Consider the following 229,015-nt stretch of genomic DNA (forward strand, 5'->3'; position numbering starts at 1 on the left):
AGGAACTGACGGTCGCGGTGCGGATGTTCGGCGCTGGCAAGGGAAATCCCTTCTCGGGCTGCATGTGCACGCCGGGTGTTTTTGCTTGGGCGCCGGTCTTCGAGACCCTGACCAAGATCCAGGAAGACGGATCGCCGGGCCCGGGCCTCGCGGACCGCTGGGAGGCGATTGAGCCGACCCGTTGGCGCTTCCACATGGCAAAAGGGAATACGTTCTCGAACGGCGAGCCGGTCGATGCCCACGCGGTCAAGACCACGTTCGATTTCTGGTACACCGACGAAGGCGGGGTCTTCTCCCAGGCCAAGACGATGAAGGGCTATATCGCCAGCATCGAAGTCGTCGATGACTACACCTTCGACCTCATCACCCCGACCCCGAATCCGATCCTGCCGGTCAACGCGCGCGATCCGTCGATTATCGCCCCCAAGGACTTCATGGATCGTGGCATCGCCGGGATCACCAAGGATCCGGTCGGGAGCGGCCCCTACACGATCTCGTTCACCGAAGAGGATGCGGTCGCGGTGCCGAATCCGCGCTCTAAGCGGAAGATCACCAGCGTCGACAAGATCAGCTTCAAGGTTCTGCCGGAAGCGCCGGCGCGGACCCAGGCGTTGCTGTCGGGCCAAATCGACATCAACACGGCGATCTCGCCTGACGAAGCGACGGCGATCGAAGCCGGTGGGATGAAGATCTATGCCCGTCCGTCTTCGCGCAACATGGGCATCACCATTGTGTCCTACCGCAACGGCGCCCAGACCGACACGCCGATGGCCGACGTTCGGGTGCGCCAAGCGCTCAACTACGCGGTCAACAAGCAGGCGATTGCCGATGCGTTGTTCCTCGGCAAATACGCCCGCCCGTCGACCCAGCCCGCCTTTCCGGGCGTAAACGGGTACAACCCGGACGTGAAGGGCTACCCCTACAATCCGGAAAAGGCGAAGCAGTTGCTTGCCGAGGCTGGGTTCCCGGACGGCAAGGGCCTCAAGTTTGAGGTGCGCGCCATCGTCAACGATGAGAACTTCAAGAATGCCTACGAAGCCGCGATTCAGGACATCCGGCAGATCGGTGTCGACGCTTCTCTGATCGCCCAGCAGTTTGCCGGGACAGGTCAGTGGCTGGAACATTGGCTGAAGGGTGACTGGCCGTGGGAAGGCTTCGGCATCGGTTTCGATTTGACGGCGACTATGGACGCTGGTCGGGTCTGGGAAGTCTTCGCCTCGTGCCTCAAGCACGGCGGCAAGGCCCCCTACTTCTGCGATGAAGGCGATATGCCGATGATCAATGCGGCATTGAAGGAGTTCGATCCCGACAAACGCCGTAACATGCTCAAGGAATTGGGCCGCATCACCACGGAAAAAGCCCCGATCGTCTTCCTCGTCGAGTTCGACGAAATGATGGGCTACAACCCGCGGATCAAGAACTTCTCGCACCACCTGTTGCAAATCCCGTACGAGACGTTCGAGGTTTCTTCGCGCTAACGCGAAGACTCGATCCAAAACGAAAAGGGCGGCCCCTGGGGCCGCCCTTTTTTTGTTCGCGCCGCGTCGGGTGCGCTATTGACCCTGACCCAGCGAGTAGCCGGGTTCGCCGTCGAAGTTGAACAGGTGCTCGGTCTTGACGAAATCGACCCCCTTGGCGGCCAGTTTCTGCAAGAGTTCGGCGATCATGGCACGATTGAACTGCTTGCCGGGTTTGGCCAAGTAGCGGCACCGCCAGTGGTCGGTACAGAACGTCTCCGGCAACCCGTTAGGCCATACCTTGACGCCGCGGTTGGTGATCATCGCCAACTCGAACGAGCCGTTGGTCACGCCCAGCAATTCCTTGGCGAGATCGTCGACCGGTTGCGTGGTGTGGACGAAGACATCGACGCCGACGAGGTCTTTCTTCGCGGGTGCGTGCCGAACCGCCTTGGGGACGGCAAAGGCCCCGGCACCCTTGGCATAGACCGCCGGGGTAAGCGTCGCGGGTTTCTGGCCAAGGCGGGCAATGATGGCATCGGCGAAGGCGTCGGTGCCGACCTTCTGTTTGGACACCTTCTCATCGAAGATGTCGTAGGTGTGGATGCCGTCCTCCATGGTCTTGAGCCAGGCGTTGTGCACCTGGGTTGCGACCTCGGGTTGGCCGACATGGGCCATCATCATCGCGCCCGCAAGCAGCAGCCCCGATGGATTGGCCAAATCTTGGCCGGCGCGGCGCGGCGCGCTGCCGTGGATCGCTTCGAACATGGCGCAGTGTTCGCCGATATTCGCCGACGGGGCGAGGCCCACCGATCCCGCGATTTGCGCCGCGACATCGCTCAATACGTCGCCGTAGAGATTGGGCATGACGATCACGTCGAAGACCTGCGGCGTGTCGGCGAGCTTGGCCGCACCGATGTCGATGATCCAGTGTTCGTTTTCGATGTCCGGGTATTCCGCGGCGATCTCGTCGAACACCTTATGAAACAGGCCGTCGGTCAACTTCATGATGTTGTCTTTAGTGAAGCACGTGACCTTCTTGCGATTGTGGGCCTTCGCATACTCGAAGGCGTAGCGCACGATCCGCTCGCAGCCCGGCCGCGAAATCAGTTTCAGACACTGATAGACCTCGTCGGTCTGCCGGTGTTCGATCCCGGCATAAAGGTCTTCCTCGTTCTCGCGCACGATGACGACGTTCATTTCGGGGTGTTTGGTGGCCACGAACGGTGCATAGGCAGTGGCCGGCCGGACGTTGGCGAACATCCCCAACGATTTGCGTACCGTGACGTTCAAACTCTTGAACCCGCCGCCCTGGGGCGTGGTGATCGGCGCCTTATAGAACACCTTGGTCTGGCGCAGGCTGTCCCAGGACTCCGGCGTGATCCCGGCCGAGTTGCCGGCCTGGTAGATCCGTTCGCCGATGTCGATCGGTTCGATCGCGATACGGGCCCCGGCGGACAGCAAAACCTTCAGGCTGGCCTTCATGATCTCCGGGCCGATGCCGTCGCCGAAGGCGACGGTGATCGGCGTCAGCCCGTCGCTCGCGGTGGGCATCAGACTGGCAAGTTCCTCCAGCGCGGGGTTCGAAGCGGTCGGGTTAACATTCATGACGTTTCTCCTCGGTCGGGTTGCGGACGAGGCAAACATGACGGATCTTATTTCATTGACAAAATTGATAGTTTATTGATTTAAGATTGCAATTATTAATCCTAAAGGCACCCCGATGGCGGATCTAAATATCGATACGGACCTGTTGCGTACCTTCGCAACGGTCGTCGACAGTGGCGGCTTTACCCAGGCTGGCGAGCGTCTCATGCGCGGTCAGTCCGCGGTTTCCCTCCAAATCAAGCGCCTGGAGGAAAAGCTCGGCGTCCGGCTGCTTAAACGCAGCCCGCGCAGCCTTGCGCTGACCGGCGATGGCGAGGTGATCCTGGACTACGCGCGCCGGATATTGCGCCTGCACGACGAGTTGGCGGCGCGGGTGCGAGATCCCGAGGTTGCGGGTCTGGTGCGCATCGGCGCGCCCGAGGACTTCGCTACCAGTCATCTCCCAAATGTCCTGGCGCGCTTCGCCGCGACCCATCCGCGGGTTGCCATCGAAGTCACCTGCGAGTTGACGCTCGATATCCTGGAGCGATTCCGTGACGGCGGTCTCGATCTCGCCTTGGTCAAGCGCGAACCCTCGACGGTGGCCGGTGGCACCCGGGTCTGGCGCGAACCGCTGGTGTGGGTCGCCGCGACGCACCGCCTCACCGAACGGGCGGAGCCGTTGCCGCTCGCGGTATCGCCCCGACCGTGCGTGTACCGCAAACGCGCGACCGACGCCCTCGACGCGGTAGGCCGCACGTGGCGCATTGCCTATACCTGCGGGTCGCTCGCCGGCACCCACGCGGCGGTGCGGGCAGGTCTCGGCATCACCGTGCTGCCAAAGGAAATGGTGCCGCCCGATCTACTGATCTTCGACGACGAAGCCAGCGGCCTCCCAGACCTGCGGGATACCGAGATGGCACTTCTCGAGGCGCCGCAGCTCGGTGCCGCCGCCGCACGCCTTGGTGAGTACATTGTGCGCGAGTTGGAACACGCCCATTAGGGAACCCATTTGGGTCACGCCGGTTCGTTTTGCGGCGCGGTGGCGGCTCTACTATGTTGTGCAGACACCCGATTGCCTCGACGCCCCTACGCCCGGCAACGCCGCGAATTTTTACGGCATCAACCTGAAGGACAACGATGTACCGCTTTGTTTTTGCCGCCGTATTGGCGTTACCCCTGACCGTTCCAAGCGCTCTTGCGCTGGATATCGGTTCCGTCCAGTCGGTTCTGGTCTACGCCTACGGGACGCCGGCGACCGAAAACCGGCGCGCCCTTTTTCCGCGCACCAAAGTCGTCACCAACGAAGTCGTCGAGACGGTCAGCGATGGCGGTCTTCACTTGACCTTCCTCGACGGCACGGATTTTCGCCTAGGCGCGGAAAGCCGCGTGACCCTCGATGAGTTCGTTTACGACCCCGATGTGTCGTCGGGCAAAATGGCTCTCAATCTGTCGAAGGGTGTTTTCCGATTCGTGAGTGGCAAGCTCGATAAGCGCGGCGTTCGCCTAGTCACCCCGACTGTCTCGATCGGCATTCGCGGTACGGACTTCTTTGTTGTTGTTGCCGACGACGGATCGACCTCGGTCAAAGTGGAGGAGGGCGAGGTCGAAGTGACCCAACTATCGGGCGGCGCATCCGCAATCGTGGTTGCCGGGTCGGCTGCCATCTTCGCGGCAGGCGGCGCGGTATCGCTCGACGCCAATGTCGTCGTCAACGATCCCGGGGTCACCGGTGACGGCGGCGGCGATACCAACCCGAGTGGCGGCGACAGCGGTGACGGTGGGGGCGGCCAACACTAGAGAGTGGAGGCCGGGACCGGAATCGAACCGGTATACAAGGATTTGCAGTCCTCTGCGTAACCACTCCGCCACCCGGCCACAGCCGCGTGTATAGGTTTGTGGCCCCGGCGGGTCAAGGCTGGGTCGGCGGCGTTTGTAGCCGCCCGGCAATCTCCTCGGCAAACGCATCGACCGCACCCCAATCGGTATAGTCGTGGTTTTGGCTAGTGTCCGTGCTGCCGCCGCTTTTGGCCGCGATCCGGCACATCATCAGGCGGAACAGAACCCCATACTGGCGGTAGCGCAGCGCGCCCCCGAAGCATCGCACCGCATCGGGCCGCCATCCGGCCGCCGCCAGGAAATCTGCGGCAAGGCGTTCAGCCACCCCGCGGTCCCTCTCGCGGGTCGATGCCGCGACCAAGCTGACCGAAAAGAACGCACCGGGTAGGGTTCCAAGCGCTCCCCGGTGGCGTCCGATCCACGCTTTCAACACCTTGGCGTGACCGCCGTAGCGCACCGACGACCCGAGGACGACCGCGCGCACCCCATCGGGTGTGCAGGTGCTGCGGGCCAAATCGACGACATCGATCGGCAGACCCGCCGCTACCAACTTTTCGCCCAGTCGGTGGGCGATTCGCGCGGTTTGTCCGTCATGGGAGACGAAGGCAACCAGAATGGGGGCACGCATCGGCAAATCTTACTGCGGCGCGGTCGGCGCTGCACGGGCGGTGCCGATCCGCCCAGTTGTTTTTGCCCCCCGGGAACCGTATAACCCGGCGGTACGTAAGGGTTTGGACATTTTTGTATGACCGACTACGCCGCCGCCCGACGCAACATGGTACTCAGCCAGCTTGAGCCCACGCGGGTCCACGATCCGCGCATTCTCGAGGCGATGGGGGCCATCCCACGCGAGGTGTTCGTCCCCAAATCGCTGGCCGGTGTGGCCTATGTCGATGAGGACCTCGCGGTCGCGCGCGGCCGCTACTTGATGGAACCGGTTGTACTCGCCCGCCTGATCGAAGCGCTCGCGATCCGGGACGGCGATTTGGTGTTGGATGTCGGCTGCGGTACCGGGTATAGCGCCGCGGTTCTCGCGCGCTTGGCCGGAACGGTCGTGGCTGTGGAGAGCGACGCCGAACTTGCCGCTAAAGCCGGTGACAATCTGTCCAAGGTCGGTATCGATAACATCGCGATCATCGAAGGGCCGCTGCCGGCGGGGTGCGCCGATCAAGGGCCGTACGCCGCGATCTTGATCGGTGGCGCCGTTGAAGAAGTACCGCCGGCACTCCTGGCGCAACTCGCGCCGGGCGGACGCCTCGCCTGCGTCCTGCGCAGCGGACCGACCGGCAAGGCCACTCTTTATCTCGAAAGCGGGGGCGTTATCGGGCATCGGCCGTTATTCGACTCTGCGGTGCCGCCGCTCCCCGGTTTTGCCCGCGCCAAAGCCTTCGCCTTTTGATCGCACCGTCTTGGACGCACGGTTGAACGGCAAACGGGCGCACCTACGTGTGTTGTCGGGAATGCGGTCCAAACTTGACGTTAGGGAAGCGACGGACATCCAGCCGCACACCGTGGAAGTCTTAACCATCTTGGCCGAATCAGCAAAAAGGATCGCCCCATGAAGACACCCGCGCGCGTCTTTGCTTACGCCATGGGCGGGTTTCTCGCGGCGTCCGCAGCTTCGGCCCAATCGCTGGAAGACGCCCTCATCGCGGCTTACCAAAATAACCCCACTCTGCAATCCCAGCGCGCGGCGCTGCGGGCTACTGACGAAACCGTGTCCCAAGCGCTTAGCGGCTGGCGGCCAACGGTAACTCTTTCCGGCGATGCCGGTTTGTCCCACACCGACGGCAGCAGCACCGGGTCGTCCGATTCGCAACCGCAAAGCGCCACTCTGCGTATCACCCAGCCGATTTATCGCGGCGGGCGAACCGTCAACGGTATTGCCCAGGCCGAGGCCAATATCGAAGCGGCGCGGCAAGTCCTGCGTCAGACCGAACAGTCCGTTTTGCAATCGACCGTTCGCATTTACATGGATGTGTTGCGCGACCAAGCCGTGGTCGAACTGAACGACGCCAACCTCGACCGTCTGCGCCGTCAGCTCGAAGCCACCCGCGACCGCTTCGAAGTAGGCGAGCTTACCCGCACCGACGTCGCCCAGGCCGAGGCTCGGGTGTCGGGCGCCATTAGTTTTCTAGTCGCCTCGCAAGGCGTTCTTGAATCGAGCCGCGCAACCTTCCGCCGCGTGATCGGTTTGGAGCCGGTGAACCTGACGCGGGTACCGCCACTCGGACCGCTGCCCGAAGGCGAGGAGGAGGCGCGGCGTATCGCTCTGGAAGAGAACCCGTTGGTACGCCAAGCGCTCCGTAGCGAAGAAGCCTCCCGTGCAGCTGTCGACGTCGCCGAAGGGGTGATCTTGCCCACCGTCAACCTTACCGGTTCGGTCGGGCGGTCCTACGATACCAGCACCTTCAACAATCGCGCCGACAGTGCCAGCATCTCGGCGACGGTGACTGTGCCCCTGTACCAAACCGGTTCGGAATACTCGCAAATCCGCCAGGCCAAACAGACCAACAGCCAGCGGCGTATCGACATCGAAACCCAACGCCGCGCGGTCGTCGAAGGCGTGACCCAAGCCTGGGCAGCACTCAATTCGGCCACCGACCAAATTCGCTCGAATGTCGATCAGGTGCGAGCGGCCGAGGTCGCCCTCGACGGTGTGCGTCAAGAGGCCGAAGTCGGCTCGCGCACCGTGCTCGACGTACTCGATGCCCAGCAGGAACTGCTCAACGCGCAAGTGGCGCTGGTGCGCTCGGAGCGCGACGAGTTCGTTGCCGGCTTCGATCTCCGCGTGGCCCTCGGCCGGTTGTCGGCCGAACAAATGGGCCTGCCCGTCGAGGTCTATGATCCGACGGCGAACTATAAAACGGTCCGCAATAAACTCTACGGTCGCGACATCGCCGACGAGACCCGCTAAACCGCTTTAGCGGGGTAGGGATCAGCGTTCTCACCCGGTCCAACCGGTCGCGCCGCTAAGGTGGGGAGCAGGAACGAACCCCTCGCGCCTGCAGGACTGTTCGGTTGCGATGGAGCGGACAGGGAATTCGTGCCATTGTAATCCAAATGTCGAGAACGACTTCGCAATTCTCGCGGCGGCTGTTCGTCGTTTGCTTTCTTTTCGCCGCGGTCGCCCTAACCGCGCCGTCGTACGGGCAAGGCCTTGCGTCGGTCGTGAGTCCTGGGTGGCTTGTGGCGAACCTGAACGATCCGGCGATCGTGGTCGTCGATCTTCGACGCGAAGCGGACTACCGAACCGGGCATCTCCGTGGCGCCGTCAATATCGACCCGGCGACGACCGTAATTCGGAGCGGGGACGGGCTGCCGCGCCTCCCGACATCCGCCGAATTCGCGGCGCGGATGGGACAGTTGGGTATCGCCAGCGATCAGAAGGTCGTCCTCGTGTCGCGCGGCGAAGGCTGGATGGACGTGGCGACGGCGACCGACCAATTTTGGCTGTTCAAGCGAATGGGACACGCCGATGTCGTCATTCTCGATGGCGGATTCAAGGCGCTTGTCGAAACACCCGGTGTTTCGATCGACCAAACTGCGGTCATTCGCGGGCAAACAACCTATACGGTGTCGGCGCCCTTGGTTGGGGGTGCACAAACGGCGGATGTGCGTGATCGTCCCGCAGGTCTTGTGTTGGTCGATGGGCGCCTGCGGGGCCAGTTCGTGGGGGTCAACAAGACCGCCCTCATTCCGCGTTACGGCACGATTCCCGGCGCCATGAGTTTGCCGGGGAACTGGATGACCGTCGACGCCGGTGGGCGTTTCAGAACCGTTGAGGACCTGCGCGCGATCCTCAGATTCACGGACGTCCCGGAGCGAGGCCCGATTATCGTCTTCGGCAATACGTCCCTAGCTGGATCGTTGGTGTGGTTTGCGTTGCGGGTCATTCTCGGCAATCGCGACGTTCGCCTTTACCACGGAGGCATGCAGGCGTGGAACTTGGTGCCCGACAACCCGCTAGAAATATTGCGCGACATCGGGGAGATCCAACGGCCCTAAAGCGCGATCGCGCAGATGGCGCACAAATCGCAGTGCCGCGCCGTTTCCACCGCGTCCAACCTGGCTGAATCGCCTAGTTTTCCCCCATAGATGGACGATTTCTCTCTTTCCGCTTGCTCTTGCAGGGTGCCATGCCCTATCGGTGGGGGGTGACCTTAACAAAAAATCAATATTTGGCCCCTAGTGCTAGATTTTTGAGCATATCTCGCGTAACTTCGCCGCTTGGCGGCGTCTAATCAACCGGTGTCCGAGCAGCAATGAGCGATCCGAGGACCGACCAAGAACCGACGATGGAGGAAATCCTCTCGTCGATTCGGCGGATCATTTCGGAGGACGATGAAGGCGACGCGCCCGCCGCGGCAGCGCCCGAACCCGAACCCGACGACGAACCCGAGGACGAAGCGCCCGAAGAGGACGATTTTGACCTGGGCGATGTCGAGGAAGAGATCGACGAACCCGAAGAAGAGCCCGAGCCCGAGCCCGAAGTCGAGGAAGAGGACCTGGACGACGAGCCCGAGTTGCCCGAGGAAGAAGAGCCCGAAGACGAACCGGAGGACGAGCCCGAACCGCTCGCCGCCCAGGACGATGACGAAGAGGCGGACGAACCGGTCGTCGAAGATGCCCTCGATCTCACCAGTATGGTGCTGGACGACGGCAACGTGGTCGAGCTCGACGCCGACGGCAACCCGCTGCACCAAGAAGAGCCCGAACCGGAACCCGAGCCTGAACGGGAACCCGAGCCCGAACCGGAAGACGAGCCGGCCCCGCACGATTTCCAGGCCGCACTCGATGCCGCGACGGCACCGCCAACGCACGACAGTCTGCTCCATGCCGCGACCGCTTCTGCGGCGGCGAGCGCTTTCGCCCAACTCTCCAGCACTGCTGTGCAAATGCGCGGTCAGCCCCTCGGCGACCCCCACCGCACCCTTGAGGACCTGGTCAAGGAACTGCTCCGACCGATGCTGAAGGCGTGGCTCGACAAGAACCTGCCATCGGTCGTCGAACGCATCGTCGAAAAAGAAATCGCCAAGATCGCCCACGGCGCCGAAAAGTAGTCGGGGCGTCTACTCCCGTCCGCCCGATCGTTACAGCACTGGGTTGCGTGCATAGAGGGACCGGTGGATTCGAAAGTCGAAACTGTCATCGCCGAACTCGACGAGCGAATCACGAAAGAACGTGAGCGGATCAGCAGTGGAGAGTCATTCAACGCCGATGACTTTGCGCTTGCCGCGGGGCCGCATTCGGCCGGTCTGCTCAATCTTCTGATCCGCACCAAAGGGGCCAAGCTGATCGTCGAGGTCGGCACGTCGATCGGGTACACCGCGTTGTGGTTGGGCGAAGCGGCGCGCGCCACCGGCGGCCGGGTCGTTGGAATGGAAAAACTCGACAGCAAACATACCCAGGCCGTCGACAACATCCGACGCGCTGGGCTCGACGATATCGTCGAGGTCCGCAAAGGCGACGCCAAGGAGATCGTCAAGACGATCGACGGTCCTATCGACGTCGCTTTCCTTGATGCGTGGAAGGACGACTATTTCGATTACTTCGATACGCTGTTGCCAAAGATGCGCATCGGCGGCTGCGTCGTTGCCGACAACATCACGTTTCCCGAAAGCGTCCAGGAACTGATGAAGCGCTACCAGAGCCATGTCCGAAGTAAAACGAACGTGCGGTCGCACTACCTCTCGGTCGGTTCGGGCCTCGAAATGTCGGTGAAGATCGCCAACTAGAGAAGCGGTGCGGATTTCGGGTCGAAATCCGGAGTCGCCGTCGGTTGGTTTTGCACGTTCCCACCGCCGATGTCCCACCGTTCGGCGAGCCCGGCCAATTCACCCAGGATTTTTCGCAACTCCATACCGCGCGAGGTAACCCCGTATGTCACCTCGGGCGGTATCGTCGGTTTGTGTTCCCGGTAGATTAGTCCGGTGTCCTCCAGGCGTCGGAGTCGTTCGGTCAGGACCCGCGTCGAAATGCCGGCAACCGCCCGGCGCAGTGCGCCAAATCGCATCGGCCCTGCTTCCATCAAGTTCCACATGATGTAGAGCGTCCAAGGGCCACTCAACAAATTAAGCAGCGCCTCCATCGGGCATTGCGGAACTCTCGGCGACATTGGGTTACCTCGGATAGTGGTTACTAAAAAGTACCTACTTTCGATAGTAGCCTAAATTCATATATGAACCTTCCTATTAATCAACGCGATCAAGAGGAACGCCATGGAGCTCACCGTATCGATCATCGGCTACGTACTAGCGGCGATTTTTATCCTGGCCGGCGGGGCGAAACTCGCGCAGGTCAAAATGATGAAGGACAACTTCGCCAAATACGGCTTCCCCCCGTGGTTCCTACGCGTAGTCGGCGCGGGCGAGGTGACCGGCGGCGTTCTTCTGTTAATCCCAAGCCTCGCGGTTCTTGGCGCAACCGGATTGGCCGTCATCATGGTTGGTGCCGTGATCGCGCATGTGATGAGCAAAGAGGCGCCGATGGCAGTAGCGCCACTCGTGTTGCTGGTCGCAACCGTCTTTTTGGTCGTGGAACGCGCGAGCGATTTCGCCGCGATGGTGATGGGAGCGTAGGGGGTGGGCATGAAATTCTACAACGCGGACTTCTCGCCGAATTGTCTCCGCGTCCGGGCGGTCGCCGCGGAACTCGGCATCGAACTTGAGATCGTCGATGTAGATCTGCGCAATGGTGCGCCGGATGCGATGAAGGCGTTGAACGCGAACGGCAAGGTGCCCGTTCTCGACGACAATGGTTTTGGGCTTTGGGAGAGTCGCGCGATCAACGCCTATCTTGCAGGTAAAGACCCCGCGAAACGCCTTTACCCCGACGACCTTGTCGCGCGGGCGCAGATCGACCAATGGTCGTATTGGCAGGCCATTCACCTCGGACCGGCAATGCAAAAGGTGGGTTTCGAGCGCGCCATGAAAAAGAAATTCGGTATGGGCGAACCGGATGAAAGCAAGATCGCTGACTCGGTAGTCGAAATCGACAAGTTCCTCAAAGTATTCGATAGCGGACTTGGTGATCGCGACTGGATCGCTGGCGATCTGAGCATTGCCGATTTCGCGCTCGCGTCGACTTTCATGTTCCGCGATGCCGCGCGGATCAGCCTTAGTGCCGCACCGCGGGTAGCAGCATGGATCGCACGGATGGAAACGCGCGACTCGTGGCAAAAAGCGTCGGCCCCCATCGTGGCGTTCCTCAAGGCGTAATTACCTGTGCGTCAACCGACCTTCTTCATTCCCCACGGCGGTGGGCCATGCTTTTTCATGGAGTGGTCGCCGCCCGATGCCTGGGACCGGCTTCGTACCTGGCTTGAAGGGCTCATCCCCGGCCTGCCCGAAAAGCCGAAAGCCATCGTTATCGCCAGCGCCCATTGGGAAACCGATCCGCTACGCGTCACCGCGATGCCTGCCCCGCCGCTTCTTTACGACTACGGCGGCTTCCCCGCGCACACCTACAAACTTACGTGGCCTGCGCCGGGGTTGCCCGACCTTGCCCACCGGATCCGCACTCTTCTCGCAGGGGCCGGGATCCCTAGCGAAGACGAACCCGCCCGCGGGTTCGATCACGGCGTCTTTGTTCCGCTGAAAGTGATGGTGCCAGAGGCCGAGATCCCGACGGTCGCCATTTCGTTGCGGCCCGACCTCGATCCGGCGTTCCACCGCCGCGTCGGCGCGGCGCTTGCGCCATTGCGCGATGAGGGCGTTCTGATTTTGGGTAGTGGAAACAGCTATCACAACATGCGCGGGTTCATGAACGGGGACGGTCTCGCGGCATCTCGCGCCTTCGATGCCTGGCTGTGCGGCGCGGTGGAACAAGCCGGTGCGGCACGCGCTGCGGCGTTGGACGGTTGGGCGGACGCGCCGGGCGCGGCGGCCAGTCACCCCCGCGAGGAACATTTGATCCCCCTGATGATCGCCGCCGGGGCCGCCGCCGACGAGGCGGGCGCGGCGGTCTTTACGGACGTGATCATGGGCGCCCAGCTCACCGGCATCCGCTTCGGCTAGGTTTCGCGCCGCTCCGCCATTCAGCGTTCTAACGGCGCTCGGCGATGCGCCGCACAGGTACCTCAAGCGACACGCTGCCGGCTTTCTCGAACGTCAGCGTCAGTGGGATGGTCGCACCGGCCACCAGCGGCGCGTGGACCCCGAGCAGCATGATGTGAAACCCGCCCGGCTGGAGCAGTGTCGGTGCCCCGGGCGCGACATCGATGCCGTCGACCGGCCGCATCCGCATCACGTTGTCGTTGTCCATCATGTGGGTATGCAGCTCGACGCGCTCGGCCGCGGGCGACTCCACCGCGACCAACCGGTCGGGCGCGGTACTGCGTAGCGTCAAATAGGCCCCCGAGTTGGGCGCCCGCCCGAGGCTCTCGCGCACATAGGCCCCATCGATCGAGACCGGCCCTACCGCGGCATGACCGCCGTCGTGATGGGCGTCGTGGTCATGATCGCCGTGGTTGTCGTGGTGGTCGTGGTGGTCGTTGTCATGGTCGTCGTCATGGTGGGTTTTGTCGTCATGGGCGTGACCGTCATGGCGTGCACCGTGGTCCATTACTTTCGTGGGACTGGGTTGAGCTGCCAGAATCAGCCGCGCCGGTTCAGCCGACGCATAGGCGGCAATCGCCAAGCAGACAGCCAATGCCGTGAGATGCAGGGAAATCAGGGAAGGGCGAACATGGAACAAGGGTTTTTCTCCGTCGTTGGAACCGGAACGACGCACCGTGAAGGTGCGTGCGGAATACATCGGAACTTAGACGGTGGTCGGTGGGGCGCGGGGGCGGTAGCGGTTGACGGCGGTTGTGGTGGGTGCCGTCCGGTCGAGCGGGGTGGAACGTAGCGCGGCGGCTTGCGCTGGTAGCGGCATGCTGCCGCCAAATGGCAACGCCACTGCACCGGATTGACCCGGCGGGCAATGGTCGCAATGGGCGCCGCGCGGGTCGGGAGCGGGCGCTTCGTCGCTCGGCACGCCGCGTGAATCGAGGCGGACGACCTTCAGTCCATCGGTCGAACAAATGACCACAACGTCGCCCGCGACGGGCGCCGCCAAACTGGCGGCAACCGGCAACAAGGTCTGCAAGACCAATGCAAAGAGGGCGGCCAAGGCCGCGCTGCGACACCGTGCGGACATGGCGGCACAGTGCGTCCGGCCCCGGCGACCTTCAATGCGGCACGATGCCGCGCCAACGCAGACGTTACCAAAGTTTAATCCGGATTCGCCGACGGAGTGCCTATATCCCCCCGTGTGAACTTCCGAAGACGAAAAACGGAAACCTCACCCCGGAGATCACGATGAACAAGATCACCCTCGCGCTTCTCACCACACTCGGCATCGCGGCCGTGTCCGCCCCGGCTCTCGCGGCAGGGCCCCACGGCATGCGCGCCATGCATGGCGGAGCGGGGCATGGCGCCGGCCTGCTCGAAACCTTCGATAGCAACAACGACGGTCAGTTGACTCAGGCCGAGATCGATACGTTCCGGACCGACAGGCTCGCCAAGTTCGACACCGACGGCAACGGCACCCTGTCGCTCCAGGAGTATCAGGCGCTGTGGCTGGACGCCTACCGCGAACGCATGGTCGATGAATTCCAGCGCCACGACGACGACGGCGACTCCATCGTTACCGCCGAGGAATTCAGCGAACCCTACGCCAACCTTGTGTCCCGGATGGATCGCAATGGCGACGGCGTCCTCAACGCGGACGAACTGAACCCCCGCCGTCACCGCGACGTTAGCGACCGCCGCGGCGACGACGACCGTGACCACCGCGGCCCGCGCCGGGACCGCGACGACGAATAGACCGAACCGGGGTTCTAACCCCGGTCATCCATCGCCCGGCGACGGGCGCGCCGCCAGCCTCCCTCAAAGGCGGTGCGCCCCGCGCGGGCCGAACGCGGCCCATCCCGACCGTTCCCGGACCCCCCTCCGGGCGCGGGTCCCGGGGTGGGCCGTTATTCGGTGGCGGCCCGGCGATCCGCCGAAAGATCGGTCCAAGATTTAGGCGCTGAGGTGTTAGGTTGGCCGCCCCCTCCGAAACGACGGACATCCCGATGGCGCGCATCCACCTGATCGAAGGCCCCGTGGGGGCCGGCAAGTCGACCTTTGCGGCCCAACTCAGCGGTACCTATGCCGCGCCACATTTGGCACTGGACGACTGGATGGCCACGCTGTTCGTGCCCGACAGGCCGGACGGCGACATCATGCCGTGGTACCTCGCGCGTAAAGACCGTTGCATCGAGCAGATCTGGAAGATCGCGGTCAACCTGATGGACATCGGCACCGACGCCATCCTGGAACTCGGCCTGATTCAGCGCGCGGCCCGGCAACACTTCTACGCCCGCCTCGACACTGCCGGCTACGCCCACACCGTGTATGTCCTCGAGGCCCCCAAAGAGGTGCGCCGCGCCCGTGTCCACCGCCGCAACGCGGAGAAGGGCGCAACGTTTTCGATGGTTGTCCCCGACGCCATCTTCGAAATGGCCAGTCGTATGTGGGAACCCCCAGACGACACCGAATGCGCCACCCGCGACATCCAATTCATCGCCACCGAACCTGCCTGATTGCCGCTCAGTTCGATCTTCCTCCCCCAGCGCGTCTGAGGAAGGGCAGGGAGGGCAATAAGGGCACCTTTGCCCCCGCGCGGGGCCGCGTTATAACCCTCAGGGCCCACGCCCCGCCCTGGAACCCCACGGAAACCCGCGCCCCATGCCGCTGTCCAAGACCTATACGCCCGAAGAGATCGAAGGCCCGCACTACCAGCGCTGGGAGGCCGAGGGCGCGTTTGCCGCTGGGCGCAGCAACACCGCCAAGCCCTACACGATCATGATCCCGCCGCCCAACGTCACGGGTTCGCTGCACATGGGCCACGCGCTCAACAACACGCTCCAGGATGTGTTGATCCGCTTCGAGCGTATGCGCGGCCGCGACGCGCTGTGGCAACCGGGCATGGACCACGCCGGCATCGCCACCCAAATGGTGGTCGAGCGCCAGCTCGCCGCCGAGGGCACCGACCGCCACAAACTAGGCCGCAGCAAGTTCGTCGACCGCGTCTGGTCGTGGAAGGAAGAATCCGGCGGCACTATTTTTAACCAACTCCGCCGCCTCGGCGCCTCGGCAGACTGGGAACGCGAACGCTTCACCATGGACGAAGGCCTCAGCCGCGCCGTCACCAAGGTGTTCGTCGATCTGCACAAGCAGGGCCTGATCTACAAAGACCAGCGCCTGGTCAACTGGGACCCCAAGCTGCTCACCGCGATCTCCGACCTCGAGGTCGAAAGCCGCGAGGTCAAGGGTCACCTGTGGCACATCAAATACCCGATCGAAAACGAAGAGGGCCGCTATATCACGGTGGCCACCACGCGCCCCGAAACCATGCTGGGCGATACCGCCGTCGCGGTGCACCCCGAGGACGACCGCTACAGGGACCTGATCGGCAAACACGTCGTGTTGCCGCTGGTCGGCCGACGCATCCCCATCGTGGCCGACGAATACGCCGACCCCGCGCAGGGATCCGGCGCGGTCAAGATCACGCCGGGCCACGACTTCAACGACTTCGAGGTCGGCCGCCGTCACAAGCTCGAACTGATCAACATCTTCGACGCCCACGCCCACCTCAACGACACCGTGCCGCAGGCTTACCGCGGCCTGGAACGGATGGCGGCGCGCAAAGAAGTGCTGGCCCATCTCGAAGCGCAGGGCCTGTTGGAAAAGATCGACGACATCACCCACACCGTGCCCTACGGCGATCGCTCCGGCGTGGTCATCGAGCCGTGGCTCACCGACCAGTGGTATGCCGACGCCGCCACCTTGGCCAAGCCCGCGATCGAGGCGGTGGAGAGGGGCACCATCGCCTTCGTCCCGCGCCAGTGGGAGAACACCTATTTCTCGTGGATGCGCAACATCCAGCCCTGGTGCATTTCGCGCCAGCTCTGGTGGGGTCATCAAATCCCCGCCTGGTACGGCCCCGATGGTCAGGTCTTTGTCGAGCTCGACGAGGACGCCGCGTTGAACGCGGCCAAGCTGCACTACGGCAAGGAAACCCCGCTCGAACGCGACCCCGACGTGCTCGACACTTGGTTCTCAAGCGCGCTGTGGCCGTTCTCGACCTTGGGCTGGCCCGACAAGACGCCGCTGTTGGACCGGCACTATCCCACCGACACGCTGGTCACCGGCTTTGACATCATTTTCTTCTGGGTCGCCCGGATGATCATGATGGGCCTGCACTTCATGGGCGAGGTGCCGTTCCACACCGTCTATGTCCACGCCCTGGTGCGCGACGAAAAGGGCGCGAAGATGTCCAAGTCCAAGGGCAACGTCATCGACCCGTTGGACCTGATGAACGCCTACGGTGCCGACGCGCTGCGCTTTACCCTGGCCGCGATGGCGGCCCAGGGCCGCGACATCAAACTCGCGACCTCGCGGGTCGAGGGCTATCGCAACTTCGCGACCAAGCTGTGGAATGCCGCGCGCTTCACCGAAATGAACGTCTGCCTGCTACGCCCGGACTTCGACCCCGGCGCGGTGCGCCTCACGGTCAACAAATGGATCGTCGGCGAAACCGCGCGCGCCGCCGCCGCCATCACCGAGGCGATCCAGGCCTACAAGTTCAACGAGGCCGCCGACGCCGCCTACCACTTCACCTGGCACACCTACTGCGATTGGTACGTTGAATTGGTCAAACCGGTGCTGCAGGGCCCGCGCCCCGACACCGACGATCCCGATGCGCCGGCCGCACCGGTGCCAAACGAAGACCCGGCAACGATCCAGGCCCGCGAAGAAACCCGCGCCTGCGCCGCCTGGGCGCTCAGCCAAATCCTCCACCTGCTGCATCCCTTCATGCCCTTCGTCACCGAAGAACTGTGGGACAAGCTGCGTCACGCCTCGCCCATCCCCGACACCCAAGACCTGATCGTGCGCCCCTGGCCCGACGCCAGCGCCCTGCCGATGGACAAGGCCGCCGCCGACGAAATGAACTGGGTCATCCGCCTGGTGTCCGAGATCCGCTCCGTGCGCGCCGAAATGAACGTCCCCGTCGCCGCCAAGATGGATGCCAAGCTGATCGGCGCCCACGTCGAAACGCAACGACGCCTCGCCACCCACGCCGACCTCATCACCCGTTTGGCCCGCCTGGGCTCGATCGACTTCGCCAGCGAAATCCCCGCCGGCGCCGTCCAACTCGTCCTCGACGAAGCCACGGTCGCGCTCCCCCTAGCGGGGATCATCGACATCGCCGAAGAACGCGCCCGCCTGGAGAAAGAAATCCAAAAGTCCGAAGGCGAAATCACCAAGGTCGACAAAAAACTCGCCAACGACGCCTTCGTCTCCAAAGCCCCCCCGCACGTCATCGAAGAACAACACACCCGCCGCGCCGACCACACCCAAACCCGCGACAAGCTGGCCGCGGCGCTGGAGCGGTTGAAGAAGGCGGGGTAGGGGTAACCCTCAGCTCCCCAATTTCCCGTCATCCTGAGCCGGGCCGACTTCGTCGCCAGACGAAGACGGCCCGAGTCGAAGGGCCTGGCGCCCGCACCCCCACAAGCACTCATCATTCATCGCCCCGACGTGGCGCGGGCAGGCCCTTCGACTCGGGCGGCCCGCGCCTTGCGGCGCGGTCCCCCCGGCTCAGGATGACGGGGTGGTGAAATATGCCCGCACTCGCCTGCACCCCGAGTCGGCGGTACCATCACGCGAGAAAAATCGCGAAGGACCAACACCATGCGCCTAGGAATCCTCACCGGCGGCGGCGACGTGCCGGGGCTCAACCCGTGCATCAAGGCCGTGGTCGAGGGCGCGCACGAGCGCGGCTGGGAGGTGTTCGGCTTTCGCCGCGGCTGGGCCGGGCCGCTCAACGTCGATAGCTACGATCCCGTCGGCAACCCAAAGTGGGTGGAGAAACTCACCCCCGCCACGGTGCGCACGATCGATCGCGCCGGCGGCACCATGTTGCACACCTCGCGCACCAATCCGGGCCGCGTCGCGCCGGGCGACGTGCCGCACCATCTCGACGGGCGTTTCCACGCCGACACCAGGACCGGCACCGTCGATTGCACCGCCCATGTGGTCGAGGCGTTGAGCTGGCTCGGCATCGATTGCCTGATCCCGATCGGCGGCGACGACACGCTGTCCTATGCCGCAAGATTGGCCAAGGAAGGCGTGCGCGTCGTCGCCATTCCCAAAACCATGGACAACGACGTCTTCGGCACCGATTACTGCATCGGCTTTTCCACCGCCGTCACCCGTTCGGTCGAATTCATCCAAGCGTTGCGCACGCCCGCGGGCTCCCACGAACGCATCGCCGTGATCGAACTGTTCGGCCGTCACTCGGGCGAAACCGCGTTGATCGCGGGCTACCTCGCGGACGCCGACCGCACCTTGATCTCCGAAGTCCCGGTCGAGATCGACCGCTTGGCCGCGCTGGTGCGCCAGGACCGCATCGACAACCCCAGCCACTACGCGGTTGTCGTGGTGAGCGAAGGCGCGACCCTTGAGGGCGGCGGGCGCGTCGAGGGCGGCGCCGCCGACGCCTACGGCCATTTGAAGCTGGGTGGGATCGGCCAGGTGATCGGCGCCGAACTGAAAGCCCGCACCGGGGTCGAAATCATCAACCAGAGCCTCGGGTACTTGATGCGCTCGGGCGCGCCCGATTCGCTCGACCGCATGGTCGCCGTCACCTTCGGCCATTTGGCTTTGCAGCAAATTGCCGACGGCGCGCACGACATCATGCTGGCCCTCCAAGGCGGCCGCTACGCCACGGTGCCGCTGGAGACCTGCATCGCGGGCGAAAAGCGCGTCGACATCGCCAACCTCTACGACACCAAGGCCTACCGCCCCAACCCCCGCCACGTCGTCGGCGCCCCGATGTTTTTGTACTAACGCGCCGACGTCGCAAATCGAAACGTCGCGGCGCCCCGCGGTCATCCTGAGGCGCGCCCACCGGGCGCGTCCCGAAGGGCCCGCGGTCCGCACACCCCAACCTCCAAGTTGCACAAACCCCGTCATCCTGAGGAGCGCCCACCGGGCGCGTCCCGAAGGGCCGCACACACGTCACCGCGCGCCCGATCACAATGCCTGTCCCCACCGATCACAAAGGCTGTCCCGGCCTAGACCGACACGACCCGGCACCCCACGTCTCTCCGGCGGACCGGACGGCGCAACGGAGGCGGCATGATCATCTCAGATGTAAGGCATTCTGCGGCAGTTGGCTTTGTTTCGGCGGAACAGGGTTTGGCGGCGGTCGCACCGGCAATCTCCGCCCTCTGCATGCCGCCGGAGGCCGACCGTCCGCTCCTTGCCGCCCGAGGACGACCCAAAGTCCAGGAAACCTGCGGCAGTTGGCTTTGTTTCGGCGCCCGACGAGACGCCGCACCGGCGCGCGGCTCCTTGGGATGACGGCGAGTGTGCAGAGCGATGACCGCGCGGCAATCCCAAGGCATGATCAACCCAGATCGCATCAACCATCGTCATCCTGAGGAGCGCCCAGCGGGCGCGTCCCGAAGGGCCCGCACGAACCCAGCGGAGATACGCCATGCCCACCATCCTGATCACCGGCGCCAACAAGGGCCTCGGCCTCGGCTTCGCCAAGCGCTACAGCGCCGACGGCTGGCGCGTGCTGGCCGCCTGCCGCCGCCCGCAAGAGGCCGCCGATCTCGCCGCGCATGCGCGGTCGCACGACGTGCACATCCATCCCCTCGACGTCACCGATCACGCCTCGGTTGAGGCGCTCGCCGACACGCTCAAGGTCGAGCCCATCGACATCCTGCTCAACAATGCCGCCGTCCAGGGCGGGCATCCGCAAAAGTTCGGTCACACCGATTACGCCGCCTGGGATATCGCGTTCCGCACCAACGTCATGGGCGTGATGAAAATGTGCGAGGCCTTCGTGCCCCACCTCGAACGCGGCGCGAAGAAGCTCATCGTCAACGTCTCCTCGCGCACCGCGTCCATCACGAACAAAACCAAGGCCGATCCCGACAACACCAAGGGCGAGTTGCACCAGTACCGCTCGACCAAGTCCGCCCTCAACATGGTGTCGCGCTGCCTGGCGTGGGAACTAAAGCCGCGCGGCATCGCCGTCGTGATGCTGGGCCCGGGCTGGGTCCGCACCGACCTCGGCGGCCCCAACGCGCGCCTGTCGGTCGACGAGGCCATCGACGCCTGCGTCCCCACCATCAACGCCCTAACCTTCAACGATACAGGGCAGTTCCGCGGCCACGATGGCTCCACCGTGCCGTGGTAGGGCAGGGAGAGTCCCCTGCGCCCTCCATAACCCTCCCCAAAGGGGGGCGCCGGGAAAGTCGGCCTAGCTGTGCCGCCCAAAACGCGCATTGATTTCGGCTGGGAGCAGCCGGGATAACCATCGGAGGTCAAGACATGATGAGATGTGTCCGCACGTTGGGTTTGATTGTCCTTGGCGCCGTGTCGCTGATGCCGGGCGCCGTCGCCACCGCGGCCGAGACGGTCGCATTCACGGCAGGCGGCACAACCCTTCGCTTGGCACTGATCGAGGGGTTTTGTTTTCTCGATCGCGCCAGCCCGCAACACCGCGACGCTTGGGCTGTCGTCGACCGCCAGATGACGGGTGCGCGGGTGTTTGCCGCCGTGGCATCGTGCGAATCGCTAAACGTGGGCGGGCGCAACGGGTTGACGGCAATATTCAGTCACCCGCCACACGCGCAGATGTCGACGGCCGAGATCGATACACAGTTCGGCTTCGCGATTGGCGACAATGTTCCCATCCATGGCGAGGAAGCCGCGTTCTTGGCGGAGTCGTTAAAGGACCTGGAGCCCCGTCCCGGACGAACCGTCACCGTCGCCAGTTATGCGCTCGAGGGGATGTTCATCGAAGTGCGTGAGGTCGTCGGTAGAACGCAGCGCGGGCGCTACATGATGGGCAGCGCGCCGGCGCCCGACACCATTATCAACACAATGACCTTCGACCCGCTCGCCGATGCGAATCGAGTCGGCGCCTTTCTCCAGCTGCACCGTGAAATCTTGCAAAGCGTGCTACGCAACAACCCGCGACCGGCCCCCGCGGCGGACATTGTAACGATCCAAATCGGCGCCCAACAGATTCGCTTCGCGCCACCACCAGCGGTTTGCTTTCTCGATCCGCAGAACCCCATGCACCGACCGGCCTTTGACTACGCCCAGAGCCAGACTTCGAATCTGGTGGTCGCTGCGGCGCTGTGCGACGGACTGGAAACAGGCGATCCAATCGGGCTAACGGCCGTATTCGTTGAACCGAACGACATCGACCTCTCGAAGCGCGAGATCGACGAGAACATCGACATCCTCATGGGTATCAGCGTCGGTGCGCCGACGTTTACCAATCTGGATTCCTTCTTGGCGGCGGTCGTTCGCCGATTTAGAGAGAGCGACGATCAAGACCTCGGCCGGTTTCAGGATGAGAATATCTTTATCGCCGTCGGCACCGACGATCGCCGAGAGAACATGTACATGTATGGGGCGACCCCGTTGCGCGACACGATTCTGCGAACCCTCGTGTTATCCCCGGTGACCGAAAGGGAGGGGGCGGCCTTCCATTTGTGGCTGCAATACCACCTCCTCACCAGCGTGCGGGCCCACTCCGCGAGCCGACCGATCGCAGCGTCAAACTGATTGCGGGGCCGCTAAACCACAACCTCAATCAACAGCAACACAATGCCGATCATCGAGGCCCACCAGAAGACCGTCCGAAACCACGGGATGCCGGTCACATAGGCGGGCGCATAGCCGACGCGGCCCCAAAAATACAAATGCGCCCCGATGAGCGACAGTTGGCCGCCGCGCTCGGTGACGTGCAACAGCAGCACCAGGGCCGCGAACCACGGCAGCGTTTCCAGTAGATTCTTGTAGGCCCGGTCCAGCCGTCCGGCGACGCCGGACAAGGTGCGCGGTTCGTCGCGCGGGCCGACGCGCCAGTTGCCGAGCTGTGCCTGGGCCCAGAACGTGGCCAGCGACACCTGCACCAGCGCCAAGACGATCGTTGCTGCCAACAGCCAAAGTTCGTCGGTCATCTAGGCTTGGCTCCCTCCGATACGGGAGGCCATCTTAACCCATCGCCGCGCGTAGGAAGACATCATCAAAACGAGGAGCCGCGACTGTGGCCTATGCGCTAGATGGTATCGCGCCGGCTAGGGTGCGGGCATCCAAGAGCCGTGCTCGCTGAACGGCAAGTGGTGACGCAGGGTCGCCTCGGCGATCGGTCCATTGGCAACCCGTCCGGCATCGAACACAAGGAGGGAGGTCACGCCCGTCCCGCCGTCCAGCGATTCGACCAACAGCCAGCCCTCGTCGGTGCCGCCGCCAGCGCGCGGGGCGAAGACGGGCTCGCCCAGGCACTGGTTCGATTGCGCCTCGAACGCATCGCGCGCACCACTTTCCATGTCAAGCCGGACGGTACCGCTGGTCCACCACTGGTTGGGCCGCCCTGTGGCGAGGTAGGCGTGTCGATAGGGCAAGCCGACGCGCAGCGGGTCGACGGTCGGGTACTCGTGCGCGCTAGGATCGACGATCTCCTCGCTAAGGCGATGGGTCTGCACGTCGATGCGCCAGCGCCGCACCTTGCCCTGATCGTGCACCGGTTTAACTTCGCCGTGCATGATCGCGGCGAGGGCGGGGTCCTTACCCAACAACCATTCCGGCGAATCATGCCCGACAAAGTCGGCGAAGATTTCATCACCCGATTCGTAGGCATTGATCGTATGAAAACACCACGATGGCGGGGCGTCGACCGCGAACGGATCGTCGCCGTTCTTCGGCACGACCACCGCCAGATTGCCCTTGGACGGGCGCCAGCGGATCGAATCGAGCTGCGGGGCGAGGCCCATCGCCGCGCGCGTCGTTCTGATATCGACCGCGTTGAGGCCGACGACCACGTAGCGCGAGGTCACGAAGAAATCGCGAAAATAGCTCTTGCGCGGCAGGCGCAAGCTCAACTCCGTCTTCGACAACCCTTGGGCGTTTTCAATGATGACGCGCAGTTTCAGCGGCTCGACGTAATCGTTCCCCAGAACGACCCAGTCGCCCGATATTGGATCGAGCTTGGTGCGGGTCTTGAACGCCGGGCGGTCGGATGGCGCACCGATTTGGTAGCGACTCGTGGTGCGCAGTGTCAGCGGGTCGAGGGCCCAAGGCAAACCGACTTCGTCGAACGCAAGGAGTTTGCCGTGGCGTACGATGACGGTCGCTTCGGCTTGCGAGCGCCGGCGGCCACCGCCAAAGTTGCGCCAGAACCCGCCTGGCGCCGGTGTGCTCCATGTCGCGAATTTATATCGACTGAGCGCCTCTTCCTCGCGGAACTTCGTCGTTCGAACAAACTTGGAGCGAAAGGAAACGGTGCCGTCGGCGATGTCGTAGGCGCGGATCATCCCGTCGCCGTCGGTGACCATGCGCTTGCGCACCCCGTTGCGCTCGAACAGGCCGGGGCCGTTACGAAATAACGTGCCGCGCAGTTCCGCGGGCCAAGTGCCGCGCGTTTCCGCTCGATAGTCCTGCTCTTGCCGCAGGCTCGTCGCCAGCAACGCGACCCACCGGGCGTCGTCGGTGACCGAGGGACGCTTGCTCACGGTCGACTCTCACCAAACACACCAAACCCCCTATACTCAAAGGACTCTTGCGGGATAGCGGGTGTGCCGCAAGGCGAAGTGGGGTCGTTTGTGATTCCGGTCACTCAGCGCATCCTCAATCATTGCGTGTATATTACATTATCGCCTAGCGATCCACGGGAGTAGCATGATGCCCACAATTCTCGTCAGCGGTGCCAACAAAGGGCTGGGACTAGGCTTCGCCACGCGATTTGCCGCCGACGGATGGCGGGTTTTCGCCGCCTGCCGCGATCCCGAGTCGGCGGGCGACCTGCATGCACTGGCGGACGCCGCCGAAGGGCGCGTACAAATCGACTCTCTCGATGTCACCGATCCTGCGTCGATCGACCGCTATGCATCGTGCCTGTCCGGCGAGGCGGTAGATATTCTGTTCAACAATGCCGGGATCCAAGGACCGCAACCCCAGAACTTCGGAAACACCGACTACGACGCGTGGGACCGTGTGATCCGGACCAATGTGTTCGGGGTCATGCGGATGAGTGAGGCGTTCATCGGCCATGTCGCCGCGTCGGAGCGAAAACTGATCGTCAATGTTTCGTCCGGCACTTCGTCGATCGCGAATAAAAGCGCCATGACGCCGCCGGGCCATGCCAAGGGCGAGCTCTATCTCTACCGCTCGTCCAAAACCGCACTGAACATGGTGTCGCGCTGCATGGCGTGGGAGCTTGAGCCACGCGGTGTGGCCGTCGTCATGTTGGGCCCAGGGTGGGTGCGAACCGCGCTGGGCAGCGACGCGGCAAAGTTCTCGGTGGATGAATCGGTCGCCAACTGCACCCCGATGATCCAGTCGTGGTCCCTGAGCGATAACGGGAAATTCTACCTCTACGACGGGTCGGAGGTGCCCTGGTGAGCCCGACGAAAACCGATCTAAAGAAAACCTACAAGGCCCTGTTTGCACCCAAGGCCGAGCCGCAGATCGTGACCGTACCGCCGTTGCCCTACTTGATGATCGATGGAAAGGGTGCGCCGGAAAGCCCCGCCTTCAGTGAGGCCATCGCGGCACTTTACCCGGTGGCCTACGCAATCAAGTTCCATTGCAAGACCGCGCGCGGTTTCGATTTCGTCGTGCCGCCCCTCGAAGCGCTGTGGTGGGCGGACGACTGGGGGGCGTTCGTCGCGGGCGACCGCGCCGTCTGGCAATGGACGGCGATGATCATGCAGCCGGAACAGGTGACCGTTGCCGACCTTGCCGTCGCGCTGGCCGCGCTCGACAAAAAGAAAAAGAAACACCCGGACCACGATCGCCTCCGTCTCGCGACCCTGGAAGAGGGCACGGCGGTGCAGGTTCTCCACACAGGAGCGTATAGCGCTGAAGGGCCGGTTATCGCCGCCATGCACGCCTTCGCGGCGGCGGCCGGTTTCACGCTGAGCGGCAAACACCACGAGGTCTATCTATCCGATGCGCGTCGAACCGCACCGGAAAAACTCAAGACAGTGCTTCGCCAACCTTTAGTCTGAACTACCGCAGCGGGCAAACAGACTATAGGCTCAAGCCATGCGCGGACTATGGCGGCTAATCAAAACGCTTTGGTATACGGTCGTAACGTCGGTCGTCGTGGTGGTTGTCGCGTGGCTCGGCAGTGTCGCGCTGCGGACGGTGGACGAACAAGCCTATGCGGAGGCGCGAGACTGGGTCCGCGTCTTCCGCACCGAGTATTTGCGTCCAGGGCAACGCTACCGTTTTCTCGAAACCTATCCTGAGTTCAAGACCGTCGATGCCGCCGGCCTGATCCGGGTCCATACCGTAAGCGACGTATGGGCCGCCCGTGCGAATCTCCTGCACGCCATTTGGGGAGAGCAGGGACTGCCGACCGGGTTACGCCCGACGCGGATCGAGCCGGGCGTCGCCGACGAGACCTTTTCGCCGATGGCCGAGGTCGCCCGGATCGACCTTTTGGTCCGCGAAACGCCGCCGGGATTCGTCTCGCGGGCCTACCACCTCGTTCCCAAAGTGCCGAACGGGAAACTGGTCGTGTATCACGAAGGAAACACCGGGCGGTTCCATCGCAATGCGCACGTCCTCCAGCGGTTTTTGGCGGAGGGGTATGGGGTCCTCGCGTTCTCGATGTGGATCACCGACCGTCAGCCCGATATTGTGGTCCGGGGTTCGGGTCGGATCGCCTTTAACGACCACCAGCACCTCAAGTTTCTAGATGATCCCAACCCGCTGCGAGTCTATTTCGATCCGGTTGTAGCGGGCCTCAATGCGGTTCTCGAAACCGGCGCTTACGACGACGTAGTCGCCGTCGGGTTCTCGGGCGGGGGGTGGGCGGTGACGGTTTTGGCAGCCATGGACCCACGCGTGAGATTGTCGTACCCCGTGGCCGGGAGCTACCCCCTATACTTGCGCAAGTATCGGAGTTGGTCGACGTGGCAAGAGACCTACCCGCCGATGTTGGCCGCGGCGAACTACCTCGATATGTACGTGATGGCTGCCGCCGGGGATGGTCGGCGGCAGGTGCAGGTCCTCAATCAATTCGACGGCTGTTGCTACGGCGGGGTCGATTGGCAGACCTACGCGGCGGCGGTTCGCGCGGCAGCCCAATCGCTCGGCGACGGCTGGGATGTTTTTGTCGACACCAGCCACGCCGATCACCGGTTTTCCATGGTGGCGGTCGACCGCGTGCTCCAGGACATCCGCGACCATCCGCCGGCCCATTGATTCAGGCGGTCACGGTGGCCGCTCGGTTCCTCAAATAGAATTAGGCGAGGATCAGGTTGCCTCCCAGTCTGGTCACCGGGTCGGATAGGCCACCACCACCACCCCATAGCCCCGGATTTGGCCGACTTAACTTCTTAAAAAAATTGAACAAACAATTGATATTTTTACAAAATTAGAATTATCTGTTGTCGTCAGCGAGGCTTTGTGTTGGTAGTCGGAGGTGGTGGGGCGTCTATTTCGACCCGTAAAACCAGAGGTATTCATGGGCGCGGTCCGGAGTGTCCATATGGTTAACCATTGTTTGACGACTGTGACCCCGGTCACAGGCTGCGGTGAGGGTCGCATGCGTTAATAGCAGTGTGCTGGCGGCGACGAGCAATTCTAGTGGGCGCTTGGTGCACGCGTTAGTTGGGGATGCGTTTGCGACTACCAGGTGCTGTCAGGGTACGAGAGGATCGTCATGACTCCGCAGGAATTCATCGAGACCATTAAGAAGCACGAGTTGTTCGTCAACGGGATGGCCGGGGGAACTCGGGCCGATCTCAGAGAACGCAATCTTTCCAAACTGAAGTACACCTATTTGAATCTCCGCGGCGCTTCGCTCGCGGGGATCGATTTCTCCGGCGCCGAACTGGCCGGCGCCGACTTCTCGCATGCCGATCTGTTCGGAGCGAATTTTGAAGGCGCCGAGGTAACCGAGGCGAATTTCGAACGTGCCGACCTACGCGGCGCTCGTTTCGGTGGCGCTCGCATGTCGTTTGCCAATCTTTCAGAGGCCGACCTTCGCCCAGGAACGCTCGACACCCGGCCCAAGGACAACCCCAATGCCTCGCTCGAGGGCGCGACGCTCGATTTCGCCAAATTGAAACGGGCTAAGCTCTCCGAGGCAAACTTGCAATATGCATCGCTCAAGAAGGTGGATGCGTCGTTTGCGACGATGATGCGTACCAACTTGCGCGGCGCGGACCTAAGCGGCGTCAACTTCGAGTCCGCGCGGCTCCAAGAAGCCAATATGACCGGCGCCGATCTTACCAAAGCACGCTTCAAGGATGCGTTGCTGCGCAATACCGACGTACGCGGCGCGATATTGGTCGAAACCGATTTCGAGGGCGCGCATACCCAAGGGGCGCGGATCGCCCTTGGCATCGCAAAACTGCCGCCGGAACTTCAAGCCCTGCTGCGCGACCATGCGATGTGGGTTGAATCGAACGGGGCAAAGGGCGCTCGTGCCGATCTGTCCGGCCAGCAACTCGCCGAAGCCAACCTCTCTGAATGCTACCTGTCGGGCGCCAATCTTCGCGGGGCCAATCTTGCCGGCGCGAAGTTCAAGAGCGGTACACTGGTGCTTGCCGACATGCGGGAGATCAATCTCACAGCGGCCAATCTCACACGGGCCGACCTATCGGGCGCGGACCTCTCCGGCGGGACGCTCCGCGCGGCACGGTTGGACGGCGTGATCGCGTTGCCTATCGAACTACGCGGCGCCGATGGCCGGGAAACGGGCCAAAAACGACGGACGATGTTTGCCAATGCCGATCTGAGCGACGCTCATCTAGGGGCGGTAGACCTGTCGGAAGCCGACCTAACGGGAGCGAAGGCCGACCTCAACACCTAGGCGATGTGAGTTAACCTGCGGCCCAGGGACCTTTAGGCTGCGGATATTTGGTAGGGCGCACTGGAATCGGGGGGTTACCGATGACGCCGCAAGAGTTTGTTTCGATTATCAAGTCGCATGCCCTGTTCGCTGAAGGCAAACCGGGCGGTGCCCGTGCTGATCTCCGTGGCGAGAACCTTTCGGGCCTACGTCTACCGGGGCTCGACCTGCGCGGGGCATCGTTGGCCGGCGTAAACTTTTCGCGCTGCAAGCTCGCGGGTGCCGATTTTCGGGCAGCCGATCTCTTCAGCGCCAATTTCGAGGGTGCCGACCTAAGCGAAGGGCATTTCGAGAACGCTAATCTGCGCGGTGCGCGCATGCGGCGCGCACGCCTAACCTTTGCCAATCTGCACCGGGCCGATCTGCGTCCCGGAGCTTTGGACACCCAAAAGCGCGACGACCCGAGGACCGACCTCGAGGGCGCGGTTCTCGATCACGCAAATCTCAGTCATGCGCATTTCGACAACGCCAAACTGCAATTCGCCTCCCTGCGGAGGGTCAAGGCGCACGGCACTAGCTTTGACAACGCCATTCTGCGGGGCGCCGATCTGGCGGGAGCCGACCTCGCCGAAGCCAGCATCCAGCGGGCGAACTTGACCGGCGCCGATCTATCGCGGGCTTCTTTCCACGCCGCCAACATGATCCGTGCCGACTTCCGAGGCGCGATCGTTGCCCAGACCGATTTCAGCCGCGCCAATTTGCAAGGGGCGTTGGCCTCGCGCGGTACCTCCAAACTGCCTGTCGACGTACAGAAGACCCTGCGGAACCACGCGCTTTGGGTGGAGACCTCAGGGGCATCGGGAACCCGGGCGACGCTACGCGGCGTCAAACTTCGCGGTGCCGATCTATCGAACGCCTATCTCTCCGGGGCCGACCTACGGGACTGTGATCTCGAGGGTGGGCGACTTTGCGGTGCTGTCGCGGTTATGACCGATTTCCGCGGCGCCAACCTCATGGGCGTCGACCTTAGCGGCGCGGAGATCTCCGCCGCCGATTTTGGAAAAGCCAATCTGCAAGCTGCCGTCCTGACGGGCATTAAAGCGGAACCGTGGACGCTGCGCGACGCCGAGGGGAAGGATACCGGGAAGAAACGCCGCGTTTCCTTTGTCGGAGCGGATCTGCGCGAGGCCAAGATGGACGGTCTCGACCCCGCCACGATCGACGTTTCGTCGGCGCGGATGACGGATGGTGCGCCGGCAGCTGGTGCCGCGCCGGCCGGCGAGGACGACGACTTTATGGGGGCGAGCTAGTCTGGCTTGCGCCGCAAGAGGAAGAACGGAAACTCGGTAGCCATGCGCAGTCCGGCAACGCTGGAGAGTGCGCGTACGCTTTGCTTCGTCGCCATCAGCATTTCTTGCAGGACCACGCCCTCGCCGGGTTCGTTGCCGCTTTCGCGCACCGCCGCAAGGCGGAAGATCGCGTAGAGCCCGATCACCGAGGCAAGCAGGAAGAAGAAATCCCACTGCTGGAAATCCAGAGTGTTGAAGACCACTTCGGTGCCCGGCGAGCGCCAGCTCAGCGCCAAGGAGAGCTCTCGGTTGGTGAAAAAGTCGGCGAACAATCCTCCTAGAATGCCCGCCGTCCCCGCCGCGACCGAGTTGAACAGGCTGTTGGTTGCAAGGTAGGCGGTCGCGTCGCCGGCGGGCGCCAACTTCATCGTGATGCTGCCCGACGCCAACGTGACGCCTGCGGTCGCAAAGCCCGTGACGATGTGAATCGCCACCAGGAGGGGAAACGTCAAGAAATGGCGGTCCGGGAACGTCGTGAACGTCCAGGCAAAAATGCACAGGATGAAGAGCGGGGCTGCGATCCGGAGAACCGCTTTGGACGTAAAGGTATCCGCAATCCGGCCCCATTGACGCACGACCAGCACGTTCACCAACTGCGAAACCGTCGTCAGGACGAGCACAATCGATAGATCCATCTCCAGGCGGGTCAACATGTGAACCGTGAAGAACGGTGCCGCGAGGTTCACCGCAAAGTTCCATGAGGTTAGGAAGTGCAACAGGCGGCGGAAGTTAGGATCACGCAAGGGCTGAGCCAGACGGTGGTGTAGAGGGCGCTGGTCGGTCTCGACCGGCATTTGCGGCTCGGGCACCCGCGCCATTGCAAACAGCGAATACATGCCGCCGAGAAAGGCGACAATTAAGAGCGGCACATAGGCATAACGTGTCGGCCCCCACTCAAGAATGCGCCAAGCGTCGACAAAAAGCGCTGCACCGAGTCCAAGCCCGGTACCCACGAGCGTCATCAAGGTCAGGCGCAAGCCGAAGAACCGCCCCAAACGCGACGCCGGCACCAAATCCCGGACCCATGGATTGAAGCTCACCGCCTGCAGGCCGCCAAACGCGTAGCGGAGTGAAAAAGCGGCGATCACGACCCACAGCGCCCATGAGCTTGGGGCAAGGAAGGCGGCGCCGGCGATCGCGAGAACCATGGGCCGGCTGACAACGCCGCCGATCAAATAGAGGAGGCGCCGCCGGCGAAAGCGCGAAACGAGATAGACGCCAGGAATTTGCGATAACTGCGCCAGGTGGGGAACCGCGGCGAGGACGCCGATGATGAGGTTCGACGCGCCGAGTTCCAAGGCGAATGCCGTCAGGAGAGCGCCCGCCGTAAAGGTCTCCATAACCTGTACGCCGACGCCGTTGCGGACGAGCCATTTCATGCCTGTCTCGACGTCGGCCTCGGACGCAACGCTGACGTCGGGATCGAGCCGCGAAAGAATTCGGCGCAACATGGTTTTTTCCAGGCTCGGGGTAAGTTGAAACCGCGCCTGCGCGACTATCTAGGCCCGCATGGGTCTGCTGGCAATAGAGCGGCTTGCCGCTCTGGCCCCTGGCTTGACCGTACGGTTCGGTGCCCCGAGGATCGCAGAATAACGAACAGGAGGCAACGATGTCGCATACCGCCGTGAACGGCGTTCGACTCTGGTACAACAAAACAGGCAGTGGGCCGACCGTCTTGAATCTGCACGGTTCCGGGTTTGGCCACAAGAATTTTGCCCAAGCGACGCCGCGTCTCGCCGAGCATTTTCAGGTGATCGATTTCGATATGCGTGGCTACGGCGCGTCGGACCGGCCGACCCAGGACTATTCGATGGCGGTTTGGGCCGACGATGCCGCAGCCTTGCTCGACGCATTAAGTATCGAGCGGGCGCATATACACGGCACCTCCATGGGCGGCGCGGTGGCCATGCAGTTTGCTGCGACCTACCCGGATCGAACCGACCGTTTGATCTTGAACTGCGCGACGGCCAAACAAGACTTCGCGGCGCGGTTGGCCACGCGCACTTGGATCGACATCGCGCGCCAGTTTGGAACCGGCAGCCGCCAACTTGCGGAAACGATCGCGTTTCAATGCGTCTCTCGGTCATTCCTCAGCGGGCCGGGCGGTGGCGACGCCTTCATTGACGGCATGGCAAAAATGCTGGGAGAAGCGAACAGCGACGATGTGTTCATCGCCGCCTGTGAAGCGATCTCGGCAATGGACTTGCGGCCACTATTGGCCCGGATTACGGCGCCGACCCTGGTGATCGGCGGCGATGAAGATATCCGCACTCCGTGGATTGCAGGCGCGGACGGAGCCGGCCAGGACCATATCGCGCGCGCCGTGTCGGGCGCTCGCCGATACGTTATAAAGGGCGCCGCGCATAGCACGTTGTTGGAGGCGCCCGAGGAGAACTGCTCCGCCGTCATCGGATTTCTCAGGGGCGACGCGGTCGGGACCGTCGGTTAGGGCCGCCGCACCGGCGCGGCGTCGAGCGTTTGGAGGTAGCGGACGATGCGGGGATTTTCGTCCGGTGTCCCCAGCATCCAGTCGCCCATGCCGCCGGCGTAGACTCGCGCTTCTTGATTGCCAAGCAGTTCGCGCGCGGCAAACCAACCAAGGGCGCCAAGGGCGCTATTGTTGCCGTAGAAGATCGCCTTCTTGTCCAGCGGAATTCGCGAGAATGCGAAGACCTGACGCAGGGTCTCGACGTCGCGGAATCGGCCGGTCGTCTCATCGAAGACCCAACGACCCGGCAAATTTCTTGCCGTCGGGATAGTGCCGGGCGCGGCGACGTCTTCCGGCTTTTCCAACCCCAAAAATTGGGTATCTCGCCGCATGTCGACCAGGGGTGTTGTGCCGATCGCATCGCGGACGGCCTTGCGGCCGCCGGCCAAAAACCCTGTCGTCGCAACGGCGTCGAATGTCTGCCGGGCGCGTGCCTCGGCCGGGCCGCGTTCGACCGCGACACCGGCGTCCGCCGCCGCGGTCAAGGGCGCATTAAGAATCGACACTCGGCGATGCCCGTTTAGACGAAAACTCAAGAAGATGTCCGTTGCACCGGCCGCATCCAAGGCGGTCCGTCCCGAGTGAATGAGAACGACGTGGGTGCCATTGGCGATACCTAGCTCGCTTGCCAGCTCGGCGAAGGCTTCGCGGCGGAGGAAGCCTCGACGTCCATTGGACCCGACGGGCCGCCAGCGTTCCGGGTAGTTGGCAAAGACCGCGCCCGCCAAGCGGCCTCGGTCGTAGGCCGCTTGGGAACGAAGGTCGAGCAAGAGCACGTCTGGACTATTGGCATTCTTCGCCGCCCAGGTTTCATCGACCAATGGCGCAGGGGCGGCGCTCTCTTGGGCCAGGGCGGGTGCGGCCACCGCCACCGAAAGGGCGGTGAAAGAAACGATCGCGGCCCTACGCCATCGGGATGGGCTCACTTCTTCTTCCAATTCTCGCCCCATTTCGCGGTCTGTTTGCGCTGCATGAACTCGTCCGTCATTTTTCGGACCCGCTGTACCATGATCTGTAGAATGCGCCGCATGACGGGGTTCATGCCCGCCAGCCGTTCGGTGAATTGATCGCGCGGGATCACAAAGACCTCGGCATCCTCCGAAATCATGGCTTCGGCGAGGCGCGGCCGATTGTCGAACAAAGCCATCTCGCCGACGACATCGCCCGACCCGAGAGTCGCCACCATCTGTGGGTATTCGGAAAGCACGTTTTTCCGTAGCTGAATTTGTCCCGAAACGATCAGATACGCATCGTCTCCCTTGTCTCCCTCTCGGAACAACACCGTACCCTTTGGTAGCTTGGTCTTATGGAACTCGGCCATGACTCCCCTTCTTCTCCACCGACCTGTGGACGCGGTCCGCTCTGTCTGCCGCCGCGCAGTATCTCTTTCGTCGCTCGTGGCGCGCCACCTGTAAGAAAGCAGGATTTTATGGCGCGGTCACGGTGGATCGACGGACCCCAGGACAACAATCTGCAAGCTATTCACGACCCTATAGGCAATGTTAGAATAAGCTTACAACATCTTGACCCCCCTAAGTTTTTTCGGGTGGGAGCCCAAAAGAGAGCGACTGCGGCGAACGACCGATCATGCGGCCTTGGATTGCCGATCTCTGGGCGAGGAAAGCATGGTCGGTTGGGAAACGGTACCGATGACGTCGACTAAACCTGTAGGTAATGGTCAAACGCCGCGACTCGACGTGGCGACCGATGGCGGGCGTTCAACCAGCGCCGCATTGCGCTTGCTCAAGACGATCTCAGGCGAACAGATCTTCGACTTTCTCGAGGATCTTCCGATCGGCGTCTTACTCTTCGATCAGGACGACCGACTGGTTCGCTACAATCGGAAAGCGCTAGAAGTCGCCGAGCAAAACGCAGCAGCCTACGTCCCGGGCACAACCTTTGAGGATATTGTTCGTAGCGCCGTCCGTACCGGTATGTTGCGGGTCAGTCCGGATCAGGAGGACGACTACGTCGCAGCGCGACTTGCGCGGCACCGGAACCCCGGGCCGCCGTTCGAGTTCAAGGCAGGAGAGCTCTGGGTCCAAGTTGCCGAGCACGTCATCGAGGGTGTCGGCACCGTCATTTTTCATACCGATATCACCGACCAGAAGCGTGTGCAGGCCGCCCTCAGGCAAAGCGAGCAACGTTTTCGCGACTATGCCGAGTCGGCATCGGATTGGCTATGGGAGATCGACGGTGACTTTCGCTGCACCTACCATGCTGCCCTCGACCAAGTCGACGGTCCCCACATCGACACATTCATTTCACCAATCGGCAAAACGCGCTGGGAAATAGCCGGAATCGAAAATCCGGAGAGCGACCCGCTTTGGGCGGAACATATTGCCACGCTGAAAGCGAAACGCCCGTTCCGCGATTTTCGTTACACGATGGGCGGCGGCGAAGTGCCGATTCAGCACTACCGGCTGAACGGTCGCCCGGTATTCGACGAAAACGGCGCGTTCGTCGGCTACCGCGGTTCGACCACAATCGAGACCGAATCGGTGGAAAGGGAAAAACTGCTCCACCTGCGGCAATCGCAGCTTTCCGAGGCAATCGAGCAGGTACTCGTCGGTGTCGCGCTCTACGACGAGAACGATCGGCTGATTACCCGCAACAATCTCGCGCGCGATTTTGGACCGCTTTCCGACTCGGTGAAACCCGGTGCGCGCTTTGAAGATCTGGTCCGCGAATGCGTCGCCGTCGGTTTGTTCCCGGACGCGGTCGGCCGGGAGGAGGCGTTCATACGCGAGCGTCTCGAGCGGCATCGCAATCCAGGAGAGCCATTCGAGTATCGCCGCGCCGGAAGGTGGATGGTGGTCCGCGAGACGCGTTTTCAAAGCGGCCACACAATGGCCGTGTTCACGGATATTACTGACATCAAACGGGCCGAGGAGGCCCTCCGCGAAAGCGAGGCCAAATTCCGCGCGTTGGTCGAAGGATCGTTGCAGGGAGTATGCATCCAGCGCGACCTTAAGCCGGTATTTGCGAATCAGGCCTTTGCAGATATCTATGGTTTCAAGGATCCGGATGCCGTCCTCGCGATCGATTCGTTACTCCTCCTGTTTCCCCAAGACCAGTGGCAAGAAATCGCGCAAAGCGCTCGCGCGCATGTCGAGGAATCCCGCCCGCCAATCACGAAAGTCCAGCCGGCGGTGCGGAGGGACGGCGAAATTTTCTATATCGAAAGCCGGATTGGCGTCATTGAGTGGGATGGGGAGCCGGCGCTACAAGTCTCGGTGATCGACGTCACGGAGCGCGAGACAATGACGCGGCTCAAGGACGAGTTCGTGTCGACGGTGAGCCACGAGCTACGAACGCCCCTCACGTCGATTAGCGGTGCGCTGGGCCTTATCGCCTCCGGAATGGCCGGGCACGTGCCCCCGAAAATTCGCGAACTGATCGAGATCGCCAACAATAACGCCGAGCGGCTTGTCAGATTGATCGGCGACATCCTCGATATTCAGAAAATCGAGTCAGGGCGCGTCGGCGGTCGGCGTGTCGAGGTGGATATCCAGACCCTGCTGACGACCGCCGCAACAGCCAACCAAGGGTTGGCAGAGAAGAATGGCGTCGTCATTGACGTCGTTGCCGACGCTCGTCCCGTTTCGATCAATGGCGATACCGACCAACTGATGCAGGTTATGACCAATCTCCTTTCTAACGCGATCAAGTTTTCGCCGCGGAACGGAAAAATCGAAATGGCGTTCCGGCGCGACGGCGAGACCGTCGTCATCTCGGTTTCCGACAACGGTCCGGGGGTTCCACCGGAATTCCGCGACAAGATTTTCGAAAAATTCGTTCAAGTGGAGGCTTCCGACTCGCGGCCGCGTGGCGGTACCGGTTTAGGCCTCAGCATTTGTCGCTCGTTGGTCGAACACCATGGCGGTTCCATGGGGTACGAGGACCGGCCGCAGGGCGGGGCAAGATTTTGCGTTCGCCTCCCCATCGTGGATAGCGGTGCGACGGGATGATTGGGAATTTATCCACAGGCCGTGCTAACTAAGGGGCGCGACGGCACCTAACCTAAAATCGCAAGGGTGCCAAGGAGTATCGATTTAGTGAGGGGGGAGAGCAGGTATGGACGCGCGGGTTTTCGTTAAGAATAGCTTGTCGAATCGGCCTGTGTGCGTTGGTGCGTCCCGCGCGCAGCATCGCGCGAACAACTATGCGATGGGCCCTCGCCAAGAGGACATCGACCAGCCCGTTGTCGAGGTTGTGGGCACCTGGAACGAGGCCCTGCCCCGCAATGTTTCGCTGTCGTACCAAGCCGGGCTCGATGACCACCTCAGTGACGCTCAGCTTGAAACCTGGCGCGAGGCCTGGAAGGCGCGCAAGGCTAACCGCCATTCCGGCGCACTATGGAAGTTCGCGTACATCGTCGGCACTGCCCAGAAAGGTGCGGTAACCGATCCGGGCGTGAACGCGGGAACTCGCGTCTACGCGGACCTTTAGGGAGGCCGGATTCCAGTATGGTTGGCATCGCCCGCATAATATTGAGCGCGCTGCCGCGGGTGACGCACGGTGCGCGACTTCACGTCGTACCGAAACTGGCGACGCCGGTCGGCCGCGAAGCGATCGCCTTGGGCGACGGACCGAACGAAATGCGCCACATCCCGGGTCACGCCTTGGATCGCTCGGGCCTATGCGTCTTGATCGTCAATGCGGGGGTCGAACCGGTCGTGGTTTCGGAGATCGGCTTGATGGGACGGTTAGGCCGGCCGCGCGTCACGATGCGTGAACCCTTGCTTCACGATTCCGGGGAATGGCCACGGCATCTGCAGCCCGGCGAATCGGTAGTCGCCTACTTTGCCTCGAATATCAAACGTCACCCGGTTTTGCCGCAGGTCCGACGCGCCTTTGTTGCCGACGAGGGCGGGCGGATGTTCACGGCAAGCAGCCCGGCCTTGCACTTCTTCGTTCGCGAATATGCCGAGTATGCCGCGATACGGCGCTTGGCGGCGCCGCCCGAACCGCTCGGATAGCGCCGTGAACGATCGTTGGCAGCGCCCGTTGAAGCCCGGCGAACGCCGCCGGCGGGAATACGGTATGCCGCGCCGCAACTGGGTTGTCGTGGTGATCATCATTGCCGCGATTGCCGTTTGGCAGTACCGGGGCGGCGGCACGTCCTTTGATGTCGCGCCCGACCTGCGCAACTACTCGCGCGATGAATTCGACGCGGCCAAGGTCCTAATGACGGCCGGATTCGCCATCGTGACGACCCCGGCCGCTTGCCAGCAGAAGTTCGATGCCTTCGAAGACGATCGCGTATGGGAAACAGCCGTGGCCGCGTGGAACGACCGGCACGAAGCGCTCATGGCGAAGGTGCTGCAAATCTCACAAGAGACCGGTCTGAGCGGCGCTCGTGGCCGGGACGCGATGAGGAACGATGCGCTCCGCCTGGTCGAAACGCGACTGCGGCAGTGGCAGGGCCGCGAAGCCCTCCAGTGCATCCGCTTCGTCGAGCAAATGAACAGCGGTATTTGGGATCTCACCGCGCTACCCGAACTTCCCAACATGATCGCCACCGTCCAAGCCGCGCCGGCAGAGCCGAAGGAAAGTGGCGAGTAGGGGAGCCGTACCGCCGGCCGCTAGCGCACGTGATCGAGCCAGCGCAAAACGCCCATCATCAAAACGGTCCCGCCGAGCATCCAAACGGGCCCAAAGAACCAGAGGGTAACGAGGATCGCGGCGTAGAGGCCGCGCATACCGAGCGTGTAGTGCAGCGCCCCCCGATCGATCATTGCCTTGCACACACGGCGCTGGCTTGCCGGTGCCCGCGTGGGCGGAACGTTGAGTTCCAACGTGAGGTGATTGTAGTAACGTAGCGCCCACGAAAAGTTCATGAAATTGGCAAAAAAGGTAATGGTCAGCAACAAGACCTTCGATAGGAACACGGCGTCGCTGGCGCTACCGAGAAGGTTGAGCCGGTGCAGAAACGTTGGAACGCCGTTCGACGAAATCAAAAAACTGAGAAGCCCGATCGCAACGATGATCGATGAGGAAGCCAGCATCGACGTCGCGGTGATCCAGTTGCGCAAGGTGTGGACAACAACCATGTCGCGGCTGTCCTCGATCACGCTGTCGACCCAGGCGTGACGCAAGATGTGGGCGAGGCCTGACGCGGTGCGCTCGGGATTACGGCGAACCTCGCGGGCAAGCATGAGGTGATAGCCTGCAAAAAGTGCGACGCTCAGTGCCACCAGCGTCGTTTCGATCCAACTGACAGTCACGATTTGATCTCCGTTCGGGTGCTCCTAGACCAAGTGTGAAGCGGTGGGTGTTGCAAAGTCGGTGCGCGAGGAGCCGTGCCAGGCCAATGATAGCGTTAGTCCGGACCACGGTAAAAAACAGACCCGCACACTTGACAACATTATTGTCATTATTAAAATGACAATAATGTTGTCATTATAGGCGGTGGGCGTGTCCAATACAAAAAACCTCTCGGCCGTTACCCAAGAGATCCGTTCGGCATTTCACCTGTTGAAAACGTTGGGGGATGCGCTCCACGCGGACACCGGGGTTACAACGTCGATGCGGGGTGTCCTGGAGACGCTCGTCGTCAACGGCCCGCAAACGGTACCTCAGGTCGCGGCGGCTAAAAGCGTCAGTCGCCAACACATCCAGCAGTTGGTCGACCCTCTTGTCGCGGCAGGCCTCGCGGCGTTGCAGGACAATCCCGGTCACAAACGCTCGCCAATCGTGACAGCCACTCGGCGCGGGAACGATTTGTTCGAATCGATGCAACGCAAAGAAGCCGTGCTGTTCCAAAAACTTGCCCGAGACCATAACGCGGGCGACCTCAAAGCCACGCTCTCGACTCTAAGCGTACTCAACAAGAACCTCGCACTCATTGCAAAGGAGCTCACCGATGTTTCCTCATAAATTGAACGGTCGGCGTTGGTTGACGGGCGCAGTTGCGGTTGGTGCCGTGATCGTCGCGGGCTCAGCCTTCGCGCTCTGGTCTTGGAATACGCTGGCGGTAGACCTCTTCGACGCGCCGCGCATCGCTTACCGCCATGCCGTCGCGGTCGTGATGTCGGTTCTATTTGTCAAGTGGCTCCTGTTCCCCGGAAATCGCGGGCGGTTCCGACACATGTCAAAAGAGGTGGCAGAATGAGCGTCCGTCAGGCGATCGTCGCGCAGTTCAGGCAACCCCACGGGCCGGTCGGTGGTTTGGCGGGCTGGGTGATGGCCAACCGTTCGTCGAACCGCGACCGCAACAAGTGGACTGTCGACCTCCTCGATATTGATGCAACCACTCGCGTCCTTGAAATCGGCTGTGGACCGGGCCTTGCCCTCAACCATGCGGCGGCCCGCGCGCACCAAGGACTGGTCGTCGGTGTCGATCACTCCATGACGATGCTCCGTCAGGCGGCGCGGCGAAACGATGCGGCTGTTACCGCGGGTCGGTTGGCCCTGCTTCTCGGTAGCATCGATAACCTTCCGGCGTTCCAATCGACATTCGACAGAATATTCTCCGTCAATGTCGTTCAGTTCCTGGACGACAAGTCGGCGGCTTTCCGCACGATGTACGGACTGCTGGCGCCAAGCGGCGTACTCGCGACGACCTATATGCCGCGGTCACGCAATCCAACGCGCGACAATGCGTTGAAGATGGCCGACGTCATCGCGAACGCAATGACCGGCGCGGGTTTCGATTCGATCCGATTTGAAGAGCTTGTTCTGAAGCCGGTTTCGGCTGTGTGTGTCGTGGGGCGCCGCCCCGCGTGAGAGCGTTGGTGGCGCTCGTACTATGCGGAGTGTTCCTCGCGTCTGCGAGTGGGTCGGCACGGGATATCTGGATCGACACCGACCCCGCGTGTGGAGCGGCACGCACCGACGATGTCGACGATTGTTGGGCCCTGGTGGCGGCCCTCCGGTCGCCCAACCTCAATATTATTGGCGTCAGTTCGGTATTCGGCAATGAAACGGTCGAGCGGACCACAGCGAGCCTCCATGACGTGCTGCGTGTCGTTGCTACCGAGTTACGTGGTACCGTGATGCCGCCGGTCTTTCCCGGGGCGGGGCAAGCAGGAAAGAAATCGGCCGACGTCTCAGCTGCCGTCCTGGGGATGGCGGCAGCTCTTGAGAGACAATCCCTCACATTGGTGGCGTTGGGTCCGTTGACCAACATCGCGGCACTGCTGACGCTGCGACCGGACCTAACCCATCGCATCGATGCGATCGTCGCCGTCGCCGGTCAGCGACCGGGCCAACGCTTCACCGTCGGTCGGTCAAAGATACTCCATTTGCACGATTTCAATGTGCGTAAGGATGCCGAAGCCGTCGCCACCGTATTGCGGTCTCGCATTTCGCTCCACCTTGTGCCATTCGACGCGGCCAAGCAGATCACCGTCGCCGCCAAAGACTTGGACAAGATGACCCGTCGGGGCGGTGTCGACGCTTGGCTGGCCGTGCAATCCCGGGCATGGCTGTCCTTTTGGCAAGACGACCTGAAGGCTGACGGGTTCCATCCCTTTGACGCTCTCGCGGTGTCCTACGTGGCGTCGCTGCAGAACTTCGATTGCCAACAATTCGCGGTGAAACGCATTGATCGCCGCGGGTTGTTCGTCGAGCGCGACACGCTTGAATTCTCTGATGCAATCGTCGGCGACAAAACGGCGAGGGTCTGTACCGTGGTCTCGCCGGCTCTGTCCGCCGATCCGCTTAGGCTGGTCGGATTGCGTCAATCCGGTGGCATGCCGTCCGATCCTGTCGGGTACCGCTAGGAATCTGGCACCGATGGATAGCGGCGCGGCAATAAGCGATGCACAATAGTCCGATGCAACAAGCTAGACACATTGCTGCCTTGGTCTTGATGGGACTAGTCATCATCGTTGCCGTACAGAACGTCGAGAGTGCGGATGTGCGTTTTCTCGTCTGGACGTTCTCGGCGCCGCGCGTCTTGCTTCTATTCGCTGTGTTTTGCGCGGGCGCTATCGTTGGATGGCTCGCCCACCGACCGAAGCCCTAAGGCTCCAGCACGCACCATACCGGCACGTGATCCGATGGTTGGGTGCGGCCGCGCTCGTTGCGGTCGATCCCGGCCTCGACCAACCGGTCGGCGACGCGGGGCGACAGCAAAATGTGATCGATGCGGATGCCGTGGTTCTTTTCCCAAGCACCGCGCTGGTAGTCGTAATAGCTCCACGCCTGGGCCAGGTCGGGATGTAACGCGCGGAAGGATTCGGTGAGGCCGAGATAGTTGATCTCGCGCCACAGGGCCCGCGACTGGGGATGCGCGATCGCGTCGTCTAGAAAAGCGCCTGGGTCGAACAAGTCCTCGGCCTCCGGGGCGATGTTCCAGTCGCCGCCCAGGGCAAAATCCACATCGTCCTCAAGCAAGGTACGGGCACGTTCGCGCAGGTGCCCCATCCAACGCAGTTTGTAATCGAATTTTTCGGTGCCCAGCGGATTGCCGTTAGGCAGGTAAAGCGAACCGATCCGCAGCCCCAATATCGTGGCTTCGATATAGCGCGACTGATCGTCGTCGGTGTTGCCCGGGAGGCCGCGGATGACATCCTCCATTGGGTGCTTCGAGAGGATGGCCACACCGTTGTAGGTCCTTTGTCCGTGAATCGCGACGGTGTAGCCGAGGTCCTCAATTTCGAGGGCGGGAAACTTGTCGTCGGCGACCTTGGTTTCCTGCAGTAACAGCACATCGGGCGACGTCGCGCGCAGGTAGTCGCACACGTGGGGGACGCGCACTTTGATCGAATTGACGTTCCAGGTGACGATTTTCATGGGACCGCTGGCGCAGGGACCAAAAGGTGAGGCAGGTGACGGGATAGCACGTCCACGCACCGGGGCAAAGGCGGGTCGATGTTGTGCATCGGAGGGGCATCGATGTGGTACATCAGACGAACAAGGGAGCCTGCCCATGTCCGATATGAAACTCCGCTTCACACCGAATCCGAATTATATCCACAAGGTGCTGGTTGCCGCCGCCGAGGCCGGGGTCGCCGATCGCGTGAGATATGTCCGCACCGGGCCGTTCGATGCCGATACCGACCTATGGCGCGACAATCCGCTCAATAAGGTGCCGACGTTGGTGCTGGACGACGGCGAAGCGCTCTATGGCGGCCCCGTGATTTGCGAATATTTCGATTCGCTCCACGATGGGCCGAAGATGTTCCCGTCCTGGGGCCGCACGCGGTTCAGGGCGCTGACGCAGATGGTACTGGGCGAGGGCGTGTTCGAGGCCGCCGTCGCGTTGGACCGCGAAAGCTGGCGCGACGCAGCGGCGCGGCGAACCGACGAGGTCGAACGGCACTGGCTCAAGATTGTGCGCGCATTGGACCGGATGGAAGACGAGGCCGGCGACTATACCGGCTTCCATATCGGGCACATCTGTATCGCCGGCGGCCTATCGCGACTCGACTACCGCGTCCCGGAATTTGGGCGCCTTCTCGACGGTATAGACCCGGCGTTCGAATGGCGCACCGCGCGGCCCACGCTGGCGGCGTGGTACGACAAACTGCTGGAGCGCCCGGCGATGCGCTTTACCATTGACCGCGATTTGAAGGTGGTGCGCTACGAACGTCCGGTGCCGTCGAGCACGTAAGGAGTGCCCGGCTAGGCGACCGCGAAACTGGTCCCGCAGGAACAGGTGGAGGCGGCATTTGGGTTCTTGATCGAGAACGCCGCGCCGATCATGTCTTCGACGAAATCGATCTGGGCCCCGGCCAGATACATCAGCGACAGGTTGTCGGTCACCACCTTGACCCCGGCCTGTTCGATCAGCACATCGTCGTCGGTCTTGCTGTCGTCGAAGGAAAACCCGTACTGAAAGCCCGCGCACCCGCCACCGTTGACGACCACGCGGAGCATCACGTCGGGATTCTCCTCCTGGCTCATCAGGTAGGAGACCCGCTTAACGGCGCTGTCAGACAGCGAAAGCATGGTGGCGGCGTCGGTCATGTCTCTCCTTCGGTCTTGTTGATATGTAGGGCAAACAGACTGCGAGTCAATCGCAAGTGTATCTTGGCAGTCAGTCGACCCAGTCGGGCAGGGCGATTTTCCCCGATTTCATCCCCGTTGCGGGGGTCAGGGGCGGCGGCTAGGGTCCGGCCATGACCGAACGCCCCGAACGTGCGCCCTACGCTTGCGATCCAGCCCGCAGCCGGGGTCGGCAGCATCCCGAACCAGAAAGCGCGATGCGTTCGCCGTTCCAGCGCGACCGCGACCGGGTAATCCATTCCGGGGCGTTCCGCCGCCTGAAGCATAAAACGCAAGTTTTCGTCTATCATGAGGGCGACTATTACCGCACCCGCCTGACCCACTCGATAGAGGTTGCCCAGGTCGCCCGTACCATTGCGCGGGCCCTCGGGCTTGACGAGGATTTGGCCGAAGCGCTGGCGCTGGCCCACGACCTCGGTCACACGCCCTTCGGCCATGCCGGCGAGGATGCGCTAGACGCGGCGATGGCGCCCTACGGTGGCTTCGATCACAACGCCCAGACGTTGCGCGTCTTGACCGATCTGGAGCACCGCTACGCCGAGTTCGACGGGCTCAATCTTACTTGGGAGACCTTGGAGGGCGTGGTTAAACATAACGGTCCCTTGATCGGCCCCCATGCGCCCAAGAAGGCACCGGTCGACGGCACAATCCTCGCGTTCAACGCCGAATTTGATCTTGGCCTCGACACCTTTGCCGGGATCGAAGCGCAGGTCGCGGCGATGGCCGACGACATCGCCTACAACGCCCACGACATCGACGATGGCGTGCGCGCCGGTTTGTTCAGTCTCGAGGACCTGCGCGGCGTCCCACTCGGCACGACGGCGGTCGAGGATGTCCTCAGCCGCTACCCTGATCTCGAGCAATCGCGCTTGGTCAACGAAGTCACCCGCCGGGTCATCGATGCGATGGTTGTTGATCTGTTGGATGAAGCGCGGCGCCGGTTGGCCGTCGCAAAACCGGCCTCGGCCGACGACATTCGCCGGCTCGACCGGCCGGTGGTGGCGTTCTCGCAAGGGTTGGCCGAGGCCGACCGTGCGCTTAAAGCCTTCCTGTTCGACAATATGTACCGCCATGCGCGGGTCAACGAAATGACCGCGAACGCTCGTGCCGTCGTCGCTCGTCTCTTCGAGTATTTCTTTGCCAACCCGGACCGCCTGCCCGACGAGTGGCGGGCCCGCCTTGCCGTCGCGCAAGACGAGGCTGCCGGTGCGCGCGTCGTGGCCGACTATATCGCCGGCATGACCGACCGTTACGCGCTGCAAGAACACACCAAGATCGTGGGTTAGTAGGGGAGGGCGCGCGATCCGTTTTTCTCCGGACGCGGGCCGTGCTACCAAGACCGCATGATCGACACCATTAATCTTCCGCTGATCCTGGGGGCAGCTTTCATTGCGACCGTCAGTCCCGGGCCCGCGACGATGGCTATTGCCGGTACGTCGTTGGCGCTGGGGCGCAAGCACGGTTTGGCGATCGCGTCGGGCGTGACGACGGGGTCGCTGACCTGGTCGGTTGGCGCCGCGGCGGGGCTGAGCGCGCTAATGTTCGCCAACGCCTGGCTGTTCGAGGCCATGCGCTATGCGGGCGCGGCGTATCTCATGTGGCTCGCGTTCAAATCGGCCCGCGCGGCCCTTGCGCTGGCTACCGTGAAGACGCCGCGGGTCGCGGCGCAGTCCCTCCGCAACGCCTATACCAAGGGGCTCGCGCTGCATCTGACCAACCCCAAAGCGGTCCTTTTCTTTGGGGCGCTGTACTCGATTGGGATTCCCGCCGGTGCCGACCCCGGGGCCCTCGTCGTCGTGATCTGCGCGGTCGGGCTCCAGAGCTTTCTCCTTTTTCATGGCTACGCGCTGCTGTTCACCGTTGCGCCCGTCGTGCGCGGATATGCCCGCCTCCGGCGTTGGTTCGAGGTCGCGTTTGCGCTGGCCTTCGGCGCCGCCAGCCTCAAGATACTGACGGCAAAACTGGCCGGATGATCGGTCGGCAACCCAGGCACGACGACAAAACTAGGTGCGCGAGCGCGTTGAAACTGGTCAACGCGACTCGGACACGCTAGAACCCGCGGCGACCGGACGCCGGAAAAAATGACTCTCTTAGCCCAACTCAAGCATCAGATCGACGCAATCGTCGCACAACTCGGACGCGACGGCGCGCTGCCCGCGGGACTCGACACAGCCGCTGTCGTCGTCGAATTGCCGCGCAACCCCGAACACGGCGACCTCGCGACCAACGCCGCGATGGTCCTGGCTAAACCGGCTGGGATGAAACCGCGCGATATCGCCGACTTGATCGTGCCCCATCTTGTTGCGCTGGAGTCTGTGGCGGCCGGCGACATCGCCGGGCCCGGCTTTATCAACCTGCGCCTCGCCCCCACCGCGTGGCAGAGCGAGTTGCGCGCCATTCTCGACGCCGGCGCCGATTACGGCACGTCGGACGCGGGCGGCGGCGGCAAGGTCAACGTCGAATATGTTTCCGCCAATCCCACGGGTCCGATGCATGTCGGCCATTGCCGCGGCGCGGTAGTCGGCGATGCGCTCGCCAACCTCTTGGCCAAGGCCGGGTTCGACGTCACCCGGGAGTACTACCTCAACGAGGCTGGCGCCCAGGTCCAAACCCTCGCCCGCTCGTTACACCTGCGTTACCGCGAGGCGCTCGGCGAGGCCATTGAGATTCCTGACGGGTGGTATCCGGGCGACTACTTGATCCCGGTCGCCCAAGGCATTGCCCAGCGCGACGGCGACAAGTGGAAGGGCGCCGACGAACAAACATGGTTCGAAACCTTCCGCGCCTCCGCGGTCGACGCGATGATGGATATGATCCGCGACGACCTCGCTGCCCTCGGCATCGTTCACGACGTTTTCTTTTCCGAAAAGACGCTCCATGGATCCGGTAAGATCGCGGAGTCGCTGGCCGAGATGGACGCCAAGGGCTTGATCTACAAGGGCGTGCTCGAACCGCCCAAGGGTAAGGAGCCCGAAGATTGGGAGGCGCGCGAGCAAACGCTGTTCCGCGCCTCGGACTTCGGCGACGACACCGATCGGCCATTGCAGAAATCCGATGGGTCGTGGACCTATTTTGCCGCTGACATCGCTTATCACCGCGACAAGATCGCGCGGGGCTTTAACCACATGGTCGATGTGTGGGGCGCTGACCACGGTGGCTACATCAAGCGGATGAAGGCTGCCGTCGCTGCATTGTCGGATCGACACGCAGAACTCGACGTTCGGATCACCAACCTCGTCAAGCTCATGCGGGCCGGCGAGCCGGTCAAAATGTCGAAGCGCTCAGGCGATTTCGTAACCCTGCGCGAGGTCGTCGACGAGGTCGGGCGCGACGTCGTCCGGTTCATGATGTTGACGCAGAAACCTGAATCCTCGCTCGATTTCGATTTCCAGAAAGTGACCGAACAGTCCAAGGACAATCCGGTCTTTTACGTGCAGTACGCCCACGCGCGGGTCCGTTCGGTGATGCGCCGGGCGGCCGATGAGGTACCGGCGGTAGACATGTCGCCTGCGTCTTTGAAGGGCGCCGCCCTCGAAAAATTGAGTCACGGCACGGAGTTAGCGTTGATCCGCCAGATGGCGTTGTGGCCCGGCGTCGTTGAGAACGCGGCGCGTGCACATGAACCACACAGAGTCGCTTATTTCCTGTATGATTTGGCATCGGCGTTTCATACGCTGTGGAATCAGGGCACCGAAGCACCAGAACTTCGATTCCTGATAGAGGAAAACCCAGAATTGACGCGCGCGCGGCTCGCCCTGCTTCAGGGCGTCGCTGCCGTAATTGCTTCCGGCCTCGGGGTTCTCGGGGTGGAGCCGGTTGAGGAGATGCGTTGATGATGGCCGACGACGACGACACATTTGAATTACCCCCCAGGCGCAAACCAGGTCCGCCGCCGTTCGCAAGCCCAAGCGCCGCGAACGAAGACGGCATCCACATTCCGCCGCTCCGCGAGACGGCCGAGGAAGACGAAAACCGCCGCGCCAATTCGCGTTCGCGCTTCGGCAGTTTCTTCGCCGCCGCCGCGATGGCCGCCGTCCTGATGGGCGGCGCGTTTTGGTGGGGCTTCGAGGTCGGTAAACAGAACGCACTCGAACAAATCCCGCCGGTTGTCCGTGCCGATCCGTCGCCGATCAAAGAGGCGCCGACCGAACCGGGCGGATTGCAGGTGCCGCATCAGGACAAGCTGGTCTTGCAGGACGTCCAAGACGACAACGGGGTTGGCGCCCCGGTGACGCTCGCACCGGCCCCCGAACAACCCGCACCGCCGCCGCGAATCGTTGAAACCGACGCGCCGGCGGGGCGGGCCGTCGAAGCCACCCAACTGCCGCCCCCGCCGGTGATTCGTGACGAAGCGTCCACCGTTGCCCCCCGCCAACTCCCTGCGGTATCGGTGCCGGCGCCGGTCGTTGCGCCGCCACCCCCGCCGCCCTTACCTGCGGCTGAAGCGGTTCCTGCGGCGCCCCGCCCGCCGGCAGCAGCCCCAGCGTCGGCAGCGCAAGAAGCGCCGCAATCCGCTACGTCTTCGGTCGCACCGGTACCGGTCGCCTCTGGGTCGTTCCGGGTTCAACTGGCCGCCTACCGGTCGCCGGAGGCTGCGCAAAACGGTTGGCAGGCGCTCAAGACTCGCTACGAAGATCTTCTGGGGGCACTTGAACCCACGGTGGTTCGGGTGGACTTGGGCGAGCGCGGTGTCTTCCACCGCCTTCAAGCGGGTCCCTATACGGACGGTGGCGCTGCGGAAGCCGCCTGTACCACGCTTAGGGCGCGCAATCAGGCGTGTATCGTGGTGCGGCCCTAGGCAAAGGGGCGAGTAGACGGGACGAGAGCCCCGGTCCTAGGTCTCGGTCGCCGATAGTTCCGCCAACTCGTACGCCGAGGCACCGGGATAGGCCGAGCGCACGCACAAACGGTACGGGTCGTCGGATACCCACATGTGATAGCTGAACGGCGCATCGGCGATATGCGCGACGCCGTCGACGCGCCCGCAGCGAAAATGAATCGTGTCAAATGTTCCCGCCCCGACGGTAATCGTTTCCCGCCCGACTCGTTCGATGCCGTAGGGGATATAGGCGAGCGCCGGGCCGCTAGCGCCCGATTTATTGAGCGTTGATGTCAGCAAGTCCCATGGTGCGCGTGCCCCGTCCGTGCCTGGATCGCCCGCCGCAATCATCCAGGCATCGCCGATCAAAGCGTGACAACAGAACGAGAAGGGCCCCGGCAGGGCGCGACGATAGGTGACGCGCCCGTCGCCACGGGTATCGGCGGCGCACTCGGCTTTGGAAGCGGAAAAGGTGTACCACGCGCTGCCGGTATACTGGCCGCCGGTTTCAATGCGCACGTAGGCGTCGGTCGGCCGCCACGCGGCGTCGACGGCCATCAGCGAATCGCGTTCGACGTCCAAGCCGGGCCGGGCGATCCGGCAAAATGCCCTCTGGCTTAGCCGCCCGTCTGCGAACCGCGTGATCGAAAAGCGCTCATTGCCGAGTTTTGTTCCGCGCTGCGCGGGCGTGTCGTACAGGTAGTCGATCCGGCCGGTGAGGTGGGTGCGTTCTTGTGCCATGCCGTCAAACTATCACGTTCGACACGCGACCTTCGCCCTCGATTGCGTCCGGTGCGATCCACGAAACCGTGCTAAAACGCCCCGGCAATGACCCAGCCAACGATATTTGGCCTAGCGGGGCCCGAACTGAACGCCGACGAGCGCGCCTTCTTCGGCGAGGTGAAGCCGCTCGGTTTCATTTTGTTTGCCCGGAATTGCGTCACCCGCGACCAAGTCGCGGCGCTCTGTGCCGACCTGCGCGCCGTTGTAGGCCAATCCGATGCGCCGATCCTCATCGACCAAGAGGGCGGTCGGGTCGCCCGACTGAAGCCGCCGCAGTGGCGCCATCCGCCGCCGGCCCGCGTGTTCGGCACCCTCTGGGACCGCGACCGGGACGCGGCGGTGCGGGCCTCCTTCCTCAACGGCCAGCTCATCGGTGCCGATCTTGCGGCCTGCGGAATCAATGTCGACTGCGCGCCGGTCCTCGACGTGCCGGTACCGGGCAGCCACGATATCATCGGCGACCGCGCGTTCCACACGGAGGTCGCGGCGATCGTCGCGTTGGCCAGGGCCTTCGCCGACGGTTTGATCGCCGGCGGTGTCCTGCCGGTGGTCAAGCATATCCCCGGCCATGGCCGGGCCACGGCCGATAGCCACGCCGCACTACCGGTCGTCAGTGCCGATCCCGAGTCGCTCGAACAAGATTTCGCGCCCTTTGCCGCGCTGCGCGATTTGCCTTTGGCGATGACGGCGCATGTCCTCTTCAGCCGCATCGATCCGAACCACCCCACCACGACCTCGGCGCGCGTGGTATCGGAGGTGATCCGCGGGAAGATCGGCTTTCAGGGATTGCTGATGAGCGACGATGTCTCGTCCAACATGAAGGCGTTGTCCGGTACCTACGCGGAACGGGCGCGAGACAGCCTTGCCGCTGGATGCGACGCGGTTCTCCATTGCGACGGCGATCTCGCGGCGATGCAGGCGGTTGCCGCGGCGGTTCCGTTGATCGGCGACCGTACCGCTGTGCGCTGGGCCCAAGCGTCGTTTCTCATTGCCCAAACGGTGCCCGTGGATATTGCGGCGATCGGCAGGGAACTCGACGCCCTTCTGCCGGCGCCGGCGTCGCACTAACCGCCCGCGGCGGCGCGGAAGTGTTCCAGACAGTAGGGCCACCCTTGTTCCGAGGCCATCGCGGCCCGGTAGGCTAGCCCATCGTCGCCATGATTCGCGAGGTCGCCGTGCACCAAGGTGACCGTTGTCCCATGGTCGCTTGCCGCGAAATGCACGGTGACGGTGCTTGAGCGTTCGGGTTTGGTGTCGATGTTTCGGTCAGGGCCGATGTGCCAGTGAAACATCAGGCCCTGGGGCGCCGCGGCTTCGATCACCGTGCCCCAGACGATCTTCTCGCCCGACTGGGCGCGTTCGTAGCACTGGCCGTCCGCTTGCGCGTCGATCCCGATCTCTGCCAGCGCCTCGCCGCAGAACGTGTATTCCCGAGGCCACCATGCGTCGAACCGAGTGACAAACAGGTCCCACGCCGCGGCGGGGGCGAGGGGTACACCGACCTGGACGGCGACAGAGTCCTCGTCCTCGCTAATGTCGCTCATGAAAAAATCCAAATCATCCTATCGGCTAACTCTCCCGCACCGACGGCGCGGTCGCAAGACCGGTATGGGGGGAATTGCCGACCACCGCGCGACGGCGTGCGAGAAATCGTCGTTCCGCGGCGTTTTGCGTGGCGGCGATCGCGGCCTCATAGGCTTCCGCGGCTTCTTCGGTTCGACCCGCGCGGCGCAGCAGGTCGGCGCGCACGGCGTGATAGGGCTGGTAACTCTTCAGATCGTTGCCGGCTTCCAACGCCGCCAATTGTGTCAACCCCGCTTCGGCGCCGTCGCGGAACGACCGCGCCGCAACGGCGTTCAGGTGCACCACGGGCGAGGGCAACAGCGCTGCGAGGCGTTCATAGAGCAGGACGATTTCGCCCCAGTCGGTTTCGGCGAAGGTAGCGGCGGTTGAATGGACGCCGCTGATCGCCGCCTGCAACTGGTAGGGGCCGGGGTAGGGGGCGCCTTTGCGCAGCGCGGCCACCAACACGGTGTCGGCGCGTGTAATGGCGGAGTGGTCCCACAGGGCGCGGTCCTGCTCCTCCAGCGGCACCAAAGCGCCGTCCGCACCCCGTCGGGCGTCGCGGCGGGATTCGTGGAACAGCATCAGCGCGAGCAAGCCGGCCACTTCGGGTTCCTCCGGAATCAACGCCGTAAGGGTCTCGCAGAGCCGAAGCGCCTCGCCGCAAAGATCGGCGCGGAACGGCGCATCGCCGGCGGTCGCGGCGTAGCCCTCGTTGAACACGAGATAGAGTACCGCCAGGACCGACGCCAGACGCTCAGGCCAGGTTTCGCGCGGCGGGATGCGGTAGGGAATGCCCGCTGCTTTGATTTTTTTTTGCGCGCGCACCAAGCGTTGGGCCATAGTGGCTTCGGGAACCAGAAAGGCGCGGGCGATCTCGCCGGTGGACAATCCGCCCAGGGTGCGCAACGTCAGCGCGATACGCGCTTCTTCCGGCAGCGCCGGGTGACAACAGGTAAAGATCAACCGCAGCCGCTCGTCGGGGATCTCCTCGTCGGATTCGGGATCGACCGTCGTGGCGTCGAGTTCGGCCAAGATTTTCATCTCGCCGCGCTTGGCGTCGAACCGGGCGGCGCGGCGCAGACGGTCGATGGCTTTGTTGCGCGCGGCGCGAATGAGCCAGGCGCGCGGATTGTCGGGAATACCGTCGGCGGCCCAACGATCCATCGCGACGATGACGGCGTCCTGCAACGCGTCCTCGGCCAAGGCGAAGTCGCGGACCATGCCGACGAGTGCCGCGAGGACGCGGCCCCACTCGTCGCGGATCAACGCTTCGACGGCGCGGTGGGCTGGTGCGGTCCCGGTCATGTCCGGGACAGGGTAGCACGCGGGGGCGGGCCCATGCGCCGCGCCCCCGCGGATCGTCTCCGTCTCACATATCCGGGAGGTTCATCAACGGCCGGACTTCAATGGTGCCGTGTTCGGCTGTCGGCAATTTGGCTGCCCAGGCGATGGCGTCGTCGAGGTCGTCGGCATCGACGATATAGTAGCCGCCGAGCTGTTCTTTGGTTTCGGCGAAGGGGCCGTCGGTCGTCAGGGTTTTGCCGTTGCGTACCTTGACCGAGGTCGCAGCGGCGACGCCCTGGAGCGGATCGCCCGCGACCATCTTGCCACTTTTCACCAAGTCCTCGGTAAAGGTGAAATAGCGCTGCATGTAGGCAGCCTGTTCCTTCGGATCGACGTTGGCTTGATCGGATTCGGCCGCATAGATCAACAGAATGTATTTCATCGGTGGTCTCCCTGTGGGTTGCGTTTTCCTGTGACACCCCTAGGACGAACGGGGAAGCGGCAGATCGACACCCTAGGGAAAGAAATTATCCGGACTGGGTCAACGGACAGGGGAAGGCTTCCGCGAGGGCGGCGGCCAGACCTTGGTCGGCGGTCAGATCAAGACGGGCGGGTTCGCTCCCGCCCCAGGCAATGAACCGGGCCCGCAGGTCCCCAAGGATCGCGCTGGGTGGCAGGCAATAGGCGGGGTCCGGCGCACTCCGGTTGCGCTCGACCGATTGCAGGATGAAAGCGGCGCAGGCTTCGCGGGCCCCCAGAGCGGCATCGGTGCATTGATTGAGGAGGACGCCGGCGCTCAGTGGGCTGTCTTGGGCCAAGACCTGCACAGGGGACAGCCCGATCGCTAACGCTAGGGCGGCAAACGTTAGTCGGCGGGGGCTCATCGCCGCCGGGCGATGAGGCGGACCAGCGCGGCTTCGCCGCGTTGGAACGAATCCTGCGGCACAAAGGATCGGGTCTCCTCCAACAGGAGGATGTCGGCGGCGGCGAAGTCCTCGCGCAACATTGCCGCGGAGTACAGCATCTCCAGCTCGGGCGGTCCGCCGGTCTTGAGGGCGAGTTGGTCGCGGTGGAACACCTCCATGATGACGAGGCCGCCGGGTTTCACCGCTTCGAGCAAGGCGCGGTGAACCATAGCGCGCTGTACCGGGCGGAAGTGCACGAACACACAGACTGCGCCATCGAAGGCGCTTTGCGGCCAGTCCCAGGCCGTCAAGTCGGACAGCACGGTGGTGAGCGGCACGCTACGTTCGGCGGCCATGCGCGTGGCCTTGCCCTGGGCGATTTCCGAGCCGTCCTGGGAGGTCGTGACAAAGCCCTGTTCGGCCAACCACACACCGTTGCGCCCCTCGCCGTCGCCGATCGATAGGACCGCGCCGCCGCGCGGCAGGCGGCCGGCCTGACTCGCCACGAAGGGATTGGGCACTTCGCCGTAGCGGTACCCGTCGCCGGCGAATCGTTCATCCCAGAATGTCAGCGTCATAAGACCTCGCGGGCCAAATCGTAATGGAGCAGGGGAAGTCGTCGACCGGGGATGCTCACCGACGCGCAGGTCCCGGTGCGCACGGCGCCCATGCGCACGTAGAACCCTTCGGCGTCCGGATCGGACTCGATGCGAAGATGTGCCGCTGTGGGTGCGGCATGCCTAATGAGGTCGTGCCAAAGTGCCGCGCCGATTCCCCGCCCCATCGCTGGCGGATCGACGAAGAACAGCTCAACGGAGGCTTCGGCGCCGCCCGTCGCCAATGCATAGAATCCCTGCACCGAGCCCCCGGAGTCGAAGACGCGAACTGTGTGTTCGGCCATCGTCGCCGGTGTCACAGTCAGTTCGTCGGCGCACGCCGCCATGAACTCGTCGTCATAGCCCCAATGGGCCTTGGAACGCCGGGCCAGTCCGCTCAAGGGACCGGCGTCGGAGTCCGCGGCGTCGCGGATCATGGGAACGGCACCTTGTTGCATATCCTGGCCGATCTCGATCCGGTGACCTGAACTCATTCCGCGGCCTCCCGTGCCCCCCCGAGCCAACCCGCGAGGTCGGCCAGCGCCCGCTGCGTGTAGGCCGGTTTGCGGTCTTTCCGTTTGGTTCGCCCTGCAAGGGGCGGAAACAGTCCGAAGTTGACGTTCATCGGCTGAAACGTGGCCGCGTCCGCGCCCTGGGTGATGTGGTTGAGCAATGCCCCCAGTGCCGTCGTCGGCGGCGGGGCACGATGGTTCGCAAACGCCGTGCCGTCCCCTGCGCTGCTGGCCGTGCCAAGCCGCTCGGCAAAGGCAAACCGTCCGGCCAACAAACCGATCGCCGCACTCTCGACATAACCCTCGACGCCGGTGACTTGACCGGCGAAGCGCAGGCGCGGCATCGCGCGGAGCCGTAAGTGCTCGTCCAGCAAACGCGGCGAATTCAGGAACGTGTTGCGATGGATGCCGCCCAGCCGCACGAACGACGCGTTCTCAAGTCCGGGGATGGTCGCAAAGATACGCTTTTGCGCGCCATGCTTTAGCTTGGTCTGGAAGCCGACCATGTTGTAGAGCGTGCCCAGCGCGTTGTCCTGGCGCAGCTGGACGACGGCGTAGGCCTTCACATCGGGCTGGTGCGGGTTGGTCAGGCCGACCGGTTTCATTGGGCCAAAGCGCAGGGTCTCGGCCCCGCGTTCGGCCATCACCTCGATGGGCAGGCATCCCTCAAAATAGGGCGTGTCTTTCTCCCAATCCTTGAAATCGGTTTTGTCGCCCGCGACCAACGCATCGACGAACGCGAGGTATTGGTCCCGGGTCATCGGACAGTTGAGATAGTCCTTGCCGTCGCCCCCGGGTGCGGACTTGTCGTAGCGCGATTGGAACCACGCCACGTTCATATCGACCGTGTCCTTGGCGACGATCGGCGCGATGGCATCGAAGAACGCGAGTGAGTCCTCGCCGGTCAGGCCGCGGATCGCCTCGGCCAACGCCGGTGAGGTCAGCGGTCCCGTTGCAACGATAACGTTATCCCAGTGGGCCGGCGGAAGCCCGGCAATCTCGCCGCGTTCGATCGAGACCAACGGGTGGGACTCCAGGGCCGTTTGAACCGCGGCCGAGAATCCGTGCCGGTCGACCGCGAGGGCGCTGCCGGCGGGGACGCGGTGGTCATCGCCGGCCCGCATGATGAGCGAGCCGCAGCGACGCATTTCTTCATGCAGCAAGCCGACCGCGTTCTTCTCAGGGTCGTCCGAGCGAAATGAGTTCGAGCACACCAGTTCCGCGAGCGACTCGGTCTGATGCGCGTCCGTGCCGCGTATAGGTCGCATTTCGTGGATCACCACCGGTACGCCGGCCTGGGCGATCTGCCACGCCGCTTCGCTGCCTGCGAGGCCGCCGCCGATGACATGGATGGGGGTGGTGGTTGCCATAGGCGGCTATCAATAGCGCATCGTGTACCGGCAAGAGAAGAGAAGTCCGGTCAAGACGTCGTTAGCCGTGCCCGCCTCGCAGATCGCGGGCGGCCCACCTAGGTAGCGGCGGGGGAGTGCACCGGCGCAAACGGCGTTACGCTAAGCGCGCTACCCTGGGCGACGATGAGGGTGCTTTCGGGCACCTCCGTCCATAGGTCATCGGCGCCGTCGAGCGGTTCGGACAGGATCAGCAGTGTATCCTCGCCATCGGCCAAGCTGATGCGTCCATCGCGCATGTAGAGGTCGCCACCGGCCAGGTAGTAAAGGCTCGGCGAATTGCGATCGCTCGAATACCGCATGGCAACGATGGACTTGCCGTCGGAAAAGGCGATGGCGGCCCGCAACGGTTCGGACACGCCCTCGGCGGCCATGACGTCTTCTATCAACGCCGTGGTGCGGGCCAAGGCGACGCCGGGTTCTTCCAAGAGTCCCTGGCCCAGGGCGAGGAGGAAGAAGGCTTCGGTGTCGGTGGTGCCGAGACGCGAGCCGTAGAGGTTGGTCGGGATCAGGTGTTCGAGGTCGCGGCGGATCTTCGCATAGCCGCCGATCGCGCCGTTATGCATGAACATGGCCCGACCGTGGACGAAGGGGTGGCAGTTGTCGCGACTGGTTGAGGTGCCGGTCGACGCCCTGACATGGGCGAAGAACAGGCTGGAACGGACATGGCGGGCAATGTTCTTCAGATTGGAGTCGTTCCATGCCGGCAGGGTGTCGCGGAACAGGCCGGGTTCGGGGTAGTCGTCGTACCATCCCAGACCGAAGCCGTCGCCATTGGTCGGGACAACCGACCGACGCGCCGCCATTGATTGCCGAATCAGAGAGTTCTCCGGCTCGAACAGAAGCATGTTGAGGGACAGTCGAGGACCCGAATACGCAAGCCAACGGCACATAACGACATTTCTCCCCGCACGGGAAACGGCGCGGAGGGTAGCCCCGTACCGGGCGCTTGTCGATTGGAAGTAAAGGCAGGTCTATCGGGGTGTTCATCCCAGGTAGCATTGCGCTGGATCGGGACTCCATCGCCTTAGCATTGGTCCCATGTGGGCGGGTTGCTGGACCGCTTTGCGCCCCCTAACCTTGGGGAATGACCGCGCCGTTGCAACCGCCATCCCTTGACCCAAAAGCACCGCCGCCAATTGCGGGGCCCTCAAGACTGGTGCGCCAAATGCGCTGGTGGGGGTTGGGTCTATTTTTGTTTGGGCTAATCATCGCGGTTCTGTCCGGCCAGTTGAGCGACAGTCCGGCGGTTCGGTTGGCCGGTCCGGTGATCGGGATGGTCGGCATGGTGCTGTATCTCGGCGGTACCGTCGTCCGCGCTTTCCAGTGGCGACGCGAGTAATGCGTGCCTGACTCCACACCGGGGCGGGATCTTTTCTCGGCCCTGCTGCCGCCGGTGCCAAGGAAGCCGCTGCGGCATCTGCCGCGTGGACTCTACACCTACGTGTGGCGGGTCAGCGCGCCGCAGCAGGTCCGGCTGGTCCTTCTAACGCTCGCTGTCTTTCCATTGGCGATGGTGCCGCTCGAACTGCACCGCCGTATCGTCAATACGGCGGTGGCGCTGGAGGACTTTGGCGTCATTCTGGCGTTGGGCGGCGTTTACCTTCTCTTTATTGCGGTCAACGGTGGCCTGAAGTGGGTTCGCGGCGTGTACCTCGGGCGGGTTGCCGAAGGCGTAATTCGACGTTTGCGGTTTCGCATTGTGCGCACGCTAGACGGCGAGGACGACTCCGAGGAAGGCGCCAAGGTCTCGATGGTCGTCGCCGAGGTGGAAAAAATCGGCGGGTTCGTTGCCCAAGCCATCGCCGATCCGCTGTTGCAAGCTGGCGTCTTCCTCAGCGTATTCGGTTACATGCTGGTGGTGGAACCGATGGTGGCGCTGGTCGCCTTCGCGTTTTTTGTCCCGTCGCTGGTGTTGACCCCACTTCTTCAGAACGTGATCAATCGCCTTTCGGCCGAGCGCATCCGAGAGGTCCGTCGCCTCTCGCGGGACATGACCCATGACGATTTCGATGGCATGGACGAGGCGACGTTGACGGCGCATTACGACCCGATGATCGAACAGGTTCACACCCTGCGCGTACGGATCGTGGTTCTCAAGCACCTGCTTAAGATTGCCAACAACGCCCTCGGACACCTTGGCCCGCTCAGCGTTCTAATCCTTGGCGGCTGGCTGGTTATTCAGGGGAGGACAGAGGTTGGGACCATCGTGGCCTTTGTGTCGGGCTATGAACGTCTGATGGGGCCGGCGCGCGACCTCCTCAACCTCTATCGCCAATATTCGCAAATGCGCGTCCAGTATCGTCTGGTGGCCGAGACCGTCCGGGAAGACGAAGCTTCGGCGAGCGGGTAGGGTTGCGTGCCACGAACGGCACCCCATATCTGTTGACCCCAACGCAGGATCGCGCGACGAGGTAGCCCGTGAGTAAAAAGCCGGTACTGGATATCAGCCCCCTGACCACGCCGTGGCAGACCATGGATCCGTTTCTGTTCTGCATGCACCATGACGATGCCTACCCTGCGGGCGATGCGAACATGGGCCCCGCAGCGGCCCTGGGCGGCCGATCGATCGGCCAGGACTTCAGCGGCAAGGACGGCTGGAGCATGTACCACGGATCGACGGTGCCGGGATTTCCGCAACATCCGCATCGTGGTTTCGAGACAGTGACGGTTGCCCGACAGGGCTTCATCGACCACGCGGATTCCGTCGGCGCCAGCGCCCGTTTCGGCGAGGGCGACCTGCAATGGATGACGGCGGGGAAGGGGATTGTCCATTCCGAGATGTTCCCGCTGCGCCACCAAGACAAGGAAAATCACACCGAACTTTTCCAGATCTGGTTGAATCTGCCGGCCAACAAGAAAATGGTCGAGCCGCATTTCAAGATGATTTGGGGCGACACGGTCCCGACGGAAAAGATCGCCGATGCGACCGGCGCCGGAATCGTCATCACCAGCTATGCCGGTGCATTGCCGAGCGGTACGACACCGCCTGCGCCGCCACCCGATTCCTGGGCGGCCGACCCGGCCAACGGCGTGCGGGTCTGGACGGTGAAAATGCCAGCCGGGGCCCGGTGGACCCTGGATGCCACGACGGGTGATCGTTCGCGGCGCCTCTATTTTTTCAGCGGCGAGACCGTACAGGTCGACGGTTCGGATGTACGCGTGCGCCATGCGGTGACCCTCGACGCCGGTGCCGCCGTGACCGTGACCAACGGCCCGGTAGAGAGCGAGCTATTGCTGCTGGAAGGGCGGCCCATCGGCGAACCGGTCGCACAATACGGGCCCTTCGTGATGAACACGACGCAGGAAATCCACCAGGCCTTTGCTGACTACCGCCGAGATCAGTTTGGCGGTTGGACCTGGCCGAGCGACGATCCGGTGCACCCGCGCGAAAAATCCCGCTTTGCCCGCCATGCCGACGGGTCGGTCGAGGAACGCATCTAGGCGGCTACCGCGCGGTTTTGCGTCCAGTCTTGCCGGCCTTCTTGGCCCGCGCGGGTGTTGGGGAAGCCTTCGATTTGTTGACGGACTTCTTGGTCCTGCCGGTCGCCGACTTGGCGGCGGCGCGGCGGACGCGCGGTTTCTTTGCGGCGGCGGGCTTGTCGTCGTCGTCAAACAAGTCGCTCTCTTCGCCTGGTTGGCGCGCGGTCCGACCGCGCTTAAAAATGTCGGCGAGGTAGGCGCCGGTGTAGCTGCCTTTGGTTTGGGCAACCGTTTCGGGCGTGCCAACGGCGACGATGCGTCCGCCCTTGTCGCCGCCTTCGGGTCCCAGATCGATCACCCAGTCGGCGGTCTTGATGACCTCGAGGTTGTGCTCGATGACGAGCACCGCATTACCCTGGTCGACCAACGCGTGCAGCACTTCCAACAGTTTGCGAACGTCTTCGAAATGTAGGCCGGTGGTCGGTTCGTCGAGGATGTAAAGCGTTTGGCCGGTCGCCCGGCGTGACAATTCCTTGGCGAGTTTGACGCGTTGGGCTTCGCCGCCGGACAACGTCGTCGCCTGCTGCCCGACATGGATATAGCCCAGCCCGACGCGTTGCAGCGTGACCATTTTTTCGCGGATCACCGGCACCGCCGAAAAGAAATCGGCGGCCTCATCGACCGTCATGTCGAGCACATCGGCGATCGATTTTTCTTTGAACTTGATCTCCAACGTCTCGCGGTTGTAGCGGCGGCCGTGGCAAACATCGCATTGGACGTAGACGTCGGGGAGGAAGTGCATCTCGATCTTGACGACACCGTCGCCTTGGCAGGCCTCGCACCGTCCGCCCTTGACGTTGAACGAGAACCGACCGGGCTTATAGCCCCGCGCGCCGGCCTCCGGCAGGCCGGCAAACCAGTCGCGGATCGGGGTGAAGGCGCCGGTGTAGGTTGCAGGGTTCGACCGCGGCGTGCGCCCGATCGGCGACTGGTCGATATCGACGATCTTATCGAGGAACTCGAGCCCTTCGATCTTGTCGTGTTCCGCGGGTGCGGTGCGCGCGTTGTTGAGGGCGCGCGCCACCGCGCGGTACAGCGTTTCGATGATCAGAGTCGACTTTCCGCCCCCCGACACGCCGGTCACGCATACGAATGCGCCCAAGGGAATGTCGATATCGACGTTGGTCAAATTGTTGCCGCGCGCGCCGCGGACCTTGATTTTCTGGCCGGATTTGCCGGCGCGCCGGGCCTCGGGGACGGCGATCTCGCGCGCGCCGGTGAGGTATTGTCCGGTGATGCTCTCGGCATTGCCCATGATTTGGTCGGGGGTGCCCTCGGCGATAATCCTGCCGCCGTGGATTCCTGCTCCCGGTCCCATGTCGATGACATAGTCGGCAGCGCGGATGGCTTCCTCGTCGTGCTCGACGACGATGACGGTATTGCCGAGATCGCGCAGGTTCTCCAGCGTGTCGAGAAGCCGCCTATTGTCGCGCTGGTGCAGGCCGATCGAGGGTTCGTCCAACACATAAAGAACGCCGGTGAGGCCCGAACCGATTTGCGAGGCGAGCCGAATTCGCTGGCTTTCGCCGCCTGACAGCGTGCCCGAGTTGCGGCTCAGCGTCAGATACTCCAATCCGACATTGACCAAAAACCCGAGCCGCTCGTTGATCTCGCGCAGGATACGTTCGGCGATCTCGTTTTGCTTGGCGGTGAGTTCGCCCGCAAGGCCGCGGAACCACGCGTCGGCCTGGGCAATCGACATTTGCGAAATTTCGCCGACATGATGACCGCCGATCTTGACGGCTAGCGCCTCGGGTTTGAGCCGCCAGCCGTCGCAGGCATCGCACAACGTCTCGTTTTGAAAGCGGGCCATGTCGTCGCGAATCCAGCTTGAATCGGTTTCGCGCCAACGCCGTTCAAGGTTGGGGATAACGCCCTCGAACGGTTTGGACGTTTGGTAGTTGCGGGTGCCGTCGTCGTAGGTCATCCGCACGGCGTCCTCGCCGGAGCCGTAGAGGATGACCTGGCGGACCTCATCAGGGATGTCGTCCCACGCATCGTTGAACGAAAATTTGTAATGCCGCGCGATCGATTGCAGCGTCTGTGCGTAGTATGGCGAGGGCGTCGACGACCGCGACCACGGCGCGATGGCGCCGTCCTTCAAGGACTTGGTGCCATCGGGCACCACAAGGCCGGGGTCGAAAAAGGTCTGCGTGCCGAGCCCATCGCACGATGGGCAGGCGCCGAACGGATTGTTGAAGGAGAACAGCCGCGGCTCGATCTCCTCGATGGTGAATCCCGACACCGGGCAGGCGAACTTCGACGAAAACATCGTGCGCTCACCGGTATCGGCATTCTCCGCGATCGCCAGCCCGTCCGCCTCGCGCAAGCACGTCTCGATCGAATCCGCCAGCCGATTGCCGAGGTCGGGACGAACGACGACCCGGTCGACCACTACCTCGATGTCGTGCTTCAGTTTTTTGTTGAGCGCGGGCACCTCGTCGATTTCGTAGACCTCGCCGTCGACTTTGACGCGGGTGAATCCGCGTTTCATCAAATCCGCGAATTCCTTCCGGTATTCGCCCTTGCGCCCGCGCACGATCGGCGCCAGCAGGAACAACCGCGTCCCCTCCGGCATCGCGGCAATCCGGTCTGACATTTGACTGACAGTCTGGCTTTCGATCGGCAGGCCGGTGGCCGGCGAATAGGGGATACCGACCCGCGCAAAGAGGAGGCGCATGTAGTCGTAAATTTCGGTCACGGTGCCGACCGTCGAGCGCGGATTGCGCGAGGTCGTCTTCTGCTCGATCGAGATCGCCGGCGACAGTCCTTCGATGTGGTCGACGTCGGGCTTTTGCATCAGTTCGAGGAACTGCCGCGCGTAGGCCGACAGGCTTTCGACGTAGCGGCGTTGGCCCTCGGCATAGATTGTATCGAACGCCAGGGACGACTTGCCCGACCCCGACAGCCCGGTCATCACCACCAACTTGTCGCGCGGGATATCGACGTCGACGCCCTTCAAATTGTGCTCGCGCGCGCCGCGGATGGAGATCGTTTTCAGCGGGTCGGGACCGGGGCGTTTTTGGCTGGTTTTAGCGCTTTTTGGCGTGGACACGGGCACTCACAGCGAAACAAGGGAACTGGCCAATATAGGGCACGGATGCCCCCGCGCGGGGAAATGAAGTGACCTTCGCCCCAGACTTTTCTGTGGATAAGGTGCTGGCAGTTTGCTGGCGAGGACATTGGGGGGCGCGGCGAACCCGGGGCCCCTTCGCACCGCCTCCGGTGCATGCTAAGCCGGGCACATGTTTGGCGACATCAACTATTGGCTGGTTTCTACCTTCGTCCTGCCGGTGCTGCTCGGCATCACGCTGCACGAGGCGGCGCATGGCTGGGTGGCGTGGAAGCTCGGGGACAACACGGCCTACGACAAGGGGCGGGTGTCGTTCAACCCGTTCCGGCATATCGATCTATTTGGCACGATTGTCCTGCCGGCATTGTTGGTCTTTGCCCGGGCGCCGTTCATTTTTGGCTGGGCCAAGCCGGTCCCGGTGCACTTTCGCAATTTGCACAACCCGCGCCGCGACATGGTGCTGGTCGCGGCCGCAGGGCCGTTCGCTAACCTTCTCCTCGCCCTGGGCGCCGGGATATTGCTGCATCTGACCGCGTTCTTTCCGCCCGCGGCCGAGGAATGGGTCGACCGGACCCTGCGGAACGGCGTCCTGGTCAATATTCTCCTCGGCGTCTTCAATATGCTGCCGGTGCCCCCGCTGGATGGCGGTCGGGTCGCGGTGGGGTTGCTGCCAAATGTCCTAGCACGCCCTTTGGCCCGCTTAGAGCGCTACGGCTTTCTCATCCTATTGGCGGTTTTGCTCGGTTTGCCGCCCCTGTTCGAGGCGATGGGCAGGGATTTCAGCCTGTTCCAAAGTATTATTTTGCCCGTTACCGACACACTATATAATGTGGTCTTCGTCGTTACAGGACATAGATAGGCTACCATTGCACCCCGCTGACGCATTCGATCAGGGCCTCGACGAGGCCGCCACTGCTGCCGATGACCGCCAACCCCTGGTGGTCGATCTCGATGGCTATGAGGGGCCCCTGGACGTCCTTCTGGTCATGGCGCGAGGCCAAAAGGTCGACCTTGCGCGGATATCGATTCTGCAACTGGCCGAGCAATATCTCGCCTTCATCGAGCATATCCGCGGCGTCAAACTAGAGGTCGCGGCCGACTACTTGGTGATGGCCGCATGGCTGGCCTACCTCAAATCGCGGCTGTTGTTGCCGCCCGAGGAAAACGGCGACGATGAAATGTCCGGCCCGGAAATGGCCGCGCGGCTCGCCTTTCAACTCCAGCGGCTGCAAGCCATGCGTGACGTCTCGGCAAAACTGATGGCGCGCGACCGTTTGGGCCGTGACGTCTTCCCCCGTGGTGCCCCCGAAGGGATCCGGGTCATCCGCAAATCGGTCTATCAAGTCTCGTTGTTCGAGCTGCTGAAGGCCTACGGTGACTTCAAACTGCGCGGCAAGTCCAACCCGCTGACCATGCGCACCGCCGTGATCCATACCATCGAAGACGCGGTCCGCCGCCTGGAACGTGTCCTGGGCAAGATGCCAAACTGGACGCGGCTCGAAACCTTCCTGCCGCCGTCCCTGCGTTCACCGGCGGAGCGACGCTCGGCTGTCGCCGCCACCTTTGCCGCCACGCTGGAGCTCGTGAAGCGCGGCGAACTCAAGCTGCGCCAGGGCGAGGCCTTCGGCACGATCTATCTGATGGGCAATCCCCCACCGCCGCAAAACGCCAGTCCCAGTGAGTAAGGTGAGAGTATGAGTGACGACGCCCAGTTGATCCGTATGGCCGAGGCTTTGTTGTTCGCGGCGGTCGAACCGTTGGATGAGGCAAGTCTGGCGGCGCGGTTGCCCGAAGAGACCGACGTCCCGGCGCTGATGGCGGACCTCGCCGCGCTCTATGCCGAACGGGGTATCGTCCTGCAGCAGGTGGCCGGGGGTTGGGCGTTCCGGACGGCACCCGATCTCGCCTTCCTCATGGAGCGCGAAAAGACCGTGCAGCGGCGACTGAGCCGCGCCGCCGTGGAAACCCTGTCGATCATCGCCTATCACCAGCCGATCACCCGTGCCGAAATCGAAGAAGTGCGCGGAGTTTCCCTCAGCAAGGGGACCCTGGATGTTCTGATGGAGTCGGGCTGGGTGCGGTTGCGGGGGCGTAAGCAGACGCCGGGGCGCCCGCTGACCTATGGGACGACCCAGGACTTCCTCGAGCACTTCGGTTTGCAGGATGTCCAAGATTTGCCGGGGATCGAGGAACTGAAGGCCGCCGGCCTGTTGAGCGCCGAACCGCCCGCGGACCTGGTCCGCGACGCCGAAGCACAAGCCGCCGCGAGCCGCGGGGAGAAGCCGGAGACCGACGACGACGACGAGGGCGATTTCGACCCCGACGTCGAGGTTGAGGCGAGCGCGGACGAGGCCGCCGACGAAGAAGCAACCGAAGCGGATGACGCCGACGCCGGGGATGACGCGCGCTCTGCGGACAGCGCCACGGCATCGGTCGATGAACCGGCGGAAAACCGACCCTCCAAGGCGAGCGCCCGCGCCCTGGAAGACGACGAGTCCGACACCGGTCGGGCGCAGGTCCGTCCGCTCGCGGCGAGCGCTGAACCGTCCTTCGAGACCGTAACGGTCTTGGCCAAGGGGCGCGAGGAGGACTAACAGGCCCTGGCCCGTATCGGCCTCGCAGGCCCGCGCCAGCGCCCGCGTTAAGCGCCCGTTAATCATGTTGGTCGATAGTTGCATAACGATTTTGTGCAACAGGTCGCCCAACGATGAGTGTTCAGTCAGCCCCGGCCGCTCCACGTGCCTCTGAGGAACCGGTGCAATGCGCGCGCTCGGGCGATTTTCTGGACCCCGCCGACGCCGCCCTCGGCGCGCGGTTTCTCCGCGACGGCTACGTCATCCAATCGGTGGAGGACAACTCGCTGCTGGAGCGTATTCAGGCTGCGGTGACGATGCAGGCCGCACGTCACCTCGGCCTCGCCGAACCTGGTCCGGCGGCCGCTTTTCTCAATGGAATCCACGAACAAGTCAGTGTCGGCGATCTCAATGCGCTGCGCCTCGCCGTCCACAATGGGGTAAACGCGTGCCCCTGGTTGCGCGAAGCCTATTTCGGGCTGGCGCGCCGCAGTATCGAGGCCCTGGTCGGCAACGAGTTGGCGATGCAGCGCCGGGTCAATTTGTCGATCCAACTGCCTGCCGACGATTCCTCGCTCTTGCCAGTTCATGCTGACGTTTGGAGCGGCGATTCGCCCTTTGAAATCGTTGTCTGGCTGCCCTTGGTCGACTGCTACCGGACAAAATCCATGTATCTGTTGCCGCCGGGGCCAGACCGGGCGATGACCGCGCGCTTGCACGAATTCGCCGACCGGAGCGCCGAGGATCTGTTTCGGGCGATCGAACCCGACGTCGAGTGGATCGATATTCGATTCGGCGAGGTCTTGCTATTCGCCCAGTCGCTGATGCACGGCAACCGAATCAACGCCGAGGCGGAATCCCGCTGGTCGATGAACTGCCGCTTCAAGAGTTTGTTTTCCCCCTACGCGGACAAGCGCCTAGGAGAGTTCTTCGAGCCGATTACGCTGCGCCCCGCGACTCGGATCGGCATGGACTACCAACTGCCGGGCGGGTTCGCATGACGGCGATGGTGGGCGGCTACCGGGGCTATATCGGCTCGCGGCCGGTGCGCGGGGAACGCACGCCGCAACAGGTCCAGAACCTCGTGATTCGCGACTACGCCCAGCGCGGCGGCCTCGCGTTCAAACTTTCGGCGACGGAATACGCCATGCCCGGCTGCTACATGATGCTGAATGCGGTGATGGAAGAGCTGCCGACCCTGGACGGGATCATTCTGTTTTCGATGTTCATGTTGCCCAGCGACGAGACCAAGCGCCGGCGCATCTACGATCAGGTGTTGGCCCAGGGGCGCGAGCTCCATGCGGCGTTGGAGAACCTAACGCTGCGGTCGGCGGACGACATTGGCCGGTTCGAGGATATTCTGCGGGTCGACGCCGTCGCCCCCACCGAAATGGCACGGGCAGGCTAATGGCCTACGTCGACTTCGTCGGACGATTGCACACCGCGACAAAACGCGACTACGTGCAGCGCGTCGTCGAACATGACAAGGCCGCCTGCGCCGAAGTAGCGTGCCGGTTCGACAAAGACTACTGGGATGGCGACCGCCGCTACGGCTTCGGTGGGTACCGCTATGACGGTCGCTGGCGGCCGGTCGCGGAGGCGATGATCGCCCACTACGGTCTCAAGGCGGGGGCGCGGATCCTCGATGTCGGTTGCGGCAAGGGGTTCCTACTCTACGAATTCGCCCAGCTACTTCCCGGCGCGACCGTCGCGGGGATCGACATTTCGGACTATGCCGTGGCACACGCAAAAGAAGAGGTCCAAGCGGCGCTGACGGTCGGCTCGATCGCCGACCCGCTGCCCTATGGCAGCTCATCTTTTGACTTAGTTTATTCCATTAATACACTGCATAACCTATATAATTTCGAGCTCTATACGGCCCTAAAGGAGATCGAGCGGGTCGCGCGCGGGGCCGCGCATGTGACCATCGAGTCCTACCGCGATGAGAAAGAGAAGGCGAATCTTCTCTACTGGCAGTTGACCTGCCGCGCCTTCATGAAACCGGCCGAGTGGGAGTGGGCCTTCGGCCAGGCCGGGTATTCCGGCGACTACGGTTGCATCTACTTCTCCTAACATCGGGAAAAACCGCGTCATGACCGCCAAAACCCGTGAACCGCAGTACCAGGCTGCACTCGACATCGCCAATGACGACGGGGTAACGCGGCTTGGCCTGATGACCAACCAGGTTTGGCACGACGATCCCCGCCGGTTGGCGATTCTTCTCGCCCGCTACAAGTTCGTGGCCAAGATGTTGAGTGGCGCCCAAAACGTGCTGGAAGTCGGATGTGCCGATGCCTTTGGAACCCGTCTTGTGCAGCAGGAAGTCGAATGGGTCACGGCTCTAGATTTCGATCCTATTTTCGTTGCCGACGCCGAAGAGCGCATGGCCCCGGCGTGGCCGATGTCGACGGCGATTCACGACATGCTCACTGGCCCGTACCCGCCGGGACAGGCGCATCGCTTTGACGGCGCTTACACCTTGGATGTGATCGAACACATCGATCCGGCGAACGAAGAAGCTTTCGTGGTCAATCTCGCGGAGTCGCTGACCGACTCCGGCGTCCTGATCGTCGGATCGCCAAGTTTGGCCTCGCAGGCCTACGCCAGTCCGGCGAGCAAGGCCGGACATATAAATTGCAAGACCGCACCCGAATTGAAGGACCTTCTGAGCGCTCACTTCAGCAACGTGTTCATTTTTTCGATGAACGACGAGGTCGTGCACACCGGTTTCTATCAGATGGCGCACTATTACTTCGCGCTGTGTTGCGGCCCAAAGAGATGATGTGGCCAAACAGGTTGCTTGTTGTCGGCGCCGATGGGGCGTTGGGGCAAGCCGCCTGTGCCCATTTTGCGTCGCAGGGCGTCACCGTCATAGGCACCAGCCGCCGGCGCGACAGCAATCACCACTTCCTCGATCTGTCGATCCCGGCAAGCTGGGAGGTGTTGCCCGAGGTCGACGCGGTCCTGATCTGCGCCGGGGTGACCTCGATCCTCGACTGCGCCCAAGACCCGGCCCGCGCGATGCAAGTCAATGTCAGGGGGACCATCGGGCTCGCCTGGAAAATGGCGGGGCAGGGGGCCTATGTCCTCTACCTGTCCAGCAACCAAGTGTTCGACGGCGCTATTGCCCGTCGCGACCGCGCCAGCAGTCCCTGCCCGGTGTCGGAGTACGGACGGCATAAAGCGCTTGCCGAGGCCGGCATGCGCCACCTAATCGACCGCGGATCGGGGGCGGTTTTGCGGCTAACCAAGGTTATGACCCCCAGGGCAGCAATTGTGCAAAGCTGGCGGAACGATTTGAAGGCCGGCAAGCGGATCGGACCGTTCAGCAATCTCCCGCTTGCACCGATCTCGGTGGATTTCGCGCTCGAAACGATCGAGGTCGTCCTTTCGGATCGGCTATCGGGGGTATTCCATGCCTCGTCCCAAGAGGACTCGAGCTATTTGTCGCTGGCTCACGTTGTCGCCGAGCACGAAGGTGCGGACCCGCGTCTGATCCATCCGGTCGAAGCAACGCCCGGTTCAATCGGGTTCGACGCGCTCCCGCGTTTCTCCAGCCTCGATATGCAGGTGGAGATCGACGAATTCGATCTGCAACCGCCCAGCGCCAAGGACGTTTTTCGGAGCGTCTTGGCGGCCTAACCGCGCGGGTGTCGTTTTTCGCGGCGAATGCTAGGCTGTTGCCTTAGCGAGGCCGAGGGGACGATGACGATCAAGATCTACCAGGGGCAATTGGACATCGTGCTGCCCGACGGTTCGCGGCACGACTATGAGCGCTTCATCATCACGCGGAACCCCGACGGCAGCCGCACGATGCGGACCGTCACCAAATCGCCGAAGGGCGACCTGCTGCGCGATGTGAACCAAATGGTCGGCGCGGACTGGCGCCCTATCGAGGCTATGGGCCGGCTCTTTTTCAAAGGCGAAGCCCAGGGCACTGTGTTGCGCCGGGTCGTTGGCGACAAGCTGCACTCTTGGGTGTGGACCCAGACCGGCGAGATGGATCACGCGACGTTTCCGGCACCGCCGCACATGACGCTCGGCTTTCATCCGGTCATGCACGAGGCGTGGAAAATGTGCTTCATCGATCGAAGCCACACCACGCCTCAACCCGTCTATATCCATACGGTGTCCCACACCTGGAACGGCAAGTCGTTGACCCACGGCGGTCATACCGAAAACACCGCCGAGTACGTGAAGGAGGAGGTTCGCACGACCCGGGCTGGCAACTTCCCGAGTTCGGAATTCATCTGGCATACCCAATTCGGTTTCGGCCTTCGCATCTGGACGACGGGTCCCGACATGATTCTGACTCGCGTCGAGGTCGAAGGAAGCCCGGAGAGAGACGGAACCTACTATGATCTGGCCACACTTACGGAAACGGTCGTCGAGGCGTCTTGAGCGCCCTGTGTTGTAAATGAACGGGAAGGAACGCAAATGAGGGTAGCGGTAGCGCAGTTCGAGGTAACGGACGATGTCGACGCGAATTTGCAGACGTGCTTGCGGATGATCGATAAGGCGCAAGCCGACTGCGACCCGGATCTCATCGTTTTGCCGGAATACTGCAACCACCCGCCGCTCTACCGCGATTCCGAGCATTGCTATGAGGTTGCCGAGCAAACGGACGGTGCGTTCCTCAAAGCGATCGCCGACAAGGCCAAGGAACTGCAATGCCTGATCCAAGTCAACGTAACGGTGCGCCATCGAAATAACGCCGTGCGCAACACCAATCACATGTTTGGACCGGAGGGGGGCAAGCTAGGCGAATCGAGCAAGAGTTTCCTGATTGCGGGAGAAAACTTCTTCTTCGAGAAGCCCGACGAACCGGCGGATATCATGGAAACGCCGTTCGGCAAGATCGGCATGTATTCCTGCATGGACGGCGTTTCAATGGAAGTGGCGCGCGGTCTTTCGCTGCGCGGTGCGCAGCTCTTGTCCAACAGTTTGTGTTCCTTTGCGCCGGACGAGGATTGGTTGCACCTGCCGGTCCGGGCGGCCGAAAACAAGGTCTACGTTGCCGCGGCAAATAAAGTCGGGCGGTTGGTTCCCGAAGCGCTGGTTCCTGCCCTTGCCGGCGACCGCGATCCGCAGGATGCGCGCGAGATGATGGGGGGTGGGGCAAGCCAAATCGTGGCGCCCGACGGGACCGTGCTGGCCCGTGCCCCGGTCGAGACCGAAGCTGTCGTCTGGGCCGATATCGATTTGGGCGTCGCCACAAAAAAGGGACGACCGGACGGTTCGGATATCTTCGCTGACCGCCGTCCCGAGCTCTACGGGGCGATCGCGTCCGAACCAACACCGCATCGCGAGATTACCGGTGTGGAGACGCTGCTGGCCGGGGTCGTTAACGGCGCGCGGGACGATGTCCTTGCATCGGTGAAGGAGGCGGTGGGGCGCGGCGTCGAGTTTTTGACTCTCCCCGAACTTGCCTTCCTCCCCAACGGCAAGGTCGGCGACGCATCGAAGGCAGCGGCGGTCTGTCGTGACGGAATCTCGGCGGTTGGTAAGATTTTGTCGGCGGCGAAGCAGGATTGTCTTGTGGCGGCGTCGGTCGTGTATGCCGAAGGCGACAAGTTCACCCACCGGGGGGTTCTGATCGGCCGCGAGGGCGTCGTGTTCCACCAGGACGCGGTGCACACCTGCGGGCGCCATCCTTGGGTGACAGCCTTTGCCGATGGTTTCGATACGATCGATTTGCCCCAGGGCCGAGTCGGTCTCGTGGTCGGCGGCGACGCGGCGATCGTTGAATCGTTCCGGCTGCTCGCGCTAAAGGATGCCGCTATCGTCGGGGTGCCGACGCGGGTGTTGGAACGCTGGGAGATCGATACCGGTCTGCTCGAACGCGCCGCGGAAAACCGGCTCAGTTTGGTCGTCGCGACGGAACCCTCGCGCGAGGGAACTAGCCTGATTGTCACCCTGGACAAGGACTTTACCCAAGGCACCCAACGCGCCGACGGTCAGCGTCGTGCGAGAACCCTGAGCTGGCCGATTGCCGCCTATGCGGATCGGGATGCGCAGGTGATGACTGCGCCGATCTATCCGACGGCGTCGGCGAATCGGTTCTGTTTCTTTGCGACCGACCTTGTGGACGGGCGTCCTTGGCATCTTGCGGGCGCGATCGCCGACGCCAATCCAGGAAACTAACTCGGCGTCTGCAAGCAGAAAAAGTCCGGTTAGGACGCGCGACCGGGGTTTCTCACCGTAGCGGGCAGAGTAGGGACCTCAAGGGCATGGGGAGCGTTCCCCTCGACATAGTTCTGCCACATCATCTCGCAGGCACTTTCGAAGTGGCGGGTCAGCCGGTCGATGTCGAACAGCGGTTCGGTATCTCGGTTGGCGCGCAGTTTGGCCCGTAGTTCCGCAAGGCGTTCCGGTTGGCGCGCATACATTGTTGCCTTCTTCTCGTAGTCGTCGAGCGACGCAGCGATCAACTCCGGGGCGCCAATCGCACTTACCAATGTTGCGCCGTTTCGCGCGGGCGGCGTATCGCCGTACAGCGTCAAGACCGGTACGCCCGCCCACAGCGAGTCGGTAGTCGTTACACCGCCGCCGTGGTGCAGGTTGTCGAGGGCGAGATCGGCAAGGGGTAGACGGGCAAGGTGGCGCGGATGCGCGATGGTATCGGAAAAGATGAGGCGGTCGGGATCGACGCCACGGGCTTGCGCTTCCCGTTTCAGGTTCTTTTGGCTGGTCTTAGTTCCCGACATGAACCACATCACGCTGCCGGGAATTTGTCGCAAGAGTCGCATCCAGATCGCAAAAAGCGTCGGGTAGAACTTGTAGTGCGAGTTGAAGTTGGCAAAGACGAAGCCCTCGTCCGGCAAGCAAAAGTCTGCCCGCGTGAACGTCTCCACCGCCACCGGCGGCCGCGACGCCGCCATAAAGGTGTGGGGTAGATAGACCAATTTCTCGCTGCAGTATTTTTGATCTTCCGGCGGCAATTGGATCCGGTCGGTGACCAGGTAGTCGATGTACGACGCGCCGGTTGTGGAGGAAAATCCCAGCCAATGGGCTTGGACCGGAGCCGGCCGGAGAGCCAGAACTTCGGGACTTCCGCCGCGAGTATGGCCGGCCAAATCGATCAGGACGTTGACCCCGTCGTCGACCATCTTTTTGGCGGCATCGACATAGGACATCTGGGTGATGTCGGTCCAACTATCAAACGTTTCCGAGAAATGCCGTGTCAAATCGTCCTTGCCGAAGGTGGTCACGGCATAGGCGGCGTAGTGGAACCGTTCGGGGTCGCGGTGTTCCAAGACACCGCGGAAGGCCACGGCAACGCTATGGAACCTGAAATCTGGCGACAGAAAACCGATCTTCAGTTTGCCGCCGGTCGGGCGTTTGTAGGTGAAGGGGCCGAGCCGCTTGCGCGTGTCCTGGACCTCCCGCTCGGCCCGTCGTGCGACGTGTTGCGCGGTGCGAAAACGAAGGTCCGGACTGGCTGGCATGCTCTGCAAGCCGAAGGGAGAAATCGAAACGCCCTGACCTCGGGCTATTTCATGCTCGGTGTTTTCGATCACGCGGGAGATGATCGCTTCGAGATTGTCCCAGCTACATTGCTGCATCAAGCCGTGGGCTAGGTAGGGATAAACGACGTTGTTGCTGACGTTTCGATTAAGCGCTTCGCGAAACGCGGTCACCGCTTCGTCGTGACGGCTGAGGAGTTGGAGAAGGCTCCCCAGGTTGAAATAGGCCTGTGATAACTCGGGATGCTTCTTGGTCAGCTCGTTGTAGGTCGATATCGCGTCGTGGTAGCGACCGAGCTGTTGGTAGGCGATTGCCAGATTGTTCATCGCCTCCGGATAGGTGTCGTCGACGGCGATGGCCAGCTTGAACGTTTCGATTGCCTCGGCTTGCCGGTTGAACGCTTGGTAGGCCAGCCCGAGGCCGTTCAGCGCGCGGGGATCCTTTGGATTGATCTCCATCGCGCGGCGAAACTCCTCTAGCGCTTCGCCGTGACGCCCCATTTGCCGCAGGGTATTGCCGAAGTTGATATGGGCAACGGCCAGCGTGGGGTCGAGCTCGATCGTCTTTCGGTAGGCATCGAGGGCATCTTCGTTCCGCCCGACGGCACCCAGGGAGTTGCCGAGGTTGTTGAAGGCGTGGGACGAAGTTGCGTCAATAGCGATCGCGGCCTGAAACTGCTCGATCGCTTCTGTGTGCCGGTGCAGTGCTTGCAGCGCGTGACCGAGGTTCAACCGCCCCTCAAGGAGATTGGGCAGGCGCTGAACGACGCCGGTATAGTGACCCACCGCGCGCTCGAAATCCTTCGTCGATACGAATATCTGGCCGAGGAGGAATTGCGTTTGCGGATGATCGGGAACGAGCGTATCCGACTTCACCAAGGCTTTCTCAGCATCGGCAATTTTATCTAATGAAATCAAGGCAGTGCCGAGGCCTCGCAGAGCTTCGGCGTTGTTCGGGTCGAGAGCCACGGCACGGCTGAATTCCCGTTCGGCCGCTTCGTATTTCCCTAAGCGGTGGAGTGCCGCGCCGATATTGAGGTGGGCGGTGGCCCATCCGGTGCGGTGTTCCGACGCGCGGGTGAAGTGCTCAAGCGCACCGGCATAGTCCTCACGCGCGAACCGCAGGTGGCCAACGTTGAGGTGGATATCGGCATCTTGGGGCGCAAGCTTCAATGCCAAATCCAACGACATCGCAGCCTCGTCCAAACGCTGAGTCGCCACTAGGGCGGCGCCGAGATTGGCATGGGCCGTCGCAAGTGTCGGCTCGAGATCGAGGGCGGCAAGGTAGCTCGCGATCGCTTCGACTGGTCGACCGGTCTGGTACAGAAGGCGCCCGAGATTCGCATGTGCCAAGGCGAGGTCGGGGCTGCGGGCGATCGCGTCGCGGTAGTAGGCCTCTGACTGGGGGTAGTCGCCCTTCGCTTGATAGACGTTGGCCAAGGCGGTCAATATCTTGGTGTCGTTCGGTCGTACCTGGCGCGCCGTCGTTAGGAGCAGTTCCGCCTCGTCCAGCCGGTTCGCCGAAATACGAATGCCCGCAAGGTTGAGCAAGGCATCGCAACAAGCGGGGTCGGTTTCGATCGCTTGTAGATAGAACTTGTCGGCTTCGTCGATTCGGCCTTCGCGGTGGTGCGACAAGCCGGCGGCGAAATACTCTTGGGCGGGCGCGCTCATGAAGCATTTCTAGGCGCGTTACGATTAACAAATCCTTAGTGATGGCACGTGCATCGTGGCCAGCATGAAGGATGTCAGTTCTTGCCGCGAGCCAAAGGCAATTGTTGCTACTGCGCACGGCAAAAGATTCGTGATGTGGCAATTATTCGCTAGCGCGGTTGCTCCGTTGTCGATCCTCATAGACCGACTGGCGTCCGACAGAGACGCCAATTACTCAATGAAAACAATGAATTATGAGGAATCTCCGGCGCCCGCCGCCGAGGTGGCACGTCCGTTGCGCTTAGGGACTCGGCTGTATGCCATTCGAAACCCCTAGGCTTTGAGCCACCTCGGAAGAGGAGACAGAAACGATGGTCTTGTCGGTAAATACCAATCTGGGAGCGGCGATTGCTCTGCAGAATCTAAATGCGACAAACAATAGGCTGGAGAAGACCCAGCTGAACATTACGACCGGTCTGAGAGTCAACGGACCCAAGGACGACGCAGCGACTTATGCGATCGCCCAAAACCAACGCGGTGACATTGCCGGCTATCGAGCGGTCGGCACGGCACTGGCAGGCGGAGAATCCACCGTTAACGTCGCAATCGACGCCGGCAAGGCAATCTCCGAGTTGATGATCGAAATGAAGGCCAAAGTCGTGCAGGCGAACCAATCGCAGCTCGACGCGGCATCACGGACGGCGCTGCACAACGACTTCGCGGCGTTGCGCGATCAGATCGAAACGATCGTCGCAACGGCCGAATTCAACGGCGTCAACATCATCAACCAAAGCGCGGTGACGTTCCAAGTGTTGAGTACTGTCGATGGCAGTATCATCAACGTCAGTGCGCAGAAGATGGACACGACGAGTCTCGCCATCAACACAACCACGCTGCTCACCAGTTCCGGTGCCAGTGCGGCGTTGACGGCAGTCAACTCGGCCATCGTATCGGTCTCCGATCGCCTCGCGGCGCTCGGTGCCTCGGCCAAGCGGCTAGAGGTTCAGACCGAGTTCACGGTCAAATTGGTGGACATCCTTACAGATGGTGTCGGCAACCTTGTGGATGCCGATATGGCCCGGGAAAGCGCCAACCTTACGGCACTCCAGGTCAAACAGCAGCTGGGCGTACAGGCGCTTTCGATCGCCAACGCGACCCCGCAGATCATTCTCTCGCTGTTCCAATAACATCAAGATAAGGGGAGGGGTCAGCGAAGGCCCTTAGAAAATATGCCGCTAAAACTGACGTTAAAGCCCGGCGAGAAGTTCGTTCTCAACGGTGGTGTACTCATCAACGGCGATCGCAGGTCGGATCTCATTATTGAGAACCAAGTCTCGCTTCTTCGGGAGCGTGATGTTCTGCAACCGGACGAGGCGAATACACCGGTCAAGCGCATCTATTTCACCGTCATGATGATGTATCTCGATGGCGGACTGGAGAGTCACTACTACGACGAGTTCACCAGTCTCGTTACCGACTTCATGTGCGCTATCTCGACAAAAGGGGTGCTGGAGAAATGCCATCGCATCCTCGATGACGTGCACGAGCAGCGGTTCTATTCCGCAATGATGACGTGCAAGTCGCTTCTGCCCTTCGAGAAAGAAAGGTTGAACTATGTACAATAGCCAGCATGCCGGAGCGGTCGCCGAGAAATTGGTTCCGCCGCCGGAACTCGATCCGCGAAAGACCGAGTACCGTCTCTTCGAACAGGTCACGCGCGACCTCGAAGCAAGTAAGGCCAAGGCGAAGGAAGATTCAGACTTCCTGCGTGCCTTGGACGACAACCGCCGGCTATGGCAGGCCTTGGAAGAAGATTTGGCACGGCCGCAAAACCAGTTGCCCGATCCACTTAAGGCCCAGATCATTTCGGTCGCTATATGGGTAGAGCGTCACTCCAAGCTCGCCGAGCAAGGCGAAGCGACGATCGACGCACTCATCCAGGTCAACGAATCGATCATGAAGGGGCTCGCGGCGTAAGTATGCCGCGGCCGACCGGCAGAAGCCGGTTGCCCACCGAGCAAGATCGAATCTGGCACGCCGTTTGCGTGATAAATTCGCGTGATGCGACATCGGGCACAGAATGTGACGAGCGAAGCGGCGTCGGTCCATAGGATCGCCGGCGTCTCCGTGGGCCATTTCGCAACGCCTTCATCTTGGTACGCGATTGGGTTACCGTACCGTCGTGGCGGCGGCGCTAAGGCGTTGTCGGCGCGAGTGACGCGGGCACGCCCGAGGAGCGCGAATGTCGGTCAATAAATACAAGGCCGCCCAAGCCTCGACCGAGAATCCCAGGCAGACGGAATACCGTTTGTTTGCCGAGGTGACCAAGGCGCTCATGGCCGTCCGTGAGGCCGCCACCTCTAAGGGATTGAAACCCCAAGAGTTTTATAAGGCGGTGGACTGGAACAGGCGGCTTTGGCTGACATTGCAAATGGACCTTGCGTCCAACGAGAATCGCTTTCCTGACAGCCTGAAGGCGAACATCATCTCGATCGCAATCTGGGTAGATAAACACTCCCGGACGGTGTTGCGGGGCGAGAGCAACCTCGACCCGCTTATTTCGGTCAATCGCACCATCATGGAAGGGCTGTCGTCGGCGCCGACGAAACAGACCATTCCGAGCCAGGCCGCCTCGGCGATCGGCAGCCTCGGCACCTCGGCCTAAGCCGACCCCAAAAGCCCCCTTCAGTAGGCTTCGGCGACCCGCGATTTCGCGGCCGGTAGGCAAATGCTACCGGCACGAATTGCCGGGTCGGAAAATTTTGCCCTGTTAATCCTTCCTTAAGGAGTGTCTGGATCGTTGTCGCGCGACCCCGGCAGACCTGTCTCGGCGATCGCCAAGTCGACAAATCCCCTTTCTTAACAAAACGTTAGCGGTTTCATCCGGCGGTCGCCACCCGGTCAGAAGTTCCCTGGCATAGGCATTGCTTTCCTAGTGGTCGGACGATTGTCCATCCACCGGCAAAACGTCGGCGCCAGCAAAACGCTGGACCCAGATGCTTAGAACGAGGACGTAACAAAATGGTTCAAGGTCTTTCTATCAAAACCAACGTCGGCGCGATGGTCGCGTTGGAACAACTCAGCATGACGAACAAGAGGCTGCAAAACACGCAGCTTCGGATTACGACGGGTTTGAAAGTTAACGGCCCGAAGGACGACGCCGCGACCTTCCAGATCGCGACCCGTCTGCGGGGCGATATCGCCGGCACAAAGGCCGTCGGTGGCGCTCTCGCCAACGGTGATTCCACCGTTAACGTCGCTATTTCGGGCGGAAAGGCCATCGCCGACCTGCTTATCGAAATGAAGGCGAAAATCGTGCAGGCCAACCAGGCCGGTCTCGATACTGCCTCACGCACCGCCTTGCAGAACGACTTCACGGCGTTGCGCGACCAGTTGGAGACCATCGTTGCCACTGCCGAGTTCAACTCGACCAATCTGATCTTTCAGAGCGCGAGCGAACTCAAGGTCCTCAGCACCGTCGATGGGTCGGTCATTTCGGTGAGCGCCCAAAAGATGGACACCACCACGCTGACGATCAACGCGTCTACCTTGGCAACAAGTTCTGGTGCCTCCTCGGCTCTGACGTCGATCGAAACGGCGATCACGTTGGTTGCCGACAAGTTGGCCGCCCTTGGTTCCGCCGCGAAGCGGATCGAAGTGCAGACCGATTTCACGGTGTCGTTGGTCAACATCTTGACCGAGGGCCTCGGAAACCTGGTCGACGCCGATCTCGCCGAAGAGAGTGCAAGACTTCAGGCCTTGCAGATTCAGCAGCAGCTTGGGGTGCAGTCGCTCTCCATCGCGAACGCTGGTCCGCAGACCATTCTGGCTCTCTTCCAGTAACTGCTCGGTAGGCAGGGTGCCGCAGTTTCTGCGGCGCCCTGAACACCGGACCGGTCAAAAACCCCGCAGAAGGTGGGGTATCAAACTTAGAAGGAAGGTTTTCGATGGTTCAAGGACTGTCTATCAACACGAACTCCGGCGCCATGGTCGCGTTGGAGCAGCTCTCTTTGACGCAAAAGAGACTGCAAAAGACTCAGCTCCGGATTACCACGGGTCTGAAAGTCAACGGCCCCAAAGACGACGCCGCAACCTTTCAGATTGCGACGCGGCTTCGGGGCGACATTGCCGGCACCAACGCGGTAAAAATTGCGTTGGCGAACGGTGAGGCCGTGACCAACGTTGCGATCTCGGGCGGCAAAGCGATTGCCGACCTGTTGGTCGAAATGAAGGCGAAGGTCGTTCAGGCCAATCAGGCAGGTCTTGATTCTGCGTCGCGTACCGCGTTGCAGAACGACTTCAAGGCGTTGCGCGATCAGCTCGACACGATCGTGGCAACCGCTGAGTTCAACTCGGTCAACCTGATCAGCTCGGGAGCGACGGCGACGTCGGTCCTTAGTACGGCTGAAGGCAGCACGATTACGGTGAGTGCCCAAGCAATGGCTTCGTCCTCGCTCGGGATTGCCTCAACGGATCTTTCTACCAGTGCTGGCGCCTCTACGGCGCTTACCGCAATCGATTCTGCGATCACTTCAGTCGCGGACAAGCTTGCAGCTCTCGGTGCCGTCGCGAAGCGGATCGAGGTTCAAACCGACTTTACCACATCTCTCGTCAACATCTTGACCGAAGGTCTTGGCAACTTGGTCGACGCCGACCTTGCCCAAGAATCGGCCACTTTGCAGGCGTTGCAGATCCAGCAGCAGCTTGGCGTGCAGTCGCTCGCCATTGCCAACGCGGGTCCGCAGACCATCCTGGGACTCTTCCAGTAAAGGACCAGGGGTTTCGAAGTGGGGCCGGTCATCGCCGGCCGGCCCCCGCTCGGAGCGCCCAAAAAGACGGACAACGAGAGTTCACTGGTCGACTTAGAATGAGGAGACAAATGTACAACAAGGCCAATTACGCGAGGGGCCGTGCGACAAAAAGCGCGCGACGCTGCGGCCGGTCGAGTGGCGGAAGCCCTGGGAGGTTCCCATGGCACTAAAGCTCACCCTTAAACCGCGGGAACGGTTTGTCATCAATGGCGCAGTTGTCGTCAACGGTGAACGCCGCTCTCACCTACTCATCCAGAACAACGTCTCGATCCTTCGCGAGAAGGACGTGATGCAGGAGGGCGATGCGAGTACGCCGGTGCGCCGGATCTATTTCGCCATCCAAATGTTGTATCTGGACGATTCCAACAGTGCTGCTTACCTCCAGCTCTTCGAGCGACGCCTGGATGAGTTTCTTGGCGCCATCAAGGACCGGGAAGCACGAGCACAATGCGCCAATATCCTGGCCGACGTTCAAAAGGGAAGTTACTACCGTGCCCTCAGTACGTGCAAAAAGTTGTTCCCGTTTGAGGAGGCGAGGCTCAACTACGTACCGAAGGACGAACAAGACAGGGAAAGTCCTCCCATGTTACAGCGCGCGGCACTTGCGAGCTGACGAGACGGACGCAATCGGGGGATTGTTGCGAATTACGTAAGGTTGAACTGGTAAACGCTTGGTTTATATTGGACTTTAGGAGAGAAACTCTTAGGAAACGGTCCCAAAAGGACCGGTGCGGATGAAGTAAAATGGTCGTGGAAATTGCTCCTTTAGGCTCTGTAGCGCAGAAGAACGCGCCGGCCAGGACCGAAACGACTTCGACGCCAAGCAGTGCTGTGACACCTGTGGTTCGTCCACAGCAAGAACGTGCGGTCACTGCGACGGCTCCATCACCGCAGAATGCGAACGAAGAAGAGGCTCAGGAAGAGCCTAAAGAGGAGCCGCGTCGGAAGTCGGTCGGATCTTCGCTGGCCGATCTCGGCGGTACTCGTTTGTCGATTCTGCAAGATTCGACAACGGAACGGTTTGTTTATCGTGGCTTGAACTCGGTCACCAAGGAAGTCGAGCGTCAGTTTCCGTCAGAGGCGGATCTGGCGCGGTCGGCGTTCCTGCGGGAGATCAAGGGAAGTTTCGTCGACGAACAGACCTGATCGCGAGCCAATGAACCTGGTAGCCGGCGGGCGCTTGACGAAAGTCAATCGCTCGGTCCGGCTCTCTTTGCCTTTGTTGCGGCGCTCAAATAACCTGATTGACGGCGAGGGATACCGGTCGCGAGGTTCGACTTGGCCGCGCCTGGCGGGCATAGCGCGAATAGCCGGCGTCGGGGCGGTCGCGCCGCGCCACCTCGTCGCTAATGTTGCGAACCATCCGCTCGGTGACGACTTTGGCGGCGGCCAAAACCCGCCCATGTTCGTCGAGGGTTTTTCGAAACCGGGTGACGACGGCCTGGAGTTGTCCCATCTCGCGCGGCGCTTCTTTCATTAGGTAGTCGCGGTTGCGTCCAATGATCGTCAGCTCTTCTTCATAGGCGGCACCCAGTTGCGTCTTCTTGGGAAGCAGGTGCCCAATCTGGTCCGGCCGGCGTTGCTTGAGGAGCGACGTCTCCTGTTCGACGACTTCACCGAGACGTTCGGTGATATCGATCAGTCCGACAATTCGTTCCGCAGCAACTGCCATCGTTAAACCTCCTGCTGGCGCATAATTTCCCGGTAGACCGAGTCGGCGATGCCGACGCCGCCTTGGCGGCTAATCGACTTGGCGACCTCTTCGTTCATCATGGAACGAAACATCGTCTCCTCGTTGCCACCGCCGAACGCGCCGGGCTTCATGCCGGAATACATCGATTGAAGCACCTCGAAGAGAAATACCGATTCAAAAGACTGCGCTGTATTGCGTGCCTGTGCTTCGGCCCTGTCGAACCGTTTCGCCGCCGTCGCGCTCTGTGCGATCGCCGTGGACTGAAGGTCCAGTAAGGGCGAGGGCATGGCGTTAAGGCGCTCCATTACATCAACACGATTTCAGCCTGCAACGCGCCGGCAGTCTTGAGCGCTTGCAGAATGGAGATCATGTCGCGCGGGCTGATTCCGAGCGAGTTCAACCCGTCGACGAGTTCCTGAAGGTTGACCCCTGATTCGACGACGGCCAGCTTGGAGTTGCTCTCGACGACGTCGATCTGTGTACGCGGAACCACGACGGTATCGCCGGCTTGGGCGAACGGCGCCGGTTGCGAAACCTGCGGTGTCTCCGTTACCCGAATGGTCAGGTTGCCTTGGGCGATCGCGACGGTATTCACGCGGACGTCGTTGCCCAGCACGATGACCCCCGTCGTTTCGTCGATCACGACTCGTGCCGGCTGATCGGGTTCGACGCGGAGCTGTTCGATGTCGGCCAGCAGCGCGGTCATATCGTTTGCGTAGGCCGCCGGCGCCGTTAGCACGATGGTGCCGGGATCGGACATCACTGCGGCTTCAATGCCGAGGAAGGCGTTGATCGCTTCGGCGACGCGCCGGGCCGTCGTTAAATCGGGGTTCTTTAGGGCCAATCGCATCCGCGCCAGATCGGCCATTTCGAACGGGATTTCTTGTTCGATGATGCCGCCGTTCGGCACGCGCCCCGAGGTGGGGACGCCCTTGACGAAGGTCGCAGCGTCGCCTTGGACCGAAAAGCCGCCGACGACCACCGGACCTTGGGCGACGGAGTAGACCTGACCGTCGGCACCGAGCAATGGCGTCACCAGGAGTGTTCCGCCCAGCAGGTTTTCGGCATCGCCGAGGGTGCTGACGGTCACGTCGATCCGGCTGCCCTGACGCGAAAACGGTGGCAGGTTGGCCGAGACCATGACGGCCGCGACATTGTCGGTGTTGAGATCGACGTTGCGAACGTTGACGCCGAGGCGTTCCAGCATCGCCTGCAGGCTTTGACGGGTGAAGGGCGAGTTCCGCAACGAATCGCCCGTGCCGTTGAGACCCACGACCAAGCCGTAGCCGACCAAAAGGTTGTCGCGCACGCCTTCGATATTGACGATGTCCTTGATTCGCGATGCGGCGCCTGCTGGCCCGGCGAGGGAGGCGATCAAGACGGCGCCGCCGATTGCCTGGGCGGCGCAGCGCAGAAACTTGGAGAGACGATCGGTATGGGGGCGCGGGATCATTGATTCGGTACCACCGGGAATTCTTCCTGGCTCTTCTAGTGCGAAGGCCGTGCCACGCCAATGTAGGCTTAACAAATTGATTTCATTATGTAATTCAAAGGAAGATTACGGCGTAAAGCGGCAAACGCTGCCCAGTCGGCCGACCTGGGCGGCAAAAGCTGCCGTCTCGTCGGCTTTTCTTTACGACCTGTTAAGCATGGCCTGCGATAGTCGCGGCCATGCTTCAGCAAGGAAGACCCTGTCGATGAAAGTTAACGGGCCCGGTCCGATACAGGCCAACGCGGTTCGCCGTACCCGTAAAAGCGGTGGCGGCGGCGGCGGTGCGGGCTTTTCCGATCAAATCGCGGCAAACGACGCCGAGCCAGCCGCCGCGGGACAAGTGCGCGGTCCGAACTCTTTGACGCCGGTCGATGCATTGATCGCGCTACAGGAAGTTGGAGACGCCCTGACCGGGCGAAAGCGCGCAATGGGTCGCGGTCGAGAGATGCTGGACCTTCTCGATCAAGTACGTCTCGGTCTTTTGGTTGGCGGAATCCCGAGGGCCAAACTCGGTGCCCTCGTCCAGGCCGTGAAAGCTGAACGGCTGGTGATTGACGACCCGCGGCTCCAACAGATACTCGACGAAATCGAACTTCGCGCTGCTGTCGAGTTGGCCAAATACGAACGCCTGTAACTGGCAGATTTCCGTCAAATAACAAAGCGTTAGCGCGCCCCCGGGTAGTCCTTGTGGGGCGGCGGTCCCGTCCTTATACTGCGGCGCCTTTTGGCGAAGTGTGTCTTTTCGGTATCACTAGGCTTCGGGGAACTGATGGCAAGCAGAACGATCGCACGCAAGGCAGCCTCAAAAGCTAAGGGCAAGGTGGCAAAGAAAAAGCCCGCCCGTGCCGCCGCGAAAAAGGCCGCGTCTAAACCGAAGCGGACCCTAAAAAAGGCCTCGGCGCGGAAGACTCCAGATCGGAAGAAGTCCTCCGCCAAGAAGGCGCCAACATCCGCTAAAAAATCTGCGCCCGCCGGGAAGGCAAAGCCCGTGGCGAAAAAACGCGCGGCAGCCAAACCGAAGGCACCGAAGAGTACGGCCAAATCGACCAAAGCTGCGGCAAAAAGACCGGCGGCGCGACCGAGCGCGTCGAAGGCTGGTAAAGCCGTCGCATCGAGCAAGCCTCGAGCTGGCAAGGCGAAGCGCGCACCGAGCAAGCAAGACGAAGCCGAGCGCGTCAAAGAGTCCAAGATCGCAGCAGCGGAGCGGGCCCGTCTGGCCGATGAGGAGCGGCGCAAGAGAGCGCAGTTGCATACTCGCGCCCGGGTTCCAAAAAACTACGAACCCAGCGAAAAAGAACCGTTCATGAATCCCAAGCAATTGGGATATTTCAAGAACAAGCTACTCGATTGGCGTGCCGAACTGTTGCGGGAATCGAATCAGACCCTCGCCCATCTTCAGGAGTCGAGCCTGTCGGAACCCGACTTGGCGGACCGTGCGTCGGCCGAGTCCGATCGTTCGCTCGAACTGCGTACCCGCGACCGCGAACGCAAACTCATCTCGAAGATCGATTCCGCGTTGGGCCGCATCGTCGATGGGAGCTACGGGTATTGCGAGGAAACCGACGAGCCCATCGGGTTGAAACGCCTTGAGGCGCGGCCGATCGCGACGTTGAGTATCGAGGCGCAAGAACGGCACGAGCGCCGCGAACGGGTCTACCGCGACGAGTAGTATCGAACGCCCGGACCGAGGAAAAAATGAAAAGGCCGGTCCATTCTGGACCGGCCTTTTCTCTGGCAAGGACGGACTTGCTAGAACGGGAACAGAATATCCAGAACCTGCTGACCGTAGCGAGGTTGCTGTACATCCGTTAGTTGCCCGCGTCCGCCGTAGGAAATCCGTGCTTCGGCAATCTGGGTGTGTTGGATCTGGTTCGTGGCAGTGATGTCCTCGGGCCGCACGACGCCGGCCACGAGCAATTCGCGCACTTCGAAATTGACGCGAACCTCTTGGCGGCCCTGGATCACCAGATTGCCGTTAGGGAGAACCTGGGTGACGATCGCCGCCACCGTGATGCTCAATGCTTCAGAGCGGTCGACCTTACCCGCGCCCTTCGACTTGGACGTGCTGCCAAGACTCAGTGCGGTGGCGGGGTTGAAGGCCTCCGGCAATAGCCGCTTCTCAAGCTGGGATTCCAAACCAAGAAGATTGGTGACGTCCGAGTCCTCTGTGTTCTCACGGGTTCTTTCGGTTTCGTTGTCGAACGAGGCCTGGTCGTTGATGTTGATGATCACCGTCAAGATGTCGCCGACGCGCGCGGCGCGCTGATCCTTGAAGAACGCGCGTGCACCTTGCCGCCACAGCGAATTGGACATGAAGTTGTCGGTGGTCGGGTCCGGCATCGGTAGGCTGACGACGCGGTATCCGGGGGCCTGGGTTGGGTTTTCGATCGGCGTGATCGGCGGCACCGTGCCGATTTGGGCCATGCGGTTGACCGCATTGCACGCGCTAAGACTGGTCGCCAACGCTAGGGCCAGCGAAACATTGCGAACGTGCCGAGTAGAGGGAAGGGCCATGGGAATATTCCTTTTCGACGCTAGTTGGTCGCGAGGAGCTGGTTGGCGGAGTTATGCGGGATGCGAATCTCTCCTTCGCCGCTGACGACGCCCTGAACGGTCTTCTTGCTTTTCAAGTTCAGTATTCTGACGACATCGTTGAGGGCACCGTCCTCCAGCGCTTGACCGTTGGTCTGGAGCAACATGAGACGCGTGTGGACCGAGAGGGTGACGAGGTCGCCCTTGCGTACCAGCCGCGGCGCCCAAACGTCGCCGACACGGATCGGTGTGTCGGGGCGGATCTGGCGTTTCGCCTCTTGGCCAACGACCTGCTCGATATCGGTCGCGGTTTGCCGGCGCACGCCGTCGGCACGGATTTCCACCCAGGCGACATCTGACTCCGAGATGATTTCACCCTTAGCAACTCCGCGGATCGTCACTGGTATTTCCAGGATCGAATGCGCGGTGCCGTCGAGTGAGATTTCCTGGGTCGCGAAGTCCTCGCCGCTGACCCGGAGCAGGGCGGTAAAGCGGCCGCTCGCGTCGTCATAGGACAGCCGGTCGATCTCTAGATCGAAAAGGCTGTCGGCAGGGAGTGGGACGTTGAGTCCCCGCGTCCGCAACTCGACATCGAACTGGCCCTTCGCCCCTTGATCTCGCAGCGCCTGACGCAAAACGATGCGCACATCCTCTTCCGACAGGGTTGTCGACGACCGCCGCACGATCACCGCGGTAACGGCGGGACCGGGTGTCCACGACAGGCCGTGTTGTTTAGCGAATCGCGCCAGCGTGCCGGGGCGGATCACGGTGCGTTCGCCGGGTTGAGGCGAGGGACCGACCCGCACGTTTGCGGCTCCGCCGGCATCCTCGAAGATATCGCCAAGTGTCAAATCCGGTCCCTCGACAACGATTGGCGACCGGAGTTGCGGCGCGGCACCGGCAAACAACGGCCAGCCCGCGACCAACGTCGCGCAAACAAAGAGGTAGAGGGAGCGTTTCATGTCCATGGAGCTATCGCCGGTTCGGGCGCCTCGCTATCTGAGGTTGGTGATCGTCCGCAACATTTCGTCGGACGCGGTGATGACGCGGGAGTTCATTTCGTAGGCGCGCTGGGCTGTGATCAGATTGGTTATTTCCGACACCGGATTGACGTTGGCGGTTTCGAGAAATCCCTGGAGAACGGTGCCCACGCCGCCGGTTCCGGGGGTGCCCACGGTGGCGGCACCGGACGCCGGGGTCTCGAGGTACAGGTTGTCGCCAACCGCCTCTAGTCCGGCCTCGTTCGGAAAAGTGACAAGTTCAAGTTGCCCGACGTTGGTAGGGTCGACCTGACCGTCGATCGAGACCAGGACCTCGCCGGATTGGTTGATGGTGACGCCGACCGAGTCGGCCGGCACCGTCACGCCGGGCGAGACCTGAAACCCGTCCTGGGTCACGATCTCACCGGTCGGCGAAAGCTGGAACGAGCCGGCCCGGGAGTAGGTTTCCTGCCCGTCCGGCAGCACCACGCGGAAGTATCCTTTGCCCTGGATTGCCAAGTCATAGGTGTTGCCCGTTTGAACGACCGAGCCTTGCTCGGTGATGCGGTAGACCGCGCCGGCATTGACGCCTGTGCCAAGCTGGATACCCGCCGGCACGATCGAGCCGCCGTCTGTCGATGTCGATCCCACGCGCAGTTGATTTTGGTAGATCAGATCCTGGAACTCCGCCCGCTGACGCTTGAAACCTGTCGTGTTCAAGTTGGCGATGTTGTTGGAGATCACCTCGACGTTGAGTTGTTGGGCCAGCATGCCTGTGGCAGCGATGCTAAGAGACCTCGTCATGGCGTTATCCTCTGTCTAACTCTTGGTTCGGTTACGCAGAAACCACTTCGCCCAGCTTTTCGACGGCGCGACGCTGGAGGTCGTGATTGGTTTGAATCATGTTGGCGGTCGAGGTGTAGGCGCGCACGACGTCCATCATGCGAGTCATCTCAACGATGCCCTGGATATTCGAGCCCTCGAACATGCCTTGGAGAACCTGGGCGTTCTGCGGTTCTTGCGGTTCCTGCTCGGTGCTGTAGAGGCTGTCGCCGATCTTGAGCATCCGTTGCGCGTCCTCGAAACTGACGAGCTGGAGCCTTGCGATCTCACCGAGTTCGCCGATCACCGCACCTTCGGCCGAGAACGTAATGTCGCCGTCGAGAGGGTCGATCACGATCGGGTCGCCGCGCTCGTCTAGAACCGGAAAACCGGATTGGGTGACGAGCCTGCCGTCGCCGTCGAGCTGGAAGCGCCCGTTCTGGGTATAGCGGGGGCCATCGGTTGTACCGACGACGAAGAACGCTTCTCCCTTCAGGGCGACGTCGAAGGGATTGCCGGTCCGTTGCATCGGACCTTCCTTCGTGTCCCGCCAAATCCCGCGATCCTGCACGTAGGACAGCTTCTTGCGGTCGCTCGTCTTGACGAGAAACTCTTCGAAGATCGCACGTTCGCCCTTGAACCCGGCTGAGTTCATGTTCGCGACGTTGTTCGCGATCAAATCGAGTTGGCGGCCCAGCGCGATTTGGCGCGACAGGCCAATGTACGAGGTGTTTTCCATTACCCTTCTTCCCTTGCCAGCCGGTCCGTTTTGGACCCGCTCTAACGATTGAAGGCGCCCACCTGAGGCAGCCAACACGATGCATCGGCTGTGCCAAACGATAAAACCCATATGTTTCAGGTGTTTAGCGTTTATTGCACGGTGTCGGAGTGGCTAGTATTGCGGGTGGTCCGGCACGGCTTGCCGGGAGAAACTTGCCGCACCCGTGCCCGCAGCGAGCGATTCTGCTATCGTCGGCAAGCGCGTCCCGGCCCGATTTCAACGAGTTGTTAACGATATGCGCCTAGGCTCTCGGAACAACGAAACGGCGGTCGCGAAAAGCGTTCCCATCAGCGAACTGGAAACGAGTTAATGAGCGATACCGACGAAGAAGAAATCGATGAAGTTCCTCCGGATGACGATGGCGATGATGAAGGTGAGGGGCGGCCAAAGAAGCGGGGGCGTAAACGCCTCATCATTCTTATTGCCGCGCCGCTCCTGGTCATCATCCTTCTGGTTGTTGGCGCTGTGGTCATGGGTATTGGACCGTTCGGCGGCGGCGCCGAGGAAGAAGTGGCCGCAGAGGAGTCCCATGGCGGCGAGGCTGGCGGCGAACACGGCGCCGAGGGCGCGCATGGCGAAGGCGGTGCGGGTCATGTCGGGTTCTATGAGCTACCGCAAATGACGGTAAACTTGAACACCACGGACGGGACCACATCTTTTCTAAGGTTGACGGTCTCGCTCGAGTTGGCAAACGACACACCCGAAACCCGCGCGCAACTCGATGCGATGCTGCCCCGGGTCATCGATAACTTCCAAGTATACATGCGCGAATTGCGGCTCGACGACCTCAGCGGGTCGGCGGGCTTGTTTCGCTTGAAGCAAGAACTGCTCTCGCGCACCAACCGGGCTGTCGACCCGGTCAAAGTTAGCGACGTGTTGTTCAGCGAATTGCTTGTCCAATAGGCGGCAACGAGATGGCGAATACAGAAACCGATGCACCCGCGGACGATATTGCCGCCGAATGGGAGAAAGCCCTCCAAGAGGAGGAGGGTGGTGGCACCGCAGATGCTGAAGTCGCTTCGGAATGGGACGAGCTTGCCGGCGGCGACGACGCCTCGGGACGCGTTCTCAATCAAGACGAGATCGACAATCTCCTAGGATTCGACTCCGGTTTCGGCGACGACTCCGAGCGCACCGGGATCCGGGCGATCGTCAATTCCGCGCTGGTTTCCTACGAACGGCTGCCGATGCTCGAGGTGGTCTTCGACCGTCTCGTGCGTATGATGACGACCTCGCTGCGCAACTTTACCTCGGACAACGTCGAAGTATCGCTCGACAACATTACCTCGATCCGTTTCGGCGATTACCTCAATTCCATTCCTCTCCCGGCCATCCTTGGCGTTTTTCGCGCCCAGGAATGGGATAACTACGGTCTGCTGACGGTCGATTCGTCGCTGATTTACTCGATTGTCGACGTTCTTTTGGGCGGCAGGCGGGGAACGGCGGCGATGCGTATCGAAGGCCGACCCTATACGACGATCGAACGATCGCTGGTCGAAACGATGGTCGAGGTCGTCCTGCACGACCTGAGCGCCGCGTTCGAACCGCTGAGCCCGGTAACGTTCGCCTACGACCGACTCGAAACCAATCCACGCTTCGCCACGATCGCTCGGCCGGCGAACGCCGCCATTCTGATTCGCCTTCGGGTCGATATGGAGGATCGCGGCGGGCGCATCGAACTCTTGCTGCCCTATGCCACGCTAGAACCAGTTCGCGAGCTGTTGCTGCAGATGTTCATGGGCGAGAAGTTTGGCCGCGACTCCATTTGGGAAGGCCACTTGGCGACCGAGCTTTGGTACACCCAGGTTCAGATCGAGGCCGTATTGGACGACATGGTGATGAAGCTAGGCAAAGTCATGGACCTCGAAGTCGGTGATACCGTGATGTTCAACTGTACCCGGGATTCGGAGGTCGAACTCCGCTGCGGCGGCGTGCCGCTCCTTGTGGGCCGCATGGGACGTGTCGGCAGCACCATGGCCATTCGCGTAACGGATCAGATTAGAAATGAGGATAGGAACTGATGGATCTCCCGGTTCTGCTAGATGGCGCCGTCGCCATCCTTCTGCTGATCACCATCGGATACTGCGTCGTACTCTACGCGCGCCTTAACGAGGTCCGTCGGTCTAACGCGACGATGAAGAAGTTGATGACCGAATTTACCTCGGCGACCGAACGGGCGCAGGCAGGGCTCCTGTCGATTAAGTCGACCGGGAGCGAACTTTCCAACGCCTTGAGCGAACGCATCGACGAGGCACGTGCCCTAAAGGGCGACCTTGTTTACGTGACTCAGGCGGCGCAAACGCTGGCGGAAAGGCTCGACGCATCCATCGACGAGCGGTCTCGCCCCACGGAGGCTGCGCCTAAACGGTCGGCCCCGAAGCCCAAAAGAACGGCCACGACCGGAAAGGCAATTGCGCGCACGGCGAGCGAAAGCGAACGCCAACTGATGGTTGCGCTCCAGCAGGCGCGCTAAAGGATACCCATGTTCCGCAAACTCCGTCTCCTGCCGATTGTTATCGTCCTCGCCTTTGCCGCCTTTGGCGTCAAGGTCAGTGGACTGTGGTCGGAGGCCGAGCGATTTGGGCCTCCCTTGGTGGTACAGGCGGCGCAGGCAGCCGAGCCCGCGACCGAAGAGGACCCTTTTGCCAACGATACCGGCGGAGCCGGAGAATCGGCTGCCGGAAGCGAGTCGGCGGACGACGACGCCCTGACCCAATCCAGTGCCGACGATACCGGCAGGCCGGCCGATCAATCCGGTGGGCAGATATTTACCGAAGCCGAGGTCCAACTCCTGCAAGATCTGTCGGCACGGCGCGAACAGCTCGAGTTGCGGGCCCGGGAGCTCGATATCCGCGAGAACCTGCTGGAGGCCGCCGAAAAGCGGATTGAAGACAAGATCGCCGAACTGCGCCAAATTGAAGCCAAGATCGATTCCCTCATCCAACAACACGATGCCCAGGAAGAAGGGAAACTCCGCAGCCTGGTTCGGGTCTACGAGACCATGAAACCCAAGGAAGCCGCGCGTATCTTCAATGAACTCGATCTCGATATCCTGCTCGATGTTGCCGAACTGATGAACGAACGGCGACTGGCACCGGTTCTCGCCGCGATGACGCCGCAACGCGCGACCACGGTGACGACCGAGATCAGAACCCGCAAACAGCTCCCGGAGCGGCTCGAATCGGGCGAAAACGGGGCGGGGCCCGCGCCTCAGGGCGCAGCGGCACCTGGTACCGGCGGTCAGGGAAGCTGATCCCCCATCTATCATCGCGCGGTATCGCTTCTGTGTGCCGTAAACTGTTGATATTGTTCGTCTAGTCAATGTCGGCAACCGGTCGGGGTTTGTGGCGACCGCGAAAAAAAAGCAATTCTGGTTGATGCGCGTCGAAGCGAGGCTATTGCAGGCCGTAGCCCTTATGGCGGGCCTTTGCGCGGGGCTGACCCCGTTCGACGGTCTGGCGCAGGAAACCGTGCTGGCACGGGCCTTCCAGGGGCCCACCTTCGCGCGCATCGTGTTCGACTGGCCCGCGCCGGTCCCCTATGACGCGCGCGGTGGGGGCGATCTTCTAGTCATCGAGTTCGGCCGGCCGTTGGTCGCGGACCTTTCGGCGATTACCAACGTGCTTGGCGATCTCGTGCTGGATGCCAGAATCGAGGAGGACGGCCGTTCGGTGACGCTCCTCCTGAGCGACGCGTATCAGATCAAGACGACGGCGAACGGCCGGTCGATTATTTTCGATTTCGCCGTCCCACAGTCGGCCGCGACCGCACCGCCACCGCGGGCCGCAGCCCCGCCTGTTCGCCGGGCACCGCCGCAACAGGCCGCGCCGCAACCGCCAGCACCGGCAGCGCCGCAGAACGCGCCGAGCATCCGCGTTCGCGCTGGCGTCCATGATAGCTATACGCGGGTCGTGTTCGATTGGCCGGGCGAGGTCGGCTACGAGGTTGTAAAAACCGGCGACACGGTTTCGATCCGATTCGACCGCGCCGCAAGTTTCGGGATGTCGCGGGTGTTGGCGGAGGGCCGACTGTCGCGCATTACCTCTGCAAGCGGCGACACCGCGCAATACGGATCGACCGCCACCCTTAAAGTCGCAGACACCAGCCGGGTGCGACATTTCCGGAACGGCCGTTCGGTCGTCGTCGACATCCTGGGCGAGGGCGCACCGCGAACCCAGACCGCAGCCGAGTCCGCGCCGGCCCGGCGCGCCGCGCCCGTGCCACCGCCCGCGGTGCCTGTCGCGCCGGTCGAAAGGGCACGGGCCCCGGCGCCCCCGCCAGCCCAGGCCGCGGTCGCACACGCGGCAGACACAGGTACCGTAGGCGACCTCAAGGTACGTTTTGTTCAGGAAAGCGGCACCGTATCGGCGCTGTTCGAGTGGGACGGCCCGGTGGCCGCAGCCTTCTTCGAACGTGCCGGATTTGTTTGGGCAGTGTTCGATGGCGAAGGCGCCGTCGATGTGGCCGAGATCCCAGCAGCCCTCGCGGAAACCGTGTTTCTCGCCACGCCCGCCGAGGTAGACGGCGCAACGGCCGTTCGGATGCGGGTCCAAAAGGACTTAATGCTTGCATCGGCGTCCCGTGTCGGCGGGACTTGGCGTATCGATTTCCGACGCGCACCGACCGCACCGGCGCATCCAATCGACGTCCGTCGCGAGGCCGGCGGTGCCGGTCAGGCGCGCGTTACGTTGCCGTTGGCGGAAGCGGAGCATCGGATCGACCTCGACGATCCCGAGGTCGGCGATTCCATTGCCGTCGTGCCGTCGCTGCGGTCCGGCGCTGGTGTCGCCGCCGAGCGGGCGTTTGCGCAATTCCGGGTTCTCGCCTCCGCCCAGGGCGTGGCCGTCGAACCGTGGTCCGACGATGTCGCGCTGGCGGTCGACGGTGGGCTAGTGAGGATTACCGGCCCCGACGGACTATTTCTTTCGGAAGACGGGCTTCAGGAACCGCTCCAGGTCGCGGCAGCCGGATCGCAACCGCATGGCGCGGCGGCGCCTGCGGCCGACGCGGGGCATGGTGCCGCATCCGACGATGCCGCCGCGGACGACGGCCATACCGACGCGCCCGACGGCCACGGCGACACCGAACACGCGACCGACACCGGCGGCGCCCATGACGAGGCGGGCGAAACCGCAGTGCTGGCCTCGGTCGATACGCTGCTCCGCTACGCCGAATGGTCCCGCGGCGGCGAGGACGATTACTTCGAACACCTACAGGAACTCAACCTCGCCCTTGCCGAGGCGCCGGAGTCGCAGCGTGCTGAGGCCCAATGGGATCTCGCGCGTTTTTACTTCGCCCACAGCTTGGCACCCGAGACACTCGGCGTTCTAGGTATTCTGGCTTCGGAGAATCCGGCGATCCAGCAGGACCTGACCTACAAGGCCCTGCGCGGGGCGTCGCGCCTATTGATGGGGCGGACCGAATTGGCGGCGGAAGACCTGCTCGATCCTGCATTCAGCGCCGATCCGGGTGCCTCGCTATGGCGCGGCGCTCTATATGCCGAACGCGGCGAATGGGAGGCAGCGGCCCAGGAGTTTGCGATCGGTTCGTTTGCCGTTTCGTCGTTCCCGCCGGCGTTGCAGGCCCGGTTCAAACTATCGGCGGCCAAGGCAGCTCTTGCCATCGACGACATCGACACCGTGCAGGCCGAACTTACTGGGTTCGATCGACAACCCGGCGCGTCGGCAGCCCAGGTCAGCGAAGCTAAGCTCGTGCTCGGTCAAGCGCGAATCCTGGCAGGCGATGCCGAGGGCGGGATAGAATTGCTTGAGCAGGTTGTCGCGGAAAAATTCCGCCCGACATGGGGTGAAGCCGAGATCGCGATGACCAACTACCGCCTGGAACAGGGCGAGGTGAATGGCGATACCGCAATCGATCATTTAGAGCGATTGGCGCATGTTTGGCGTGGCGGTCAGTTCGAGTTGGACCTGCTTTCCAAACTCAAGACGATGCACTTGGATAACGGAAACTACCGTGCCGCGCTGGAGACTCTTCGCGCGATTTCCAACACGTTTGAGGGCACGCCCGAGGCGCGCGCCGCGGGCGATGAAATGGAAGCGATCTACCGCCGACTCTATCTCGACGGTGAGTCGGAAAAACTTGGACCGGTCGCCGCGCTCGGTCTGTATTTCGATTTTCGCGAACTGACCCCCGTCGGCGGCGACGGCGACGAGATGGTCCGAAATCTGGCGGACCGGCTGGTCTCGGTCGACTTACTCGGCCGGGCGGCTGAGCTGATCGACTTCCAGGTCAATTTCCGGCTCCGCGGCGCTGAAAAAGCGCGGGTCGCCGCCAAGCTCGCGGCGATTTACCTGCTCGACCGTCAACCGCAGAAGGCGTTGGAATCGCTGGACAAAAGTAGGTTCCGGGCGATCCCCGGCGCGTTGCTTGGGGAGCGACGCTATCTACAGGCCCGCGCCTTTATCGAGTTGCAGCGGTTTGAAGACGCCCAACGCCTGTTGGCTCAGGACGATTCGAAAGACGCGGCGGCGTTGCGGGCGGACATTTTTTGGCGAACCAGTAACTGGCCGCAGGCAGCCCAGGCGTTCGAAGCGGTCTTAGGCCGGCGCCACCAAGACGGTGCCAGCCTCAGTCGAGACGAACGCAACCGGGTGATGCAAATGACCGTCGCCTATGCGTTGGCCAACGACCGGGCTGCCATCGACGACGTACGGCAGCGCTACGGTTCTCTCATGGCCTCGACCGAAGACGCGAGTGCCTTCGAGGTTCTGACATCGAATCCCGACCGCGCTTCCATCGGCTTTAGGGAAGTTTCCAGCAGAATCGCCCAAATCAGTACGCTCGACTCGTTCATGGAGCGCTACCGCAGCGGTCTTCAACAGGATGGCGTCGGCGCCATCAACTAGCCGGGCCGGCCGACGCGTCGGCTAGTGAAGTAGGCGAGGAGGGAAGGGGCGCTATCCGAAACTGAGAACCAGGCTGTTAGCGACCAGGTTCCACCCATCGACCAAAACGAAGAAGACCAGTTTGAAAGGAAGCGATATCAGGATCGGCGGCAGCATCATCATGCCCATCGACATCAGGACCGATGCCACGACCATGTCGATGATGATGAACGGGATAAAGAGCAGGAATCCGATTTCGAAGGCCCGGCGCAACTCGCTGATTAAGAAGGCCGGTATCAAGGCACGGAACGGCGTCGTCGACGGTTCGCTCGGCAACTCCGAACCTGAAAGGTCGAGGAAAAGGCCGAGGTCTTTTTCCCGGACCTGCCCGAGCATGAAGGTATGGACGGGCACCGAGATCCGCGTGAACGCTTCGACTTCGCTGATCTCGTCGTTTATCAACGGTACGATGCCTTCTTGGTAAGCGCTCTCGAAGGTCGGTGCCATCACGTAACCCGTGAGAAACAGCGCGAGCCCGATAATCACGACATTGGGCGGCGTTTGCTGGACGCCCATCGCGCTCCTAAGAAGCGATAGAACGACAACGATCCGGGTGAACGACGTCATCACGACTAGCAACGACGGCGCTAGCGCAATGACCGTCACCAACGCGATGATCTGTAGGATTCGGCCGGTAAGCGGCCCTGCCTCGCCGCCGAGATCGAGGGAAAATTCCTGGGCCGCCGCGGGGCCTGCAGCGACGAGCGCCGCCAGCAAAACGATGAAGCCAAAGACCTGTGGTGAGGCCTCTATCCTGAATCGGTTACGCCACATCGTATTGGCCTCCCGGGCCTTTCCCGCGTCGAAGCGCGTCGCGCACGCTTGGGTTTTCTTCGGCGAAGTCTCCATCGGGCGAACCCGGTGCCGGGACGCCGGATTCAACGACCATGTCGCGATCGGCACCAAGGAGGACCAGATGCTCGGTGTCGTCGCGCCGGATCAAGATCAGTCGTCGCTTCGCATCGACCGGCAGGACTTCGACAATGTCGAGCCTGCGTCCCTTGGTGTTCTTACGTGCGCCCGATGATCCGCCGCGTGGCAGGGTCACTCGCGGCGTGAAGCCAAATCGCTTGGCCAGCAAGGCGATGCCGCCGATGAGTCCGAGGACGAAAACCAGGGCCAACAGGCCCCGTACGACCTGATCCACATCCATATCGGTTCAGCGCTCTCGTCTATTTGCCGGGACGCAGGTCTGGACCGACGGCGACTGCGTTAGCGACAAGGTTGCCGAAGCTCGAGGCAATGGCCTCTTCAAGCGCGTTCAGACCGGTAATCAAGCGTTCTAATTTTACTGCGTAGGGGCGGGCCTCCAAGGCGGGAAGCGCCAGGAGGTATTCGCACAACGCACTCGCGCGTTCTTCAAGGTCGCTCAGGTTCACGGCCATGCCGTCCTTCGCGTGGCTCAAGGCGTCGTCGATCCGGTCGCCGAGTTGTTTGAGTTCGACGGCGGGGTTCAGAGCGGGGTGTTTCATGATTGACCTGCCAATGCTTCGCTGTTTGCGCGGTACACGTAACCCAATATTTCGGCCACGATCGCCATGACCTCGGGCGGGATGGGGCTGTCTGTTTCCAGGACGGCGAGAACCTCAGCGAGATCGGCATCCTGTCGAATCGCGATGCCGTGCTGGGCGGCGATCTCGATAATTTGGCGCGCGACGGCGCCGTGGCCCGATGCGACGACGTGCCCGGTTTCGCCAGGTTGTGAACTCTCGCCCTGGACGGCGACGGCGACATCCCTCGCAGCCTTGATATGTGAAGCCGATGCGCCGGTCATAGGCGGAAGCCTTTCCGTCAACGAAGGCTGAACGGTAGCGCCGCTATGGTTAACCGGAGATTAATAGTGACGATAAACACGCGCCTCGATCTGGAGGCGTCCGACCCTTGCCGCTAGTGCAGTGGGCGGTTTTCGTGCCGATCGATAGAGGTAATTTCAGCCGCGTGCACCGGAAGTGTCACAAAAAAGGTGGTTCCCTGTCCCTCAGCGGTCTTGAACGACACTGTGCCCTGGTGGCGTTCCACGAAACTCTTGGCTACGGAGAGGCCAATGTTATTCCTGCCTTCGCTGCCAGCATTATATCCGCCGAACGGTTCGAAGACTTGGTCCCTAAGGATTGCGGGGATTCCGTTTCCTTCATCGCGGACCGAAATTAGCGCGCTGGGGCCTTCCCTTTCCAGGGTTAGAGTAACGTTGGATCCGGGCGGCGCTGTGACGATCGCGTTCGCCAAAAGGTTTGCGACAACGCGACATATTTGTTGTCGATCACCGAGAACATAGACACCCCGCGCGCGGACGGTCAGTGTCACTGTGACGTTGGCCTCAAGGGCGCGTTTTTCGGCGCTGTTGATCATCTCTCGAACGATCTCGCCGATGTCCACAGGAAGGCGCGTACTCTCTATGGTGCCCTCTCCGATTCGTTTCAGTTCGAGGATGTCGTTTATCGTCCGGAGAGCGGTTTCCGTGTTGCGGCTAGCAAGATTAATGATCTTGTGCCGATCGACGAGGTGGTCGTCCTCCCGCCCAAGGGCGTGAATCAGCCCACGCAACGCTGTGAGTGGTAGCAAAAGGTCTTCGCTCACGGCCGAAACCAGTCGATCTTTCATTTCCTCGACTTTCTCGCGTTCTGATATGTCTCGGGCCGTGACGAAAATCGCCGCGTCGTCGGGCGAGGCGACGGCGATCCAATGGAATCGCCGGGGTTTGCCGTTCTTGGCGTTCAGGGTAGCTTCGAACGATATTGAAATTTCTCGTTGCGACTGATTGCCGATCAGGTCGCCAAGTTCGCGTCGTCCGGCACCACCCAACATCAGACTGAGATTGTTTCCGATCAGCGATTCCGCGGTATGACCCAGCACCCGCTTCCAAGTCGGGTTAAGCCGCTGAATACGTCCGTCGAGATCCAGTACCGCGACCAAGTCCTGCGACAGGTTCAAGAAGCGCTCCGCTTCTCTTTCCAGCAGTTTTCGATCAGTGGTGTCGTGGATAACCGCTAGTCGTTCATCGTCTCCCACTGGAGCGACCGAGACCTCTGCAGTGAAGAACGTGCCGTCTTGGCGCTTGCCCAGCGCCTCGTTGCTCGACCCACCCGGGATGGCGCCGGGCGGTAAGGGCATGAGGTCTTTCAACGTTCGGGGTTGGTCGATTTGTTCCGCACCGAATTGTCGCGCAGCGGAACCGCTAAGGCCGCGAATCTCGCCGCTTCGACCGACACTGATGATGGCATCCCGGCTGGTTTCAAAAACGGCAGAAAGCCGCCGCCGCCAAAGACCGGTCTCCTCGGTTTGGAGCACAATTGCTTGAGCTTGCCGTCCGATCGTCGAGACCAAAGACGCTCCGTAGCTCAGTGTTATAGCAACAATCAGGGGAGCGGTATCGAACAGGATGGTCGTGGCGGCCTGGCAGGCGAATGTCAGGATGACGAGACCGGTGATCGATCCGGCACAAGCCAACGACGCCGGTTTCCAAGACAACCGTCGCAACGCCCAAAATGCGCCGACGGACCCACCGAGCGTCAGGAGCAGGACGACCCACCGCGGCAAGCGGGTGAGTTCGCGGTTTTGCACTACCGATTCGAAGGCTAACGCCTGTACGAAAACGCCGGGCAAGGCTCGGTAGTGCGGCACCGCAATTTGATCGCCCAGTTCGACCGCGGACGACCCGATCAGGATTCGACGGTCTCGCAGCGCGTCCGGGCTAACTTGCCCGGAAAGGACGTCGAAAAACGAGTAGACGGCAAGATCGGAAACTCGGATGCCGTAATCGATATAGAAAGGGCTGTGGCCGAGGACCTGGGTAGCCGCCAGTCGGACGCCCAGGAACGGGAAAATTAGATCGCCGAAGTCCTGGACTGGTTCGACCATTCTGACCGCACCGTCTGCATCGGGTCTTACGTTGATCGACGCGAGGCTCGCGTGGCGGGCAAATCGAGGGAGGGGCAGGGAGGCGACCACCTTTTCGGCGCTCGACGGTTCGGCGAACTGTCGAAACGTCGGCAAAATAGCAGGCGTTTGGAGGTCGGCGAGCGCAACTTCCAAATCCGAGTCCTGCCGTTCCGTGGAACGGGTGCTGAAATCCACGTCGATGGCAATCGGCCCGGTATCCATTTCGTGCAAGACGTTGAGCAGCTGGGCGTGAAACGTCCGGGGCCAGGGCCAAACGCCGATCCGAGCGATGCTCTCTGCATCGATCGTGATGACCGCCAGGTTTCCCGATACGCTGCGTTGCACCACTGAAAAGCGCAAATCGATAAGTGCGCGTTCGACGAACTCAAGCGTCCCCGAGAGGTAGGCGATTGCGGCGGTTCCAAAGACCGCCAAAGGGATCAAGGAGCGACGCACGTGGAACTAGGGCCCATTGCCCCCACCGTTGCCGCCGCCATTGCCACCGGCGTTGCCGCCGCCATTGCCACCGGCGTTGCCGCCGCCATTGCCACCGGCGTTGCCACCGCCATTGCCGCCACCATTGCCACCGGCGTTGCCGCCACCATTGCCACCGGCGTTGCCGCCGCCATTGCCACCGGCGTTGCCGCCACCATTCCCGCTTGCGTTCCCGCCGCCATTGCCACCGGCGTTGCCGCCACCATTGCCACCGGCATTCCCGCCGCCATTGCCACCGGCGTTGCCGCCACCATTGCCACCGGCGTTCCCGCCGCCATTGCCCCCGGCGTTGCCGCCACCATTACCACCGGCGTTGCCGCCACCATTACCGCCGCCATTGCCCCCGGCTGCGCCGACACTGACGTTCACGCCTCCGGAGTTGAGGCTCTGCGCGTTGCCGTTTCCTTGCCCAGTGTTGCCCCGTCCGTTTGCCGCACCGCGCGCGCCGGCCTGGACCGCCTGGCCATCGCCGCGTCCAGGCGCCGCTGACCGCGATCCGCCGGGGGCCGCGTCCAAGTTGCCGCGCGTAGACGATGGGTCCTGTCCCGGTGGCGTTGCGCCAACTGTCAGCGACAGTCCGCCGGGGCCAAAGCCGACGTTGGCAGAAAGACCCGCGGTCACGTCAGCGCTTTGAAAGTCGCCCGATTCCGTCGGCGGCGATACGCCCACAACGCCCTCGCTGACGCTGACCGTGGCGGTTTGGCCGATTACGGTGACGGCGAACGTCGTACCTTTGACACCGGCAACGAGAAAGGGCGTCCTAACTTTGAATCGGGGGCCGCGACCGCTGACCACATCGTAGACAGCCCGGCCAAAGGCTTGAAGAACCGTGGTCGACGTGGAGTCGGGTTGAAGTTCGATACGAGTGCTGGCCGCAATATCGATGCGGTCGCCGTTTCTCTCGATGGTCGCGCTACTTCGGAGGCCGGTCGTGATGACGGCCGTAGACGAAACCATTTCGCCGACGACGAGGGCTTGACCGGGATCCGCCGCACTTCGTGCTACTTGCACCGAACCGTTCACGGTTTGGGCCGTCCACCCGTCATTTTGCGCGTGGACGCCGCCGGGCCACAGCAACGCGAGCAAAAGACCGACGGTGAAGAACGCAGCGATCCGGTGCGGCCCGGTCATAGCAAAGTCCCCTTTTTTTACCAAACACAACGCAAACAGACACATCACCGGCATGGGGCCCTGCTCCGGTATCCCGCACTCTAGGTGCTGGTGGGTTGATAGGCAATTGCTGCCCGGCAAAGGCGTCCAGGGCGGCAAACTTTACCTTTCCTTAACGCAGATGCCCGAAAATGGGTGCCAATCGGAAATTTACCGCGACGGCGGAAGAGCCCATGGATCTCAACAAAATACCCGTCCTGAAGATGATCACGACCCAGATGGACTGGCTCAACCAGCGCCAGAAAGTGATCTCCCAGAACATCGCCAACGCCGACACGCCGGACTATATCGCCCACGATTTGGCCCCACTGGATTTCGCCGACCTTGCCCGCGGTCAGGGCAAGAGACTCAAGATGAAAGTGTCCAGTCCGCAGCACATCGCCGATCCAGGGGCGCGCGACGGCGAACTCCGCGGCAAGGAAGACAAGAAGTACACCTCGGAGCCGTCGGGCAACGGCGTCGTGCTTGAAGAACAAGCGATGCTCGTATCCGCCACCCAGGTCGACTACGAGTTGATGACCCGGCTCTACCGCAAACATGTCGGAATGCTGCGAACGGCCCTCGGTCGCGGTGCTTAGGACGGGAACAAAGGATTAGGACATGGCTAACGAGACGCAACTCATCAAGTCGATCATGGTGTCCGCTTCCGGTCTGCGGGCCCAAAGTGAACGCATGCGCGTTATCTCGGAGAACTTGGCAAACGCCAACTCGCTCCCGCAAGCGCCCGGTCTCGATCCGTACCGCCGCAAGACGGTTTCTTTCAAGAGCGTGCTGGACCGCGAACAAAACGTCGATTTGGTAAAGATCAAGAAGGTCGGGTTCGACCGGTCGGACTTCAGAAAAGAATACGACCCCGGTCACCCAGGTGCCGACGAAGACGGTTACGTGCTTAGACCGAACGTCAATTCGTTGATCGAAGCGATGGATATGCGCGAAGCGCAGCGCAGCTACGAAGCCAACATCAACGCGCTCGAAACCGCCCGATCGATGCTGATGCGCACCATCGGCATTCTCAATAGCTAACGCGTTTTCCCTTAAGAGGACCCTGACATGGCGACAGCTCCCATCTTGAACGTTGCGTTTCCGGCCGCGGGCGCGGTGAAAAACCAGGCGTTTCAGCCGAACGGCGTCGGGACGCCGAAGGTCAACGGACAAAGCTTTTCCGAACTGATGCGCCAAGTCGCCGTCGATGGCATTGACCGCACCAATACCTCCGAACTCCAGGCGACCAAATCGCTCAACAAGAGTACCGATATCGTCGATGTGGTTACTGCGGTGACCAATGCCGAAGTTACTCTCGAGACGGCAATCGCCGTCCGCGACCGGATTATTCAGGCCTACCAGAACATTATTCGGATGCCGATCTAGCCATGAATGTCGGTGAGTTCCTCGATCTCTCCCGGGACGGCATTACTGTTCTACTCCTGACGGTCGGCCCGCTCATGATGATCAGCCTCGCGGTGGGTCTGGGCATCGCCCTGTTCCAAGCGTTGACCCAAATCCAGGAAATGACGCTGACGTTCGTTCCCAAGATTCTCGTCACGTTCGTGGCGCTGCTGATCCTGCTGCCCTTCATGATCCGTCAGGTCACCGAGTTCATGGAGCGGATCTCGCAACTCATCATTACCGGCACCTAAATTGAGAGCGGCCGATGCTGGCTGAACTTCTGCCGCTCGACGTTTTCGCGGTGTTTTTGGTTTTTGCTCGGCTGTCTGCCGCGCTGATGCTGATGCCAGGGATCGGCGAGGCCTATGTTTCGATTCAGATACGGCTGGTGGTGGCGATCGTTCTGACGATCGTTATTTCACCACTGGTGATCGGCACGCTGCCGATCCTGCCGGCAACGCCGTTGGAGCTATTGCTTCTGATTCTCGGTGAGATCGTCGTTGGCGTGATGATCGGCACCGCCGCGCGCATGACCATGAGCGCCCTCCATGTTGCGGGCACTGTGATCGCCTTTCAGTCGAGCCTCGGTTTTGCGCTCTTTGTCGACCCGACCCAAGGAACGCAAGGAGCGTTGATTGCGACGTTTCTTACGATCTTAGGGCTCGTTCTGGTCTTCGCCAGCGGTTTGCACATGATGATGATCCGCGCCCTTGCGGATTCGTACGTGCTGTTTACGCCGGGCCAACTGCCGTCCATGGGCGATTTCGCCGCACTTGCCATTCGTTACGTGTCCGGGTCATTCCGCGTTGGTATTCAGATTGCCGCGCCGTTTATCGTCTTCGGCCTCGTCTTCTATATCGGGCTGGGGATTCTCGCCCGCCTCTTGCCGCAAATTCAGATCTTCTTCATCGCGATTCCGCTTCAGATTTTTTTGGCGTTGATCATCCTCGGCCTGGTGCTGGCACCGGCAATGATTTGGTTCCTCGACCATTTTGAGGTTCTCTTTTCGGAACTGTTGGCGGACCGCTAATGGCTGACGAACAGGATAAATCCCAAAAAACCGAAGACCCGACCGCCAAACGGTTGGACGAAGCCCACAAGAAAGGGCAGGTCGCCAAGTCGCAGGAACTGAATCATTTCTTCATTCTGTTCGCCGTCACGGCGTTGGTCATCATATTCGGTCGCGGCGTTCTTCACGGCGTCGGGCAAGTCATCTTGCCGTTTTTGGAGTCGCCGCACACGATACCGACAGACCCTGCGCATCTCATCGAAATAAGCCAAACGATCGGCGTCAAGCTCATCTTGCTATTGGCACCGCCGGTCGCGCTAATCATCGTGGCCGCCCTTGCCGCAAATCTCCTGCAACAAGGTTTCGTCTTCTCCTGGGAACAAACAAAGCCGAAGTTCAGCAAGATTTCCCCCATCGCCGGCGCCAAACGTCTGTTCTCGCCGCGTTCCGTCGTGGACTTGGTCAAGAGCATCCTCAAGCTCGTCATCTTGGGCGGCGTCATCATTTTCCTGATCCTGCCCGAGCAAACGCTCCTGTCGCAGTTGATGGCCGTGGATCTCCGGGAACTCTTTGTGATCGTCCGCGCCGAAGCCGTGCGTATGTTGATCCCGATCGTCGTCATCATGCTGTTCGTCGGTTTGGCGGACTTTTGGTATCAAAAATACGAACACAAAAAGGGGCTCATGATGTCCAAACAGGACATCAAGGACGAGAACAAAAACACCGACGGCGATCCCCAGGTCAAAGCCCGCATTCGGGCGTTGCGCGCCGAGCGAGCCCGTCAGCGGATGATGGCGGCAGTACCGAGCGCCGACGTCATCATCACGAACCCAACTCACTTTGCCGTCGCGCTGCAGTACGAAGCCGCGACCATGGCCGCGCCCAAATTGGTCGCCAAGGGAACCGACGCGGTTGCGCTTCGCATCCGTGAAACAGGCGAGGAGCACGATATTCCCATCATCGAAAACCCGCCGCTCGCCCGGGCGATCTACGCATCCGTCGAAATCGGCCAAGAGGTCCAGGCCGACCATTACAAAGCGGTGGCCGAAGTCATCGGCTACGTGATGAAAATCAAGGGCGATGCCATTCGCCGCAAGTTCACCGAAGAACCCGCCGCCGTCCACGCCGACGCTTAGGGCGCACCACTGACCCGCCACCGGTCATCCGCATTTGCTCTGCGCAGGCGCATAGCGCGACACTGAAACGCATATCGCGGAAGAACATATCTCGAACATCGGCCAAGATCTCAGAACTTGGAGGTTGTCCGCATCGAGGTGGGGCGGGGGACGCCGCGCCGGTTTGACTGCTCGCGCGGGAAAGGGGCCGATTGCCATGGGCAGGAGCGTCCTTTTCTTGAACTATTTCGGTCGCGTGTTAGTCCTTCCGGTATCGCAAAATAGGGTCGGTAGGCCGAATCGATGACGACGACCAAAAGAAATGACCGGACAATCATCATCGGCGCGGGGCCGGTAGGATTGACGTGCGCCTATACACTCGCCCTGGCAGGTCTTCCGGTATTGGTGATCGAAAGCGAGGCCGACGTACCCACCGATATGCGGGCCTCGACCTGGCATCCCCCGACACTCGACTTCATGGACGACCTCGGCGTGGTGGACCATCTGTTGGCCAACGGCGCGGTCGCGCGGACATGGCAATGGCGCATCAAAGAGACCGGCGAGCGCGCCGTTTTCGATCTTGGAATCCTCGGCGGGGAGACCCGTCATCCCTACCGGCTTCAGTGCGAACAAGTCCACGCAGTTCGGTTTCTTGCCGAGAAGCTCAAGGTGCTCGATCCCACCGCTCTGCGCTTCGGTGCAACTGCCGTTGCCGTCGCGCAGGACGACGACTCTGTCAGCGTCACCCTTGACGCTAGCGGCGAACGCGAGGTCGTTCATGGGCGCTATCTCGTGGGCGCTGACGGCGCCCATAGCATTGTGCGCAAGACGCTCGGGTTGGGGTTTGGCGGCAAGACCTACGAGACAATGCTCATGGTTGCGACCATCGCCGACTTTCCCTTTGAGGATCACTACGAAGGTCTTTCTGGCGTCAATTATGTGTGGACCGATGAGGGGAGCTTCAGCCTGCTGCGGGTGCCGGGGAAGTGGCGTTCGGGCATTCGCCCGCGCCCTGGAGCTGCGCCCGAGGAGTCGCTTTCCGATTCGGCCATTCAGGCCCACTTCAACGCCATCGTGCCCCGCGCGGAACCCTACGCGATCGATTCGCGGGGCATGTACCGTGTCCACCAGCGGGTGACGACTCAGTTTAGCGTCGGCCGGATGGCATTGGCCGGCGATGCCGCGCACCTCAACAGCCCCAACGGGGGAATGGGGATGAATTGCGGCATCCACGACGCGGTCAATCTCGCTGACAAACTCAAGCGCCTCTGGCACGGGGACACGTCCGACCTTTTGGCACTCTACGACCGCCAACGCCGGCCGGTGGCGGCGACTTACGTGAACGACCAAGCCGACAAGAACCATCGCCGGATGCAAATCCGCGATCCAGACGAACGCCGCGCGATCCTATCCGACATGCAGGCGACGGTGGCCGACCCCGAACGGGCGCGGGCGTTTCTCCTGCGTTCGTCGATGATCGCAGGCATCCGCGAATCCGCCCAAATCGCGGGCTAGATCGACACTGAATTATCCGCTTGGCCTCTGCATAAGCTGCGGTGGCAGTCGGTTGGTGGGCAACCTCGAATGAGAACAAAAAGAAAACATTGACGATGAGAACAAAGCATGTACATTGTTGCGACCGCGCCGGGAAATCGGTCCTCCGTAGGACTAGGAAAGCCTAAGGCGCTGTGAAATAACAAGGAGTGTTCGATGTCGGACGTTGCATTACGGCTTGTGGGAAAGGACTCGATGGATAGGAAAAAGGCGCTTGAGGCGGCTCTCGGCCAAATCGAGCGGGCCTTCGGCAAGGGGTCCGTCATGAAACTCGGAACCGATCAGGTGATCGAGGTCGAAGGGATTTCCACCGGATCCATCGGGCTCGATATTGCACTGGGGATCGGTGGGTTGCCGAAGGGGCGGATTGTCGAGATTTTCGGCCCCGAGAGCTCCGGCAAGACGACGCTCGCATTGCATACCGCGGCCGAAGCCCAGCGCCTCGGCGGCGTTGCCGCCTTTGTCGACGCGGAACACGCGCTGGACCCGGCCTACGCCCGAAAGCTCGGCGTCGATGTCGAGGAACTGTTGATTTCCCAGCCCGATACCGGCGAGCAGGCGCTTGAGATTGCCGACACGTTGGTGCGTTCGGGCGCCATCGATGTATTGGTGATCGATTCGGTCGCGGCCCTGGTGCCGCGGGCGGAGCTCGAAGGCGAAATGGGCGATACCCATGTCGGCCTCCAGGCCCGGCTGATGAGCCAGGCCCTGCGCAAACTGACCGCCTCGATCGCGCGGTCCAACTGCATGGTCATCTTCATCAACCAAATCCGGATGAAGATCGGGGTCATGTTCGGCAATCCTGAGACCACATCGGGCGGCAACGCCCTCAAGTTTTACGCCTCGGTCCGCCTCGATATTCGCCGCATCGGTGCGATCAAAGACAAAGACGAGGTCGTCGGCTCGCAAACGCGGGTCAAGGTAGTCAAGAACAAGGTGGCGTCGCCCTTCAAGGTCGTAGAGTTCGACATCATGTACGGCGAAGGGATCTCGAAATCCGGCGAGTTGATCGACCTTGGCGTTAAAGCCGGCGTCGTCGACAAATCGGGATCGTGGTTTTCCTATCAGGACCAGCGGATCGGCCAAGGCCGCGAAAACGCCAAACAGTTCCTGCGGACGAACCCCGATATTGCTGCGACGATCGAAGCGGCTATCCGTAGCAATGCAGGTTTGGTGGTCAGCGACGAGATCGACCCGGAAACGGGTGAGGTCACCGACGCCGCGGATACCGCCCTGGAAGCCTGAAGCCTAAACCAATCTTCTTCCTCTCCACTTGACGCGCGGGCCACCGGCTCGCGCGTTTTTCTTTGGGTTGAGTGTGGTGCGCTCCATGGACTCGCCGCGCGGTCGAACTGGACGCGGCCACCCGACAGGGGCTAAAAGCTCCGGCTTTGACGTGGTAGAACAGAGAAAATCCAACGGGTTAGGGCCGCACCGACATGGCGCGGAGCGGGTAACGGCATGAGTGGCGTAAACGAGATTCGAACGGCCTTCCTCGACTACTTCGAGCGGCATGGCCATACGGTGGTGTCCTCCAGCGCGCTGGTCCCGCACAACGATCCGACGCTGCTCTTTACCAACGCCGGGATGGTGCAGTTCAAGAACCTGTTCACCGGTGCGGAAACGAGGCCCTATGCGCGCGCCGTCACCAGCCAAAAATGTGTGCGGGCCGGCGGCAAGCACAACGATCTCGATAACGTAGGGTACACCGCGCGCCACCATACGTTCTTCGAAATGCTGGGCAACTTCTCGTTTGGCGACTATTTCAAGGATCAGGCGATTGAGCTCGCGTGGAACTTAATCACGCGGGAATACGGCCTCGACGCCAAACGCCTTTTGGTCACGGTCTATCACGAGGATGATGACGCGGCCCAGCTCTGGAAAAAGATCGCCGGATTGTCCGATGACCGCATCATCCGCATTCCGACCGATGCGAACTATTGGCGGATGGGCGATACCGGGCCGTGTGGTCCATGCTCGGAGATATTTTTCGACCATGGCGAGGGTATTCCAGGCGGCCCTCCCGGCAGCCCGGACGAGGACGGCGATCGCTTTATTGAAATTTGGAATCTCGTGTTCATGCAGTTCGAAGAAATGGGTAACGGCGAAAAGGTCGCCCTGCCCAAGCCCTCGATCGATACCGGCATGGGGTTGGAGCGTCTTGCTGCGGTCCTCCAGGGCCAACACGACAATTACGACATCGACCTGATGCGCAATCTGATCCTGGCCTCGGCGGAGGTCAGCGGCGCCGATGTGGACGGACCCCATGCGGTATCGCACCGCGTTGTGGCCGATCACCTGCGCTCGGTCAGTTTCCTCATGGCGGACGGTGTGATGCCGTCGAACGAGGGACGCGGCTATGTGCTGCGGCGGATCATGCGCCGCGCGATGCGTCATGCCCACTTGATGGGGGTGCCTGATCCGCTGATGTGGCGGCTAGTCCCGGCATTGGTCCGCGAGATGGGACAACACTATCCCGAACTCCTCCGCGCCCAGGCCCTTATCACCGAGACGCTGAAACTGGAGGAGAGCCGCTTCCGGCGCACCCTGGAGCGCGGCTTACGTTTGCTCGAAGAAGAAGTGGCGGAGATTGCCGAGGGCACGCCGCTCTCGGGCGACGTGGCGTTCCGCCTCTACGATACCTACGGCTTTCCCCTCGACCTGACCCAAGATGCGCTGCGTGCCCAAGGGCGCGCCGTCGATGTTGCCGGGTTCAACAAAGCCATGGAAAAGCAGCGCGCCGATGCGCGGGCCGCCTGGGCGGGTTCCGGCGACCAGGCCACCGACAAGGTGTGGTTCGATATTCGCGAACGCGCCGGCGCGACTGAGTTTCTCGGGTATGGCACGGAAGTCGCCGAGGGCCGGGTGGAAGCGCTTCTCGTCGAAGCGGCCGAAGTCGATGCCGCGCACGACGGCAATGACATTGCCGTGGTGATGAATCAAACGCCCTTCTACGGCGAATCCGGCGGACAAGTCGGTGACACCGGTATTCTGATCGGCGCAAACGGGTTGGAGATTGCCGTCAGCAACACGCGCAAAATGGTGGGCGATCTCCATGTGCACGTCGGCCGGGTCCAGCGCGGGACCGTCAAGACCGGCGATGTGCTGGAAATGCGGGTCAATGCGGACCGCCGCATGGCGGTGCGGGCCAATCACTCCGCCACCCATTTGCTGCATGCGGCGCTTCGCAAAGTGCTGGGCGATCACGTCACCCAGAAAGGCTCGATGGTCGCCCCGGACCGGTTGCGGTTCGACATTAGCCATCCGAAGGCACTCTCGGACGAAGAAATCGTGCGCGTCGAGGCGCTCGTCAACGGCGAGGTGCGCGGGAACACGGCAGTCGAAACGGTCCTCGCGAGCCCGGAGGAAGCCGTCGAACACGGTGCCTTGGCGCTGTTCGGCGAAAAATACGGCGATGAAGTTCGGGTGGTGGCGATGGGCGGGGCCCGCGAGGACGGTCATCGCTATTCGGTCGAGTTATGCGGCGGTACCCACGTGGGCCGTACTGGCGATATCGGGTTCTTCAAGATCGTTTCAGAGGGCGCGGTCGCGGCGGGCGTTCGCCGCATTGAGGCGGTAACAGGGGGCGGTGCACTCGCCTATGTTCAAGAACAGGAACAGGCCATCCGTGAAGCCGCCGCTCTCGTTAAAGTATCGCCGGCCGAGCTCGGTAAACGGTTGGCCGGGTTGATCGAGGACCGCAAGCGGCTCGAACGCGAACTCTCCGACACCCGGCGCGCGATGGCGTCGGGTGGCGCCCAAAGCAGCGCGGAGGTTCGTACGGTGAATGGGATCAAGTTCGCGGGGCAGGCATTGGATGGGGTTCCCGCGAAGGAGCTTCGCGGCATGGCCGATGATGCAAAAAAATCGCTCGGATCGGGCGTCGTTGCGATTGCGACTGCGTCGGACGGCAAGGCGGCGCTGGTCGTCGGCGTGACCGAGGATCTTCTCTCCCGGTTCAGTGCCGTGGACTTGGTTCAGGCCGGCGCGGCCGCGCTCGGTGGGAAGGGCGGCGGCGGTCGGCCCGATATGGCCCAGGCCGGCGGCCCCGACGGGGCGCGTTTGACCGAGGCGCTCGCAGCGGTCGAACAGGCGATCGCGAGTGCCGGGTGACGGTAGGGTCATGACCGACCGCAGCGATAGGACATTCAAACAAAACACCTATCGCATTCTTGAATCGGGTCACGCCGATGATCTGATCAGCCGCGTTTTCGACTGGACCATGATGGCGCTCATCTTGGTCAACGTCACGACGGTGACCCTCGGGACGGTGGCCGAAATCGACGCACGCTGGGGGGACGTGTTCTGGTGGATTGAAATCGTCACCGTGGTCACCTTTACAGCCGAGTTCGTGGGTCGCCTTTGGGTGGCCGACCTACACCTTCCGCTCCGCCGATTCGGCCCGGTCGGGGCGCGCATACGTTACCTCGTCAGCCCATTTGCCCTTATCGACATCTTCGCGATCGCGCCGTTCTATCTGACCCTCTTCATGAACGGGACGGACCTGCGGATACTCCTGGTCTTCCGATTGATGCGGCTCTTGAAGCTCGCCCGCTACTCGCCCGCGTTGGCATCTCTAGGGCGCGTCTTGTACGAGGAACGCCGCGCCCTGGGCGCCGCGATCTTCGTGATGATGGTTCTGTTGATGATCGCCGCGACTGCGATGTATCACGCCGAGCGCCTAGTCCAACCCGAAGCGTTCGGCAGTATCCCCGACGCCATGTGGTGGGCGATCGCCACGCTCACGACCGTCGGCTACGGTGATGTCATTCCACTAACGCCTCTGGGTCGTTTCATCGGTGGCGTGGTGATGATCATCGGAATAGGAACTTTCGCTATTCCGATCGGCATCATCGCGTCGGGGTTTTCGAGCGAGATCCACCGGCGGGATTTTGTTGTCAGTTGGGGTATGGTGGCGCGCGTGCCGCTGTTCTCCCAGCTCGCCCCTCAAAACGTTTCGCGGATTTCTAGCTTGCTGCGGGCGCGCTTGGTTCCTTCTGGGACGATCATTGCCCGTCGCGGAGAGGAAGCGCACGACATGTTCTTTATTACGTCGGGTGAGGTCGAACTCGAGATAGGAGCCGACCCGATCGTCTTGGCAGAAGGGGATTTTTTCGGCGAGGTCGCCCTGCTCAAACGCACGACGCGCAACGCGACTGTCCGGGCGCTTACCCAAGTCAGCTTACTCGTGTTGAACGCGGACGACTTCCATACCCTGATGGAGCAAGACCCAGAACTGAGCGAACAAATCACCCAAGTCGCCGAGGAGCGTTTTGCTTGGCAGGTCGATCACGAACATGACGAATTGGGCGAGGCCGCCGAGAAACGGCGGCCTCGGTAGAGGGTCGAAGCGGCTATTGCATCGCCTTTTGCAGCCCCTCGTCCAACTTGTCGAGAAACTGATTGGTGGTCATCCATTTTTGATCGGGGCCGACCAGAACAGCTAGGTCTTTGGTCATGTGACCGGCTTCGACTGCGCCGACGCAAACCTGCTCCAAGGTGAGGGCGAACGTGTTGAGCGCATCGTTGTCGTCGAGCTTGGCGCGGTGCATGAGGCCGCGGGTCCAGGCGAAAATGGATGCGATCGGGTTGGTTGAGGTTTCCTCGCCTTTCTGATGCATCCGGTAATGGCGGGTCACCGTGCCGTGAGCCGCCTCGGCCTCGACCGTGCCGCCATCAGGGGTCATCAACACCGACGTCATCAGGCCAAGCGAACCGAACCCCTGGGCCACGGTGTCGGACTGAACGTCGCCATCGTAGTTTTTGCACGCCCAAACGAACTTGCCGCTCCATTTCAGGGCGGAGGCGACCATGTCGTCGATCAACCGGTGTTCATAGGTGATTCCGGCCGCATCGAACTTCTTCTTGAACTCGCTTTGATAGATTTCTTCGAACAGGTCTTTGAAGCGCCCGTCATAGGCTTTGAGAATGGTGTTCTTCGTGGACAAATAAACCGGCCACTTGCGTGCCAAACCATAGTTCAGCGATGCCCGCGCGAAGCCGCGAATGGACTCGTCTAGGTTGTACATGGCCATCGCAATGCCGCCGCCCGGAAAGTCGAAAACGTCATGTTCGATCGGCGCGCTGCCGTCTTCGGGTTCGAACCGGATCGACAGTTTGCCTTTTCCGGGTACCACAAAGTCCGTCGCCCGATATTGATCGCCGAATGCGTGGCGGCCGATCACGATGGGGTCGGTCCAGCCCGGAACCAGCCGCGGCACGTTGGTGCAAATGATGGGTTCGCGAAACACCGTGCCGCCCAGAATGTTGCGGATCGTTCCATTTGGGGAACGCCACATTTTCTTGAGTCCGAATTCCTCCACCCGGGCCTCGTCCGGCGTGATCGTGGCGCATTTTACCCCGACCCCGTATTTCTTGATGGCTTCGGCCGAGTCAATCGTGATCTGGTCGTCCGTCTCGTCCCGCGCCTCGATGCCGAGATCGTAATATTTAAGGTCGATATCCAGGTAGGGCAGGATCAGCTTGTCCTTGATGAAGTGCCAGATGATCCGCGTCATCTCGTCGCCGTCGAGCTCGACGACCGGATTGTCGACTTTGATCTTCGCCATAGGACGGAGTTTCCTTCTTTTAGGCTTTATGGGGTCGCCTGAGGGGATCGGAGCGTGCGCACAATACCACTGGCAAGCCGCGGTTCAACCCCGGAGAGGGGCCGTTTTCAGCGCCTAAAGACGATCGATGGAAGACCGAAGGTGAGATTCCGGCATCGCTTCGATGGTCGGCAAAAGGTCGTCGACCGATGGGACCGTCGTGAAAAGATCGCGGGCGTGGGGCGCGGCAAAGCCTGTCTCGCAAATGTGATTCACCAGATGCAACAGTGGCTGCCAAAATCCGGCAACGTCGACGAGGACGATCGGTTTGTCGTGGAGTCCGAGTTGCCGCCACGTGATCATTTCGAAGGTCTCGTCTAATGTGCCCAATCCGCCCGGAAGAACGGCGAAGGCGTCCGCAAGTCGAAACATCATTTCCTTGCGGACATGCATGTTCTCGACGATATGCAGCTTTGTGACGGTTTGGTGGCCGACCTCGGCTTCTTCAAGGTGCCGCGGGATGACCCCGATCGCCTCGCCGCCGGCGGCCATCACGGCATCCGCAATCAGCCCCATCAGGCCGACCCGACCGCCCCCGAACACCAAGGTAATGCGCCGCGCGGCGAGGATTTCACCGAGACGCACCGCGGCATCCTTGTAGGTTTGATCGACGCGGATGCTCGACGCGCAATAGACGCACAGTGAGGTAACGTTGGCCATACTACTCGGAAGACTCCTCGTCGTTGTCATGACGCTCTGGGCGGTTGTGCCGTCCCATGCAGGCAGCGCCGATGTTCTGGAAGTTCGGGTCGCTCAGGTGGGCCCCGGACTATACCGGTTCGATGTGACCGTACGCCATCCGGATACCGGTTGGGACCATTATGCCGACAAATGGGAAGTCGTGGCGCTCGATGGGCGCGTATTGGCCACCCGCACACTTCTCCACCCCCATGTCGATGAACAACCGTTCACGCGGTCGCTAGGCGGCGTTAGGCTGCCGGATACGGTCGGACGAGTGACGATCCGCGCGCACGACAATGTCGATGGATTCGGGCGCGTTGCCCAAACCGTCGAAATCCCGCCGCGCGGGGAATAACGGCTTCGGTAGCGTGTTTACCAGTTGCGACGCATATTTTTGGACGGGGAGATCTCTCAATGAATGGACGTTTTGGTAAGTTTGTAGCGGCGGCCTTGCTGGTTGCCGGGGTCGTGGCCGGGTCGGCCCAGGCCCAGGAACGCATGGTCGAAGGCGATATGGCCGCCGAGGCGATGAAATACCGGGTTAACGTGATGCGGGCGATCGGGGCGCATATGGGTGCGGTCGGGGCGATCTTGCAGGGCAAGGTCGAGAACAAGGACGATATCGCGGCCCATGGCGCATCGCTCGCCGGGCTGAGCGCCATGTTGGACGACCTGTTTCCGAAAGGGTCGGAAGCTGGCTCGAAACTTAAACCTGAGTTCTTCGCCGATGGCGACAAGCCCATGGCGATGATCAAGGCGCTTCAGGATGCCTCGCAGAAGGTTGCCGCCGCCGCCGCTGCCGGCGACATGGCCGGCGTCGGGCAAAACATGGGAGCAATGGGAGCGCAGTGTGGGGCGTGCCATAAGGCCTATCGCCTGCCGCAATCCTAAGACGGGAGGACCGTTGAATCGGATCGACGGGGCCGCGGCGACGCGGCCCCTTCGTTCGTTGCTGTACGCTGCGGCGGTCTTGTTCGCGGCTGCGATTGGGCCGGCGCATGGCCAGGACGCCGAGCGCGGGGCCTACATCGCCAAGGCCGCGGGGTGTGTTTCCTGCCATACCCACTACAAGGCTGACGGTGCCGCCTACGCCGGGGGCAGGCCCCTTGCCACGCCGTTCGGGACCTTCTATTCGCCCAATATCACGCCAGATCTCGAAACCGGGATCGGGGGATGGAGCGACGCGGATTTCGTTCGGGCGTTGCGCGATGGCGTCGGTCCCAAGGGGCAACACTATTTCCCGGTGTTTCCCTATACTTCTTACACCCGGCTGACCGACTCGGACATGCTGGACCTCAAGGCCTATCTGTTTTCGTTGGAACCGGTTCGGGCGGTCGCGCCCGCGCACGACGTCCCGTTTCCGTTCAATGTCCGGATCGGCCAATTCTTTTGGAAGCAACTGTTCTTGGACCGCGGACCCGAGGAACCCGATCCGGCGCAATCGGCGGCATGGAACCGCGGGCGCTATCTGGTCCGAGCGGCCGCTCACTGCGGCGAATGCCACACGCCGCGCAATGTTCTTGGCGGTCTCCGCGACAGCATGGATATGGCCGGCACCCTCGATGGTCCCGAAGGCGCACGGGCTCCCAACATTACGCCCGATCACGCCACCGGCATCGGCACCTGGTCGACCGGCGACATCGTGAATCTGCTCAAAACGACGTTCAAGCCGGACTTCGACAACGTCCAGGGGACGATGGAGGAAGCCATCGAACACGGGTTGAAAGACCTATCCGACGATGACCTCAACGCTATCGCCATTTACCTGCGGTCGGTGCCGGCGGTTGTCAACGACGTCCCGCGCCGCTAGGTCGCCGGTTTAGTAGGGGCCTTCGCTCTCGGCCCTAGGTGTAGTAGGGTAGGGCTGCCACAGCTCACCATGGGAGCACGGCGTGTGCTGAAATTCATCGTTCCTGCCGTCATCATTGCGCTCGCGATTGCGGGGGCGCTGGTGTTCTTGCCCGAACCGGAGATTGCCGACCGCAGCGCGCCGGCGACGACGGAATCGATCGGCGAAAAGCCGGATGCCGGCCCGTCCGCTCGGGAAAAAGACGCCACCGCATCGACTCGACAGGCACCGCCAACGTCGCCCGCAACCACGGACAGCGCCACGGCAACGCAGCCGGTCCCGTCGACACAGCCGTCCAACGGGCTGCAAGCGCCCAAGGTCGTGCCGACGTTCGATGTCGTGCGGGTCACCCGCGACGGTAGCGCCGTCATCGCCGGCCGGGCGGAACCCGGGGCCACCGTAACGGTGTTCGATCAAGGAATGCCCCTGGGCACGGTGACCGCCGATCCGCAGGGGGCATGGGTGCTGATCCCGCAGCGCCAACTCGATGCCGGCGCGCGCGAATTGTCTATTGTCGCGACCCGAGAGGGGGGCGAGTCCGTCGATTCCGAGCAGGTTGTTGTCCTTGCCGTTCCAGAACGCGACGAGGGCGGCCTGACGCCCGGACAGCCCCTTGCGATCCTGACGCCGCGCGGCGGTGAAGGCGGAAGCCGGGTCCTCCAAGGCCCTGGTTCAACGCCGCCGGAGTCGACAAAAAAGGGCGGCGTGAGCATCGATGTCGTCGACTACGATGCGAAAGGAAACGTTGTGATCTCTGGGCGTGGGCAACCCGATACCGAAGTGCGCGCCTATGCCGACGGGCGTCTAGTTGGGGTGTCGCGTGCCGATCCCGGCGGTGACTGGGTGTTGCTGCCCGAGGACTCGCTCAAACCGGGCGACTACGAACTGCGTGTCGATCAGGTCGAATCCGGCGGCAAGGTGGTTGCGCGGGCGGCGACGCCGTTCACTCGTGCAGAACCTTCTCGGATTATCGTCCGCGAGGGGCAGGTCATCGTTCAGCCCGGGAACTCGCTGTGGCGTATTGCGCGTGTCGCCTATGGCAGCGGCCCCCGATTCACGGTCATTTATGCGGCCAACCAAGAGCAAATTCGCGATCCAAACCTGATCTTCCCCGGTCAGGTATTCGAGATTCCCAAAACGAACTGACCTTCCATCTAGCGCCTACGGTGGCGGTCCCCACGTAGTCTCAATGTCCGCCCCGGTGGCGGACGAAATCGAACAATGGGTTGAGCATGGCCAAGACGACCTTTGACAGCGATTCGGTCGGTACGCGAAAGGGCGGCCAACTGCGCGCCTTGATCGATTTGATGCCTTACCTCTGGCCCGAAGGACGGTTCGATCTCAAACTGCGGGTTGTCGGCGCGGTGGCCTTTATCGTCGCGTCGAAAATAGCGGTCGTTTTCGTGCCCATTCTGCTCGGACAGGCAGTCGACAGTCTCGCCGCCCTATCGGATACGAACCCGCTAGTCGCGGGCGCGGTCGGCGTTCCCGTCGCGATCATCGTGATGTACGGCGTGGCGCGCATCGCTTCCCAGGCCTTCGGTCAGTTACGCGATGCGATCTTCGCGCGGGTCAGTCAGCACGCGATCCGGACCGTGGCGCTGCGAACCTTCCGCCACCTCCACGGCCTTAGCCTACGCTTTCACTTGGAGCGTCAGACCGGAGGACTTTCGCGGGTCATCGAGCGCGGGACCAAAGCGATCGACTTCATCCTGAGTTTCTCGCTGTTCAACATCGTGCCGACTTTGCTCGAAATCGGCATGGTCACGGCCATTTTGTTGGGCCGTTATTCGTGGACCATCGCGCTCTTCACCTTTGCGACGGTGGCGATCTATATCGCCTACACCATGACCGTGACGGAATGGCGGTTGAAGTATCGCCGCGAGATGAACCGGAGCGACAACGAGGCGATGACGAAGGCGATCGACAGCCTTTTGAACTTCGAAACCGTAAAGTATTTCGGTAACGAATCGTGGGAGGCATCGCGGTTCGACGTGGCGATGCGCAACTACGAGACCGCCGCGGTCAAGAACACGACCTCGCTCGCCATCTTGAACGTCGGGCAAGCCGTGGTGATGGGCGTCGGCGCCACCGGTGCGCTCTTGATTGCCGCCCAAGCCGTGGTCAAGGGCAGTATGTCGCCCGGCGATTTTGTAGCGGTCAGTGCGTTCATGACCCAATTGTTCATGCCGCTCAACTTTCTGGGTTTCGTCTATCGACAGATAAAGCAATCCCTTGTCGACATGGAGAAGATGTTCGAGTTACTCGATGTCGAATCAGAGATTGCCGATGCCGCGGACGCCAAGCCCCTGGTGGCCGGGCCGGGACGGATTGCCTTTGAATCGGTGACCTTCAGTTACGATCGGCGACGGCCCATCTTGAAGGACTTCTCGCTGGAGGTGCCGGCCGGGTCGACGGTTGCGGTCGTCGGAGCCAGCGGCGCGGGCAAGTCCACTTTGTCCAGGTTGATGTATCGATTCTACGACGTCGATTCGGGATCGATTCGGATCGACGGCCAGGACATCGCAACCGTGACGCAGGACAGCCTACGGGCGGCGATCGGCGTGGTGCCGCAGGACACCGTCCTCTTTAACGACACCATTCGCTATAACATTCGTTATGGGCGCCCCGATGCGACCGACGAAGAGATTGTCGAGGCGGCGAAACTCGCCAGCATCGACACATTTATCGAGAATACGCCTGACGGCTACGACACCGTTGTCGGCGAACGCGGCCTAAAAATATCGGGTGGGGAAAAGCAACGGGTAGCCATTGCGCGCACCATCCTCAAGCGTCCCCGAATTCTTCTCTTCGACGAAGCAACGTCCGCTTTGGACTCCCGAACCGAGAAGGATATTCAACGGTCGTTGCAAGACGTTTCGCGCAATCGAACCACCATCATGATTGCTCACCGACTGTCGACGATCATCCATGCCGACGACATCGTGGTTCTGGATGACGGGAAGATCGCTGAGCGGGGACGCCACGAGGACCTACTCGCGCGCGGCGGTCTCTACGCGACGATGTGGCACCGCCAACAAGAGGCGGCCGAACACCTCAAGGCGCTGGAGGAATCGAGCGAAACCGGTCCAACAGCGACGTTGCCGCGCGACACAGCGCCTGTGCCCGGCGAATAGATTTACTCGGCGGGCGCTGCAACCGTTCCGGGTCGTTGCCGCCGGAACATGCCGCCGGTCATTTTCATGATGTGGTTGGTCTTGATCCCCAGCGCCAACATACTCGGCGTAATGATGAGGGTGAGAACCGTTGCAAAGGCCAAACCGGAGGCGACCGTTGTCGCCAGAAGGACCCACCATTGGGTGGACGGGGCACCCACGCTGATTTCGCGGGTAATGAAGTTGATTCCAACCCCTGTCACCATCGGCATCAGGCCGATGATTGTCGTAATGGCCGTCAACAATACTGGGCGCAAACGCTGCGCGCCGGTTCGCAAGATTGCTTCGTAGGGATCCATCCCAGTCCGCAACAGCAGTTGATAGGTATCGATCAGAATGATGTTGTTGTTCACGACGATGCCGGCAAGGGTGATGATCCCGACCCCCGTCATGACGATGCTGAAGGGTAGGCCGGTGAAGAGCAGGCCGATAATCACGCCGATGGTAGACAGGATGACGGCACTCAAGATCAGAAAGGCGTGATAGAAACTATTGAACTGCATGACCAGTATGATGGCCATGATGAAGAGAGCGACGACGAAGGCCTTCTCCAGGAACGCTGCAGCTGCCGCCTGTTCTTCGTCCTGTCCTTTGAATGAAATCAGCACGTTGGGCGGAAGGTCGACATTCTCGAGTTCTGCCCGAATCTGTTTCACCATGTCGTCGGGGAGGACGCCCGGCAAAACTTCTGATTCAATTCGAAGAACCCGCGTTCCCGCAACTCGTTCGAGCGAGCCGGTCTTTTGATTGGCTTCACGCGTAACGAAGTTGCTGACCGGGACAAGTCCGTTGGCGGTTAGGATGCGGAGTTCGTCCAACATCGCCAAGGTTCGCTCGTTCTCGGGAAACCGCACGACAATATCGACTTCTTCGTCCACATCGTCGGGTCGATAGTCGCCGACTTTGATCCCGTTGGTCACGAGTTTGACGACGTTGCCGACAGATGCGACGTCGGCGCCAAAGCGCCCGGCTTGGTTGCGGTCGACAGACAGACGCCATTCGATCCCGGGGATAGGGCGGCTGTCTTCGTAGTCGATCAGTCCAGGTAGGTCCTGAATCGCCGCGTTGATCCGTTCCACCGCCAGGTTCAGTGCCTCGGGGTCGGGCGAGGCGAGCTCAAGTCTGAGCGCCTTGCCGGTCGGGGGGCCTTCCTCGGGCTCGCGGGCTTCGACGCGGACTCCGGGAATATCAGCGGTGTCTTGACGAATTTGGGTGAGGATTTCGGCGGCAGGGCGGCGTTCGTGCCAATCGAAAAATTCGATATACATGGTCCCGATCACGTCGGCCGGGTCGGTGCCGCCCTGGTCCTGCGCGCCGGTTCGCGTGTAGACCGTGCGAATGCCGTCGACCAGCAGGACGCGATCCTCAACTCTTCGGACAAGCGAATCGCGCTCCTCGATGGACATATTTCCCCGTGCATGGACCAGCACGCGGGCGTTGTCAGGGTCGACGTTGGGAAAGAAGATCACGCCGGTTCCGTGTTGCGCGTAAAGCAGGGCCGCGCCAACCAATAAGACGACCGAGCCGATGGCGGTAATCAGCGGCATCGGGGCGGGCTTCACAAAAAACTTCAGAACCTTGACGTAAATTCCGACGATACCGCCGATCGTATTGATGTCGCCGTCCTCCATGGCGTGAAAGCGCGCGGCGGTCTTGGGCGAAAGCGAGCTCGCTTTACCGAAATATGCACCCAACGTAGGGACAAAGATCAATGCCATGATGAGCGAAGCGGTCAGCGTGGCGATCAAAGTGACGGGCAGGAACCCCATGAACTCGCCGACAATTCCCGGCCAAAAGAGAAGGGGGGCAAAGGCTGCCAAGGTCGTCGCAGTCGAGGCGATGATTGGCCAGGCCATGCGTTTTGAAGCTTCACCATAGGCCGACATTCGACTGGCGCCTTCGGCCATTCGACGATCGGCAAATTCGGTCACGACGATTGCGCCATCGACCAGCATCCCGACCGCGAGAATCAAGCTGAACATGACGACCATATTCATGGTCAGGCCCAGCATGGAAATAATCAGGATCCCGAGCAGGAACGATCCTGGGATTGCGACGCCGACAAGCAGCCCGCTGCGCAGGCCCAACGCTCCAACCACCACGATCATCACAAGGAGAACGGCGCTCACGATATTATTCTGCAACTCGGACAAGATGGTCTGCGTGAACGTCATCTTGTCTTGGCTGAAAGTCACCTGCACGTTGTCGGGCCAGCCCGCGGTGACCTGGGCAATCATCTGGCGCACGGCGAGATTGTTTTCGATGATGTTGGTGCCGGATCGTTTGGTGATCTCCAGGGCGACGGCCGGTTGCCCGTTGAGACGGGCAAAGCTGGTCCGATCCTTGAATGTTCGGTTGATGGTCGTCACATCGCCTAGGCTGACAACGCCGTTGCCGTCGTCGCTGACCTTTAGCGGGAGATCCAAGACATCGCGGGCGGACTCGAACAGTCCGGGAACCTTGACCGAGAATCTGCCCTGTCCGGAGGCCAACGCCCCTGCGGCCACCAGCTGGTTGTTGAGATTGATCGTCCGGATCAGTTCTTCGTTCGAGATATTATAACTTTCGAGCTTAAGCGGCTCGACGATCACTTCGAGGACTTCTTCGCGGTCGCCGACGATCTTGGCTTCGAGAACCGTCGGAATGGTTTCGATGGCATCCTTCAGTTGGTCTGCCATCTTGTAGAGCGTTCGTTCGGGAACCCCACCCGATAGCGTGGCGACGAGGACCGGAAAGCCGCTGGTGCTGATTTCGTTGACCGTCGGTTCGTCGGTATCGTCGGGCAATTCGGCCTTCGCGATGTCGACTTTCGCGCGAACATCGTCGAGGGCGCCGTCGGCGTCAAAGCCTGCTTCGAATTCCAACAGGACCGAGGCGTGGCCCTCTGAGGCCGTTGCCGTCATCTTCTTGATGCCTTGGATGGTCTTCAGTTCCTTTTCCATCGGCCGCACAAGAAGGCGTTCGGCATCGTTCGGCGAGATGCCCGAGTGACTGATCGAGACATAGATAAAGGGAATGTTGACGTCCGGTTCGGCCTCCTTTGGAATTTCGATATAGGCGACGAGGCCGGCAATCAGAATGACGACGAGTCCAAGTAGGACGACACGCGAGCGCGCGAGGGCGGCGTCGATGATGGCGTTCATGAATTGGCTCCGTCCACCGCTCGCTTGGTTCGGACGGTATCGCCCGCGCGAACAAATTCCTGACCCACCGTGATCACGTCGACCCGTTCGGGTAGCCCGCTAACCCAAACGCCGTCGCCGGTGTCGTCGGTGATTTTGACTGGATAGAACACGACGCGGTTGTTCGCATCCACGCCGCGCACGCCCAGTTGCCCCTCGTCGTTCAGCGTCAAGATCGCCGAACTGACGTGGTGCGCCATGCTTTGGTCGACTTCGATCTTGATCTCGGCCGTTAGCCCGTCGCGAAGCGTGCGGTCGCGATTGCGCACCTCCATTTCGACGCGAAAGGTGCGGGTCTTAGGATCTGCGGTCGTGGCAATGAAGCGCACGCGTCCTTCGACCTGTTCGCCCGATGCGAGGGTGGCGACGCCCGTGTCGCCGACCTTCATGAATGGAATATCGATCTCGGAGATTTGGCCTACGACAAGGTAGGGGTCTTGGTCGACGACGCGTGCAACAACCATGTTACGCGAGACATAGTCGCCGATTTCGATGTGTCGCAATTCAAGCACCCCATCGAACGGTGCTCTAATTTTCGTGTTCTCGATGTCCAGTTCAATCTGGGCCTGCGCCGCCAGCGCCTTGTCCAGGAGGGCCGCGGATTCCGCGAGTTTGTTTTGGGCACGGTAGCCGCGCTCGCTCAGGCGTTGCGATGCTTCGTGTTCGACCTGGCGCTGCCGCACCAGGGCAATCGCTTCCGCCAGCTTTGCTTCACGGTCTTCCAGCGCTAGTTCGGCGATGACATCGCCGTCGCGTACGCGGGCGCCTTTTTGCGCATTGATGGCAGTGACGCGCGCGCTGGTTTCGGCACGAATGTCGACCCAACGGGAGGCCTCGGTTCTGCCGCGCAGTTCGATGCGCCGCATTCTCGGTTCCGCGACGAACGTGTTTATTTCGACCAACACGTCTAGTTTTTCAGTTTTAGCTGCTTCCGCTGCCGCATTGGTGGGCGCGGGTGCAACCATCGCGGCGTCCTCGGCGTCCGACCAGTTGGCGCTAAATATCCAGCCGGCGACCGCCAAAGCGATAAGGGCCGCAATCCCGATTGATTTTTTCATTCGGCTGCCGCCCCCACGGGGCGCTCCTCTTTGTCGTCGGTTGCAATGGGTTTGCGTGTCGATCCGCCCAGAAAAGAGGCGCCCTCGACGAGGTGACGGTTTTCTTTGATGTACTCAAGACCGGCCGTTAGCAGAGCCTTGCCGTAACCGCGCACGAACTCGGCACACGAGTCCTCGCCGGCAAGGACCGCTGAATCCTCGACGTTGTTCAACTCGCCAAGTACCCCGCGATAGATATCCAGACGTCGATCGAGGACCTTTTCGATATGGGCGGGCGGCAGAAGGTGGGCGTAAAGCATCAGGACGAGAAAGTCCGAACGGATCCGGTCCGGTCCGGGGACGATTTCCAGTTCTTGGATGAGTTCGTACCGGCCTTGCTGAGTCAGCGTATAGACCTTCTTGTCGGGCCTCTTTTCTTGGCTTCGCTCTTCGCAGGTCACCAAGCCTTCTTCCTGGAGGCGGGCCAGAGCCGGATAAATGGCGCCGAAACTGGCCTCGTGGATGTGGCTGAACGGCCCTTCCAGGAGCTTTTTGATTTCGTATCCGGATGCATCGCCCATCGACAAAATCGCAAGGCAGAGAGTTTTGACGTGCAAAGGAACCCCGACATATTGTCAAGTAATATACTGAAGTGATATATATTCAATAGTCACGATCTTCAGTCATTTCAAGGGAAAAGGAGCGGGTGCGCAAAACTGCGCCGATTACCGATGCCACCTCCCAACCAAACGGCCAAACTAACCGATGTCGTGAAGACCTATGGCACCACCCGCGCCTTGGATGGATTGGACCTAACCCTTTGCCAAGGGGAAATCGTTGCGTTGCTGGGCCCAAACGGTGCCGGCAAAACCACCGCGTTGGCCGTTCTAACCGGGTCGCGCCGGCCGGATTCAGGTTCGGTGGAACTACTGGGCGGGCACCCGCGCGAGGTCGGCATTCGCCGCCGCATTGGCTTGACGCCCCAGGAGAGCGGATTTCCCAACGCGCTGCGCGTCGGCGAAATCCTCCGCCTCGTCCGTGCCCACTATCCAAACGCCTTAACAGACCGGGTCTTGTTCGACCGGTTTCCCATCGGGCCCTTGGCGGCGCGCCAGGTTGGGGGCCTAAGCGGGGGGCAAAAACGAACGCTTGCGGTCGCGCTCGCCTTCGTCGGTGCCCCCGAACTGGTATTTCTCGACGAACCGACAACCGGCCTCGACGTGGATGCGCGGCGCGCGTTGTGGGCCGCCATCGTTGCCTATCGGAACGACGGCGGGACCGTCGTGCTCACCACGCACTATCTTGAAGAGGCGGAGGCTTTGGCGTCGCGGGTCGTCGTTGTCCACAAGGGCCGGGCGGTGGCGGAGGGGAGCGTCGACGACATACGCCGTAAGGTCGGGCAAAGCCGGGTCCGCTTCGAAGGCGATGTACCCGACGATCTGCCGGCGGTCACACGGGTGGAACGCGACGCGGCACGGGCCACCATCTACACCAACGATGCCGACGCGCTCGTACGCGCGTTGGTCGCGGGCGGCAGCCCGTTCTCAAATCTCGAAGTGACGCCGGCAAGTTTGGAAGAGGCGTTCGTGTCGATTACCGCACAGGCTCGTCAATGAAGCTGATTCTCGAGCACTACCGCGCCACGATGATCGGGCTCATTCGGACCCCGGCGTATTCATTGGTGACGATGCTGATTCCCGGCGTCGTGTTTATCTTCATCGGAACGTCGGTGGCGGATACCCGGGACGGCGCAAATATCGTCATGGCGTCGTTTGCAATCTTTGCGGCGCTAGGCGTGACCTTCTTCCAATTTGGGGTGGGCATTGCTGCCGAACGCGAGTCGCCCTGGGAGAAGTTCGCCCACGTTCTGCCGGTTTCGCCGGGGACACGTTTCGCGGCAACCCTTCTGTCGGGCCTGACATTCGCCGTCGCCGCCGTTGCCGTTTTGATTGCCGTGGCGTTGGCGATCACCGATGTGGGTATGCCCGTGGCATCTTGGGGCCGTCTTGCCGTGGCGGTCTTCGTGGGCGCGATCCCCATGGGGCTCTTTGGGATTGCCATCGGATACTGGTCGTCGCCGAAGGCCGCCTTGCCGATCGCCAACATTTTTCACCTCGCCTTTGCGTTCGGCGGTGGGCTGTTCATTCCGCCGCAGAGCATGCCGACCTTGCTCGATTCGATCTCGAACGTGCTGCCCACCCGCCAAATCGGCGAACTGGCTTGGGCCTCGGTTCTCGGTGCACCTTGGACGGTTGAGCCATGGTTGTGGTTGACCGGCTACACGGTCCTCTTTGGCGCTCTTGCCGCGGCGGGCTATCGCCGCGACGAAGGGGCGAAATACCACTAACCCCGGTTGCAGGCGTGGCTCCGCTGCCCTAAAGATCGACGTCTAAAGCGCGCAGGGGAGGCGAGGCCATGGAGCGGATCAAGGGTGGCAACGGCGTCGATATCGCCGTGTACGACGAGGGCAACCGCACGGGCCCGGCCATTTTGTTGGTCCACGGTTTCAACCAAGCCGCACTGTGCTTTCAGCGCCAGCGCGATAGCGATTTGGCCAAGAAGTTTCGCTTGGTGTCGATGGATATGCGCGGCCACGGCGCGTCGGGTCGGCCCTGGGCGCCCGAGGCCTATAACGACGCGCGACCCATCGCCGACGACATCGATGCCGTGCTCAACCATTGCGAGATCGAGTCCTTTGTTTTCGTTGGTTGGTCGATGGGCGGCAATTGGGCGGCCGACTACATACGCCATTACGGAACCGGGCGGATGAGGGGGCTTTTCTTGATCTCGTCGCCGACCCAGCAGGGCACCGACATTACCGCCAAGATGTTCGGTCGGGGTGCAGCCGACAACCTCGGCGGCATGTTTTCGGCCGACCCTAAAGCCAATATCGATGGGACGATCGGATTTCTTCGGGCCTGCACTGAAAAGCCGCTGCCGCCTTCGGAATTCGACCTGCTTCTCGCCTACAACATGATGGTGCAACCCGAGATTCGCCAGTGGATGCTGGGCCGCGTTGCTGACAACGGCGACGTGTTCGGCAAGCTCGACGTGCCGTTCATGCAGGTGCACGGTTCGGCCGACCGAATCGTGCTGCCGTTCGCAGGCGAGTACACGCTCGGGCAAATTCCCCACGACAACAAGAAAATGGTCATCTACGACGGCATTGGCCATAGCCCGTTCTGGGAAGCAGCGGACCGTCTCAACGGCGATCTTGCCGATTTTGTCGAGGGCCTCGCCTAACGTACGATTTGAGGGCTGTGTCCGCGCCCGCTACGCTCGGACGTGACGGAGGACGAACGGATGTATCTGCGAAACTGCTGGTATGTTGCAGCGGCCGCGCACGAGGTCGGGCGGCATTTGATCGGTCGGGTCTTTTTGGACGACCCGGTGGTGCTTTACCGCAAAGAGGATGGTACCGCGGTCGCCCTGGAGGATAGGTGTTCGCATCGTCACTACCCCCTCTCGGCCGGCGACCTCGAAGGCGACGGAATCGTCTGTGGCTATCACGGCATGGCCTTCGACTGCACCGGCGTTTGCGTTCATGTGCCCGGCCAGAAGATCGTGCCGCGCGGTGCTGACATTCGCAGCTACCCGACGGTCGAACGTTGGAAGTTCGTGTGGATTTGGATGGGCGACCCGGCATTGGCTGACCCCGACTTGGTGCCCGACATCTGGCGTAACGACCATCCCGAATGGGCGGTGGTCTGTGGCGATGCAATCCCGGTGCGTGGAAACTACCGATTGGTGGCGGACAATCTTCTCGACCCCAGCCACGTTAGCTTTTTGCACAAGAGTACGCTCGGCACCGCCGATGTCGCCGAAATACCTCAGACGACCGAGCGCAAGGGCGATACCGTTGTCGTCTCGCGGTGGATCCTCGACCGCACCGCAGCGCCGGTCTACGCGAAATTAGGTGGCTTCACGGAGAACGTTGACCGCTGGCAGATCATTACCTTTACCCCGCCGGCGATGGTGGAGGTCGATATGGGCAGTTGTATTGCCGGGAGCGGCGCGCCGCAGGGCGATCGGTCCCAGGGCATCGAACTTCACGCGTTCAACCTGGTAACGCCATCGACCGCGACGACGAGCTATTATTTTTGGACGCACGTGCGCAATTTCCGGCAAGGCGAGGCCGAGGTCTCGGCCACGGTGAAGGCGCAGTTCATTACCGCCTTTACCGAGGACGTCATGGCGATCGAGGCGGTGCAGGCGGGGATGGACCGCTTTCCCGACCGCCCAACCGTCAATATCTCGGCCGACGGCGGCGGTATCCGGGCGCGCCGGATTCTCGACACCATGATCGCCGCCGAGCGCGGCGCGAACAGCCGCGCAGCGGAATAGCCAACGCAGGAAATCCAGACACCATGAAGACACTTGCCCTAGGCGATATCCGAATCGATCGCGTCGTCGAGTCCGAACTGCCAATCTTTGAACCCGATTTCCTGTTCCCCGACGCAACGCGCGAAGCGCTGGCCGAGGAACGGCATTGGCTCGAACCGAACTTCGTCGATCCCGCGACCGGTAAGCTCATCATGAGCTTTCATACCTACGTCGTTCGCACGCCGCAGCACACGATCTTGGTGGATACCTGTGTTGGAAACGACAAGCACCGCCCGGCGCGCGATTTCTGGCACCAGCTCAACAATCCCTACCTGCAAGACCTAGCGCGGCTCGGTCTCAAACCTGAGGACATCGACATCGTGATGTGCACACACCTGCACGTCGACCATGTCGGTTGGAATACCCGGCTCGTGGACGGTCGATGGGTGCCGACATTCCCCAACGCCCGATACATTTTCGCCCGCGAGGAATACGGCCACTGGCAGGAACAGCATGCCAGGGGTGAGGACGTGAACCACGGCTCCTTCGCCGATAGTGTCTTGCCGGTCGTCGAACATGGCCAGGCCGTCATGGTCGATTCGGACCATGCGGTGGAAGACCGCATTTGGCTAGCGCCGGCGCCTGGGCACACGCCTGGCAACATCGTTATCAATATCGAGGCGGGCGACCACAGCGCTGTGCTATGCGGGGATACCATCCACCACGCGGCGCAAATGACCTACCCCGCCTGGTCCAGCCGCTTCTGCGAAGACCCGGAACTGTCGCGCCAAACCCGCACCGGCCTGATCGAGCGGTTGGCGGATACCCCCACATACCTTCTCGCCGCCCATTTCCCGACACCCGTCGCGGGCCGTATAGTCCGGCATGGCGGTGCGTTTCGATTCAACCCGATCAAATAGTCGCGGTTCCCCGGCGCGGGACGGTTTTTCCCTTTGACACAGATGGCCATCCGACTCGACGATCCGTCGTGTCGGCTTAGCATGAGGAGGACGTCGTAATGTGGTTGTTGCGCAGTCTATTGGGGCTTGCGGTGGCTCTAGCGCTGGGCACCTTCGGGAACCCTTCGGTTCAGGCTCAAGAGCGGCCGATCCTCAACGTTTACAATTGGTCCGACTACATCACCGAGGAGGCGCTCGAACGCTTTACCGCCGAAACCGGGATTAAGGTCAACTACGACGTTTACGATTCCAACGAGATCCTCGAAGCGAAACTGCTGGCCGGCAACTCCGGCTACGATGTTGTGTTTCCCTCTGCGACCCCATTCTTCGCTAAACAGATTCGGGCGGGCGCGTATCGGCAACTCGATATGGACAAGTTGCCTAACGCGGCACGCATAAACCCTGACATTATGCAGCAACTGGCCGTGGCCGACCCGGGGAACCTTTATGGTGTGCCCTATATGATGGCTGGCACCGGGATCGGCTATAACGTCGAGAAGATCAAGGCGCTCATGCCTGATGCGCCGGTCGACTCGCTTGCGCTTATCCTCGACCCCAAGGTGCTCTTCAAGCTGAAGGGCTGTGGCGTCACGTTGCTCGACGCACCCGAGGAAGTGTTTCCCGCCGCACTGGCGTTTATCGGACGCAACCCAACCTCGACCTCTGCCGAGGACCTGAAGGCGGCGACGGATGTACTCACGGCGGCCCGAACAAGTTACCGCTACATTCATTCCTCGGCCTACATCAACGACCTGGCCAATGGCGCGACCTGTGTCGCGATGGGGTATGCCGGGGATCTCGTGCAGGCCCGCGAACGCGCGCGTGAAGCCGGCAGCGGCGTAGATTTGAGGGTGTTCTTGCCGCGCGAGGGGGCGGCCTTCAACATTGACGTGATGGCGATCCCGGTCGACGCGCCGCAACCCGATAATGCCCACCGTTTCATCAATTTCTTGCTTACACCCGAGGTAATCGGATCGATCTCCGGTGCTGTCGGCTACGCCAATGCAGTTCCGGACGCCAACCCCCATATCGATGAAACGATCCGCAATGATCCGGCGGTCAATCCTCCGCCCGGCACGAAGCTCTATACCTTCCCGGTCGTCGAGGCCGACTTCGAACGCACCCGTAGCAGGGCTTGGGCCCGCATTAAGGCCAAGCGGCGGTGATGCATGCGCCTGCGCCGGACGTTGCGATGGCCGTTGCGGGTGTTGACCCGATTATTTCGCTGGAGGGCGTTACCCGCACGTTTGGCGACGTGACGGCCGTCGACGCGGTCGATCTTCGGATCGAGCGCGGCGAGTTCTTTTCCCTGTTGGGCGCCTCCGGGTGCGGTAAAACGACGCTGCTCCGACTGATTGCCGGGCTGGAGCAACCCAATACCGGACGTGTCGTTCTTGACGGTGAGGATATGTCCGGCGTGCCGGCCTATCGCCGGCCCGTCAACACGGTGTTTCAGTCCTACGCCCTGTTTCCCCACATGACCGTGGCCAGAAACGTCGGTTTCGGTCTGCGCCAGGAAAACCTCGCCAAGGACGAAATCGATCGCCGAATCGCCGAGACCCTGGCCCTTTTTTCGATCGAAGATCTGGCCAAGCGCAAGCCCCATGAATTATCCGGCGGGCAACGGCAGCGCGTGGCCCTTTGCCGTGCGCTGGTGAAGCGCCCCAAGATCTTGCTCCTCGACGAACCGCTCGCGGCGCTCGACCGGCGCCTGCGCGAACGCGCCCGGTTTGAATTGAGTGCGGTACAGGCCCGCCTCGGAATCACCTTCGTGATGGTGACCCACGACCAGGAAGAAGCGATGGGTTTGTCGACCAAAGTCGCGGTGATGGAGGCGGGCCGGATCGTGCAATTGGACCGACCTCGGGCGATATACGATCACCCGGTCAACCGCTTCGTCGCGAGCTTCGTTGGCGACGCCAATTTCGTCGAAGGCACGATCGCGCGACTCTCACCGACGGAGGTGGTTGCGGAATGCGGGTTGGGCGTCCCGGTTGCCGTGGTGCCCCCGTCCGGAGTGGCGGTCGGCGATGCGATTAGCATCATGATCCGGCCCGAGCGCATTCGATTGGTCGCGGGAAATTCCGAATCCGGGGGCATTCACGGGCGAATACGTGGCGTGGCTTTCCTTGGCAATGCGTGGGTCGTTCAAGTTGTCGTTGCGGGCGACCGATTTATCGACGTGCGGCTGCTCGGCGAAGAGGCCGGTGCAGGCCTCAATCCCGGCGACGCGGTGGCCCTATCGTGGTCGTCCGAGGCGGCGATCTGTTATGCCAAAGAGTCGCCAGCATGACGGCTCGCGCCGGGCGATACGCGGTCCTCGTACCGCCCTACGTGTGGATGCTCGCATTTTTCGCGCTACCGATCCTGGTGGTCTTTGCGATCAGCATGACCGACGCGGTGGTGGGGATCCCACCGTTCTCCGATCTGATGGGGTGGTCGCCGCCCCGTTTCCTCGGCGACACGGAAAACTACGCCCTTCTCCTCAGCGATTCGTACTACCTGGACGGCTTCGTCGGTTCGTTAAGAATCGCTGCCGTGTCCACGGTGCTGTGTTTGCTGATCGGCTACCCGATGGCGCTGGCGATCGCGCGCGTACGCCCGTCGCGCCGCTTGGCCCTCCTGTTGCTTCTCATGCTGCCCTTCTGGACCTCCTTTCTCATCCGGACCTACGCCTGGATGACGCTTCTCAACAGCAACGGGATCGTCAATAACGGGCTGCTCGCCCTCGGTCTGATCGAAACCCCGGTTCCACTGCTGTACACCGACTTTTCCGTCTATCTCGGAATTGTCTATGCCTACCTGCCGTTCATGGTGCTGCCGATCTATGCCGTGATCGAGCGGCACGACCTAACTCTCCTGGAGGCTGCGGCCGACCTAGGGGCGAAGCCGCTCCGCAGCTTTCTCCTGGTGACGTTGCCGCTGTCGATCCCTGGCATCGCGGCGGGCAGTTTGTTGGTTTTCGTTCCAGCGCTGGGCGAGTTTGTGGTCCCCGAACTGCTTGGCGGATCCGACTTCCTGATGATCGGTCGCATGTTGTGGACCGAAACCTTCCAGAACCGCGACTGGCCCTTGGCCGCGGCGGTGACGATTGCATTGCTGTTCTTGGTCGTCGCGGCGGTGCTTTCGGTTCAATGGGTGGTCGATCTACGAGAGCGGCCCCAGTGACGGGACGTTGGCCTGCGCTTGTCGGCAGTTTCGCGGTCTTCGGCTACGCATTTCTGTACGTCCCGATCGCAATTTTGGTGATCTATTCGTTCAACGAATCGCGCTTGGTAACCGTCTGGGGCGGATTTTCGACCAAGTGGTACGGTGAACTGCTGGCGAACGACCGCATCCTCGAGGCGGCATGGCTCAGCGTCCGGATTGCCGCCGCGAGTGCCACCGGCGCGGTTTTGCTCGGCACCGCAGCAGCTGTCGTCCTGACGCGCTTTGGCAGGTTCCGTGGACGCAAGATGTTTAACGGTCTTTTGCTTGCACCGTTGGTCATGCCCGACGTCATTATCGGCCTGTCGTTGTTGCTGCTGTTCGTTTGGTTGCAAAGCCAAATCGGCTGGCCGGCGGGGCGCAGCGGTATGACGATCGCGGTCGCTCACATCACGGTGGGGGTGGCCTATACGACGGTCATTATCCGCGCACGCTTAGCCCAGCTCGGGCGCGACCTCGACGACGCCGCCGCGGATCTGGGGGCGCCGCCGTGGCGCGGCTTCGTCGAAGTGACCTTGCCGCTATTGGCGCCGGCGTTGGCGTCGGGTTGGCTCTTGGCGTTCACGCTGTCGCTTGACGACCTCGTCGTTGCGAGTTTTGTGTCGGGTCCAGGGTCATCGACTCTGCCGATTGTCATCTTCTCCAGTGTACGCCTCGGCGTGAGCCCGCAAATCAACGCCTTGGCGACCGTCATGGTCGGGGTCGTGGCCCTCTTTGTCCTCTGCGCCGGCCTCATGATGGCTTGGCAGGGGCGCGCCGCCGCCGCCCGCCGACGCAGCCATTCGTGACCTATACCGAATTCAATGCGTTCTGCGGTGCGCTCCCGGCTACCACGTATGTCGTCCAGTGGGGCGGGTCGCACGTTTGGAAGGTCGGCGGAAAGGTGTTTGCCATCGGCGGTTGGGCCGACGACGAACCCGCGTTCACCTTTAAGGTCGGCGAGGTCGCCTACGAAGTGCTGCGCAACACCCCGGGGCTGCGTCCGGCACCTTACCTTGCGGCTCGCGGAATGACCTGGATCCAACAATACGCCAAGCCTGGACTGACGACGGCCGACTTGAAGGATTATTTGCGCCAGTCCCATCGCATTGTTGCGAACGGCCTCTCCAAGAAAAAGCAATGCGCCCTGGGCTTGCTCGAGGCCTAATGCCGTTCGGTCGGGTGGGATGCACCGTACCGTCAAGGAACGCTGGCTGGGGGACCAGGATTTGAACCTGGGCTGCCCGGGTCAGAGCCGGGAGTTCTACCGCTAAACTATCCCCCATTCGGGTGCCGCCTTTGATAGAGGGCGCCGCCGAATGTTGTCAACATAACGCGTTGATGGCCTGGAAGCCCGAGAACCTGTTACACTTTGCTGACAAACGAAAACGACGGGGTTGGACATGGGGAGCCGCTTTTCCACGGGTGGAAAGCGACGGGATGGCAGGCCGAGGTCCGGATCGGGCGGTCGGTGGGACCATACCTATGCGGCCCTGGATCTCGGGACCAACAATTGCCGGTTGTTGGTTGCGCGGCCGACCGGCCAAGGCTTCAGGGTAATCGATTCCTTTTCGCGGATCGTTCGCCTGGGCCAGGGCGTCAACGCCTCGGGGCGCTTATGCGAAGCCGCGATGGAACGCACGATTGCTGCACTCCATATCTGCGCGGCAAAAATGAAGCGCCGGCAGGTAACGGTTTCACGCAGCGTCGCGACCGCCGCGTGCCGACAAGCCGAGAACGGCGACGAGTTCCTCGAACGCGTCGCCGCCGAAACCGGTATTGCGCTTGAAACCATCGATGCGGCCGAAGAAGCGCGTTTGGCGATGGCCGGATGTACACCGTTGCTCGACCGAAAGTGCGAGAACGCGATGGTCTTCGATATTGGCGGCGGCAGCACTGAAGTGATGTGGATGCGTCGGTGCGGAAAGGGAGCACCGGAAATGCTCGCCTGGACGTCCGTGCCCTACGGCGTCGTCACTCTGGCGGAAAGCTACGGCGGCGCTGACGTGACGCAAGAAACCTATGAGGCCATGGTCGACCGTATCGTAGAGCTTTTGGCGCCGTTCGAACGGGACAACGGGTTCGGAGAGCCGGTACGTTCGGGCGCGGCGCAGATGGTTGGCACGTCCGGCACCGTGACGACGCTCGCTGCCCTCAACCTCGGTCTTTCGCGCTACGAGCGGCGCTTGATTGACGGCACCTGGCTCGACGCTCAGGCAATCGCAACGGTATCGGGGCGCCTTTCTTCGATGTCGTTTGCCGAGCGGAGCAACCATCCATGCATTGGCGAGGGGCGCGCCGATCTCGTAATTGCCGGTTGCGCCATTTTCGATGCGATCTTTCGAACGTGGCCGGCGCCGGGCGTCAGGGTTGCGGACCGCGGCGTACGCGATGGCATGTTGTTTCATCTGATGGCGGCGGCCGATACCAACCGCACGCCACTGCAACCGGTTTCTCCAGGGCCGGCCGCCGTTGCCGCCGCGCGGTAGCAAATCTCGGTCGAGCGGGACGCGGCAGCTTCACCAAAGGGTCAAATCGGCCAAGGGGCGGAAGCTATCCTCCACGCGGTGGCTTGAGCGGCAACTCAACGATCCGTTCGTGGCGGCGGCTAAGGCGGCGGGGTATCGCTCGCGGGCGGCCTTCAAGCTCGAAGAAATCGACGATCGATTCAAGATACTAGGGCGGCGCAAGCGGGTTCTGGACCTTGGCGCGGCCCCCGGCGCTTGGACCCAAGTCTGCCTAATGCGCTGTCCCGATGGCCTCGTCGTGGCCCTCGACATCAACGAGATGGACCCGATCCCCGGCGCACACATTCTCAAACTCGACGTTTTTGCCGAGGACGCGGTTGGCAAGCTCCAGGTTTTGATCGGCGAAAAGGTCGACGTGGTCGCCAGCGACATGGCGGCGCCGTCAACGGGCCATCCGCAAACCGATCACTTGCGCATCATGGCGCTGTGCGAGGCGGCGCTGGACCTCGCGCGGTATTTCCTGGCGCCCGGCGGCGCATTTGTCGCCAAGGTGCTCCAGGGCGGCGCCGAGAACGCGTTGCTCGACCAAATGAAGCGCGACTTTAGGGTGGTAAAGCACTTCAAACCCAAGGCCAGCCGGAGCGGGTCTGCGGAAATGTACGTCGTCGCGACCGGTTATCGCGGTGCCGAACCGTCCGACGAGGTGCGTGAATAGAGACGCTTGTCTCGCCCGAGCCTTTTCGATAATAAAGGCCATGGAGCAGATCGTCGCGAAACTAGGCCGAACAGAGGCCGGTTTTTGCGTCTGCCGCACACAAAAAGCCGCAGTTTTCTGCGGCTTTTTTGCATTTCACCTTCAGTCCGATCAGGAGACCAAATGACCATAAGGGAAGCGCTGACCTTCGATGACGTCACTCTCGTACCGGCCGCCTCGTCGGTGTTGCCCGCCGAGGTGCAGACCAGGACCAAGGTGTCGCGGACCATCGAGTTGGGGATTCCTCTGATTTCGGCAGCGATGGACACGGTGACCGAGGGCGATATGGCCATCGCCATGGCCCAAGCCGGGGGGCTCGGCGTTGTTCACCGAAACCTGACTCCGGACGAGCAGGCCGCCCAGGTACGCAAGGTCAAGAAGTTCGAATCCGGCATGGTCGTCGATCCGGTCACGATCGAGGCGCGCCAAACCCTGAAGGAAGCGCTGGATATCATGCGCACCTACAATATTTCAGGGATCCCGGTTGTCGATAAGCCCGGCGGAAAACTCGTCGGGATTCTCACCAACCGCGATGTGCGTTTCGCCAGCGACGAACGCCAGCCGGTAAGCGAACTCATGACTCACGAAAATCTTGTGACGGTCCGCGAAGGGGTCGACAAGCACGAAGCGCGCCGCCTGTTGCATCAACACCGCATCGAAAAGCTCTTGGTCGTGGACGAAGCCTACCGGTGCATCGGCCTGATCACGGTCAAGGACATCGAGAAGGCGCAGCGTTTTCCCAATGCCGCAAAGGACGAGCAGGGGCGCCTACGGGTCGCCGCCGCGACCTCGGTGGGTGATAAAGGCTTCGACCGCGCCGAAGCGTTGATAGATGCGGAAGTCGATCTCCTCGTGGTCGACACCGCGCACGGCCATTCAAGCCATGTCATCGAGGCGGTGCGCCGGATCAAGGCAAAGAGCAACTACGTCCAGGTTGCGGCCGGCAACGTCGCCACCGCCGATGCGGCACGTGCGTTGATCGACGCAGGTGCCGATTCGATCAAAGTCGGGATCGGGCCGGGTTCGATTTGCACGACCCGTATCGTCGCGGGCGTCGGTGTTCCCCAGTTGACGGCCATCATGGATGTCGCCGAAGCCTGCCACAAACTCGGTGTGCCGGCGATCGGCGACGGTGGGATCAAGTACTCGGGCGACCTCGCCAAGGCGATCGCCGGCGGGGCGGATTGCGCCATGATCGGGTCGCTGTTCAGCGGCACTGACGAATCGCCGGGCGAGATTTTTTACTACCAGGGCCGCTCCTATAAATCCTATCGCGGGATGGGGTCGGTAGGCGCCATGGCGCGTGGGTCGGCCGATCGTTACTTCCAGCAAGATGTCGGCGACACGCTGAAATATGTTCCTGAAGGGGTCGAAGGGCGCGTGCCCTACAAGGGCGCGGTCAGTGGCGTGATCCACCAGCTTGTCGGGGGGCTGCGCGCCGCGATGGGCTATACCGGCTGTGCCACGATCGAGGACATGCGGGAGCGTGCGACCTTTTACCGGGTAACCGGTTCGGGACTGCGCGAAAGCCACGTCCACGATGTCGCGATTACCCAGGAATCGCCGAACTACCCGGTAGGCGGCTGACCCTCCCGTTTCGAAAGGCGTTTGTGTGAGGCCCGGCCCCCGGATTCAAGCGACGATCGACCTCATCGAGGCGGTCGCTGACAGTTCGGATGTGACGGATCGGACAGTTGCACACTTTTTCCGGCGACGGCGCTATGCCGGCGCCAAAGACCGGGCCGCGATCACGGCGCTCTTCTATGCGATCGTTCGCCGCCGTGCCTGGCTGGAGTGGCGGCTGATCAATGTCGCCGCAGGGCAATTCGACGGAGCGCGGCCCATTGTACTGGCCCAATTGGCCGACGGTGGGATTCCCGACGGCGAACTCTCGGCGCTGTTCGACGGCACGGAACACGCGCCGGCGGCCCTCACGCTCGAGGAACTGTCGTTGGTGCAAGCGCTGCGGCGTCCGCCATCGGGAACGCCGCCGCCGCCGGTCGCTGGTAATTACCCAGGGTGGCTTCATGACTCGCTGGATCGACGGTTCGGGGCCAATCTATCGGCGGAGATGGCGGCGCTAAATGGACGGGCGCCGCTGGACCTGCGCGTCAATGTCCTCCGGACGGATCGCCAAACGGTCTTGGCGCGTCTCCAAGGGGAGGGATATGACGCCGAACTCACGAAGTATTCGCCCTGGGGCATTCGCCTGCCCGATTCCCCGCGCCTCGAAACCCATGCCTTGTACGGCGACGGGTTGATCGAAATTCAAGACGAAGGCTCGCAGATCGTCGCGGCACTGCTGGGCGCCCAGCCCGGCGAACGGGTTGTCGACTACTGCGCGGGCGGGGGAGGCAAGGCGTTGGCTTTAGCGGTCGCTATGGGCAACCGGGGTCGCGTGATTGCCTGCGATATTGGGCCCCAGCGACTAGGCGATCTGCCCGCACGCATTGCCCGCGCCGGAACCGATATCGTGATCACCCACATCCTCGGGGGCGCGCAGGACCACGATCTGACGGCCCGGCCGGTCGACCGCGTGTTGCTCGATGTTCCGTGTTCGGGGACTGGCACGTGGCGTCGTCAGCCCAACGAACGCTGGTCTCTATCCAGAGAAAAAATAAATAATTACAACAAGATACAATGCGATCTTCTAGTTAAAGGTTCGGCTCTTGTCGCGCCCGGCGGCACCCTGCTCTATGCCACTTGTTCGGTCTTGGTCGAGGAGGGGGAAGACCGTGTCGCGTCGTTTCTCGCGGCGTCGCCGGGGTTCGAAACGATCGACATCGCCACGGTGTGGATGGCTTGCGGGTTGGCGGGGGCTCCGCCTTGCCCGGGCCCCTTCCTCAAACTCAGTCCCCATGCGACTCAAACCGACGGGTTCTTCGCCGCCGTGCTACGCCGGAAGACGGCATGAAATATTTCGGCACCCCTGGTGTTTACCATGTAGCGAGGCCCGCATGCTGGCCGGGGCCGAAGGGCCGTCCGTTGGATGGTCCGCGGCGCCGACCGGAACCCCCTTCCAGGCATGCAACCCTCGAGAGGCCTGCCCTTCCAGGGCGGGCCTCTTTTCTGCGCTGGGCCGGGGACTGGATTCAACGAACCCCAAACGCTAGGTTCCGCCCCGATGAGCGATAAAGTTTTGATTGTCGATTTTGGTTCGCAACTCACCCAGCTCATCGCGCGCCGGGTGCGCGAAAGCGGCGTCTATTGCGAGATCGTCCCTTACCACAGCGCAGAAAAAGGGCTGGCAGATCTGGCACCGCGGGCTGTGATCCTGTCGGGCGGTCCCGCATCGGTAACCGGTGCGGATACCCCGCGGGCGCCCCAGGCGATTTTCGATTCGGGCCTGCCGGTGTTGGGCATCTGCTACGGCCAAATGACGATGGTGGACCAACTTGGCGGCAAGGTCGAAAGCTCTAACCACCGCGAGTTCGGCCGTGCCTTCGCCGAAATTACCGGCGACAGCACGCTGTTCGAGGGGGTTTGGGCGCGCGGCGAGCGTCATCAGGTGTGGATGAGCCACGGCGACCGCGTCATTCGCTTGCCCTACGGCTTTAAAGCTGTCGGCGTGAGCGAAGGGGCGCCCTACGCCGTTGTGGCTGACGACGCACGCCGCTACTACGGCCTGATGTTCCACCCCGAGGTGGTCCACACCCCCGACGGTGCGGCACTTCTTGCCAACTTTACGCACCGGGTCGCCGGGTGCTCGGGCGACTGGACCATGGCGGCGTTCCGCAAACAGGCGATTGACCGGATTCGCGAACAGGTCGGGACGGGTCGTGTGATCTGCGGCCTTTCCGGGGGCGTCGATTCCTCTGTAGTTGCGGTCCTGCTCCACGAAGCGATCGGGGATCAACTGACCTGCGTCTTCGTCGACCACGGACTTCTGCGCAAGGACGAGGCGCGAGAAGTCGTCTCGCTCTTCCGCGACCACTATAACATTTCCTTGGTCCACCGCGACGCAGGTGACCTGTTCCTCAACAAACTCGACGGCGTCTCGGATCCCGAAAAAAAGCGCAAAATCATCGGCGCAACATTCATCGACGTCTTCGACGAGGAGGCGAAGCGGGTTGGCGGCGCCGATTTTCTCGCCCAAGGGACCCTTTATCCGGACGTTATCGAATCGGTCTCGCCGCTCGGCGGACCCAGCGTTACCATCAAGTCCCATCACAATGTCGGCGGCTTGCCCGAACGCATGAAGATGGCGCTCGTCGAACCGTTGCGCGAGCTGTTCAAGGACGAGGTCCGCGATCTTGGCCGCGAGCTCGGACTGCCGGAAACCTTGGTCGGACGGCATCCGTTCCCGGGCCCAGGGCTTGCCATTCGTATTCCCGGCGAAATTACCGCCGAAAAGGCCGATATCCTGCGCGCCGCCGACGCCATCTACCTCGAAGAAATCCGCAAAGCGGGGCTCTACGACGCGATCTGGCAAGCCTTCGCGGTGCTCTTGCCGGTGCGTACCGTGGGCGTGATGGGCGATGACCGCACCTACGAGTTTGTCTGCGGTCTGCGCGCCGTCACCTCGACCGATGGGATGACCGCTGATTTCTATCACTTCGACTCAGAATTCCTCGGCCGGGTCGCGACCCGGATCATCAACGAAGTGAAGGGCATTAACCGCGTCGTTTACGATGTGACCTCCAAACCCCCCGGCACGATCGAGTGGGAGTAAGCCGATGCCGCCCAAACGCAATCCGCTCAAACTGAACAATCTGCAGCTCAAGACGCTGACCTTGCTCCAGACTATCGCCGAAATCCCCGACGCCGCCGCGAAGGACGAGGCCACCGGTAATACCGTGATCCGCTGGCTTCCCGAACCGCACGGCGATCACTTCCACATCGGCGACGCCGTGGTGATGTCGCGCGATGCGACCGGCTTGCATAACCCGGCCGTCTGGGTGGCGTTGGCGCGAAAAGGGCTGGCCGAGGGGACCTACCCCGGTTCTATGGCGGTTACCGCGGCGGGGCTGGCCTATGACACCGGTTTGGGCGACGCGATCCTGCACCGCACCGATCACTAGGCCGCGATGTGAAGTGGAGCGGCTAAGTTATTTAGAACAAGCGCTTTTTTCGGCACGCTGTCGGTTTGCTATGATCCGGGACGCGGGCTATTTTAGCGCGCCTTTCCCAGCGGCAATGGCCCCCTAGGAGACCTGTGTGTCCGATATTTTTCGCGAAGTTGACGAAGACCTGAGGCAAGAGCGCTACGCCAAGCTGTGGGCGCGCTTCGGGAAGTACGTCATCGCGGCGGTCGCGGTCGTCGTCTTGGTCGCGGCCATCGTGATCGCGTGGCAGAACATCACGGAAAGCCGTCGCCAAAGGGAAGGCGAAGAGTTCGCCGAAGCGCTTGCCTTGGCCCGCGCCGGGGCGACCGATCAGGCCGCGACGGCGTTCACCCGGTTGGCGGATAATTCAGGGTCGGGCTACCGCGCCCTGGCGCGGCTCCAGGCCGCGGCGGCGCTTATCAAAGCCGGGGAAATCGACGATGCCGTGGCGACCTACGATCAATTGGCGACAGACGGTTCGGTCGATAAAGTTCTTCGCGATCTCGGCGCGCTTCTCGCGGCAATGCACCGTTTCGACTATGCGAACAACGAAGAGATGTTACAGCGCCTCGCGCCGCTCGTCCTCGATAGCAACGCATGGCGCTACTCCGCGCGCGAAATGCAGGCCCTCGCGTACCATCGCGCAGGTGAGGTCGGCCAATCGCGCGGTTTGCTTCAGGCGTTGGCTGACGACCCCGATGCGCCCAACGGTATTCGGTCGCGTGCTGCCGAACTCCTAGGGGTGATCGGCGGGGAAGGGTAAGGCGATGCGCCCAAACGCGGTCACCGGAGTCGACCGCACCTTACGCGCGGCTGCGGTGGCATTGGGCCGGATCGGCATTTTGGTCGCCGCAACGGCGAGCCTTGCCGCGTGCAATATCTTCTCTCCTGCGCCACCGCCGCCGCTTCCAGGTGAGCGAATTTCCATCCTATCGTTGGAAAAGACCTTGGAGCCCGATCCCGGCATCCAAGACGTTCAGGTGCGTTTGCCGCGCCCCTTTGCAAACCCCGCGTGGACGCAAAGCGGCGGGAGTGCGACCAAGGCCATGCATCATTTGGCGATCGGCGAGGCGCCGAGCCGGCGTTGGCGTACCAGTATCGGTGCTGGGTCGACCCGTGAACGGCGACTGACCGCCTCGCCGGTGGTCTCCGGCGGCTTGATCTACACACTGGATGCCGCCGGGACGGTGTCGGCGTTCGACGCGGCATCCGGCGACCGGCGGTGGCGCTTCGACGTGGTGCCGCGTGGCGAAAACCGTGGCGCGCTCGGTGGCGGTCTTGCCGTGGCCGGGCAAACGCTTTTTGTCAGCACGGGATACGGCGAGGTGATCGCCCTCGCGGCCGATACCGGCGCCTCGATCTGGCGCTCTGCCCTCAAAGTGCCCCTCGCGAGTCCGCCCACCGTCACCGGGAGCCTCCTGTTCGTCGTAAGCCAGGACAATCAGACCTTCGGTTTGCGCGTCACCGACGGATCGCCGGTCTGGAACCACGTTGGGATCGCCGAGACCTCGGGGCTCGTGGGCGCTGGGAGTCCAGCGGTCGCAAATGGCATCGTCGTGGTGCCCTATTCGTCGGGCGAATTGGTAGCGCTGCGGGCCGACAACGGGTCGGTACTGTGGAGCGACACGCTGGCGCGCGGCGGCCCTACGACCGCCCTGGGTGAAATCACCGACATCAACGGCTATCCGCTGATCGATCGCGGCACGGTCTATGCCGTCGGGCATTCGGGCCGTATGGTCGCCAACGACCTGACCAGCGGGGCGCGGCTGTGGACGCAAGATATCAGCGGGTCGGGGAGCCCATGGATCGCCGGCGATTTTCTCTATTTGGTGACGTCCGAGAGTGAACTCATCGCCCTATCGCGTCAGGACGGCCGGATTCGCTGGGTCACCGAACTCCCGCGCTACGAGCGCCCGGACACGTTGCAGGATCCGATTGCCTGGGGCGGGCCGGTCCTCGGCAGCGACCGACTCATCATAGTGGCGTCTACCGGCGATGCCGTCGCGGTGTCGCCCTATACCGGGCGGATGCTGGGCAACCTGCGGCTGTCGGATTCGATGTATCTCCCGCCCGTATTGGCAGGGGAGTCGCTGTATTTCCTCACCGACGACGGCGCGCTGGTCGCCTACCGGTAACAATATGCCGTTCACCGTTGCGATTGTCGGCCGGCCCAATGTCGGCAAATCGACGCTGTTCAACCGATTGGCCGGTAAGCGCCTCGCCATTGTCGATGATTCGCCAGGGGTCACGCGCGATTGGCGCCGCGCCCCGGCCGAGATCGGCGGCATCGCGTTCGAGGCGATGGACACCGCGGGGCTCGATAACGCCGACAACCGGGCGCTCGAAGGTCGTATGCGCGATCAGACCCTCAAGGCCATTGAGCGGGCCGAGGTCGTTTTGTTCGTGATCGACGCGCGCGCCGGGGTTACCCCCTTGGATGAGCACTTCGCACAAATCGTGCGCGCCAGCGGCAGGCCTGTGATCCTGGTTGCCAACAAATGTGAAAGCAACGCGGCCCACCAAGGTCTCGCTGAAGCGTTCGGCCTCGGTTTGGGCGAACCCCTCGCGCTGTCCGCCGAACACGGCGAAGGGTTTAGCGACCTGATCGATGCGTTGATCGCCCACGGGGCGCCGCCGGCCTATGAGCGGGACGAGCCTGAGATCGAAGAAGAGATCGACGAAGACGAGGAAAGCGGCGCTGCCGAAGACGAGAACGTCGATATCCACCTCACGATCGTGGGCCGGCCCAATGTGGGTAAGTCGACGTTGGTCAACCGGCTGATCGGCGAGGAACGGGTTCTCACCGGTCCCGAGGCCGGGATCACGCGCGACTCGATCGAAGTCGATTGGTGGGTCGACGGCCAGCGAATCGTGCTGACCGATACCGCCGGTCAGCGGCGCCAAGCCCGGGTCGAAAACAAATTGGAACGGCTCGCCGTGGCCGACGCGAAACGCTCGGTCGATTTTTCCGAAGTCGTGCTGTTGGTTCTCGACGCGACCGAAGGATTGGATAAGCAGGATCTCACCATTGCCCGGCGTACGGTCGAAGAGGGGCGCGCCCTCCTGATCGCTCTCAACAAGTGGGATCTTCCAGCCGACCGCGAAGCGGCCCGGCGCCAGGTCGCGGACCGGTTGGAGCGATCGTTGCCGCAGGTCCGCGGATTACCCGTCGTCAATATCTCGGCGTTGACCGGGGAGGGGCTCAAGAACCTGTTGCCCGCGGTGCGCGGCGTGCATCGGCGGTGGAACCGACGGGTGCCGACGGCGGCGTTGAACCGCTGGCTTGGCGAGGCGACGGAGCGCCACCCGCCGCCCGCGGTCGGCGGGCGCAGAATCAAGCTGCGGTACGCGACCCAAACCAAGGCGCGGCCCCCGACATTCGTGGTGTTTTGCAGCCGATCCGACGATTTGCCGGAAAGTTACAGCCGCTTCCTCACCCACGATTTGCGCGAACGCTTCGATCTTGAAGGTGTCCCGGTGCGGTTGATTTGGCGCAAGGGCGACAATCCTTACGCCAACAAACGCCGCTAATCCCCGAGCGTAACGACCTCGCCGTTGCCGAGGTAGGACGGCTCAACCAGGTCCACGAATCGATCGGCGATGGCTTCGGGAAGCGGATGACGGGTCGCATCCTCGCCAGGGTAGGCCTGACGCCGCATGCCCGTTCGGACGCGTCCCGGGTCGATCAGGTTCGCGCGCACTTTGGTGTTGGCGAGTTCCGCCGCCCAGCCCCTCACCATGTTTTCCAGGCCAGCCTTACTGGCCGCGTAGGGGCCCCAGTAGGCACGCACCTCGCGCACCACGTTCGACGTCACGAACAAGGCCCGGCCCGCATCGGAAAGGCGCAGCATCGCATCGAAATCGCGGATCAGTCTCCAGTTGGCATTGAGGTTGATGTCGATGACCTCGGCCCAGGTCTTGGGCTCGTAGTGGCTCATCGGGCTGAGGGCGCCCAGGATCGCGGCGTTGCCCACCAAGATATCGAGCTTGCCGTGACGCTCGGCCAAAACCGCGGCGAGCCGGTCGATCCCGTCGAAATCCCGTAGGTCGAGCGGTACCAGACTAGCGGTGCCGCCGGCCGCGCGAATCTCGTCGTCGACCCGTTCCAGTCCGCCTTGGGTACGGGCGACCAAAACGACGTGCGCGCCTTCGCGGGCAAGACGTTTGGCAACCGCCGCGCCAATCCCGCGCGAGGCGCCAGTGACCAGCGCGATCCTATCTTGGAGCCGATCGCTCACGCCAGGTTATCGGCCGCGTTCTGCGAGCAGCGACAGCTGCGCGACGTTGTCGCCGCCGACATGGTCGACCAACGAAATCGGATAATCGCCGGTGAAGCACGCGTCGCAAAAAGTCGGTGCGCCCGGATCGCGCCGCGGTTCGCCCATGGCCCGGTACATGCCGTCGGCGGAGACGTAGGCGAGCGTATCTACGCCGATGAAGGCGCGCATCTCCTCCAGGTCGTGATTGGCGGCCAGCAGTTTCTCTCGGTCCGGCGTATCCACGCCGTAAAAGCACGAGTGGGTGGTGGGCGGCGAGGCGATGCGCATATGCACCTCCGTCGCGCCGGCCTGGCGCACCATCTCGACGATCTTGACCGACGTCGTGCCCCGGACGATCGAGTCGTCGACGAGAATGACCCGCTTGCCGTCCACCAGGGCGCGATTGGCATTGTGCTTGAGCTTCACGCCGAGGTGGCGGATTTGTTCGCCAGGTTCGATGAACGTGCGCCCGACATAGTGGTTGCGGATGATGCCAAGCTCGAAGGGAATGCCCGCCTGCAGCGCATATCCCATCGCCGCGGGAACGCCGGAATCGGGCACCGGGATCACGACATCCGCATCGACCGGCGATTCGATCGCGAGTTCCGAGCCGATACGTTTGCGCGAGTCGTAGACGCTGCGTCCTTCGACGACGCTATCGGGGCGCGCGAAATAGACGTACTCGAAGACGCAAAAGCGGCTGCGGGCGGCGGGGAAGGGGCGGATGCTGTGAATACCGGCAGCGTCGATCGTTACCAGTTCGCCCGGCTCGACGTCGCGGATGAACTTGGCCCCGATGATATCCAGCGCGCAGGATTCCGATGTCAGGATCGTCGCGCCGTCGATTTCGCCGATGATCAACGGGCGAACGCCCATCGGATCGCGTACCCCGATCAACATCCCGTCGCACAATGCGACCAGAGAGTAGGCGCCTTCGACCTGACGCAACGCGTCGACCAGACGGTCCACGACCTGATGATACCGGCTCGTGGCCATCAAATGGATGATCACTTCGGTGTCCATCGTCGACTGGAAGATGCACCCCTGCTGGACCAAACGCCGCCGCACGGTATGGCTATTGGTGAGATTCCCGTTATGGGCGACCGCGAGGCCGCCGAACGCGAACTCTGCGAACAGCGGCTGCACGTTGCGCAGGATCGTCTCGCCGGTGGTCGAATAGCGGTTGTGGCCGATTGCCGAATGACCGGGCAGACGGGCGATCACATCAGGCGAACTGAAATGCTCGCCCACGTGACCAAGGCCGCGTTCGGCGTGGAATTGCCGCGTGTCGTAGGAGACGATGCCGGCGGCTTCTTGTCCGCGATGCTGAAGGGCGTGAAGGCCGAGCGCGGTATGGGCCGCCGCGTCGTCGTGGCCGAAGATTCCGAAAACCCCGCATTCCTCATGAAATCTGTCGGAATCGAACGGGTGGCGCGGGAATGTTTTTGGCAGGTCGTCAGTCTTTTCGGTCATGTCGCCTGGCCTTGGTGCCCGCAGGGGCAGGGTGAGCGTCCCGCGTCGTCCTTATAGAGAGTCGCGTGCGCGATGTCATTGGGGGCGGACGCCGGGCCGTGCTGTCGGGTCTCTTCCAGCGGCGTGCCGGTGGGCGGGCGTAAGGTCGCTGGCGCGAGTTGGCGCAGAATTTCGCCGCTCGCTTTAATCATCGGCAAGGTCTTCGCTTCGCGGATTTCGCCGGGCAAGCGGTCCGCCGGGACAATGGCGGTGATCAACAACCACACCACCGCGAGTAACACGATGCCGCGCACAATTCCGAACAAGAATCCGAATGCCCGATCGAGGGGATGGGCGGACTTCCCGCGGACCAATCTGGCGACGCCGCGTAGAACCAAAGAAAATAACAGAAGCGAAACAACGAACAGCGCGATTCCGGTTCCCACATCGATCAGAATCTGGAGCGAGACGATATCGGCGAGGTGGCGCTGGGCGAGACTCTGGGCCGGCGAATAGAAAACCACGGTCACGATCGCCGCTCCGACCCACCCCGCAACCGCCAATGCTTCGGTGATGAACCCGCGGTAGAAGGCCAAGAACCCGGAGACCAGAATGAGTAGGACGACGACGACGTCTGCGACATTGAAAGGCAGCGATTCTATAAAAGACATCGTTAGGCGCTCCCCGACGCCGCGGCACCGTCGAAATCGAACAGGTCGACGACCTCGACCAAACGCTTCACTTCGGTGATCGCCATTTTACTGCCGTGCGTCGATCCGTGCGGCACGATCGCCCGGCTGAACCCGAGCTTTTCGGCTTCCTTCAGGCGTGGCCCGGCTTGATTGACGGCCCGAACTTCGCCGGACAAACCGATTTCTCCGAACACGACCGATCCCGGCGCGAGCGGAACCTGTGACAGGCTCGACACGAGCGCGGCGGCGACGGCGAGATCCGCTGCCGGTTCGTTGACCCGGAGCCCCCCGGCGACATTGAGATAGACGTCTCGGCCGACGAGGCTGAGGCCGCAGCGGGCCTCCAACACGGCCAGCACCATGGCCAAGCGCGCCGAATCCCAGCCTACGACCGCGCGCCGCGGCGTCCCGAGCGAGGACGGCGCGACCAGGGCCTCGATCTCGACCAGAACCGGCCGGGTTCCTTCGATACCGGCGAAAACCGCGGCGCCGCTGATGTCGTCGTCGCGGGTCGACAGAAAGAGGCTTGAGGGGTTGGCAACTTCCATCAGGCCGCGGTCGCTCATCTCGAACACCCCGATTTCGTCGGTCGGGCCGAAGCGGTTCTTGACCGCCCGCAGGATTCGAAAGTGATGGCTACGCTCGCCCTCGAAGTAGAGCACCGTGTCGACCATGTGTTCGAGCACGCGCGGCCCCGCGATTTGCCCGTCCTTGGTGACGTGACCTACCAGGAAAAGGATGACGCCGCGCCGTTTTGCGGCCTTGATCAATTCTTGGGCGCTGGCGCGGACCTGCGATACCGTTCCGGGCGCGCTATCGATGGTGTCGACAAACATGGTTTGAATCGAATCAATGACGATCGCCGTCGGCGGTTGGGGTTCATCGAAGATCGTCAGCACGTCGCGAACGTTCGTGGCGGTGCCGAGGCGCACGCCGTCGCCGGTGAGGCCCAAGCGATTCGCCCGGAGGCGCACCTGTTCGGCGGCTTCTTCGCCTGAAATATATACCGTGCCGCTGCCGGCAAGGGCACAGACAACCTGCAACAACAGCGTCGACTTGCCGATCCCCGGATCGCCACCAACTAGAATGGCCGAACCCGGTACCAATCCGCCCCCGGCAACGCGGTCGAGTTCGGCCAGTCCGGTTGCAATGCGCGCCTTGACCGGTTCTTGGCCGCGTAAGTCGACGAATTCGAGCACCTGGCCCTTGCTGCGGCCCAATCCACGCGGCGTGGACTGAGGCGCGGTTTCCTGCTGGATGGTGTTCCACTCGCCGCACGATTCGCAGTGGCCCGACCATTTGCGGTAACTGGCACCGCAGTCCTGGCAAACGAAGTGGGCGGCCGCTTTGGCCATCAACGGGTCGGAACGGGTGGGGAAGGGATCATGGACGCAGCACCTGCATCTTGATCGGCCCCTCGGCACGACCATTGATGAACTGATCGACGTAGTCGTTGCCGCTGTCGTCGAGCTGCGCCACGGGGCCGCTCCATATGATCCTGCCCTCGTGGATCATGGCGATCCGGTCGGCAATCTTCCTAGCGCTGGCGATATCGTGGGTGATCGACAGCGCCGTCGCGCCAAGGTCCTTCACGCTGCTGACGATCAAGTCGTTGATGACATCGGCCATGATCGGATCTAGCCCGGTGGTCGGTTCGTCGAAGAAGATGATCTCCGGGTCGGTCGCGATGGCCCGTGCGAGGCCGACGCGTTTTTGCATCCCACCCGACAATTCCGCCGGTTTGAGTTCGGCGACCTCGGGGGCGAGGCCGACTTGGGCGAGCTTCTTCAACGCGATTTCCCGCGCCTCGGCGCGCGCCATCCCTTTGCCCTGGATCAAGCCGAATGCCACGTTCTGCCAAACCCGCATACTGTCGAACAGCGCTCCGCCTTGAAACAGCATGCCGAATTTGCGCATAAGGCGATCGCGTTCGGCCGAGCCGGCGTGGACGCCTTCGGTGCCGTCGATGCGGATGCTGCCTTGGTCGGGCGTCAAAATGCCGAGGATGCATTTGAGCATGACGGATTTTCCGGTACCCGACCCGCCGATGATAACCACCGATTCGCCCTGGGCGATGTCTAGGTCGACCCCGCTCAGCACGCGTTTCGGCCCGAAACTCTTGTGAACGCCCTTAAGGCTGATCTTGGGTTCGGCTGCCATGCTAGTTCGTAAAGAATAGCCGGGTAAGGATCAGGTTCGCCGTCAGGATCAGGATCGACGCCGTGACCACCGCGTTGGTGGTTGCGGTGCCAACGCCTTCCGCGCCGCCCCGGCTCTGAAAACCGTGGTAGCACCCCATTAAGGTCACGATGAAGCCGAATACGCCGGCTTTGACCAAACCGGAAATGATGTCGATGTTCTCAAGGAAATCGACGGTGTTCTTCACGTAGGTCGCGGCGTTGAAGTTCAGCAGGTTCACGCTGATCACGAAGCCGCCGAAGATCCCGATGATGTCGCCCACCAAAACCAAGAACGGCACCATCAACGTGCCGGCAATCAAGCGGGGCGCAATTAAATACTTGAACGGATTGGTCGAGAGCGTTGTCAGCGCGTCGATTTGTTCGGTGACGCGCATCGTGCCGATCTCGGCCGCCATGGCCGCACCGACCCTGCCGGCCACCATCAGACCGCCCAGGACCGGGGCAAGTTCGCGGGCCATGCCGATGGCGACGACTTGGGCGACCGCACCCTCGGCGTTGAACCGCGCTGTACCCTCGAAAATCTGCAGCGCGAGCGCCATCCCGGTGAAAAGGGTCGTCAGCCCGACCACCGGCAACGAGAAGTAGCCGATGCTGATCATCTGTTGCAGCGTGATCACGGGGAAATAGGGCGGGCGAAACACATGGGAGACGGCCCGGCCGCCGAAAATCGCGAGCCGGCCCGAGGCCCTCAGGAACCCCAGGAACAGACGACCGATGTGGGCGAATAAATTGAGCAGGATCATCGGGGGGCATGACCACGCGGCCGCGGGTCGACCGCGCCGATATAGGTGCGTTGATAACGCTGCCCCAGATGCGTCAGGATTTCGTATGAAATCGTGCCCGCGGCGTCGGCGAGATCGTCGATATTTACGCCGTCGCCCAACAACGTGGCGTCGGTACCGGGCGGACAACGGGCTGCGGGCAAGGCGGTCACATCCAGGGTGATCAGATCCATCGAGACTCGTCCCACCACCGGCACCCGAACGCCATCGACGATGGCAAAACCAGAACTGCTCAATCCGCGCGGGTAACCGTCGGCGTACCCCACAGGCACTGTGGCGATTCGCGTCGGACCGACCGCGCGGTGCGTCGCACCATATCCAACGGTCTGAGGCAAGTCAATTTCACGAACTTGCAGAATTTTAGATTTTAAAACAACGGCTTCTGAGAACTGTCTCGTCCTGTTTATCAAAGGATCGGGGCCGTAAAGAGCGATCCCCGGGCGCACCATCTCGAGGTGGTAGGCAGTGTCGAGGACGGTGCCGGCCGAGTTGGCGAGGCTGCGTGCCACGCCGGGAAACCGTCCCGCGAGGGCTTGGAAATCGAGCAGCTGTTGGCGGTTCAACGGATGATCGGGTTCGTCCGCGCAGGCCAGATGACTCATGACGAGGCGCGGCACGATGCCCTCGAGCCTGTCCGGAGTTTCCGAAAGCGCGGTGAAGTCGGCTGGCGTCAGGCCGAGCCGCGACATCCCGGTGTCGACATGCAGAACGCCCGCGAGCGGGCGGCCGCTATCCCGTGCAAAGCGCTGCCAAATCCCCACCTGTTCGTTGGAATTGAGGACCGGTGTCAGCCATCCGTGGGCAAAATAGTCGACCGAGGAGAGGGTAGGGCCGCTCAGCACGAAAATCTCCGAAACGGCCCCCGGCGCTGCGTCCTCGAAGGTGTGGCGCAGAGCGAGCCCCTCGTCGACGGTCGCGACGAAGAAGTGCCGACATCCTTCGGCTTCGAGCTTAAGCCCGACGTGCGCCGCGCCCAGTCCGTAGGCATCGGCTTTGACGACCGCGGCACACACGGTGCCGGGGCCGAGCATGGCGCGGAGTTGCCGGTAGTTCGCGGCGATCGCGTCGAGATCGATAGTCAGGGTTGCGCCGGCGCGGGCCGCCACCGTCATGGCACTAATAGTGCTCCGGCAGCATCTCGGCTTCGGCGAGGTTGCTGAACTTGGTCACTTGGCCATTGAAGAGCAGCCGGACGGTTCCGGTTGGTCCGTGCCGGTGCTTACCGATGATGACTTCCGCGATGCCCTGAACCCGTTGCATCTTGTCCGACCATTCCTGGAATTCGGGTGCGCTGGGGTCGGGCCGGGTGCGGTCGTGATAGTACTCCTCGCGGAAGATGAACATCACAACGTCGGCGTCCTGCTCGATCGCGCCGGACTCGCGAAGGTCGGCCAATTGCGGTCGCTTGTCGTCGCGTTGCTCGACCTGACGGCTGAGCTGGGCAAGGGCGACCACGGGGATATCGAGCTCTTTGGCAATCGCTTTGAGGCCCTGGGTTATTTCGGACACCTCTTGGACGCGGTTGCTCTCGCGCCCCGCCGAGGCGGGCCGCACCAGTTGGAGGTAATCGACGATAATCATGCCGATGTCGTGTTGGCGCTTCAGCCGCCGCGCGCGCGCGCGCAACGTAGCGATGCTGATCGCGGGCGTATCGTCGATGAAGAACTTGCAGTCCTCGATGCGCTGGGCGGCTTGGGCGATGCGGATGAAATCGTCGCTGGTGAACTGTCCGCGCCGTAGTTTTTCGGTCGGGATATTGGTTTCCTCGGCGAGCATGCGGCTCGCGAGCTGTTCGGCCGACATTTCGAGCGAGAAGAACGCTATCGCCGCGCCGTCGTCGTTGTCATGCCCATCCTTTTCCAGGTGGGCTTTGGCCGCGCTGAACCCGATATTGGCCGCGAGCGCCGATTTTCCCATGCCCGGTCGTCCGGCCAGGATAATAAGGTCCGACCGGTGCAAGCCGCCAAGGCGGGAATCCAAGTCGCGCAGACCGGTCGTTACCCCGGTCAAATGCCCGTCGCGTTTCAGCGCGGCTTCGGCGTTCTGGACGGCTTCGGCAAGTGCGGCGCTGAAGGCCTTGAAGCCACCCTCGTAACGGCCTTTTTCGGCGAGGTTGTAGAGCCGTTGTTCGGCCGCTTCGATCTGCAGTTCGGACTCGGCGTCGACCGTGGGGTCGTACGCCGTATTGACCATGTCTTCGCCGATCCGGATGAGTTGACGTCGCTGGGAGAGGTCGTGGATCACCCGCCCGTAGTCCTCGGAATTGATGATCGTCACGGCGGCGTTGGCAAGGCGGCGCAAATAGTCGGCGCCGCCGATATCGGCAAGGGCTTCGTCGCGCTCGAAGAGCGCTCGCAAGGTGGTCGGATTGGCGATCTGTCCGCGATCGATCAACCGCAGTGCGGATTCGTAAATCCGGGCGTGGACCGGTTCGAAATAGTCGTCGGGCGATAGAAAGCTACCGACCTGCGCCGCGATATCGTTATTAACCAAAATAGCACCGAGGAGAGCCTGTTCGGCTTCAAGGTTGCTCGGTGAGCTGCGGAAACTTTGAATGTCGTCGCGTGAGGGAAGGGCGCTGACGTTATTCGGTAGATCGCTCATGGTGCCCCGTTCGTTGGTGGGGCAATCTACACCGCATGGCCGCTCGGCAACACCGGCGCCGGCGGAATGCTAGCGGGGATCATGGGGATAAATCGCGATCAGGTCGCGATGGCCGCGTGGTGGGCTTCCCATTCTTGGATATAGTCGCGCGTTAGCGGCACGGCGTCCTGGCGACGCGACAACTGAATCTGAAAGTTGAGTTGCCCGCCATAACGGAATGCCGCTTCGCACCCGGCAAGGTAGAAGTCCCACATGCGACAGAACCGCTCGTCGTAAATCGCGCGTACCTTGTCGCGGTTGGAGTTAAAGCGCCGACGCCAATCGCGCAACGTCGTCGCATAGTGCAGGCGCAGGACTTCGATGTCGGTGATGTAGAGTCCGACACGCTCGATGACCGGGACGATTTCAGACAGAGCCGGGGTGTATCCCCCCGGGAAAATGTACTTTGCAAGCCACGGGTTCGTCGCGCCGGGCCCGTCGGCGCGACCGATCGTATGCAAAAGTGCGACGCCGTCGTCGGTCAACAGGGCCCGAATCTTGCCGAAGAATTCCTCGAAATGGCCGACGCCGACATGTTCGAACATGCCGACCGACACGATCCGGTCGTAGCGCTGATGTTCTTCGCGGTAGTCCTGCAGCTTGAAGCGCACGCGGTCTGCAAGACCGCGATCCGCGGCGCGCTGTTGGGAAACTTTGTGTTGCTCCACCGACAACGTAACGCCGGTGACGTCCGCACCGGAGGTCTGCGACAGGTAGAGTCCTAAACCGCCCCAGCCCGATCCGATGTCGAGAACCTTGTGTTCCGGTTCGAGTAGGAGTTTCGCGGCGATATGGCGTTTCTTGTGATCTTGCGCTTGCTCGAGGGTTTCGTTGCCAGTTGCGTAATAGGCGCACGAGTATTGCCGGTCGTTCTCTAGGAACAGGTCGTAGAGGGTATCCGAGAGGTCGTAGTGATGGGCGACGTTGCGCTGGGCTTTGCCGACGGGATTGTATTGGGCGATACCACGACCCCAGCGGCGAAGTCGGCCTTGCATACGCTGCACCCAATGGTCGCCCGGGCCCCAGCCCAGATTCATCAGACACAGTTCGAGGAAGTCGTAGACATCGCCGTTCTCGACGGTGAGCTTGCCGTCCATGAAGGCTTCGCCCACGACGAGGTTGGGATTCATCGCCAAACGCCGTTCCGTCGCGCGGTCGACGATTTTGATCGCGACCTCGGGGCCGCTTTCAGGCCCCGTGAAGGTGGCTTGGCGGCCGCTGGCGAAGGTCACGCGGAGCGTCCCGCGTCGGATGAGATGCCGGAGCAGTTGATCCAGGACCATGGCGCTAGGCGCGGCTACGACCGGTTAAACGCCGCAGCCGCCGAGAATGTGCCCCCAAGGAGACACCCTCACGCGTCCTGCGTTGACTCCTCGCCGGCCCCGTAGTTGGGCGCGGAGGGAGCGTCGGAGTCGTTGTATTCATCGTCAGCCGAGTCCTCGCGGGCGCGCGCCGCAAGTTCTTCCGATTCGAAGAAGGCTTCGGCTGCATTGACCGGCGTGCCGGCGGCCTGGGCGGTGGCTTCGTCGGCAGAACGGGCGACGTTGATCGTCACCTCGACCGATACCTCCGGGTGGAGCCGGATTGGAGCTGCCGACAGACCGAGATGCTTGATCGTTGCCTGCAGTTGGACCTGGTGGCGGTCTAGGGTGAAACCCGCTTCGGTGACGGCCTGGGCGATATCGCGGCTGTTGACCGATCCGTAGAGTTGGCCGCTTTCGCTGGCTTGGCGAAGAATGACAACCGACAGGCCGTCCATCTTGGCGGCGACCGCTTCGGCTTCCTTTTTCTGCTCGAGATTATTCGTTTCGAGCTGGGCCTTTTGGGCCTCGAACAATTTCCGGTTTTCCGCCGTCGAGCGAAGCGCCTTGTTCTTCGGCAAGAGGTAGTTGCGCGCGAAGCCGGGTTTGACCCGGACCACGTCGCCCATTTGGCCGAGCTTCTCGACGCGCTCTAGCAATATGACTTCCATCGTCTTCTCCTCGACCCGTGCTTAATCGAGCACGTATGGCATGAGTGCCAGGAACCGGGCGCGTTTGATTGCCCGCGCAAGTTCACGCTGCTTCTTGGCCGAAACAGCCGTGATGCGGGACGGAACGATCTTGCCCCGTTCCGACGTGAACCGTTGGAGCAACTTAACGTCTTTGTAGTCGATCTTCGGCGCCGTATCGCTTGAGAACGGGCAGGATTTGCGGCGGCGGAAAAACGGGCGAGGACGCGTACTCATGCGCTGTCTCCCTCTTGGGTCGTTTCTTTGTCTGCACTTGGTTTGTCATTGCCGGACTTGTCGCTATCTGAAGAGCGCGAGTCGCTGCTGTCGCCGTAGCTGCGGGTGCGCTCGCCTCGGAACTTCATAACCGCCGACGGTCCCTCTTCGAGTTCGTCGACGCGCAGCGTCATGTGGCGGATGACGTCCTCGTTCAATTGCATGTTGCGTTCCATTTCCAGGACCGCGGGCGCCGGTGCGTCGAGGTTGAACATGACGTAGTGGCCTTTGCGGTTCTTCTTGATTTTGAAGGCCATGGTGCGCAAGCCCCAGAACTCGGTCTTTTCGACCTTTCCGCCGCCACTTTCGAGGATCTCTTTGAAACGTGCGGCAAGTTCTTCAACTTGCTGATTCGATACGTCCTGTCGGACGATAAAGACGTTTTCGTATAACGCCATCCGTATCTCCTTACGGTTGTTGCGCTCGGGAGCCGACGGGCCAATCCGAGCATGAGCCGGGTCTCACCCCGGCAAGGAGTATGTGAGCCGCGGGAATATACAGCTTTTCCGGTCGCTCGCAAGGCGTGGCTTGACACGTCGCGTCCAAAGGTGCGACTCGGGCGCTGGATCGGTCAAGAGGGGTGCGGCATGGCGACGGCGTTTGTTTTCCCGGGGCAGGGTTCCCAGGCTGTGGGTATGGGAAAAGATCTGGCCGACGCCCTTCCTGAGGCCCGCGAGGTCTTCGAAGAAGTCGACGAGGCGTTGAATTTCAAGCTCAGCCGCTTGATGTGGGAAGGCCCGCCCGAGGATCTCATGCTGACCGAACACGCCCAGCCCGCCCTGATGGCGGTTTCGGTCGCGGCGGTCAGGGCAATCCGCAAAGGCGGCTACGATATCGCCGCGAAACTGGACTATGTCGCAGGTCACTCGCTAGGCGAATACTCGGCCCTCACCGCGACCGGCGCCCTGTCGCTCACGGATTCAGCGCGCCTATTGCGGCGGCGCGGACAGGCCATGCAGCAAGCCGTACCGGTGGGCGAGGGGGCGATGGCGGCCCTGCTCGGCGCCGACCTCGATCTTGCGCTCGAAATCGTTGCGGAAGCCGCCGACGGCGACGTTTGCCAAGTCGCCAACGACAACGGTGGCGGTCAGGTTGTCATCAGCGGTGCGCGTGCCGCCGTCGACCGCGCCATTGCGATCGCCAAGGACAAGGGCGTGAAGCGGGCGATGGCGTTGCCCGTGTCGGCGCCTTTCCACTGTGCCCTGATGCAGCCCGCCGCCGACGCCATGGCGGAAGCCTTGGGCGAAGTGTCTGTCGCCGATCCCTGCGTCGCGCTGGTTGCAAACGTCACGGCGGACGAGGTCGTCGATGCAGCCGACATCCCGGGGTTGCTCGTCGACCAGGTCACCAAGATGGTGCGCTGGCGCGAAAGCGTCCTATTCATGCGCGACAAGGGCGTCGACCGGTTGGTCGAGGTCGGGGCCGGAAAGGTCTTGGCGGGATTGGCAAAACGCATCGACCGGGATATTTCGGCCCAATCGATCGGCTCGCCCCAGGATATCGACGACTTCTTTAAATCGCTTTAGTGGAGCCCCTATGTTCGATCTGACAGGCAAGAGGGCGTTGGTTACCGGCGCATCGGGCGCAATTGGCGGCGCGATTGCGCGATCGCTCCACGCCGCCGGCGCATCGGTTGCCCTTTCGGGGACCCGCCAAGAGGCGCTCTCGGCGCTGGCCGCCGAACTGGGGGAGCGTGCGGCGGTTTTCGTCGCTGACCTCTCCGATAGTGCCGCGGTTGAAGCGTTGATGAAGGCCATGATCGAAGCCCAGGGCGGGATCGATATCCTCGTCAACAACGCCGGTCTCACGCGGGACAATCTGGCGATGCGGATGAAGGACGAAGAGTGGCAAACCGTGCTCGACGTCAATCTGACGGCTGCGTTTCGTCTGTCCCGGGCGGCCCTTCGTCCCATGATGAAGCAGCGCTGGGGCCGGATCGTCGGCATTACCTCGATCGTGGGCGTCACCGGCAATCCAGGTCAGGTCAACTATGCCGCAGCGAAGGCCGGGATGATCGGCATGTCCAAGGCCCTGGCCCAGGAGGTCGCGTCGCGGGGGATCACGGTGAACTGCATTGCCCCGGGCTTCGTCCAGTCGCCGATGACCGACGCCTTGAGCGAGGACCAGCGCACGAAATTGGCGGCGGCCATTCCGGCGGGCCGTTTCGGGACCACCGAGGATATCGCCGCCTCGGCGGTCTATCTGGCGAGCGACGAGGCTGCCTACATGACCGGTCAGACGCTCCACATTAATGGCGGCATGGCGATGATTTAGGGCGCAAAACATGGCCTCGCGGGCCGCTAGTCATCCCATCTAAAGTATGTTACGAACCCTTCGCAGTAGGGCCTTAACAGCTGCGTTTTGGTCGTTACAATGGCTACAGATTGTCGGGAAACCGTCCACCGCCGGACCAATACGTCGGCGCAATCCAGGGGAATACGTGAATGAGTGATATCGCCGACCGTGTGAAGAAAATCGTCATCGAACACCTGGGCGTTGACGAAGAAAAAGTCACAGATTCGGCCAGCTTTATCGACGATCTCGGGGCCGATAGCCTCGACACAGTTGAGCTTGTGATGGCCTTCGAAGAGGAATTTGGTTGCGAGATTCCCGACGATGCGGCCGAAAAGATCGTCACGGTAAAGGACGCGGTTGCGTTCCTGCAGTCGGCCGAGTCCTGATCGTAAAGACGCAACCCGGAAGCGGGAGCGTGAATCTTGGAACTTAGACGTGTCGTCGTTACCGGGCTTGGATTGGTCACACCGATCGGGACCGGGGTCGAACTAACCTGGAAACGCCTCCTGGAAGGCCATTCGGGCATTACGCCCATTCAGAAGTTCGATGTTTCCGACCTGCCTGCAAAAATCGCGGCCCAGGTCGTGCCAGGCGACGGCGAGGGCGAGTTCAATTTCGACGACTGGGTGTCGCCCAAAGAACGCCGCAAAATGGCGGATTTCATCATTTTTGGGTTGGCGGCGGCGCAGCAGGCGATCGACGACGCCAACTGGCATCCCGAAGGCGAAGAAGAACGCTGCCGTACCGGTGTCTTGATCGGCTCAGGCATCGGCGGCCTCCAGGAAATCGTCGAAGGTGCCAAGACGCTGGACGAACGCGGTCCGCGTCGTCTCAGCCCGTTCTTCATCCCGATGGCGTTGATCAACCTGGTCTCGGGTCACACCTCCATCCGGTTCGGCTTCAAGGGGCCCAACCACGCTGTCGTTACAGCGTGCTCGACGGGCGCCCACGCCATTGGCGACGCCGCCCGTTTCATCAGCATGGACGATGCCGACGTCATGGTTGCGGGCGGCACGGAATCGGCAATATGCCGTCTTGGGATGGCCGGATTCGCAGCAGCGCGCGCGCTATCGACGGATTTCAACGACACGCCGACGAAGGCGTCGCGGCCTTGGGACAAGGACCGCGACGGATTTGTCATGGGCGAGGGGGCCGGCGTGGTGGTTCTCGAAGAACTCGAACATGCCAAGGCGCGCGGCGCTAAGATTTATGCCGAGGTTGTCGGCTACGGCCTGTCGGGCGATGCACACCACATCACGGCACCGGCCGAAGACGGCGGCGGTGCTTTCCGGGCCATGCAAATGGCGATGAAGCGGGCAGCACTGGCGCCTAAGGACATCGACTACATCAACGCCCACGGGACCTCGACGCCGCTTGGCGATGAGATCGAGATCCAGGCGGTGAAACGTCTGTTCGGCGACGCCGCCTACGATTTGTCCATGTCGTCGACGAAATCGGCGGTCGGTCACCTGCTCGGTGCCGCCGGTTCGGTCGAGGCGATTTTTAGTATCCTCGCGATGCGCGACGGGGTGGTACCGCCGACCCTGAATCTGGATAACCCGAGTGAAGGGTGCGATCTCGACTTGGTGCCGCACACGGCGAAGAAAAGAGAGATCAGGGCGACGCTGTCGAACTCCTTCGGGTTTGGCGGAACGAACGCGTCGTTGATTTTCGCCCGACCGCAGTAACGCGACGGCCATGAGCCGCAAGACGATCCGCGCACTCACACTGATGCTGGTCGTAGCGGTGACCGCCGCAGCTGGCATGTTGGTTTGGGGCGCTTCGATTTTCGATGCGGATGGCCCCGCCATCGAAGACACCACGATCGTCTTGCCGCGCGGATCGTCGGTCGCCCAGATCGCCCGTTCGCTTGAAACCCATGGCATTCTCGAACAACCCGATTTGTTTCGCTTGGTCGTCCGCGCCACCGGCCAGAGCAAATCCCTGCGCGCCGGCGAGTACCTTGTGCCGGCGGCCAGTTCGATGCGGGCTGTCTTGGCGCTCCTGATTAGCGGCGAGACGGTTGTTCGCCGCTTTACCCTTCCCGAGGGAGTCACCACTGTCGATGCGCTCGCCCTGATTTCTACTGCCGAAGGGCTGGAGGGGGCGCCGCCTATCGGCGTTGGGGAAGGCGGCTTGTTGCCGGAGACCTACCACTACGCCTACGGCGACGCCCGGGCGGAGGTTGTCGCGCGGATGCAGCGGGCCATGGCGACGTTGATTGAAGAACTGTGGCCAGTGCGTGCGGCTAATCTGCCCTTCGACAGCCCCGCCGAAGCGATCGTCCTTGCGTCGATCGTTGAAAAGGAAACGGGTGTCGCCGAAGAACGGGCTCTCGTCGCCGGCGTTTTTGTCAATCGTTTGCGCCGCGGTATGCGTTTGCAATCCGACCCGACCGTGGTTTACGCGCTGACCCTGGGGAAAGGCGCTCTGGGGCGCCGGTTGACGCGCGACGACCTTGCCGTCGACTCGCCGTTCAACACCTACCGGGTTGCCGGTTTACCACCTGCACCCATTGCAAACCCCGGCCGCGCCGCGCTCGAAGCGGTTCTCAATCCGACCGAGACCGAGAATCTTTTCTTCGTCGCCGACGGAACCGGCGGTCATGTCTTTGCCCGGACGTTGGAGGAGCATCGTCGGAACGTTCGTCGGTGGCGTCAAATCCGCGCCGAGCAGAACTGAATCCTTGTTGGCATCCATGGCGGACTTTATAGATTGGGCCATGCAAGTCCCGCCAACCGACCGGATTTCCTGACGTGTCGATTTCCAGCATGACCGGCTTCGCCCGCAAGGAAGGGCGGAGCGGGCCGTTCGAGTGGGCATGGGAAATGCGCAGCGTCAACGGTCGCGGGCTCGACCTGCGCTTGCGCCTACCCAGCGGCTTGGAGGACCTGGAAGGACACGTCCGCGCCGCCGCACCGAAACTGTTCAACCGCGGCAATATCCAAGTCTCGCTTCAGTTCGATCAGCGTGCCCAGCAGGAATTGCGGGTCAACCAAGACGTTCTGTCCCAGGTGCTGCGGGAACTCGCGGCCCTCCGGGGAACCCCAGGCACGACCGATGCGTCGCTTGACGGCGTACTGGCTCTGCGCGGTGTTTTGGAGCTCCAGGAGCAGGAAATTTCCCCGGACGAAATTGCATCCCGCGACGCGGCGTTGCTTTCGAGTTTCGATGCGTCCCTCGCGGCGCTCGATAAGGCGCGGCGCGAGGAGGGGGGACGGATCGACGTGACCCTGCGGGCCCATCTGGATACGATCGCGGCCCTCGTTGCCAAGGCCGAGGCCGTTGCTGCGAGCCGGCCTGAGTCGGCGCGCGAACGGCTGCGGACCCAGGTCGCCGACCTGCTGGCGGATCGGGCCGGTCTACCCGAAGACCGGTTGGCCCAGGAGCTGGCCCTGCTGTTGGTCAAATCCGACATCGCCGAGGAAATCCAGAGACTGCGGGCCCACATCGAATCGGCTTTCGATTCCCTCAACAGCGGCGAGGCGGTGGGCCGCCGTCTCGACTTTCTCTGTCAGGAATTCAACAGGGAAGCCAATACGCTATGTTCGAAAGCGGGCGATGTCGCGTTGACCGCCATCGGCCTTGATCTCAAGGTAGAGGTCGACCGCCTTCGCGAGCAGGTTCAAAACGTTGAGTAAGGCAACCGCGTCGATAAAGCGTCGCGGCTTCATGCTGGTCCTGTCGTCGCCGTCCGGCGCGGGTAAGACCACGTTGTCGCGCTGGTTGCTTGAAAACCGGAAGGATTTCGTGATGTCGGTTTCGGTGACGACCCGCCCGCCGCGGAAAAGCGAGATTGAAGGCCGGGACTACCGCTTCATCGACACTGCCACGTTTGACGCCATGGTTGCGGCGGGCGAACTGCTCGAACACGCGCAGGTCTTCGATCATTCCTATGGGTCGCCGAAACAACCGGTAACGGCGGCGCTCGAAAAGGGGCAGAACGTTCTGTTCGACATCGATTGGCAGGGCGCCCAGCAAATCGAGCAAACCACCGAAGAGCACGTTGTCTCGGTGTTCATTTTACCGCCCAGTTTCGAGGAGCTTCGCAACCGGTTGCGCAAACGCGGTCTCGACAGCGAGGCCGTCGTCGAGAGCCGCATGGCCAAGGCGCCGAACGAGATGAGTCATTGGTCGGAATACGACTACGTCCTGATCAACGAAGACGTAGACATCTGCACCAAGCAGCTCGAAACCATTATCGAAGCGGAGTCTCTCCGGCGACCTCGCCAAATCGGTCTGACGGAGTTCGTCCGCGCGCTACGGTGAAGCCGGAACGCGCGCGGCAATCGCACAGAACTGAGCGACGGTAAGATCCTCCGCGCGATCGGTCGGATCGATCCCGAGGTCGCCGAGCAATACGATAGGATTGTCGACGAGGCGCTTGAGGCTCGAGCGCAACATCTTACGGCGTTGGCCGAAGGCTGCGGCGGTCACGCGCTCCAAGCTGCCGGGGTCGATGGCGATGGGGTCGACGCGCGGCGTCAGGCGAACGACCGTCGAGTCGACCTTCGGCGGCGGCACGAAGGCTTGCGCCGGAACATCGAAGGCCCGTTGCACCTTGCATCGCCACTGGGCCAAGACGCTGATCCGGCCGTAGGTCTTGCTCCCGGGCGCGGCCACAAGCCGGTCGGCAACCTCCTTTTGGAACATCAGGGTCATGCCTGAGAACGGCAGCGGCGTCGCCGTGAGCCACTTCGCCAACAGGACCGTCGAGATGTTGTAGGGAAGGTTGGCGACAGCAAGGGCGTCCGGCGCGACGAGATCTACTTCCCGGCAACCGAGCGCGTCGGCCTCGATAACGGTCAGTCGGTTCGGATAGTGCGCCCCGAGATCGGCCAGCGCCGCAAGACACCGATAGTCGGTCTCCACCGCGACGACGCATGCCCCGGCCTCCAGCAACGCTCGCGTGAGCCCGCCCGGACCTGGCCCGACTTCGTAAACCGTCTTGCCGTGCACATCGCCGGCGGTACGCACAATCCGGCGCGTCAGGTTCAGGTCGAGGAGGAAATGCTGGCCGAGCGACTTGCGCGCGTCCAAGCCATGTTGCCGAATGACGTCGCGCAGAGGCGGCAGGTCCGCCGGTGCACTCACGCCGTTTGCGATCGGGTGCGGGCCATGGCCTGGGCGAGCCGCACCGCTTCGATAAAACTACTCGGGTCGGCCAGTCCCTTGCCGACAATATCCAGCGCGGTCCCGTGATCGGGGGAGGTTCGCACAAAGGGCAGGCCGAGCGTCACGTTGACCGCCCGCTCGAAGGCCAGTGTCTTGATCGGGATCAGGGCTTGGTCGTGATACATGCACAGAACGACGTCGTAGCCGCGCCGCGCCGCCGCGTGGAACAGGCTGTCGGCCGCCAGCGGACCAACGGCGTCGATCCCCCGCCCATGGAGCGCTGCGACGGCAGGGCGGATGATCGCGTCCTCTTCGGCACCGAACATGCCGTCCTCCCCGGCGTGGGGATTGAGGCCCGCGACGGCAATCCGTGGTCGCGCGATCCCGTAGTCCCGGCGCATCGCCTGCGCGGCCACCGCGCCGCAGTGCACGATAGCCTCGGTGGAGAGCGCTGCGATCGCGGCGCGGAGACCGACATGTACGGTGACCGGAATGACCTTGAGCGTGTCGGCCGCGAGCATCATCACCGTCGGAATGTCCCCGGCCAGGTGACCGAGGTAGTCGGTATGGCCGCTATAAGCGAACCCGGCTCGCATTAGGGTCGCCTTATGCACCGGGTTGGTCACGACGGCATTGGCCTGGCCGGCCCGGGTGTGCTCGACCGCGCGGTCGATAGCGCGCAGCACGGCGGGGGCATGTGCGACATCGGGTTTCCCCGACGTTGCCGCGCGCGGCAACGTTTCCCGCAACACCGGCAGGTGGCGCGCGAAGGCGGCGACCGCGTCGTGGGGCGAGCCGATTTCGGCGACCGCGATGTTCTGTCCCAGGGTGCGCGCGTTCTGCGCCAGATGGTCGGGATCGCCCACAAAATAGAACGGGCCCAACTTCTCCCGATCGCGGGCTTGCCAGGCTTTGAGGGTGATCTCGGCGCCGATCCCGGCGGGTTCGCCCATGGTGACGGCCGTCGCCGTAGCGAGGGCCGCGGCCATTAACGCACGTCCACGACTGCGTCTCGCCGCAAATCGCGCAAGTAGCGGCGGGCCAGCATCGAAAGTCGGGCCTGCCCGATGGAATTCTCGATCGCACGCCGGTTGGGTTCGATTGCGTCCGGCTGCTCGCGTTCGCAGACCATCAGAACGTGGATGCCGTTCTCGGTACGGACCGGCTGGCTGGCGTCGCCAACCGCCAGCGTGAGGATCGCTTCACGGAACTGAATTGGAGTATCCGATACGCGAACTTTGCCCAGGTCCCCCGATTCGGTGGAGCCCATCTCCTTCGACAGCTCGTCGAAATCCTCACACCCTCGGACGGTGCCGCTGATTGTGCGGGCCAACGCCATTTGGCTCTCGATCGCGTTGTCATCCGCGTCGGACTTGAGCGGGATAAATATCTGTTTGAGCGCGACAGTCACGTCCTCGGGATTGACGGCTGCGAAGCGTCGCCGGTCGCGGACCTGTAGAATATAGATGCCGTCCCGCGTCACGATCGGATCGCTGACTTGATCGACGGCGAGGGTTTCCAGCGTAGGGCCGACCGGTTCGGGAAGTTCGGCACTGCTTATCCACCCGAGGTCGCCGCCCGATGCAGCCGAAACCGATTGAGAGAACTGCTGGGCAATGATCCCGAACGCGGCGCCCCCCCGTAACTGTGATACCAAGGCTGCCGCGTTGCTTTCGATGTCTTTTCGGATGTTCGGATTTTGGTCGTTGAACGCGAGGAATATTTCGCTCGTCAGGTGTTCGTTCCGCCCGCCGGTTTTGAGGCGTTCCACCATTGTGTCGACTTCGTCTTGACCGACGACCACACGTGGTCGGAGCCGTTGGCCGACAACTTTGCTCCAAGCGATTTGGGCGCGCAATTGGTCGTGTAGGGACCCGATGTCGACCCCTTGGGAGCTCAGGAGTTTCTCGAGGTTACCTGAGTCCATGTTGTTCTGTTGTTCGATAAATTGGACTGCGCCGTCGATTTCTTGGTCGGCGATCGGAATATTGAGGCGTTTGGCCTCTTGAACCTGCAGTCGTTCGTCGATGAGGCTGTCCAAAATTTGTGCGCGAAACTGGTCGGCGATTCGCTCGGTCGGATTGGCGCCGGAACTCGAAATAACCAGTCTTACCCGTTGCTGCAGGTCGTAGTTCGAAATGACCTCGTCGTTGACCACCGCGGCGATCGTTTGGACCGATTGCGCCTGTCCGGGCACGGGCAGGCCGGCCACGAACGCAGCCAGCGCAACAACAATAGAGAGACGCCGCATCAACTGTGGCCAGTCGTTCGTTCGGGGCGCCGGGGAATTTTTCGCAAGATTATCCAAGATGCTTGAAGCGAACTCTGAACGAAACCGTCGTCGCCGGTTCGACGTCGCGGTCCCTGGTGAAGTCGCGTTTGAGGTCGACGCTGACATTGAAGCATTCGTCTTCGTAAACCAAGCCAATGCCTGAGTTAAGCGTCCCGCCGCCGTCCGTCAAGTCGCGCCGGGTGCTGCCGCGGAGGGTCCAGTACCGGCTTAGAGCGGCTAAAGCCGCGAGGTTGATTTCCTCGCGGTCGGTCAATTCGTCGGCCGTGAGTTCGCGCCGCAACCGGACATAGGTCGCATTCAGTCGGTAACGCGCGGGACCGGCTTCGAGAGCGATTTCGTTCCGCCGCATCGCAAGCGTGTCGCGGTCCAGGCGCACGCGTTCATAGAGGCGAAACAGCGGCGAAGGCGAAAGGTCGATGCGACCGACATAGTCCGAGTTGCGGGCTTCCAGTCCGGTCTTGTCGGCGAATGTATCGTCGGCCTTGGGGCGGAGAACCTGTCCCAGCAGGGCGCTCAGGTAGCCGCCGTCGTCGCCGTAAATGCCATAGCGGAAGCCGTAGTTCAGCCGCGCCCCGCCTTCGATCCGATCGATCCCGGGAAACCGGTTGTCGCTGAAGACGTTGGTGTCGTCGAACTCGAAGTTGAGGCTGTCCTCGTTCGGTATCTCTCCGGGATTGCCGCCATAGGGACTGATCGCGGCATTGACGATCGGTTCTAGAACCTGGCGCGCTCCCCGTTCGCGGCGGACCAGCGGTAAGCGCCAGTCCAAAGCGAGTTGGGGGATGAGCCGTCCCGTGAATCCGTCGTTCTGGGGGGTGGCGACATCGCTCGTCAGGTAGCCGTCCGCTTTGACCTCGGCCGTCAGCGTGCGCACGTCGCCCAGCTGGCCGACCTGTGGCAATTGCCACCGCCCGCGCGCCGACACGCGGGTGCTGTCGGTTCCTTGCCTGCGGGTCAGCGATAGGAAGTTGCTGTCCAGACGGAAGGTCCCGCCAAATTGATCGGGCGCGGAAACGAAATGATGCTCGAGCATCGGCAAGATCAACGGCGTTTCGCCGGGGTCGTCCTCGGTTCGCAGACCTTGAAAGTGGTAGGCGTTCGCCGCGGCGTAGTTCCGGCCTGAGAACCCTTCGACGAAGACGTTGGAGGTCAGGGTATCGGCATCGCTGATCTGATAGCGCCGCAAATAGGTATCGTCGCTGGCAATTGCGCCGTTGAAACCCCAGCGCCACGTGTCGTCCCAATCGAAGGTGCCGCGGGTAAAGAGGTGGCTGCGCGTTACCCGCCCGCCCGTCTTGACGTTGGCGTCGTTACGCACCTCGGGGCGGGTAATGCTGCCATTGATGCTGTACTGGCCGCTGGCGAGTCGTTCGCGAAACTCGCCGCCCAGGATGATGCCTTCCTTGGAGGTGAAAATCGGGCTGAACGTCGCATCCATGTTCGGCGCAATGTTGAAATAGTAAGGGACCTCGACCTGCACGCCGAGTTGGGTGCTTTGTGACTGGGTCGGAACGAGGAGCCCACTCTTCCGCTCTACGCTGGGATCGGGGTGCGAGAAATACGGCGTGTACAAGACCGGTACGCCAAACATTTCCAAGCGGGCGTTGGTGTAGGAAACCTGTTGCTTGACTTGGTCGTGGGTGACGGACCGCGCGCGAATGCGCCAAAGGGGAGTCGGATTGTCCTCGCAAACCCGGCAGGGCGAGTAGACGGCCCGACGCATGACGGTCCGGTTGCCGTCGGTCCGCGTCGCGCTGGAAGCGGCGAACCGTGAGTCGTCGGCGAGCAGTGCGCGAAATCCTTGGATCGACCCGTTTCTGAGCTGGTCGCTGAGTTCGACTTCTTCTGCGAACAGGACAGTACCGTCTTGCTCTAGAACGCTGACGTTGCCGCTCGCGGTGACGACATCGGCGGACTGATCGTAGCGCACCGTGTCGGCCTTCAGGACCCGCTCTCCGGCAACGATCTCGACGTTGCCTTTCGCGGCAACCACGCCCGCATCGGCGTCATAGGTGACATCGTCGGCTTCGAGGAGAACGTCCTCAAGCAGTTGTGCCTGCGCGCCGCCGACGCCGGTTGTAAACGCGACGAAACAGAGAATCGCGATCTTTCGAAAGAGGCGCCGCACGCGCCGGTCAGCCGTCTTCAAGGTGGAACATAAGCGACAGCCCAATCAGCGTACTCACCCCCGCCGGAGTCCAAGCCGCGAGAACCGCGGGGATTTTGCCCGAAAGCCCGAACGCGAGTACGACGTCGGACAGGACGAAGAACGCGAACCCGGCGAGAATGCCGCCGGTAATCAGCAAACCGGTACCCCCGCGCCGGGTCAGGCGTAACGAAAACGTGGCGGCGATAAGGACCATCGCCAGCAGCAGCAACGGCGCGGAAAGAATGGAGTGCCAGTGGAGCCGATGCTTTACCGCCGCGAATCCAGAGTCCTTCAGCAGGGCAATAAAGCGCGGCAGCGACCAAAACGAAATGGTCTCCGGCGACGCGAAGCTGTCCTGCATCTGGCCCAACGTCAATTCGGTCGCCAACCGGTAACGCGCATGTGTTTCCGGGCGCCCGTCGGCGGGGCTGATGGTGGCGTCAGTCAGGTCCCAATAGCCGTCGCGAAGGATTGCGCTTTTCGCATCGATCCGACCGACATAGCGGTCGTTCGACCCGGTTTGCTGGATGATGATGACGTCCACCAATTCTAGACCCTGCTGCGTCACCGCGCTGGCGTGGAGAACCTCGTGGCCGCCGTCGGTCGCGTGGCGGAACCACAGTCCGGTGCGGGTTACCGAGAGCAGTGTCGGGCGGCCCTCAAAGTACCGTGCCTCGAGCAACTCATGCCGGTTGGCGAGCAACGAGGCGAGGGGATTGAACACCGTGACGACGAATGCGCCCAGCGCAAAAGTGATCAAGAAGGCGGGCATCATGAACTGCCAAACCGACACACCGGCGGCCCGGGCGACGACCAACTCGTGGGTTCGGGTGAGCCGCGCGAAGGCGAACATGCCTCCGAACAACGCGGCGAAGGGCAGGATTTTTTGCAGGAGCGTCGGGAGTTGGAGGAGCGACATACCGACAACCACACCGAAGCCGATATTCTCGCCCGACGCACGGCGAAGTTGCTCGATCGTGTCGAACAGAAATACAAGCGTGCCTAGCCCAAACAGCGCGACGCCCATGCTCGTCAAGAACTGTCGGCCGAGATAAACCGAAAGAGTCCATGACAACCTCATGCGGCACCGTTAGGTATCGCTTGCGGAGGCCGCACGACATGACGCTGGTTGAAAAAGATGAACCACCCCGCGACCGCGCAAGTCAAAACGACATGGAGATAAAGCAACGGCGTCAGCGCCGGCAAAGCGGTGACGATCGGTCCGAGGGCCAAGGCGATGACCTCGAAGGCGATCGCCGCCGCGCCGGCGGCAACGAGGCGCGTCCAGCGCCCGCGACGCTTAAACTCGCCCGAGATCACGCCGGCGAGCGCGATCAGGGTCAGTGCGAGGGCAAAAAAAGGCGTGACCAATCTGCGATGTCCCTCGGCCCGGAGCTTGTCATAGTTCCGGATGTCGTCGGGGCCGCTGCCGGGGGCAAAAAGCTCCGACAGGTAGCGTTCGCCTGCTTCCCGCCAGCGGACGCCCGGCGCTGCGGCGATCGCGCCCAAGTCCAGCGTGTATTGGTCGAAATAGAGCAACGAGACTTGGCCACTCTTTCGATCGACTTCTTGGCGATTCCCATTGACCATGACGAAACGCGGGCCCTCGCCCGTCATGACGAGTTTGCCGCGCTCCGCCATCATGGTCACCGGGCGGGTGTCATCGCGGCTGTCATGAATGAGCAGGCCCTGCAGTTCGCCGTTGGTGAGCCGCTGCCGAACGTAGACCGTCACGTCGCTGACGAAGTTGTTGAACACCCCCTCTTGCACCAACACCGGCGCAAAGTTGTGCCGGACCTCGAACTGCATTTCCTTGAAGGTACGAAACCCGAGCGGCTGTAGGAGGAGGGTCAGGATGAACAGGATGAGGGTAAGGATGCCCGCCATCCACAGCGCGGGCGCAACAAGGCGGCCTTGGCTGAGGCCGGCCGCACGCATCACCACCAACTCGCTATCGTTGTCGAGCCGGTAGAAGACGAACAACGCGGCGCAAAACGCGGCAATCGGCAGAATGAGCGTCAGAAATCCGGGCAATAATAAAAGGGTGAGGTAAAGAAAGCCCGAGGTCGATAGACCGCGGTTAATGATCAAATCGAGAAACCGGAGGCTCTGGGTCAGCCACACGACGCCTGTCAGGGTCATGCTCACCACGAACAGCGGCCCCGCCAACTGACGGAAGATATAGCGGGTGAGGCTGTTCATAGGCCCATTATAGCGTATCGTCGACGCGGTTGAACCGCGCCGATGCGATGGGGCGCGATTTGTACCGACCGTCTTTTCTTGACCGGGCCGCCGACTATGATGGCCGGCCAGGGCGGATTGCGGCCAACCGCTCAACTCTAGACCACCCACACCTAAGGAGCGCAGAGAATGAAAGTCGGATTTACCAAGGTTGCGATGCCTGCTCGCGGCGCGCTTGTCGTGCCGGTTCTCGAGGGCCGCAAACTCACGGCAACCGGGGCGGCGGTCGATCAGCGCACGGGTGGGGCGTTGATGCGGGCTGTTCGGGCCGGCCATTTTAAGGGCGCCGCCGGACAGATCCTCGAACTCGCCGCACCGGCGGGCCTCAAGGCCAGCCGAATTGTCGCGATCGGCCTCGGAAAACCGGAAGATATCGGGGCCCTGACGCTGGAAAACGCCGGCGGTGCAGTGATTGGGAAGCTTTTGCGCTCCGGCGAGGAAGCCGTCGCGTTTGCCGTCGATCCGATCAAAGGGTGCAAGTTCAGCGCCGGCGACATTGCCGCACGCATCGCCAACGGGGCGGTCCTCGGTAGCTACACGTTCGATCATTACCGCACGACCCTCAAGCCCGAGCAAAAACCGTCGCTCAAGAGCGTCAATGTGATGGTGGCTAATCAGGCGGCCGCGCGGAAAGCCTATGCGCCGCTGGCGAAGATCGCCGAGGGCGTGTTCTTCACCCGAGACTTGGTCACCCAGCCCGCCAACATCATCTATCCCAAGACCTTGGCCGGGGAAGCCCGCAAACTCAGCAAGCTCGGGGTCAAGATCGAGGTCCTGGGACGCGCGCGGATGCAGCAACTCGGCATGGGTGCGCTGCTCGGCGTGGCCATGGGCAGTGCCCACGAGCCGCAAATGGTCGTCATGCGCTACGACGGCGGCAAGCGCGGGCAGGCGCCGCTCGCTTTCGTTGGCAAGGGGGTCACGTTCGACTCCGGCGGCATTTCCATCAAACCCGCACAGGGGATGGAGGACATGAAATGGGACATGGGCGGGTCCGCCGTCGTCATCGGTTTGATGAAGGCGCTCGCCGGCCGCAAGGCGAAGTGCAACGTGATCGGCGTCGTGGGCCTCGTCGAAAACATGCCGTCGGGGACGGCGCAACGGCCGGGCGACGTCGTCACCTCCATGTCGGGTCAGACCATCGAGGTCATTAATACCGATGCTGAAGGTCGTCTCGTCTTGGCCGACGCGCTTTGGTACACCCAAAAACGTTTCAAACCGAAGTTGATGATCGACCTCGCGACCCTGACCGGCGCGATGATTGTCGCGCTCGGCAACGACCAGGCCGGTGTGTTCGCAAGCGACGACAAACTGGCGGAGCGCCTATTCGCCGCGGGCCAATCCGTCGGCGAGTTGGTCTGGCGGCTCCCGATGTCGGCGGACTATGACAAGATGATCGATAGCGACATCGCCGACATGAAGAATGTCGGTGGACGCGGTGCCGGCAGTATCACGGCGGCGCAGTTCCTCAAGCGGTTCACCAACGACGTTCCCTGGGCCCACCTCGACATTGCCGGGGTCACCTGGAGCGCGAAAGCCAAACCGACGGTACCCAAGGGCGGGACCGGCTTCGGTGTACGCTTGCTCGATGAATTCGTTGCAGCGAACTACGAAAAGTAAGCGGCCATGACGGAGGTGAGCTTCTATCACCTTCAGCGCATGCCGCTCGACCAAGCGTTGCCCAAGTTGCTGGAGCGCGTGCTCGAGCGCGGGGAGCATGCGGTCGTGCTGGCGGGCTCGGCGGAACGGGTCGAGCACTTGAACGACGTTCTGTGGACCTACGATGCGGGATCGTTTCTACCGCATGGGTCCTCCGACGACGGGTCGGCGGACCGTCAGCCCGTCTACCTCACCACAAACGAGGAAAACCCCAACGACGCAGCGTTCCTCTGTCTCGTTGATGGCGGACAGCCTGGGTTCCTAGGCGCCTTCCAGCGGGTTCTGGACCTGTTCGACGGCAACGACGAGAGCGCGGTCGAGGCCGCCCGAACGCGCTGGAAGGCGGCAAAGGCGGCGGGCTTCGAGGTCACCTACTGGAAGCAAAGCGACGCGGGGCGCTGGGAGAAAGCCAACTAGGTTGCCCCCAAACCCGCCACCCCCTATAAGCGGCGCAAATTCAGACCCAATGGAGCGAGCCATGCCGGTAGAACGCACACTTTCGATCATCAAACCCGATGCAACGCGACGCAATCTGACCGGTAAGGTCAACGCGAAATTTGAAGAGGCCGGGTTGCGGATCGTGGCCCAGCGGCGCGTCCAGCTCACCCGGGGCCAAGCCGAAGCGTTCTACGGCGTTCACCGCGAACGCCCGTTCTTCGACAGCCTGTGCAGCTTCATGACGTCGGGTCCGGTCGTCGTGCAGGTTCTCGAAGGCGAGGGCGCGGTTGCCAAGAATCGCGAAGTGATGGGCGCAACCAATCCCGAGCAGGCGGCCCCCGGGACCGTTCGTAAGGAGTTCGCCGAGTCGATCGAAGCCAACTCAGTGCACGGTTCGGATTCGCCCGAAAACGCGGCCATCGAAATCGCGTTCTTCTTCAGCCAAACCGACATCGTCGGCTGACCGGCGACCGTTCGGCTCTAAACGATCCGGACGGCCGCTTCATCCGCGCGCCGTGGCTCGACTGCGCCGATGGTGAAGACCGCTTCGCCTGCCGTCGTGAGTGCCGCCGTGGCTCGGGCCACGTGTTCCGTGGCGACGACCAAGGCCATCCCGATACCGCAATTGAACGTACGCAACATCTCGGCCTCATCGACGCCGCCGGTTTGCGCCAGCCAAGAAAAGATCGGCGGTCGTTTCCAACTGCCGCGATCGAGGGCGACGCCGAGACCCGCAGGCAGGACGCGTGGGATGTTCTCCAGCAATCCGCCGCCGGTGATATGGGCGGCACCCTTGATCAGCCCGTCCTTCATTGGCGCCAGACAACTCCGGACATAAAGGCGCGTCGGCGTGAGCAACGCGTCGCCAAGGGCGACGCCCGGTGCAAAGGGGGCGTCGTCCTCGTAGCTGAGCCCTGCCATGTCGACGATCTTGCGAACCAGCGAAAAACCGTTCGAGTGGACGCCCGACGATGCGAGCCCCAGGACAACGTCGCCAGCTGCGATTCGCTCGCCGGTAATGAGTCCGTCCCGCTCGACGACACCGACGGCAAATCCAGCGAGGTCGTAGTCGCCCGGCGCATAGAGCCCCGGCAACTCGGCGGTTTCGCCGCCGACCAGGGCACACCCCGCCTCGCGGCAGCCTGCGGCGATACCCGAAACCACGTCGGCCGCCACGTCCACGCTGAGCTTGGCGCTGGCAAAATAGTCGAGGAAGAAGGTCGGCTCGGCGCCCTGGACGATCAAATCGTTCACGCACATTGCGACCAGATCGATCCCGACGCTGTCGTGACGGCCGACGGCATTGGCAATCAACAGCTTCGTGCCGACGCCGTCCGTGGTCGAAATCAGCAGGGGATCTTTGTATCCGGCGGCCTTGGGGTCGAAGATCGCACCGAACCCGCCCAGTCCCGCCGATGCGCCCGGTCGTGCGGTAGATGCCGCCATGGGTTTGATGCGATCGACCAATGCATTGCCGGCGTCGATGTCGACACCCGAATCGCGATAGGTCAAACCGTTGTGTCGGGGCATGATGCAGACCCAGAAAGAGAGGCCGCCTTGTTGAAGCCACACAGGGGCATCAGTATTCTCGGCAAGAGGGTCGGTAACATACCGGATCGCAGTCGCATTTCAATCGTGCTCGGACATCGATTTTGCCGTTCCGCCAAATTGGCGGCGCCGATCCTGCTTGGCCTGATCGTGGCCCTTGGCGCCGTTGGCGGGGCCGTCGCCCAGGACGGCAATCCGATCTTTGCGGTGAGCGGCGTTGCGGTTGACGAGACCGCCGCCTCGGCATCGGCGGCACGCGACATCGCCCTGGCCGCCGGACAACGGCGCGCGGCCCAACGGGTGTTCCAGCGCCTCATCATTCGGGCGGATCAACGCGCCTTGCCGCCGATCGGCGACGACATCGTTGCGCGGCTCGTTCAGAACATCGAAGTGGCGGACGAGAAGACATCCTCGACGCGCTATCTCGCGACGCTCACGGTCGCGTTCAAGCCCGACTTAGTGCGCGACTACCTGCGCGCAGCGGGCTTGCGGTTTTCCGAAACCGTGAGTCGGCCGCGTTTAGTCTTGCCGGTATTCGAGGCTGCCGGTGCGATCAACCTGTGGGATCCGCCCAACGCTTGGCGCGATGCTTGGGAGGCACGGCCCGTGGACCCCGACACGGTTGTCCCGCTGGTCCTTCCGGAAGGCGACCTCCAGGACATCGGTTCGATCGGTCCGATCCAGGCGCTGGCTGCCGAAGCCAGGCCGATCCAGACGATCGCGGCGCGCTACCGGGTGCGCGACGTCGTGGTCGCCCATGCGACGCTGGTCCAGGATCTCGCGGCCAACCGTCCCATTGTTCACGTATCGCTCCGCCATGTCGGGCCGACCAGCGGCGCGGTCAGCATCGAAACGTTTGTCGGCGAATCGCGCGACCGGGTGGACGCCCTCTTGGCCGAGGCCGTGCAACGCACCGTCGAACGCCTCGAGGACGAGTGGAAACGCGACAACTACCTGCGTTTCGACGAACCGGTACGCCTAAGCGCGAGCGTCGCCATTGGCACATTGTCGGACTGGCTGGAAATGCGCCGCCGGCTCGGCGGTGCCGCGGTGATTCAGAACGTCGAACTTGCCAGCATTACGCGGTCGGACGCGCAGGTCGTGATTCACTACCTTGGCGGCCCCGAGCAATTGGGGTTGGCGCTGGCGCAGCGCGATATCGATTTGGTGCAGGAAGATGGTTTTTGGATACTCCGCTTGTCCCGTCGTGCCGAGGCGTCCCGGACTCGGTAAGTCGCTGCCCCAATGAAACGCCTCCCCAACATCATCACGTTGATGCGGATTCTTGCGGTCCCGGTCCTCATCTGGCTGGTGGTCGTCGACGACCTGCGCGTGGCGTTCTGGTTGTTCCTGGCGGCAGGGATTTCCGATGCCGTCGACGGCTTTATCGCCAAACGCTTCGATGCGGTTTCGGAGGTCGGGATCTACCTCGATCCCCTCGCCGACAAGGTGCTTCTTGTCGGCATGTTTGTGACTTTGGGGGCGGTCGATCTGATGCCGCCGTGGTTGGTGATCCTGGTCGTGTCGCGGGACATCCTGATCGTTGGCGGTATCTTGTTTTCGTTTGCCCTTTCGTTGCCGTTGACCCCCAAACCGTCGTTGCTCGGCAAGTTCAATACCTTCACGCAGATTTCACTCGTGGCCGCTGTGTTGGCTTGGCATGGCCTCCTCGTGCCCCTTGAGGTACTCGTCGCGGCCATGACCTATGCCGTCGCTGCGGTAACGGCGTTGTCGGGGGGGCACTACATTTTGAAGTGGACCGGGACGGCCTTTCACGCAGAGACGCGGACCTGATGGCGCCGGCCCAACTCACTTTCGACTTACCGGTTCGCACCGCGCGCGGACGCGAAGACTTCTTCGTCGCACCGTGCAATCTGGAAGCTGTCGAGTGGATCGACCGGTGGCCGAATTGGTCTTCCCACGTTCTGGCTATTTACGGCCCCCCGGCCTGCGGTAAAACCCATTTAGCCCATGTCTGGCGCGCGCGAACGGGTGCCGCTACCGTTTCCACCGCCCAGCTCAACCGCGACCAGTTGCCACTAGGCCTCAGTGTTGGATTGGTTGTCGAACATGACGACCGACCCTTCGAGGAACTCGCCCTCCTTCACATCCACAATGCCATTGCCCAAGCGGGTGGCTCGCTCTTGCTGATCGGAGAGACGCCGCCTGCGCGTTGGCCGGTTGCCTTACCCGATCTGCGATCGCGGTTGCGCGCGGCGACCGCCGTAGGGGTCGGCCGTCCGGACGACGAACTGCTCGCCGCCGTCCTCGCGAAATTGTTCGCCGACCGCCAACTGGCGATCGGGCCTGACGTGATTGCCTTTATGATGACTCGGCTGGAACGTTCGTTCGAGGCCGCCCGGCGAACGGTCGAGCGGCTCGATGCGATGGCGCTGGAAACCGGGCGGCGCGTGTCGGTTCGCTTGGCCTCGGACGTCCTAAACGCGGAAGATGAGGAGCCGAATTCCGGCGCAGATGGAGGATGACAATGATTATGAAGAATCTGGCTGCATGGCGCGGCGCGGCGTCGATCTGGATCGCCGCAACTACAAGTGCGTGGGCGCAAGCTGATATCATGGGCCGCTGGGTCCCGCCGGAACAGGATTCGGTGATCGAGGTCTATCCCTGCGGCGAGCAGGTCTGCGGCCGGATAACCCATCTGAATGAACCGTTGGCAGACGGAAAGCCAAAGGTCGACATCAACAACCGAGACGAAACGTTGCGGAGCCGTCCGATCCTCGGCATGCAACTGCTCGAAGGTTTCGTCCAGAAGGGGCCCGGCGATTTCCGCGAGGGGCGGATCTACAACCCCCGCGACGGCAAGCTCTACAAAGCCGTCATCACGCTCCTGGACGATGGCACGCTGAAGCTACGCGGCTACGTCGGCGTCCCAGCTTTGGGTAAAACCCAAATCTGGAACCGGCCCTCCGACTAGGCGGTCAGATCCCGCGGCCGAACGAACGCCGACAAGGTGAGGGGCGTCGTGGCGAGGCGGGGCCACGTCGCCTCGGGCGACGTCAGTACCGCCAGGGCGCCGGTTGGGAAATGCGCCAGGAGCTCCGGATACCCTTCGGACTGTAGTGCCGCGAGCGACAGCGCGAGGTCGTGGAGCCCCGGATTATGTCCGATCGCCATCACGCTTTCGGTCGCGGCGGGCGTTTCCGCGACCGCGCGCAGGATATCGGACGGCGCAGCCAAGTAGAGTTCGTCCAGGTAGCGTATCGTTGGCGCGTCGATGGGCCATTGTGCCGCGGTCCTCAAGATTTCGAGAGTCTCCCGCGTGCGTTGCGCCGTGGAACACAGAATAAGAGCGGGTTGCAAGGCGTGGTCGCGCAGGTATCGACCGATCGCAGCGGCGGCGCTTCGGCCGCGCCCATTGAGGGGACGGTCCCTATCGTCCAGTCCGCCGTCGCCGTGCGAAGACTTTGCATGACGCAACAGATACAGTGTGACCATCTTGTGCCCTGAGTATGTGTCGATTATGACGGGGAAACGTCGCCCGCGTCACCGGATTGTTATAGTCACGTGCAAAGGTCGGTTCTTACCTCCAAAGAACCGGAAATGCATGAAATGGTCGAAAAAATCGTGGATCTAGGGACCGAAAAAATCAACGCGCCCGAACCGGCCCTCGCGACTCTCCCGACCCGCTTCATCAACCGCGAACTGTCGTGGTTGGCGTTCAACAAGCGAGTCCTGGGCGAGGCCGAGAACCCCAATCACCCGTTGCTTGAACGACTTCGGTTTCTATCGATCTCGGCCAACAACCTCGACGAATTTTTCATGGTTCGTGTCGCTGGCCTACTCGGCCAGGTTGCCGCAGGGGTCGAGGAACTAAGCCAAGACGGGCGCACGCCTGCCGACCAGCTCCGCGACGTCTGGGCGGGTGCCGAGCGCTTGATGGCCGAACAACAGCAGGTACTGCGCGAACTGTTGGCTGCGCTCGCGTCGAACGGAATCGACATCGCCCGACCGGACGATCTGACGGCGGACGACCGCGCGTGGCTGGAGAACCGTTTTCTTGAGCGTTACTTTCCTCTTCTGACCCCGCTCGCCATCGACCCCGCCCATCCGTTCCCGTTCCTGCCCAATCTCGGACTGGGATTGATGTTGCAGCTCAGACGAACTTCCGACGGTGGCTTGTTAAACGCGTTGGTACCGTTGCCGCGCCACTTGGAGCGTTTTGTCCCGCTGCCGCAAATCGACGGAAAAGCGAGGTTTATCGCCCTCGAGACCATTGTCGAATTGTTCCTGGGGCGTCTTTTTCCAGGCTACAGCCTCGAAGCGCGGGGCTGCTTTACGATCGTGCGCGATAGCGACCTTGAGGTCGAGGAGGAGGCGGAGGACCTCGTTCGTCTTTACGAGAGCGCGATCAAGCGGCGCCGGCGGGGCAGTGTGATCCGGCTCAAAGTGGACAGCCGGCTCCCCGAGGCCTTAATCCGTTTTCTCGCCCATGAACTTCGTCTTGAGGATCGATCCGTCATCGTCGTCGACGGATTGGTTGGCTTGGTCGACGTTCAGCAGTTGATTCTCTCTGAGCGCCGCGACCTTCTGTTTCCGCCGTTCCACGCCCGCTTCCCCGAACGAATCCGGGAATTTCGCGGCGACTGTTTCGCCGCGATCAGGCAAAAAGATATCGTCGTCCATCATCCCTACGAAAGCTTTGACGTCGTCGTGCAGTTCGTGCGCCAGGCGGCGCAGGACCCCGATGTCGTTGCCATCAAGCAAACGCTCTACCGCACCAGCGACGATTCGCCCATCGTCCAGGCACTGATCGCCGCCGCCGAGTCGGGCAAGACCGTCACCGCGTTGGTCGAGCTCAAGGCTCGGTTCGACGAAGAGGCCAACATCAAGTGGGCCCGCGACATGGAACGGGCGGGCGTTCAGGTGGTGTACGGATTCGTCCAGCTCAAGACCCACGCCAAGGTGTCGCTTGTTGTGCGAAAGGAAGGGCAGGGGTTGCGCACCTATGTCCACTTCGGCACCGGCAACTACCACCCGCAAACCGCGCGCATTTATACCGATCTGTCGTTCTTCACTACCGATCCCGCGCTGTGTCGCGACGCCGCACTTTTGTTCAACTACCTCACCGGTTACGCGGCGCCGGTGTCGCTCGAAAAGTTGAAAATATCGCCTGCCCATTTGCGGCAAACGATCCTCGCCGTGATCGAGGACGAGATCGGCCACGCAACGGCCGGCCGCCCGGCGGCGATCTGGGTAAAGCTGAACGCGTTGGTCGACGCCGAAACGATCGATGCGCTCTACCGAGCGTCGCAAGCCGGCGTCGAAGTAATGTTGATCGTCCGCGGGATCTGTTGCTTACGGCCCGGTATTCCGGGGCTCTCGGAGAATATTCGCGTCCGCAGCATCATCGGTCGCTTCTTGGAGCATTCGCGGATTCTCTGTGCCGGCGGTGGCCAGGGGCTCCCCTCAGCCGGCGCGCGCGTCTTCATCAGTTCCGCCGACTGGATGCCGCGGAACTTCGATCGGCGGGTTGAATCCCTGGTACCGATCGAGAATCCGACCGTGCACGAACAAATCATGGGTCAAATCATGATTGCCAACTTGAAAGACAACCAACAGGCGTGGGAACTCCAGACCGACGATTCGTACCGGCGCGTTGAGGACCAAGACGACGAGCCGTTTGCCGCCCATACTTATTTCATGACTAACCCGTCGCTCTCCGGGCGGGGCAAGGCGCTGCGCGCCGACAGCTTGCCACGGCTCGTTCTCGACGATGGGGATACATGAACCTAGCCACCCGTTTCCCGGTTGTTCCCGGTGCAGCCGACCGCAAGCCCTTTGCGGTTGTCGATATCGGATCAAATTCCGTGCGGATGGTGGTCTACGAATCGCTCAAGCGCGCGGCACTGCCGATCTTCAATGAAAAGGTCCTGTGCGGACTGGGGCGCGGCGTGCGCGAAAACGGCCGGCTCGACCCCGAGGCGGCGGAACTCACACTTCATACGCTGCGCCGGTATGCAGCGCTCGCCGAAGCGATGGGGGTTGGCGCATTAGAGGCCGTCGGGACGGCAGCAATTCGAGATTCCGCCGATGGGGCGGCGTTCATCACCCGTGTCCGCGAGCAGTGCGGGATTGATGTTCGCGTCTTGAGTGGGAACGAAGAGGGTTATTATTCCGCCCTCGGAGTCGCGGCGGCGATTCCAAGTGCCCATGGGGTGGTTGGCGACCTGGGCGGTGGTAGCCTCGAACTCGTCGGTCTCGATCATGGAAAGCCCGGCGACTCGACAACCCTGCCTTTAGGCGCGTTGCAGTTCGACGGTCGGATGCCGGCGGCGGCACACGTCGATTCGGTCATGGGACAGGTGCCTAACCTCGCCGCGTGGCAGGGGCGGACGCTCTATTGCGTCGGCGGGGTGTGGCGGACTTTGGCGCGGGTTCACATTCGTCAACGCCAAGTGCCGCTCCGGATCGTCCACGAATACCGGGTCAAGGCCCGGGAGTTCGCCGATTTTTCCCGCCTGCTCTCCAACATGAGTGCTGGGTCTCTGGCGGCGCTGGAGGGGGTTCCTACCAAGCGTGCCGCGGCGGTGCCGGTCGGCGCACTGGTTTTGGAGCGGTTGATTGCGGCGCTCAAACCGGTGGATGTTATTTTTTGCGGCTATGGCCTTCGAGAGGGGCTCGTTCAAAGCCATCTTGCACCCGACGAACGGCAACGCGATCCCTTCTTGGCATTTTGCGAAGACGAGGCCAGCCGGAGTTTACGCTTTGCCGCCCACGTCGATGAAGTTATGGCGTGGCTCGAGCCAGTATTGGGTGTGCCCGACGAAAGCGCGGCGCGATTGCGGCGGGGCGCCGTTCTGCTCAGCGAATTGGCGTGGCGTGGGCACCCCGATTACCGCGCAGAGCAGGCCCTGGTGCGAATTCTCCATGCGCCGTTTGTCGGTATCGGCCATCGCGGCCGCGCACTAGTTGCGCTCGCGGTTTACGAACGCTACCGCGGCGATCCGAACTTCGTTATGGCGGGGGAAGCCGGAAAATTGCTCGACGAACGCGAGACCGAACGGGCCATGACGCTGGGCAAGATACTGAACCTTGCCCATACGTTGAGCGGGGGGGCGCCGGGGCTTCTGCCCCGCACCCGGCTTGAGTTGTTGAATGGCGGATTGCATCTCACCCTGCCGAAAGAATTGGCGGATTTCGCCGGCGAGGTCGTACAGAAACGCCACAACGGGCTCGCCCGCCATCTCGGCGTCGAGCCGGTGACAGCGACCGCGGACTAACCCGCGACGTCGATCAACTTGACCTTGCGACCCATGGCGGCGAGCGCGATCTCGCCGTGTTTCAGCCGCAAGGCATCGGCACCAAACACGTCGCGCCGCCAGCCCTGCAGAGCGGCGACATCGGCCTCGTCGTCGGCGGCGATTTCTTCGAGATCGCTGACATTGGCGATCAGCTTCTGCGCGACCTCGTGGTCCTCGCATTTCATGCGCAGCAAAACCTTAAGCAACTCGACCAGCGGACCAATTCCCTGTGGCTTCTGGCCGCGCCCGGCGACATCGGGGAGTTCTTCCTTCGGGATAGCAAGGCCGCGGGCAACCGCAGCAATAATGGCGTCGCCCCGGGCACCTTCGGCGATCCCGCGTGGAAACCCGCGAATAGCGCCTAGCGCCTCGCGAGTTTTGGGCGGGTGGGCGGCAATCTCCAACAGAGCCTCGTCGCGGATTATCCGGTTCCGCGGCACATCGCGCAGTTGCGCCTCTTCCTCGCGCCAAGCCGCGACTTCTTGTAGAACCGCGACCATGCGCGGTTTGGGGTTGCGTAGCTTGAGCCGCCGCCAGGTATTGCGCGGATCGACTTCATAGGTACGCCGGTCGGTCAGGATCGCCATTTCCTCCGCCAACCAGTGCCGCCGTCCGTTCTTCTCAAGCATCCCCGATAGCTTTTCGTAAACCGGGCGCAGGTGGATGACATCGTCCAGCGCATAGCCGACCTGACGGTCGGTCAGGGGCCGTCGCGCCCAATCGGTGAACCGCGAATGCTTGTCGATATGGGCGCCGGCAAGGCGCGAGGCGAGGGTATCGTAAGCCACCGAGTCGCCGAAGCCGCAGACCATCGCCGCGACCTGACTGTCGAAGATGGGGTGGGGGACCTCGCCGCTCATGTGGTGGAAGATTTCCAGATCCTGACGGGCAGCGTGGAAAACCTTGAGGACGTCGGGGTTGGCGAGCAGCGCAAACAGTGGCGCGAGATCGATGTCGGGCGCCAACGGGTCGATGGCGACGGCTTCGTCTGGACCGGCGATTTGCACCAGGCAAAGTTTGGCCCAATACGTGCTCTCGCGCATGAACTCGGTGTCTACGGTGACATAGGCGTCTTTGGCCAACCGGGCACACAGCGCGGCGACTTCATCGGTGGTGGTCAGCATCGTCATAGGGGCTGTATACACGATCCGCGCGTTTGCCGCAGCGAAGTGCCTTGGCTTGACAAGCTGGCGGGGTCGTGCCCATTTTCGCGCGCATTTTCCCCCGAAATCTGCCGGAATCATCATGAAGAGTATCTATCGGAGCCATACCTGCGGCGATCTCACCGAGGCGAGCGTGGGGGAGACGGCAACGTTGTCCGGCTGGGTGCACCGCAAGCGCGACCATGGCAACCTCCTTTTTGTCGATCTGCGGGACCACTATGGCTTGACCCAGTGCGTCATCGAGACCGGGACCGAGGCATTCGCGGTGCTCGAACGGGTCCGCCCCGAAAGTGTCATCACCGTGGCCGGTCCGGTCGTCGCCCGCAGCGAAGACACGGTCAACGCGGCATTGCCCACCGGCCATGTCGAATTGCGTATCGAGCGCATCGAGGTTCTCTCGGCCGCCGATGAACTGCCGCTCCAGGTCTTTGGCGACCAGGTCTATCCCGAGGATACGCGTCTGCGGTACCGCTTCCTCGATCTGCGGCGGGAAAAACTGCACGACAACCTGATGCTGCGTTCGCGTGTGTTCGCCGGCGTCCGGCGACTGATGAACGAACAGGGTTTCACCGAGTTTCAGACGCCAATCTTGACGGCGAGTTCGCCCGAGGGCGCTCGCGACTTCCTCGTTCCGAGCCGATTGCACCCCGGGAAGTTCTACGCGTTGCCGCAGGCGCCGCAGCAGTTCAAGCAGCTCGTCATGGTGGCAGGCTTTGACCGCTATTTCCAAATCGCGCCGTGCTTTCGCGACGAAGACCCGCGCGCGGATCGATCGCCGGGCGAGTTCTATCAACTCGACCTAGAGATGTCCTTCGTCGAACAGGACGACGTGTTCACGGCGATCGAACCGGTGGTTCAGGGCGTTTTCTCGGAGTTTGGGACGTGGCAGGTGGACCCGGCGCCGTTCCGGCGCATTCCCCACGCCGACGCCATGCTCAAATACGGCATCGACAAGCCCGATCTGCGCAACCCCATCGAAATCTCGGACGTCACCGAGGCGTTCCGTGGATCGAGTTTCAAAATATTCGCGGGCGCGATCGAAAAAGGCGCGGTCGTTCGAGCGATCCCGGCCCCGGGGGCGGCGACTCAGCCGCGCAGCTTCTTCGACAAAATGAACGAGTGGGCGCGTGCTGACCAAGGCGCAGCCGGTTTGGGCTACATCGTCTTCGAAGGCGGCGAGGCCAAGGGCCCGATCGCCAAGAATCTGGACGCCGAGAGAACCAAGAAAATACGTGAGCTTTCAGGCGTAAGTGACGGCGATGCCGTATTTTTTTCCTGCGACAAAGCGCCGGGTGCCGCCGCCCTCGCCGGGGCCGCACGGATCCGATTGGGGCACGATCTCGACCTCCTGGAGCGGGACGCCTTTCGCTTTTGCTGGATTACCGACTTCCCACTCTACGAATACGACGCCGAGGCCAAGAAGGTCGAGTTCGCGCACAACCCGTTCTCCATGCCCAAGGGCGGCCTGGACGCCTTGGCGGCCGAGGATCCGTTGACGATCCGCAGCAACCAGTACGACCTCGTTTGCAACGGCCACGAACTGGCCAGCGGCGCGATCCGCAACCACCGGCCCGACGTGATGGTGAAGGCGTTCGAGATCGCCGGCTACAGCGCAGAAGAGGTTCAGAAACGCTTCGGCGGCCTCTACAACGCGTTTCATTACGGCGCGCCGCCCCATGGCGGCATGGCCTTCGGAATGGAGCGTATCGTGATGCTGCTGGCGGACGAGACAAACCTGCGCGAGGTGACCCTGTTCCCGATGAACCAGCGGGCCGAAGACCTGATGATGGGCGCGCCGTCCGAAGCGGCCCTGGCGCATTTGCGCGAACTATCGGTGCGCGTGGTTCTGCCGGAACCGAAAAAAGACGCCGGAAACTAGGAAAACGGTGCCGCCAAGCGTGGGCCAAGGCGACGTCTTCTCCGTCTAGCCCTGCTTTGTCGGGGCGTGTTCGGCCGGCGCGTCGCCAATGCGGCGGAGGGCGCTGCGCACCTGGCGAAGCATGTCCGGCTCGCCGCCATCCATGCCTTCCTCGGCGGCGACCTGTAGCTCGCGCGCATCGGCCTCCCAACGCGCCAGGACGTCCCGTTTCTGTACTTCGGTCAGGAAGGTCGCCTCCAGAACCTCGCCGGGTTCGTTGAACACCGACGTCGGGCTGTGGAGAGCGTCGTGCAGTTTGCTGGACATAGATCTGTTTCCTCTCAGCGTTGATTTGCTTAGTGAACGGTGACGAAGGTGCATTCGGCTGTGCGTCCAACGCGTTCGGACGTGCTGCCTTGGATCAGGCTTTCGAGCCGGTTTAGGCCGCGGCGGCCCATTACAATGGCGTCGGCTTCTTCTTCCGCAGCGGTTTCGACGATGCACCTGGCGGGATCGCCGGTCTTCAACTTGAGCTTTGAACCCGGGATGTCGGTTTGCGCCGCCGTGTTTTCTGCACGCTGCAGGATACCTTCGCCAATGTCCTTGAGTATCCCGGGCGGGATCACCGTGATGGGCGGCGAGCCCACTACTGTACCGGCGGGTACCATTGTCGATTGTCGGATTTGTTCAGCCAGTTCCTCGCTGACCCCCGGCATCGCGGCAATCTCGTCGGCCTTTGCTGTATGCATCAGGACATGGAGAAAGATAAGGCGCGACTCGAAGCGTTTCGCCAGTTCGCACCCAACGGCAACAGCCTGTTCGGCATGGGGCGACCCGTCGGTGGGAATCAAGATTCTCTTGAACATGTTCAGCCTCCGTGTTGGACGACGTTCACGGATACTTCTCTCAAAGAAGACAAACGTCGAAGTCGGGATTGGTTGCGCGCGGGGTAGGGCGCGCGATGCACGGTGCGGCGAACGCATCGCCGCTTTACGGGCCGGCATCGCGCCCGTTCGAACAATACCTGAGGCTTAATGCCCGGATTTCAAGCGATTTCTGGAACCGTTCGGGCCGGTTTGGTCAACCGACCGGTGGGCTAGGCTGCGGTGGGCTTCGCGGCGACCTTTGGCTTTGGCGCAGGCGTTGCCGCCTTTGGGGCCGCGGCGGGGGCCGCGACCGATCCGGCGGCCTGGGTACTGGCGGCCAAGCGTTCGGCGAGAATCATCGACAGATTGAACAGCACCCGAACCATGATGTCGGGCATCGCCCGCATGGTCTTGCGCAAAAAATCCTCGGTCAAAACCAAGGCCTCGACATCGGTTTCGGCAACGACGTCGGCAGTACGCGGCGCGGCCGTAATCAGCGCGGTTTCGCCGAAAATGGCGCCGCTCCCGAGTGTGGCAAGGGTAAGCCCGTTCGCTTTGACCGCGACCTCGCCTTGCAAGATCACGAACATTTCGCGACTACGCTGCCCGGTGGACACGATCGTGTCGCCCTTTTTGGCGCGGATCAGGTTTCCCTCGCGCACCAGTTTTTTCGCTTCGGCGTGCTTCAGACCCCGCAGCAAGGCAATACCCTCCAGCGGCGTCTGGTGCATTTTCTCGCTGAGGAACTCCCAGAACCGCTCCTCGTCCATGCCCCGGTCGGTGCCTTGCTTGATGGCATCGGGGAATTTGCGGTCGAACCACGCCGCGGTTGTGCCGTTGTTCTCGTATTCGCCGGCGATCTTGTAAAACGGGGACCCGGTCTCGCGCAGGTGCGTGACGTCCTCCATCAACAGCACCAGTGGCACCTGGTACTCGCGGTCGTCGCTTTCGAAGTTTTCGCCGTAACGGCGATAACCCATCTGTTCGTAGAGCGGCACCAGCGCCGGCGCACAACTGGCGAAATCGAAACGGCTGCCGAGGTGGCGCTGGGTCTTATAGGCGGCGCCCAAGAGAACCTTGATGACCTGACTCTGACGCCATTTCTTCGCCACGGTAAAGCGCGTCGTCAGACTGTAGCTGCCGACCTCGAACTCGCCGAAGTCGGCCATCTGATAGTTTTCGCGCACCTTGTCCGGGAATTTGGTGATGCGTCCCGAGTTGATCCGAATCGAGGCGATCACCTGGGTGTCGGCGGTCAAATAGAGATGGATCGCATTGGCATCGAGCGGGTCCGACACCGTCTTGGTGTCGTGAAACGCAAAGACCGAATCGCCGCCCATTTCCTGAACCAGGGTGCGGTAGCGGAACAGATAGATCCGGTGCCGGTCCTCCTCGGACTTCGCCTGAAGAACCGATAGTTTCGGCGTGTTCTGGGGTTTTTCCAATGCCATCCCGCACCTTCCAGGCTTGAGCCTAAGGGGCCGCGAGGGGGGTGTAAATCGGCTTCTCGGGGTGCGCCCGAACGGTTCTGGTAAAGAAAACGGGGTGTGCCGCGTGGCACACCCCGTTTCTGTCCAAGTACTTTCCGGATGCAACCGGCTTAGGAACACCCGCTCGTTGAGCCACAGGTGTTGCATTTCATGCAGGTGCCGTTGCGCACCAAGGTGAAGTTGCCGCATTCGCCGCAGGCGTCGCCCTCGTAGCCCTTCATGCGGGCCTCGCGAATGCGATCCAAGGTCGGGTCGGTGGTTATTTCCGCGATGGTCGTCGATGTGGCCATGACGAACTGCGCCGACGGCGCACTCACCTCGACCCCGCCACCGCCGAACGCGACCGACGAAGCGCCCTCGGCGCTCCGGCCCAGGAAGGCGGTCGTCGGCGGGCCGTCGGCGGCGCCGCCGTTCACCACGTAGAGGTTGGTCCGCATATAGCCGTTGCTGGCAACCCCCATGACGGCCGCGAGCGGCGTCTCGTCGGCCTCTTCGCCCTCGGCCAGTGTCGAGTCCCCGCTGGTGCCGCGCAGGACGTCGTGGCGCAGATCGTTGGGTTCGACATGGGCCAGGTCGGTACGGCCGAGGTAGGAAATCGCCAGTTCCCGGAACAGGTAATCGAGCACCGAGGTCGCCATTTTGATCGCCTCGTTGCCTTCGACCATGCCCGATGGCTCGAACCGGGTGAAGGTGAAGGATTCGACGAACTCATCCAACGGTACGCCGTATTGCAGGCCGAGCGAAATCGCGATGGCAAAACCGTCCATCAAGCTGCGGAAGGCCGAACCTTCCTTGTGCATGTCGATGAAGATTTCGCCGAGGTTGCCGTCCTCGAATTCGCCGGTACGCAAATACACTTTGTGCCCGCCGACAATCGCCTTCTGGGTATAGCCCTTGCGGCGCTGGGGCAGGCGGCGGCGTTCGCCGCGTTGCCCTTTTTCCGCAATCATCCGGTCGATCGTCTCGCGGGCCATTTTTTCGGCCAACGCCGCAACCTGAGCCTGGCTCGGTTGCTCGTCGTAGGCCTCGGCCTCATCCTCGATCGCCATCGCCGAAAGCGGCTGGGACAGCTTCGAGCCGTCGCGGTACAGCGCGTTGGCCTTGAGCGCGAGCCGCCAGGACAGGTTGTAGGCCTCCTTGCAATCCTCGACGGTCGCTTGGCGCGGCATGTTGATCGTCTTCGAGATCGCGCCCGAGATGAAGGGCTGGGCCGCTGCCATCATGTGGATGTGGCTTTGCCACGACAGGAAGCGCTTGCCCTTGCGGCCGCACGGTGTCGCACAGTCGAAGACCGGCAGGTGCGCGTCTTTCAGCTTGGGCGCGCCCTCCAACGTCATCGCGCCGGAGCAGTAGGTATTTGCGGCATCGATCTCGGCGGCGGTGAAGCCAAGTTCCAACAGCATGTCGAAGGTGGGGTCGGTCAAGCGCGCGGGGTCGATGCCGAGGGCTTTGACGCAAAACTCTTCGCCAAAGGTCCATTTGTTGAACACGAACTTGATGTCGAACGCGTTGGTCAGCGCTTCTTCCAGCTTGGCCAATGCCTCCTTGGTGAAGCCTTTCTCGGCGAGGGTGGCATGGTTCACGCCCGGCGCGTTCTCAAGGGTGCCGTTGCCGGTGGCGTAGGTAATGATCGCCGCGATCTCGTCTTCGCTGTAGCCGAGGACCGCTAGCGCCTCAGGGACCGCGCGGTTGATGATCCGGAAGTAGCCGCCGCCGGCGAGTTTCTTGAATTTGACGATGGCGAAATCGGGCTCGATCCCGGTCGTGTCGCAATCCATCAAGAGGCCGATCGTCCCGGTCGGGGCGATCACCGTGGCCTGCGCGTTGCGATAGCCGTGTTTCTCGCCAAGTTTCAGGGCAAGGTCCCAGGCCTTTGCGGCGGCTTGCGCGATGCCGTCTTCGGGAATGTTGGCGATATCCAAGGCGACCGGAAGCGTGGCGAGGTTTTCGTATCCCTCGGCTTCCCCGACCGCCGCACGGCGATGATTGCGGATCACCCGCAGCATATGTGCGGCGTTGTCGTCGTAGCGCGGAAAGGCGCCCATCTCGCCCGCCATTTCGGCCGAGGTCGCGTAGGAGACGCCGGTCATGAGCGCGGTGATCGCGCCGCACAGCGCGCGGCCTTCGTCCGAATCGTAGGACAGGCCGCTGGCCATCAACAGACCGCCGATGTTGGCGTAGCCCAAACCCAAGGTCCGGTACTCATAGGAAAGCTGCGCGATTTCCTTGGAGGGGAACTGCGCCATCAGGACCGAGACTTCGAGCACCATCGTCCACAGACGAACGGCGTGTTCGAACCCTTCGATATTGAACGCGCGGTCTTCGCCGCGGAACGTCAGCAAGTTCAGCGACGCCAAGTTGCACGCGGTGTCGTCCAAGAACATGTACTCCGAGCACGGGTTCGAGGCCCGGATCTCGCCGCCCGCGGGGCAGGTGTGCCAGTCGTTGATGGTCGAATGGTATTGCAGGCCGGGGTCGGCGCTTTGCCACGCCGCCATTGCGATTTGGTCCCACAGCTCACGGGCCTTGACGGTTTCCGACAGCTTGCCGTCGGTCCGCCGGATCAGGTCCCAGTCGCCGTCCTTTTCTACCGCCTCGAGGAACGCATCGGTCACCCGCACCGTGTTGTTGGCGTTCTGACCGGACACCGTCAGGTAGGCCTCGCCGTCCCAGTCGGTGGTGTAGGTCGGGAAGTCGATCCCGGTGTAGCCTTGCTTAGCAAACTCGATGACCCGTTGGATGAAGTTCTCGGGGATCATCGACTTACGGGCTTCGATGATGGCCTTCTTAAGGGCGGGGTTGTCGTTGGGGGTAAAACGCGCGTCGCCGGTGACGGCGTGGCACGCCTTGATCACCGCGTTGAGGTGTTTCGACGTTAATTTAGAGCCTGAGACAAGCGCTGCAACCTTTTGTTCTTCAAGGGCTTTCCAGTTTACGAACGCCTCGATATCGGGGTGGTCGGCATCGACCACAACCATCTTCGCCGCGCGCCGCGTGGTGCCCCCTGACTTGATCGCGCCGGCCGCCCGATCGCCGATTTTGAGGAAGCTCATCAGGCCCGACGATTTGCCGCCGCCCGACAGCGATTCGCCCGAACCGCGCAGGTGCGAGAAGTTGCTGCCGGTGCCCGACCCGTACTTGAACAGGCGCGCTTCGCGCGTCCACAGGTCCATGATCCCACCTTCGTTGACCAGGTCGTCCTTGATGCCCTGGATAAAGCAGGCGTGGGGCTGGGGATGTTCGTAGGCGGATTCTGAGCGGGTCAGGTTGCCGGTGCGGTAGTCGACATAGAAATGGCCCTGGGCCGGGCCGTCGATCCCGTAGGCCCAGTGCAGGCCGGTGTTGAACCATTGCGGCGAATTGGGTGCGCCCATCTGCTGGGCCAGCATGAATCGCATTTCGTCGAAGAAGGCGCGGGCATCGTCCTCGCCGTCGAAATAGCCGCCCTTCCAACCCCAATAGGTCCACGTGCCGGCGAGCCGGTCGAAGACCTGCTTGGCGGTCCGCTCGTTGCTGAATCGTTCTTCCTCGGGGAGCGCGGCGAGGGCCTCGTCGTCTGGGACGCTGCGCCACAGCCACGACGGGACCGTGTTTTCTTCGACTTTTTTGAGCCGAGCGGGGATTCCGGCCTTACGGAAGTACTTCTGCGCAATGATATCGCTGGCGACCTGGGACCAATCGGCGGGGACTTCCACGTCCTTCATCTGAAACACGATGGAGCCGTCCGGATTGCGGATTTCGCTGATCGTGCTGCGGAAAGCCATTCCGTCGTAGGGCGATCCTCCATTCGCGGTGAAGAAACGTTGAACGCGCATACCCTGTTCCCCTCATTGCGGCCCGGCAATTCGACCGGAAGCCTTTGAATTCGCTCTTGAAATTCGCTTCGGCGGGGGGGCGCGACTACCCAGACTTTGTGCCTCCCCAAGCAGGGGACACAAGATATGGTTGAGCCGCAGAGGGGTCAACAATATTTTGTGTCCGTCACATGCTTTGACACCATAGATCGTGTCGGTGTGGATAACTTTCTTCCAAGGCGAGTATTCCTAGAACAAATCAATACCTTGAGGTTCCGCCCGTACCGGGCAGGGCTGTGGACGGTTTGTGCATAACCTTCGCTAGACGGCCCGCGCCTTGAGGTGCAATAGTCCGCCAGATTTCGCTCGGCTGACCGCCTTGGAGGCCCTCTTTGCGCCTGACTTCATTGATTTCGTTCGTCTTCGACTGGTGGCACCGGGCCCCATGGGGCACCTGGATATTTACCTTCCGGCGTGGCGAATACGTCGCGACCGACGCCATGGGGAATCGCTACTACCAGGAAAAGGGGCGGCCCGAGGTTGGACGCTACCACTGGGAACGCCGCCGCCGCTGGGTGATCTACGCCGATGTCGCCGAGGGATCGATGGTCCCGCCGGAATGGAACGCCTGGCTCCAGCATAACGCCGCCGAAGCGCCCACAAATGCTCCGGCAGACTACGCCTGGGAGAAGCCCCACGTGCCCAACCTCACCGGGACGTCGGGGGCGTACCGGCCTGCCGGCCATGTCCTTGGGTCCGGAGCGCGCCGCAGCGCCTCCGGGGACTACGAACCCTGGCAACCGAACTGAACGAGGCGAGTCGCGCATGAAAGGCAACCTGTTCGAAGCCCTGATCGGCGCCGTCGTTCTCGCGGTCGCCGGATTTTTTCTGGTCTTCGCGTTTTCGACATCGGATGTCGGCGCGGTCGCCGGCTACGAAGTGACGGCGACCTTCGACCGGGTCGACGGCGTCAACGCGGGCGCCGACGTGCGCATGAGCGGAATTAAAATTGGGACGGTGACAAAACTCGAGTTGGAGAAAGACACTTTCCTCGCCAAGGCGACGCTCAGTATCGACAGCGAGGTCAAGCTGCCAACCGACTCGTCGGCGGAAATCACGACCGAAGGTCTGCTGGGCGGCAAATACATGGCCATTGTCCCCGGTGGGGCCGATGAAACGCTCGCAAACGGCGGGCGTATCCAGTTCACCCAGTCGTCGATCAGCCTGGAAGGCTTGATTGGGCGCTTCGGGTTCGGTCTCGGCAGTAGCGAGTCGGACAGCGAAAGCACCCAATAGTGTCGGGTTCGTCCTCGCACCGCGATCCGGCGCAAGCCTGGGATCCGAATGCCTATGCAACCAACGCGCGCTTCGTCGCCGACCTTGGCGTGGCGGTCCTCGATCTGCTGGCACCCCAGCCGGGCGAGCGGATCCTCGATGTCGGTTGCGGCGATGGTCCGCTCACGCAAAAAATCGCGACGGCCGGTGCCCAGGTTGTCGGTATCGATGCGAGCGAGGACCTGGTGCGAGCGGCACGGGCGCTTGGGCTGCAGGCCGAGGTTGCCAACGCCCACGCCCTGACCTTCGACCAGGAATTCGATGCCGTGTTTTCGAATGCGGCCCTCCACTGGATGCGCGATCCCGATGCCGTGATCGACGGAGTCCGCCGCGCACTTAAACCCGGTGGGCGTTTCGTCGCCGAGTTCGGCGGACATGGAAATGTCGCCACGTTGATTGCCGCGATCGACGAAGAACTAACGGCGCGGGGTCATTCCGGACTGAAGGGCAATCCTTGGTATTTCCCAACGCCCGAGGAATACGCCGCGCGCCTGCGCGACAACGGGTTCACCGTCGAGGAAATCGGCCTGATCGACCGGCCGACGCGCCTGCCCGGCGACATTGGCGGTTGGCTCGACACATTTGCCGATGCGTTCCTGCGGGTTCTGCCGGCGTCTGAACGCCGAGCCGCGCGCGACGGTGTCGTGACGCGGCTTAGGTCCCGGATTCGCGATGCCGACGGCGTGTGGTGGGCCGACTACGTCCGGCTGAGGTTCCGGGCCGTCTTGGCCTCTTGATGTGGCGCGTGGTTGCCGCCGCCTTGGGGGCCGCGCTCGCGGTCACCCCGGCGCTGGCGCAGGACCGGGCCATTGCAGTTCTCCGTGCCCTCGACAAGGTAACCGCGCGGGTCTCGACGATCGAGGCGCCGGTGGGCCGCGAGGTGCGCTTCGGGACGTTGCGCATTCTGGTGCGGAGTTGTGCAAAACGGCCCCCCGAAGAGCCGCCCGAAACTAGCGTTTTCCTAGAAATCCTCGATCTGCGCCCGCGTGGCGCGCCGCAGCGGGTCTTCACCGGCTGGATGTTTGCCTCCAGTCCCGCGCTCTCGGCCATGGAACACCCGACCTACGATGTCTGGCCGATCGACTGCAGGGCTGCCGCACCGCCGCCCGCCTCGGGCAGCGAGTAGAAGTCCGCCTCTACGCGCATCGCCGCCGCGAGTTGGGCGTGGTAGGTCTCCCGCGGGATTTCAATCGCCCCGAACGACGCCAAGTGATCCGTGACGAATTGCGTGTCGAGAAGGGTGAAACCGCCGGCGATAAGCCGGGCGACGAGGTGGGTCAGCGCGACTTTGCTCGCATCGGTCGCGCGGCTGAACATGCTTTCGCCGAAGAACGCGCCGCCGAGCGAGACCCCATAGAGCCCGCCTACTAACGCCCCATCGGCGCTCCAGGCCTCGACGCTGTGGGCGTGGCCGATCTGCGCCAGTCCCGAATACAGCACGATGATCTCATCGTTGATCCAGGTCGTTTCTCGCCCCCGGGCCGGCGCGGCACAGGACTCGACGACTTTCACGAATGCGCGGTCGACCGTGACCCGAAATGCATCTTGGCGCACTTTCCGGGCAAGCCGGCGGGACAAATGAAACGATTGAAGCGGTAGGACACCCCGGGTGTCGGGGTCGACCCAGAAAAGCGTCGGGTCGTTGCGGTCCTCCGCCATCGGGAAGACGCCGCTGGCATAGGCTCGCAGAAGGATCTCAGGGGTAAGTTTCATCCACGGGTGGAGTCGATGTATTTCTCAAGCCAATGGATGTTGTAGTTGCCGTCGATGACGTCTTTGTTGTCGATCAGGTCGAGATGCAACGGGATCGTGGTTTCGACCCCGTCGACGACGAACTCCATGAGCGAACGGCGCAGCCGCATCAGACATTCGTTGCGATTGGCGCCGTGGACGATGAGCTTGGCGACGAGACTGTCGTAATAGGGCGGAATTGAGTAGCCGCCGTAAAGACCCGAGTCGACCCGAACCCCATAGCCGCCCGGCGCGTGAAAGCTCGTGACCTTGCCCGGGTTGGGCGCAAACGTCCTGGGGTTCTCTGCGTTGATCCGGCACTCGATTGCATGGCCGTTGATGCGCACGTCGTCTTGGCTGAAGCTCAACGGGGCGCCGGAGGCGATCCGCAACTGCTCGCGCACCAAATCCACGCCGGTGACCATTTCGGTCACCGGATGCTCGACCTGCAGCCGCGTGTTCATTTCGATGAAAAAGAACTCACCGTTCTCGTAGAGGAACTCGATCGTGCCGACGCCGCGATAGCCGAGCTTGCGGATGGCGTCGGCGACCCGCGTCCCGATTTCGGCGCGGGCTTTGGCGTTCAGCGCGGGCGAGGGGGCCTCTTCCAGAATCTTCTGGTGGCGACGTTGCATCGAACAATCGCGTTCGCCCAGGTGAACCGCATTGCCGTGGGAGTCGCCAACCACCTGAATCTCGATATGACGCGGCGTTTCGAGATACTTTTCCATATATAGCGTGTCGTCGCCGAATGCGGCCTTGGATTCGGCGCGCGCGGTCGACAACACTTCCGACATTTGGTCGGCGCTGCGCGCAACCTTCATGCCGCGACCGCCGCCGCCAGACGCGGCTTTGACGATCACCGGATAACCGATCTCCTCGGCGACCTGCAGCGCCTCGGCGTCGCTGGCAATCGCTCCCTCGGACCCGGGCACGACCGGAATGCCAAGGTTCTTGGCGGTGACCTTGGCGGTCACTTTGTCGCCCATCAACCGAATGTGCTCCGCCGTCGGCCCAATGAAGGTGATCCCGTGTTCCTCGACGATCGAGGCGAAGTTCGCGTTCTCCGACAGAAAGCCGTAACCGGGATGAATGCCGTCAGCTTCGGTGATTTCGGCGGCGGAAATGATCGCCGGAATATTGAGGTAGCTGTCGGTCGCGCTCGGCGGGCCGATGCAAACGGTTTCATCGGCAAGGCGCACATGCATCGCGTTTTCGTCGGCGGTCGAATGCACCGCGACGGTCTTGATGCCCATCTCGCGGCAAGCCCGCAAAATGCGCAGCGCGATCTCACCGCGATTGGCGATCAGTACCTTTTCGAGCATTTATTCGACGATCATCAGCGGTTCGCCGAATTCGACGGGCGTCGCGTCTTCGATCAGGATTGCCGTGACCTTGCCGCTGCGCGGCGCGGCAATCGGGTTCATGGTCTTCATCGCCTCGACGATCAACAAGGTCTGACCCTGCGAGACCGTATCGCCCACTTTGACAAAGGCCGGGGCGCTGGGTTCGGGCGAGAGATAGGCGGTGCCGACCATCGGCGAGTTCACCGCGCCAGGGTGGCTTGCCGGCACCGCCGTCGGTGCCGGGTCGCTCGGCGCACTCGGCGCCGCACCTGGCATCGGAGCCGGCGCCGTCACATAGTGCGTGCCGCCGCCGCCGCCGCCACGCGAGACGCGGACGCGCTGGTCGTCCTGCTCCCATTCGATCTCGGTAAGGTTCGTTTCATCCAGTAATCCGGCCAATTCACGAATGACATCTGGATCGATCGAAAGTTTTGCCATGCGGTGCTGCCTATGCTTTTGCGATGAGCGTCGTGAGGGCGTCGACGGCTAGCTCGTAGCCGTGCGGCCCGAGCCCGGTAATCATACCGGTTGCGGCCTGACTGACGTAGGAATGGTGGCGAAATTCCTCGCGCCGGAAAATATTGGACAGGTGGACCTCGACGATCGGCACGTCGACCATCCGCAGGGCGTCAAGCAAAGCCACCGAGGTGTGGGTGTAAGCGCCTGCATTGACGATCAGCCCCGCGGCACGTCCGCGCGCGCCCTGCACCCAGTCGACGAGCTGCGCCTCGCTGTTGCTCTGATGGAATTCCACCGCGAACCGGGCCGCATCGGCACGCCGTCGCACCGCGGCCTCGATATCGGCGAGCGATACTGTGCCGTAGATATCGGTTTCCCGGGTTCCCAGCAGGTTCAGGTTCGGCCCGTTGAGGACCAGGATGAGCGGCGTTTCAGGCATGACCGGTTCGTCGTGCGTAAGAGTGATCAGCCTTATAGCATGGCCAACCACAGAGACAATTGGACGGATCGAAGGCATATGGTGTCGGCTGCCCTGTTGAAGCGGCTTCCGCGCGGCCCCATACTTGAACAGGTTTGCCCATACTTGAATTGGTTTGATGGACGAGACCCCCATGGAATTAACGATCAACGGCGAATCGCGGCGCTTCGACGGCCCGCTCTCCGTGGCGCAATTGCTCCACGACCTGGACCTCGATGCCCGCAAGATCGCGCTCGAGCGCAACCTGGAAATCGTTCCGCGCAGCGCCTTCGACGCGACCACCCTGGGCGAGGGAGACCGGATCGAGATCGTCCACTTCATCGGCGGCGGCGACGTTGCCAAGGACCAGGCGGACGACGATACCTGGTCCGTTGCCGGCCGCACGATGCGCTCGCGCCTCATCATCGGCACCGGCAAGTACAAGGACTATGAGGAAAACCGCCGCGCCGCCGAAGCGGCCGAAGCTGAGATGATCACGGTCGCGGTGCGCCGCGTGAACTTGACTGACCGTTCCCAGCCGATGCTGGTCGATTCGCTCGACCCCAAGAAATACATCTTCCTGCCCAACACCGCCGGGTGCTTCACCGGCGAAGATGCGGTACGCACATTGCGCTTGGCGCGCGAAGCGGGCGGATGGGATCTGGTCAAGCTCGAAGTGCTCGGCGACCAAAAAACCCTCTACCCCGATATGCCCGAGACTGTGCGGGCGGCTGAAATGCTCATCAAGGACGGCTTTCAAGTCATGGTCTATTGCAGCGACGATCCGATCCAGGCCAAACGGCTGGAGGAAATCGGGTGCTGCGCGATCATGCCGCTCGGCGCGCCGATCGGGTCGGGACTAGGCGTGCAGAACCCCGTCAACATTCGCATCATCGTCGAGAACGCCAAGGTGCCGGTCGTCGTCGATGCGGGAGTCGGGACCGCGTCCGAAGCGGCCGTGGCGATGGAATTGGGCTGCGACGCAGTGATGACCAACACCGCCATCGCCGAAGCAAAGAACCCGGTTCTGATGGCGGCGGCGATGAACCATGCGGTAAAGGCGGGGCGGCTCGCCTACCGTGCGGGACGGATGGCGCGCAAACGTTACGCCGATCCGTCCTCGCCGCTGGCGGGTTTGATTTAGCCGAGAGCCGTTAGCAGGTCGTGCAGCGTTCGCGCGCGGTGCCGATCAACTGCTTGAACTGATCCATCTGAATCAAGCCAGGCACGACGGTGTCGCCGATGACAAAACCCGGCGTCCCCTCGACGCCGATCGCTTGGGCGAGACGGATGTTGTTGCCAAGCAGCGTCGCGACCGCCTCGCTTTCAACCGTCTCCTGTAAGCGCAACCGGTCTACGCCCGCTTCGACCGCGGTTTGTAGCGCAAGGTCGGCGCTCAAACGCCCACGCGCCTGGAGCATCGCGGCGTGATAGGCCGCGTAGCTGTCCGGCGCCAATAGATGAACGGCGATGCCAACGCGGGCGGCGGCGACAGACGCCTCGCCAAGGACCGGGTATTCCTTGTAGACGATCCGCAGATTGGGATCGTCCTTGGTCAGTTGGGCCAACACGGGGTGGGCGTTGCGGCAATAGGGGCATGCATAGTCGAAAAATTCGACGATCGTGACGTCGCCGTCGGGATTGCCGCCGACCGGTGTCATCGGGTCGTACCGCAGCGCGTCGCGGTTGGCGGCGAGCGCGTGGAGTGCCCGCTCGCCGGCAGCGGCCTGTTCGCGCGATTGCAGAATTCGGATCGCCTCAAGGACGATCTCGGGATTGCGCAAGATGTAGTCGCGGACAATGGCCTCGGTGACGCGCCGCTGGGCCGGATCGACCGATTCGAGGATTTCGGTTTCGACCGCCGGGCGGCTTTGCTGGGTCTGGGCCGGCGCGGCCAAAACGAGGGCGACGACCGCGGTTGCGGCCCACAAGAAAAATCTATCCATGGTTCCTATCAGCGTCGGGGCTTGGTGGTAGTCAGGATGTCTTGAGCGCGCAATTGACCTGGCGAACCGGCCGGCAGCAAGCGTTCGGCGCGGCTGGCGTGGGCCCGCGCATCTTCGCTGCGCCCGGCGAGTACGGCTTGTTCGGCGCTGGCAAGGCTCGACAGACCGAATTCCTTGGCCCGGCCGTAGGCAATAGCCAACTGTCCCCACGCCGCCGGCATCTCCCGGTTGACGCGGACGGCTTCCTCAAGATGAACGATCGCTTTCTTGTCCAGCTCGGGGTCGTTCATTGCGACCAAAGCCTGGCCCAGCCCGAGGCGCAGAAGCGGCTCGTGCGGCGCTAGGCGGACTGCTTCTTCATTCGGGGGGATCGCCTTTTCCCGTCCGCCGTTTTCATAGAGAATCTGCCCCTTCAGTTCATGAAAAAACGGATCCTCCGGAAAATCGGCAATAAGGGAATCGATTTCCGCCAGCGCGCGCGCCTCATTGGTGGTGCGGTGAAAGGCAATCGCTCGGGCGTAGCGCGCGGCAACGCTGGTATCGCTCTCGGGGTAGGCCCGCAACGCCCGCTGCGGGTCGAGGAAACCTTGAACCTTGGCCCGCACGCGGTTGAACGCGGCGACCTGATCGGGCGGTACCGGCACGTTGGCGGCGGGCGACTGGGAAATCAGTCGTTCGAGGGCAAGGATTCGGTCGCGCGACAACGGATGGGTTCGCCCGTAGGACGATTGGCTGCTACGGAGCAACGCCTCCTGGTCGCCGAGTTTCTCCAGGACGTCGAGGAGCCCGCGGGCGGATTGCCCGGTGTCGTCCAAATAGCGCACCGCCGCCTGGTCGGCGGCGGATTCTTGAACCCGGGAATACTGAAGAATGGATTGTCCGGCGACCTGGGCGCCGCCTCCCAGAACCGCCGCGCCGGCCGCACCGCCGCCGCCCACCGCAACCGCAGCGACCCCAAGGACCGCGGCGACAATCGCAATGGCATTGGCGCCGCGCAGAGCGTCTTGGGTGCGGGCGAGATGCCCGCCGGCGATATGCCCGGTCTCGTGAGCGAGCACGCCGATGATTTGGCTCGGGTTGTCGGCCTCGACCAGTAGCCCCGTAAACAGGAAGATTCGCTGTCCCCCCGCCACAAAGGCATTCAACCGTCGATCATTGACAATATGGACCGACACAGAATCCGTGGTAAGACCAGCCGCGGCAAAGACCGGCTCGGCAAAGTTGCGGATCATGCGCTCGGTTTCGGCATCGCTGATCAAACTGAGGTTTTGGGCGTACGCCGGCCTGACGATAGAGGTGACAAGAACGGTGAGAACGAGAAACCGGCTCAAAAGGCGTGTCACGACGTGCTCCGCGGCGAAAACCTATTTTGAACGTAGGCAGGGGGCGCGCCTCCGTCAATTCGCGCTCGGCGCGATGTTTTTAGCGGCGGGCTGCGCCGGTTCGGCACCCCAACAGAAGATCCCCACGGTCAGCTTCATCGGCGGCGTAACCAGCGACGAGCCACGGGCGACGCTTGCGGGCCTTGCGGCGTTGGAGACCGGCGGGACCGCCGCGGATGCCGCTGTTGCCACTTTTTTTACCTTGGCGGTTACGTATCCGTTAGCCGCCGGGTTGGCCGGCGGTGGCGCCTGCGTCGCTTACGATTCGATTTCCGGAACATCGGAAAGCATCGACTTCGCGCCGACCGTACCGGCGCTTGGTGGCGCCGTCGCCGTGCCGGGTGCGGTGCGTGGAATGGCGGCGCTGCATGCCCGCTTCGGACGGTTGCGCTGGAGCCAACTCATTCTGAAGGCTGAGGAAAAAGCCCGCTTCGGCTTCCCGGCATCGCGCGCGCTTGTCTCCGCGGCGCAAGATTACGCAGGAACCACCGGGGCCGGCGAACTTGGACCGTTTATTGCCGGTGGCTTGGCGGTCGCCGAAGGTGCGACTGTGGTGCAGCCCGCGCTGGCGGAAACTCTAAGCGCCATTCGCGTGCGCGGCGGCGGCGACTTCTATTTCGGCGATGCGGCACGCACGTTTGTCACCCGGGCCCAAGAAGCCGGCGGTCGTCTCACGGTTGACGATCTCAAACAATATCTGCCGGCCTGGCAGCGCAGCGCCCGCACGGCGCTCGGCGATCTGAGTCTCTTCACGACAGCCGCCGGGCCGGGGGGCGGGCCGCTCAGCGCCGCGATGTGGTCGATGCTCACCGACCAGCAACGCTACGCCCAGACACCCGATCCGATGCGGACCCATCTTGTCGCCGAAACCGCAACCCGCGCGTTGGCGGAACGGGCAAGCAGCGAAGCCGAGACGACATCGTTCCGTGCCGCTGCGTTGATGACATCGTACGATGCGAACCAGCACACGCCGGTGGACGCGGCTGGGCAACCCGACCTGTCGCCCTGGATCGGAGCGGGCCGCGACGGAACGACGGGTTTTGTCGCCTTGGATTCGGCGGGGTCGGCGGTCGCCTGTGTCCTAACCATGAATGCGCCCTTCGGCGACGGCCGGCTCGACGAAAAACTTGGCCTCTTTTTTGCGCCGGCGGTACCTGTCGGTGCGGCGGGCTGGCTACGCAGCGGGGCCGACTTTATGGCGCCGGTTCTGATCGCCAATGCCGTGACCGGCGAATTTGTCCTCGGGTTGACCGCGACCGGCGGTCCGGCGGCGCCGGTTTCTGCGGCACGCATTGCGGCGCTGTCGATCCTCGACACGCGGCGCCTGCGCGAGTCTGTCGATGCCGCCCGCGCCTTTGCCCTTCCCAATCCAGACGTCACCGTCATCGAACACGGTTTGCCGACGGACGCTGTCGAAGCGCTGCGCAGCGCCGGGCACCGCGTTACCGAAGGTGGCGGCTTTGGGATCGTCAACGGCATCCTGTGCTTTGGCGGGGCGACCTTGGACGCCACGTCCTGCGAGTTCGTCGCCGACGGACGCGGCCACGGTCTGGCCGACGGCGGCACCCAGTTCTAGGCCGTACACCGTGAAGATTTCGTCACGGTCGGACGTTGCGCCGTTCTATGCGATGGAGGTTCTCAAGGCCGCCAACGTCAAAGCGGCGCGCGGCGATTCGGTGCTTCATCTCGAAGTTGGCGAACCCGGGCGCGGCGCGCCCTCAGGTGTCCTCGCGGCGGCGCACCGCGCGTTGGATGCGGGCGGGATCGGCTACACCGACGCATTCGGGTTACCGGACTTGCGCGCGCAGATCGCGCGCTATTACCGTCAAACCCACGATGTCGATGTTCCCATCGACCGCATCGCCGTCACCGGCGGATCGTCGGGCGGGTTCGTTCTATCGTTGCTCGCGGCCTTCGATGTCGGCGATCGGGTCGCGTTGGGCGTGCCGTGCTATCCGGCCTATCGCAATATGTTCAAGGCGTTGGGGATCGAGCCGGTCTACCTGCGCACCACGATGGAAACCCGTTTTCAACCGACGCCCGAGATGCTCGCCGCCGCCGGTCCGGTCGATGGACTGCTGATCGCCAGCCCCGCAAACCCGACCGGAACCATGTTGCTCGGGGCGCCGATGCAAGGGCTGATCGACTATTGCAACGACAACGGCGTGCGCCTGATTTCCGACGAAGTCTATCACGGGCTCACCTACGAACGGCCCGCCGAAACGGTCCTGGTGCGCTCGGTCGGCGGCATCGTTCTGAACGGTTTTTCGAAATACTACGGCATGACCGGCTGGCGGCTCGGCTGGATGGTGATGCCGGACGATTTGACGCCGCCGGTGGAGCGGCTCGCCCAAAACCTATTCATCAGCTCGAACGCGATTTCGCAACGGGCCGCTATGGCGGCGTTCGACTGTGGCGAGGAGTTGGCGGCAAATGTCGACGTCTATCGGCGCAATCGCGATGTGTTGCTGGACGCGTTACCGCGCGCCGGCATCGACGACATGGCGCCGGCCGACGGCGCCTTCTACATCTATGCCAATGTGAGTCGCCTGACTAACGACAGCTCGGATTTCTGTGCCCGCCTGTTAGCGGAAACCGGTGTGGCGATTACGCCCGGCATCGATTTCGACACCGAGCAGGGTCAGGCCTACATCCGAATCAGTTTCGCCGGTGAAAACGATACGATCCGCGATGCCGCGGACCGTATCGTTTCATGGCTTAGCTGAGCGCGCGGCTCCACCAACCCCTTTTCTTGGGCTTATCCGGGTCTTCAACCGGTTGCGGCGATCCCTCGTCGATCGAGTCGGGCACGGCCGTTTCAGCCCCTGCGGCGAGGGGCAGAGGATCTTGTACGGGTTCCGCGGGGGGCTCATCGGTCGGCGTGTCCGCCTTCGGCGGTGCCTGTTCGGCCTCGTTCGATTCGGTCGCGACAGGCGATTCGGTCGCAACGGCGTCGCCGACAGTTGACGGCGGCGCATCGGTGTCCGATTCGGCTGTCTCTACCGCACCCTCGCCGTTGTTTGCATCGGTGGCGGTGTCGGACCGTTCGCTCCGACGCCCACGACCCCGGCCGCCGCGTCGCCGGCGAGGGCGGGGGCGTTTTTCGCCGTCGCCGTTTTCGTCGCTGCCTTGGCTCTCTGAGTCGCCGCCGGATGCCTCCGCGCCCTCTTCGCCGCCTTCCGGGGCGGAACGCGATGCGTTCTCGCCGTCCTCCGCGTCGTCTTGCGGGATCAGGTTGCCGTCGGCGTCGCGCCGCCGCCGCCTGCCGCCGCGCCGGCCGCGCCGCCGGCGTTTGCGGGGTTGCCCATCTTCGTCGGTGTCGGTGTCGTTGCGCGTGCGGGTTTCGGTGGCGGCCTCGCGGTCGTCCTCGTCGTTTTCCTCGGCGGCGTCGTCGTCCTCCGCGTCCTCGGGTTCTTCCTCGACCGTGTCGGGCTGGGCGACCGGTTCGCGCCGTTCGCCGCCGCGTTCGACCCGGAAGTCGGGGGCGATCAACGTATCATCGGAGTTGACGAAGATGGTCAGCCCGTAGCGCCCCTCGATCGAAGTGACCGATGCGCGTTTTTGGTTGAGCAAGTAAAGCGCGGCCAGCGTGGGCACGAAAATCGACACCTCGGTCGAACGTCCGCGCAGCGCCTCGTCCTCAAGGGCGCGGAGCGCCCGCATCGCCGCGCTTTCGACCGAATAGACGATCCCGCTGCCGCCGCAGGTCGGGCAGGGGTCGCTACTGGACTCGAGCAAGCTCGGACGGAGCCGCTGACGCGACATCTCCAACAACCCAAAATGACTGATGCGGCCAACCTGGATGCGCGCGCGATCGGACTTGAGACAGTCTTTGATCTTGCGCTCGACCGCGCGGTTGTTGCGGTTCTCCTCCATGTCGATGAAGTCGATCACGATCAGGCCCGCAAGGTCGCGCAGGCGAAGCTGGCGTGCCACTTCCTGCGCGGCCTCGAGGTTAGTCTTGAGTGCCGTCTCTTCGATGTTTCGTTCCCGCGTCGAACGCCCGGAGTTGACGTCGATCGCGACGAGGGCTTCCGTCGAGTTGATGATGATATAGCCGCCCGACTTCAGCGTGACTCGCGTACTCATCATGGAGTCGAGTTGGGCGTCGACTTCGAACTTGCGGAAGAGCGGGACGGTGTCCTTGTACGGTTGGACCCGTTTGGCATGGCTGGGCATCAGCATGCGCATGAACTTCTTGGCCGACTTGTAGGCCTCGTCGCCCTCGACAAGGACTTCGTCGACGTCCTTCGTATAGAGGTCGCGGATAGCCCGCTTGATCAGGTTTGCCTCTTCGTGGACCAGCGCCGGGGCAATCGATTGCAACGTCGTGTCGCGGATCTCGCCCCACAGCCGCGACAAATAATCGTAGTCGCGTTTGATCTCGAGCTTGTTGCGTTGGGCGCCGGCGGTACGGACGATCAGCGCCATTTCCTTCGGGATGCTGATGTCGCCGACGATCCCCTTCAATCGTTTGCGATCGGGGGCACTGGTGATCTTGCGGCTGATCCCGCCGCCGCGGGCGGTGTTGGGCATCAACACGCAGTAGCGGCCGGCCAGCGATATATAGGTGGTGAGCGCCGCGCCCTTGTTGCCGCGCTCTTCCTTGACGACCTGGACCAATAGGATCTGGCGCCGTTTGATGACTTCCTGGATTTTGTAGGCGCGCTGGAGTTGCCGTTGGCGCTGGGCGGGCCGTTCGTCCTCGAACTCGTCTCCGCCGATGGCCTCGGGTTTGGGGGCCTCCGGGGCGTCTTCCGACTCCTCGCCGTCCGTGTCGCTCGCTGAAGCGTTGTCCGCATCGGTGTCGCCGGTCGCGGCAGGCTCGCCTATTTCTTCAACGCGATCCTCGGCCTCGGCAGCAGCCTCCGCCTCGGCTTCCTCTTCCGCCTCGGCTACAGCCTGTTCCTTGGCTTCCGCGGCCAAAAGCGCTTGGCGGTCGGCAACCGGAATTTGATAGTAGTCGGGATGAATCTCGTTAAAGGAGAGAAACCCGTGGCGGTTTCCGCCGTATTCGATAAACGCCGCCTGAAGCGACGGTTCGACGCGGGTGACCTTGGCGAGATAGATGTTGCCCTTTAGTTGGGCGCGGTTCGTGGCCTCAAAATCAAATTCGTCGAGTTGTTTTCCTTTGACGACCACGACCCGGGTTTCCTCCGGGTGGATCGCTTCGATCAGCATTTTCGTTGCCATTAGGTGTTGTATTCCTTGCGGGCGCTGACGTGCCGAATGCAAGATTCCGCCGCCGCGAGCCCCGGTTGAGCGCCGGCGCCACGCCACCTGCCGCTGCAAGATGCAGCGTGCCCGTGTGATGCATGGTCAAGTGAGCCGGCATGGGTTGAACTTTTCAGATGGTCACGTTGGCGCGGCAACCCCAGTGTCTTTCCGTGCGCGTATCGTTTGAAGTGCGCTGACCGGGCTGCCGCGAGCGTTAGCCGTTGCGAAATAAACACACTTTAGTTACCGGAACAAACCTATTTTTGGGTTAAGACGTAAAATCGCCGACAAGGACGCTTATTTGAATATCGCGGGGTGCCGGGGTTATATCTAGTATGAAGGTTACGCATGAGCGCTAAATGTACGACAAACTGCGGCATTTGATCGTCTGTTTGGCTGTCTTGGCAGCCCTAGGAGCAGCGGGTGCCCAGGCGGCCTCGGCGGTGGTTGGCGTGCGCGCCGGCGAACAATCCGAAGCGACCCGATTCGTCATGGATCTCTCCGAATCGGTCGAGTTTGAAGTCTTTCTGCTCGATAACCCCTACCGCGTTGTGGTCGATTTCCCGGTCCTAGAGTGGCAGGTGCCGGATACGCCAGGCCTCAAACGGGGCCTGATCGACGGGTTCAGGTTTGGCCTCTTCGACCGCGCAACCTCACGCCTCGTCCTCGACGTCAACCGGCCGGTCGAGGTGCGGCGTTCCTTTCTATTGCCGCCCAATGGCGCATCGCCGTTTCGTTTTGTCATCGACCTCGCCGAGGTGCCCGCCGACCGCTTCGAGCGCGTGGCGGCAGTTCCGGCGCAGCCCGCCGGACCGATTCGACTGGTCAAACCCGAGCCGCAATCGGCGCCCGCCCCTGTGCCGACTAAGACCGGTCCGCGGATCGTCGTCCTTGACCCCGGTCACGGCGGTATCGACCCCGGGGCGATTGGCCGCCGCGGTGCCCAGGAAAAGGCCCTCACGCTGGCAATCGCCAAGGAAACCCGAAGGGCGTTGGAGGCGTCGGGCCGCTACAAAGTTTACATGACCCGGGAAGACGACATCTTTGTGCGACTGCGCGACCGCGTTGCCTTCGCACGCCAGCGCGACGCCGACCTGTTCATTTCGCTCCATGCAGATTCCCTGGGCGACCGTTCGGTGCGGGGTGCGTCGGTCTACACACTCTCCGAGAAAGCCTCCGACGCAGAAGCCGAGGATTTGGCCCACCGCGAAAACAAGGCCGACTTGATCGCCGGCGTCGATCTTCAAAACGAACCCGGCGAAATAGCCACTATCCTGATCGACCTGGCCCGGCGCGAGACCATGAATTTGTCGGCGACCTTCGCGACCCTGGTCCTGCCGGAGTTCGAGCGCGCCGGGAAAACTTTGCGCCGGGGTCACCGTTTCGCCGGGTTTGCCGTTCTCAAAGCGCCCGACGTCCCGTCGGTGCTGATCGAGCTGGGCTATTTGTCCAACCCGGCGGACGAACGCCAATTGGGCGACCGCGATTTCCAGAAAAAGCTCGGAATCTCGATCCAAAAGGCCGTCGATACCTACTTCGCGGGACTCTCACGATGATTCGAACCGGCATGGCCGAATTCCGCCTCAATTGAGCGTATACTTCGAATCGTCGGGGAAGGAGCCCGTGGGCCCTACATGTTGAAGTTTCTAGGATTTGTTTTTGGCGCGGTCTTCCTGCTCGGTGTTGCAGGGGCGGGCGGGGGGCTGTTTGTCCTCTACCACTATGGCCGCGATCTCCCGGATTTCGACCAGCTCGCCACCTACCAACCGCCGGTGATGACGCGGGTCCACACCGCCGACGGCAGTCTGCTGACCGAATACGCGATCGAAAAACGTGTGTTCGTTCCGGTTGCCGCCATGCCGCGTCAGTTGATCGAAGCGTTCCTGGCAGCCGAGGACGATACCTTTTTCGAACATCCCGGCGTCGATGCGCGCAGCGTTATCGGTGCCGCCATCACCAATTTGATGAACTATGGCGGCGACCGCCGCCCGGTCGGCGCGTCGACAATCACCCAGCAGGTCGCCAAGAACTTCCTGCTCACCAACGAAGTGTCGATCGACCGCAAGGTCAAGGAAGCCATCCTGGCGTTTCGCATCGAGCGCGCGCTGTCCAAGGAACGCATCCTCGAACTCTACCTCAACGAGATTTATCTGGGCCAAGGCTCCTATGGTGTGGCTGCAGCGGCGCTGAACTATTTCGACCGGTCGCTCGACAATCTCAATTTGCAGGAAATGGCCTATCTCGCCGCGCTCCCCAAAGCGCCCAACAACTATCACCCGACCCGCCGCGCGGCAGCCGCCAAAGACCGGCGGGACTGGGTCCTGGGCCGGATGGCGGCGGTCGGGTTCATCGCCGAGTCCGAAGCTACACTGGCGTCGCAAACGCCATTGGTCGTCACCCAGGGCCGTGGCGACGAATTCGTCGATGCCGCCTATTTCACCGAAGAGGTTCGCCGCCAGCTCTACGATTCCTACGGCGAGAAGGGTCTTTACGAGGGCGGGTTGTCGGTACGCACGACCCTCGAACCGCGCCTCCAAGCGATTGCCCGGTCCAGCCTGCGCCGCGGGCTCGAGGCCTACGACCGGCGCCACGGCTGGCGCGGTCCAGTCGCGCGGATTTCCACCGAAGGCTGGGAGCGGGCGCTTGAAACCGTCGATATCCCAAAGGGCATCCGGCAATGGCAGCTTGCGGCAGTCCTCGCGGTTGAAGATGTCGGCGCTCAAATTGGCTTGCGTGGCGGCGGGCGCGGCTTTGTCCCGTTCGACGAACTCAAGTGGGCGCGCCCGCACCGCGACGATCAAAGTGTCGGTGCGGCGGTAAAACGCACGACGGACGTGCTGGCCGTGGGCGACGTCGTGTTGGTCGACCGCTTGGAGACCGATAGCGGACCGGTCTACGGCTTGCGCCAGGTTCCGGACCTCCAGGGTGCGCTCGTGGCGATGGACCCCCATACCGGGCGGGTTCTGGCGATGGTCGGTGGCTACGATTACAGCCAAAGCCAGTTCAACCGGGCCACCCAAGCGATGCGCCAGCCTGGTTCGGCATTCAAACCCTTCGTCTATGCCGCGGCGCTAGAGAATGGCTTTACCCCGGTGAGCCGGGTTCTCGACGCGCCCTTCGTGATCGACCAGGGCGCGGGTCTCGGCCGCTGGAAGCCCGCCAACTACACCAATCGTTTCTATGGGCCCTCGACCCTGCGCCTGGGCATTGAGAAGTCCCGGAATTTGATGACCGTCCGTTTGGCCCAGTTTATCGGCATGGACGTCGTGTCCGACTACGCGGAACGCTTCGGCATCGTCGACGACTTGCCGCAGTTTCTATCGATGTCCCTGGGGGCGGGCGAAACGACATTGATGCGCTTGACCACGGCCTACGCGATGCTGGTCAACGGTGGTAAGAGAATATCGCCGACGCTGATCGACCGAGTCCAAGACAGGCGCGGCCGCACGATCCTCAAACACGATGGCCGTGCCTGCGACGCGTGTGTCGTGCAGCGCTGGGATAATCAAGCCGAACCGGTGCTCAGCGACGACCGGCCGAGCGTGATTCGCCCCGAGACCGCCTATCAAATGGTTTCGATGCTGGAAGGCGTGGTCGAACGCGGGACCGGCGTTGCCATTCGCCGCCTCGGGATGCACCTCGCCGGGAAAACCGGCACGACCAACGACAACATCGATGCGTGGTTCCTCGGGTTTTCGCCCGACTTGGTCGTCGGTGTCTTCACCGGTTTCGACGAGCCCCAGTCGCTCGGGGCGACGGAGCAGGGGGCGAGCGTCGCGGTGCCGATCTTCCGCGATTTCATGGAACAAGCGCTGGCCGGACAGACCGATATCCCGTTCCGGATTCCAAGCGGCGTGCGCCTCGTGCGGATCGATGCCGCGTCGGGCGCACTTGCCAACGAGCGCAGCGAGGAGGTCATTCTGGAGGCCTTCCGCCCAGGCAGCGAACCGACGGCCGCCGAATCGGCGGTGCTCGATACCCAATTCGGGACCGTCGTGCCGAACCGTGCGTCGACCGGTTCCGGCGTCGGCGGTCTTTACTGATCGCGCCGGGTCCGTTACCACACGGACCGACGATGATCGGACCGGACGGTTATGCGCGCTGAATTCGAAAAACTTCAAAGCGACATCGAGCAAGCGGTCGGGTTGCTGAGGAGGCATCTTTGACTACGACAATGCGCTTGTCCGGCTCAAAGAGCTAAACCGCCTTTCGGAAGATCCCAAGCTTTGGGAAGATCCCGACGCCGCCAAGAAGGTGATGCGCGAGCGGACCCAACTCGATACCGCCATCGGTCGTTATCAAGACTTGGAAACCGAATTTAAGGACACCGTCGATCTGATCGAACTCGGCGAGGCCGAGGGCGACGACGCCATTGTCGGTGAAGCCGGTGCCGCGCTTGCGGCCTTGGCCGTGCGCGCCGCCAAGCTCGAGATCGAAACGCTGCTCTCCGGCGAAGCCGATGCCAACAACTGCTTCCTCGAAGTTCACGCCGGCGCCGGCGGGACGGAATCCCAAGATTGGGCGGAGATGCTGTTGCGCATGTACCTACGTTGGATCGAGACCAGCGGGTACAAAGTCGAGTGGATCGAGGAAAGCCCCGGCGAAGAAGCCGGTATTAAGTCGGCGACGGTCCGGGTGATCGGCCCCAATGCCTATGGTTGGCTCAAGACCGAAACCGGTGTCCACCGTTTGGTGCGGATATCGCCGTTCGATGCGTCGGCCCGTCGGCATACCAGTTTTGCCAGTGCCGGCGTCTATCCCGAGATCGACGAGGAAATCGACATCGTTATCGAGGATAAGGACTTGCGCGTCGATACCTACCGGGCCTCGGGGGCCGGCGGGCAACACGTGAACCGGACCGACAGCGCGGTGCGTTTGACGCATCTCCCGACTGGTATCGTGGTGCAATGTCAGAACGATCGCTCGCAGCACAAGAATCGGTCGGCGGCGATGAAGATGTTGAAGTCGCGCCTTTACGAGGTCGAGATCGAGAAGCGCGAAGCCGAGAAACAGGCGCTCCACGACTCCAAAACCGATATCGGCTGGGGGCACCAAATCCGCTCCTACGTGCTGCACCCCTACCAAATGGTCAAGGACCTGCGAACCGGAGTCGAGAAAGGCAATGCCGCCGGCGTGCTCGACGGCGATCTCGACGATTTCATGGCGGCGGCGCTGTCGGCACGCGTCGGCCAAACTTGATCGGGTCTTGGCCTAAAAATGCAAACGCCGCCCAAGAGGACGGCGTCGCGGTCGAAGATACACTCAAATCTAAATCAGGCAGGCACACCCGCGGGCACGGCGCTGGAGCCCATTTCCCGCTTGGGCTGGTGGACCGATTTGATCCGTGCTTCGGGCATTTCGGTCGGTTTGTCGGTGCGCTTGCAGTGTCCTTCGACGAAGGCGCCGGAATCGATCGCCAGCAATTCATGCCAGATATCGCCGACCACATGGGCGCTCTTCGCGAGTTGCACTTTGCGGGCGCGAATACGACCGTTGACGCGGCCGCGCACCACGACGTCGTCGGCGACAATCTCGCCGTTGATCGTCGCCTTTTCCCCGATCGTCAGGGCGTTCGCCGAAACGTCGCCATCCACCGTACCGTCGATCTGCACTTCGCCTTGCGAGCGGAGGTTACCGACAATCTGCAGATTGGCGCTGATCAGCGACGGCGGTGCGTCTTTGGGGCTACCTGGTGCTTCGGGCAACGGACTGGTTCCACGTTCAGTTCTTGAAAACATATTTCCCTGCTTTCAAAAAGCGTGCCGGATCATACGCTTTGCCGTCAAATCTTATCTCGTAATGGAGATGGGTGCCAGTGCTACGCCCGGTGCTGCCCATCCGCCCGATGTGGGTCCGGAAGTCCACTTCATCGCCCTTTTTGACCAATACCTTGGCCAAATGCCCGTAACGCGTACGTAGGCCCATACCGTGATCGATCTCAACCATGTTGCCAAAGGCGCCATTGCGGCCGGCGATGACGACGGTTCCGGGCGCGGTGGCGAACACGAGTTGGCGCGGCGGGCCGGCAAGATCGACCCCTGCGTGAAAGGCCATCCGCTTGGTGAAGGGATCCGGGCGGCGGCCGAATTCGCTTGAGATGTAAAAATTGTCGGCTGGCGGCGCCAAGGGCAATATCCGCAGGACACTTTGCAAGGCTTCCCAGCGCTGGAGATTATCTTCGAGGCCGGCGACGGAAGAATCGAACATCGCGCTGTCTTCGAGCCGTGCGTTGGTCACCATCGTGCCGTCCTCGGCGCTGTTCGGTTCAATCACCGGTCCGCCCATCGCCGCACCCAGGATGCCGGTTTTTTCGAAGATCGCCTCGGGCGCCAGCCCGGTCATGGCGATGGTGTCTTCGAGGAGGGAAATGTCGTCGGTGGTCCGCGCCGCTATCCGCTCGACAAATCGCTGTTGTTCTTCGCGAATGCCGTTGAGGCGGGCATTGATCGCATCGAGGTTGCCGCTCAAGTCGGCATTCGACTTGATCAAGGTATCGCGTTCTGCGCTCAACGACGCGACTCTGCTGCGCGTATCGGCGAGGTTCTGCTCCAGATTCGACCGCTGATCCAGTGTCGTGCGCAATTCGCCCTGGAGGGTGCCGATTTGGTCGGACAACACGTTGCGTTCGCCTTGGAGTTGTTGGCGCAACGCCGCGGCCTCTTTCGAAGCGGCCAAGTGATCGTCGGAGACCGAGGTGAGCCGCTCGGAGATCGCGTTCAGGCGTTGCTCCAGGGCATCCTTTTGCGAGACCAACGCGATCAGTTGATTGTGCTTGGCATCGAGATCGCGGGCGGTTGTGAGGAATCGCAACTGGGTGCTGCGCAGTTCGCCCTCAAGGGCCTGATAGTCGCTATGGGCGACTCGCAAGCGCTCGTTCTTCGACGCGATGATGTCGTTTTGGAAAACGTATTGGAATGTCGAAAACGCAAACCACGCGCCCACAAGCAAAACAAGCGACGCCAACCCGACCTGAAGCGGGCCCGAGAACGTGACGAATCGCACTTCGCCACGCGTCCTGACGTAAACTTGCCGTTCGGGAAAAAGACGCTCGTAGACCCGCGTAAGGGTCCCTTGGCCCTCGTTCGCCATCGTTCCTCCCAGCCCTGTCCGTAAGGGATATCGATTCCAAACCGCCCGGGCAAGCGGGATTCGGCCGACTCTGCCCGAATCGGTCGATTGTGATCGGGAATGCTAAACGAGGCTCCAGAACGCGCGGGTTTGGGCCCCGCGGCTAGGCAAAATCTTCCCCCTGGATTCAGGGGTGGACGAATAGCCGGTGGGTTAAGGCCCCTCCCCGTGGGGTAGCGGACAAGGCTCCGGTCAGAGCGCTTTGACGGCCTCCAAGACCTCCTCGACGTGGCCCGGCACCCGCACTTTGCGCCACACCATTGCGACCTTACCTTTTTCATCGATGAGGAAGGTCGAGCGCTCAATGCCCATATAGGACTTGCCGTAGTTCATCTTCTTAGCCCACACGCCGTAATCCTTGCACAGGCTGCCGTCCTCGTCGCTGACTAATGGGATCTTCAACTCGTACTTGTCGCGGAACTTGCCGTGTTTCTCCACGGTGTCCTTCGACGCGCCGATCACCACCGCGCCGGCGCGTTTGAATTTCGCCAACGCTTCGGTGAATCCGACCGCTTCCTTGGTACAGCCAGGCGTGTCGTCCTTGGGATAGAAGTACAAGACGACCTTCTTGCCCTTGAACTCGGAAAGCTTCACGTTCTTGCCGCTGTCGGACGGCAAATCGAAAGCGGGGGCCTTATCTCCTTCGGTGAGCGCCATCGTGTTCTCCTCGCGGTTGGGTCCTGGCAGTTGGGCTTTGGCGATTGGGCTATTGGTCCGACCTTCTGACACAATAGAATTTTACCGACAAGCATCCCGACAAGGCAGGTTCATGGCAGGTATCGATCTTTCCACATTCAAGCTCGGTTGGCGGCCCAACCAGTACTTTGCTGCGCCAAATAATTTCTCGGCCCGTGCCAAACCCCACGGGGCCGTGCCCGATTACGACATCGCGGTCGAGCAGCTCGAAAAGCTCTTCCGTGAGGTGGCGCTGGCACAGCCGCGCGTCAGCATGGTGAACGAAGACGCGGCCCGCCGCCAACTGGACCTCGTACAGCGCTCGGCCCTGTTCAAATTTCCCGACCGGATCTCGGTCCAATTCGTCGACCGGGGCAACGGTAAGAGCAGTGCCGCGATTTACAGCCGCTCGACCTACGGTATCGGCGATATGGGCGTGAACAAGCGGCGCGTTGAAACGTGGCTTGTGGAACTTGGCCGGCGGGTCGGGGCGGTTTAGGTCGCGGCCGCGCCGCCCGGGACGCCGATGACGGCGTCGTATTGGGCAACCACCATGCGCTGCCGCGCCGTGAGTTCGGCTTTCAGGTTGGCCAGATCGGGCATGTTGGCGACCCGTGTCAATGCCCGGACTAGGCCGGCCGGGATGGTTTCATCGGTTGGGGCGCCCTCGAGGCACAGCCGGAACAGACCCTCGACATCCTGATAAAGCCGCGTCGTTTCCGCGAGGTCGCGGGCGGTGTCGCGGTCGAGCCCGCCTTGCGCGCCGAGTTCTTCAAAAACCGCCGCCGTCGGACGGCCGAGAACCGACGGAATGTCCGTGCAGTTGATTAACTGGAGGGTCTGGGCGATGAACTCGATGTCGAGGAGTCCGCCTCGAACATACTTGAGGCTCCACACACCATTACCCGGAAATTCGGTCGCAATCCGCCCGCGCATCGTCGCGATATCCGTCAAGGTCGCGGCTGGGTCGCGCGGGTCTTGCAACAACGCCGCGATCAACGGGTTGAGCTGCGCGCGGAGGCGCTCGGTCCCAAACACGACGCGTGCGCGCGTCAGCGCCATGCGCTCCCAGGTCCACGCTTCCGCCCGCTGGTAGCTTTCGAAGCTATCGATGTGAACCGCGATCGGCCCGGCGGTACCCGACGGGCGCAGCCGCATATCGACTTCGTACAAACGGCCTTCGCCGGTTAGGGCGGTGATCGAACTGATGATCTGCTGCCCGTACCGGGCAAAGAACTGGCTGGCGGGGAGCGGTTTTGGACCGTCGGACGACTCGGCGCCCTCTGGGTTGTCGTAGACGAAAATGAGGTCGAGATCGGATCCGAACATCATTTCGCGGCTGCCGAGTTTCCCCATGGCGATCACCGCTAGGCTTGCGCCGGGAACGGCCCCATGGCGCCGCGCGATATCGTCCGCGACCTGCGGGATCAACGCGGCAATCACCGCATCGGCGATATCGCTCAGGATCGGTCCCGCGCGGTGGCCCGGCAGCAAGTTGCGCAGAACCTGGACGCCGACTTGCAAACGCCGGTCGCGCGTCCACCGGCGGGCTATGTCGAGTGCCTCTTGATAGTCGATCGCCGCTGCGACCTGTGCGGTTGCCTCCGCGGCCAGGGTCGCGCCGTCGGGCATCGCGTCGAGAAATCCCTCGCTCAACACACTATCCAAGACCAGCGGGTCTCGGCTGAGAAACTCCGCCAGGCGCGGCGCGCTGCCGACGATCTCGGCGAGGAGGTCGAGCAGGCTCGGGTTGTTGTAGAACAGCGAAAAAAGTTGGATCCCGGCCGGTAGCTTGGCGAGAAATTCGTCGAACCGTAGAAACGCTGCATCGGGGTTTGCGGTCGCCCCGAACGCGTTCAATAGGCGCGGGGTGAGGGCCGTGAGCATCTCGCGCGCGCGGGTGCTGCGGGTCGCTCGGTAGCGCCCATGGTGCCAACGCCGAAACGCACCTGAGACCGTCTTAGCCTCGCGAAACCCCATCTCGGTCAGGGTTTCGAGCGTATCGGGATCGTCGTCGGTACCGGTGAACACCAAACTACCGGACTCTCCGCCAAGGGCAGGCGCGTCCTCAAACAGCGCGCCATAATGCTCGCGCACCCGGCGCATGTGCCCCAAAAGGGTTTCGTCGAAGGCGGCCCGATCGGTAAAGCCAAGGAACGTCGCGACGTGTTCTAGACCGGCATCGTCGGACGGCATCGTTTGGGTCTGTTCGTCGGCGATCATTTGCAGGCGGTGTTCGAGGGTCCGCAAAAAGGCGTAGGCCGCGACGAGATCGTCCGCCGCTTTCGTATCGATCCGGTGCGTGCGTTCCAGGGCGCGGAGCGCCGCGCAGGTATCGCTTTCGCGCAACGCAGGTTCGCGACCGCCAGCGATGAGTTGCTGGGTCTGGGCGAAAAACTCGATCTCGCGAATGCCGCCGTGGCCGATCTTGATGTTGTGGCCCGCCACCTTGACCCGTGTGTGGCCTCGACTGGAATCGATTTGCCGTTTGATCGAATGGATGTCGGCAATAGCGGCGTAGTCCAAGTGCTTGCGCCAGACAAATGGGCGGATCGTCTCGAGAAAGGCGTCGCCGGTATCCAGGTCGCCGCCGACGGGGCGCGCCTTGATCATGGCGGCGCGTTCCCAGTTCTGACCGACGCTCTCGTAGTACGCCTCCGCGGCCCGCACCGACATGGCGACCGGAGTCGCCCCGGCATCGGGCCGAAGGCGCAGGTCGGTACGGTAGACATAGCCGTCGGCAGTGCGTTCCTGGAGCAGTTGCACCACGCCTTGCGTCAAGCGCACGAAGGCGTCCTGTACGCTCTTCTTGCCTGTGTAACGGGCGACCTCGGGGTCGAAAAGCGGGATGAGGTCGATATCGCTGGAGAAATTGAGGTCATGGGCGCCCAGCTTGCCCATCGCGATCACGACATAGCCGCTGGCGCGTTCCGGATGTTGCGGTTCGGGGAGGGCGAAGTCGCCCCGTGCCCCGAACTCGGCCAGCAACGCCGCGACCGCATGGCCGATCGCCGCATCGGCGACATCGCTCAGCGCCCGGGTGATTGTCGCCAACGGCCAAATGCCCGCCATATCGGCAATTGCGATCAACAGGGACGATCGCGACTTCGCCTTGCGCAGCGTAACCATCGTCTCGCTGCGCGGCGGCGGCGGCTGGGTGCCATCATAAGCCAGGGAAGCCAGAATCTCCCGCAGAAGGTCCGTTGGCGGGCAATCAAGAAGACGCAAAAAGTAGGGCAGATCGCGTATGATGGATTGTGTCAGGAAAGGACTATTGCCGAAGACGGCATCCAACAGTTCGGCGGTGCGGGGGTCCCGCGCGGTCGCTACTGCTTTGTCATGATATTCGGGTAGGGTCGCCGCCGCGGCCAAAAAGGACTCGGTACCGCGGTCTGCCGCCGACCGCTCGAACGGGCGAGGTAGGGTCTTGATGAGGTCGATGAGCGGCGCGTCGGACATAGGTGAGGGGTCTCGGACTGAATTGACAACCGTTGCCGATGAAGCAAAGCGCAATGCTGCTAGCAAGTAAAATCCTGATCCGTCTCCTTGCTGCGATCTTTGCCGGTGGCGCGATTATCGTGTCAGCCGCGGCATGGCGGCTCTCCGAGGGGCCGGTGTCGATCGGTTTCCTGTCCCCCTACATCAAGGAATCGCTAACGGTTGGCGGCGCCGACATCGACGTCGCGCTGTCCGACACGGTCCTGGCCTGGCGCGGTTTCGAGCGGGGCCTCGACATTGTGGTGCTTGGTTTGGAACTGCTCAATGCCGACGGCGAAACGGTCGCTGCAATCCCCGAATTGGCGATCGGTCTAGACAGCAGGCGCTTGATGACGGGCGATTTCGTTCCCGCGACCGTCGATGTCGTGGGCGCCGACCTAAACTTGCGCCGCGCGGCGGACGGTACGATCGAGGTCGGGGTCGGGCAGGGGGGCCGGGATAGCGCGGCGGTGACCGCATTCCTCCGCGATCTGACTCTGGCGCCGGACGCGCGCCGGCCAAACGCGGCGTTGCGCCGGGTGAGCGTTCTCGGCACCGCCGTCACCTTTGAAGACCTGCGCAATCGGGTCGTTTGGAACATCCCACGCGCGGACTTAATCGTCCGCCGCGACGCCAAAGGGCTATCGGGCGACCTGATATTCGATCTCGACCTCGAGGGGGCACAGACTCGTTTCGTGGCGACGGCGGCGTTCGACTATGTCGCGCGCGAGACGCATGTGGCCATCGACTTTACCGACCTCGATCCGTTGCGCCTGTCGAATAAAGACCCCACCCTTGGCGGCCTGGCACGGTTGCAACTCCCACTTACAGGCCGCGTGGACTTTTCGGTGACCGAACGGGGGCAGCTCGACCGCATAAACTTCGACATTACCGGTGAGAACGGTGCGCTCGACCTCGCGCCGGTGTTCGACGCGCCGTCGGTCGTGGCATCGATCGAGGCGCGCGGAGCAGTCGATCTGATCGGCCGCGCCCTTGTGTTCGATGAACTGGTGTTGTCGCGCCGGACCGCACGGGCGGTGCTGGCCGGGCGGATCGCCGCCGAGGAGGGCGGTCCGCGGGTCGCGTTAAGCGGCCGGGTCGCCGGGTTCACGCCCACCGACATCGACGAATATTGGCCGACCGCCTTTGCCCCGCCGGTTCATCGGTGGTTCACCGACAACATTTTGGGCGGAACCGTCACCGAGGGAACGGTCCGTCTGAACGTCGGCCCCGAGCACCTGACCGGCGGCGCCTTGCCCGCCGAAGCGGTCGAGGCCCGCCTCTCCATAGCCGGCGTCACGGCGCGGTATTTTGGGGCGTTACCGCCCATCACGGAGGGCGTCGGCGCGGTGCGGTTGACCGGCGACAACGTCGATTTGGAACTCTCCAGCGGTCGTTTGGGCGCGCTATTGCTCCAAGAGGGGTCGATCGAGCTTGTCGAATCGGCACCGCGAACCTGGGACGCGAGCTTGGAGTTCGTTGCCAGCGGCGCGAACGAAGAAGTTCTGCGAATCATCGATTCCGAACCGCTCAAGCTCAGCCAACGGTTCGGCCTAGCGCCCGGCAATATCGCCGGCGTGTCCGCCACCCGGGTTCGCATGAGCTTTCCGGTTCGACCCAGCATCGCGCCCGATCAACTCCGCTTCGCGGCGGCATCGAATATCCGCGACGGTGCCCTTAAAGATGCCTTCGGCGATCTCGATCTGACGCAAGGGAACATGACCCTTGAGGTGACTAAGGCCGGAATCCAAGCCGACGGCACCGTCGCGGTGGACGGGGTGCCTCTCGGCGTTGTCTGGCGCGAAACGTTCAAACCCGAGAACGGCGCCACCACCTCACTCCACCTCAGCGGCCGGCTAGACGATGCCGCCCGCGAAACGCTGGGCTTTCCCACCGGAGACATCGTCGTTGGCGAGGTCGGCGCGGAAATCGACATCCGCTCTGCCGGGCGCACATTGTTGGCGGCGGGCATCGATCTCGACCTTTCGCCCGCCCTTGTCGATCTCAACGTGCTGCGCGTCACGAAACTGCCCGGCAAAGAGGCGCGGGCATATTTCCTGGTCCGCCCCCTGGAAGACGGCGGCACGCGGATCGAACAGGCGTCGTTCACGTCGGCGGCGTTGAACGCTGAAGGCGTGGTCGAGCTTGGCCCCGAGCGCGCCCTGCGGCGGGTCGATCTGAGCCGCCTTGCCTTTGGCCGTACCGAGTTGGCCGCTTCCATCCGGCCGCGCGCCCCCAACGGTTTCATCGTCGCGGTCAACGGCCCGACGATCGACGCTGGCCCGTTCTTCGACGCGTTTTTCGATCAAACCACGGGGGACGTGCCGCCGCTCAACGTCTCGATCGACGTGAATGAAATGATTCTCAGCGAACGCCGGTCGTTGTTCGGCGTGTCCGGCGAGTTCAATTATGTCGATAAGCTCGAATCGCTGCGCGCGGCGGGATCGGTCAACAACGAAGCCCCCCTCTCGGTCACCTTGGTGACGACGCCCGAGGGCCCGCGGCGCTTGACGATCGCCGGGGGCAATGCCGGCGCGCTCGCCCGCACGACCGGGCTGTTCGACGATGCCTCGGGCGGCAATCTCCTGGTATCGGCATCCTTACGCGACAGCGACCGCGGGCCGGTGATCGACGGCCGCATGGAAATCACCGATCTCCAGGTCAAGAGCGCGAGTTCCTTCGCCCGCGTCCTGACGCTGGCATCGCTGACCGGCTTACTCGAAGTCCTGAACGGGGAGGGTCTACGCTTTGCCCGCGCCGACGTGCCGTTCCGATTCCACGACGGTCTGCTCGAGGTGATCGACGCCCGCGCCTTCGGTCCCTCGCTTGGGATTACCTTGGACGGAGAGATCAACGGCGATGCCGACGAGATCTCTATGTTCGGCACGTTGATCCCGGCCTACACGATCAATTCGGTGCTGGGCGAAATACCCTTGATCGGCACGCTGTTGGTGGGCCGCCAAGGCGAGGGGGTTTTCGCCCTGACCTATGGCATCCGGGGCCCGGTGGAGCGCCCCGTCATCACGGTCAATCCGCTCTCGGCGCTGGCGCCGGGATTCCTGCGCAACTTCTTTGCGATCTTCACAGGCAACGGTCGACCGGACCCCGCGGACCCTGCAAGCCCGTTCGTTTCGGAGCAACCGGGCTAGCTAGACCGCCCGGATCAGGGCGTGCCGCTTCTTGCCCGCCGATAACTTGATGGTACCGTCCGGGCCGATATCCGCCGCGGTCACTGGCTGGATATCCTCGGTAATCGCCACGTCGTTGACCCGCCCGCCACCGCCCTTGATCAGGCGCCTAGCCTCGCCGCCGGAGGTCGCCAACCCGCTTCGCCGCAGCAACTCGAATGCCGGAATGCCGGCCTCGAGGTCGCCCCGCGGCACCTCGATCGTCGGCAGGGCCGTGCCGGTTTTTCCCTGTTCGAAAGTTTTTCGGGCGGTTTCTGCCGCGTCCTCGGCGGCTGGGCGACCATGGCACATGGCCGTCGCCTCGGTTGCCAGGATCTTTTTCGCCTCGTTGATCCCGGCACCGTCGCGCGTTTCGAGATCGGCAATCTCCGCGTCCGGCAAATCTGTAAAAAGGCGCAGGAAACGGCCGACATCGGCATCCTCCGTGTTGCGCCAGAACTGCCAATAATCGTACGGCGACAGCATGTCTTCCGACAGCCACACCGCCCCTTGCGCGGTCTTGCCCATCTTGGCGCCCGACGCCGTCGTCAACAGGTCCGAGGTCAACCCGTAAGCCGTCGCCCCGTCAACGCGGCGGCACAGTTCGACACCGTTCAAGATGTTGCCCCATTGGTCCGAGCCGCCCATTTGCAACGTGCAGCCGAACCGCCGGTTAAGTTCGAGGAAGTCGTAGGCTTGCAAAATCATGTAGTTGAATTCGATGAATGAGAGCGGGCTTTCGCGTTCCAGCCGCGCCTTCACCGATTCGAACGTCAGCATCCGGTTGATCGTGAAATGGCGTCCGATCTCGCGCAGGAAAGGGATGTATTCCAGCTGATCGAGCCAATCGGCGTTGTTGACCAAGACAGCGTCCGTCGGTCCGTCGCCAAACGTCAGGAAGCGGCCCAGCAACCCTTTGATGCGCTCAACATTGGCGTCGATCTCGTCGGTCGTACGGATCTGTCGCATCTCGTCTTTGCCCGAGGGGTCGCCGATTTTTGTGGTGCCGCCGCCGACAAGCGCAATCGGTTTCTGCCCGGTCCGCTGCATGATCCGCAGTTTCAGGATTTGCATCAGGTTGCCGACGTGCAGGCTGGGCGCGGTAGCGTCGAACCCAATGTAGCCAACCACGCCGCCTGAAACGGCGGCCGCGTCGAGGGCGTCGAAATCCGTCGCGTCGTGGAAATCGCCGCGGCGCATCATGGCGCGCAGGAAGTCTGAGTTGGCCGTGGGCATAGGGCAGGGCTGGGGCTGGCGAATGGAGCCGCTGTGTAGCATGTTCGACTTCGGGCTCACAAACGGTACACGGCAACGGATGACCACACAGGTCTATACGGCAATCGGCCTCATGAGCGGGACCTCGCTGGACGGCATCGATGCCGCCGTCATTCGTACGGACGGCGAGGCCGTCGTCGAGACTGGGCCGTGGCTGTCGATACCCTATCCGCCGCTGCTGCGCGCGGCGCTGCGCGGGCTATTGGGAACGGAAAGCCACGACGACTCCAGTCGAGCGGTCGAGCAGGCGCTCACTGCGCAGCATGCCGAAACGATCAATGCTTTGCTTGAACAAAATAACATAAGTATCTCAGAAATAAACATTATTGGATTTCACGGGCACACCGTTGCGCATCGCCCGGAGCGCCGCTTCACCTGGCAACTGGGTGATGCCGAAGCCCTCGCCTCGGCACTGCAGCGCGAGGTCGTCGCCGACTTCCGCCGGGCTGACGTCGCCGCCGGCGGCCAGGGCGCGCCGTTGGCGCCGCTCTATCACCGGGCCCTAGCCACGGAGCTCGAGGGTCCCCTAGGCGTCCTCAATATCGGCGGCGTCGCCAATGTGACCTGGATCGGTCCCTCGGACACGCTGGCTTTCGATACCGGTCCGGGCAACGCGCTGATCGACGATTGGGTCGCCCGCCACGATCGCGGGACCTACGACGCGGGCGGCGCGATCGCAGGAGCGGGATTGGCAGACCCGTTTGTCCTAGAGAAACTCGTCGCGCTGCCCTATTTCCGGCAGCGACCGCCAAAATCGCTCGACCGCCAGGACTTCGACCTCGCCGCGGTGGACGGCCTCAACCTCGAAGACGGCGCCGCGACCCTGACCGCGCTGACCGTTGCCGGGGTGATGGCGGCCCGCGACCATTTCCCTGAACCGGTGAAACGCTGGCTGGTGACCGGCGGGGGCCGTCACAACACCTATATGATGCGCCTGTTGGCGGGCGGTCTTGCGGTCCCGGTGGCCCCGGTCGAAGCTGTCGGATGGCAGGGCGACGCCCTCGAAGCCCAAGCATTCGGTTACTTGGCGGTCCGCGTGCTGCGCGGCCTACCCATTAGCCTGCCGACGACCACTGGCGTCCCCGAAGCAATGCGGGGCGGTCGCGTGGTCCGACCGGCCTAACGGGAACGCGCTTGGCGGAGCGTCTTAGGCTTCAGGTTCCACAACGGGTTCGGGTGCGAGGGCCTTGTCGAGATAGGTATCGACCACCGTGCGCAATTGGTCGATCCGGTCGGTAAAGAAATGGTCCGCACCGCTAACGATTTGATAGTCCACGGTAATGTTCTTTTGCGACTGAAGTTTCTCGGCGAGCTTCTGCGCGTCTTCGACCGGGACGTGCTGGTCGTCGCCGCCGTGGACGATGATCCCGGAGGCCGGGCAGGGGGCCAGGAACGAAAAGTCGAACAAACTCGACGGTGGCGAGACCGAAATAAATCCGTCGATCTCCGGCCGCCGCATCAACAACTGCATCCCGATCCAGGCCCCGAACGAAAAGCCGCCGACCCAGCAAGTGCGGGCGTTGGCGTTAAAGGTTTGCAACCAGTCCAGGGCCGAGGCCGCGTCCGAGAGTTCCCCGGCACCGTGGTCGAATTCGCCTTGGCTACGCCCAACCCCGCGGAAGTTGAATCGCAACACGGCAAAACCGCGGTCGGCAAACGCGTGATACAGCGTGTACACCACCTTGTTGTTCATCGTCCCGCCGTGTTGCGGGTGGGGATGAAGGATCAGCGCGATCGGCGCATTCTTGGTCTTTCCCGCAAGATAGCGGCCCTCTAGGCGGCCTTCGGGTCCGTTGAAATTTACTTCCGGCATGACGCTCCAGGTCGGTCAAATACCCGACAAAATCAGTCGCCCAATCGGCGACAGGTTCTTTGATTCATGTGCCCTAAACTTGATTCGCTAGGTCGGGTACCCTATATGCCCAAAAGCCCGATCTGGTAGAGGCGAGAAGGCGCGGGACTATAGCATGAGCCAAACCTCCACATTCAAGACCTTAAGCCGCGACTTGAGTGCCGTGGTCGACCGCGACCCGGCGGCGCGATCCAGATTCGAGGTCTTGGTGCTATATCCGGGCTTCCATGCGGTCATGTTCCACCGCCTGGCCCACGGGCTTTGGCGCCTCCAGCTCAAGTTCTTGGCGCGGATGGTATCGGTCTTCTCGCGTTTCATGACGGGCATCGAAATTCATCCCGGCGCGACCATCGGTCCGGGGTTCTTCATCGATCATGGCCTCGGCGTCGTGATCGGCGAAACCACCGAGATCGGCACCGACGTCACCCTTTATCAAGGCGTGACCCTTGGCGGTACCTCGCTCGAGGCGGGGAAGCGCCACCCGACCTTGGGCAACGACGTGATCGTCGGGGCCGGGGCCAAGGTGCTGGGTCCGATCAGTTTAGGCGATTGCGCCCGGGTTGGCTCGAACGCGGTCGTCGTCAAGGACGTGGCGGCGAATACCACCGTTGTCGGCATTCCGGCCAAACCGGTCGCGGACCGCGCCGCGGCAACCCGGCCGGACGCCTTCGTCGCCTACGGCACCGCCCGCGACGCAGACCCCGCGGGTCATGCGGTAGCCGGCATGCTGGAACAGATCCAATTGCTCCAGGCGCGTTTGGCCGATCTCGAAAAACAGGTCGGTGCCGATACGCCCCTCGCGACTCCGTGGTCCGAGGCCCGGGCGTCGGGTGGCGGGGCCAAAACCGACGAGGGCAATCCATGAAACTGAGCACAAAGGGCCGCTACGCGGTCATGGCCTTGGTCGATCTCGCCGCCCACGGCGACAAGCGTCCGGTCTCGCTCGCCGATATCGCCGAGCGCCAGAACATTTCGCTCTCCTATCTCGAACAGCTTTTCGGTCGTCTGCGGCGCGGCGGCTTGGTCAAGAGCGTGCGCGGCCCTGGCGGCGGCTATCTCCTGCAACGCGGTCCGGCCAACACGCGGATCGCCGATGTCGTCCTGGCGGTCGATGAAAATCTGCGGGCGACCCGCTGTACGCCGGGATCGCCCGTCGGCTGCACCAAGGACAGCAGCCGGTGTCTGACCCACGACCTCTGGGAAGAACTCGGCAATCATATCTACATGTTCCTGAGCGCCGTCACGATTCAAGATGTATTGGACCGCCGCGTGCTTGGCGCGTCGCGCAACCGTACCGTCGGGGCCGAGGCGGCGTTACCTGAGTTGACGCAGCGCGAAACCGTCGCCCTCTAGACCGGGTCCGTTGTGCCATGACGGCCCCGCGCGTCTATCTCGATCACAATGCGACAACCTCGGTCTGCGCCGAGGCCCGCGCGGCCGTCGCCGACGCGCTCGAGCGCGTTGGCAATCCGTCGTCGGTCCACGGCGCCGGCGCCGAAGCCCGCCGCATCGTCGAGCAGGCGCGCGACCGTGTTGCACTGTTGGTCGCCGCCGGGTCCAACGAGGTTGTCTTCACCAGTGGCGGAACCGAAGCCAATAACCTCGCATTACTCGGTGTTGATCGTCATCTCATCGTCGCGGCGAGCGAACACGATTCGGTACTGGCGCCTGCGCGTCGGGCACCGCGCGGCGTGACCGTTGTCCCGGTCGATGCCGCCGGAGCGATCGATGTCGATGCGCTGCGCGGCGCCTTGGCCGCGAACGAAGGAGCCCTGGTGTCGTTGATGCTAGCCAACAACGAAACCGGCGTGTGCCAGCCCGTGGCCGAGGTCGCCGCCCTGGCCCGTACGGCGGGCGCGCTGGTCCACTGCGACGCCGTCCAGGGGCCGGGCAAGCTGTCCGTCGACATGGCGGCGCTAGGCGTCGACCTTCTTACCCTGTCGGCGCACAAGTTCGGCGGACCGATGGGCGTCGGCGCCCTGGTCGTCCGCAAGGGCGTCACAGTTGCCGCCCTCCAGACCGGCGGCGGTCAGGAAAGTTACCGCCGCGCGGGCACGCAAAATGTGCCGGGGATCGCGGGTTTGGGTGCCGCTGCGGCGGCCTTAACCGCGAGCGATCCAGATACGGCCCATCTGCGAACCCTGCGCGACAGGCTCGAAACCGCGTGCCAAGCAATGGGGGCACAGGTCATGGGTCAAGCCGCGCCGCGTCTGCCCAACACAAGCTGTTTGACAATGCCAGGCGTTTCCAGCGAAACCCAGGTCATGGCCTTCGACCTTGACGGTATTGCGGTAAGCGCGGGCGCGGCCTGCTCGTCGGGCAAGGTCGGTCCGTCCCACGTTCTGGCGGCAATGGGCATTGCGCCCGATGTGGCGGGTGCGGCGATCCGCGTCAGTCTTGGACACGCCACGACCGCCGCTGAGATCGACAGGTTCATCGACGCCTGGACCGTCCTTTACCGGCGCAAACAGACGGGCGACGCCCTCCGCCGCGCCTCATGAGCGACGGTCGCCCGATTTACCTCGACCACCAGGCGACGACGCCGCTCGATCCGCTCGCGTACGACGCCATGCGCCCGTTTCTCGAGGAACGCTTCGGCAATCCGCACTCGACACAACACGCCTACGGCCACGAAGCCGAAATCGCCGTCGAGGCCGCGCGCGCGCAAATCGCGCATGTGATTGGGGCGGACCCGCGCGAAATCGTCTTCACCTCAGGGGCAACCGAATCGAACAACTTGGCGATCAAGGGGGCAGCGCGGTTTGTCGGCAACCGGCGGCGGCATGTCGTTACGGTGGCGACCGAACACAAATGCGTCTTGGAGTCGGCCCATGCGTTGGAGCGCGAGGGCTTCACCGTCTCGGTCCTGCCGGTGCAGCCATCAGGCTTGCTCGACCTCGCCGTCCTAGATGCCGCGATCACCGACGACACCGTGCTGGTGTCGGTGATGGGCGTGAACAACGAGATCGGTGTCATCCAACCCTTGGCCGAGATCGGTGCCCGTTGCCGCGCCCGCGGCGTTTTGTTCCACACCGATTGCGCCCAAGCCGCCGGCAAGATCCCCCTCGATGTCGAGGCCATGGCGATCGACCTGATGAGTCTGTCCTCCCACAAAATGTACGGTCCCAAGGGCATCGGCGCGCTCTATGTCCGCCGCCGCCCGCGCGTGCGGCTCGACCCGTTGCTATCCGGCGGCGGTCAGGAGCGGGGGCTTCGCTCGGGAACGCTGCCCGCGTTTCTCTGCGTCGGATTTGGCGCCGCCTGCGCCGTCGCCGAGGAGGTCATGGACGACGAACGCGATCGCTTGGCCGCCTTGGCGGCGCGCCTGTTGGAGCACATCCGGAAGATTCCCGGGACATACTTGAACGGCGATCCCGAGCGGCGCTGGCCCGGCAACCTCAACATCGCCTTTGCCGGGATCGATGCGGAAGCGTTGTTGGAGACCCTTGCCGCCGACCTCGCGGCGTCCACCGGGTCGGCCTGTAGCTCGGCGGCGGTCGAACCCTCGTATGTTTTGCGCGCCCTTGGCCTTGACGACGGGCGGGCGGCCGGATCGATCCGGCTCGGTTTGGGCCGCTGGACCAGCGCCGACGAGATCGACGCCGTCGCCACTCGATTGGCTGCCGCCGTACAGAACTTGCGCGCCGGCGCACAAGTGTCCGCGGCCTAGCGGCGTGCGCCTGACCTTCATCATGCCCGACGGCATCCGCCGCGACTGCGACGCGGCGGTGGGCGAGACCGTCCTCGCCGTCGCCCAGCGCAATGGCATCGCCGAACTCGAAGGGGCCTGCGAGGGCGCGATGGCCTGCTCGACCTGCCATGTGATTGTCGCCGAGGACGACTACGGCCGGTTGCCCGAACCGACCCAGGAGGAGGACGACATGCTCGATTTCGCCTACGGCCTATCGCTCACCTCGCGCCTGGGATGCCAACTCGTTTTGACCGACGCCCTCGACGGCATCGTCCTGCAGGTTCCGACCGAGCGCTACAACGCGTTGCTCGACTGATGCCGGTTAGCCCGGATTTCCGTGTATTCGTCCTCGATCAATTGGCGGGCCTCGACCCCATCGAAAAGCGGATGTTCGGCGGCATCGGGTTGTTCGTCGACGGGTTGATGTTCGGCATCGTCTCCGGCAGCGACGTCCTCTATCTCAAAACCGACGAAGCGATTGCCGCGACCGTCGCTGCGGCGGGTGGCGTCCCGATGCAATACACCCGCGCCGGCAAGACACGGGATATGAGCTACTCCACGGTGCCGGCCGACATCCTCGACGACCCCGAGGATCTTCGCAGTTGGGCGGAGAACGCCATCGCCGCCGCTCACCGCGCCGCTGCTGCGAAGCGTTCGCCCACGCGGACCAAAAAAACGCGGCCGAAAAAGCCCGCGAGTTCCGAGAAGAAGTCCTCCTAGTCTTTGGTTGGCGTTGCCGCACTACCGGCGCGCCGCAACGGCATGGCACGCTAGATGATCCGCATCCGACGGGAGCGCGTCGGGACGAGTCGCGCTAGACTGGTCGCTCCTACGATAAGGAGGCGTCAATGTGCCGGAATATCAAAACGCTGTTCAATTTCGAACCGCCCGCGACCGATGACGAAGTAGCCGCTTCGGCGCTTCAGTTCGTCCGCAAGCTGAGCGGCTTTTCTAAACCGTCCAAGGTCAACGAGGCGGTCTTTAATCAAGCCGTCGCCGATGTCACCGAAATCGCCCGGCGGATGATCGACTCGTTCGAAACCGCGGCCCCCGCCCGCAACCGCGACGACGAAATCGCGCGCGGCAAGGCGCGCGCGGCGGCGCGGTTCGGGTAGAACGCGCGTGCGTACACTGGTGCGACGTTTGCGGCAGGCCTGCGGCGCGGCGGTTGCTCTCGCGATTGCCGCCGCCCTGTTCGGGTCCCCCGGTGTCCATGCCGCCGAGCGGGCACCGGGCATGTCGAAGGAGCGCGGTATTCCGGTCGCGTGGCAGGAATCGATCGGCGGGCAACTCTATAGCGATTGGCCCCGCGTCCTGTTGTTTCGCGGTCCTTTCACCAAGCACCCCCTATGGAAGGGAGACGCCGCGGCCCTCAATACCGAAACGTGGCGCTGCGTGAACTGTCATGGCTGGGATTACCGCGGCAGCGCCGGTGTCGGCGGCGATCTCGGCGTGGCCCCGAATGTACCGGGCCTGCGTCACTTGGTCGGCGCCAGCCGGCGAACGATCGTCGACGGGATCCGCCACCAAGATCACGGCTTCGTTGCGGACCAACTCTCGTCGGAGGCGCTCGCCTACTTGGTGAATTTCCTCATCGACGGCCAACGCGCGGTGGTTGACCTCGCGGCCCGTGCGCGCGAGTCGGGTGCCGATGTTGCTGCCGGCGGCGATCGCTACCGCGCGGTGTGTCAGGTCTGTCATGGCGAGACCGGCACCCAACTGAATCTGGGCACCGAGCGGGCGCCGGCCACGCTGCAAATCTTGGCGCGAACCAACCCTTGGAAGTTTCTCCATGGTATGCGCTTCGGCCACGCCGGGGTCATGCCGGCGTTCGTCCTCCTGGAGGAGGGGGAATTCCTGAATGTTCTCGCCTACGCGGCCCAGAGCCTCGACCCGGATTAGGGGGCCTAGCTATCGTCCGACGGCGCGGAGTCGGTGTCGGTGTCGGATGCTTCGCTCGCCGTTTCGGGCCCGTCGCCGGGTTGTCTCTCGTCGGCCTTGGCTTTTTTGGCCTCGGCCCGCGCGGCCCGTTTGGCGGCTTTGTTTTTCTCGCGTTCCCGCCGTTCGTGACCGTAATTGGGTGTCCGGGCCATCAAAGCTCCTTTTTGCTATGCGCAGCCTTTCGGCGGCGTTCGTTCAGAAATCGCGTCCCCAGGGGCCGAAATGGACCGAAACCCAGGGGGTTAGGACCTTAGGGCCACTGTTAGGGGGAATTTCCTCGCCCGTCAAACCTGCACGATTTGAGTTGATTTCTGCCCCCAGTGGCTCAATATTGATTCCATCAGACTGCGAAAGCCCCGGCGTATCTCGCTTCGTCGCGCCGACTAAGACGTCATACTACCTGGAAATTCGTTGAACTGAGACCCACTTGCGCTGTGCGCCGGTGGCTTTGCTTTGACCAAAAGAATTGGAAGATACGCTATGAAAGGGACCGTCAAGTGGTTCAATCCCACCAAAGGCTACGGCTTCATCAGTCCGGAGTCCGGTGGTAAGGACGCCTTCGTTCACATTTCCGCCGTCGAGCAGGCCGGCCTCTCGACCCTCAATGAGGGTCAAGTGGTCGAGTTCGAACTCGAATCGGGCCGTGACGGCAAACAGTCTGCCGCTAATTTGCGCGTTTCGAACTAGTTCGTTTTGCGCGATGAAAAAGGGGCCCTCGGGCCCCTTTTTTGTTGTCCGGAAACGATAGGCTTACCCCAGGGCACCCGAGCGCCACTGGGACGAAGATTTGCACTGCCGGCAGACCCGTTCCCCGGCCCACGTGCTCTCGAACTGGGTGTGGCACATCAGGCAGCGACGGGTTTTCGGCGTATGAGAGATCTCATCGTCGATTTCGTCGGCGTGGCTGTGGGCCGTCTGAATTTCCTTCGATGTCGCGCGCAACGTGGGCTCCTCCGCTTGGCGGTTTGTTGGACCTGATCGGGGCCACGTCTCCGCTAGACGCTGCCGTGCCGCAATGCAGCAAGATCGACCGAGGCCGGTATTATGGCTTCTGTGGTGCCGCGCGGGTCTTCTGCGAAAGGGCTTGCAGGTGCACGAGCGCCACGGCCATTAGATGGACCCGATCAGGATTTAATACAAGAAGATTCGCAAAAACCCAGGGAATCCGGTGCTTTCACGCCTGCCTATTTTTTGCGCAAATCCCATATAACGGCCATCGGAATGCCAATCAGGGCGGCGCGAAAGGCCGCCACCGCGTTCTGGCCAAGTCCAGCCACGAATGCGGCGCTCATCGCATCCGCGTCGGCTTCGCGAAAAGCCGGTTCGTGCAGGTCGACGATGGCAAGGCCGGCGCGGTCGAAGGCCCGGATGTAGTCCGATATCGTGTAGTCGGCGTTGTGGATCGATCCAACCGTCGTTTCGTCCAGGGAGAAATTCGGGTGGGCTCCGAGTGCCGCATTGAAGGGGTGAACTTCGGTAACCACCACGCGCCCGTCAGGCCGAGCCGCCCGGGAAAGTGCAGTCACCGCGCGGTCCAGGTCGGCGGCGTGGGTCATGGCTAGCGCACTGACAACGAGATCGAAGGTCCCATCGTCCACGGGAAGGTCTTCTCTTGTTCCCGGAGTATGAGCGGATTGTTTCCTGCGTCGTAGGAAGCGGCCCACCGGTCGTAACCGTCGAGCGCTTCGAGCCGGTGCACCGTCATGGTGGTGCTTGCCGAGTCGCCGTCGATCGCAGCCTTTGCCATCGCCATCCAGTCGACCAGGTCGGTGTGATCCCGGCGGCGCCAATGGCGCAGCATCCCCAAGGCGAGGATCCCGACGACCAGCGGCGTCACGGTAGTTTCGACCGGCTTGCTCACCGCAGGGCTCGGTTTCCCAGCTTCTAATCGGACCCGGCATTGAGCAGAACGACCTTGTCGCCCCCGCACAGCGCGATCAGCTCTGCCGAGGGGACCGCAGGGGAGAACAGATAGCCCTGGCCTTTGGTCACGCCGACCTGACGCAACAGTGTGCGCTGGGTCTCGGTTTCGATTCCCTCGGCAACGAGTTCCAGATCGAGGCCCTCCGCCATTGCCGTGGCCGCCCGCACAATGCTCAACGTGCGGCTCGCGGGGGCCATGCCGTCGATGAAGCTCTTGTCGATCTTCAGCTTGTCGACCGGGAAATCTTTGAAGTAGCTGAGTGTCGAGTACCCTGTACCGAAGTCGTCGACCGCGAGCTTGAGGCCCAGGGCGCGGAGCGCCCACAACAAACTCGTGACGTCCACGCTGTCGCGGAACAATGCGGATTCGGTGAGTTCGAGTTCTAGCCGGTGCGGCGCCAGACCGGTTTCATCGAGGGTCTCGCGGATGAGGTCGAAGAGCCCACCGCGCCGCAGTTGTAGGGCCGAGACGTTCACGCCAACCATCAGGTCTTGGTTAGGCCAACTCATCGCGGTACGGCAGGCTTCCCGGAGGACCCACGCCCCGAGATCGACGATCAAGCCGCTCTGCTCGGCAATCTGGATGAATTCGCTCGGGTCTTGGACGCCGAGGACCGGATCGTTCCACCGCAACAACGCCTCCGCGCCGTAAATGGATTTGGTCGCTAGATCGACCTGGGGCTGGAAGTGGAGTTGAAATCCGCCTTCACGGACGGTTCGCGCCAAGGCCTCTTGGACCTCCATCTTACGGCGGACCCGGTCTCCATGCGCCGCCACATAAAGATTGTGGCGCTGGCGTCCGGCTGACTTGGCCTCATACAGAGCTGTGTCGGCGCGTTGCAGCAGTAGGCGCGCGGCTTCGATCGGCGGCATCGTGCGCGCTTCGTCGTGGTCCAGAACCGCGGTGCCGATACTGACGCCGGCGGTAACGTCGCGATCGTCGATCGAAAAGGGCGTGCCCAAGCGCGCGATAAGCCGCTCGGCCAGTTGGCTCGACTCCTGCTTTCCGGCACTGCGCTGGATAATGCCGAACTCGTCGCCCCCCAACCGTCCGAAAACATCGTTGCGGTGGACGACTTCGCCGATCCGGCGGGCGACGTGTTGCAACAGTGCGTCGCCGAGCTGATGGCCAAAGCTGTCGTTCACATCCTTAAAGTGATCCACGTCCAGATACAGCAAAGCCAGAGGCCGACCGGCCTCGACGCTCCATTCCACCGCGCGGGTCAGTTCCTCTTCCAGTAGGGCGCGGTTCGGCAAATTTACCAACGGATCGTAATAGGCGAGGCGATGGAGACGTTTTTCGACCTCTTTCAGTTCGCTGATGTCCCGAGCGGTGATCGCCGCGCCGATGATACGGTCACCGTCGCCGACTATCGGGGAACCTGTCATCGAGACGTTCACCGTCGTGCCGTCCTTTCGGCGCCGCACCGTATCGTTTTCGTATTGGACGATGCCTTGGTTCAGGTCGCCGACCATCCGGGTCAGGTCCGCCGATTGATCGTCGGTCCACAGCATCGACACATGCTGCCCGACGACCTCGGCGGCAGTGTAGCCGAACAATCGCTCGGCGCCGGTGTTCCAACTTGCGATCCGCCCATCGACGTGGCGGCTGAAAATCGCCTCGCCCGAGGACTCCACAACCGAGGCCAGCCACCGCCGCCGGCGTTGGGTGCGAACGATTGTCCGGCCTAAAAGGGCGAGCATCGCCGCAATGGCGGAGAAGACGACGACGAAGAGGCGGACGCCGCTCCACCACGGTGCATAAATCGCATCGGCATCGAGGGCCGAGAACACCAAAATCGGGATATCGGGCAGCCGGCGATAGGCCTCGAATCGCTCGATGCCGTCCACCGAGATCTTCATGGCGTGCATTTGCAGTCCGGTATCGAGTTGGATCATGGGCGAGCGCAGAATGGTGCCCCCCGTGCGGTCGCCCTGTCGGACGAGGACTTCACCCCCCGGCATGGCAAGCCCGACGTCGCTGCCCGACCGGATGTTGATGGTTCTGTAGAAATTCTCGAAGTAGGCCTTGGCGATTCCTGTGCGCAAGATTCCGCCGCCACCGCCCGCCGGGCCGTCAAACGGCATGTCGACAAAGACAAAGGATTGGTTGGCGCTGACTCTGAAGCCGTTCTCGGGCGCAATGCTGTCCGGTCCAAAAAACGAGTCGGTGGTCATGTCGGCGCCGTTTCCGGCGATGACTTGGCCGCTCGAATCAAATATCGCGAAGCGGTTGATGCGGGGGGAGGAGGTGCCGATCCGGGCCACGAACGCGTCTAGCCGTTGGTCGGCCTCGGTCAACGCGACGCCATTCAAAAATCCGACGGCGACCGTCATGGCTTGGACGACCTCGCGTACGGTTTGCCGAGCGTGTTCCTCGACAATCTGTGCATGGTTTTCGACGTAGAGAAGGGCTTCACGTTCCGCGTCGGCGCGGCTATTCCAAAGCGTAAGACCGCCGATCAACGCGACGCCGGCCACAGCGGCAACCGCAAGAAGAAGCGGCGATCCCGAGAGCCCAAGGTTGAAGAGAAACGCGGGCCGCTTTCGATTCGACGAATCGATCATATTCCATCCTGGCGGCGGCGTGGCCCCGCACCGCCGGTGGTTATTTCGCCGCGGACCCTAGCACGATCCCCACCGGCGGTTGAACAAGAATGCGTCAATCCTCGTGAGGATGAGGGGTCTGTGCAGGCCCCGGCTCGGACTAGCCGCTATTTGCCTTGCCAGTTGGGTTTACGTTTTTCCAGGAACGCGGCGATCCCCTCGGCCTTGTCGGCACTGGGGTAGAGCGACAGGTTGGATTTGCGCTCGTACGCTAGACCCGCGTCAAGATGGGTTTCGTAGGCTTGCAGGATGGTTTCCTTGGCGACCCGCGCGGCAAGCGGCGGCATCGCGGCTATCTTGGTCGCCAGCGCGGTCGCCCGCGCGATCGTTTCGGCGGCTGGCACCACTTCGGCGGCGAGGCCGAGCCGGTGGGCCTCGGCGGCGTCGATGAATTCCGCCGCCAGAATCACCTTCATTGCGACGGATTTGCCGACCTGCCGGATGAAGCGTTGAGTCCCGCCAAGACCCGGAAACAGGCCTAACCGCAATTCCGGTAAGCCGAATTTCGCCGTGTCGCCGGCAATAATGATGTCGGCCAGCATCGCGAGCTCGCAGCCGCCGCCCAGCGCATAGCCGTTCACCGCCGCGACGACCGGTTTGGGGAAGCGTTCCATGGCATCCCAATTGCCGAACCGTTCGTCGGCAATCCCGCCGTACATGGGACGGTTTTGCAGTTGGCTGATGTCGGATCCGGCGGCAAAGACCTCGGGGCCGCCGGTGATCAAGACGCAGCGCACCGTATCGTCCTGGGCCGCGTCGTCGAGCAAGGTCCGCAACCGGCCGAGCAACGTATTTGAAAACGCGTTCTTCACCTGGGGCCGGTTGAGCGTCAGGGTCAGCACCCCGTCATCCGGTCCGCCGACCAAAATTTCACTCTCGGTGTGCCCGTCTGCCGCCATGGTCGCCTCGATGAAGGGGGGTTAGCTCGTTTTTCTACGCCGACGCGGCTTTTTCTCGTCGCCGTCGCCGTCGCCGCCATCGGCATTGTCAACGTTCGCAGCCGGGATCCCAGCCATCAAGAAGGCGGGGACGTGGTCACCAAGTCCGACAACCGCTTTGTCGTCGCGGTCTTGACGGTCTTGACGGTCGCGGCGGGGGTGACGCGGTTCGCGCTGCTCGGACTGCCGTGCGGCGGGTTTCGCCGATGTTTCTTGCGGTTGGGAAGATTCCCGCGGCGCCGCTGCGGCCGCTTCGCTTTTCGGTGCGGCGTCCGAGCGGCTGCGCCGTCGTCTGCTACGCGGTTTGGGTGCGTCCTCGGCGGCATCTTTGGTGGGCTCCGCCGCCGCTGCCGTTGGGGCGGTTTTCTCGGCCGGCGCATCGCGTTTGCCCGATCGCCCACGACCGCTGCGGCTCTTGCGGCCTCGCTTTTGATCTTC

At 62.4% G+C, this 229,015-nt stretch carries 227 protein-coding genes and 2 tRNA genes (2 of these 229 running past the window's edge); 141 read left to right on the forward strand and 88 right to left on the reverse strand.

Annotated features, from left to right (window positions below):
* Positions 1–1,478, forward strand: the 3' portion of a protein-coding gene (locus RID42_11460) for an ABC transporter substrate-binding protein (GenBank protein MEQ8248284.1). The gene continues 88 nt to the left of window position 1, outside the view; the window shows 1,478 of its 1,566 coding nt (coding positions 89–1,566); its start codon lies beyond the left edge, outside the window; its stop codon occupies positions 1,476–1,478.
* A 75-nt stretch (positions 1,479–1,553) separates the two neighbouring features.
* Here RID42_11460 and RID42_11465 read toward each other — a convergent pair whose 3' ends face one another.
* The gene (locus RID42_11465; GenBank protein ID MEQ8248285.1) at positions 1,554–2,990 is read right to left on the reverse strand and encodes an NADP-dependent isocitrate dehydrogenase; all 1,437 of its coding nucleotides are present in this window, start codon (positions 2,988–2,990) and stop codon (positions 1,554–1,556) included.
* 190 nt (positions 2,991–3,180) lie between these two features.
* On the opposite strand from RID42_11465, the gene RID42_11470 reads away from it, so the two are divergent.
* Positions 3,181–4,047 (forward strand): LysR substrate-binding domain-containing protein, encoded by an 867-nt coding sequence (locus tag RID42_11470; protein ID MEQ8248286.1) that lies wholly within the window; start codon positions 3,181–3,183, stop codon positions 4,045–4,047.
* Between the two features lie 137 nt (positions 4,048–4,184).
* Positions 4,185–4,844 (forward strand): FecR family protein, encoded by a 660-nt coding sequence (locus RID42_11475; protein ID MEQ8248287.1) that lies wholly within the window; start codon positions 4,185–4,187, stop codon positions 4,842–4,844.
* Positions 4,845–4,848: 4 nt separating this feature from the next.
* On the opposite strand, the gene RID42_11480 is transcribed toward RID42_11475, so the two are convergent.
* Together RID42_11480 and RID42_11485 are read right to left on the reverse strand one after the other, a co-directional pair.
* Positions 4,849–4,922: transfer RNA gene (locus RID42_11480), tRNA-Cys, on the reverse strand.
* Positions 4,923–4,956: 34 nt separating this feature from the next.
* A complete protein-coding gene (locus RID42_11485; protein MEQ8248288.1) occupies positions 4,957–5,511 on the reverse strand; it encodes a flavodoxin domain-containing protein in 555 nt (184 codons plus the stop codon).
* Between the two features lie 117 nt (positions 5,512–5,628).
* Here RID42_11485 and RID42_11490 point away from each other — a divergent pair, with 117 nt between their 5' ends.
* The 5 genes from RID42_11490 (at position 5,629) to RID42_11510 (ending at position 10,621) form a co-directional block, all read left to right on the forward strand.
* Complete coding sequence (locus tag RID42_11490; protein ID MEQ8248289.1) at positions 5,629–6,282, forward strand: protein-L-isoaspartate O-methyltransferase; 654 nt, start codon at positions 5,629–5,631, stop codon at positions 6,280–6,282.
* Positions 6,283–6,441: 159 nt separating this feature from the next.
* Positions 6,442–7,800 (forward strand): TolC family outer membrane protein, encoded by a 1,359-nt coding sequence (locus RID42_11495; GenBank protein MEQ8248290.1) that lies wholly within the window; start codon positions 6,442–6,444, stop codon positions 7,798–7,800.
* 146 nt (positions 7,801–7,946) lie between these two features.
* Positions 7,947–8,891 (forward strand): rhodanese-like domain-containing protein, encoded by a 945-nt coding sequence (locus RID42_11500; GenBank protein ID MEQ8248291.1) that lies wholly within the window; start codon positions 7,947–7,949, stop codon positions 8,889–8,891.
* 257 nt (positions 8,892–9,148) lie between these two features.
* Positions 9,149–9,946 (forward strand): DUF2497 domain-containing protein, encoded by a 798-nt coding sequence (locus tag RID42_11505; GenBank protein ID MEQ8248292.1) that lies wholly within the window; start codon positions 9,149–9,151, stop codon positions 9,944–9,946.
* A gap of 63 nt (positions 9,947–10,009) precedes the next feature.
* Positions 10,010–10,621, forward strand: coding sequence for a class I SAM-dependent methyltransferase (locus tag RID42_11510; GenBank protein ID MEQ8248293.1), 612 nt, complete (start codon positions 10,010–10,012; stop codon positions 10,619–10,621).
* Here RID42_11510 and RID42_11515 read toward each other — a convergent pair.
* Positions 10,618–11,001 carry a helix-turn-helix domain-containing protein gene (locus RID42_11515; GenBank protein ID MEQ8248294.1) on the reverse strand — a complete coding sequence of 128 codons (384 nt, stop codon included), beginning with the start codon at positions 10,999–11,001 and terminating at the stop codon, positions 10,618–10,620. The two genes, RID42_11510 and RID42_11515, sit on opposite strands and share 4 nt — an antisense overlap.
* A 103-nt stretch (positions 11,002–11,104) precedes the next feature.
* Between RID42_11515 and RID42_11520 the strand changes: the two genes are divergently transcribed.
* Genes RID42_11520 through RID42_11530 form a run of 3 tightly spaced genes read left to right on the forward strand, consistent with a single transcriptional unit; the run spans position 11,105 to position 12,901 of the window.
* Complete coding sequence (locus RID42_11520; GenBank protein MEQ8248295.1) at positions 11,105–11,464, forward strand: DoxX family protein; 360 nt, start codon at positions 11,105–11,107, stop codon at positions 11,462–11,464.
* A 9-nt stretch (positions 11,465–11,473) separates the two neighbouring features.
* On the forward strand, positions 11,474–12,103 hold the full coding sequence (locus RID42_11525; protein ID MEQ8248296.1) for a glutathione S-transferase family protein: 630 nt from the start codon (positions 11,474–11,476) through the stop codon (positions 12,101–12,103).
* A 6-nt stretch (positions 12,104–12,109) separates the two neighbouring features.
* Positions 12,110–12,901 (forward strand): class III extradiol ring-cleavage dioxygenase, encoded by a 792-nt coding sequence (locus tag RID42_11530; protein MEQ8248297.1) that lies wholly within the window; start codon positions 12,110–12,112, stop codon positions 12,899–12,901.
* Positions 12,902–12,929: 28 nt separating this feature from the next.
* Here RID42_11530 and RID42_11535 read toward each other — a convergent pair whose 3' ends face one another.
* Together RID42_11535 and RID42_11540 are read right to left on the reverse strand one after the other, a co-directional pair.
* The gene (locus RID42_11535) at positions 12,930–13,580 is read right to left on the reverse strand and encodes a copper chaperone PCu(A)C (GenBank protein MEQ8248298.1); all 651 of its coding nucleotides are present in this window, start codon (positions 13,578–13,580) and stop codon (positions 12,930–12,932) included.
* Between the two features lie 66 nt (positions 13,581–13,646).
* Positions 13,647–14,024 (reverse strand): hypothetical protein, encoded by a 378-nt coding sequence (locus RID42_11540; protein ID MEQ8248299.1) that lies wholly within the window; start codon positions 14,022–14,024, stop codon positions 13,647–13,649.
* 161 nt (positions 14,025–14,185) lie between these two features.
* Here RID42_11540 and RID42_11545 point away from each other — a divergent pair, with 161 nt between their 5' ends.
* The 6 genes from RID42_11545 to RID42_11570 all read left to right on the forward strand — a co-directional run bounded on the left by RID42_11545 (position 14,186) and on the right by RID42_11570 (position 22,510).
* Complete coding sequence (locus RID42_11545) at positions 14,186–14,692, forward strand: hypothetical protein (protein ID MEQ8248300.1); 507 nt, start codon at positions 14,186–14,188, stop codon at positions 14,690–14,692.
* Between the two features lie 251 nt (positions 14,693–14,943).
* Positions 14,944–15,453 (forward strand): ATP-binding protein, encoded by a 510-nt coding sequence (locus tag RID42_11550; GenBank protein ID MEQ8248301.1) that lies wholly within the window; start codon positions 14,944–14,946, stop codon positions 15,451–15,453.
* Between the two features lie 145 nt (positions 15,454–15,598).
* A complete protein-coding gene (locus RID42_11555) occupies positions 15,599–18,325 on the forward strand; it encodes a valine--tRNA ligase (protein ID MEQ8248302.1) in 2,727 nt (908 codons plus the stop codon).
* A 282-nt stretch (positions 18,326–18,607) separates the two neighbouring features.
* On the forward strand, positions 18,608–19,765 hold the full coding sequence (locus RID42_11560; protein MEQ8248303.1) for an ATP-dependent 6-phosphofructokinase: 1,158 nt from the start codon (positions 18,608–18,610) through the stop codon (positions 19,763–19,765).
* A gap of 652 nt (positions 19,766–20,417) precedes the next feature.
* Positions 20,418–21,128, forward strand: coding sequence for an SDR family oxidoreductase (locus tag RID42_11565; protein MEQ8248304.1), 711 nt, complete (start codon positions 20,418–20,420; stop codon positions 21,126–21,128).
* A gap of 134 nt (positions 21,129–21,262) precedes the next feature.
* A complete protein-coding gene (locus tag RID42_11570; protein ID MEQ8248305.1) occupies positions 21,263–22,510 on the forward strand; it encodes a hypothetical protein in 1,248 nt (415 codons plus the stop codon).
* 11 nt (positions 22,511–22,521) lie between these two features.
* Here the strand turns inward: RID42_11570 and RID42_11575 are convergent, their stop codons facing one another.
* Both RID42_11575 and RID42_11580 read right to left on the reverse strand, forming a co-directional pair.
* Positions 22,522–22,908, reverse strand: a complete 387-nt coding sequence (locus tag RID42_11575) for an MAPEG family protein (GenBank protein MEQ8248306.1) — start codon at positions 22,906–22,908, stop codon at positions 22,522–22,524.
* A 117-nt stretch (positions 22,909–23,025) separates the two neighbouring features.
* Positions 23,026–24,459, reverse strand: coding sequence for a carotenoid oxygenase family protein (locus RID42_11580; protein ID MEQ8248307.1), 1,434 nt, complete (start codon positions 24,457–24,459; stop codon positions 23,026–23,028).
* A gap of 169 nt (positions 24,460–24,628) precedes the next feature.
* Here RID42_11580 and RID42_11585 point away from each other — a divergent pair, with 169 nt between their 5' ends.
* From RID42_11585 to RID42_11605, 5 genes are all read left to right on the forward strand, one after another.
* Complete coding sequence (locus RID42_11585; GenBank protein ID MEQ8248308.1) at positions 24,629–25,348, forward strand: SDR family oxidoreductase; 720 nt, start codon at positions 24,629–24,631, stop codon at positions 25,346–25,348.
* A complete protein-coding gene (locus tag RID42_11590) occupies positions 25,345–25,956 on the forward strand; it encodes a GyrI-like domain-containing protein (protein MEQ8248309.1) in 612 nt (203 codons plus the stop codon). Before RID42_11585 ends, RID42_11590 begins: the two co-directional genes overlap by 4 nt.
* Before the next feature lie 37 nt (positions 25,957–25,993).
* Entirely contained in the window at positions 25,994–27,160 is a 1,167-nt protein-coding gene (locus RID42_11595; GenBank protein MEQ8248310.1) for a hypothetical protein, read from the forward strand.
* A gap of 460 nt (positions 27,161–27,620) precedes the next feature.
* Positions 27,621–28,775, forward strand: coding sequence for a pentapeptide repeat-containing protein (locus RID42_11600; GenBank protein MEQ8248311.1), 1,155 nt, complete (start codon positions 27,621–27,623; stop codon positions 28,773–28,775).
* 80 nt (positions 28,776–28,855) lie between these two features.
* Positions 28,856–30,064, forward strand: a complete 1,209-nt coding sequence (locus RID42_11605) for a pentapeptide repeat-containing protein (GenBank protein MEQ8248312.1) — start codon at positions 28,856–28,858, stop codon at positions 30,062–30,064.
* On the opposite strand, the gene RID42_11610 is transcribed toward RID42_11605, so the two are convergent.
* Complete coding sequence (locus RID42_11610) at positions 30,061–31,554, reverse strand: MFS transporter (protein ID MEQ8248313.1); 1,494 nt, start codon at positions 31,552–31,554, stop codon at positions 30,061–30,063. The two genes, RID42_11605 and RID42_11610, sit on opposite strands and share 4 nt — an antisense overlap.
* Before the next feature lie 158 nt (positions 31,555–31,712).
* Between RID42_11610 and RID42_11615 the strand changes: the two genes are divergently transcribed.
* Positions 31,713–32,552, forward strand: a complete 840-nt coding sequence (locus RID42_11615) for an alpha/beta hydrolase (protein ID MEQ8248314.1) — start codon at positions 31,713–31,715, stop codon at positions 32,550–32,552.
* Here RID42_11615 and RID42_11620 read toward each other — a convergent pair.
* Both RID42_11620 and RID42_11625 read right to left on the reverse strand, forming a co-directional pair.
* Positions 32,549–33,517 (reverse strand): rhodanese-like domain-containing protein, encoded by a 969-nt coding sequence (locus tag RID42_11620; protein MEQ8248315.1) that lies wholly within the window; start codon positions 33,515–33,517, stop codon positions 32,549–32,551. The genes RID42_11615 and RID42_11620 overlap by 4 nt on opposite strands.
* Entirely contained in the window at positions 33,514–33,912 is a 399-nt protein-coding gene (locus RID42_11625; GenBank protein ID MEQ8248316.1) for a cyclic nucleotide-binding domain-containing protein, read from the reverse strand. The genes RID42_11620 and RID42_11625 overlap by 4 nt, the downstream gene beginning before the upstream one ends.
* A 304-nt stretch (positions 33,913–34,216) precedes the next feature.
* Between RID42_11625 and RID42_11630 the strand changes: the two genes are divergently transcribed.
* The 4 genes from RID42_11630 (at position 34,217) to RID42_11645 (ending at position 38,159) form a co-directional block, all read left to right on the forward strand.
* The gene (locus RID42_11630) at positions 34,217–36,562 is read left to right on the forward strand and encodes a PAS-domain containing protein (GenBank protein ID MEQ8248317.1); all 2,346 of its coding nucleotides are present in this window, start codon (positions 34,217–34,219) and stop codon (positions 36,560–36,562) included.
* Positions 36,563–36,761: 199 nt separating this feature from the next.
* Entirely contained in the window at positions 36,762–37,043 is a 282-nt protein-coding gene (locus tag RID42_11635) for a hypothetical protein (protein ID MEQ8248318.1), read from the forward strand.
* A 17-nt stretch (positions 37,044–37,060) separates the two neighbouring features.
* Positions 37,061–37,573 (forward strand): hypothetical protein, encoded by a 513-nt coding sequence (locus RID42_11640; protein MEQ8248319.1) that lies wholly within the window; start codon positions 37,061–37,063, stop codon positions 37,571–37,573.
* 4 nt (positions 37,574–37,577) lie between these two features.
* Positions 37,578–38,159, forward strand: coding sequence for a hypothetical protein (locus RID42_11645; protein MEQ8248320.1), 582 nt, complete (start codon positions 37,578–37,580; stop codon positions 38,157–38,159).
* A 20-nt stretch (positions 38,160–38,179) separates the two neighbouring features.
* Here the strand turns inward: RID42_11645 and RID42_11650 are convergent, their stop codons facing one another.
* Complete coding sequence (locus RID42_11650) at positions 38,180–38,821, reverse strand: DUF599 domain-containing protein (protein ID MEQ8248321.1); 642 nt, start codon at positions 38,819–38,821, stop codon at positions 38,180–38,182.
* A 190-nt stretch (positions 38,822–39,011) separates the two neighbouring features.
* Between RID42_11650 and RID42_11655 the strand changes: the two genes are divergently transcribed.
* The 5 genes from RID42_11655 to RID42_11675 are packed head-to-tail and all read left to right on the forward strand — an operon-like array spanning position 39,012 to position 41,565.
* Positions 39,012–39,473, forward strand: coding sequence for a MarR family transcriptional regulator (locus RID42_11655; protein ID MEQ8248322.1), 462 nt, complete (start codon positions 39,012–39,014; stop codon positions 39,471–39,473).
* Positions 39,460–39,708: a hypothetical protein gene (locus RID42_11660; protein ID MEQ8248323.1), complete on the forward strand. Its 249-nt coding sequence runs from the start codon at positions 39,460–39,462 to the stop codon at positions 39,706–39,708. The genes RID42_11655 and RID42_11660 overlap by 14 nt, the downstream gene beginning before the upstream one ends.
* On the forward strand, positions 39,705–40,322 hold the full coding sequence (locus RID42_11665; protein MEQ8248324.1) for a class I SAM-dependent methyltransferase: 618 nt from the start codon (positions 39,705–39,707) through the stop codon (positions 40,320–40,322). The genes RID42_11660 and RID42_11665 overlap by 4 nt, the downstream gene beginning before the upstream one ends.
* Positions 40,323–40,330: 8 nt before the next feature.
* Entirely contained in the window at positions 40,331–41,320 is a 990-nt protein-coding gene (locus RID42_11670; protein MEQ8248325.1) for a nucleoside hydrolase, read from the forward strand.
* A 53-nt stretch (positions 41,321–41,373) separates the two neighbouring features.
* On the forward strand, positions 41,374–41,565 hold the full coding sequence (locus RID42_11675; GenBank protein MEQ8248326.1) for a LapA family protein: 192 nt from the start codon (positions 41,374–41,376) through the stop codon (positions 41,563–41,565).
* Here RID42_11675 and xth read toward each other — a convergent pair.
* Positions 41,562–42,335: an exodeoxyribonuclease III gene (xth, locus tag RID42_11680; GenBank protein MEQ8248327.1), complete on the reverse strand. Its 774-nt coding sequence runs from the start codon at positions 42,333–42,335 to the stop codon at positions 41,562–41,564. The genes RID42_11675 and xth overlap by 4 nt on opposite strands.
* A 136-nt stretch (positions 42,336–42,471) precedes the next feature.
* Between xth and RID42_11685 the strand changes: the two genes are divergently transcribed.
* Complete coding sequence (locus tag RID42_11685) at positions 42,472–43,155, forward strand: glutathione S-transferase N-terminal domain-containing protein (protein MEQ8248328.1); 684 nt, start codon at positions 42,472–42,474, stop codon at positions 43,153–43,155.
* A gap of 11 nt (positions 43,156–43,166) precedes the next feature.
* Here RID42_11685 and erpA read toward each other — a convergent pair whose 3' ends face one another.
* On the reverse strand, positions 43,167–43,511 hold the full coding sequence (gene erpA, locus RID42_11690) for an iron-sulfur cluster insertion protein ErpA (GenBank protein MEQ8248329.1): 345 nt from the start codon (positions 43,509–43,511) through the stop codon (positions 43,167–43,169).
* Positions 43,512–43,663: 152 nt separating this feature from the next.
* Between erpA and RID42_11695 the strand changes: the two genes are divergently transcribed.
* The 4 genes from RID42_11695 (at position 43,664) to RID42_11710 (ending at position 48,348) form a co-directional block, all read left to right on the forward strand.
* Positions 43,664–44,836, forward strand: a complete 1,173-nt coding sequence (locus RID42_11695; GenBank protein ID MEQ8248330.1) for a deoxyguanosinetriphosphate triphosphohydrolase — start codon at positions 43,664–43,666, stop codon at positions 44,834–44,836.
* Positions 44,837–44,893: 57 nt separating this feature from the next.
* Entirely contained in the window at positions 44,894–45,523 is a 630-nt protein-coding gene (locus RID42_11700; protein MEQ8248331.1) for a LysE family translocator, read from the forward strand.
* 108 nt (positions 45,524–45,631) lie between these two features.
* Positions 45,632–47,383 (forward strand): arginine--tRNA ligase, encoded by a 1,752-nt coding sequence (gene argS, locus RID42_11705; GenBank protein ID MEQ8248332.1) that lies wholly within the window; start codon positions 45,632–45,634, stop codon positions 47,381–47,383.
* Positions 47,383–48,348 (forward strand): SPOR domain-containing protein, encoded by a 966-nt coding sequence (locus RID42_11710; protein MEQ8248333.1) that lies wholly within the window; start codon positions 47,383–47,385, stop codon positions 48,346–48,348. Before argS ends, RID42_11710 begins: the two co-directional genes overlap by 1 nt.
* Positions 48,349–48,384: 36 nt before the next feature.
* On the opposite strand, the gene RID42_11715 is transcribed toward RID42_11710, so the two are convergent.
* On the reverse strand, positions 48,385–49,110 hold the full coding sequence (locus tag RID42_11715) for a hypothetical protein (protein MEQ8248334.1): 726 nt from the start codon (positions 49,108–49,110) through the stop codon (positions 48,385–48,387).
* 87 nt (positions 49,111–49,197) lie between these two features.
* Between RID42_11715 and nagZ the strand changes: the two genes are divergently transcribed.
* On the forward strand, positions 49,198–50,220 hold the full coding sequence (gene nagZ, locus RID42_11720) for a beta-N-acetylhexosaminidase (protein MEQ8248335.1): 1,023 nt from the start codon (positions 49,198–49,200) through the stop codon (positions 50,218–50,220).
* On the opposite strand, the gene RID42_11725 is transcribed toward nagZ, so the two are convergent.
* From RID42_11725 to RID42_11760, 8 genes are all read right to left on the reverse strand, one after another.
* The gene (locus tag RID42_11725) at positions 50,217–50,696 is read right to left on the reverse strand and encodes an SRPBCC domain-containing protein (GenBank protein MEQ8248336.1); all 480 of its coding nucleotides are present in this window, start codon (positions 50,694–50,696) and stop codon (positions 50,217–50,219) included. The two genes, nagZ and RID42_11725, sit on opposite strands and share 4 nt — an antisense overlap.
* A 25-nt stretch (positions 50,697–50,721) precedes the next feature.
* On the reverse strand, positions 50,722–52,023 hold the full coding sequence (locus tag RID42_11730; protein MEQ8248337.1) for an RNA polymerase sigma factor: 1,302 nt from the start codon (positions 52,021–52,023) through the stop codon (positions 50,722–50,724).
* Positions 52,024–52,087: 64 nt separating this feature from the next.
* Positions 52,088–52,444 carry a YciI family protein gene (locus tag RID42_11735; protein ID MEQ8248338.1) on the reverse strand — a complete coding sequence of 119 codons (357 nt, stop codon included), beginning with the start codon at positions 52,442–52,444 and terminating at the stop codon, positions 52,088–52,090.
* 85 nt (positions 52,445–52,529) lie between these two features.
* Positions 52,530–52,886 (reverse strand): Rap1a/Tai family immunity protein, encoded by a 357-nt coding sequence (locus tag RID42_11740; GenBank protein ID MEQ8248339.1) that lies wholly within the window; start codon positions 52,884–52,886, stop codon positions 52,530–52,532.
* Positions 52,883–53,485, reverse strand: a complete 603-nt coding sequence (locus RID42_11745) for a class I SAM-dependent methyltransferase (protein MEQ8248340.1) — start codon at positions 53,483–53,485, stop codon at positions 52,883–52,885. The genes RID42_11740 and RID42_11745 overlap by 4 nt, the downstream gene beginning before the upstream one ends.
* Positions 53,482–53,997 carry a GNAT family N-acetyltransferase gene (locus RID42_11750; GenBank protein ID MEQ8248341.1) on the reverse strand — a complete coding sequence of 172 codons (516 nt, stop codon included), beginning with the start codon at positions 53,995–53,997 and terminating at the stop codon, positions 53,482–53,484. The genes RID42_11745 and RID42_11750 overlap by 4 nt, the downstream gene beginning before the upstream one ends.
* Positions 53,994–55,385 (reverse strand): methylenetetrahydrofolate--tRNA-(uracil(54)-C(5))-methyltransferase (FADH(2)-oxidizing) TrmFO, encoded by a 1,392-nt coding sequence (trmFO, locus tag RID42_11755; GenBank protein ID MEQ8248342.1) that lies wholly within the window; start codon positions 55,383–55,385, stop codon positions 53,994–53,996. Before trmFO ends, RID42_11750 begins: the two co-directional genes overlap by 4 nt.
* A gap of 98 nt (positions 55,386–55,483) precedes the next feature.
* Complete coding sequence (locus RID42_11760; GenBank protein MEQ8248343.1) at positions 55,484–56,317, reverse strand: class II glutamine amidotransferase; 834 nt, start codon at positions 56,315–56,317, stop codon at positions 55,484–55,486.
* A gap of 275 nt (positions 56,318–56,592) precedes the next feature.
* Here RID42_11760 and RID42_11765 point away from each other — a divergent pair, with 275 nt between their 5' ends.
* The 3 genes from RID42_11765 to RID42_11775 all read left to right on the forward strand — a co-directional run bounded on the left by RID42_11765 (position 56,593) and on the right by RID42_11775 (position 58,868).
* Positions 56,593–56,766 carry a hypothetical protein gene (locus RID42_11765; GenBank protein ID MEQ8248344.1) on the forward strand — a complete coding sequence of 58 codons (174 nt, stop codon included), beginning with the start codon at positions 56,593–56,595 and terminating at the stop codon, positions 56,764–56,766.
* 3 nt (positions 56,767–56,769) lie between these two features.
* Positions 56,770–57,777, forward strand: a complete 1,008-nt coding sequence (locus RID42_11770; protein ID MEQ8248345.1) for an ABC transporter ATP-binding protein — start codon at positions 56,770–56,772, stop codon at positions 57,775–57,777.
* A 68-nt stretch (positions 57,778–57,845) separates the two neighbouring features.
* Positions 57,846–58,868, forward strand: coding sequence for a pirin family protein (locus tag RID42_11775; protein MEQ8248346.1), 1,023 nt, complete (start codon positions 57,846–57,848; stop codon positions 58,866–58,868).
* 4 nt (positions 58,869–58,872) lie between these two features.
* Here RID42_11775 and uvrA read toward each other — a convergent pair whose 3' ends face one another.
* Complete coding sequence (gene uvrA / locus RID42_11780; protein MEQ8248347.1) at positions 58,873–61,908, reverse strand: excinuclease ABC subunit UvrA; 3,036 nt, start codon at positions 61,906–61,908, stop codon at positions 58,873–58,875.
* A gap of 244 nt (positions 61,909–62,152) precedes the next feature.
* On the opposite strand from uvrA, the gene RID42_11785 reads away from it, so the two are divergent.
* The 10 genes from RID42_11785 to RID42_11830 all read left to right on the forward strand — a co-directional run bounded on the left by RID42_11785 (position 62,153) and on the right by RID42_11830 (position 70,697).
* A complete protein-coding gene (locus RID42_11785; GenBank protein MEQ8248348.1) occupies positions 62,153–62,839 on the forward strand; it encodes a site-2 protease family protein in 687 nt (228 codons plus the stop codon).
* Between the two features lie 7 nt (positions 62,840–62,846).
* The gene (locus tag RID42_11790; GenBank protein MEQ8248349.1) at positions 62,847–63,665 is read left to right on the forward strand and encodes a ScpA family protein; all 819 of its coding nucleotides are present in this window, start codon (positions 62,847–62,849) and stop codon (positions 63,663–63,665) included.
* 9 nt (positions 63,666–63,674) lie between these two features.
* Positions 63,675–64,574 (forward strand): SMC-Scp complex subunit ScpB, encoded by a 900-nt coding sequence (scpB, locus tag RID42_11795; protein MEQ8248350.1) that lies wholly within the window; start codon positions 63,675–63,677, stop codon positions 64,572–64,574.
* A gap of 188 nt (positions 64,575–64,762) precedes the next feature.
* Positions 64,763–65,554 (forward strand): hypothetical protein, encoded by a 792-nt coding sequence (locus tag RID42_11800; protein ID MEQ8248351.1) that lies wholly within the window; start codon positions 64,763–64,765, stop codon positions 65,552–65,554.
* Complete coding sequence (locus tag RID42_11805) at positions 65,551–65,961, forward strand: sporadic carbohydrate cluster protein, TIGR04323 family (protein ID MEQ8248352.1); 411 nt, start codon at positions 65,551–65,553, stop codon at positions 65,959–65,961. Before RID42_11800 ends, RID42_11805 begins: the two co-directional genes overlap by 4 nt.
* A complete protein-coding gene (locus RID42_11810; GenBank protein ID MEQ8248353.1) occupies positions 65,961–66,626 on the forward strand; it encodes a class I SAM-dependent methyltransferase in 666 nt (221 codons plus the stop codon). The genes RID42_11805 and RID42_11810 overlap by 1 nt, the downstream gene beginning before the upstream one ends.
* 19 nt (positions 66,627–66,645) lie before the next feature.
* On the forward strand, positions 66,646–67,335 hold the full coding sequence (locus RID42_11815; protein ID MEQ8248354.1) for a class I SAM-dependent methyltransferase: 690 nt from the start codon (positions 66,646–66,648) through the stop codon (positions 67,333–67,335).
* Complete coding sequence (locus RID42_11820) at positions 67,332–68,195, forward strand: sugar nucleotide-binding protein (protein ID MEQ8248355.1); 864 nt, start codon at positions 67,332–67,334, stop codon at positions 68,193–68,195. The genes RID42_11815 and RID42_11820 overlap by 4 nt, the downstream gene beginning before the upstream one ends.
* Before the next feature lie 63 nt (positions 68,196–68,258).
* Entirely contained in the window at positions 68,259–68,954 is a 696-nt protein-coding gene (locus RID42_11825) for a hypothetical protein (protein ID MEQ8248356.1), read from the forward strand.
* 36 nt (positions 68,955–68,990) lie between these two features.
* On the forward strand, positions 68,991–70,697 hold the full coding sequence (locus RID42_11830; GenBank protein ID MEQ8248357.1) for a carbon-nitrogen hydrolase family protein: 1,707 nt from the start codon (positions 68,991–68,993) through the stop codon (positions 70,695–70,697).
* A 29-nt stretch (positions 70,698–70,726) separates the two neighbouring features.
* Here RID42_11830 and RID42_11835 read toward each other — a convergent pair whose 3' ends face one another.
* Positions 70,727–73,693, reverse strand: coding sequence for a tetratricopeptide repeat protein (locus RID42_11835; GenBank protein MEQ8248358.1), 2,967 nt, complete (start codon positions 73,691–73,693; stop codon positions 70,727–70,729).
* A 350-nt stretch (positions 73,694–74,043) separates the two neighbouring features.
* Here RID42_11835 and RID42_11840 point away from each other — a divergent pair, with 350 nt between their 5' ends.
* The 8 genes from RID42_11840 (at position 74,044) to RID42_11875 (ending at position 79,629) form a co-directional block, all read left to right on the forward strand.
* On the forward strand, positions 74,044–74,859 hold the full coding sequence (locus RID42_11840; GenBank protein ID MEQ8248359.1) for a flagellin: 816 nt from the start codon (positions 74,044–74,046) through the stop codon (positions 74,857–74,859).
* 42 nt (positions 74,860–74,901) lie between these two features.
* Positions 74,902–75,297, forward strand: a complete 396-nt coding sequence (gene flbT, locus RID42_11845; GenBank protein ID MEQ8248360.1) for a flagellar biosynthesis repressor FlbT — start codon at positions 74,902–74,904, stop codon at positions 75,295–75,297.
* Entirely contained in the window at positions 75,287–75,649 is a 363-nt protein-coding gene (flaF, locus tag RID42_11850) for a flagellar biosynthesis regulator FlaF (protein ID MEQ8248361.1), read from the forward strand. The genes flbT (RID42_11845) and flaF (RID42_11850) overlap by 11 nt, the downstream gene beginning before the upstream one ends.
* 265 nt (positions 75,650–75,914) lie before the next feature.
* Positions 75,915–76,337, forward strand: a complete 423-nt coding sequence (gene flaF / locus RID42_11855) for a flagellar biosynthesis regulator FlaF (protein ID MEQ8248362.1) — start codon at positions 75,915–75,917, stop codon at positions 76,335–76,337.
* 356 nt (positions 76,338–76,693) lie between these two features.
* A complete protein-coding gene (locus RID42_11860; protein MEQ8248363.1) occupies positions 76,694–77,515 on the forward strand; it encodes a flagellin in 822 nt (273 codons plus the stop codon).
* Between the two features lie 104 nt (positions 77,516–77,619).
* Positions 77,620–78,441, forward strand: coding sequence for a flagellin (locus RID42_11865; protein ID MEQ8248364.1), 822 nt, complete (start codon positions 77,620–77,622; stop codon positions 78,439–78,441).
* Between the two features lie 202 nt (positions 78,442–78,643).
* Positions 78,644–79,096, forward strand: a complete 453-nt coding sequence (gene flbT / locus RID42_11870) for a flagellar biosynthesis repressor FlbT (GenBank protein MEQ8248365.1) — start codon at positions 78,644–78,646, stop codon at positions 79,094–79,096.
* A gap of 131 nt (positions 79,097–79,227) precedes the next feature.
* On the forward strand, positions 79,228–79,629 hold the full coding sequence (locus RID42_11875; protein MEQ8248366.1) for a hypothetical protein: 402 nt from the start codon (positions 79,228–79,230) through the stop codon (positions 79,627–79,629).
* An 85-nt stretch (positions 79,630–79,714) separates the two neighbouring features.
* On the opposite strand, the gene RID42_11880 is transcribed toward RID42_11875, so the two are convergent.
* From RID42_11880 to RID42_11890, 3 genes are read right to left on the reverse strand one after another with little or no spacing between them, the layout of a single operon-like run.
* Positions 79,715–80,155: a hypothetical protein gene (locus tag RID42_11880; GenBank protein MEQ8248367.1), complete on the reverse strand. Its 441-nt coding sequence runs from the start codon at positions 80,153–80,155 to the stop codon at positions 79,715–79,717.
* A gap of 2 nt (positions 80,156–80,157) precedes the next feature.
* Complete coding sequence (locus tag RID42_11885; GenBank protein MEQ8248368.1) at positions 80,158–80,463, reverse strand: rod-binding protein; 306 nt, start codon at positions 80,461–80,463, stop codon at positions 80,158–80,160.
* A 17-nt stretch (positions 80,464–80,480) separates the two neighbouring features.
* A complete protein-coding gene (locus RID42_11890; GenBank protein MEQ8248369.1) occupies positions 80,481–81,629 on the reverse strand; it encodes a flagellar basal body P-ring protein FlgI in 1,149 nt (382 codons plus the stop codon).
* Between the two features lie 244 nt (positions 81,630–81,873).
* Here RID42_11890 and RID42_11895 point away from each other — a divergent pair, with 244 nt between their 5' ends.
* Positions 81,874–82,302 carry a flagellar assembly protein FliX gene (locus RID42_11895; GenBank protein ID MEQ8248370.1) on the forward strand — a complete coding sequence of 143 codons (429 nt, stop codon included), beginning with the start codon at positions 81,874–81,876 and terminating at the stop codon, positions 82,300–82,302.
* Between the two features lie 29 nt (positions 82,303–82,331).
* On the opposite strand, the gene RID42_11900 is transcribed toward RID42_11895, so the two are convergent.
* The gene (locus tag RID42_11900; GenBank protein ID MEQ8248371.1) at positions 82,332–82,787 is read right to left on the reverse strand and encodes a hypothetical protein; all 456 of its coding nucleotides are present in this window, start codon (positions 82,785–82,787) and stop codon (positions 82,332–82,334) included.
* A gap of 184 nt (positions 82,788–82,971) precedes the next feature.
* On the opposite strand from RID42_11900, the gene dksA reads away from it, so the two are divergent.
* A complete protein-coding gene (dksA, locus tag RID42_11905; GenBank protein MEQ8248372.1) occupies positions 82,972–83,337 on the forward strand; it encodes an RNA polymerase-binding protein DksA in 366 nt (121 codons plus the stop codon).
* 80 nt (positions 83,338–83,417) lie between these two features.
* Here the strand turns inward: dksA and flgH are convergent, their stop codons facing one another.
* The 4 genes from flgH to flgF are packed head-to-tail and all read right to left on the reverse strand — an operon-like array spanning position 83,418 to position 86,741.
* Positions 83,418–84,182, reverse strand: a complete 765-nt coding sequence (flgH, locus tag RID42_11910) for a flagellar basal body L-ring protein FlgH (GenBank protein MEQ8248373.1) — start codon at positions 84,180–84,182, stop codon at positions 83,418–83,420.
* 20 nt (positions 84,183–84,202) lie between these two features.
* Positions 84,203–85,168, reverse strand: a complete 966-nt coding sequence (gene flgA, locus RID42_11915) for a flagellar basal body P-ring formation chaperone FlgA (GenBank protein MEQ8248374.1) — start codon at positions 85,166–85,168, stop codon at positions 84,203–84,205.
* A gap of 27 nt (positions 85,169–85,195) precedes the next feature.
* Positions 85,196–85,984 (reverse strand): flagellar basal-body rod protein FlgG, encoded by a 789-nt coding sequence (flgG, locus tag RID42_11920; protein MEQ8248375.1) that lies wholly within the window; start codon positions 85,982–85,984, stop codon positions 85,196–85,198.
* A gap of 31 nt (positions 85,985–86,015) precedes the next feature.
* A complete protein-coding gene (flgF, locus tag RID42_11925; protein ID MEQ8248376.1) occupies positions 86,016–86,741 on the reverse strand; it encodes a flagellar basal-body rod protein FlgF in 726 nt (241 codons plus the stop codon).
* 351 nt (positions 86,742–87,092) lie between these two features.
* On the opposite strand from flgF, the gene RID42_11930 reads away from it, so the two are divergent.
* The 5 genes from RID42_11930 to RID42_11950 all read left to right on the forward strand — a co-directional run bounded on the left by RID42_11930 (position 87,093) and on the right by RID42_11950 (position 93,649).
* Entirely contained in the window at positions 87,093–87,686 is a 594-nt protein-coding gene (locus tag RID42_11930) for a flagellar basal body-associated FliL family protein (protein MEQ8248377.1), read from the forward strand.
* A gap of 11 nt (positions 87,687–87,697) precedes the next feature.
* On the forward strand, positions 87,698–88,804 hold the full coding sequence (gene fliM / locus RID42_11935) for a flagellar motor switch protein FliM (protein MEQ8248378.1): 1,107 nt from the start codon (positions 87,698–87,700) through the stop codon (positions 88,802–88,804).
* Positions 88,804–89,256 (forward strand): DUF6468 domain-containing protein, encoded by a 453-nt coding sequence (locus RID42_11940; GenBank protein MEQ8248379.1) that lies wholly within the window; start codon positions 88,804–88,806, stop codon positions 89,254–89,256. The genes fliM and RID42_11940 overlap by 1 nt, the downstream gene beginning before the upstream one ends.
* A gap of 9 nt (positions 89,257–89,265) precedes the next feature.
* A complete protein-coding gene (locus RID42_11945; GenBank protein MEQ8248380.1) occupies positions 89,266–90,036 on the forward strand; it encodes a hypothetical protein in 771 nt (256 codons plus the stop codon).
* Positions 90,037–90,127: 91 nt separating this feature from the next.
* A complete protein-coding gene (locus RID42_11950) occupies positions 90,128–93,649 on the forward strand; it encodes a hypothetical protein (protein MEQ8248381.1) in 3,522 nt (1,173 codons plus the stop codon).
* 51 nt (positions 93,650–93,700) lie between these two features.
* Here RID42_11950 and fliP read toward each other — a convergent pair whose 3' ends face one another.
* The 5 genes from fliP to RID42_11975 all read right to left on the reverse strand — a co-directional run bounded on the left by fliP (position 93,701) and on the right by RID42_11975 (position 98,023).
* The gene (gene fliP / locus RID42_11955) at positions 93,701–94,462 is read right to left on the reverse strand and encodes a flagellar type III secretion system pore protein FliP (protein MEQ8248382.1); all 762 of its coding nucleotides are present in this window, start codon (positions 94,460–94,462) and stop codon (positions 93,701–93,703) included.
* Positions 94,452–94,841 carry a flagellar biosynthetic protein FliO gene (locus RID42_11960; GenBank protein MEQ8248383.1) on the reverse strand — a complete coding sequence of 130 codons (390 nt, stop codon included), beginning with the start codon at positions 94,839–94,841 and terminating at the stop codon, positions 94,452–94,454. The genes fliP and RID42_11960 overlap by 11 nt, the downstream gene beginning before the upstream one ends.
* Before the next feature lie 19 nt (positions 94,842–94,860).
* Positions 94,861–95,160, reverse strand: a complete 300-nt coding sequence (locus RID42_11965; GenBank protein ID MEQ8248384.1) for a hypothetical protein — start codon at positions 95,158–95,160, stop codon at positions 94,861–94,863.
* Entirely contained in the window at positions 95,157–95,462 is a 306-nt protein-coding gene (locus tag RID42_11970; GenBank protein MEQ8248385.1) for an EscU/YscU/HrcU family type III secretion system export apparatus switch protein, read from the reverse strand. The genes RID42_11965 and RID42_11970 overlap by 4 nt, the downstream gene beginning before the upstream one ends.
* Before the next feature lie 113 nt (positions 95,463–95,575).
* Positions 95,576–98,023 (reverse strand): CHASE2 domain-containing protein, encoded by a 2,448-nt coding sequence (locus tag RID42_11975; protein ID MEQ8248386.1) that lies wholly within the window; start codon positions 98,021–98,023, stop codon positions 95,576–95,578.
* Here RID42_11975 and RID42_11980 point away from each other — a divergent pair, their 5' ends adjacent.
* From RID42_11980 to RID42_12035, 12 genes are all read left to right on the forward strand, one after another.
* Positions 98,024–98,551 (forward strand): hypothetical protein, encoded by a 528-nt coding sequence (locus tag RID42_11980; protein ID MEQ8248387.1) that lies wholly within the window; start codon positions 98,024–98,026, stop codon positions 98,549–98,551. It abuts the gene before it with no gap.
* A 210-nt stretch (positions 98,552–98,761) separates the two neighbouring features.
* Complete coding sequence (locus RID42_11985; GenBank protein MEQ8248388.1) at positions 98,762–99,277, forward strand: hypothetical protein; 516 nt, start codon at positions 98,762–98,764, stop codon at positions 99,275–99,277.
* A gap of 128 nt (positions 99,278–99,405) precedes the next feature.
* A complete protein-coding gene (gene flgB / locus RID42_11990) occupies positions 99,406–99,810 on the forward strand; it encodes a flagellar basal body rod protein FlgB (protein ID MEQ8248389.1) in 405 nt (134 codons plus the stop codon).
* Between the two features lie 22 nt (positions 99,811–99,832).
* Positions 99,833–100,255 carry a flagellar basal body rod protein FlgC gene (gene flgC, locus RID42_11995; protein ID MEQ8248390.1) on the forward strand — a complete coding sequence of 141 codons (423 nt, stop codon included), beginning with the start codon at positions 99,833–99,835 and terminating at the stop codon, positions 100,253–100,255.
* 27 nt (positions 100,256–100,282) lie between these two features.
* Positions 100,283–100,600 (forward strand): flagellar hook-basal body complex protein FliE, encoded by a 318-nt coding sequence (locus tag RID42_12000; GenBank protein MEQ8248391.1) that lies wholly within the window; start codon positions 100,283–100,285, stop codon positions 100,598–100,600.
* Between the two features lie 2 nt (positions 100,601–100,602).
* Positions 100,603–100,869, forward strand: a complete 267-nt coding sequence (gene fliQ / locus RID42_12005) for a flagellar biosynthesis protein FliQ (GenBank protein MEQ8248392.1) — start codon at positions 100,603–100,605, stop codon at positions 100,867–100,869.
* A 14-nt stretch (positions 100,870–100,883) separates the two neighbouring features.
* A complete protein-coding gene (fliR, locus tag RID42_12010) occupies positions 100,884–101,648 on the forward strand; it encodes a flagellar biosynthetic protein FliR (protein MEQ8248393.1) in 765 nt (254 codons plus the stop codon).
* Positions 101,648–102,763 carry a flagellar biosynthesis protein FlhB gene (flhB, locus tag RID42_12015; GenBank protein ID MEQ8248394.1) on the forward strand — a complete coding sequence of 372 codons (1,116 nt, stop codon included), beginning with the start codon at positions 101,648–101,650 and terminating at the stop codon, positions 102,761–102,763. The genes fliR and flhB overlap by 1 nt, the downstream gene beginning before the upstream one ends.
* Before the next feature lie 282 nt (positions 102,764–103,045).
* On the forward strand, positions 103,046–104,257 hold the full coding sequence (locus RID42_12020) for an NAD(P)/FAD-dependent oxidoreductase (GenBank protein MEQ8248395.1): 1,212 nt from the start codon (positions 103,046–103,048) through the stop codon (positions 104,255–104,257).
* A gap of 195 nt (positions 104,258–104,452) precedes the next feature.
* Positions 104,453–105,541 carry a recombinase RecA gene (gene recA, locus RID42_12025; protein MEQ8248396.1) on the forward strand — a complete coding sequence of 363 codons (1,089 nt, stop codon included), beginning with the start codon at positions 104,453–104,455 and terminating at the stop codon, positions 105,539–105,541.
* Between the two features lie 216 nt (positions 105,542–105,757).
* Entirely contained in the window at positions 105,758–108,409 is a 2,652-nt protein-coding gene (alaS, locus tag RID42_12030) for an alanine--tRNA ligase (GenBank protein MEQ8248397.1), read from the forward strand.
* Between the two features lie 10 nt (positions 108,410–108,419).
* The gene (locus RID42_12035) at positions 108,420–109,637 is read left to right on the forward strand and encodes a cyclic nucleotide-gated ion channel (protein ID MEQ8248398.1); all 1,218 of its coding nucleotides are present in this window, start codon (positions 108,420–108,422) and stop codon (positions 109,635–109,637) included.
* A gap of 13 nt (positions 109,638–109,650) precedes the next feature.
* Here the strand turns inward: RID42_12035 and RID42_12040 are convergent, their stop codons facing one another.
* Together RID42_12040 and RID42_12045 are read right to left on the reverse strand one after the other, a co-directional pair.
* Positions 109,651–110,865 carry an NADP-dependent isocitrate dehydrogenase gene (locus RID42_12040; GenBank protein ID MEQ8248399.1) on the reverse strand — a complete coding sequence of 405 codons (1,215 nt, stop codon included), beginning with the start codon at positions 110,863–110,865 and terminating at the stop codon, positions 109,651–109,653.
* Between the two features lie 114 nt (positions 110,866–110,979).
* Complete coding sequence (locus RID42_12045; GenBank protein MEQ8248400.1) at positions 110,980–111,564, reverse strand: TIGR00730 family Rossman fold protein; 585 nt, start codon at positions 111,562–111,564, stop codon at positions 110,980–110,982.
* Between RID42_12045 and RID42_12050 the strand changes: the two genes are divergently transcribed.
* From RID42_12050 to RID42_12070, 5 genes are all read left to right on the forward strand, one after another.
* A complete protein-coding gene (locus tag RID42_12050) occupies positions 111,557–111,940 on the forward strand; it encodes a hypothetical protein (protein MEQ8248401.1) in 384 nt (127 codons plus the stop codon). The genes RID42_12045 and RID42_12050 overlap by 8 nt on opposite strands.
* A 59-nt stretch (positions 111,941–111,999) precedes the next feature.
* Positions 112,000–112,476, forward strand: coding sequence for a cytochrome c (locus RID42_12055; protein ID MEQ8248402.1), 477 nt, complete (start codon positions 112,000–112,002; stop codon positions 112,474–112,476).
* A 13-nt stretch (positions 112,477–112,489) separates the two neighbouring features.
* Positions 112,490–113,395 (forward strand): cytochrome c, encoded by a 906-nt coding sequence (locus tag RID42_12060; protein ID MEQ8248403.1) that lies wholly within the window; start codon positions 112,490–112,492, stop codon positions 113,393–113,395.
* An 84-nt stretch (positions 113,396–113,479) separates the two neighbouring features.
* Positions 113,480–114,580: an Ig-like domain-containing protein gene (locus RID42_12065; GenBank protein MEQ8248404.1), complete on the forward strand. Its 1,101-nt coding sequence runs from the start codon at positions 113,480–113,482 to the stop codon at positions 114,578–114,580.
* 86 nt (positions 114,581–114,666) lie between these two features.
* Positions 114,667–116,571: an ABC transporter ATP-binding protein/permease gene (locus RID42_12070; GenBank protein ID MEQ8248405.1), complete on the forward strand. Its 1,905-nt coding sequence runs from the start codon at positions 114,667–114,669 to the stop codon at positions 116,569–116,571.
* 2 nt (positions 116,572–116,573) lie between these two features.
* Here the strand turns inward: RID42_12070 and RID42_12075 are convergent, their stop codons facing one another.
* The 3 genes from RID42_12075 to RID42_12085 are packed head-to-tail and all read right to left on the reverse strand — an operon-like array spanning position 116,574 to position 121,446.
* On the reverse strand, positions 116,574–119,753 hold the full coding sequence (locus RID42_12075; protein ID MEQ8248406.1) for an efflux RND transporter permease subunit: 3,180 nt from the start codon (positions 119,751–119,753) through the stop codon (positions 116,574–116,576).
* Complete coding sequence (locus RID42_12080) at positions 119,750–120,850, reverse strand: efflux RND transporter periplasmic adaptor subunit (protein ID MEQ8248407.1); 1,101 nt, start codon at positions 120,848–120,850, stop codon at positions 119,750–119,752. The genes RID42_12075 and RID42_12080 overlap by 4 nt, the downstream gene beginning before the upstream one ends.
* Positions 120,847–121,446 carry a PadR family transcriptional regulator gene (locus RID42_12085; protein MEQ8248408.1) on the reverse strand — a complete coding sequence of 200 codons (600 nt, stop codon included), beginning with the start codon at positions 121,444–121,446 and terminating at the stop codon, positions 120,847–120,849. Before RID42_12085 ends, RID42_12080 begins: the two co-directional genes overlap by 4 nt.
* Before the next feature lie 114 nt (positions 121,447–121,560).
* Here RID42_12085 and RID42_12090 point away from each other — a divergent pair, with 114 nt between their 5' ends.
* The 10 genes from RID42_12090 to RID42_12135 all read left to right on the forward strand — a co-directional run bounded on the left by RID42_12090 (position 121,561) and on the right by RID42_12135 (position 130,465).
* Complete coding sequence (locus RID42_12090; protein MEQ8248409.1) at positions 121,561–122,445, forward strand: ABC transporter ATP-binding protein; 885 nt, start codon at positions 121,561–121,563, stop codon at positions 122,443–122,445.
* Complete coding sequence (locus RID42_12095; protein MEQ8248410.1) at positions 122,442–123,176, forward strand: ABC transporter permease; 735 nt, start codon at positions 122,442–122,444, stop codon at positions 123,174–123,176. The genes RID42_12090 and RID42_12095 overlap by 4 nt, the downstream gene beginning before the upstream one ends.
* Before the next feature lie 68 nt (positions 123,177–123,244).
* Entirely contained in the window at positions 123,245–124,072 is an 828-nt protein-coding gene (locus RID42_12100; protein MEQ8248411.1) for an alpha/beta hydrolase, read from the forward strand.
* Between the two features lie 60 nt (positions 124,073–124,132).
* Positions 124,133–125,173, forward strand: a complete 1,041-nt coding sequence (locus RID42_12105) for an aromatic ring-hydroxylating dioxygenase subunit alpha (protein ID MEQ8248412.1) — start codon at positions 124,133–124,135, stop codon at positions 125,171–125,173.
* Positions 125,174–125,196: 23 nt separating this feature from the next.
* The gene (locus tag RID42_12110) at positions 125,197–126,072 is read left to right on the forward strand and encodes an MBL fold metallo-hydrolase (protein ID MEQ8248413.1); all 876 of its coding nucleotides are present in this window, start codon (positions 125,197–125,199) and stop codon (positions 126,070–126,072) included.
* 98 nt (positions 126,073–126,170) lie between these two features.
* Positions 126,171–127,277 carry a polyamine ABC transporter substrate-binding protein gene (locus RID42_12115; GenBank protein MEQ8248414.1) on the forward strand — a complete coding sequence of 369 codons (1,107 nt, stop codon included), beginning with the start codon at positions 126,171–126,173 and terminating at the stop codon, positions 127,275–127,277.
* A gap of 26 nt (positions 127,278–127,303) precedes the next feature.
* On the forward strand, positions 127,304–128,404 hold the full coding sequence (locus RID42_12120; GenBank protein MEQ8248415.1) for an ABC transporter ATP-binding protein: 1,101 nt from the start codon (positions 127,304–127,306) through the stop codon (positions 128,402–128,404).
* Entirely contained in the window at positions 128,401–129,279 is an 879-nt protein-coding gene (locus tag RID42_12125) for an ABC transporter permease subunit (GenBank protein ID MEQ8248416.1), read from the forward strand. Before RID42_12120 ends, RID42_12125 begins: the two co-directional genes overlap by 4 nt.
* Positions 129,276–130,106, forward strand: a complete 831-nt coding sequence (locus RID42_12130) for an ABC transporter permease subunit (protein MEQ8248417.1) — start codon at positions 129,276–129,278, stop codon at positions 130,104–130,106. The genes RID42_12125 and RID42_12130 overlap by 4 nt, the downstream gene beginning before the upstream one ends.
* Complete coding sequence (locus tag RID42_12135) at positions 130,103–130,465, forward strand: MmcQ/YjbR family DNA-binding protein (GenBank protein MEQ8248418.1); 363 nt, start codon at positions 130,103–130,105, stop codon at positions 130,463–130,465. The genes RID42_12130 and RID42_12135 overlap by 4 nt, the downstream gene beginning before the upstream one ends.
* A gap of 43 nt (positions 130,466–130,508) precedes the next feature.
* Here the strand turns inward: RID42_12135 and RID42_12140 are convergent.
* Positions 130,509–130,582, reverse strand: a tRNA-Gln gene (locus RID42_12140).
* A gap of 118 nt (positions 130,583–130,700) precedes the next feature.
* Between RID42_12140 and RID42_12145 the strand changes: the two genes are divergently transcribed.
* The 9 genes from RID42_12145 to der all read left to right on the forward strand — a co-directional run bounded on the left by RID42_12145 (position 130,701) and on the right by der (position 141,095).
* Entirely contained in the window at positions 130,701–131,786 is a 1,086-nt protein-coding gene (locus tag RID42_12145) for a Ppx/GppA phosphatase family protein (GenBank protein MEQ8248419.1), read from the forward strand.
* Between the two features lie 109 nt (positions 131,787–131,895).
* The gene (locus RID42_12150) at positions 131,896–132,480 is read left to right on the forward strand and encodes an RlmE family RNA methyltransferase (protein MEQ8248420.1); all 585 of its coding nucleotides are present in this window, start codon (positions 131,896–131,898) and stop codon (positions 132,478–132,480) included.
* A 162-nt stretch (positions 132,481–132,642) separates the two neighbouring features.
* A complete protein-coding gene (guaB, locus tag RID42_12155) occupies positions 132,643–134,106 on the forward strand; it encodes an IMP dehydrogenase (GenBank protein MEQ8248421.1) in 1,464 nt (487 codons plus the stop codon).
* A 25-nt stretch (positions 134,107–134,131) separates the two neighbouring features.
* Positions 134,132–135,433 carry an RsmB/NOP family class I SAM-dependent RNA methyltransferase gene (locus tag RID42_12160; GenBank protein ID MEQ8248422.1) on the forward strand — a complete coding sequence of 434 codons (1,302 nt, stop codon included), beginning with the start codon at positions 134,132–134,134 and terminating at the stop codon, positions 135,431–135,433.
* Positions 135,434–135,643: 210 nt separating this feature from the next.
* On the forward strand, positions 135,644–137,191 hold the full coding sequence (gene guaA, locus RID42_12165) for a glutamine-hydrolyzing GMP synthase (GenBank protein MEQ8248423.1): 1,548 nt from the start codon (positions 135,644–135,646) through the stop codon (positions 137,189–137,191).
* A gap of 4 nt (positions 137,192–137,195) precedes the next feature.
* On the forward strand, positions 137,196–137,540 hold the full coding sequence (locus RID42_12170; protein ID MEQ8248424.1) for a hypothetical protein: 345 nt from the start codon (positions 137,196–137,198) through the stop codon (positions 137,538–137,540).
* A gap of 136 nt (positions 137,541–137,676) precedes the next feature.
* Complete coding sequence (locus RID42_12175; protein ID MEQ8248425.1) at positions 137,677–138,327, forward strand: tetratricopeptide repeat protein; 651 nt, start codon at positions 137,677–137,679, stop codon at positions 138,325–138,327.
* 4 nt (positions 138,328–138,331) lie between these two features.
* Positions 138,332–139,699: a PQQ-binding-like beta-propeller repeat protein gene (locus RID42_12180; protein MEQ8248426.1), complete on the forward strand. Its 1,368-nt coding sequence runs from the start codon at positions 138,332–138,334 to the stop codon at positions 139,697–139,699.
* Positions 139,700–139,703: 4 nt separating this feature from the next.
* Positions 139,704–141,095, forward strand: coding sequence for a ribosome biogenesis GTPase Der (der, locus tag RID42_12185; protein ID MEQ8248427.1), 1,392 nt, complete (start codon positions 139,704–139,706; stop codon positions 141,093–141,095).
* On the opposite strand, the gene RID42_12190 is transcribed toward der, so the two are convergent.
* The 12 genes from RID42_12190 to rpsF all read right to left on the reverse strand — a co-directional run bounded on the left by RID42_12190 (position 141,092) and on the right by rpsF (position 152,257).
* Positions 141,092–141,802: an SDR family NAD(P)-dependent oxidoreductase gene (locus tag RID42_12190; protein MEQ8248428.1), complete on the reverse strand. Its 711-nt coding sequence runs from the start codon at positions 141,800–141,802 to the stop codon at positions 141,092–141,094. The genes der and RID42_12190 overlap by 4 nt on opposite strands.
* Positions 141,803–141,808: 6 nt before the next feature.
* Positions 141,809–143,296, reverse strand: a complete 1,488-nt coding sequence (purF, locus tag RID42_12195) for an amidophosphoribosyltransferase (GenBank protein MEQ8248429.1) — start codon at positions 143,294–143,296, stop codon at positions 141,809–141,811.
* Positions 143,293–143,946 carry a CvpA family protein gene (locus RID42_12200; protein MEQ8248430.1) on the reverse strand — a complete coding sequence of 218 codons (654 nt, stop codon included), beginning with the start codon at positions 143,944–143,946 and terminating at the stop codon, positions 143,293–143,295. The genes purF and RID42_12200 overlap by 4 nt, the downstream gene beginning before the upstream one ends.
* A gap of 2 nt (positions 143,947–143,948) precedes the next feature.
* Positions 143,949–145,322 (reverse strand): DNA repair protein RadA, encoded by a 1,374-nt coding sequence (gene radA / locus RID42_12205; protein MEQ8248431.1) that lies wholly within the window; start codon positions 145,320–145,322, stop codon positions 143,949–143,951.
* 28 nt (positions 145,323–145,350) lie between these two features.
* Positions 145,351–146,127 (reverse strand): ATP-binding cassette domain-containing protein, encoded by a 777-nt coding sequence (locus tag RID42_12210; GenBank protein MEQ8248432.1) that lies wholly within the window; start codon positions 146,125–146,127, stop codon positions 145,351–145,353.
* A gap of 1 nt (position 146,128) precedes the next feature.
* Positions 146,129–146,911 (reverse strand): ABC transporter permease, encoded by a 783-nt coding sequence (locus RID42_12215; GenBank protein ID MEQ8248433.1) that lies wholly within the window; start codon positions 146,909–146,911, stop codon positions 146,129–146,131.
* A complete protein-coding gene (gene alr / locus RID42_12220) occupies positions 146,908–148,062 on the reverse strand; it encodes an alanine racemase (protein ID MEQ8248434.1) in 1,155 nt (384 codons plus the stop codon). The genes RID42_12215 and alr overlap by 4 nt, the downstream gene beginning before the upstream one ends.
* Before the next feature lie 4 nt (positions 148,063–148,066).
* Positions 148,067–149,554, reverse strand: a complete 1,488-nt coding sequence (locus RID42_12225; protein MEQ8248435.1) for a replicative DNA helicase — start codon at positions 149,552–149,554, stop codon at positions 148,067–148,069.
* Positions 149,555–149,652: 98 nt separating this feature from the next.
* On the reverse strand, positions 149,653–150,825 hold the full coding sequence (locus RID42_12230; GenBank protein ID MEQ8248436.1) for a cyclopropane-fatty-acyl-phospholipid synthase family protein: 1,173 nt from the start codon (positions 150,823–150,825) through the stop codon (positions 149,653–149,655).
* Between the two features lie 119 nt (positions 150,826–150,944).
* Complete coding sequence (rplI, locus tag RID42_12235; protein ID MEQ8248437.1) at positions 150,945–151,565, reverse strand: 50S ribosomal protein L9; 621 nt, start codon at positions 151,563–151,565, stop codon at positions 150,945–150,947.
* A 21-nt stretch (positions 151,566–151,586) separates the two neighbouring features.
* Complete coding sequence (gene rpsR, locus RID42_12240) at positions 151,587–151,820, reverse strand: 30S ribosomal protein S18 (protein ID MEQ8248438.1); 234 nt, start codon at positions 151,818–151,820, stop codon at positions 151,587–151,589.
* A complete protein-coding gene (gene rpsF, locus RID42_12245; GenBank protein MEQ8248439.1) occupies positions 151,817–152,257 on the reverse strand; it encodes a 30S ribosomal protein S6 in 441 nt (146 codons plus the stop codon). The genes rpsR and rpsF overlap by 4 nt, the downstream gene beginning before the upstream one ends.
* 189 nt (positions 152,258–152,446) lie before the next feature.
* Here rpsF and fabD point away from each other — a divergent pair, with 189 nt between their 5' ends.
* The 7 genes from fabD (at position 152,447) to gmk (ending at position 158,423) form a co-directional block, all read left to right on the forward strand.
* Positions 152,447–153,385 carry an ACP S-malonyltransferase gene (gene fabD, locus RID42_12250; GenBank protein ID MEQ8248440.1) on the forward strand — a complete coding sequence of 313 codons (939 nt, stop codon included), beginning with the start codon at positions 152,447–152,449 and terminating at the stop codon, positions 153,383–153,385.
* Positions 153,386–153,395: 10 nt separating this feature from the next.
* Positions 153,396–154,133 carry a 3-oxoacyl-[acyl-carrier-protein] reductase gene (fabG, locus tag RID42_12255; protein ID MEQ8248441.1) on the forward strand — a complete coding sequence of 246 codons (738 nt, stop codon included), beginning with the start codon at positions 153,396–153,398 and terminating at the stop codon, positions 154,131–154,133.
* 170 nt (positions 154,134–154,303) lie between these two features.
* Entirely contained in the window at positions 154,304–154,540 is a 237-nt protein-coding gene (locus RID42_12260) for an acyl carrier protein (GenBank protein MEQ8248442.1), read from the forward strand.
* Between the two features lie 36 nt (positions 154,541–154,576).
* Positions 154,577–155,842 (forward strand): beta-ketoacyl-ACP synthase II, encoded by a 1,266-nt coding sequence (gene fabF / locus RID42_12265; GenBank protein MEQ8248443.1) that lies wholly within the window; start codon positions 154,577–154,579, stop codon positions 155,840–155,842.
* Positions 155,843–155,852: 10 nt separating this feature from the next.
* Positions 155,853–156,836, forward strand: a complete 984-nt coding sequence (mltG, locus tag RID42_12270) for an endolytic transglycosylase MltG (protein MEQ8248444.1) — start codon at positions 155,853–155,855, stop codon at positions 156,834–156,836.
* A 74-nt stretch (positions 156,837–156,910) separates the two neighbouring features.
* On the forward strand, positions 156,911–157,795 hold the full coding sequence (locus RID42_12275) for a YicC/YloC family endoribonuclease (GenBank protein ID MEQ8248445.1): 885 nt from the start codon (positions 156,911–156,913) through the stop codon (positions 157,793–157,795).
* Between the two features lie 31 nt (positions 157,796–157,826).
* The gene (gmk, locus tag RID42_12280; GenBank protein MEQ8248446.1) at positions 157,827–158,423 is read left to right on the forward strand and encodes a guanylate kinase; all 597 of its coding nucleotides are present in this window, start codon (positions 157,827–157,829) and stop codon (positions 158,421–158,423) included.
* On the opposite strand, the gene rsmA is transcribed toward gmk, so the two are convergent.
* The 6 genes from rsmA to lptF are packed head-to-tail and all read right to left on the reverse strand — an operon-like array spanning position 158,415 to position 165,913.
* On the reverse strand, positions 158,415–159,248 hold the full coding sequence (gene rsmA / locus RID42_12285) for a 16S rRNA (adenine(1518)-N(6)/adenine(1519)-N(6))-dimethyltransferase RsmA (protein MEQ8248447.1): 834 nt from the start codon (positions 159,246–159,248) through the stop codon (positions 158,415–158,417). The two genes, gmk and rsmA, sit on opposite strands and share 9 nt — an antisense overlap.
* Positions 159,245–160,258, reverse strand: coding sequence for a 4-hydroxythreonine-4-phosphate dehydrogenase PdxA (gene pdxA / locus RID42_12290; GenBank protein ID MEQ8248448.1), 1,014 nt, complete (start codon positions 160,256–160,258; stop codon positions 159,245–159,247). Before pdxA ends, rsmA begins: the two co-directional genes overlap by 4 nt.
* Positions 160,258–161,520: a peptidylprolyl isomerase gene (locus RID42_12295; protein ID MEQ8248449.1), complete on the reverse strand. Its 1,263-nt coding sequence runs from the start codon at positions 161,518–161,520 to the stop codon at positions 160,258–160,260. The genes pdxA and RID42_12295 overlap by 1 nt, the downstream gene beginning before the upstream one ends.
* Positions 161,521–161,569: 49 nt before the next feature.
* Positions 161,570–163,711, reverse strand: a complete 2,142-nt coding sequence (gene lptD / locus RID42_12300; GenBank protein MEQ8248450.1) for an LPS assembly protein LptD — start codon at positions 163,709–163,711, stop codon at positions 161,570–161,572.
* Positions 163,698–164,792 (reverse strand): LPS export ABC transporter permease LptG, encoded by a 1,095-nt coding sequence (lptG, locus tag RID42_12305; GenBank protein MEQ8248451.1) that lies wholly within the window; start codon positions 164,790–164,792, stop codon positions 163,698–163,700. The genes lptD and lptG overlap by 14 nt, the downstream gene beginning before the upstream one ends.
* On the reverse strand, positions 164,789–165,913 hold the full coding sequence (gene lptF, locus RID42_12310) for an LPS export ABC transporter permease LptF (GenBank protein ID MEQ8248452.1): 1,125 nt from the start codon (positions 165,911–165,913) through the stop codon (positions 164,789–164,791). Before lptF ends, lptG begins: the two co-directional genes overlap by 4 nt.
* A 168-nt stretch (positions 165,914–166,081) precedes the next feature.
* Here lptF and RID42_12315 point away from each other — a divergent pair, with 168 nt between their 5' ends.
* The 3 genes from RID42_12315 (at position 166,082) to ndk (ending at position 168,512) form a co-directional block, all read left to right on the forward strand.
* Entirely contained in the window at positions 166,082–167,572 is a 1,491-nt protein-coding gene (locus tag RID42_12315) for a leucyl aminopeptidase (protein MEQ8248453.1), read from the forward strand.
* A 6-nt stretch (positions 167,573–167,578) separates the two neighbouring features.
* Positions 167,579–168,028: a DNA polymerase III subunit chi gene (locus RID42_12320; protein ID MEQ8248454.1), complete on the forward strand. Its 450-nt coding sequence runs from the start codon at positions 167,579–167,581 to the stop codon at positions 168,026–168,028.
* A gap of 61 nt (positions 168,029–168,089) precedes the next feature.
* Positions 168,090–168,512: a nucleoside-diphosphate kinase gene (gene ndk, locus RID42_12325; protein MEQ8248455.1), complete on the forward strand. Its 423-nt coding sequence runs from the start codon at positions 168,090–168,092 to the stop codon at positions 168,510–168,512.
* Between the two features lie 17 nt (positions 168,513–168,529).
* Here the strand turns inward: ndk and purM are convergent, their stop codons facing one another.
* On the reverse strand, positions 168,530–169,579 hold the full coding sequence (gene purM / locus RID42_12330; GenBank protein MEQ8248456.1) for a phosphoribosylformylglycinamidine cyclo-ligase: 1,050 nt from the start codon (positions 169,577–169,579) through the stop codon (positions 168,530–168,532).
* A gap of 27 nt (positions 169,580–169,606) precedes the next feature.
* Here purM and RID42_12335 point away from each other — a divergent pair, with 27 nt between their 5' ends.
* The 4 genes from RID42_12335 to RID42_12350 are packed head-to-tail and all read left to right on the forward strand — an operon-like array spanning position 169,607 to position 172,532.
* Positions 169,607–170,830 carry a DUF2066 domain-containing protein gene (locus tag RID42_12335; protein MEQ8248457.1) on the forward strand — a complete coding sequence of 408 codons (1,224 nt, stop codon included), beginning with the start codon at positions 169,607–169,609 and terminating at the stop codon, positions 170,828–170,830.
* 12 nt (positions 170,831–170,842) lie between these two features.
* On the forward strand, positions 170,843–171,391 hold the full coding sequence (locus tag RID42_12340) for a CDP-alcohol phosphatidyltransferase family protein (protein ID MEQ8248458.1): 549 nt from the start codon (positions 170,843–170,845) through the stop codon (positions 171,389–171,391).
* Complete coding sequence (locus RID42_12345) at positions 171,391–172,083, forward strand: DnaA/Hda family protein (protein ID MEQ8248459.1); 693 nt, start codon at positions 171,391–171,393, stop codon at positions 172,081–172,083. The genes RID42_12340 and RID42_12345 overlap by 1 nt, the downstream gene beginning before the upstream one ends.
* 2 nt (positions 172,084–172,085) lie before the next feature.
* Positions 172,086–172,532, forward strand: a complete 447-nt coding sequence (locus RID42_12350; protein ID MEQ8248460.1) for a DUF2147 domain-containing protein — start codon at positions 172,086–172,088, stop codon at positions 172,530–172,532.
* Here the strand turns inward: RID42_12350 and RID42_12355 are convergent.
* Complete coding sequence (locus RID42_12355) at positions 172,529–173,053, reverse strand: histidine phosphatase family protein (protein ID MEQ8248461.1); 525 nt, start codon at positions 173,051–173,053, stop codon at positions 172,529–172,531. The genes RID42_12350 and RID42_12355 overlap by 4 nt on opposite strands.
* Positions 173,054–173,167: 114 nt before the next feature.
* Between RID42_12355 and RID42_12360 the strand changes: the two genes are divergently transcribed.
* Both RID42_12360 and RID42_12365 read left to right on the forward strand, forming a co-directional pair.
* Positions 173,168–175,345, forward strand: a complete 2,178-nt coding sequence (locus RID42_12360) for an RNA degradosome polyphosphate kinase (protein MEQ8248462.1) — start codon at positions 173,168–173,170, stop codon at positions 175,343–175,345.
* A complete protein-coding gene (locus tag RID42_12365; protein ID MEQ8248463.1) occupies positions 175,342–176,838 on the forward strand; it encodes a Ppx/GppA phosphatase family protein in 1,497 nt (498 codons plus the stop codon). The genes RID42_12360 and RID42_12365 overlap by 4 nt, the downstream gene beginning before the upstream one ends.
* On the opposite strand, the gene rnd is transcribed toward RID42_12365, so the two are convergent.
* Positions 176,835–177,989: a ribonuclease D gene (gene rnd, locus RID42_12370; protein ID MEQ8248464.1), complete on the reverse strand. Its 1,155-nt coding sequence runs from the start codon at positions 177,987–177,989 to the stop codon at positions 176,835–176,837. The two genes, RID42_12365 and rnd, sit on opposite strands and share 4 nt — an antisense overlap.
* A 115-nt stretch (positions 177,990–178,104) precedes the next feature.
* Here rnd and aspS point away from each other — a divergent pair, with 115 nt between their 5' ends.
* The gene (gene aspS, locus RID42_12375) at positions 178,105–179,901 is read left to right on the forward strand and encodes an aspartate--tRNA ligase (protein MEQ8248465.1); all 1,797 of its coding nucleotides are present in this window, start codon (positions 178,105–178,107) and stop codon (positions 179,899–179,901) included.
* Between the two features lie 45 nt (positions 179,902–179,946).
* Here the strand turns inward: aspS and RID42_12380 are convergent, their stop codons facing one another.
* The 4 genes from RID42_12380 to RID42_12395 all read right to left on the reverse strand — a co-directional run bounded on the left by RID42_12380 (position 179,947) and on the right by RID42_12395 (position 186,051).
* A complete protein-coding gene (locus RID42_12380; GenBank protein ID MEQ8248466.1) occupies positions 179,947–180,207 on the reverse strand; it encodes a hypothetical protein in 261 nt (86 codons plus the stop codon).
* A 29-nt stretch (positions 180,208–180,236) separates the two neighbouring features.
* Positions 180,237–180,746, reverse strand: coding sequence for a universal stress protein (locus RID42_12385; protein MEQ8248467.1), 510 nt, complete (start codon positions 180,744–180,746; stop codon positions 180,237–180,239).
* Between the two features lie 230 nt (positions 180,747–180,976).
* On the reverse strand, positions 180,977–182,197 hold the full coding sequence (locus tag RID42_12390; protein ID MEQ8248468.1) for a cyclic nucleotide-binding domain-containing protein: 1,221 nt from the start codon (positions 182,195–182,197) through the stop codon (positions 180,977–180,979).
* A 149-nt stretch (positions 182,198–182,346) separates the two neighbouring features.
* A complete protein-coding gene (locus RID42_12395) occupies positions 182,347–186,051 on the reverse strand; it encodes a vitamin B12-dependent ribonucleotide reductase (protein ID MEQ8248469.1) in 3,705 nt (1,234 codons plus the stop codon).
* Positions 186,052–186,422: 371 nt separating this feature from the next.
* Between RID42_12395 and RID42_12400 the strand changes: the two genes are divergently transcribed.
* Genes RID42_12400 through RID42_12415 form a run of 4 tightly spaced genes read left to right on the forward strand, consistent with a single transcriptional unit; the run spans position 186,423 to position 188,491 of the window.
* The gene (locus RID42_12400) at positions 186,423–186,839 is read left to right on the forward strand and encodes an NADH:ubiquinone oxidoreductase subunit NDUFA12 (GenBank protein MEQ8248470.1); all 417 of its coding nucleotides are present in this window, start codon (positions 186,423–186,425) and stop codon (positions 186,837–186,839) included.
* Positions 186,840–186,855: 16 nt separating this feature from the next.
* Entirely contained in the window at positions 186,856–187,326 is a 471-nt protein-coding gene (mlaD, locus tag RID42_12405; GenBank protein ID MEQ8248471.1) for an outer membrane lipid asymmetry maintenance protein MlaD, read from the forward strand.
* Positions 187,326–188,102, forward strand: coding sequence for a methyltransferase domain-containing protein (locus RID42_12410; protein ID MEQ8248472.1), 777 nt, complete (start codon positions 187,326–187,328; stop codon positions 188,100–188,102). The genes mlaD and RID42_12410 overlap by 1 nt, the downstream gene beginning before the upstream one ends.
* The gene (locus RID42_12415; protein MEQ8248473.1) at positions 188,102–188,491 is read left to right on the forward strand and encodes a DUF2155 domain-containing protein; all 390 of its coding nucleotides are present in this window, start codon (positions 188,102–188,104) and stop codon (positions 188,489–188,491) included. Before RID42_12410 ends, RID42_12415 begins: the two co-directional genes overlap by 1 nt.
* On the opposite strand, the gene aat is transcribed toward RID42_12415, so the two are convergent.
* Genes aat through aroQ form a run of 4 tightly spaced genes read right to left on the reverse strand, consistent with a single transcriptional unit; the run spans position 188,428 to position 191,340 of the window.
* Positions 188,428–189,078 (reverse strand): leucyl/phenylalanyl-tRNA--protein transferase, encoded by a 651-nt coding sequence (aat, locus tag RID42_12420; GenBank protein ID MEQ8248474.1) that lies wholly within the window; start codon positions 189,076–189,078, stop codon positions 188,428–188,430. The two genes, RID42_12415 and aat, sit on opposite strands and share 64 nt — an antisense overlap.
* Complete coding sequence (accC, locus tag RID42_12425; protein ID MEQ8248475.1) at positions 189,075–190,421, reverse strand: acetyl-CoA carboxylase biotin carboxylase subunit; 1,347 nt, start codon at positions 190,419–190,421, stop codon at positions 189,075–189,077. The genes aat and accC overlap by 4 nt, the downstream gene beginning before the upstream one ends.
* Complete coding sequence (gene accB, locus RID42_12430) at positions 190,422–190,880, reverse strand: acetyl-CoA carboxylase biotin carboxyl carrier protein (GenBank protein ID MEQ8248476.1); 459 nt, start codon at positions 190,878–190,880, stop codon at positions 190,422–190,424.
* A gap of 10 nt (positions 190,881–190,890) precedes the next feature.
* Positions 190,891–191,340, reverse strand: coding sequence for a type II 3-dehydroquinate dehydratase (gene aroQ, locus RID42_12435; GenBank protein ID MEQ8248477.1), 450 nt, complete (start codon positions 191,338–191,340; stop codon positions 190,891–190,893).
* 172 nt (positions 191,341–191,512) lie between these two features.
* Here aroQ and thiS point away from each other — a divergent pair, with 172 nt between their 5' ends.
* Positions 191,513–192,502 (forward strand): sulfur carrier protein ThiS, encoded by a 990-nt coding sequence (gene thiS / locus RID42_12440; protein MEQ8248478.1) that lies wholly within the window; start codon positions 191,513–191,515, stop codon positions 192,500–192,502.
* A 10-nt stretch (positions 192,503–192,512) separates the two neighbouring features.
* On the opposite strand, the gene RID42_12445 is transcribed toward thiS, so the two are convergent.
* Positions 192,513–193,304 (reverse strand): DsbA family protein, encoded by a 792-nt coding sequence (locus RID42_12445; GenBank protein MEQ8248479.1) that lies wholly within the window; start codon positions 193,302–193,304, stop codon positions 192,513–192,515.
* Between the two features lie 8 nt (positions 193,305–193,312).
* On the reverse strand, positions 193,313–194,647 hold the full coding sequence (locus RID42_12450) for a M48 family metalloprotease (GenBank protein MEQ8248480.1): 1,335 nt from the start codon (positions 194,645–194,647) through the stop codon (positions 193,313–193,315).
* A gap of 73 nt (positions 194,648–194,720) precedes the next feature.
* Here RID42_12450 and RID42_12455 point away from each other — a divergent pair, with 73 nt between their 5' ends.
* Both RID42_12455 and RID42_12460 read left to right on the forward strand, forming a co-directional pair.
* Positions 194,721–196,262, forward strand: coding sequence for a gamma-glutamyltransferase (locus RID42_12455; GenBank protein MEQ8248481.1), 1,542 nt, complete (start codon positions 194,721–194,723; stop codon positions 196,260–196,262).
* 52 nt (positions 196,263–196,314) lie between these two features.
* Positions 196,315–197,412, forward strand: coding sequence for an aminotransferase class I/II-fold pyridoxal phosphate-dependent enzyme (locus RID42_12460; GenBank protein MEQ8248482.1), 1,098 nt, complete (start codon positions 196,315–196,317; stop codon positions 197,410–197,412).
* Here the strand turns inward: RID42_12460 and RID42_12465 are convergent.
* The gene (locus tag RID42_12465) at positions 197,405–199,879 is read right to left on the reverse strand and encodes an Rne/Rng family ribonuclease (protein MEQ8248483.1); all 2,475 of its coding nucleotides are present in this window, start codon (positions 199,877–199,879) and stop codon (positions 197,405–197,407) included. The two genes, RID42_12460 and RID42_12465, sit on opposite strands and share 8 nt — an antisense overlap.
* A gap of 383 nt (positions 199,880–200,262) precedes the next feature.
* Between RID42_12465 and RID42_12470 the strand changes: the two genes are divergently transcribed.
* From RID42_12470 to prfB, 3 genes are all read left to right on the forward strand, one after another.
* On the forward strand, positions 200,263–201,459 hold the full coding sequence (locus RID42_12470; protein ID MEQ8248484.1) for an N-acetylmuramoyl-L-alanine amidase: 1,197 nt from the start codon (positions 200,263–200,265) through the stop codon (positions 201,457–201,459).
* Between the two features lie 78 nt (positions 201,460–201,537).
* Positions 201,538–203,946 (forward strand): penicillin-binding protein 1A, encoded by a 2,409-nt coding sequence (locus tag RID42_12475; GenBank protein MEQ8248485.1) that lies wholly within the window; start codon positions 201,538–201,540, stop codon positions 203,944–203,946.
* A 51-nt stretch (positions 203,947–203,997) separates the two neighbouring features.
* Positions 203,998–205,102, forward strand: a protein-coding gene (gene prfB, locus RID42_12480) for a peptide chain release factor 2 (GenBank protein MEQ8248486.1) whose coding sequence is annotated in 2 segments (ribosomal slippage) — positions 203,998–204,063 and positions 204,065–205,102 — 1,104 coding nt in all. Because the reading frame shifts where the segments join, the coding sequence is not laid out codon by codon here.
* Positions 205,103–205,176: 74 nt separating this feature from the next.
* On the opposite strand, the gene RID42_12485 is transcribed toward prfB, so the two are convergent.
* The 3 genes from RID42_12485 to bcp form a co-directional block, all read right to left on the reverse strand.
* Positions 205,177–205,608, reverse strand: coding sequence for a polymer-forming cytoskeletal protein (locus RID42_12485; GenBank protein ID MEQ8248487.1), 432 nt, complete (start codon positions 205,606–205,608; stop codon positions 205,177–205,179).
* 16 nt (positions 205,609–205,624) lie between these two features.
* Positions 205,625–206,992 (reverse strand): peptidoglycan DD-metalloendopeptidase family protein, encoded by a 1,368-nt coding sequence (locus RID42_12490; GenBank protein ID MEQ8248488.1) that lies wholly within the window; start codon positions 206,990–206,992, stop codon positions 205,625–205,627.
* A gap of 231 nt (positions 206,993–207,223) precedes the next feature.
* The gene (gene bcp / locus RID42_12495; protein ID MEQ8248489.1) at positions 207,224–207,688 is read right to left on the reverse strand and encodes a thioredoxin-dependent thiol peroxidase; all 465 of its coding nucleotides are present in this window, start codon (positions 207,686–207,688) and stop codon (positions 207,224–207,226) included.
* A gap of 112 nt (positions 207,689–207,800) precedes the next feature.
* Here bcp and RID42_12500 point away from each other — a divergent pair, with 112 nt between their 5' ends.
* Entirely contained in the window at positions 207,801–208,205 is a 405-nt protein-coding gene (locus RID42_12500; protein MEQ8248490.1) for a DUF1499 domain-containing protein, read from the forward strand.
* On the opposite strand, the gene RID42_12505 is transcribed toward RID42_12500, so the two are convergent.
* Positions 208,202–211,165: a bifunctional [glutamine synthetase] adenylyltransferase/[glutamine synthetase]-adenylyl-L-tyrosine phosphorylase gene (locus RID42_12505; GenBank protein MEQ8248491.1), complete on the reverse strand. Its 2,964-nt coding sequence runs from the start codon at positions 211,163–211,165 to the stop codon at positions 208,202–208,204. The genes RID42_12500 and RID42_12505 overlap by 4 nt on opposite strands.
* Positions 211,166–211,218: 53 nt before the next feature.
* Between RID42_12505 and RID42_12510 the strand changes: the two genes are divergently transcribed.
* Positions 211,219–214,332 carry an AsmA-like C-terminal domain-containing protein gene (locus tag RID42_12510; GenBank protein ID MEQ8248492.1) on the forward strand — a complete coding sequence of 1,038 codons (3,114 nt, stop codon included), beginning with the start codon at positions 211,219–211,221 and terminating at the stop codon, positions 214,330–214,332.
* Here the strand turns inward: RID42_12510 and tyrS are convergent, their stop codons facing one another.
* Entirely contained in the window at positions 214,333–215,586 is a 1,254-nt protein-coding gene (gene tyrS / locus RID42_12515; GenBank protein MEQ8248493.1) for a tyrosine--tRNA ligase, read from the reverse strand. It lies immediately after the preceding gene.
* Between the two features lie 79 nt (positions 215,587–215,665).
* Here tyrS and RID42_12520 point away from each other — a divergent pair, with 79 nt between their 5' ends.
* Positions 215,666–216,748, forward strand: a complete 1,083-nt coding sequence (locus RID42_12520) for an anhydro-N-acetylmuramic acid kinase (GenBank protein ID MEQ8248494.1) — start codon at positions 215,666–215,668, stop codon at positions 216,746–216,748.
* Positions 216,749–216,772: 24 nt separating this feature from the next.
* On the opposite strand, the gene RID42_12525 is transcribed toward RID42_12520, so the two are convergent.
* Complete coding sequence (locus RID42_12525; GenBank protein ID MEQ8248495.1) at positions 216,773–217,438, reverse strand: alpha/beta hydrolase; 666 nt, start codon at positions 217,436–217,438, stop codon at positions 216,773–216,775.
* A gap of 154 nt (positions 217,439–217,592) precedes the next feature.
* Here RID42_12525 and cysE point away from each other — a divergent pair, with 154 nt between their 5' ends.
* From cysE to RID42_12565, 8 genes are all read left to right on the forward strand, one after another.
* The gene (cysE, locus tag RID42_12530) at positions 217,593–218,342 is read left to right on the forward strand and encodes a serine O-acetyltransferase (GenBank protein MEQ8248496.1); all 750 of its coding nucleotides are present in this window, start codon (positions 217,593–217,595) and stop codon (positions 218,340–218,342) included.
* Entirely contained in the window at positions 218,339–218,830 is a 492-nt protein-coding gene (locus RID42_12535; GenBank protein ID MEQ8248497.1) for an Rrf2 family transcriptional regulator, read from the forward strand. The genes cysE and RID42_12535 overlap by 4 nt, the downstream gene beginning before the upstream one ends.
* 17 nt (positions 218,831–218,847) lie before the next feature.
* Positions 218,848–219,978, forward strand: coding sequence for a cysteine desulfurase family protein (locus tag RID42_12540; GenBank protein MEQ8248498.1), 1,131 nt, complete (start codon positions 218,848–218,850; stop codon positions 219,976–219,978).
* The gene (locus RID42_12545) at positions 219,975–221,147 is read left to right on the forward strand and encodes an aminotransferase class V-fold PLP-dependent enzyme (GenBank protein MEQ8248499.1); all 1,173 of its coding nucleotides are present in this window, start codon (positions 219,975–219,977) and stop codon (positions 221,145–221,147) included. Before RID42_12540 ends, RID42_12545 begins: the two co-directional genes overlap by 4 nt.
* A 22-nt stretch (positions 221,148–221,169) precedes the next feature.
* Positions 221,170–221,484: a 2Fe-2S iron-sulfur cluster-binding protein gene (locus tag RID42_12550; GenBank protein MEQ8248500.1), complete on the forward strand. Its 315-nt coding sequence runs from the start codon at positions 221,170–221,172 to the stop codon at positions 221,482–221,484.
* Positions 221,484–221,888: a TfoX/Sxy family protein gene (locus RID42_12555; protein MEQ8248501.1), complete on the forward strand. Its 405-nt coding sequence runs from the start codon at positions 221,484–221,486 to the stop codon at positions 221,886–221,888. Before RID42_12550 ends, RID42_12555 begins: the two co-directional genes overlap by 1 nt.
* Before the next feature lie 128 nt (positions 221,889–222,016).
* Entirely contained in the window at positions 222,017–222,283 is a 267-nt protein-coding gene (locus RID42_12560) for a DUF2277 domain-containing protein (GenBank protein ID MEQ8248502.1), read from the forward strand.
* Between the two features lie 7 nt (positions 222,284–222,290).
* The gene (locus RID42_12565) at positions 222,291–223,070 is read left to right on the forward strand and encodes a c-type cytochrome (protein MEQ8248503.1); all 780 of its coding nucleotides are present in this window, start codon (positions 222,291–222,293) and stop codon (positions 223,068–223,070) included.
* 5 nt (positions 223,071–223,075) lie between these two features.
* Here the strand turns inward: RID42_12565 and RID42_12570 are convergent, their stop codons facing one another.
* Entirely contained in the window at positions 223,076–223,261 is a 186-nt protein-coding gene (locus RID42_12570) for a hypothetical protein (GenBank protein MEQ8248504.1), read from the reverse strand.
* Positions 223,262–223,589: 328 nt separating this feature from the next.
* Between RID42_12570 and RID42_12575 the strand changes: the two genes are divergently transcribed.
* Positions 223,590–223,796: a cold-shock protein gene (locus RID42_12575; GenBank protein MEQ8248505.1), complete on the forward strand. Its 207-nt coding sequence runs from the start codon at positions 223,590–223,592 to the stop codon at positions 223,794–223,796.
* A 497-nt stretch (positions 223,797–224,293) separates the two neighbouring features.
* Here RID42_12575 and RID42_12580 read toward each other — a convergent pair whose 3' ends face one another.
* From RID42_12580 to RID42_12600, 5 genes are all read right to left on the reverse strand, one after another.
* Entirely contained in the window at positions 224,294–224,707 is a 414-nt protein-coding gene (locus tag RID42_12580; protein ID MEQ8248506.1) for a methyltransferase domain-containing protein, read from the reverse strand.
* A complete protein-coding gene (locus RID42_12585) occupies positions 224,668–224,970 on the reverse strand; it encodes a hypothetical protein (GenBank protein MEQ8248507.1) in 303 nt (100 codons plus the stop codon). Before RID42_12585 ends, RID42_12580 begins: the two co-directional genes overlap by 40 nt.
* Before the next feature lie 23 nt (positions 224,971–224,993).
* Complete coding sequence (locus tag RID42_12590) at positions 224,994–227,600, reverse strand: EAL domain-containing protein (GenBank protein MEQ8248508.1); 2,607 nt, start codon at positions 227,598–227,600, stop codon at positions 224,994–224,996.
* Between the two features lie 146 nt (positions 227,601–227,746).
* Positions 227,747–228,538 carry an enoyl-CoA hydratase-related protein gene (locus RID42_12595; GenBank protein MEQ8248509.1) on the reverse strand — a complete coding sequence of 264 codons (792 nt, stop codon included), beginning with the start codon at positions 228,536–228,538 and terminating at the stop codon, positions 227,747–227,749.
* 21 nt (positions 228,539–228,559) lie between these two features.
* Positions 228,560–229,015 carry the 3' end of a DEAD/DEAH box helicase gene (locus tag RID42_12600; protein MEQ8248510.1) on the reverse strand. It continues 1,137 nt past the right edge of the window, so 456 of the gene's 1,593 nt are visible here — the last part of the coding sequence; the start codon falls outside the window, past its right edge; its stop codon occupies positions 228,560–228,562.

The organism is Alphaproteobacteria bacterium, from assembly GCA_040216735.1.
Taxonomy (GTDB): Bacteria; Pseudomonadota; Alphaproteobacteria; order SHVP01; family SHVP01; genus CALJDF01.

Coding starts and splice junctions, on each gene's coding strand:
- RID42_11470 (MEQ8248286.1), top strand. CDS start 3,181: ATGGCGGATCTAAATATCGATACGGACCTGTTGCGTACCTTCGCAACG.
- RID42_11475 (MEQ8248287.1), top strand. CDS start 4,185: ATGTACCGCTTTGTTTTTGCCGCCGTATTGGCGTTACCCCTGACCGTT.
- RID42_11485 (MEQ8248288.1), bottom strand. CDS start 5,511: ATGCGTGCCCCCATTCTGGTTGCCTTCGTCTCCCATGACGGACAAACC.
- RID42_11490 (MEQ8248289.1), top strand. CDS start 5,629: ATGACCGACTACGCCGCCGCCCGACGCAACATGGTACTCAGCCAGCTT.
- RID42_11495 (MEQ8248290.1), top strand. CDS start 6,442: ATGAAGACACCCGCGCGCGTCTTTGCTTACGCCATGGGCGGGTTTCTC.
- RID42_11500 (MEQ8248291.1), top strand. CDS start 7,947: ATGTCGAGAACGACTTCGCAATTCTCGCGGCGGCTGTTCGTCGTTTGC.
- RID42_11505 (MEQ8248292.1), top strand. CDS start 9,149: ATGAGCGATCCGAGGACCGACCAAGAACCGACGATGGAGGAAATCCTC.
- RID42_11515 (MEQ8248294.1), bottom strand. CDS start 11,001: ATGTCGCCGAGAGTTCCGCAATGCCCGATGGAGGCGCTGCTTAATTTG.
- RID42_11520 (MEQ8248295.1), top strand. CDS start 11,105: ATGGAGCTCACCGTATCGATCATCGGCTACGTACTAGCGGCGATTTTT.
- RID42_11525 (MEQ8248296.1), top strand. CDS start 11,474: ATGAAATTCTACAACGCGGACTTCTCGCCGAATTGTCTCCGCGTCCGG.
- RID42_11540 (MEQ8248299.1), bottom strand. CDS start 14,024: ATGTCCGCACGGTGTCGCAGCGCGGCCTTGGCCGCCCTCTTTGCATTG.
- RID42_11545 (MEQ8248300.1), top strand. CDS start 14,186: ATGAACAAGATCACCCTCGCGCTTCTCACCACACTCGGCATCGCGGCC.
- RID42_11550 (MEQ8248301.1), top strand. CDS start 14,944: ATGGCGCGCATCCACCTGATCGAAGGCCCCGTGGGGGCCGGCAAGTCG.
- RID42_11555 (MEQ8248302.1), top strand. CDS start 15,599: ATGCCGCTGTCCAAGACCTATACGCCCGAAGAGATCGAAGGCCCGCAC.
- RID42_11560 (MEQ8248303.1), top strand. CDS start 18,608: ATGCGCCTAGGAATCCTCACCGGCGGCGGCGACGTGCCGGGGCTCAAC.
- RID42_11565 (MEQ8248304.1), top strand. CDS start 20,418: ATGCCCACCATCCTGATCACCGGCGCCAACAAGGGCCTCGGCCTCGGC.
- RID42_11570 (MEQ8248305.1), top strand. CDS start 21,263: ATGATGAGATGTGTCCGCACGTTGGGTTTGATTGTCCTTGGCGCCGTG.
- RID42_11575 (MEQ8248306.1), bottom strand. CDS start 22,908: ATGACCGACGAACTTTGGCTGTTGGCAGCAACGATCGTCTTGGCGCTG.
- RID42_11585 (MEQ8248308.1), top strand. CDS start 24,629: ATGCCCACAATTCTCGTCAGCGGTGCCAACAAAGGGCTGGGACTAGGC.
- RID42_11595 (MEQ8248310.1), top strand. CDS start 25,994: ATGCGCGGACTATGGCGGCTAATCAAAACGCTTTGGTATACGGTCGTA.
- RID42_11600 (MEQ8248311.1), top strand. CDS start 27,621: ATGACTCCGCAGGAATTCATCGAGACCATTAAGAAGCACGAGTTGTTC.
- RID42_11605 (MEQ8248312.1), top strand. CDS start 28,856: ATGACGCCGCAAGAGTTTGTTTCGATTATCAAGTCGCATGCCCTGTTC.
- RID42_11610 (MEQ8248313.1), bottom strand. CDS start 31,554: ATGTTGCGCCGAATTCTTTCGCGGCTCGATCCCGACGTCAGCGTTGCG.
- RID42_11615 (MEQ8248314.1), top strand. CDS start 31,713: ATGTCGCATACCGCCGTGAACGGCGTTCGACTCTGGTACAACAAAACA.
- RID42_11625 (MEQ8248316.1), bottom strand. CDS start 33,912: ATGGCCGAGTTCCATAAGACCAAGCTACCAAAGGGTACGGTGTTGTTC.
- RID42_11630 (MEQ8248317.1), top strand. CDS start 34,217: ATGGTCGGTTGGGAAACGGTACCGATGACGTCGACTAAACCTGTAGGT.
- RID42_11635 (MEQ8248318.1), top strand. CDS start 36,762: ATGGGCCCTCGCCAAGAGGACATCGACCAGCCCGTTGTCGAGGTTGTG.
- RID42_11640 (MEQ8248319.1), top strand. CDS start 37,061: ATGGTTGGCATCGCCCGCATAATATTGAGCGCGCTGCCGCGGGTGACG.
- RID42_11660 (MEQ8248323.1), top strand. CDS start 39,460: ATGTTTCCTCATAAATTGAACGGTCGGCGTTGGTTGACGGGCGCAGTT.
- RID42_11665 (MEQ8248324.1), top strand. CDS start 39,705: ATGAGCGTCCGTCAGGCGATCGTCGCGCAGTTCAGGCAACCCCACGGG.
- RID42_11675 (MEQ8248326.1), top strand. CDS start 41,374: ATGCAACAAGCTAGACACATTGCTGCCTTGGTCTTGATGGGACTAGTC.
- xth (MEQ8248327.1), bottom strand. CDS start 42,335: ATGAAAATCGTCACCTGGAACGTCAATTCGATCAAAGTGCGCGTCCCC.
- RID42_11685 (MEQ8248328.1), top strand. CDS start 42,472: ATGTCCGATATGAAACTCCGCTTCACACCGAATCCGAATTATATCCAC.
- erpA (MEQ8248329.1), bottom strand. CDS start 43,511: ATGACCGACGCCGCCACCATGCTTTCGCTGTCTGACAGCGCCGTTAAG.
- RID42_11695 (MEQ8248330.1), top strand. CDS start 43,664: ATGACCGAACGCCCCGAACGTGCGCCCTACGCTTGCGATCCAGCCCGC.
- RID42_11700 (MEQ8248331.1), top strand. CDS start 44,894: ATGATCGACACCATTAATCTTCCGCTGATCCTGGGGGCAGCTTTCATT.
- argS (MEQ8248332.1), top strand. CDS start 45,632: ATGACTCTCTTAGCCCAACTCAAGCATCAGATCGACGCAATCGTCGCA.
- RID42_11710 (MEQ8248333.1), top strand. CDS start 47,383: ATGATGGCCGACGACGACGACACATTTGAATTACCCCCCAGGCGCAAA.
- RID42_11715 (MEQ8248334.1), bottom strand. CDS start 49,110: ATGGCACAAGAACGCACCCACCTCACCGGCCGGATCGACTACCTGTAC.
- nagZ (MEQ8248335.1), top strand. CDS start 49,198: ATGACCCAGCCAACGATATTTGGCCTAGCGGGGCCCGAACTGAACGCC.
- RID42_11725 (MEQ8248336.1), bottom strand. CDS start 50,696: ATGAGCGACATTAGCGAGGACGAGGACTCTGTCGCCGTCCAGGTCGGT.
- RID42_11730 (MEQ8248337.1), bottom strand. CDS start 52,023: ATGACCGGGACCGCACCAGCCCACCGCGCCGTCGAAGCGTTGATCCGC.
- RID42_11735 (MEQ8248338.1), bottom strand. CDS start 52,444: ATGAAATACATTCTGTTGATCTATGCGGCCGAATCCGATCAAGCCAAC.
- RID42_11740 (MEQ8248339.1), bottom strand. CDS start 52,886: ATGAGCCCCCGCCGACTAACGTTTGCCGCCCTAGCGTTAGCGATCGGG.
- RID42_11745 (MEQ8248340.1), bottom strand. CDS start 53,485: ATGACGCTGACATTCTGGGATGAACGATTCGCCGGCGACGGGTACCGC.
- RID42_11750 (MEQ8248341.1), bottom strand. CDS start 53,997: ATGAGTTCAGGTCACCGGATCGAGATCGGCCAGGATATGCAACAAGGT.
- trmFO (MEQ8248342.1), bottom strand. CDS start 55,385: ATGGCAACCACCACCCCCATCCATGTCATCGGCGGCGGCCTCGCAGGC.
- RID42_11760 (MEQ8248343.1), bottom strand. CDS start 56,317: ATGTGCCGTTGGCTTGCGTATTCGGGTCCTCGACTGTCCCTCAACATG.
- RID42_11765 (MEQ8248344.1), top strand. CDS start 56,593: ATGCGCTGGTGGGGGTTGGGTCTATTTTTGTTTGGGCTAATCATCGCG.
- RID42_11785 (MEQ8248348.1), top strand. CDS start 62,153: ATGTTTGGCGACATCAACTATTGGCTGGTTTCTACCTTCGTCCTGCCG.
- scpB (MEQ8248350.1), top strand. CDS start 63,675: ATGAGTGACGACGCCCAGTTGATCCGTATGGCCGAGGCTTTGTTGTTC.
- RID42_11805 (MEQ8248352.1), top strand. CDS start 65,551: ATGACGGCGATGGTGGGCGGCTACCGGGGCTATATCGGCTCGCGGCCG.
- RID42_11810 (MEQ8248353.1), top strand. CDS start 65,961: ATGGCCTACGTCGACTTCGTCGGACGATTGCACACCGCGACAAAACGC.
- RID42_11815 (MEQ8248354.1), top strand. CDS start 66,646: ATGACCGCCAAAACCCGTGAACCGCAGTACCAGGCTGCACTCGACATC.
- RID42_11820 (MEQ8248355.1), top strand. CDS start 67,332: ATGATGTGGCCAAACAGGTTGCTTGTTGTCGGCGCCGATGGGGCGTTG.
- RID42_11825 (MEQ8248356.1), top strand. CDS start 68,259: ATGACGATCAAGATCTACCAGGGGCAATTGGACATCGTGCTGCCCGAC.
- RID42_11830 (MEQ8248357.1), top strand. CDS start 68,991: ATGAGGGTAGCGGTAGCGCAGTTCGAGGTAACGGACGATGTCGACGCG.
- RID42_11835 (MEQ8248358.1), bottom strand. CDS start 73,693: ATGAGCGCGCCCGCCCAAGAGTATTTCGCCGCCGGCTTGTCGCACCAC.
- RID42_11840 (MEQ8248359.1), top strand. CDS start 74,044: ATGGTCTTGTCGGTAAATACCAATCTGGGAGCGGCGATTGCTCTGCAG.
- flbT (MEQ8248360.1), top strand. CDS start 74,902: ATGCCGCTAAAACTGACGTTAAAGCCCGGCGAGAAGTTCGTTCTCAAC.
- flaF (MEQ8248361.1), top strand. CDS start 75,287: ATGTACAATAGCCAGCATGCCGGAGCGGTCGCCGAGAAATTGGTTCCG.
- flaF (MEQ8248362.1), top strand. CDS start 75,915: ATGTCGGTCAATAAATACAAGGCCGCCCAAGCCTCGACCGAGAATCCC.
- RID42_11860 (MEQ8248363.1), top strand. CDS start 76,694: ATGGTTCAAGGTCTTTCTATCAAAACCAACGTCGGCGCGATGGTCGCG.
- RID42_11865 (MEQ8248364.1), top strand. CDS start 77,620: ATGGTTCAAGGACTGTCTATCAACACGAACTCCGGCGCCATGGTCGCG.
- flbT (MEQ8248365.1), top strand. CDS start 78,644: ATGGCACTAAAGCTCACCCTTAAACCGCGGGAACGGTTTGTCATCAAT.
- RID42_11875 (MEQ8248366.1), top strand. CDS start 79,228: ATGGTCGTGGAAATTGCTCCTTTAGGCTCTGTAGCGCAGAAGAACGCG.
- RID42_11880 (MEQ8248367.1), bottom strand. CDS start 80,155: ATGGCAGTTGCTGCGGAACGAATTGTCGGACTGATCGATATCACCGAA.
- RID42_11885 (MEQ8248368.1), bottom strand. CDS start 80,463: ATGCCCTCGCCCTTACTGGACCTTCAGTCCACGGCGATCGCACAGAGC.
- RID42_11890 (MEQ8248369.1), bottom strand. CDS start 81,629: ATGATCCCGCGCCCCCATACCGATCGTCTCTCCAAGTTTCTGCGCTGC.
- RID42_11895 (MEQ8248370.1), top strand. CDS start 81,874: ATGAAAGTTAACGGGCCCGGTCCGATACAGGCCAACGCGGTTCGCCGT.
- dksA (MEQ8248372.1), top strand. CDS start 82,972: ATGAATCCCAAGCAATTGGGATATTTCAAGAACAAGCTACTCGATTGG.
- flgH (MEQ8248373.1), bottom strand. CDS start 84,182: ATGGCCCTTCCCTCTACTCGGCACGTTCGCAATGTTTCGCTGGCCCTA.
- flgA (MEQ8248374.1), bottom strand. CDS start 85,168: ATGGACATGAAACGCTCCCTCTACCTCTTTGTTTGCGCGACGTTGGTC.
- flgG (MEQ8248375.1), bottom strand. CDS start 85,984: ATGACGAGGTCTCTTAGCATCGCTGCCACAGGCATGCTGGCCCAACAA.
- flgF (MEQ8248376.1), bottom strand. CDS start 86,741: ATGGAAAACACCTCGTACATTGGCCTGTCGCGCCAAATCGCGCTGGGC.
- RID42_11930 (MEQ8248377.1), top strand. CDS start 87,093: ATGAGCGATACCGACGAAGAAGAAATCGATGAAGTTCCTCCGGATGAC.
- fliM (MEQ8248378.1), top strand. CDS start 87,698: ATGGCGAATACAGAAACCGATGCACCCGCGGACGATATTGCCGCCGAA.
- RID42_11940 (MEQ8248379.1), top strand. CDS start 88,804: ATGGATCTCCCGGTTCTGCTAGATGGCGCCGTCGCCATCCTTCTGCTG.
- RID42_11945 (MEQ8248380.1), top strand. CDS start 89,266: ATGTTCCGCAAACTCCGTCTCCTGCCGATTGTTATCGTCCTCGCCTTT.
- fliP (MEQ8248382.1), bottom strand. CDS start 94,462: ATGTGGCGTAACCGATTCAGGATAGAGGCCTCACCACAGGTCTTTGGC.
- RID42_11960 (MEQ8248383.1), bottom strand. CDS start 94,841: ATGGATGTGGATCAGGTCGTACGGGGCCTGTTGGCCCTGGTTTTCGTC.
- RID42_11965 (MEQ8248384.1), bottom strand. CDS start 95,160: ATGAAACACCCCGCTCTGAACCCCGCCGTCGAACTCAAACAACTCGGC.
- RID42_11970 (MEQ8248385.1), bottom strand. CDS start 95,462: ATGACCGGCGCATCGGCTTCACATATCAAGGCTGCGAGGGATGTCGCC.
- flgB (MEQ8248389.1), top strand. CDS start 99,406: ATGGATCTCAACAAAATACCCGTCCTGAAGATGATCACGACCCAGATG.
- flgC (MEQ8248390.1), top strand. CDS start 99,833: ATGGCTAACGAGACGCAACTCATCAAGTCGATCATGGTGTCCGCTTCC.
- RID42_12000 (MEQ8248391.1), top strand. CDS start 100,283: ATGGCGACAGCTCCCATCTTGAACGTTGCGTTTCCGGCCGCGGGCGCG.
- fliQ (MEQ8248392.1), top strand. CDS start 100,603: ATGAATGTCGGTGAGTTCCTCGATCTCTCCCGGGACGGCATTACTGTT.
- fliR (MEQ8248393.1), top strand. CDS start 100,884: ATGCTGGCTGAACTTCTGCCGCTCGACGTTTTCGCGGTGTTTTTGGTT.
- flhB (MEQ8248394.1), top strand. CDS start 101,648: ATGGCTGACGAACAGGATAAATCCCAAAAAACCGAAGACCCGACCGCC.
- RID42_12020 (MEQ8248395.1), top strand. CDS start 103,046: ATGACGACGACCAAAAGAAATGACCGGACAATCATCATCGGCGCGGGG.
- recA (MEQ8248396.1), top strand. CDS start 104,453: ATGTCGGACGTTGCATTACGGCTTGTGGGAAAGGACTCGATGGATAGG.
- alaS (MEQ8248397.1), top strand. CDS start 105,758: ATGAGTGGCGTAAACGAGATTCGAACGGCCTTCCTCGACTACTTCGAG.
- RID42_12035 (MEQ8248398.1), top strand. CDS start 108,420: ATGACCGACCGCAGCGATAGGACATTCAAACAAAACACCTATCGCATT.
- RID42_12040 (MEQ8248399.1), bottom strand. CDS start 110,865: ATGGCGAAGATCAAAGTCGACAATCCGGTCGTCGAGCTCGACGGCGAC.
- RID42_12045 (MEQ8248400.1), bottom strand. CDS start 111,564: ATGGCCAACGTTACCTCACTGTGCGTCTATTGCGCGTCGAGCATCCGC.
- RID42_12055 (MEQ8248402.1), top strand. CDS start 112,000: ATGAATGGACGTTTTGGTAAGTTTGTAGCGGCGGCCTTGCTGGTTGCC.
- RID42_12070 (MEQ8248405.1), top strand. CDS start 114,667: ATGGCCAAGACGACCTTTGACAGCGATTCGGTCGGTACGCGAAAGGGC.
- RID42_12075 (MEQ8248406.1), bottom strand. CDS start 119,753: ATGAACGCCATCATCGACGCCGCCCTCGCGCGCTCGCGTGTCGTCCTA.
- RID42_12080 (MEQ8248407.1), bottom strand. CDS start 120,850: ATGAAAAAATCAATCGGGATTGCGGCCCTTATCGCTTTGGCGGTCGCC.
- RID42_12090 (MEQ8248409.1), top strand. CDS start 121,561: ATGCCACCTCCCAACCAAACGGCCAAACTAACCGATGTCGTGAAGACC.
- RID42_12095 (MEQ8248410.1), top strand. CDS start 122,442: ATGAAGCTGATTCTCGAGCACTACCGCGCCACGATGATCGGGCTCATT.
- RID42_12100 (MEQ8248411.1), top strand. CDS start 123,245: ATGGAGCGGATCAAGGGTGGCAACGGCGTCGATATCGCCGTGTACGAC.
- RID42_12105 (MEQ8248412.1), top strand. CDS start 124,133: ATGTATCTGCGAAACTGCTGGTATGTTGCAGCGGCCGCGCACGAGGTC.
- RID42_12110 (MEQ8248413.1), top strand. CDS start 125,197: ATGAAGACACTTGCCCTAGGCGATATCCGAATCGATCGCGTCGTCGAG.
- RID42_12115 (MEQ8248414.1), top strand. CDS start 126,171: ATGTGGTTGTTGCGCAGTCTATTGGGGCTTGCGGTGGCTCTAGCGCTG.
- RID42_12120 (MEQ8248415.1), top strand. CDS start 127,304: ATGGCCGTTGCGGGTGTTGACCCGATTATTTCGCTGGAGGGCGTTACC.
- RID42_12125 (MEQ8248416.1), top strand. CDS start 128,401: ATGACGGCTCGCGCCGGGCGATACGCGGTCCTCGTACCGCCCTACGTG.
- RID42_12145 (MEQ8248419.1), top strand. CDS start 130,701: ATGGGGAGCCGCTTTTCCACGGGTGGAAAGCGACGGGATGGCAGGCCG.
- guaB (MEQ8248421.1), top strand. CDS start 132,643: ATGACCATAAGGGAAGCGCTGACCTTCGATGACGTCACTCTCGTACCG.
- guaA (MEQ8248423.1), top strand. CDS start 135,644: ATGAGCGATAAAGTTTTGATTGTCGATTTTGGTTCGCAACTCACCCAG.
- RID42_12170 (MEQ8248424.1), top strand. CDS start 137,196: ATGCCGCCCAAACGCAATCCGCTCAAACTGAACAATCTGCAGCTCAAG.
- RID42_12180 (MEQ8248426.1), top strand. CDS start 138,332: ATGCGCCCAAACGCGGTCACCGGAGTCGACCGCACCTTACGCGCGGCT.
- der (MEQ8248427.1), top strand. CDS start 139,704: ATGCCGTTCACCGTTGCGATTGTCGGCCGGCCCAATGTCGGCAAATCG.
- purF (MEQ8248429.1), bottom strand. CDS start 143,296: ATGACCGAAAAGACTGACGACCTGCCAAAAACATTCCCGCGCCACCCG.
- RID42_12200 (MEQ8248430.1), bottom strand. CDS start 143,946: ATGTCTTTTATAGAATCGCTGCCTTTCAATGTCGCAGACGTCGTCGTC.
- radA (MEQ8248431.1), bottom strand. CDS start 145,322: ATGGCCAAAGCGGCCGCCCACTTCGTTTGCCAGGACTGCGGTGCCAGT.
- RID42_12210 (MEQ8248432.1), bottom strand. CDS start 146,127: ATGGCAGCCGAACCCAAGATCAGCCTTAAGGGCGTTCACAAGAGTTTC.
- RID42_12215 (MEQ8248433.1), bottom strand. CDS start 146,911: ATGATCCTGCTCAATTTATTCGCCCACATCGGTCGTCTGTTCCTGGGG.
- alr (MEQ8248434.1), bottom strand. CDS start 148,062: ATGACGGTGGCGGCCCGCGCCGGCGCAACCCTGACTATCGATCTCGAC.
- RID42_12225 (MEQ8248435.1), bottom strand. CDS start 149,554: ATGAGCGATCTACCGAATAACGTCAGCGCCCTTCCCTCACGCGACGAC.
- rplI (MEQ8248437.1), bottom strand. CDS start 151,565: ATGGAAGTCATATTGCTAGAGCGCGTCGAGAAGCTCGGCCAAATGGGC.
- rpsR (MEQ8248438.1), bottom strand. CDS start 151,820: ATGAGTACGCGTCCTCGCCCGTTTTTCCGCCGCCGCAAATCCTGCCCG.
- rpsF (MEQ8248439.1), bottom strand. CDS start 152,257: ATGGCGTTATACGAAAACGTCTTTATCGTCCGACAGGACGTATCGAAT.
- fabD (MEQ8248440.1), top strand. CDS start 152,447: ATGGCGACGGCGTTTGTTTTCCCGGGGCAGGGTTCCCAGGCTGTGGGT.
- fabG (MEQ8248441.1), top strand. CDS start 153,396: ATGTTCGATCTGACAGGCAAGAGGGCGTTGGTTACCGGCGCATCGGGC.
- RID42_12260 (MEQ8248442.1), top strand. CDS start 154,304: ATGAGTGATATCGCCGACCGTGTGAAGAAAATCGTCATCGAACACCTG.
- mltG (MEQ8248444.1), top strand. CDS start 155,853: ATGAGCCGCAAGACGATCCGCGCACTCACACTGATGCTGGTCGTAGCG.
- gmk (MEQ8248446.1), top strand. CDS start 157,827: ATGCTGGTCCTGTCGTCGCCGTCCGGCGCGGGTAAGACCACGTTGTCG.
- pdxA (MEQ8248448.1), bottom strand. CDS start 160,258: ATGGCCGCGGCCCTCGCTACGGCGACGGCCGTCACCATGGGCGAACCC.
- RID42_12295 (MEQ8248449.1), bottom strand. CDS start 161,520: ATGCGGCGTCTCTCTATTGTTGTTGCGCTGGCTGCGTTCGTGGCCGGC.
- lptG (MEQ8248451.1), bottom strand. CDS start 164,792: ATGAGGTTGTCATGGACTCTTTCGGTTTATCTCGGCCGACAGTTCTTG.
- lptF (MEQ8248452.1), bottom strand. CDS start 165,913: ATGAACAGCCTCACCCGCTATATCTTCCGTCAGTTGGCGGGGCCGCTG.
- RID42_12315 (MEQ8248453.1), top strand. CDS start 166,082: ATGAAAGTCGGATTTACCAAGGTTGCGATGCCTGCTCGCGGCGCGCTT.
- RID42_12320 (MEQ8248454.1), top strand. CDS start 167,579: ATGACGGAGGTGAGCTTCTATCACCTTCAGCGCATGCCGCTCGACCAA.
- ndk (MEQ8248455.1), top strand. CDS start 168,090: ATGCCGGTAGAACGCACACTTTCGATCATCAAACCCGATGCAACGCGA.
- purM (MEQ8248456.1), bottom strand. CDS start 169,579: ATGCCCCGACACAACGGTTTGACCTATCGCGATTCGGGTGTCGACATC.
- RID42_12340 (MEQ8248458.1), top strand. CDS start 170,843: ATGAAACGCCTCCCCAACATCATCACGTTGATGCGGATTCTTGCGGTC.
- RID42_12345 (MEQ8248459.1), top strand. CDS start 171,391: ATGGCGCCGGCCCAACTCACTTTCGACTTACCGGTTCGCACCGCGCGC.
- RID42_12350 (MEQ8248460.1), top strand. CDS start 172,086: ATGATTATGAAGAATCTGGCTGCATGGCGCGGCGCGGCGTCGATCTGG.
- RID42_12355 (MEQ8248461.1), bottom strand. CDS start 173,053: ATGGTCACACTGTATCTGTTGCGTCATGCAAAGTCTTCGCACGGCGAC.
- RID42_12360 (MEQ8248462.1), top strand. CDS start 173,168: ATGGTCGAAAAAATCGTGGATCTAGGGACCGAAAAAATCAACGCGCCC.
- RID42_12365 (MEQ8248463.1), top strand. CDS start 175,342: ATGAACCTAGCCACCCGTTTCCCGGTTGTTCCCGGTGCAGCCGACCGC.
- rnd (MEQ8248464.1), bottom strand. CDS start 177,989: ATGACGATGCTGACCACCACCGATGAAGTCGCCGCGCTGTGTGCCCGG.
- aspS (MEQ8248465.1), top strand. CDS start 178,105: ATGAAGAGTATCTATCGGAGCCATACCTGCGGCGATCTCACCGAGGCG.
- RID42_12380 (MEQ8248466.1), bottom strand. CDS start 180,207: ATGTCCAGCAAACTGCACGACGCTCTCCACAGCCCGACGTCGGTGTTC.
- RID42_12385 (MEQ8248467.1), bottom strand. CDS start 180,746: ATGTTCAAGAGAATCTTGATTCCCACCGACGGGTCGCCCCATGCCGAA.
- RID42_12390 (MEQ8248468.1), bottom strand. CDS start 182,197: ATGGCATTGGAAAAACCCCAGAACACGCCGAAACTATCGGTTCTTCAG.
- RID42_12395 (MEQ8248469.1), bottom strand. CDS start 186,051: ATGCGCGTTCAACGTTTCTTCACCGCGAATGGAGGATCGCCCTACGAC.
- mlaD (MEQ8248471.1), top strand. CDS start 186,856: ATGAAAGGCAACCTGTTCGAAGCCCTGATCGGCGCCGTCGTTCTCGCG.
- RID42_12415 (MEQ8248473.1), top strand. CDS start 188,102: ATGTGGCGCGTGGTTGCCGCCGCCTTGGGGGCCGCGCTCGCGGTCACC.
- aat (MEQ8248474.1), bottom strand. CDS start 189,078: ATGAAACTTACCCCTGAGATCCTTCTGCGAGCCTATGCCAGCGGCGTC.
- accC (MEQ8248475.1), bottom strand. CDS start 190,421: ATGCTCGAAAAGGTACTGATCGCCAATCGCGGTGAGATCGCGCTGCGC.
- accB (MEQ8248476.1), bottom strand. CDS start 190,880: ATGGCAAAACTTTCGATCGATCCAGATGTCATTCGTGAATTGGCCGGA.
- aroQ (MEQ8248477.1), bottom strand. CDS start 191,340: ATGCCTGAAACGCCGCTCATCCTGGTCCTCAACGGGCCGAACCTGAAC.
- thiS (MEQ8248478.1), top strand. CDS start 191,513: ATGGAATTAACGATCAACGGCGAATCGCGGCGCTTCGACGGCCCGCTC.
- RID42_12445 (MEQ8248479.1), bottom strand. CDS start 193,304: ATGGATAGATTTTTCTTGTGGGCCGCAACCGCGGTCGTCGCCCTCGTT.
- RID42_12455 (MEQ8248481.1), top strand. CDS start 194,721: ATGTTTTTAGCGGCGGGCTGCGCCGGTTCGGCACCCCAACAGAAGATC.
- RID42_12460 (MEQ8248482.1), top strand. CDS start 196,315: ATGGAGGTTCTCAAGGCCGCCAACGTCAAAGCGGCGCGCGGCGATTCG.
- RID42_12465 (MEQ8248483.1), bottom strand. CDS start 199,879: ATGGCAACGAAAATGCTGATCGAAGCGATCCACCCGGAGGAAACCCGG.
- RID42_12470 (MEQ8248484.1), top strand. CDS start 200,263: ATGTACGACAAACTGCGGCATTTGATCGTCTGTTTGGCTGTCTTGGCA.
- RID42_12475 (MEQ8248485.1), top strand. CDS start 201,538: ATGTTGAAGTTTCTAGGATTTGTTTTTGGCGCGGTCTTCCTGCTCGGT.
- RID42_12490 (MEQ8248488.1), bottom strand. CDS start 206,992: ATGGCGAACGAGGGCCAAGGGACCCTTACGCGGGTCTACGAGCGTCTT.
- bcp (MEQ8248489.1), bottom strand. CDS start 207,688: ATGGCGCTCACCGAAGGAGATAAGGCCCCCGCTTTCGATTTGCCGTCC.
- RID42_12500 (MEQ8248490.1), top strand. CDS start 207,801: ATGGCAGGTATCGATCTTTCCACATTCAAGCTCGGTTGGCGGCCCAAC.
- RID42_12505 (MEQ8248491.1), bottom strand. CDS start 211,165: ATGTCCGACGCGCCGCTCATCGACCTCATCAAGACCCTACCTCGCCCG.
- RID42_12510 (MEQ8248492.1), top strand. CDS start 211,219: ATGCTGCTAGCAAGTAAAATCCTGATCCGTCTCCTTGCTGCGATCTTT.
- tyrS (MEQ8248493.1), bottom strand. CDS start 215,586: ATGCCCACGGCCAACTCAGACTTCCTGCGCGCCATGATGCGCCGCGGC.
- RID42_12520 (MEQ8248494.1), top strand. CDS start 215,666: ATGACCACACAGGTCTATACGGCAATCGGCCTCATGAGCGGGACCTCG.
- RID42_12525 (MEQ8248495.1), bottom strand. CDS start 217,438: ATGCCGGAAGTAAATTTCAACGGACCCGAAGGCCGCCTAGAGGGCCGC.
- cysE (MEQ8248496.1), top strand. CDS start 217,593: ATGAGCCAAACCTCCACATTCAAGACCTTAAGCCGCGACTTGAGTGCC.
- RID42_12535 (MEQ8248497.1), top strand. CDS start 218,339: ATGAAACTGAGCACAAAGGGCCGCTACGCGGTCATGGCCTTGGTCGAT.
- RID42_12540 (MEQ8248498.1), top strand. CDS start 218,848: ATGACGGCCCCGCGCGTCTATCTCGATCACAATGCGACAACCTCGGTC.
- RID42_12545 (MEQ8248499.1), top strand. CDS start 219,975: ATGAGCGACGGTCGCCCGATTTACCTCGACCACCAGGCGACGACGCCG.
- RID42_12550 (MEQ8248500.1), top strand. CDS start 221,170: ATGCCCGACGGCATCCGCCGCGACTGCGACGCGGCGGTGGGCGAGACC.
- RID42_12555 (MEQ8248501.1), top strand. CDS start 221,484: ATGCCGGTTAGCCCGGATTTCCGTGTATTCGTCCTCGATCAATTGGCG.
- RID42_12560 (MEQ8248502.1), top strand. CDS start 222,017: ATGTGCCGGAATATCAAAACGCTGTTCAATTTCGAACCGCCCGCGACC.
- RID42_12570 (MEQ8248504.1), bottom strand. CDS start 223,261: ATGGCCCGGACACCCAATTACGGTCACGAACGGCGGGAACGCGAGAAA.
- RID42_12575 (MEQ8248505.1), top strand. CDS start 223,590: ATGAAAGGGACCGTCAAGTGGTTCAATCCCACCAAAGGCTACGGCTTC.
- RID42_12590 (MEQ8248508.1), bottom strand. CDS start 227,600: ATGATCGATTCGTCGAATCGAAAGCGGCCCGCGTTTCTCTTCAACCTT.
- RID42_12595 (MEQ8248509.1), bottom strand. CDS start 228,538: ATGGCGGCAGACGGGCACACCGAGAGTGAAATTTTGGTCGGCGGACCG.